We start from the raw sequence: 227,253 nt of genomic DNA, 5'->3' as shown, positions 1-227,253 counted from the left end.
CAGGGTCTCCATGAAGCGCACCGCATCGCCGATCGAGGACACCATCTTCTGGTAGTCGGCCGCCAGCGGCGAATAGCCCACCCAGTCCAGATTCCAGTATTCAGGGTGATGCAGGTCGGCGAAGCCGCCATCGATCAGCGCACGCACGAAGTTCATCGTCATCGCCGACCGCGAGTGCGCGGTGATCATGCGACGCGGATCGGGCACGCGCGCGGCTTCGGTGAAAGCCGGCGCATTGATCACATCGCCGCGATAGCTGGGCAAGGTCACCCCGTCGCGCGTTTCGGTATCGGCCGAGCGCGGCTTGGCGTACTGCCCGGCAAAGCGCCCTACCCGCACCACCGGCAGCCGCAGGCCGTGCACCAGCACCAGGCTCATCTGCAGCAGCACTTTCAGCCGATTGGAAATGGTGCCCGATTCGCAATCGCTGAAATTCTCTGCGCAATCGCCCCCCTGCAGCAGGAAGCGTTTGCCCTCCTGCGCTTCGGCCAACTGGCGCTTGAGTGCAAAGATTTCCCACGAGGTCACCAGCGGCGGCAACTGACCCAACTCGTCCATGGCCGCCTGCAACGCAGACTGATCCGGGTACACCGGCAGCTGCAGCGCGGGTTTGTCACGCCAGCTGCCGGGCGCCCACGACGAGGCAGCGTGATCGGAAGCGGGGGTTGCGGCGGAAAGATTCATGACGAGGGCTCCTGGCAGCCTGCGATGGTGGCAGAGCCGGCGCGCAACGCAAAGCGTTCAGCGCTGTTTGCAAGGCACGCAATGGCCGGCGGCCCCCGCGTCCGCTAGCGAACGCGACTGAACGGCGAACAACGCCCGGGAACATCCATGACTTCCGGCCTAGGCCAGCGCCCACTGGCAGGCGGAGTGTTATGCAATAACACCCTTCCCCGCACGTTATGCGACTGCCATGACCCCTCGCCTCCTCTCTGCCACGATCGTTTCCATCCTGCTGTCCTCTTCCGCCGGCGCGGCACTGGCCGCCGATGACGCACCTCAACGAACCACCGATCTGGACACCGTCACCGTCACCGCCAAGCTCGAAGCCGCGCGCAACGCCCTGTCACCGGATATCGGCAGCAGCCAGTTCGTCATCACCGCCGACGACATCGACCGCCTGCCGCTCGGCGCGTCCACCCCACTCAACCAGGTGCTGCTGCAAGCGCCGGGCGTGGTGCAGGATTCGTATGGCGGCATCCATGTGCGCGGCGACCATGCCAACCTGCAGTACCGCATCAACGGCGTGATGCTGCCCGAGTCCATCTCCGGCTTTGGCCAGAGCCTGGAACCACGCATCATCAAGAACCTCAAACTGCTCGATGGCGCCTTGCCCGCGCAGTTCGGCGACCGCACCGCCGCGGTTGTGGACATCACCACCAAGAATGGCGCCGAGCTGGGCAATGGAGGCAGCGTCGGGATCACCGGCGGTTCCTACGACACGGTCAATCCGAATGCGTCGCTGTGGGGCAGCAGTGGGCGCTGGAGCTGGTTTGTCACCGGCGATTACGAACAGAACACGCACGGGCTGGAGAACCCGGTCGACAGCCGGTCGCCGGAGCACGACAAGACCCATCAAGGAAAGGGATTTGCCGATCTGAGCTACCTGATCGACGAGAACACCCGTCTCAGCCTGCTGGTTGGCTATGCCAACAACCGCTTCCAGATTCCCAATAATCCTGGCCAGACACCGGCCTTCGATTACCTGGGTACCACCGACTTCGACTCCTCCCGCCTGGACGAAAACCAGCGCGAAACCACACGTTTCGGCACGCTGGCACTGCAAGGCACCCTAGGCGACACCAGCTACCAGCTATCGGCCGGCCAGCGCTACAGCAGCGTGGCGTTCTCGCCGGATGTCGCCGGCGATCTGATCTTCAACGGCATTGCCTCACAGGTGAACCGCAGCAACCGCGCCAACACCGTGCAGGCTGATTTCTCCACGCCCTGGGGCGGCTCGCACACCTTGCGTTATGGCCTGTACGGCAATTTCGAACACGCCATCGCCAGCAACAATTCCTTCGTATTTCCCGCCGATGCGGACGGGACGCAGAGCAGCAACGTGCCGCTGTTCATTCCGGACGGCAGCCGTTTCCATGCCAGCACCTATGCGCTGTATCTGCAGGACGAGTGGAAGATTGGCGACGACTGGACGGTCAACTACGGCGTACGTGGCGACCGTTACAAGGCCTTCGGGGCAAGCGACGGTCAGCTCAGCCCGCGTCTGGGCGTGGTCTGGCGTGCCAGCGACAGCACTACAGTGCATGCCGGCTATGCGCGTTACTTCACCCCGCCGGCCAGCGAACTGATTTCCACCAGCGACATCGCCTTGTACGACGGCACCACCAATCAGCAGTCCACCGGCGGCGGCCCCACCACGCCACTGAGCGAACGCAGCGACTATTACGACCTGGGAATCTCGCAAGCGGTGGGCGATCACCTGACGCTGGGCCTGGACACCTACTACCGCCACGTGGATCGCCTGCAGGACGAGGGCCAGTTCGGCGCGGCCTATGTCTATTCCACCTTCAACTATCGCCAAGGCCGCATCCGCGGCGCCGAATTCAGCGCCGACTACACCAACGGTCCAGTCACTGCCTACTTCAACCTCGCCTACAGCAAGGCCATGGGCAAGCAGGTCATGACCAGCCTGTACAACTTCGACCCGGATGCCCTGGCGTACGCACAGAACAACTGGATCCATCTGGACCACGACCAGAAGCTGACGTCCTCTGGCGGCATCAACTACGCCATCAGCGACAACAGCCGGATCGGGGCGAACTACCTCTACGGCAGCGGGTTGCGCACCGATACAGACACCGTGCCCAATGGCGGCGAGCTGCCCTCGTACTTCCAGCTCAACCTTAGCGCCGGGCACGACTTCGCACTCAGCTCCCACCCGCTGCACACCCAACTGGCTGTCCTCAACGTGCTGGATCGCAGCTACCAGCTACGCGATGGCGGCGGCATCGGCGTCTTCGCGCCGCAATGGGCGCCGCGCCGTGGGGTCTACCTGAGCCTGCAGCAGGACTTCTGATCGCCCCGGCAGGCGCGGATGGATCGGGTTGCACTGATCCATCCGCCTTCCGAATCCGCTGCACAGCGTCGAGCACTCCAGCCAAGCTTGTAGCCATTAGTTCGAGAGCGACCGGCAGCGCGTAGCGAGCACTCGTCGAATGGGGATGGGCAGCATGCCGGACCTAGAGCGTTACGAATGTCCATGCAGGTTCCGGGCACCGGGGTGCGGCCGTCTGCCGGCTGTGCAGTGGTTTTGTCAGCTGCGCCTGGCCTGCAGAACTGTTGACCACAAGCCTGGCAAGCGGCGGATGGATCACGCTGCACTGGACCCACCTGCCCAACGCATCCATTGCGTAGCGTTGAGCAATCGCGCCGGATACAACGCGTCATCCTGCCAGGCTTCGCGTAGCAAACGGGCAACTCGGCTGTCCTCAACGCCTCAGCGGAGCGAGGCTATGGAGCCTGCTTGCCGGCAATGCGAGCAGCGCGGGCGAACCGCATCTCGGCACGATGTACCACCATGCGCACACCCGGAGCGCTTCCAATCCGCTCACGCCTCGCAGGCGATACGTGATGGGCCGGGGCGAGTCGCAGGGCCACAGCCGTATCAATCGTCCCTCTCAAACGGAACGCACCCCAACCGGCGCCGCCGGCATCCCTCAGTGATGTACCGAGCTGCGCCTCGCCTTGAAGCCGGCGTACAGCGCCCACAACGCAAGCGCCACGAACCACACCATGCTCCACATCGGCATGCTCAGCCCCAGGAAGCGCCAGTCGATGTTGCCGCAGTCACCGGTGCCGGTCAGCACGGTGCGGAACACCTCGAACGGCCCCATCGTCTCGCTCAGAAAACTCAGCGGCGGGCCACACGACGACATCATGTCCTTGGGCCGGATCTGCACCCAGACATGCCGTGCGGCGATGCCCATGCCCACGCCGGCGGCGATGAAACTCAATACGCCATAGACCTTGCGCCCGCCTGCGCCACGCGGCCCGTGCAGGGCACCCAGCAGGAACAACACGGCCAGCGCCGCAAACGCGATCCGCTGGAAAATGCACAACGGGCAAGGCTCCAGCCCCAGGTGCAGCTGTACGTAGATCGCATAGGCCAACAGTCCCGCACAGGCCAGAAAGCCCAGTAGAAACTGCGCCCGAAACCCCCAACGCATTGGATTCATCGTTACTGCTTGCCTAGGATCGAAGCCCGATTATCAATCATCGCCGCGGCCCTGACCACGCATGCCCCGCCCTGCTCCGTCGCACACCGCGAAGCGCCTTGCATCTCCGCGGTAGCGCATCGCCAGGCGATGGACTCCACGGCCATCGAGCAGACATCATCGCGACCACGCCGGCAAGGAACCCTGATCATCCAGCATCACGGCAACGCCGCCGCCCTGGAGTCGGCAGGTACCCGAGCAGGCATTGCCCAGGACACTCCCACTACCCCGAACCGCCGGCCCGAATCGATACCGCGCATAACAAAAAACCCGGCAATGCCGGGCTTTTCGAGAATCTTGATGAAGCGGTCCGATTACTCGGCCACTTCCTCCGCCACGACCGGGCGATCGACCAGCTCCACATACGCCATCGGCGCATTGTCGCCAGCACGGAAACCGGCCTTCAGGATGCGCAGGTAGCCGCCGGGACGGGTCGCGTAACGCGGGCCCAGTTCGACGAACAGCTTGCCCACCGCTTCCTTGTCGCGCAGGCGAGCGAACGCCAGACGACGATTGGCAACGCCATCGACCTTGCCGATGGTGATCAGCGGCTCGGCGACGCGACGCAATTCCTTGGCCTTCGGCAAGGTGGTCTTGATCAGCTCGTGCTTGAACAGCGAAGCGGCCATATTGCGGAACATGGCTTCGCGGTGCGCGCTGGTGCGGTTGAACTTACGACCGGATTTCTGATGACGCATGAGTGTGATTTCCTAAGGAATGTTGAGACTACTGGGAGACGTTGTCGCCATCCTGGCGCTGTTGAATGGACTGCGGTTGGTCCGAACCGGCCGTCCTTCGACCGGGTGTCACCGCGGGCTTTGGCCCGTCGATGAGGAAAACGGCATGGGCGCCCGAAGACGCCCATGCGGTGAAGCATTAACCAAGCATGCCGTGCTGGGCGACACCGGCCGGCGGCCAGTTCTCCAGTTTCATGCCCAGTGCAAGGCCGCGCTGTGCCAGCACTTCCTTGATTTCGGTCAGCGACTTCTTGCCCAGGTTCGGGGTCTTGAGCAGCTCCACTTCGGTCTTCTGGATCAGATCGCCGATGTAGTAGATGCTCTCCGCCTTCAGGCAGTTGGCCGAACGCACGGTCAGCTCGAGGTCGTCGATCGGGCGCAGCAGCACCGGATCCACGCCGCTGGCAGCCGGCTTGGCCGCACCGCGATCGCGGTGAGTGAAGTCACCGAACACCGACAGCTGATCGCTGAGGATGTCGGCGGCGGTGCGCACGGCTTCCTCGGCATCGATCGTGCCGTTGGTTTCGATATCGATGACCAGCTTGTCGAGGTCGGTACGCTGTTCGACGCGCGCAGCTTCCACGGCGTAGGCAACGCGACGCACCGGCGAGAACGACGCATCCAGCATCAGACGACCGATGGTACGGGTCTCTTCGTCCGGACGACGACGCGCAGCAGCCGGCTGGTAGCCGAACCCACGCTCGATCTTCAGGCGCATGTTCAGCGCGGTGTCCTTGGTCAGGTGGCAGATCACGTGGTCGCCGTTGATGATCTCAACGTTGTGATCGGTCCTGATGTCGGCCGCAGTGACCGTGCCCGGACCCTGCTTGGACAACGACAGCGTCGCGCTGTCGCCACTGTGCATGCGAATGGCCACGTCTTTCAGGTTGAGCAGGACGTCCAGCACGTCTTCCTGCAAACCCTCGACCGTGGTGTACTCGTGCAGCACGCCGTCGATTTCGACCTCGGTGATCGCAAAACCGGGGATCGACGACAACAGCACACGACGCAGGGCATTGCCCAGCGTGTGCCCGTAACCGCGCTCCAAGGGCTCGATCACGACCTTGGCACGGTTGTCGGTAAGACGTTCGATCTGCGGACCACGAGGGCGCAGAACCTGGTTGGCGGTAACCGTCATGTTGCGGGGTCTCCTGCGAACCTCCGGCAGTGCCGGAGGCTCTCCAATGTGAATTACTTCGAATACAACTCGACGATCAGCGCTTCGTTGATATCCGAAGGCAGGTCAGCGCGATCCGGCACGGCCTTGAACACGCCGCTGAACTTCTTCGAATCGACTTCAACCCACGACGGCGTCATGTCGTGCTGCTCAGCCACGGTCAGGGCTTCCTGCACGCGGAGTTGCTTCTGTGCCTTTTCCGACAGCGTGATCGCATCGCCAGCCTTGATCTGGTACGAGGCCAGATTCACCGACTTGCCATTGACCAGCACGCCACGGTGCGACACCAGCTGGCGCGCGGCCGGACGGGTGACGGCAAAGCCCATGCGGTAGCAGACGTTGTCCAGACGGGTTTCCAGCAACTGCAGCAGGTTCTCGCCGGTGTTGCCCTTCTTGGTCGAGGCCTTCTTGTAGTAGTTGCGGAACTGGCGTTCCAGCAGACCGTAGATACGCTTGACCTTCTGCTTTTCGCGCAGCTGGGTGGCGTAGTCGGAGAGCTTGCCCTTGCGAGCCGCGCCGTGCTGGCCGGGCTTCTGCTCAAGCTTGCACTTGGAGTCCAGCGCACGCGCCGGGCTCTTGAGGGAAAGGTCGGCGCCTTCGCGGCGGGCGAGCTTACAGGTAGGACCGATATAACGAGCCATTTCTTATCGCTCCCTTTAGACGCGACGCTTCTTCGGCGGACGGCACCCGTTGTGCGGGATTGGCGTCACGTCGATGATGTTGGTGATCTTGTAGCCCACGTTGTTCAACGAACGCACGGCCGACTCACGGCCCGGACCCGGACCCTTGATACGTACTTCCAGCGACTTCACGCCGTAGTCGAGCGCAGCGCGGCCAGCCTTTTCGGCGGCAACCTGAGCAGCGAACGGGGTGGACTTGCGCGAGCCACGGAAACCGGCGCCGCCGGACGTAGCCCACGACAGCGCATTGCCCTGGCGATCGGTGATGGTGACGATGGTGTTGTTGAACGAAGCGTGGACGTGAGCGACGCCGTCAGTGATGACGCGCTTGATCTTCTTCTTCGTTTTCTTTTCTGCTGGCTTGGCCATGATCTATCCCTTACTTCCTGATCGCCTTGCGCGGACCCTTGCGGGTGCGGGCGTTGGTACGGGTGCGCTGACCACGCAGCGGGAGACCACGGCGATGACGCAGACCGCGATAGCAGCCCAGGTCCATCAGTCGCTTGATCGCGATACCGATTTCGCGGCGCAGGTCGCCTTCGACGACATACTTGCCGACTTCGGCGCGCAGGCGCTCGATTTCGGGTTCGGACAGATCACGAATCTTCGTGGTCGAGGTAACGCCTGCGGATTCGCAGAGCTTCTTCGAACGGGTACGGCCGATGCCGTAGATGCTTTGCAACCCGACCCAGACGTGCTTCTGGGCTGGCAGGTTGACGCCTGCAATACGCGCCATGACGCGATTCTCCAACTGAGTGATGGCCCGACAGCGCCCAGGCGCCATCCGGCAGGATGGATCAAAAGTGAACTCGGAATTATAGCAAGGCCTCGGATTGCTTTGAAGCCCGTGGGACCAAAGGTTCCATGGACCCGGCGTGGGGAGTGTGCCCTCGCTCCGGCGCCGGACGGTGTTGATCCAGAAAACTTCTCCGAATCGCCTGTGCTACTCCCGCACAGGACCACCCCGTCACACCCGCGCGCGAGACGTCGCGCGAGCCGCCCTTCTGATCGGAAGATCGTGGCCCGGGAACCAGGCCGTCTTCACGTAATGAAGATCTAGTGTACCACTTAACCGCGCGCAAGACCGCCGCGTGACCCACCCTTCAGGTTGGCCTTCTTCAGCAAGCTCTCATACTGGTGCGACATCAGATGCGCCTGGATCTGCGCAATGAAGTCCATCACCACCACCACCGCGATCAACAGCGAGGTGCCACCGAAATGGAACGAGGTACCGAGCTGCGTGCGCATGATTTCCGGCAGCAAGCAGACGATGACCAGGTACAACGAACCGGCCGCGGTCAGGCGAGTCAGCACACCGTCCACGTAGTCGGCGGTCGCCTTTCCCGGACGGATACCCGGAATCAGCGCGCCCGACTTCTTGAGGTTGTCGGCGGTTTCCTGCGAGTTGAACACCAGCGCGGTGTAGAAGAACGCAAAGCCAATAATCAGTGCAGCGAAAACCAGCATGTGCACCGGCTCACCGGGCCCAAGCGCGTTGGCGATCTTCTGCAGCCACGACCCCACTCCACCCGATGCCGCCTGACCCGACCACATCGACAGCGTCGCCGGGAAGGCCAGGATGCTGGACGCAAAGATCGGCGGAATCACGCCAGCCATGTTGAGCTTGAGCGGCAGGAACGAGGTCTGGTTCATGTACGCATTGCGACCGCCCTGACGGCGCGCGTAATTGACCGTGATGCGTCGCTGCCCACGCTCGACGAACACCACGAACAGCGTAAATGCCAGAATCGTGATGACGATCAGCAACAGCGAAATGAAGCTGAGGTTGCCTTCGCGGAACGCTTCAACGGTTTGGATCGCTGCCGACGGAAGGCCTGCGACGATGCCGGCGAAGATGATCAACGACACACCGTTGCCGATGCCACGCTCGGTGACCTGCTCGCCCACCCACATCAGGAAGATGGTGCCAGCCGTCAGGGCGATCACTGCGGTAAGCACGAAGCCCATGCCCGGTGCATACACCACCGGAGCGCCGCCCGGGGCGGTCTGGTTCTGCAGTGCAAGCGCGATACTGCCGCCCTGCACCACCGCCAGCAACACCGCACCGATGCGCGAATATTGGGTGATCTTGCGTCGGCCCGACTCGCCTTCCTTCTGCATCGCCTTGAGGGCGGGAAAGATGTGCGTGGCCAACTGGATCACGATCGATGCCGAGATATACGGCATCACGTTCAACGCAAAAATACTGAAACGGTGCAGGGCGCCGCCCGAGAACATGTTGAACATGTCCACGATGCCGCCACCCTGCGCCTGCATCAACGAAAGCATGGCATCGGGATTGACGCCCGGCACCGGCACATAGCAGCCGATGCGATAGACGATCAATGCCCCGAGGACGAACAGTAGCCGCTGGCGAAGTTCCGTGAACTTGCCGAGCCCGCCACCGAGGTTACCAATGCCAGCCTGCGCCATCTGCCGATTACTCCTCTACGCTGCCGCCGGCAGCTTCGATTGCTGCCTTGGCGCCTGCGGTCGCCGCAACGCCCTTCAGCACAAACTTCTTGCTCAGCTCGCCCTTCAGCACGATCTTCGCCTTCTTGGCGCGGCTCGGGACCAGGTTGGCCGCACGCAGCGCTGCAAAGTCGACATCACCGGCTTCCAGCTTGTCCAGCTGGTAGGACAACACTTCAGCGGTATCGCGCGCCATCTTGGAGCGGAAACCGATCTTCGGCAGACGGCGCTGCATCGGGGTCTGGCCGCCTTCGAAGCCGGCCTTGATCTTGCCGCCACCCTTACGGGCAAACGAACCCTTGTGACCGCGACCAGCGGTCTTGCCGAGGCCCGAACCGATACCACGACCGACGCGGGTGCGCTCGGTACGGGCGCCGTCGGCCGGCTTGAGGTCATTAAGACGCAGAGTCATTGGATTACTCCTCAACCTTGACGAGGTAGTGAACCGTATTGATCAGGCCACGCACCTGCGGGCTGTCCTTCAGTTCACGCACATCGTTGAGCTTATTCAGGCCCAACGCACGCACCGACAGGCGGTGACGCGACTGGGTTCCACGCAGGCCACGCACCAGGCGCACCTTCACGGTCTTGTTGGTGTCCTTAGCCATGGTTGAGCTCCTCCACCTTCTTGCCGCGCTTGGCCGCAACACGCGCCGGCGACTGCACTTCAGACAGACCCTTCAGGGTGGCACGGACCAGGTTGATCGGATTACGCGAACCAACAGCCTTGGCGAGCACGTTCTTCACGCCAACCGCTTCGAGCACGGCGCGCATCGCACCGCCGGCAATGACGCCGGTACCTTCGGAAGCCGGCTGCATGTACACGCGTGCGGCGCCGTGGCCGGACTTGACCGCATGCCACAGGGTGCCGTTGTTCAGATCCACAGTGGCCAGGTTCTTGCGCGCCTGCTCCATCGACTTCTGGATGGCGACCGGCACTTCGCGCGCCTTGCCATAACCGAAACCGACCTTGCCCAGACCATCGCCGACCACGGTCAGCGCGGTGAAGGTGAACTGGCGACCGCCCTTGACCGTCTTGCTGACGCGGTTGACCGCGACCAGCTTCTCGATCATGCCATCGTCGACTTTCTCTTCGCGGTTACGGTCGCGATCACGACCCCGCGGTGCACGTTCTTCTGCCATCTTGATTCCTTGATTGATTGAGTATGTACGGCTCGGAGCCGCTTATGGTTGTGGAGTGACGCGGTGTTCCCGATGCCGCTGCAAAAGAACGGGTCGGTCCGGCTTCTACCCTGCCGGCGGAACGCAAGGGCGGCATGACGCCACCCTTGCAGCAGTACTTAGAACTGCAGGCCGCCTTCGCGCGCTGCATCGGCCAGCGCCTTGATGCGGCCGTGGTAACGGTAGCCCGAGCGGTCGAATGCAACCTTCTCGATGCCCGCAGCCTTGGCGCGCTCGGCGATCAGCTTGCCGACCTTGACGGCCGCATCGCTGTTCTTGCCGTTCTTCAGGCCATCCTTGACGTCGGCCTGCAGGGTGTTCGCCGCAGCGATCACCTTGGAACCATCGGCAGTGAACACCTGGGCATACAGGTGCTGACCGGTGCGCAGCACCGACAGACGCGCGACGCCCAGCTCGCGGATGTGTGCACGGGTCGACTTGGCGCGACGCAGGCGGGCGATGTTCTTGTTGATGCTCATGATATTTATCCTACGAAAGCTGAAGGGAAAGCGCGCTCCTGTCAAAAGTCCGCACATGGATGGGCGGGCTCTTGCGAGGGACTCGCCATTAGGCCTTCTTGGCTTCCTTGCGAATGATGACTTCACCGGCGTACTTCACACCCTTGCCCTTGTAGGGCTCCGGCGGACGGAAACCGCGGATCTTGGCGGCGACTTCGCCGACGCGCTGCTTGTCGGCGCCCTGGACCACGATTTCGGTCTGGCTCGGGGTCGACAGCGTGATGCCTTCCGGCGCCACGAACACCAGCGGGTGCGAGAAACCGAGCGCCAGGCTCAGGTCCTTGCCCTGCATGGCAGCACGGTAACCGACGCCGACCAGCTCGAGCTTGCGCTCGAAGCCTTCGGACACGCCCTTGACCATATTGGCCAGGATGGCGCGCACGGTGCCGGTGATGGCGATCTGCGAAGGATCATTGGCCGACAGGGTGGCAACGTCGCCATCGACGGCGATTTCCACACCGTTCGGCTTGGGCAGGGTCAACGTGCCCTTCGGGCCCTTGACGCTGACCAGCTCAGGCTGGACGTTGAGTTCAACACCCTTCGGAAGGGACACAGGCTTCTTGGCTACACGGGACATGTTCGATTCCTTCCCTTAGGCCACGAAGCACAGAACTTCACCACCAACGCCGGCTTCGCGAGCCTGCGCATCGGTCATGATGCCCTTCGACGTGGAGATGATGGCGATACCCAGGCCACCCAGGACCTTGGGCAGCTCGGTCTTACCGCGGTACTGACGCAGACCCGAGCGCGAAAAACGCTTCAGGGTCTCGATGACCGGACGGCCTTCGAAATACTTCAGCACGATTTCCAGCTCCGATTTGTTGTTTTCGGTGGCCGTAACGCGCAGGTCGGTGATGTAACCCTCGTCCTTCAGGACTTGGGCGATCGCAACCTTGATCTTGGACGACGGCAATTTCACCGTCTGCTTACCAACCGCTGCCGCATTCTTGATGCGAACCAGCAGGTCGGCGATGGGATCAGTCATGCTCATATGAGTACCTTTGAGTGCACCGATATCCGCTTTCGCGAAAATCTTGTGTTTTCCTGGGGACGGGCCAGGACCCTTGACACCTTGCCAGGCCCATACGGGCAAGACAGAAGCGGAAGTATACGACAAAAGAGCCCGACTTGCGTCGGACTCCCTTGTTGAACAGAACAAACCTGTCCAGACCGGCCGCGAGCGGCCGGAATGCTGTTACCAGCTTGCCTTGCGCAGGCCCGGAACGTCGCCGTTCATCGTGGCTTTGCGCAGCATGTTGCGACCCAGACCGAACTTGCGGTAGACACCGCGCGGACGACCGGACAGTTCGCAACGGTTGCGGTGGCGGCTCGGCGACGAATCGCGCGGCAGCTTCTGCAACTTGGTCGACGCATCGATCTTCTCTTCGTAGGACGCATCCTGGCTGGAGAGGATCTTCTTCAGCGCATCACGCTTGCCGGCAAATTTCTTCGCCAGCTTTGCACGCTTGATGTCGCGGTGGATCATGGAGGTCTTTGCCATTTCGGGTGTCCTCTATGGTCAGTTACGGAACGGGAACTTGAACGCTGCCAGCAGCGCCTTCGCTTCCGCATCCGTCTTGGCGGTGGTGGTGATGGCGATATCCATACCGCGGATCGCGTCGACGGCGTCGAAGTCGATTTCCGGGAAGATGATCTGTTCCTTCACACCCATGTTGAAGTTGCCACGACCGTCGAAGGAGCGACCGGACACACCACGGAAGTCGCGCACGCGCGGCAACGAGATGTTGATCAGGCGATCCAGGAACTCGTACATCTTGGCGCGACGCAAGGTGGTCTTGCAGCCGATCGGCCAACCGTCACGAATCTTGAACGATGCGACCGAAACGCGCGACTTGGTGACCACCGGCTTCTGGCCGGAGATCTTGGACATGTCGGCGACCGCATTTTCCAGAATCTTCTTGTTGGTAGCCGCTTCGCCCACGCCCATGTTGAGCGTGACCTTGACCAGCCTCGGCACTTCCATCGGATTGGTGTAGCCGAATTCCTTCATCAGGGCCGGCACCACGTTTTCCTTGTAAAACTTTTCGAGACGCGTATTCATGATCTCATTCCTCAGGCGTCGAGCGCCTCACCGCTGGAGCGGAACACACGCAATTTGCGTCCATCCTCCAGCACCTTGAAGCCAACGCGCTCGCCCTTGCCCGTTGCCGGGTTGACGATATTGACGTTGGAGATATGGATCGACGCTTCACGCTCGACCACGCCGCCGGCGACACCCGCCTGCGGGTTCGGCTTGGTGTGGCGCTTGATGACGTTGGCGTTGGAGACGATCACGCGATCGCCGTCCACACGCACCACTTCACCCTGCTTACCCTTGTCCTTGCCGGTGTTGATGACGACCTGGTCGCCCTTCTTGATACGGTTAGCCATGTGTATGTCCTCCGCTCACAGCACTTCGGGAGCGAGCGAGACGATCTTCATGAACTTCTCGGAACGCAGCTCGCGCGTCACAGGCCCGAAGATGCGGGTACCGATCGGCTCCTGCTTGTTGTTCAACAGCACAGCGGCATTGCCGTCGAAGCGGATCAGCGAACCGTCGGGACGGCGCACACCCTTGCGGGTACGCACCACGACGGCGTCGTAGACTTCGCCCTTCTTGACCTTGCCACGCGGAATGGCGTCCTTGACGGTCACCTTGATGATGTCGCCAATGTGTGCGTAGCGGCGCTTTGAGCCGCCCAGCACCTTGATGCACATCACTTCCTTGGCACCCGAATTGTCGGCGACATCGAGGTAGCTCTGCATCTGGATCATGATTCAGATCTCCCTTATTCGGCCGAACGGGTGACGATTTCGACCACCCGCCAGTTCTTGGTCTTGGATATCGGAGCAATCTCGGTCACGCGCACGACATCGCCTTCGTTGCAGGCGTTGTCGGCATCGTGTGCGTGCAGCTTGGTCGAACGCTTGATGTACTTGCCGTACAGAGCATGCTTGACCTGGCGCTCCACCAACACGGTGACCGTCTTGTCCATCTTGTTGCTGACGACACGGCCTTCGACCGTGCGCAGCGTTTGCTTTTCGTTGTTGTCGCTCATCGCGGCCGTCCTTACTTGGTGCTGCCGAGCAGGTGCTTGACGCGAGCAATCTCGCGGCGCACCCGGCGGGTTTCGTGGGTCTTCGGCAGCTGGCCGGTGACCTGCTGCATGCGGAGCGAGAACTGCTCCTTACGCAGATCGGTCAGGTGGGCCTTCAGTTCGTCAGCCGACTTTTCGCGGAGTTGTTTGATATCCATCAGCGCACCGTCCGGGTCACGAAAGTGGTGGTCACCGAGAGCTTGGCGGCGGCAAGGCGGAACGCCTCACGTGCAGTCTCTTCGGGGATCCCCTCGATTTCATAGATCATGCGGCCCGGCTGAATCTGCGCGACCCAGTACTCCACGTTGCCCTTACCGGAGCCCATGCGGACTTCGATCGGCTTCTTGGTGATCGGCTTGTCGGGGAACACACGGATCCACATCTTGCCGCCCTTCTTGACGTGGCGGCTGATCGTGCGGCGTGCTGCTTCAATCTGACGCGCGGTCAGCTGACCGTGCGCGGTGGCCTTGAGGCCGTATTCGCCGAAGCTGACGGCGTTTCCGCTCCATGCCAGGCCGTCGTTACGGCCCTTGTGCATCTTGCGATATTTGGTTCGCTTGGGTTGCAACATTGCCGTTACCTCGCTTCACGAGCCGGGCGCGACGGGCGGTCACCACGGTCGCCGCGATCGTTACGATCGTTGCGCGGGCTGTCGTCCTGCTTTTCCTGGCCAACCTGAGAGAAGTCGAAGACTTCGCCCTTATAGATCCAGACCTTGATACCGATGATGCCGTACGTCGTGGACGCCTCGGCAAAACCGTAATCAATGTCGGCACGTAGCGTGTGCAGCGGCACGCGGCCTTCGCGGTACCACTCCGAACGGGCGATTTCTGCACCGTTGAGGCGGCCAGCGACGTTGACCTTGATGCCCAGGGCACCCAGGCGCATCGCGTTACCGACCGAGCGCTTCATTGCGCGGCGGAACATGATGCGACGCTCCAGCTGCTGCGCGATCGACTCGGCGACCAGCTGCGCGTCCAGCTCCGGCTTGCGCACTTCGGTGACGTTGATGTGCGCCGGAACGCCCATCAGCTCGCTCACTTCCTTACGCAGCTTTTCGATGTCCTCGCCACGCTTGCCGATCACCACGCCCGGACGGGCGGTGTGAATGGTCACGCGGGCGGTTTTGGCAGGGCGCTCGATCAAGATCTTGCTGATACCTGCCTGCGCGAGCTTCTTGCGCAGCATTTCACGCACTTTCAGGTCGGCAGCCAGATAACCGGCGAACTCGGCCTTGTTTGCGTACCACTTGGAATTCCAGTCCTTGGCGATGCCGAGGCGGATTCCAGTCGGATGAACTTTATGACCCATGGTCTTTTCCTTTCCGCTTACTTGGCGGCGCCCACAACCACAGTGATGTGGCTGGTGCGCTTGAGGATGCGGGTACCGCGGCCTTTCGCCCGCGCCATGAAACGCTTCAGGGAGGGACCTTCATCAACCATGATGGTCTTGACCTTCAGCTCGTCGACATCCGCGCCCTGATTGTTCTCGGCATTGGCGATCGCCGACTCCACCACCTTTTTGATCAGGTGTGCAGCCTTCTTGTCCGAGAACTTCAGCAGATTGACCGCACGCTCGGCGGACAAACCACGCACCTGGTCAGCGACCAGGCGGGCCTTCTGCGGGGAGATGCGCGCGGTGCGCAGGATTGCTTTCGCTTCCATCGTCATCTCTCCTTACCTGCTCGACTTCTTGTCGCCACCGTGACCCTTGAAGGTCCGGGTGACGGCAAATTCGCCGAGCTTGTGGCCGACCATATTCTCGTTGACGAGCACCGGAATGTGGTTCTTGCCGTTATGCACGGCGATGGTGATGCCTACCATTTCGGGCAGGATCATCGAACGGCGCGACCAGGTCTTGATCGGCTTCTTGCTACCCGCAGCGGACTCCACCTTCTTTGCAAGGTGGTGATCGACGAACGGGCCCTTCTTAAGTGAACGTGCCATGGTCGATTAGCCCCTACGATCGCGGACGATGAACTGCTGGGTGCGCTTGTTCTTGCGCGTCTTGTAACCCTTGGTCGGAACACCCCACGGGGTGACCGGATGCGGATTACCCTGGCCAGCCTTCGCTTCACCACCACCGTGCGGGTGATCGACCGGGTTCATGGCCGCACCGCGAACGGTCGGGCGAACACCGCGCCAACGCTTGGCGCCGGCCTTGCCCAACTTCTCGAGGTTGTGCTCGTCGTTGCCGACTTCGCCGATAGTGGCGCGGCACTCGACCGGCACCTTGCGCATTTCGCCCGAGCGCAGGCGCAGCGTGGCATAGATGCCTTCGCGAGCGACCAACTGGACGGCTGCACCGGCAGCACGTGCGATCTGAGCGCCCTTACCCGGCTTCAGCTCGATACCGTGAACCGTCGTACCGACCGGGATGTTGCGCAGCGGCAGCGTGTTGCCGGTCTTGATCGGTGCATTGGCACCGGCAATGACCTGGTCGCCAGCCTTCAGGCCCTTCGGGGCGATGATGTAGCGGCGCTCACCGTCGACATAGCACAGCAGGGCGATATGGGCGGTACGGTTCGGATCGTATTCGATCCGCTCCACACGCGCTGGAATGCCTTCCTTGTTGCGCTTGAAGTCGATGATGCGGTAGTGCTGCTTGTGGCCACCACCGACGTGACGCACGGTGATGCGGCCATGGTGGTTACGACCACCGGACTTGCTCTGCGAGTCGAGCAGCGCCGCGTGCGGTGCGCCCTTGTGCAGATCGGGAGTAACCACGCGCACGGCGGAACGACGGCCGGGAGAGGTGGGTTTGAACTTCATCAATGGCATGGGATGGACCTCAGGCCTTGGCCGTTACGTCGATGGACTGACCATCGACCAGGCGGACGTACGCCTTGCGCCAATTGCCACGGCTGCCAGCACGGTTACGGAAGGACTTGCTCTTGCCCTTGACGTTGACCACGTTGACTGCCTTGACCTTGACGTCGAACAGCTGCTCAACCGCGGCCTTTACATCGGCCTTGGTGGCTTCGTTCGAAACTTCGAAGACATACTGGTTGGAGATTTCCTGCAGGCGCGCGGTCTTTTCGGAGACTCGCGGAGCACGCAGCACGCTGAAGATTTTTTCGTTGCTGCTCATGCCAGCCACTCCTCGACCTTCTTGACCGCATCGGCGGTGATCACGACCGTATCGGCCCCGACCAGAGCGACCGGATCCAGACCCTGCACATCACGCACCTGCACATACGGCAGATTGCGGGCGGACAGATACAGGTGCTCGGAGGCTTCTTCGGTGACGATCAGCGGGCGCTTGCCCACATCCAGCCCCTTCAGCTTCTCGATCAAACCCTTGGTCTTGGTCGCTTCGAGGTCGAACGCGTCGACGATCATCAGACGACCCTGACGGTTCAACTCGGAGAAGATCGCGCAGATGGCCGCGCGGTACATCTTGCGGTTGACCTTCTGCTCGAAGCTGCGCGGCTTGGCCGCGAAGGTCACGCCGCCGCCGACGAAGATCGGAGCCGTCAGCGCGCCATGACGCGCACCGCCGCCCTTTTGCTTCTTCGACTTCTTGGTCGTGCCCGCAACTTCCGAACGCGTCTTCTGTGCCTTGGTACCGGCGCGACCGGCGTTGCGATAAGCGACGACGACCTGGTGAACCAGATCTTCGCTGAATTCGCGACCGAACACGGCATCGGAGACCGAGACCTTGTTGTTGCTACCCGTGATAACGAGTTCCATCGTCATCTCTCCTTATGCCTTGCTCGCCGGACGGACGATCACGTCGCCACCAGCTGCGCCAGGCACGGCGCCGCGGATAGCAATCAGACCACGCTCGACGTCGACCTTGACCACTTCCAGGTTCTGCGTGCTTTGCTGCACGGCGCCCATGTGGCCCGACATCTTCTTACCCGGGAAAACGCGACCCGGCGTCTGGCGCTGACCCAGCGAACCCGGCGCGCGATGCGACAGCGAGTTACCGTGGGTTGCGTCGCCCATACGGAAGTTGTAGCGCTTGATGGTGCCCTGGAAACCCTTACCCTTGGTGACGCCCTGGACGTCGACCTTCTGGCCGACCTCGAAGATGTCCGCCTTGATTTCGCCACCGACGGCGAAATCGCCGAGCTGTGCGTCTTCAACGCGGAATTCCCACAGGCCGCGACCCGCTTCCACCTTCGCCTTGGCGAAGTGGCCTGCAGCCGGCTTGTTGACCAGCGCGGCACGACGGGCGCCAACGGTAATCTGCACAGCGCTGTAGCCGTCGGTTTCGACGGTCTTGATCTGCGCGATGCGGTTCGGAGTTGCTTCGATCAGCGTAACCGGCACCGAGCGGCCGTCTTCAGTGAAGACGCGGCTCATGCCAGCCTTGCGGCCCACGAAGCCCAACGAATATTTCTTCGTCATGGTCGTAGTCCTCAGGTCAACTTGATCTGTACGTCGACGCCAGCCGCGAGTTCGAGCTTCATCAGCGCGTCCACGGTCTTGTCGTTCGGGTCGACGATGTCAAGCACGCGCTTGTGCGTGCGGGTTTCGTACTGGTCACGCGCATCCTTGTCGGCATGCGGGGATACGAGGATGGTGTAACGTTCGATCTTGGTCGGCAACGGGATCGGGCCACGCACTTGCGCGCCGGTCCGCTTAGCCGTTTCGACGATCTCGCTGGCCGAACGGTCGATCAAACGATGATCGAACGCCTTCAACCGAATCCGGATCTTTTGTTCCGACATGACGGAAGCTTCCTTCGTTAAAAGAGCGACGGGCAAGGCCTCTGGGATACCTGCCCCGATATTCCTGCGTAGATGAAATCGCCGCGCATCCTGCTGACGAGGGCATTCCTCCGCCCAAAAACTGAGGCAGCCCGGTAAACCGGCCTACCCAGACGGAAAAGTATAATGCGCAACAAGAGCACGGTCAACAACGTGTGAGTTGTTGAGTGCTCCATGCAACGCGACCTTCCCGGTCTGGCGAACACGAGCGGCATCCTGCCGTTCTTTTCGCTGTAACTCAGCGCCCTACCCAGGGACACCGAGCCGCGCATTATAACGGGCGTGATTTCGGCGTGCAAGCATCCACTTCCAGAAACTTGCGGCCGCCCAGCTCGCCAAATTTCCGCGCAACAAAAAAGGCCGGCTTGCGCCGGCCCTTTTCGCTACGCCGGCTGCCAAGGCAGCCGAACCGCAGGTGTCTTACTTGACGATCTTGGCAACCACGCCGGCGCCGACGGTACGGCCACCTTCGCGGATGGCGAAACGCAGGCCTTCGTCCATCGCGACCGGGTTGATCAGGGTCACGACCATCTTCACGTTGTCGCCCGGCATCACCATTTCCACGCCTTCCGGCAGCTGGCAGGCGCCAGTGATGTCGGTGGTACGGAAGTAGAACTGCGGACGGTAACCCTTGAAGAACGGGGTATGACGACCACCCTCATCCTTGGACAGCACGTAGACTTCGGCTTCGAACTCGGTGTGCGGCTTGATCGAACCCGGCTTGCACAGCACCTGGCCACGCTCGACGTCGTCACGCTTGGTGCCGCGCAGCAGCAGACCGGCGTTATCGCCCGCCTGACCCTGGTCCAGCAGCTTGCGGAACATTTCCACGCCGGTGACGGTGGTCTTCTGCGTGTCGCGGATGCCGACGATTTCGATTTCGTCACCCACCTTGATGATGCCGCGCTCGATACGACCAGTCACCACGGTGCCGCGGCCGGAGATCGAGAACACGTCTTCGACCGGCATCAGGAACGGACGGTCCACGTCGCGGGTCGGCTCCGGAATGAAGCTATCCAGGGCATCGACCAGCTTCAGGATCGCCGGCACGCCGATCTCGCTCTGATCACCGTCCAGCGCCAGACGGGCCGAACCGTGGATGATCGGCGTGTCGTCGCCCGGGAAGTCGTACTTGCTCAGCAGCTCGCGCACTTCCATTTCGACCAGCTCGAGCAGCTCGGCGTCGTCGACCATGTCGGCCTTGTTCAGGAACACGACGATGTGCGGCACACCGACCTGACGCGAGAGCAGGATGTGCTCGCGGGTCTGCGGCATCGGGCCGTCAGCAGCCGAACACACCAGGATCGCGCCGTCCATCTGCGCTGCACCAGTGATCATGTTCTTGACGTAGTCGGCGTGGCCGGGGCAGTCGACGTGCGCGTAGTGGCGGGTCGGGGATTCGTATTCGACGTGCGCGGTCGAAATCGTGATGCCGCGCGCCTTCTCTTCCGGCGCTGCATCGATCGCGTCGTACGCCTTGAACTCGCCACCGAAACGCTCTGCACCGATCTTGGTCAGCGCGGCGGTCAACGTGGTCTTGCCATGGTCAACGTGACCGATGGTGCCGACGTTCACGTGCGGCTTGGTGCGCTCGAATTTAGCTTTTGCCATGACTTGCTACCTCTAATTGGAAAATTTTTGAAGCGGCTGAGCGAACTCAGCCCTTCTTGGTGACGGCGTCGGCGATGTTGGCCGGTGCCTCTTCGTAATGGTCGAATTCCATCGAGAACGTGGCGCGACCCTGGCTCATCGAGCGCAGCGAGGTCGCATAGCCGAACATTTCACCCAGCGGGATCATCGCATTGATGATCTTGCCCGACGGGCTGTCGTCCTGACCCTGCAACACGCCGCGACGGCGGCTCACGTCGCCCATCACGTCACCCAGGTAATCCTCCGGGCTGACGATTTCGACCTTCATGATCGGCTCCAGCAACACCGGGCTGGCTTTCGCAAAGCCCTGCTTGAACGCCATCGACGCGGCCAGCTTGAACGCCATTTCCGAGGAGTCGACGTCGTGGTACGAGCCGAACACCAGCTTGACCTTCACGCCCACCACCGGGAAACCGGCGATCGGACCACTGGTGATCGTTTCGCGCAGGCCCTTTTCAACCGACGGGATGAATTCCTTCGGAATGATGCCGCCGGTGATGTCATTGACGAACAGGAAGTCGTCCTTGACGTTGTCGCTCTTGCGCTCTTCCTCGGTCATCGGCGACAGCTCGATCACGACGTGGCCGTACTGACCCTTACCACCGGACTGCTTGGCGTGTTTGTAGTCGGACTTGACGTCGGACTTGCGGATCGTTTCGCGGTAGGCCACCTGCGGCTTGCCGACGTTGGCCTCGACATTGAACTCGCGACGCATGCGGTCGACGATGATGTCCAGGTGCAACTCGCCCATGCCGGAGATGATGGTCTGGCCGGATTCTTCGTCGGTCTTGACGCGGAACGAGGGATCTTCCTGCGCCAGACGGCCCAGGGCCATACCCATCTTTTCCTGGTCCGACTTGGTCTTGGGTTCCACCGCCATCGAGATCACCGGCTCCGGGAACACCATGCGCTCCAGGGTGATGATCTTGTCCTGCGCACACAGGGTGTCACCGGTGGTGACATCCTTCAGACCCACGGCAGCGGCGATGTCGCCAGCGCGCACTTCCTTGATCTCTTCGCGATTGTTGGAGTGCATCTGCAGGATGCGGCCCACGCGCTCTTTCTTCGACTTGACGGGGTTGTAGACCTGGTCGCCGGAGTTCAACGTGCCCGAATAGACACGGAAGAACGTCAGCGAGCCCACGAACGGGTCGGTCATGATCTTGAACGCCAGCGCCGAGAACGGCGCGGTGTCGGTGGCAGCACGCGTGTCTTCCTTCTCGTCCTCATCGATACCCTGGACCGGCGGACGGTCGGCCGGCGACGGCAACAGGTGCACGACACCGTCGAGCATGGCCTGCACGCCCTTGTTCTTGAACGCCGAACCGCAGAACACCGGAACGATCTCGACCTTCAGGGTGCGCTCGCGCAGACCCACCAGGATCTCTTCTTCGGTCAGGTCGCCTTCGTTGAGGTACTTGTCCATCAGGTCTTCGCTGGCTTCTGCAGCCGCTTCCACCATGAACGAGCGCGCCTCGGTCGCAACGTCGACCAGATCGGCCGGAATGTCGCGATACTCGAAAGTGGTGCCCTGCGAGGCGGTATCCCAATGGATCGCCTTCATCTTCAGCAGGTCGACCACGCCCTCGAAACCGTCTTCGGCACCGATCGGCACCTGCATCGGCACGGCATAGGCACCCAGACGGGCCTTCAGCTGCTCAACGACCTTGTCGAAGTTGGCACCGGTACGGTCCATCTTGTTGACGAAGGCCATGCGCGGCACGGAGTACTTGTTGGCCTGGCGCCACACGGTCTCGGACTGCGGCTGCACGCCACCGACGGCGCACAGCACGAACACCGCACCGTCGAGCACGCGCAAGGAGCGCTCCACTTCGATGGTGAAGTCGACGTGCCCGGGGGTGTCGATGATGTTGAAGCGGTGCTGCGGCATGGACTTGTCCATACCCGACCAGAACGCAGTGGTCGCAGCGGAGGTGATGGTGATACCACGCTCCTGCTCCTGCTCCATCCAGTCCATCACTGCAGCGCCGTCATGGACTTCGCCGATCTTGTGACTCACACCGGTGTAGAACAGGATGCGCTCGGAAGTGGTGGTCTTGCCGGCATCGATGTGAGCCATGATGCCGAAGTTGCGGTAACGCTCGATAGGGGTGGTGCGGGCCACGGGGAGCCTCTCAATTTCTTGGATTTCGGATGGCCGAACGCCGCCTTTCGGCGGCCTTCGGATTGGATGCGACGCCAAAGGCGTCGCAAACAGCACTCATATGGTGCTGAAGGGCCCCGTTACCAAGGCCCCCGAGGTCACCAGCGGTAGTGTGCGAACGCCTTGTTCGCTTCCGCCATACGGTGAGTCTCTTCGCGCTTCTTGATCGCGCCGCCACGGCTTTCCGAGGCGTCCAGCAGTTCTGCAGCCAGCTTGCGCGGCATGGTGTTCTCGCCACGCTTGCGCGCGGAATCGATCAACCAGCGCATTGCCAGCGCCATGCGACGGGAGGAGCGCACTTCGACGGGCACCTGATAGGTAGCACCACCGACGCGACGCGATTTAACTTCGACAGCCGGGGCCACGTTGTCCAGTGCTTTCTGCACCAGCTCGACGGCATTCGGATTCTTTTCGCCAATGACGTCCATCGCGCCATAGACAATTTTCTCAGCAACCGACTTCTTGCCACTTTGCATCACCATATTGATGAAGCGGGCAATGGTTTCGCTGCCATGCTTGGGATCAGGCAGGACGGTGCGCTGCGGAGTAGAACCTTTACGGGACATTGGAGTATTTCCTTAGCTCTTCGGGCGCTTGGCGCCGTACTTGGAACGACCTTGACGGCGCTTTGCGACGCCGGCGGCGTCCAGCGAACCACGGACGGTGTGATAACGCACACCGGGAAGATCCTTGACGCGACCACCACGAATCAGGACCACGGAGTGCTCCTGCAGGTTGTGGCCTTCACCACCGATGTAGCTGATGACCTCTTCCTGGTTCGTCAGGCGCACTTTGGCAACCTTACGCAGGGCCGAGTTCGGCTTCTTCGGGGTAGTGGTATAGACGCGTGTGCAGACGCCACGGCGCTGCGGACACTTGTCCAGTGCCGGAGAGGCACTCTTGTAGGTGGTCGCTTGCCGGGGCTTGCGGACCAGCTGATTGATCGTTGCCATCAGTCGATTCTTCTGATTGGAGGCCGAAACGGCCTTGCATGAAAACGAAGGCAGGCCGCGAAACGGCCCACCGAGACAGAGAAGTATAGCTGGCAGGGCGAAACTCCGTCAACTTCACGGAAACCTAACCCTGCTGGCCCATCCAAAGGCCGGAAAACGGAGGGCCTCCTGCCCTCCTTTTCGCCTGGCTTACGGCAGCCTTGCGACTGCCGTCGGAGCGCTTACTCCTCGTCCGCGCCAGCGTCGGCCACGGTAGCGACCGGTTCGGCCACTGCGGGCTTGCCCGACAGCGTTTCCATTTCCGAGTCGGTCAGACCCGCGGACTTGCGACGGCCGGCGTGATACGCCAGGCCGGTACCGGCCGGGATCAGACGGCCCACGATCACGTTTTCCTTCAGACCGCGCAGGTTGTCGCGGGTGCCGCGCACGGCAGCCTCGGTCAACACGCGGGTGGTCTCCTGGAACGACGCCGCCGAGATGAACGACTCGGTGGCCAGCGAGGCCTTGGTGATGCCCAGCAACACCGGGTCGTACTTGGCCGGCAGTTCGTTGCGGGTGGTCAGACGTGCATTTTCCTCGATGACGCGCTGGCGCTCGACCTGCTCGCCGTTGAGGAACTTGCTGTTGCCCTGGTCGACGATCTCGACCTTGCGCAACATCTGACGCGTGATCACTTCGATGTGCTTGTCGTTGATCTTCACGCCCTGCAGGCGATACACGTCCTGGATTTCCTTGACCAGATACGCAGCCAGCGGCTCGACACCCAGCAGACGCAGGATGTCCTGCGGGCTCGGCTCGCCGTCCACCACGGTCTCGCCCTTGGTCACGTGCTCGCCTTCGAACACGATGATCTGGCGGTACTTCGGGATCAGCTCTTCGTGTTCCGAACCGTCGGTGTCCTTGATGATCAGGCGCTGCTTGCCCTTGGTGTCCTTACCGAAGCTGATGATGCCCGAACGCTCGGCCAGGATCGCCGGATCCTTCGGCTTGCGCGCTTCGAACAGGTCGGCAACGCGCGGCAGACCACCGGTGATGTCGCGGGTCTTGGACGCTTCCTGCGGAATCTTCGCCACCACGTCGCCCACGCCGACGGCTGCACCGTCCTGCAGGTTGACGATGGAGCGCGGCGGCAGCAGGTACTGCGCCGGCAGATCGGTGTTCGGAATGGTCAGGTCGTTGCCCTTGCCATCGACGATGCGCACGATCGGCCGCAGTTCCTTGGCCTGTGCACCGCGACGCTTCGGGTCGGTGATTTCACGCGAGGCCAGACCGGTCAGTTCGTCGGTCTTCTCGATGACGGTGACGCCGTCGACGAAGTCGATGAAGCGGATGAAACCGGCCACTTCCGACACGATCGGGTGGTTATGCGGATCCCAGTTGGCAACGCCCTGCCCGGCCTTGACCGCATCACCGTCCTTGGCGGTGATGGTGGCGCCGTACGGCAGCTTGTAACGCTCGCGCTCGCGACCATGGCCGTCGAGCACCGACAACTCGCCCGAACGCGACACCGCGACCAGCGAACCGTTGGCATGCTCGACCGACTTCAGGTTGTTGAACTTGATCGAACCGGTGGTCTTGACCGTGATGTTGTCCACTGCCGCCGCACGCGATGCCGCACCACCGATGTGGAACGTACGCATGGTCAGCTGGGTACCCGGCTCACCGATGGACTGGGCAGCGATAACGCCGACCGCCTCACCGATGTTGACCTGGTGACCGCGTGCAAGATCGCGACCGTAGCAACGTGCGCACACGCCGAACGAGGATTCGCAGCTGATGGTCGAACGCACCTTCACCGACTGCACGCTGGCGTCTTCGAGCTTGGCAACCCAGGCTTCGTCGAGCAGCGTATTGCGGGTGACGATCGGCTCTTCGTCGTTGCCCGGCAGGTAGACGTCCTCGGCCACGACACGGCCCAGCACGCGCTCCTTCAACGGCTCCACCACGTCGCCGCCTTCCACGATCGGGGTCATGATCAACCCTTCGGTGGTGCCGCAATCGACTTCGGTGATCACCACGTCCTGTGCCACGTCGACCAGACGACGGGTCAGGTAACCCGAGTTCGCGGTCTTCAACGCGGTATCGGCAAGACCCTTACGCGCGCCGTGGGTGGAGTTGAAGTACTCCTGCACGTTCAGGCCTTCGCGGAAGTTCGCCTTGATGGGCGTCTCGATGATCGAGCCGTCCGGACGCGCCATCAGGCCACGCATACCGGCCAGCTGACGGATCTGCGCCTGGCTACCACGGGCACCGGAGTCGGCCATGATGTACAGCGAGTTCATCGACTTCTGGTCGATGGTTTCGCCCTTGGCGTTCTCGACCTTCTCGGTACCGATGGTGTCCATCATCGCCTTGGCGATGCGCTCATTGGTGCGCGACCAGATATCCACGACCTTGTTGTAGCGCTCGCCGGCGGTGACCAGGCCGGACTGGTACTGCTCCTGGATTTCCAGCACTTCGGCTTCGGCCTCGGTGAGGATGCCCTTCTTCTCGTCCGGGATCAGCATGTCGTCGATGCCGATCGACACGCCGGCGCGGGTAGCGTAGGCATAGCCGGTGTACATCAGTTTGTCGGCGAACACGACCGTGTCCTTCAAGCCCAGCAGACGGTAGCTGGAGTTGATCAGACGCGAGATGTTCTTCTTGGTCATCTCGGTGTTGGCCAGCTGGAACGGCAGGCCTTCGGGCAGGATTTCGCTCAGCAGCGCACGACCGACCGTGGTCTCCACGATCGAGGTGCCGCTGGTGCGCTTGCCGTCGGCAGCGTCGATGTCCACCTGGGTGATGCGGACCTTGACCTTGGCGTGCAGTTCCACCACGCGGTTGTCGTAGGCGCGCTTCACTTCGCTGGTGTTGGCAAACACCATGCCCTCGCCCTTCTTGTTCTCCAGGGCGCGGCTCATGTAGTACAGGCCCAACACCACGTCCTGCGACGGCACGATGATCGGCTCGCCGTTGGCCGGCGACAGGATGTTGTTGGTGGACATCATCAGCGCACGCGCTTCCAGCTGGGCTTCCAGTGAGAGCGGCACGTGGACGGCCATCTGGTCACCGTCGAAGTCGGCGTTGAAGGCAGTACACACCAGCGGATGCAGCTGGATGGCCTTGCCTTCGATCAACACCGGCTCGAACGCCTGGATGCCCAGACGGTGCAGGGTCGGCGCACGGTTCAGCAGCACCGGATGCTCGCGAATGACTTCTTCGAGGATGTCCCACACCTCGGCCTCTTCGCGCTCGACGAGCTTCTTGGCGGCCTTGATGGTGGTGGCCAGGCCACGACGCTGCAGCTTGGCGAACACGAACGGCTTGAACAGCTCCAGCGCCATCTTCTTCGGCAGGCCGCACTGGTGCAGCTTGAGGTACGGACCGACGGTGATGACCGAACGGCCGGAGTAGTCCACGCGCTTGCCGAGCAGGTTCTGACGGAACCGGCCCTGCTTGCCCTTGATCATGTCGGCCAGCGACTTCAGCGGACGCTTGTTGGTGCCAGTGATGGCACGGCCGCGACGGCCGTTGTCCAGCAGCGCATCGACCGATTCCTGCAGCATGCGCTTTTCGTTGCGCACGATGATGTCCGGCGCATTGAGCTCGAGCAGACGACGCAGGCGGTTGTTGCGGTTGATCACGCGGCGGTACAGGTCGTTCAGATCCGAGGTCGCGAAGCGGCCGCCATCCAGCGGCACCAGCGGACGCAGGTCCGGCGGCAGCACCGGCAGCACGGTCATGACCATCCACTCCGGACGGTTGCCCGATTCCAGGAAGGCTTCGATCAGCTTGATGCGCTTGGTGAGGCGCTTGAGCTTGGTTTCCGAACCGGTGCTGGCGATTTCCTCGCGCAGGCGGGTCATTTCCGACTGCAGGTCGATCGTGCGCAGCAGCTCGTAGACGGCCTCGGCGCCCATGGCGGCGTCGAAGTCGTCGTTGTACTCCTGGCGTGCGGTCAGGTACTGCTCTTCGGTCAGCAGCTGGCGGCGCTCAAGCGGGGTCAGGCCCGGCTCGGTAACCACGTAGGCTTCGAAGTACAGCACGCGCTCGATGTCACGCAGGGTCATGTCCAGCATCAGGCCGATGCGCGACGGCAGCGACTTGAGGAACCAGATGTGCGCGACCGGCGAGGCCAGGTCGATGTGACCCATGCGCTCGCGGCGCACCTTGGCGAGGGTGACTTCGGTGCCGCACTTTTCGCAGACCACGCCACGGTGCTTCATGCGCTTGTACTTGCCGCACAGGCACTCGTAATCCTTGATCGGTCCGAAGATGGCGGCGCAGAACAGGCCGTCACGCTCGGGCTTGAAGGTCCGGTAGTTGATGGTTTCGGGCTTCTTCACTTCGCCGTAGGACCACGAACGGATCAGGTCCGGCGACGCCAGCGCGATCTTGATCGCGTCGAAATCCAGCGTCTGGCGCTGCTGATTGAAGAGGTTGAGCAGGTCTTTCATTTGATATCTCCGGGTCGGAGGAATTTCGTATCTGAGATGAAACCGAGGGCGTTACGTTCCGGATCCCGGCAGCGCATTGCGGCGCCGGGATCCGTCTCGATCACTCTTCCAGTTCCATGTTGATCGCCAGCGAGCGGATTTCCTTCACCAACACGTTGAAGGATTCCGGCATGCCCGCGACCATCTCGTGCTCACCATCGACGATGTTCTTGTACATCTGGTTGCGGCCCTGCACGTCGTCGGACTTCACCGTCAGCATTTCCTGCAGGGTGTAGGCCGCGCCGTAGGCTTCCAGCGCCCAGACTTCCATCTCACCGAAGCGCTGACCACCGAACTGCGCCTTGCCGCCCAGCGGCTGCTGGGTGACGAGCGAGTACGGGCCAGTCGAGCGCGCATGCATCTTGTCGTCGACCAAGTGGTTCAACTTCAGGTAATGCATGTAGCCGACCGTGGTCTTGCGATCGAACGCTTCGCCGGTGCGACCGTCGTACAGCTGGGTCTGGCCGCTCTGCGGCAGTTCGGCCAGTTCCAGCATGCGCTTGATTTCCGCCTCGCTGGCGCCGTCGAACACCGGGGTGGCCATCGGCACGCCATCGATCAGGTTCTTGCCCAGGTTGAGCAATTCCTCATCGCTGAACTGCGACAGATCCACGCGCTGTGCGTTGATCGCGTTGTCGTGGTTGTAGATGTCGTCCAGGAACTTGCGCAGTTCGCTGACCGCCGCCTGGGCTTCCAGCATGCGCTGGATCTTGCGACCCAGGCCCTTGGCGGCCCAGCCCAGATGCACTTCCAGAATCTGGCCGATGTTCATACGCGACGGCACGCCGAGCGGGTTCAGCACGATGTCCACCGGCTCGCCGGTGGCCATGTACGGCATGTCCTCGACCGGCACGACGTTGGAGACCACACCCTTGTTGCCGTGGCGGCCTGCCATCTTGTCGCCCGGCTGGATGCGGCGCTTCACTGCCAGGAACACCTTGACCATCTTCAGCACGCCCGGTGCGAGGTCGTCGCCCTGGGTGATCTTGCCGCGCTTGTCGGCAAAGCGTGCCTCGAATTCCTTCTCGTGCGCCTGGATCTGCTTCTGTGCGCGCTCGATCGCGTCCGCGGCGTCTTCGTCCTTCATGCGCAGCTGGAACCAGTCGGACTTCTTCAGCCCGTCCAGGTATGCGTCGGTGACGTTGTCGCCCTTCTTCAGGTTCGGACCGCCGTTGGCGACCTTGCCCACGATCTGCGAACGCAGACGTGCGTAGATGGCCGCTTCCAGGATGCGGAACTGGTCGTCGAAGTCCTTCTTGACGCGCTTGATCTCGGATTCTTCGATCTGGCGCGCACGCTTGTCCTTCTCGATGCCGTCGCGGGTAAAGACCTGCACGTCGATGACGGTGCCGTCCATGCCCGGGGGCACGCGCAGCGAGCTGTCCTTCACGTCCGAGGCCTTCTCACCGAAGATCGCACGCAGCAGTTTTTCTTCCGGGGTCAGCTGGCTCTCGCCCTTCGGGGTGACCTTGCCGACCATGATGTCGCCGGCGCGCACTTCCGCACCGATATACACCACGCCGCTTTCGTCCAGACGGTTCAAGGCCTGCTCGGACACGTTCGGGATGTCGGCAGAGATTTCCTCCGGCCCCAGTTTGGTATCGCGCGCAACGCAGGTCAGTTCTTCGATGTGGATCGTGGTGTAACGATCCTCTTCCACCACGCGCTCGGAGAGCAGGATGGAGTCTTCGAAGTTGTAGCCGTTCCACGGCATGAAGGCGATCAGCATGTTCTGACCCAGCGCCAGCTCACCGATGTCGGTGGACGGGCCGTCGGCCAGCACGTCGCCGCGCGCGATCACGTCGCCCACATTCACCAGCGGACGCTGGTTGATGCAGGTGTTCTGGTTGGAGCGGGTGTACTTGATCAGGTTGTAGATATCCACGCCGGCATCGGTGCCGCCGCCAATTTCTGCTTCGTTGACCTTGACCACGATGCGGGCCGCGTCGATCTGCTCGATCACGCCACCACGCAGTGCGTTGACGGTCACGCCGGAGTCGCGTGCCACTGCACGTTCGATACCGGTACCCACCAACGGCTTCTGCGAACGCAGCGTCGGCACGGCCTGGCGCTGCATGTTGGCACCCATCAGTGCGCGGTTGGCGTCATCGTGTTCCAGGAACGGCACCAGCGCCGCGGCGACCGACACGGTCTGCATCGGCGAGACGTCCATGAAGTGCACTTCGGCCGGCGGCTTCAGCAGCGACTCACCCTGGAACCGGCACGGCACGAACTGCTCGGTGAGCATGTTCTTGGCGTCGGTCAGCGCGTTCGCCTGGGCAATCACGTACTCGTTTTCTTCGATCGCCGACAGGTACTCGACGTCGTCAGAGACCTTGCCGTCCAGCACCTTGCGGTACGGCGTCTCGAGGAAGCCGTACTGGTTGGTGCGGGCGAACACGGCCAGCGAGTTGATCAGGCCGATGTTCGGACCTTCCGGCGTTTCGATGGTGCAGACGCGGCCGTAATGGGTCGGATGCACGTCGCGCACTTCGAAGCCGGCGCGCTCGCGGGTCAGACCGCCCGGGCCCAGTGCGGAGACGCGACGCTTGTGCGTCACTTCCGACAGCGGGTTGTTCTGGTCCATGAACTGCGACAGCTGCGAGGAGCCGAAGAATTCCTTGATCGCCGCAGCCACCGGCTTGGCGTTGATCAATTCCTGCGGGGTCAGGCCTTCGGACTCGGCCATCGACAGACGCTCCTTGACCGCACGCTCGACGCGGACCAGGCCCACGCGGAACACGTTCTCGGCCATTTCGCCGACCGAACGCACGCGACGGTTGCCCAGGTGATCGATGTCATCGACCACGCCGCGACCATTGCGGATCTCGGTCAGCACCTTGATCACTTCCAGGATGTCGGAGGTGTCGGCGTGCTCGGCAACCAGGCGCTTGGATTCTTCGTCGTTACGCTCGGCGAAGTACTTCTTGTCATACAGCACCGACTCGCCCAGCACGTCCTTGCGGCCGACGCGACGGTTGAACTTCATGCGACCGACCGTGGACAGGTCGTAGCGCTCGAAGGTGAAGAACAGGTTGTGGAACAGGTTCTGCGCGGCTTCCTTGGTCGGCGGCTCGCCCGGACGCATCATGCGGTAGATTTCGACCAGCGCTTCCAGCTGCGTCTTGGTCGGGTCGATGCGCAAGGTGTTGGAAAGATACGGGCCACGATCCAGGTCGTTCACCCACAGGGTGCCGACCGCGTCGACGCCGGCCTTGCGGAATGCAGACAGCTGGTCTTCGCTGATCTCGTCGTTGGCATTGGCCAGCAGTTCGCCGGTCGAACCATCGACCACGTCGTGCGACAGGATGCGGCCGACCAGGTAGTCGTCCGGCACAGCCAGCGCGGCAACGCCGGCGGCTTCCAGCTGCTTGACGTGACGGGCGGTGATGCGCTTGCCCGCTTCAACGATGACCTTGTCGCCATCGGCCAGGTCGAAGTTCAGCGTTTCACCACGCAGACGCTCCGGCACCAGCTCCAGCTGCACGCCTTCGTCGGGGTTGATGTGGAACGTGTTGATCTCGAAGAACTCGGCCAGCATCTCTTCGTTGCTGTAGCCAAGCGCACGCAGCAGGATCGACACCGGCAATTTGCGGCGACGGTCGATACGGGTGAACAGCGCGTCCTTCGGGTCGAACTCGAAGTCCAGCCAGGAACCGCGGTACGGAATGATACGAGCGCTGTACAGCAGCTTGCCCGAGCTGTGGGTCTTGCCACGGTCGTGGTCGAAGAACACGCCCGGCGAGCGGTGCAGCTGCGACACGATCACGCGCTCGGTGCCGTTGACGATGAAGGTGCCGTTGCCGGTCATCAGCGGAATCTCGCCGAGGTAGACCTCCTGCTCCTTCACGTACTTGATGGCCTTGGTCGACGACTCGCGGTCGTAGATCACCAGGCGCACGGTCACGCGCAGCGGCGCGCCATAGCTCATGCCACGCTGACGGCATTCACGCTCGTCAAACACCGGCTGACCCAACTTGTAGCCCACGTACTCAAGCGCAGCGTTGCCGCTGTAGCTGGAGATCGGGAACACCGACTTCAGAGCGGCATGCAGACCGAGGTCCTTGCGCTTGGTCGGCTCCACGTCTTCCTGCAGGAATTCGCGATAGGAATCCACCTGGATGGCAAGCAGGAACGGCACTTCGAGAATCGAGCGCTGCTTACCGAAGTCCTTGCGGATACGCTTTTTTTCGGTGAACGAATAAGACGTCATGAGGTCTTCACCCTAGGCTGCGGGGGCCGCGTCGCGGCGGCCCTGAAATAACAAAACTGAACCCGCGCACATGGATGTGCGCTGCTCTTGTGAGGGACTCACATTCAAGTTGTCAGTTGGAAGTCGCTGGTATTGCCGGCACCAGCACGCCTTCTCCCGCTACTTCCAACTACCAACTACCAACTCGGTGAGGCCGAGAATCGGGAGTGGGGATTCGGGAATCGGAAGCGCGCGCACCTTGCAGTCGCGACTTCCCGACCCTCATTCCGACTCACGTCCGAAACGGCCAAAGGCCGGGGGCTTTACGCCCCCAGCCTTCAGTGCATCACCATGAAACGCTGGCGATGCAAGGTGTTGCTTACTTGATTTCGACAGTCGCGCCAGCTTCGGTCAGTTCCTTCTTGATCTTCTCGGCTTCGTCCTTGGTGGCGCCTTCCTTCAGCATGCCACCGGCTTCGGTCAGATCCTTGGCTTCCTTCAGACCCAGGCCGGTCACGGCGCGCACGGCCTTGATGACGCCGACCTTGTTGGCGCCGCAGTTGGTCAGCACCACGTTGAACTCGGTCTGCTCTTCGACCACGGCGGCCGGGCCAGCTGCAGCAGCAGCGACCGGGGCAGCGGCAGAGACGCCGAACTTCTCTTCGATGGCCTTGACCAGCTCCATCACTTCCATCAGGGACTTCTCGGCGATGGCGTCGACGATCTGTTCGTTGGTAAGGGACATTGTGATTACCTTTAAATGATTTTCTGGATTGGGGTTCTAGCGAACGCTAGGACATCAAGCTTCGGCAGTCTCGGCAGCCGGCGCGGCGGCTTCGTCGCCACCGCCCTGCTTGTCGCCAACGGCCTTGACGGCACGGGCGAACATGGCAGCCGGTTCGGACAGCACGCGAGCCAACATGGCCAGGGCCTGGTCACGGGTCGGCAGCGAGGCCAACACGTCGACGTGGCTGGCCGGGAACAGTTCCCCACCAATTGCCACGACCTTGGCCTGCAGCTTCTCGTTGCTCTTGGCGAATTCCTTGATCAGGCGACCGGCAGCGCCGGGTTCCTCCATCGAAAACGCATACACCAAAGGACCAACCAGCTTGTCGGACGCGACAGCAAATTCGGTACCTTCGACGGCACGCACAGCCAGGGTGTTCTTGACAACTTTCAAGAACACACCGGTTTCGCGGGCCTGCTTGCGCATCGCGGTCATCTGGGAGACCGTGGTGCCAGCGTATTCGGCGGCGATCAGGGAGTGGGCCTTGGCGGCGATGTCTGCCAGCTCGGCGACTACGTCTTGCTTCTGGGACAGATTGAGAGCCATTGCACTCCTCCGTTAAAGCCGGGATTCGGGATTGGTGATCCGGGATTCGCCAGATGCTGTGAAGCAGCCTGCAAATCCCAATGCCGAATCTCTAATCCCCGCTTCAAACTACTCCGCTCGCGGCTCCTGCCGGTTGCGGTCCAGGGCGGCCTCCTTCCTGGAAGCCGGGAACATCGACCGATGTTCCGTTGGTGGCCGTTCTAGACCTGGAGTGGACTCGATCCGGGATGTCCCAGACGCGCGTAAACCAGAAAGCTCCAGAAGGGCGACACCATCTACGCCGGCCAGTTCGAAAACGAACCGATTAAGCGATCCCGCTGCGTCGACGGCGACTCCTTGCCAGTGCGAGCATCCCTGCCCGTCGTCGACCTGCGCTGACCGCGCCTGCGGTCTTTGACGGCTACCGCCGGACATGCCGACGATCGCCTTCAAAATGTCCGTTACCCCAAAGGAGGGAACGGACTCCCAGCACACGGTTGCCCGGGCCAGAAAAACAATGCAGTGCTACAAGAACACGTCAGGCGCATGACGCCCGACGTATTCGATTACTTCAGCGACAGGCTCGACTGGTCGACCGTCACGCCCGGACCCATGGTCGAGCTGACCGACACCTTCTGCAGGTAGGTACCCTTGGAGGTGGCCGGCTTGGCCTTGACCAGATCCAGCAACAGCGCCTGCAGGTTCGACTTCAGCGCTTCGTCATCGAAGCTGGCCTTGCCGATGGTGCAGTGGATGATGCCGGCCTTGTCGGTGCGGTAGCGCACCTGGCCCGACTTGGCGTTCTTGACCGCTTCGCCCGGATTGGCCGACACGGTGCCGACCTTCGGGTTCGGCATCAGGCCGCGCGGACCCAGCAGGGTGCCGAGCTTACCGACGACGCGCATCGCATCCGGCGTGGCAATGACCACGTCGTAGTTCAGGTCGCCGGCCTGCATCTTCTCGGCCAGGTCGTCCATGCCCACGGCTTCGGCGCCGGCGGCCAGGGCTTCGTCAGCCTTGGCGCCTGCCGGTGCGAACACTGCAACGCGCACGCTCTTGCCGGTACCGGCCGGCAGCACGGTCGAACCGCGCACCTGCTGATCGGACTTCTTGGCGTCCACGCCCAGGCGCACAGCCACGTCGATGGACTCGACGAACTTGGCCTTGGTGGCGGTCTTCAGGATCTTGATTGCGTCTTCGAAGGCATAGGTCTTGCCCGGAACGACAGCGGCCGTGATGGCCTTAACGCGCTTGCTCTGTGCCATGTCTTAGCCCTCCACCGTCAAACCCATGCTGCGGGCAGAACCCGCAATCGTGCGAACCGCCGCTTCCAGCTCGGCTGCCGTCAGATCGGCTTCCTTCGCCTTGGCGATCTCTTCCAGCTGCTTGCGCGTCACCTTGCCCACCTTGTCGGTGTTGGGGCGCTTGGAGCCGGAGGTCACACCCGCTGCCTTCTTGAGCAGCACGCTGGCCGGGGTGCTCTTGGTGATGAAGGTGAAAGTACGGTCGGAATACGCAGTGATGATCACCGGCGTCGGCAGGCCCGGCTCCAGCTTGGAGGTCGCCGCATTGAATGCCTTGCAGAATTCCATGATGTTCAGACCGCGCTGACCCAGCGCAGGGCCGACCGGCGGCGCAGGATTGGCCTGACCAGCCTTTACCTGCAACTTGATGTACGCAATTATCTTCTTAGCCATTTCGATACTCTCCGGGTGCTAGCGCCTGAACTGCAGGCTCCCCATCGGACCGGGAAATCACGTGTCCCGGCTTCACGTTTTGACCACACGCAGATGGCCGCCATGCGGCAGCCATTGTCTCCCGGCGGTCGCCAGGCCAGCGAGCCGCGCACTATAGCAGGATTTACTACCGGCGCCTAGCAGGCGCCAGCCACGGTCAGCCCTTCTCGACCTGACCGAACTCGAGCTCGACCGGCGTGGAGCGACCGAAGATGAGCACGGCCACACGCAGCCGGCTCTTCTCGTAATTGACCTCTTCGACCACACCGTTGAAGTCGTTGAACGGGCCATCGGTGACACGCACCATCTGGCCCGGCTCGAACAGCACCTTCGGACGCGGCTTCTCAACCCCGTCCTGCACGCGCTGCAGGATGGCATCAGCTTCCTCGTCGCGAATCGGCAGCGGACGATCGGCAGTACCGCCGATGAAGCCCATGACCTTGGAAGTTTCCTTCACCAGGTGCCAGCTTTCGTTGTCAATCCGCGGAATACCGGCTTCTTCGTGGGTCTCGATCTGCACCAGCACATAGCCCGGGAAGAACTTGCGCTCGGACCGGCGCTTCTGGCCGGCACGCATTTCGATGACCTCTTCGGTCGGCACCAGCACTTCGCCGAAACGATCTTCCATCTCGGTGCGCACGATACGGTCGCGCAATGCCTGCGCAACGGATTTTTCGAAGCCTGAATAGGCGTGAACGACATACCAACGCTTCACTGCTTGATTCTCCTCAACGAGCCAGGAACCACTGCGTGAGCTTCTGGATGACGAAGTCGAAGCCGCCCAACAGCAAACTCAGAATGATCACAACAACAATGACAACCCAGGTGGTGCGGATAGCTTCCTGACGCGTCGGCCAGACCACCTTGCGCAGCTCGAACCTGGATTCGGACAGAAATTCACGGGTTTCGCGGCCCTTGCCGGTACCCAGAAACACGAATGCGCCCGCCACCAATCCCACAATGACCGCCAGCGCACGCAATTGCGGCGTCCAGGCACCCAGCTGGGTGGCGCGCTCGGGCGCAGAAAACCAGAACCACACAAACAGCCCTGCAATCACCAGGATCGCAGAGATCACGTATTTCACGATATCAGCGCTGGCAGCAGACGCGCTTTTGGAAGGCTCGATTTTGCTATTCATCCGGCTCTAGTTACCGATCTGACCCGAATCGCTGGGCCGGAAAGAGGAGTGGCACGCCAGGAGGGACTCGAACCCCCAACCTGCGGTTTTGGAGACCGCTGCTCTGCCAATTGAGCTACTGGCGTATGTACTCGTTTACCGCACACCCTAAGACAACGAAGGCGGACCACGGTTCAGCCGGCCCGCCTTTGCGCGAATCCGGCGGCCGAGGCCACCGGATCACAGGTTCTTACTTGACGATCTTGGCAACCACGCCGGCGCCGACGGTACGGCCACCTTCGCGGATGGCGAAACGCAGACCTTCGTCCATCGCGACCGGGTTGATCAGGGTCACGACCATCTTCACGTTGTCGCCCGGCATCACCATTTCCACGCCTTCCGGCAGCTGGCAGGCGCCAGTGATGTCGGTGGTACGGAAGTAGAACTGCGGACGGTAGCCCTTGAAGAACGGGGTATGACGACCACCCTCATCCTTGGACAGCACGTAGACTTCGGCTTCGAACTCGGTGTGCGGCTTGATCGAACCCGGCTTGCACAGCACCTGGCCACGCTCGACGTCGTCACGCTTGGTGCCGCGCAGCAGCAGACCGGCGTTGTCGCCTGCCTGACCCTGGTCCAGCAGCTTGCGGAACATTTCCACGCCGGTGACAGTGGTCTTCTGCGTGTCGCGGATGCCGACGATTTCGATTTCGTCACCCACCTTGATGATGCCGCGCTCGATACGACCGGTCACCACGGTGCCGCGACCGGAGATCGAGAACACGTCTTCGACCGGCATCAGGAACGGGCGGTCAACGTCGCGGGTCGGCTCCGGAATGAAGCTATCCAGGGCATCCACCAGCTTCAGGATCGCCGGCACGCCGATCTCGCTCTGATCACCGTCCAGCGCCAGACGGGCCGAACCGTGGATGATCGGCGTGTCGTCGCCCGGGAAGTCGTACTTGCTCAGCAGCTCGCGCACTTCCATTTCGACCAGCTCGAGCAGCTCGGCGTCGTCGACCATGTCGGCCTTGTTCAGGAACACGACGATGTGCGGCACACCGACCTGACGCGAGAGCAGGATGTGCTCGCGGGTCTGCGGCATCGGGCCGTCAGCAGCCGAACACACCAGGATCGCGCCGTCCATCTGCGCTGCACCAGTGATCATGTTCTTGACGTAGTCGGCGTGGCCGGGGCAGTCGACGTGCGCGTAGTGGCGGGTCGGGGATTCGTATTCGACGTGTGCGGTCGAAATCGTGATGCCGCGCGCCTTCTCTTCCGGCGCTGCGTCGATCGCGTCGTACGCCTTGAACTCGCCACCGAAACGCTCTGCACCGATCTTGGTCAGCGCGGCGGTCAACGTGGTCTTGCCATGGTCAACGTGACCGATGGTGCCGACGTTCACGTGCGGCTTGGTGCGCTCGAATTTAGCTTTTGCCATGGGTGCAAGTTCTCGGTAATCGTTTGGAGTTAAGACGATTGAGTAATGGTGCTCACGAAAGGAATCGAACCTTCGACCTCCTCCTTACCAAGGAGGTGCTCTACCGACTGAGCTACGTGAGCGAGTTTTGCATTATGCCATGCATTTGCGTTCAATGGAGCGGGAGACGGGAATCGAACCCGCACCATCAGCTTGGAAGGCTGAGGTTCTACCGTTGAACTACTCCCGCGCCGGGAACTGCATGCCACAACGTGAAACTGGTGGAGGGAGGTGGATTCGAACCACCGAAGGCGTAAGCCAGCAGATTTACAGTCTGCCCCCGTTGGCCGCTTGGGTATCCCTCCAGCTTTTACTACCGGACCGCTGCGCCAGGAGGCGAATTGGTTCGGGGTGAAGCAGCCCGTTATTTTGTTGTGGACGACGCCCGGTGTCAACAAAAATTTCGAGAAAATCGTCACGGCCGAATGTGCACGCCGCGCGAGGCGGCGCGCAGCCGATCAGACGTTGAAACGGAAGTGCAGCACATCGCCTTCCTGGACGCGGTATTCCTTGCCTTCCAGACGTAGACGCCCGGCATCGCGCGCGCCGGCTTCGCCGCGGTACTTGATGAAGTCGTCAAAGCCGATCGTCTCGGCGCGGATGAAGCCCTTCTCGAAATCGGTATGGATCACCGCCGCGGCCTGCGGCGCCGTGGAGCAGGCCCTGACCGTCCAGGCACGCACTTCCTTGACGCCTGCCGTGAAGTAGGTCTGCAGGCCCAACAGCGTGTAGGCCGCACGAATGACGCGATTCAGGCCGGGCTCGGCCAGGCCAAGGTCGGCCAGGAAGGTGTCACGGTCTTCGTCGTCGAGCTGGGACAGCTCTTCTTCGATCGCAGCCGACACCGGCACCACTTCGGCGCCTTCGGCAGCGGCGTGCGCACGCACCGCATCCAGGTGCGGATTGTTCTCGAAGCCGTCCTCCAGCACGTTGGCGATGTACATCACCGGCTTGAGCGTCAACAGGAACAGATCGCGTATCAGCGCCTTTTCTTCTTCATCCAGCCCAGCCGCACGGCCGGCCTTGCCGTCAGCCAGCGCAGCCTGCAACTTGGCCAGCACCGGCTTGCGTGCCGCCGCATCCTTGTCGCCACCCTTGGCGCTGCGCTCGGCGCGATTCAGGGCCTTTTCCACGCTGTCCAGGTCGGCCAGCGCCAGCTCGGTATCGATGGTCTCGATATCGGCGATCGGGTCGACCTTGTTGTTGACGTGGATGACGTCATCGTTCTCGAAGCAGCGCACCACATGGGTGATCGCATCGACTTCGCGGATGTGAGCGAGGAACTTGTTGCCCAGGCCCTCGCCACTGGCCGCACCGGCCACCAGGCCGGCGATATCGACGAACTCGACCGCGGTGGGGATCAGCTTCTGCGGCTTGACGATCTCGGCAAGCTGGTTGAGACGCGGATCCGGCACCGGCACGATGCCGACGTTCGGCTCGATGGTGCAGAACGGAAAATTGGCCGCAGCGATGCCCGCCTTGGTCAGCGCGTTGAACAGGGTCGACTTGCCGACATTGGGCAGGCCGACGATGCCGCATTTGATACCCATGGGTTTTCCAGTGAATGGAGAATCGGGAATGGAGAATGGCAAGAGCAGTGCCCTGTCCATTCCCTATTCCCCATTCTCTATTTTTTTTCGGTATGCAGGCGTTTCATCGCCTCGCTGAAATTGCCTGCCATTGCCAGCGGCAGCACGTCGATGGCTGCGTCCACTGCCGCGCCGATCGCTGCATCGTCCTCGCGCCCTGCCCGCCCCAGCACCCATGGCACCACGCGATCCTTGTGACCAGGATGGCCGATGCCGACGCGCAACCGATGGAACTTGCCGTGTCCGAGCAGGCGGATGGTGTCGCGCAGGCCGTTCTGGCCGCCGTGGCCGCCGTCGAACTTGAGCCGCGCCGTGCCTGGCGCCAGATCCAGTTCGTCGTGTGCAACGAGCAATTGCTCCGGCTCGATCTTCCAGAACCGCAACGCGGCGGTGATCGACTTGCCGCTGAGATTCATGAAGGTGGCCGGCTTGAGCAGCCAGACCGGCTGCCCCGCAAGATCGACCTTGGCCGTCTCGCCGAACAGCTTGCTGTCCAGGCTCCAGCGGGCGCTACTGCGCTCGATGAGGGCATCGACGAAACGAAACCCGGCGTTATGCCGGGTTTGCGCGTGTTCGGGACCGGGATTGCCCAGCCCCACGATCAGACGAAGTGCAGACATGCCAGTGACCGCAGCCGATTCCCCGCATGCTGCAAGGAATCGGCCAGCGGATTACTTGGTCTCTGCGCCTTCGCTGCCTTCTTCACCGGCAGCGTCTTCTTCTTCGACGCGCACGTGCTTGGCAGCAACCACGGCAACGTCGTGTTCCTTGCCCAGCTTCAGCTCCGGGATCTCGACACCGGCCGGCAGCTTGATCTCGGACAGGTGGATCACGTTGCCCACTTCCAGGGCACCGAGGTCGATCTCGATGAACTCCGGCAGGTCCTTCGGCAGGCAGACCACCTGGACTTCGTTGAGTTCGTGGGTGACGACCACTTCGCTCGACTTGCCGGCCGGCGAGTTGGCTTCGTTGATGAAGTGCAGCGGCACGGCGGCGCTGAGCTTCTCGTTGGCACTGACGCGCTGGAAGTCGATGTGCATGATCAGCTGCTTGAACGGATGGCGCTGCATGTCACGCAGCAGCACCTGCTGCACGTCGCCATTGAGGTTCAGGTCCAGGATCGACGAGTAGAACCACTCGTTCTGCTGGGCGAGCCAGATCTGCTCATGGTTGAGCTGGATGCTGACCGGCTCCAGATCGCCACCGTAGACGATGGCCGGAATGACGCCAGCGTGACGCAGGCGGCGGCTCGCACCCTTCCCCTCGTCTGCGCGGCGCTCGACCTTGATTTCGTGAGTCTTTGCCATGTTGTTTCACTACCTAGATTGGAATACCGCCTCGCGGCGATGAAGCGTCTCACCCGCGACCAGGAGAGACGTGGTACCGGCACCCGCCGAAGCGGGCACCGAATGCGGGATCAGTCGACGTAGAGCGAGCTGACCGATTCGCCGAAGGCGATGCGGCGGATGGTCTCGGCCAGTAGTTCGGCCACGCTCAGCTGGCGGATCTTCGCGCACGTGCGAGCGGCAGCGCTCAGCGGGATCGTGTCGGTGACCACCAGCTCGTCGAGCTGTGAATTATTGATGTTGTCCACCGCCGGACCGGACAGCACCGGGTGGGTGATGTAGGCCACCACCTTGAGCGCGCCGCGCTGCTTGAGCGCGGCGGCGGCGGCGCACAAGGTGCCGGCAGTATCGACCAGGTCGTCCACCAGCACGCAGGTCTTGCCCTGCACGTCGCCGATGATGTTCATCACGGTGGCGACGTTGGCGCGCGGGCGGCGCTTGTCGATGATGGCCAGATCGGCATCGTCCAGGCGCTTGGCAACGGCGCGTGCGCGCACCACACCACCCACGTCCGGCGAGACCACGATCAGGTTGTCGGTGCCGTAGGCGCGCCAGATGTCGGCCAGCAGCAGCGGCGAGGCGTAGACATTGTCGACCGGCACATCGAAGAAGCCCTGGATCTGGTCGGCATGCAGGTCGACCGTCAGCACGCGGTCGGCTTCCATCGCGCAGATCATCTTGGCGGCGACCTTGGCGGTGATCGGCACGCGCGAGGAGCGCATGCGGCGGTCCTGACGCGAATAACCGAAATACGGGATCACCGCGGTAACGGACTGCGCGCTGGCACGCTTGAGCGCGTCGATCAGCACCAGCAGTTCCATCAGGTTTTCAGCGCTCGGTGCGCAGGTCGGCTGGATGACGAACACTTCCTGCCGGCGCACGCTTTCTTCGATCTCCACCTGCACTTCGCCGTCGGAAAAGCGCGTGACCAGCGCCTTGCCCATGCGCACACCGAGCTCCTTGCAGATGCTCTGGGCAAGCGGCTTGTTGGCATTGCCGGAGAACACCAGCAGGTTACGTTGATCTTGCATGGGATCTCTCGGGCGGCGGCGAAGAGCGTGCGGGCGATGATGGAGCTGGGTAAAGCCGACCAAATGCCGGGCTTTTCGTTGAATCCCCGCACATGAATGTGCGGGCTGTTGCAGGGGGGCCTGCATATACGACTGTTGCAGAAGGATCTGCATCTACGGTTTTTGCAGGGGGACCTGCATCACTGCATCAATAACTGGCAGGGGCGGTAGGATTCGAACCTACGAATGCCAGGATCAAAACCTGGTGCCTTGGGCCTCTTGGCGACGCCCCTGCATCAAACCTGTAACGCGTCCAGTGCGTCGAGCAATGGCGAGTGCGCTGCACCCTCCACCACCCACGCCCGCAAGCTGCCCGGCAACTGCACCAGCGCCTGCTCTGCAGCAGTGCGCGTGGCGAATTCGACGAAGCAGCCGCTTCCCGACCCGGTCAAACGCGGCGTTCCGATCCTGGACAGTGCCTGGAACGCGGCCTCAACGGCGGGTTCCCGGCGCCGCAGGACCGGCTCGAACGCATTGTCGAGCAGAGAACCGGAAGCGAAGTCCGCTATTTTCGCGGGCGCAGCATCCCGCGTCAATTCCTGTGATTGAAATAAGGCGGGCGTGGGCACGTGAACGCCCGGATCCACCAGCACATAGGCCGCCTCCGCCAGCGTCATCGGGGTCAGTTGCTCGCCCACTCCCTCCGCCCAGGCGTTGCGCCCGCGCACGAACACCGGCACGTCCGCACCCAGCTGCAAGCCCAGCACAGCCAGTGCATCGACCGGCAAACCCAGGCTCCACAAGGCATCGAGCGCGACCAACACGGTGGCCGCGTCCGATGAGCCGCCGCCGAACCCGCCGCCGGCGGGGATGCGCTTGTCGACGCGGATCTCGGCGCCGGCCTGGGTGCCGGCGACCGACTGCAGCAGGCGCGCTGCCCGGACCACCAAATCGTCGTCCTCGGCGACGCCGGGCAAACTGTCGCCGATACGCCGGATCCGGCCGTCATTGCGCAAACGAAGATGAATGGTGTCCCCCCAGGCCAGCAGCCGGAACACCGTCTGCAGCAGGTGGTAGCCATCGGCGCGGCGCCCGGTGATCTGCAGAAACAGATTCAGCTTGGCCGGCGCGGGCCACGCCGACCACCCTTCCTGCGCAACCATCAGGGCGAGACCATCCATTGATCCACCAGCAGGCGGACCTTGGCGCTACCGTTCTGGGCTTCGATGCGCTGCGGCAGCTCCGGCTGGCCATCGCCGGCCGGCGCCCAGGCCAGGAAGTCGATGGTCCAGCCATCCTGCTGTACGGTGCGCGGGCGCCCGGCGGCGTCCAGGTCGACCCGCTGCGCGCCGGCCCCGGCGATCCGCAGCGCGCGCACCCAGTCCGGCATCTGGTTGACCGGAATGGTCCAGCCGGTGGCCTCGCGGAGCACCTGCTCGGCATCCGGACCGCTGCGCGGACCGCCGTCCAGCCCTTCCAGGCGTCCGGCGCCGCTGGCGGTATCGCCGGTGAGCACCCAGCTCTGACGGGTCACCGGCGCACTGAGCTGCACGCGGTATTTCGCACCGTCCTGCTGCCAGTCGATGCGGCCGCTACCGCCATTGCTGCCCTTGCTGATCGCCACCCGGCCCTGGAACGACCAGGCCGGATTCGCCTGCAGCCAGGCCTGGCGTGCGGCTTCGGCCTGACGCGCACTCTCGGAAACCTGTTCGACCACTGCGGCACCACTGCCCTGCCCGCGCGGCACGCTGACGCAGGCCGACAGCCCGACCAGCACCAGCCCGCTCAGGGCCAGTGTTCGGATCGTCCCGCTCATAGCCCGAATTTTTCCACGGCGCGTTGCAGCGCGCGGTTGTCCGGATCCAGACGCCGCGCCTCATCGAAGTAGCGCCGCGCCTCATCCTGCTTGCCGCTGACCCACAGCACCTCGCCCACGTGCGCGGCGATTTCCGGGTCCTTGACCAGCGCCCAGGCGCGGCGCAGCTGCACCAGCGCTTCCTTGGTACGGCCCATGCGATACAGCACCCAACCGTAGCTGTCGACGATGGCCGGGTTGTCCGGATCGGCGGTCCGGGCGCGGTCGATCAGCGCCAGCGCCTCCTTGTAGCGGGTGGTGCGGTCGGCCAGGGTATAGCCCAGCGCGTTCAGCGCTGCGACGTTTTCGGGTTCGGCCACCAGGATCTTGCGAAGGTCGGCCTCGGCACGCGGCACGTCGTCGCGCCGCTCCCAGGCCAGCCCACGGGCGTACAGCAGCGCGCCGTCGTCCGGGTACGCGGCCAGGCCACGCTCGAAGGCATCCAATTCGCCGGCGGCATCGTCGGCACGCTGATGCAACTCGGCTTCCAGCACATAGGCATCGCGGCGGGCGTCGTCGTCGGCGCTGGCATCGCCCTGCAGCGCGCGCACCTCGGCCAGCGCCTCGGGTTTGCGGCCGAGTTCGTACAGCGCGCTGGCGGCGCGCAGGCGCGCCTCGCTCAGCTGCGGGCCGCCGGGCACGCCGCGATACCACTCCACCGCCTCGTCGTAGCGCTTGAGGAATTCGGCGATCTTGCCCAGCAGCAGGCGGCGGTCCGGGTCGGGCTTGGTGGCATTGCTCTTGAGCTCGCCATAGAGCGCCTCCAGCGCGGTGCGGTCCTTCTCCTTGGCCAGCATGGACGCACGCAAGCCGTAGGTCTGGGTGTCCTGCGGCCCGGTGGACAGCACGCGCGCGGCCGCTTCGGTCTGGCCCATGGCGTCATAGGCGAAGGCCAGCGCGCCGCGCAGTTCGGAGTCCTTGACGGCCTGCGGCTCGACATTCTTCAGCAGCGCCAGGGCCTCGTCGTTTTTGCCCTCCTGCTGCAGCTGAGTGGCATGCAGCAAGGCCACGCGCGGCTCTTCGGGGAAACGGCGCACCACCTCGTCGACGATGCGCTTGGCCAGCGCCGGGCGCTCCATGCGCAGCGCCAGCCGGCCGAATTCCTGCCAGGCCTCGATCTGGTTGGGGATGGCGCCGGCCTTGACCAGGTCTTCGAGCACGTCGGCCGAGGCTTCCGGCTCGCGGCCACCATTGGCCAGTGCGATCAGCGCAAAGCGCCAGCCGCGCGGGTCGGGCTCCTTGAGCAGGCCGAGCAAGTCGCGGCGTGCGGTGCGCAGGTCGTTACGGCGCAGGGCCAGCGAGGCTTCGGTGCTGCGCATCGACATCGACGACGGCGCGCGGGCGCGCCACAGCGCCAGGGCTTCGATGGCGCGCGGGTCGTCATTGGCCAGCATGGCGATACGGGCGGCGCGCTCGGCCAGGCCGGCGTCGCCGGCTTCAGCCTTGGCGGCGTCCAGATAGGCGCGGGCGGCCTCGTCCAGCTGGCCGGCCTGCAAGGCGAATTCGCCTGCCAGCACGGGCTCCAGCGAGGAGGTACCGGCACTGCCGGCGGCGGCGGTGGGCGCTGCTTTCTTCGGTGCTGCAATGGCACTGGTGGAGACTGCGACCAGCAAAAGAACACACAGGATGCGAATCGGTACAGGCATCGGGGGCAACCGGGCCGTAAAATGGGGCCCTGAATGGCCGCCAGCTTATCGCAAGCAACTGAACAATGACGTTGTGGGTGCTCGGACTGAATCACCAGACCGCACCTGTGGACCTGCGCGAACGCGCGGCGTTCGCAGGTGATGCGCTGCCGCGCGCGCTCGAATCGCTGCGTGGGTTGCCGCAGGTGCGCGAGGCCGCGTTGCTGTCCACCTGCAATCGCACCGAGCTGTACGCGATGGCCGACGATGCCCAGACACTGGCCGGCTGGCTGGATGCGCAGGCGCCGGGCTTGGGGGGCCATCTGTACCAGCACCAGGACGCTGCTGCGGTACGCCATCTGTTCCGGGTGGCGACCGGGCTGGACTCGATGGTGCTGGGCGAGCCGCAGATCCTGGGCCAGGTGAAAGACGCCTGGGCCGTGGCGCGCGCACACGGTGCGCTGGGTAGCGGGCTGGATCGCCTGTTCCAGCAGACGTTCTCGGTCGCCAAGCGCGCACGCACCGATACCCGCGTTGGCGCCAATCCGGTCTCGGTGGCGTCCACCGCGGTGCGCCTGGCACAGGAATCCTTCGCCCGGCTCAACGAATCGACGGTGCTGCTGGTCGGCGCTGGCGAGACCATCGAGCTGGCCGCCAAGCATCTGAGCGAAGGCCGGGTGCGCCGGCTGCTGATCGCCAACCGCACCCTCGCCCATGCGCAGACCCTGGCCAGCCAGCATGGTGGCTACGCGCTACCGCTGACCGACCTGGAACGCCACCTGGCCGAGGCCGACGTGGTGTTTTCGGCCACCGCCGCCCGCGAGCCGGTGGTGACGCGGGCGCAGGTGGAACAGGCGCTGCGCGCGCGCAAACGCAAGCCGATGCTGCTGTTCGACCTGGCAGTACCGCGCGATATCGACGCGTCGGTGGCCGAGCTCGGCGACGCCTACCTGTACACGGTGGACGACCTGGAGCGCGCGGTCGAAGACAACCGCCGCAGCCGCCGCGAGGCGGCCGACCAGGCCGAGGCCATCATCGACCTGCAGGTGGCGCGCTACGTCGAGACCGTGCAGGCCAATGCGCGCCAGGCCCCGCTGAAGCGCTTGCGCGCCTTCGGCGACAGCACCCGCGACGAACTGCTGGCCAAGGCGCGCCAGCAATTGCACAACGGCAAACCGGCCGACGAAGTGTTGGAACAGTTGGCGCATGCGTTGACCAACCGCCTGCTGCACCCACCCACCGCCGCGTTGCGCGATGCCGCGCTCAACAACGACCTGGAACTGACCAGCGCAGCCGACCGGCTGTTTCCGGAAAAGCCCGGTTACCAACATTCCCCTGTAGCTACCCCGATCGTGAGGACTGATGACGCCGACCCTGCGCCGTAAGCTCGAAGCGCTGGCCGAGCGCCGCGAAGAACTGCAGCACCTGTTGTCCGATCCGGACGTGGTGGGCAACAACGACAAATTCCGCAGCCTGTCGCGCGAACTGTCGCAGCTGGAGCCGGTGGCCGTGGCGCTGGAAGACGAGGCGCGCGCCAAGGCCGACCTGGGCGCGGCCGAAGCCATGCGCAACGACCCGGAAATGCGCGAGTTGGCCGAAGAGGAAATCGCCGCCGCACAGGCGCGCCTGGACGAACTGGACGCGCAGCTGGCATTGCTGCTGGTCCCGCGCGATCCGCGCGACGACGGCAACCTGTTTCTGGAAGTGCGCGCTGGCACCGGCGGGGACGAGGCAGCGATCTTCGCTGGCGACCTGTTTCGCATGTACGCCCGCTATGCCGAGCGCCAGGGCTGGAAGGTGGAGATCGAGTCGGACAGCCCCGGCGAACACGGCGGCTACAAGGAAGTGGTGGCGCGCGTGGTCGGGCGCGGCGCGTATTCGCGGCTGAAGTTCGAGTCCGGCACCCATCGCGTGCAACGCGTGCCCGCGACCGAGTCGCAGGGCCGTATCCATACCTCGGCGGCGACGGTGGCGATCATCCCCGAAGCCGACGACGTGGAAGAGATCGTGATCAACCCGGCCGATCTTAAAGTGGACACCTTTCGCTCCTCCGGCGCCGGCGGCCAGCACGTCAACAAGACCGAATCGGCGATCCGCATCACCCACGTGCCCAGTGGCGTGGTGGTGGAATGCCAGACCGAACGCAGCCAGCACGCCAACCGCGACAAGGCAATGAAGCGCCTGAAGGCGCAACTGGTGGAAGCCGAACGCAGCAAGGCCGCCGCGGCCGAAGCGCAGACACGCAAATTGCAGGTAGGTAGCGGCGACCGCAGCCAGCGCATCCGTACCTACAGCTTCCCGCAGGGCCGCATCACCGACCACCGGGTGGAAGGGCTGACCCTGTACGACCTGCCCAACATCATCGAAGGCGATCTGGATGCCTTGATCGCACGCTTGCTGCACGAGCATCAGGCCGATGAACTGGCGCGGTTGAGCGACAGCCCGTGAGTGCGCAGGTCCCGCGCGAGCTGCTGCAGCTGCGCGAGGCGGCACGGCACCGGCCCGGCGATTTCGTGGCGTGGTTGATGCTGGCCGACGCCGAACTCGGCATGGGCGCCACCGCAGCCGGCGAGCAGGCGGTGCAACGCGCACTGGTGCTGCAGCCGGGCCACCCGGAGGCGATTGCGCGGCTGGGGCGGGTGCGCTGGGCACAAGCGCGGCATGCCGAGGCGGCCAACCTGCTCCAGCAGGCATCCGACCTGGTTCCGCAGCATCCAGGGATTGCGCTGTGGCTGGGCCATGCGCTGGAAGACGCCGGCCAGCCGGAACAGGCCGCCGCGGCCTATGCGCGCGCCTACCAGCTGCTTCCTGACGAGCCATACATCGCCGCGCAACTGCTCAACTGGCGGCGTCGCCTGTGCGATTGGCGCGATGTGGAGGCATTGTCCACGCAGGTGCGTGCGGCAGTGGCGCAAGGCGCTGCGGCGGTGGAGCCGTTCGCGTTCCTCAGCGAAGACGCCAGCGCGGCCGAACAGCTGGCCTGCGCACGGACCCGCGCGCAGGCCATCGCGACGATGTTGCAGCCCCTGCCGCCGGTGGCGCTGCGCCGGCAGGGCGCATTGCGGATCGGTTTCGTCTCCAACGGCTTCGGTGCGCATCCCACCGGGTTGCTGACGGTGGCGCTGTTCGAAGCCTTGCAGCAGCGTCAGCCGGGGTTGCAGGTACATCTGTTCGCCACCAGCCACGATGACGGGAGCGAGATCCGTGCGCGTCTTGCGCGTGCCACCACGCTACACGACGTGACCACGCTGGGACATGTGGAAGCGGCCCGGCACATCCGCGCGCACGGCATCGACGTGGCGTTCGACCTGCGCGGCTGGGGCGGTGGCGGACGGCCGGAAGTGTTCGCCTTGCGCCCGGCACCGGTGCAGATCAACTGGCTGGCCTACCCGGGCACTTCCGGTGCGCCCTGGATGGATTACGTGTTGGGCGATGCCTTCGCGCTACCGCCGTCATTGGCGCCGTGCTACAGCGAGCAGGTACTGCGTTTGCCTCGCGTGTTTCAACCGTCGGACACCTCGCGCACGGTTGCCGCGCCGCCCTCGCGTGCAGACTGCGGCCTGCCCGAGCATGGCGTGGTGCTGTGTTGCTTCAACAACAGCTACAAGCTCAATGCGCGCAGCATGGACCGCATGCTGGCGGTGCTGCGCGCGGTACCGGGCAGCGTGCTGTGGCTGCTTTCCGGGCCAGGCCAGGCCGATGCGCGGTTGCGTGCGGTGGCACAGGCACAGGGTGTGGACCCGCAGCGCCTGGTATTCATGCCGAAACTGCCGCACCCGCACTATCTGGCACGCTACCGCCACGCGGATCTGTTCCTTGACACGCATCCGTACAACGCCCACACCACCGCCTCCGATGCGCTATGGGCAGGCTGCCCGGTGCTGACCACTCCGGGCGAGACCTTTGCCGCGCGCGTGGCCGGCAGCCTCAATCATCACCTGGGGCTGGAGCAGATGAACGTGGCCGATGACGCGACGTTCGTGGCCAACGCCATCGAGCTCGCAAACCATCCGGACCTGCTGGCTGATGTGCGCGCGCATCTTGCCGAGCAACGACAGCGCAGCGGCGTTTTCGATATGGATGGATTTGCGGACGATCTCGCGGCCCTGCTGCAGGTGATGGCAAGGGAGCGTGGTTGGTTGGGGGTTTAGAGCAGCCAACAGCAATCCCTGTGCAGCTGCTAAGCAGTTGCCAGGCGCGCGGCGAACGATCGGAATTCTCATGTACCACTCGCACTCGGAGTCTGAAAGCGCTAACCGCGCTGCTGAAGACTGCTCGCTACGGTGTGTCAGCTGCGCCTGATTGGTGGTTGGTAGCTGGCGAGAAACTGCGCTGAAGCGGTGTTGTGGGTCGTCATGACCCAAGGTCCGGCATGTGACTGGACGCAGCGTCTGCGACGGTGCGCGAACAGTTCGTCCAGGAAAATTCTCCATGCGGCTTCGCCCGTACCCTCACCCCAATCCATCTCCCGCAGGAGAGGGGCTTTGGTCAGCGTGCTGCTGCCTGGCCAGGCGGGGAGCGTTGGTCGCTGCACTGCTGCCTGGCAGGAGGGGGCGTTGGTCGCTGTGCTGCGGCTTGGCAGGTGAGGTGCTTTGGTCGCTGCGCTACTGCCTGGCGGGAGGGAGGCTTCGGTTACTGTGCTGGTGCCTGAGGAGACGGGCTTTTGTCATTGGGACGCGCTGCCGACTGAAAAAGGATTGCTGGCTGCGCGCTGAGACTTTCAACGCATGCGATCGTGGATCGCTCGATCATTCCAGCACTGATCGATGTCCGACATTGATCCAGTTCCAGCGCTGTTGCACATCCACCGCTCGGCGCCCACCCCGCGACTTCACACCGCGGCGCTGTACCCGGCCCGCCAGGCTCGCTAGGCTTGGCGCATGCCATCGACTCCCGACTTCATCCCCCTGCGCCTGTGCGTGCTGACCGTGTCCGACAGCCGCAGCCTGGCCGACGATCGCTCCGGCGACTACCTGGCCGATGCCCTCACCCAGGAAGGCCATGTGCTGCACGAGCGTGCGCTGTGTCCGGACGACCGTTACCGCATGCGTGCGATCGTGTCGGGGTGGATCGCCGATACGCAGATCGACGGCATCCTGGTCACCGGCGGCACCGGGTTCACCGGCCGTGACAGTACGCCGGAGGCGATCACTCCGCTGCTGGACAAGCTGATGCCCGGCTTTGGCGAAATGTTCCGTGCGGTCAGCGTGGACGAAATCGGTACGTCCTCGCTGCAATCGCGCGCGTTTGCGGGGCTGGCCAACCACAGCTTCGTGTTCTGCCTGCCCGGTTCCACCTCGGCCTGCCGCACGGCATGGGAAAAGATCGTGCGCGCGCAGCTGGATGCACGCACCAAACCCTGCAATCTGGCGACACTGCGTCCACGTCTGGGGCAATAGCCTGCGCGTTCTGCACTTTTGCCGGAACGCGCATGTCCCACCTCAAACGCAAGGCCTACAAGAAACTACTGGCGCCGCTGCAACTGGAACTGGTCGGCATGGCGCGCTGGCTACGCCATACCAATCAACGCGCCCTGGTGCTGGTGGAAGGCCGCGATACCGCCGGCAAGGGCGGCGTGATCCAGACCATCGCCAGCCACCTCAATCCGCGGCAATGCCGGGTAGTGGCGCTGCCCAAGCCCAACGATCGCGAAAGCACGCAGTGGTACTTCCAGCGTTATGTGACGCATCTGCCGGCCGGCGGCGAGCTGGTGTTGATGGATCGCAGCTGGTACAACCGCGCCGGCGTGGAACGGGTGATGGGCTATTGCACCGATGCGCAGTACGAAACGTTCCTGCAGCAGGCACCGCGCTTCGAGCAGATGCTGGTCGATGACGGCATCCTGTTGTTCAAGTACTGGCTGTGCGTGGATCAGGCCGAGCAGGAAGAACGTTTTGCCGAGCGGCACGATGACCCGCTCAAGGGCTGGAAACTGTCGCCGGTAGACCTGCAGTCGCGCGACAAATACGACGCCTACACCGAGGCGCGCGAGCGCATGCTCGAAGCGACCCACATCCCGGCGGCGCCGTGGACGCTGGTGGACTTCAACGACCAGAAGCGGGGCCGGCTGAGCCTGATCCGCAACCTGCTGGATCGGCTCCCGGACACCTCGGTGCCCGAGGAACCGCTAGCGCTGCCGCCCTTGCACGGCAAGCCGCACAAGGAACGCTACGGCATGCTGGAACCGATCGACGATTACGCCGGCCAGTCCTGAGAGACTTCGTCACTGGCCGCGGTGGCGCGCGGCAGCGGATGCAGGCCGGCCTGACGTTCGGCCTGCTCGGCCTGCAGCACCAGCTGGCTCAGGCGCTGGTTGAACAACTGCATGAAGCCGCGGTGCAGCGGGCGCATCGCTTCCATGTAGTCGACATCGTCGGCCTGCGGGCCAAGCGGGCTGCACGAAGACAGCAATACTTCGTCCAGGCGCAGGGCGCTATCGGGCAGCCGCACCAGCGCGGCGCGGCGCAACCAGTCGCGCATGCCTTCGCGGTATTCGGCGGCCAGGATGTAGGCCACTTCGACCTGGTCCAGGTCCACGTCCGGGTTCCAGGCCAGCACCTGGATCACCTGCGAGCGCTCATCCAGCATGCGGCTTTCGGCGACCAGGGCATGCAGCTGCTGCAACAGACGCCACTGGGTGCCGGCTGCATCGCGCTGCGCGGCAGGCATCGCCTCGATGGCCAGGGCCAGACGGCGCGCGAACAATGCCGGCACGTCGGCCAGCACCGTCGGGCCGGCGTCGGCGCCGAGCAGGAAACGTTCGGTACGCAGCGCAGCCGTGTCGGGCAGATAGCCGTCCTGTAGCGGACGCATCACGCCGTGATCGAGCAGCGACAGCACCACGTCCAGCCAGTAGCGGCGCTCCTGTTGCAGCGCGCGATTGGCCGAGGCGTTCTGCCAGGCACCACGCAGCTCATCCAGCCGGGCGATGCAGGCCTGGGCATCCATGCCATCCCAGGGCGTGCGGGTGGCGTCGTTGGGGTCGAAACTCTCCGCACTGAGCATGCCGGCGCCGAAGCGGTGCCAGGCCGCGCCGCGCTGGGTGCTGGTCGGATCGAGCCTGGCCGTGCTCACCGGGGCCGCAGCCGCCGGGCGCAGCAATGCCGCATAGGCATCGGCCCAGGACTCGGGCAGGCGCGCCGACAGCGCATAGCTGGCGCTGGGCGCACCCAGGCCACGCCGCGCCAGCCGCAGGCTCCACACCACCGCACCGATCACGATGCCACCGAAGGTCCAGGCCAGCAGCCAGCCGGCGGCCGCCTGCCCGGGGCGCAGCACGCGCGTTTGCGGCTGCTGGAACAGCAACCAACCAATCCCCAGCAACGCGGCGAGATAGAGCCACGGCCCCCACTGCGCCAGGACACGCGTGATGCCGTGGGCAGGCAGGTCGTGCCCGTGAGTGTGATCTTGAGATGGAGCAGCCATTGCATTCCCCTGAACGCCTGATCGCGTTGACAGGGTTATCGGCGAGGCGACCCAACTCTGTTGCCCCGCTGAGCTGGCGTGTGCTCAGCCAGTTACAAAGTCTTCAGACGGAGACAGCGCACATGGCGTGCGCACCACCGTGGCAACGCTGGCCGCCGGTGGGCCCTGCCACAGCCAGCGTTCCAGCGCGTCCAGCGCCGCCTCGTTGCCGGCCGCGACGACCTCCACGCTACCATCGGCCTGGTTGCGCGCATGCCCGCGCAGACCCAGCGCCAGCGCCTGCTCGCGGGTGGAGGCGCGATACCACACGCCCTGCACCACGCCGCTGACCACGAACCGCGCGGCCTGCATCAGCCGGCCTTGCCGGTGATGCCCAGCGCCGTCTCGATGTCGCGCGCCGTGACCGGGCCCAGGAACTGCTTGGCCACCTTGCCGTCCGGGCCGATCAGGTAGGTCATCGGCAGGCCACGCGGCGTGGCGAAATCCTGCGGCGGCTGGTAGGGGTCGAGGATGGCCACCGGGTAGGACACCGGGTGGTCCTTCAGGAACGCCTGCATGTCGGCGGCGGTGATGTCTTCGTAGGCCAGGCCCACCACTTCGACGGTGTCGCGCATGGTGTGCAGGGCCGACAGCTCCGGCATCTCCTTCAGGCAAGGCGCGCACCAGGTGGCCCAGAAGTTGACCACCACCCACTTGCCGCGATGCGCGGCCAGGTCGTAGGTCTCGCCCGAGACGGTGGGCAGCGACAGCTTGGGCATCTCGGCGGTCTGCTGCACGACCGAGGTGCCGGTGGCGCCGGCAGGCTCCGTGGCGGCCGGTGTCCCGGCTGGCTGGGCAGGCGCTGCTGGCGCAGTGGTCGCAGGGTTGGCAGCGGGCGCGCCCTCGCCGGTGGGCTTGCAGGCGGTCAGCAACAACAGCGGCAACAGCAGCGCACAGGCGCCGCGCACTAGGCGCACGGTCATGGAGGATCTCCGGGGAGGTGGGTGTAAAGGTCGCCGACCGGTTGCGCCAGCACGCCGCGCAATGGTTGGCGCAATTGGTCCAGCGCGGCGGCGGCGGCCTGGCCGTAGGCGTCGTCGCGGCACGGCAGCGGGCGGTCTTCGATCGGCACGCGCAACTGGCAGTTTTCGTAGAGCTCGGCCAGCGGCACCACGTCCAGATCGCGTGCCAGCAGCCACTGGCCGCGCTCGTCACGCCGCAACAGGCGGATGCGCTTGAGCTCGCACAGCAGCTCCTGCATCAAGGTGTCGGTGAGCATCGGTTCCAGTGCCAGGATGCGGTCTTCGTCCAGGCCATTGCCGTGGATGCGCGCCTGGCGAAACCGGCCCAGCAGGCGCAGCAGGCCATAGATCTCGAAGCCCGGCGGCAGGCGCATGGCCTCGGGCTGGTAACGGAAGGCGGACATCGACGAGGCCAGGGATGCGCCCAGCAGCACCGACACCCAGCTCAGGTAGATCCACAACAACAGGATCGGCAACGCCGACAGCGCGCCGTAGATGCGCTGATAGGTCTGGAAATTGCCCAGGTAGAAGCCAAAGCCCCACTTCACGATCTCCATCAGGATCACCGCCAGCAAGGCGCCCGGCAGCGCATGCCGCAGGCGCACCGCATGCTGCGGCACCACCCGGTAGATCAACACGATGCAGACGAACTCCACCGCCATCGGCGCCAGCCGCCAGGCAAATTCGGCCAGCCATTGGCCTTCGGTGGTGCGGAACAACGGCAGCGCGAACACGTAGGCGGCCATTGCCATCGAGGCAGCGGCCAGCATCGTGCCCAGCGTCAGCACCGTCCAATAGATCAAAAATCGCGTCACCTTGGGGCGTGCAGCGGCCACCCGCCAGATGCTGTTGAAGGTCTGCTCGATGCTGTGCAGGGTAATCAGCAACGAGGCCACCAGCGCGACCATACCGGCCACGGTGAACTTGCCCAGGTCTTCCAGCGAGCGGTTGAGATAGTTCTGCACCGAACGCGCCGCGCCGGGCACGAAGTTGTTGAAGATGAAGTCGGTCAGTGCATCCTTCCACTCGTTGAACGCGGGGAAGGCGGACAGCACGCCAAACACCACGATCGCCAGCGGCACCAACGCAAACACCGTGGTGTAGGCCAGCGACGCAGCGGCCTGGAACAGGCGATCGTCCAGGAAGCGGCGCCACAAAAAGCGCCCGAAGCTCACCGTCCGCGCGCGATCGTGCAGACGTTCTTTCCATTGGTGGAGTTTGTTCACACGCGCCATCGCGCAAGGGTACCCGATGCGCAGTCATCGCGGCCTTGCCGGAGCCGCGGCGTGCAGTGGGGCAGCGGCTTGGCCGATACTGCGGCAACTCACACAGGCGGTAGAGACACGATGGCGGAGATTCTGGTGCTGTATTACAGCCGTGGCGGTTCGGTGGCGCGGCTGGCGCGGCAGATCGCGCGCGGCATCGGCGAAGTGCCCGGCATGAGCGCACGCTTGCGCACGGTGCCGCCGGTGGCCGCAGTGACCCAGACCAGCGCCCCGCCGGTGCCGGACGACGGCGCGCCCTACGTGGACCGCGCCGACTTGGCCGAATGCAGCGGCCTGTTGCTGGGCAGCCCGACCCGCTTCGGCAACATGGCTGCGCCGATGAAGCACTTCCTCGACAGCCTGGGCGCCGAATGGGCCAGCGGCACGTTGGCGGGCAAGCCGGCAGCGGTGTTCACCTCTACCGCCTCGATGCACGGCGGGCAGGAATCCACCCTGCTGTCGATGCACCTGCCGCTGTTGCACCACGGCTGCGTGATCGTGGGCATCCCGTTTACCGAAGCCGCGCTCAGCCATACCACCAGCGGCGGCACGCCGTACGGTGCCAGCCATGTGTCCGGCGCCGGCGGCGACCCGCAACCCAGCGAGGACGAAGCTGTACTGGCGCGCGCGTTGGGCCGCCGGCTGGCCGATGTCGCACGGCGGCTGGCAACTCCGTGAGCGTGCGCGCCATGCATTGGCTGCTGAGCGCTGCGTTGCTGGCACTGGCGGCGTTATTCGCGGCCTGGTTTCACGACGACCCGCGTCCGCTCGCCGCGTTCCTCGTGTTCGTGCTGCCAGCCGCGCTGACCGGTGTGCTGGCGGTACGCAGCGCGCGTGCGCGTTTCTGGGCGGGCGTGTTCGCGCTGGGCTGGTTCAGCCACGGCGTGATGGCTGCATGGAGCCAGCCGCAGGCACGCGCAATGGCATGGCTGGAACTGGTGCTTGCGCTGGCGGTCGTGGGCCTGGTGGGTGGACCCGGCATGGCCGCGCGCTTCGGCGGCAAGCGCAAGGCGCGCTGACCGGCCACCGTCCAGCCGCAGGCCCTCTGCGCCGCGGCACGCTCCGCCGATAGCCACGCGTGAGCGCGCATTTTCGACATCCCTGCTGTTTGCCGCAGGGTCTGCGCTGCCAGCATCCTGGGTGGGCGGTATCATGGCGGCCCCGCGCGCGGCCTGCACCGCGTTGGCCCTACAGGATTGGCAGCAATGGAAGACCTTCTGATCGTCACCACCGGTGGCACGATCGACAAGATCTACTTCGACGACAAATCCGACTACCAGATCGGCGACCCGCAGATCGGCCAGATCCTCAAGGAACTGGGCGTGACCTTCCGCTTCTCGGTGATTCCGATCATCCGCAAGGATTCGCTGCACATCACCGAGGCCGATCGCGAACTGATCCGCGCCACCATCGCCGCCCAGCCGACCCGCCACGTGCTCATTACCCACGGCACCGACTCGATGGTGGAAACCGGCAAGGTGCTGCAGTCCATTCCCGACAAGACCATCGTGATGACCGGCGCGCTCAACCCGGCGCGCTTTCGCGGCTCGGATGCGGAGTTCAATATCGGCTGCGCGGTGGGTGCGGTGCAATCCTTGCCGGCCGGCGTCTATATCGCCATGAACGGGCGCGTCTGGAATCCGCAGAAGGTACGCAAGAACGTCGCGGCCAACCGCTTCGAGTCGATCTGACGGTATGAGCAAGGCGACCCGCGCCACCCGTGCCCTGGACGCGGCGGGCGTGGCGTACCTGCTGCATCCATACCACTATCACGCCGATGCAGACGCCAAAGGCCTGCAGGCGGCAACCGCGCTTGGCCTGGCACCGCAGACGGTGCTGAAAACCCTGATGACCTGGGTGGACGACCAGGCGATGTGCGTGGTGATTCCCTGCGACCGGCGCCTGTCGCTGAAGAAACTCGCCAGCGCACAGGGCGGCAAGTCCGCCCGCATGATGGACGTGGCCGACGCCGAGCGCCGCACCGGCTACAAGGTGGGCGGGATCAGCCCGCTCGGCCAGCAACGTCAGGCGCCGGTGCTGGTGGAAGCCACCGCGCTGGACGCGCCGGCGTTATGGATCAACGCCGGTCAGCGCGGCTTGCTGCTGGAATTGCCCGGCGAACAGCTGTTGCAGGCCCTCAGTGCACGCGCCTGCACATTGTGCGAATAAAAGTGGCTTGCAAGACGATTGCGCCGCCGCCACGCGGGTGCGGCGTCGGCGCGGTGCGGCATGTAGCACGCGTCCACTCCGATACCGAGTGCGCCGTCCACACCACCTGACGACTGCTCGCTACGGCTTGTGCCGCGATAAGCCGCGGCGATCGCACGACTGACGCAAGACTCAGTACGCCGCCGTGACACTGACTCCGGAAAACGCCAATGTCGCCTTCAACCGCACGTAGTACGTACCGGCCGCCGGTGCGTTCACCGTGCAGCTGTCGGCATTGCCGGGCAGCATGCTGCGACAGCTGTACGCGCTATCGCTGGGTAACGCGCCGGCGCGCAGCGACAGATCGGCATTGCCACTGCCACCGGTGAGCGTCACTTTCAACGCGCGTGTGCCGGCCGGGACGTTGACCTGGTAATACACCACATCCGACTGCGCCGCGCTCACTCCCGTGCGCGCCACATTGCGGGCAAGCGTGGTCGATTCGATCACCGCTGCCAGCGCCCCGTCGGCGTTCACCAACCCTGCGCCGCAGCCCTGAGTGCAGGCAACCGGCAGTGGCCGTGCGCTGCTCTTGAGCAAGGCCTTGACCGTTGCCGGCGTGAGCGGGTTCAAGGCTACCGACTGCATCAACGCCACCACACCGGCGACATGTGGCGCGGCCATCGAGGTGCCGCTGTACGACGCATACGCCGCATTGCCCGGTACCGTGGTGCCGCTGTTGAGCGTGGAGACGATGGCCTGCCCTGGCGCCGCGATATCCACGCCCTTGCCGAAGTTGGAGAAACTGGCCTTCGCACCGGCCGAGGTGGTGGCCGCCACCGCGATCACGTTCGGGCAGTTGGCCGGCACGCTGGTGGAGACATCCATATTGCTGTTGCCCGCGGCCACCACCACCGAACTGCCACGCGTCACCGCGGCGGCAATGGCGTTACTCATCGTCGCCGAGCAACTGCCATAGCCACCCAGCGACAGGTTGATCACCGTGGCAGGATTCGGATTGGCAGGCAGCCCGGTCACCTTGCCGCCCGCTGCCCAGACGATGGCGTCGGCGATATCGGACATGTAGCCACCACACCTGCCCAGCACCCGCAGCGGCAGCAGCTTGGCATTGAACGCGGTGCCCACCACACCGCTGCTGTTATTGCCGACGGCGGCAACGATGCCGGCCACATGGGTGCCATGCCAGCTGGAGCTGGACGCGGACGCACCGGAGCCGCATTCGTTCGCGGCTGACCAGTCGCCCTGGTCGGCTGCGTTCGGGTCGCGCGCGTTGCCGTCGCGGGCGGTTGCCGGATCGGTGATGAAGTCGTAGCCGGGCAAGACATTCGCGGCCAGGTCCGGATGCGCGGTGATGCCGGTATCGATCACCGCCACCACGATGCCCTTGCCGGTGGAACGGTCCCAGGCCGGGCGGATGTTGAGGCCGGCGTTACTGGTGCCCATCGCCCATTGCTGCGGAACCCCAGGGTCGTTAGGCACCAGCAAGGGACGCATCAGCACATCCACTTCCACCCGCTTGACCGCCGGGTCGGCGGCGAGCCGACGCATCAGGCTTTCCGCATCTACCCGATCGAGCTTGCGGTCGGCCACCAACAGCATCGGGCCGGTGCTGAGCCGGCGCGTGGTCGACAGACCCAACGCCCGCCCCTGTTGTGCAGGCACGGCACTGGCAATCTCGCGCCACGGCTCCGATAGCCCGGTGGCACGGCTGCTGCCGACGCGGTCCTTGTAGCTGACGATGAAACGCTGATGGGTGGAACTGGACGCCAGCCCTTGCAGGCTGACCTCGCCGGCAGTGGCATAAGACGTGCAGGACAACGCACAGACAAATGCAGCGTGGCGCAGCACACCAACCGAGACATGCGACATGGATCACCCCTCCCCAGGGAGCTGAACATTCGGAGGACAACGCGCTGACGCCCTCTGCGACGCGCACTGCCCGATCGTGGGGCGGTTGCACACAGCCATGCCTCACGTGGGCTGGCTATCGGCGTGCCATCTGCGGGTCTGAAGCGGCCAAAAGGCGGCGCCATGCGCTTGGTTCAGCCATTGTCGCAGCCGGTCGGCCAACGCCCAGGCGTGGCCAGGCCCCAAACGCACACTGCCCCGTCGAAGCGGGGCAGTGTGGAATTCAAAACACCGACAGGTCGGTGGGGACCGGCCCGACGGCACTGCCGGCGGTCATGCCGGCAGCGCGCGGCCAGCCTGGTGTCACGGGGTCTGGCTGACCGCACCCGCCGCGTTGACGATGCCGGCACCGCAGCCGCCCGAGCAGGCGCCCGGCAACGGACGCGCGGTGTTCTTCAACAGGGTTTCCACCGCCGCCGGGGTCAGCGGACGGCTGGCTGCCGACTGCACCAGCGCCACCACGCCGGCCACGTGCGGCGCCGCCATCGAAGTGCCGTTGTAGCTGGCGTAGCTGGCCGAGCCCGGGGTGGTGGTGCCGCTGTTCAAGGTCGACAGGATCGCCGAGCCTGGGCCGGAGATGTCGATGGTGCTGCCGAAGTTGGAGAAGCTCGACCGCGCACCGGCCGAGGTGATCGATGCCACCGAGATCACGTTGGCGCAGCTGGCCGGGGTGAAGTTGGCCACGTTGGCATTGCTGTTGCCGGCCGCCACCACCACGGTGGTCCCGCGCGACACCGCGCCGTTGATGGCGTTTTGATAGGTGCTCGAACAGGTGCCGTTGCCGCCCAGCGACATGTTGATCACTTCGGCCGGGTTGGCATTGGCCGGCACGCCGGACACGCTGCCGCCGGAGGCCCAGACGATCGCATCGGCAATATCCGAGGTGGCACCACCGCACAGACCCAGCGCACGGATCGGCACGATGCGCGCATTGAATGCGGTCCCGGCCACACCGGTGCTGTTGTTGGTGACCGCAGCAATGGTGCCGGCCACATGGGTGCCGTGCCAGCTGGAATTGGCGGCCGGCACGCCGGATCCGCACTGATTGGCGGCACGCCAGTCGCCCTGGTCGGCCGGATTGTTGTCGCGGCCGTTGTTGTCGCGCGCACGCGCCGCGTCGCTGATGAAGTCGTAGCCCGGCAGCACGTTGGCATTGAGATCCGGATGGCTGGTGATGCCGGTGTCGATCACTGCCACCACTACGCCGGTGCCGGTGGCGGTATCCCAGGCCGGGCGCACATTGATGCTGGAAGCGGTGGTGCCAAAGCCCCACTGCTCGGACAGGCGAGTGTCGTTCGGGGTCAGCGTGGGATACATGATCTGGTCGACTTCCACGTAGTCCACGCTCGGGTCGGCGGCGATGCGGCGCATCAGCGTCTCGGCCTCGGCGCGGTCCAGGCCACGGGTGGCCTTGAGCACTTCCGACCCCAGCGCGGTGCGGCGCACGTGGTTCAGGCCCAGCGCGCGACCGGCGCGGGCCGGCACTGCGGTGGCGACGGAATTGAGCGAGGCGCGCATCGAGGTCGGACTCACCGCCGGGCTGCTGCCGTCCTTGTACTTGACGATGAAGCGATCCAGCGTCGGCTGCGAATCCAGGCCGGACAGGTTGACCTGACCGGCGAACGCCGGCACGGCCAGCAGGGAGGTCAGCGCGGAAACACCCAGCACCACCAGTGCGCGTGCAGGTGCACGACGTTGCGACACATTGGACATCGATCGTTCCTCAGATTTTTTAAGAAGTGCCGCGGTTGCGGCGCGATGGCCGGCCGTCGCCGCAGACTGCGGGTCGGGCCGGAATGGACGGGCGCTGGCGCCCGTCGAAACGACTGACCGGTGTCCATCCCGGCCGAGCGGCAATGCGCCGCCTGCGCCTGCCGCAAGGGCAGACGTGGGCGAGACATCGCAGATGGGGTGGCGCGGTGTCTGCGCTGCCTGGCGCATGCCCAGACAGCACAGACCGCGTCGAGCGGCAGGCCTTAGTAGCTGGCCCGCAGGGTCACGCCGGAGAACGTGCTGAATGCCTTGACCCGCACGTAATACGTGCCCGAGGGCGCGGTGATGCTGCAGGTTTCGGCGTTGCCGCTGCGGTAAGGACGGCAGGTGTAGGTAGCGTCGGTCGGTGCACTGCCGGCACGCACGTACAGGTCCGCATCGCCGGTGCCGCCGCTGATCGCCACCGTCAGCGTGCCGCTGCCCGCCGGTACCGCGATGGTGTAGTTGAGCTCCGCACCCGTGGCTGCGCCCAGGCCGCTGACCGGCGTGCCGTTGGTCAGGGTGTTGCCGCTGCCGCCACCGCCGCCGCCATTGCTGCCGTTGATTGCGGCAGTGACTGCAGCATCGGCATTGACGATGCCGGCGCCGCAGCCACCAGAGCAGGCGCCCGGTAGCGCACGGGCGGTGTTCTTCAGCAGGGTTTCCACTGCCGCCGGGGTCAACGGCGTGGGCGCCACCGACTGCACCAGCGCCACCACACCGGCCACATGTGGCGATGCCATCGAGGTGCCGTTATAGGACGCGTAGCTGGCGCTGCCCGGCGTGGTGGTGCCGCTGTTGAGCGTGGACAGGATGGCCGAACCCGGCGCGGACACATCGATGCCGGCTCCGAAGTTGGAGTAGCTGGCCTTGGCGCCGGACGAGGTGGTGGCCGCAACCGCAATCACGTTGTTGCAGTTGGCCGGCAGCGAACCGGACACGTTGGCCGAGCTGTTGCCAGCCGCCACCACCACCGTGGTGCCGCGCGAGACCGCGCCGTTGATGGCGTTCTGCATGGTGGCCGAACAGGCGCCACCGCCGCCGAGCGACATGTTGATGACCTCGGCCGCATTCGCCGACGACAGCGTCGGCACTCCTGAAACGGTGCCGCCCGACGCCCAGATGATGGCATCGGAGATGTCCGACAGCGAACCGCCGCACTTGCCAAGCACGCGCACCGGGATCACCTGGGCGCCATAGGCAGTACCGGCCACGCCGCTGGAATTGTTGGTCACCGCGGCAACCGTACCGGCGACGTGGGTCCCGTGCCAGCTGGAGGTTGCTGCCGGAATGCCCGTGCCGCACTCGTTGGCGGCATACCAATCGCCCTCGTCGGCGGGATTGCTGTCGCGCCCGTTTCCGTCGCGCGCAGTTGCCGCATCGCTGATGAAGTCGTAGCCCGACAGGATGTTGGCGTTGAGGTCGGGATGGCTGGTGATGCCGGTGTCGATGACCGCCACGCGCACGCCGGCCCCGGTGGATTTATCCCATGCCGAGCGGATGTTGAGGCCGGCATTGGTGGTGCCGAATGCCCACTGTTCGGACAGGCGGGTGTCGTTGGGGGTCAGCGTGGCGTGCAGGATCTGGTCGACTTCCACGCTTTGCACGTTGGGGTCGGCGGCCAGCTGGCGCATCAGGGTTTCGGCCTCGGCGCGGTCCAGCGCGCGATCGGCCTTGACCAGTTCCGGCCCCAGCGCCAGACGACGGACCGGACTCAGGCCCAGCGCCTTGCCGGCCCTGGCCGGTACCGCACGGGCGGCGGCGCGCAGCGAGGTGGTCAGCGCACTCGGGCTGGCCAGCGCGGTGCTGCCATCCTTGTAGGTGACGATGAATTTCTGGTGGGTCTGGGCGGTGGCAAGGCCGTCCAGATAGACCTCACCGGCAAACGCAGGCGTGGCCAGCAGCAGGGAGGTCAGCGCGGTGGCGCTGAGGACGGTGAGCGTGCGAGGACGCTTGCGAGACGACGGGTTCGACATCGAATTCCCTTCCAAATCAAAGAGAACCGCCTAGGCGGTGTATTCCGGCGCCGCCTTCCGTAGGTCAGCGCCGGATCCTCGAATCGAGCCCCTGTTATCGATCCGTTCAGCGAAGCTATCTCACCAAAACCGAACTGGACAATACGAAATCGACACTTTCAAAACTTAAATATCAGTTTTGTGACACAGATCAGGTCTGTTCAGCCCGCTTGCGGCTGGTTTTGACCTGTTGGAGACGTTTTTTGCTGCAGAGCAAGCCAAAAAAAACCCCCGTGTTGCACACGGGGGCCATTTTTTGACGCTGTATGTCGGCTTACGACAAACGCACCAGCCAACCGTGACGGTCCGGCACACGCCCGTACTGGATATCGGTGAGCTCCTGGCGTAGCGACATGGTCACCTCGCCGGCCGGCGCTGCCGGGTCGCCCACCGCAAATCCGTCGCCCTTGAGCTCGCCGATCGGCGTGACCACGGCGGCGGTGCCACAGGCGAAGACCTCGGCGATCTCGCCGGAGGCCACGCCCTGCTTCCACTCGTCGATGGCGACCTTGCGCTCGACCACGCGCATGCCACGGTCGCGGGCCAGCTGCAGGATGCTGTCGCGGGTGATGCCTTCCAGGATGCTGCCGGACAATTCCGGCGTCACCAGTGTGCCGTCCTTGTAGACCAGAAACACGTTCATGCCGCCCAGCTCTTCGATGTACTTGCCTTCCACCGGGTCCAGGAACAGCACCTGCGAGCAGCCCTGGGCCTGGGCCTTTTGCTGCGGCAGCAGGGAAGCGGCGTAGTTGCCACCACACTTGGCCGCGCCGGTGCCGCCCTTGGCCGCACGCGCGTACTCGGTGGACAACCAGATCGACACCGGCGCCACGCCCTTGGCGAAATACGGGCCGGCCGGGCTGGCGATCACGTAGTACGACGCCTTGTGCGCCGCACGCACGCCCAGGAACGCCTCATCGGCAATCATAAAGGGGCGGAAATACAAGCTGGTTTCCGGTGCCGACGGCACCCAGCCGCCATCCACCGCCACCAGCTGGCGCAGCGATTCGACAAACAGGTCCACCGGCAGTTCCGGCAGCGCCAGACGGCGCGCAGAACGTTGCAGGCGCTCGCCATTGGCCTGCGGGCGGAAGGTCCAGATCGAGCCGTCGGCATGCCGGTAGGCCTTGATACCTTCGAAGATTTCCTGGCCGTAATGCAACACCGACGCAGCCGGATCCAGCTGCAGCGGGCCATAGGCGCGCACCTGCGCGTCATGCCAGCCCTGCTCGTTGCTCCAGGAGATGGCGACCATGTGGTCGGTGAAATGCAGCCCGAAGCCGGGCGCGGCCAGGATCACGGACAGTTCGTCGGCACTGCGCGGCGACGGAGAACGGGTGGAAGCGAAGGACACGGACACCGGGAGATTCCTGTATGGCGGGCGGTAAGGACGCGGCGCCAGCCCGTGGACATGGCGCCTGACGATCAGAGCATGCCGGTCTCGAGACGGGCCGCTTCGGACATCATATGCCGGCCCCACGGCGGGTCGAACACCAGCTCGACATCGGCCTCGGCAATGGTCGGGATCATTTCCACCTTGCTGCGCACGTCGTCGACGAGGATTTCGCCCATGCCGCAACCGGGCGCGGTCAGCGTCATCTTGACGTCCACCCGGCGCTGATTGTCTTCCTCGCGATGGCTGACCACCGCCTCGTAGACCAGGCCCAGGTCGACGATATTGAACGGGATTTCCGGGTCAAAGCAGGTGCGCAGCTGCTGCCACACCAGGGCCTCGACCTCCTCGTCGCTGGCGTTGTCGGGCAGTTCCAGCCCCGGCGGGGCCTCCTTGCCGATCGCATCGCCGTCCTTGCCGGCAATGCGGAACAGATTGCCTTCGACAAACACGGTGTAGCTGCCACCCAATGCCTGGGTGATATAGCCGTAACTGCCTGCGGGCAGGGTCACCGAATCGCCCTGCGGCACCATGACGGCATCGCAATCGCGTTCGAACTGGACGGGTTCGCTGCTACGGGAATACATGGGCTGGATATGGGGCCGCGCCGGACGCGCGCAAGTCGGCCATTCTAGCCGACCGCAACCTCGCCGCCGCCGCAGGCAACGCACCTGGTTGGCGACGCTGCATTCCATCCAGGCATCCCGGGCCTCGCAAAGCGTGGCATGCGCTCTATCATGTGCGTACTGTCAGGAGTTCCAATGCCGCCCACCTCCGCGTCCGCCAGAAGCGCCCACTGGCTCTGGCCCCCGCTCCTGTTGCTGGGAAGCGTCACCGCCCTCATCGCCTGGCTGCTGATCGCCCTGGCCCTTGGCAACCAGGCTGGCTGGATGGCGGTGCTGGTCGCCCTGGAAGTGGTCTGGATGCTGCGCCTGGGCACCTTGCGCGCCGGTCCCTTGCGCATCGGCGTGGCGGTGGTGGCCACCGCAGCCATCATCATTGCCACCAACTGGGGCATTGCGTCGGCGCAGGTCGGCGGATCGCTGGGCCTGGACCCATGGACGTCCGCACAGAAAATGGGCCCCGGGCTGGCCTGGACCCTGCTGGAACTGGCCAACAACGGTTTCGACCTGCTGTGCTACGCCACCGCGCTGGTGCTGGCGTGGTGGGCTGCGCGCTGACTGTTTTGCATTGGAAAGTCGGAGTGGTCCGCGATGTGGACTGACTGCGCGTGGATGCAGCAGCGCCCACGCTTCATTACATTGCCGCCAAGCCCATTGCTGCAAGGCCCGATCTTTTAACGGTAGTTAGCCCCAGGGCCCCAGTAGTCCTCAAGGGCGTCCTGCGCTTCCTGCTGCCACACCGAGTCCTGCGCAAAGGCGAGCTGATCCAGAACGGCGACCACCGCCTCGTACTCCTCGGTGCGCATGTACGCACTTGGCGGTGCCCGACGAGGCGAACGCAACGCATGTAGCAGCGCACTGGTCGCCACCGAAGCCGGGTCGCCCTGGCTGTCCTTGGCGTGCCGCAGCAGGTACGGCAGATAGAACTGCCAGGAACGATCGTCCAGGTGGTGGAGACCCCAGGCGTACTGCTCCAGATACGGTGCAGTGACCGTATCGATCGCAGGGTCGAACGGGGGCGGCGGATCGCCATCGTCCACGGCGTTGCCACCTCGAAGCGACATCGGCGGGTTGGCCTGTACCGCAAGCACGGCCAGCCGCTCTAAGTGCGCGTCCGCGCCGTGCTCAATGCCCGCCGCCATCCAGGGCCTTCAATTCGCTGACCAGGGCACCGGCCGCCTCGGCCCCGTCGCCATAGAGCATGCGGGTGTTGTCGGCGTAGAACAGCGCATTTTCGATCCCGGCAAACCCGGTGCCCTTGCCGCGCTTGATCACCACGGTGTTGCGCGAATTGACCACGTCCAGGATCGGCATGCCGTAGATCGGGCTGGCCGGATCGGTCCTGGCCACCGGGTTGACCACGTCGTTGGCGCCGATGACCAGCGAGACATCGGTGCTGGCGAACTCGGGATTGATGTCGTCCATGTCGGCGATCAGGTCGTAGGGCACGCCGGCTTCGGCCAGCAGCACGTTCATGTGCCCGGGCATGCGTCCGGCCACCGGGTGGATCGCGAACTTCACCTTGACCCCGCGCGCGATCAGCCGCTGCGCCAGTTCCCAGATCTTGTGCTGCGCCTGCGCCACCGCCATGCCGTAGCCGGGCACGATCACTACCCGCTCGGCGAAGGCCATCATCGCGGCCACGTCGCCTGCCTCGATGGGCTTCTGCGCGCCACTGATCTCCTGCGCCTGCCCGCCACCGCCGAAGTTGGAAAACAGCACGCCGCCGATCGGCCGGTTCATTGCCTTGGCCATCAACCGGGTCAGCAGGATGCCGGCCGCGCCCACCATCATGCCGGCGATGATCAGCGCCTCGTTGCCCAGCACGTAGCCCTCGAACGCCACTGCCAGACCGGTGAAGGCGTTGTAGAGCGAAATCACCACCGGCATATCGGCGCCGCCGATCGGCAGCGTCATCAGCACGCCCAGCACCAGCGCCACCACGAAAAAGGCGATGATCGCCGTCGGCTGCAGGCTGCTCGCCGCCCACGCACCGAGCGCCACCACCGCCAGCGCCACCACCAGATTGACTGCCTGCTGGCCGGGGAAGGTCACCCGCCGGTCGAGCCGGCCGTCGAGCTTGGCCCAGGCGATGATCGAGCCGGACAACGACACCGCACCGATTGCCGAGCCGATGACCGCCAGCGCCACGGTGGTGGTGTCCGGCCGCCGCGCCGCCAGTTCGGCGATCGCCTGCGCGCTCCAGTGCGCGGTGTCGCGGTTGGCGAAGAACGAAAACCGCAGCAGTTCCACCGCCCCGATCGCCGCCGCCGAGCCGCCGCCCATGCCGTTGTACAAGGCCACCATCTGCGGCATGTCGGTGATGGCCACCTTCTTGGCCGACCACCACGCCACCCCGGTGCCGATCGCCAGCGCCGCCAGGATCAGCGGCACGTTGTGCAATTCGGGCAGGAAGAACGTGGCCACCGTGGCGATCAGCATGCCGAGCCCGGCCCAGCGGATGCCGCTGCGCGCGGTCAGTGGCGAAGCCATCCGCTGCAGACCCAGCAGAAACAAGGTGGCGGCCACCAGGTAGCTGGATTTCACCAGCCACGACAACAGCTCGGGCGTGGAGATGTTCACGGCGCTTCTCCGCCGGGCGGCTTGCGGCTGGACTTGAACATGTCCAGCATGCGCTCGGTCACCACGTAGCCGCCTGCGGCATTGCCTGCGCCCAGTGCCACCGCCACGAAGCCCAAGGCCTTCTCCAGCGTGGTGTCGGCATGCCCGAGCACCACCATCGCCCCGATCAGCACGATGCCGTGGATGAAATTGGACCCGGACATCAGCGGCGTATGCAGGATCACCGGCACCCGCGAGATGATCACGTGGCCGGCGATAGCCGCCAGCAGGAAGATGTACAGCGCTACGAAACCGTCGCTCATCGTCGATCGCTCCACTGGCCGGTGCGGCCCGCCGATCATACCCATCCGGCGGGCGTGTCAACCGAACCGGCACTCACACGTTGACGTCGTATCGTCCTCGCGGAAGCTACGCTGTGCTGGTGGGAACCCCTTTCGATCCGCAGCCCGCTGCCCCGGCCGCCGCCCCCGTGTCGCTGGATGCCTTCCTGGCCGGCATCGGGCCGCGTGCGTTCCGCTTTGCCGAGGCCGGTCTGCGGCACCGCGAAGACGCACTGGATGCCGTGCAGGACGCCATGGTGAAGCTGCTCGGCTACCGCGAGCGCCCCGCCGAGGAGTGGACGCCGCTGTTCTGGAGCATCCTGCGCAGCCGCATCATCGACCTGCAGCGCCGCCGGAGCTTCCGCCTGAAATTCTGGGCACCGGCCGAGCGCAACGATGACGAAGGCCCGATCGACTGGGCCGACCCCGGCGTTGGCCCGGTCGGCGAACAGCAACATCAGCAGGCTTACCAGCGGCTGGTCCACGCGCTGCGCGGCCTGCCGGCACGCCAGCGCGAAGCCTTCACCCTGCGCGTGCTGGAAGATCTGGACGTAGCCACCACCGCCAAGGCGATGGGCTGCTCCGAAGGCTCGGTCAAGACGCACCTGTCGCGCGCACGCGACGCGTTGCAAAAACAGTTTGAGGATTTCCTGTGAACCGCTCCCACGATCCGGCCCAGTTCGATGCGCAGCTCCGGCAGCTGCACGCCACCGCCCTCGACAACCTGCCGCCGCAGACGCTGGCGCGCCTGCGTCAGGCCCGCCAGGCGCCGGCGACACGCCTGCGCCACGGTCACTGGCTGCTGGCCACCGCCTGCTCGGCACTGCTGGCAGTCGGGATCGGCCTGCAACTGCGCCCCGGCGACACCTCCGCACCGCAACCGGTGACTCCCCAGGCGATCGCCGGCAACACGGCAAGCACCGAGACTGACGACCTCCTCACGCAGAACCCGGACCTGTACGTCTGGCTCGGGTCCGACACCGCCCTGGCCATGGAATGAGCACGATGACCCGCACCACCCGCCTGCTGTTGACCCTGTTGCTCTGCGCCGGGCCATGCGCCCCGTTGCTGGCGCAGGACCACCCACCGGGTCCGCCGCCACCGATGGATGGCCCCGGCCCGCACGGCCCGGGACTGCGTAACGAAACGCCGATGCCCGACTGGGACCGGCTCACTCCGCAACAGCGTCAGGTCATGATCGATGCCTTGCGCGAGCGCTGGAACGATGTGCCCGAAGAGCGCCCGCGGATGTACCGCCATGCCCGCCGCTGGCTGGACATGACGCCGGAGCAGCGCAAGCAGGCCAAGGCCGGCATGGACCGCTTCCGCAACATGAGCCCGGAGCAACGCCGCGAAGCCAAGGCCTTGTTCGACCGCATGCGCACGCTCAACCCGCAGCAGCGCAACGAACTGCAGCAACGCTGGCAAAAAATGACCCCGGCCGAGCGCAGCGCCTGGTTGCGCGAGCATCCGCCGACGGACGATTGAACCTGCAGCCGCGGCGTGTGCCTGGCTGAGGCGGCTTTCTTCCGCAGATTGGACCGCTGCGTTCGCAGTGGCCTAGGCCGGTGGGCACGACTGCGCTCGCGTCAAGTGCGCTCGCGCCATCTGGAGCACACGCTAGCGCGCTTGATACCTCGTGCGTGCCTGGGCATCACTCGGCACGCGATGCCGACCAACGCGTCTTGGCCAGCAGTTCATCGTCCCAGTCGAACGACAGGGCGCCGTCCTTGATCAACAATGCCGCGAACGCATACACGTTGCGCGCGAACATCTCGCTGGCGTGCACGGCCCCCTGGCTGGCCAGATTGAGCGGGCCGGCGATCGCGATGCCGTCCAGGTCGTAGGTCTCGCCCGGGCGTGTAGCCGCGCAGTTGCCGCCGGTTTCCGCAGCCAGATCCACGATCACGCTGCCAGGGCGCATGCCACGCACCATCTCGGTGGTCACGATCTTCGGCGCGGGCCGCCCGGGCACCGCTGCCGTGCACACCACCACGTCCACGCCCTTGAGGTGCTCGGCCAGACGGCGCTGCTGTTCGGCGCGTTCGTCATCGGTGAGCTGGCGCGCATAGCCGCCCTCGCCGGCGGCGCTGATGCCCAGGTCCAGAAAGCGTGCGCCCAATGAAGCGATCTGTTCGCGCGTTTCCGGCCGCACATCGAAGCCTTCCACCTGCGCGCCCAGTCGCTTGGCGGTGGCGATTGCCTGCAGGCCCGCCACGCCGGCACCGATCACCAGCACCTTGCACGGGCGCATGGTGCCTGCTGCGGTGGTCAGCATCGGAAAGAAGCGCGGCGCCAGTTGTGCGGCGATCAGCACCGCCTTGTAGCCGGCCATGCCCGCCTGCGAACTCAGCACGTCCATCGATTGCGCGCGGGTGGTGCGCGGCAACCGCTCCAACGGAAACGCCACCAGCGCGCGCGCGGAAAACGCCTGCGCGCGCGCCGGGTCGGCATCGGGCGCCAGCATGCCGATCACCACCGCCTGCGATTTGCATTGCAGCAGCAACTCGGTGGGCGGTGCCTGCACGCAGAGCACCACGTCGGTCTGAGCCAGCGTCTGCGCGTCGGCAGGCTGCGCACCGGCGGCCACATACGCCGCATCGTCCATGCTGCTGGCGCGGCCGGCGTCCGGCTCGATCCACACGCGGGCACCAAGCGCGACCAGCTTCTTGACCGTTTCCGGCGTCGCCGCCACCCGGCGTTCGCCCGCCGCCCGTTCTTTCAGCACCAGCACCTGCACAGCCATGCGTTGCTCCGGTCTCGCGCTCCAGTGGCCGCGATGCTAGCAGAGCGCACCGCCTGCGCTGGCGATGCAGGAGGCGGGCAGCAACCCGCCGGCCTGAGGCATAGGCGCCTCGCGGCCTGAGGCATAGGCGCCTCGCCGACCTGAGGCATAGCCGCCTGCATTTGCCGGCATCGGCAGCCGCGACGCCGATCGCTGCGCTAGGGCTCCAGCAAGCCCTTCAACAAGGGAGCCATCACGATCTCCGGCGCAAAGGCACGCAAGCGTTCGTGCCGGCCGTCGATCACCAGCGAGGCGTAGCCGTGCACCGCGCTCCAGCTCAGCAGGGTGCGTTGCTCCAGTAGCGCGGCATCCGGTTCGCTGCCATGCCGGGCGATCCACTGGGCGCGCACCGTATCGCGCAGATACGCCATCGCCGCCTCGCTGACCTGCACCAGCCGTGGCAGGCCGCTGGCACGCACGTCCAGCCCCAGCATCAAGCGGAACTGCTGCGGAAACTCCACGGCAAAACGGATATAGCCCAGCCCGCAACCCAGCAGCGGATCGTCCAGTTCCTGCTGGGTGGCGCGGATGCGCTCGAGCATGCGCTCGTAGCCGTCGGCGGCCAGCTCCGCCAGCAACCCATCCAGCGAGCCGAAGTGGTGCGCCGGCGCGGCATGCGACACGCCGGCTCGCCGCGCGCATTCGCGCAAGGTGAGTCCCCGCAGCCCGGATTCGCCCAGCAAGGCCCAGCCGGCACGTCGCAGCGCGGCCGGCAGGTCGCCGTGGTGATAGGCAGCAGGGGTCGCTGATCGCGGCATGGCGGTTCGCTTATCGGGACCGCAGTGCAGCAGATAATCTTGACGATGACAAGATTCAGACGCCAAACTGAACGCACATCTTGTCATCGACAAGATCGCGATCGCCTCCACAAGGAATGCCCATGAGCTCGTCCATCGCCAGGCTGCGCGCGCGCTTGCTGCGCGGCCTGTTGGCCAGCGCCAGCCGGGTGGCGCCCGGCCCGACCGGCCGCTATCTGGCGCGCCGCTTCGTCACTCCGGCGCCTTCCGGCCGTCGCCAGGCCGCCGACATCGCCGCTACCCTGGACGATGTTCAGCACCAGACCCTGCACATCGACGGTTTCGATATCGCCGTCTACCAATGGGGCGATCCCACCCGGCAGCCGTACGTCCTGCTGTCGCATGGCTGGGCCAGCTATGGGCTGCGCTTTGCGGCCTGGGTACCGCAGCTGCGCGCGCTCGGCTATGCGGTGCTGGCCTTCGATCAGGCCGCGCACGGCCTGAGCAGCGGCAAGATCAGCAATCTGCCGCACTTCGTGAAAATTCTTGCCCAGGTCGGCAGCCGCTTCGGGCGTCCCGCGGTCCTGATCGGCCACTCTTTGGGCACCGCGGCGGCGGTGTTTGCCGATGCTCCGGCATGGCGGCCGCAGCGCTATGTGCTGATCGCCCCGCTGGTGGAGCCGGCCGGTAGCGCGAGGCGCCAGTTCCAGGCCGCCGGCATTGCGCCAGCGACGTTCGTGCCGTTCGAAAACTGGTTGATCCAGCTGACCGGCACCTGCTTTGCCGACTTCGATGCCAGCCCACATCTGCCGCGGTTCGATCGCCCGGCGCTGGTCATCCACGATCGCCGCGATCGCGAAACGCCGTGGGAAGAAGGCGCCCGCTTCGCCGCGCTGTGGCCCGGCGCGCAGCTGTTCACCACCGAGGGGCTGGGGCATAACCGCATGCTCGATCATGCGTCGGTGATCGCGCGCGCCCTGGAATTCATCGGACCGGCCGCGGCGTAAGCGCCTGAACTCGTGGCAGTGCCGGCGGGTAACGCGGCGATGCGATTGCCGCAGGCGGGAGTGCGCGCGCCGATGCGACGCGCCCTGCGCAGCCGTGGAAACCGTTGAAAACGAGGCAGGCAGTGCACGTTCGCGATCAAGCATGGCGCCAGCCCGGGCGCGCGACGACTGCAGTGCTCAGTGCACCGTGCTGTTGTTGTGCAGCGGGTCCAACCGGTCGATCACGCCCTGCATCGCGCTGTCGAAGGCGCCATCGTTGATGTGCTCGCGCAAGCGGCCCAACCGCACCATCACCGCCAGTTCTTCCGGCGAGGCGACGCAGAAACGCACACCGCGCCGGTTGACGAACAACAACCGCTGCGAGATCGGGCTCACCCATGACAACTTGCCCGCCTGCACCTTGCCGTCCTTGTCGACAAAATCCAGCCAGGTGCCGATGTCCATGGCGCGGAAACGCTCGGCATCGGCACTGTCGATACTCTGCGCCACCGCTTCGGCACCCAGCACCACGCTGACGCTCTCGGCAGCCGGTGGCGGCAGGTTGACCTGCGGCAGTTCCGGCAACGCCTTCTCCAGTTCCGGACGCGCCTCGGCAATGGCCTGCAGCGTGTCGTGCAGCGCGGTGATCGCCACCACCACCGCATCGCCATGCAGCCCTACGCTGGCGAAGACGCGGTGCAATGCCGGCTGCCAGACCTGCAGCCAGGGCTTGCCGATGATGTGGCGGCGCGCCTCGGCCAGTTCTTCCAGAACGCCGTCGGCCAGCGCCAGCGCTTCCACCATGCCGGGGCCTTCATCGCCATCGCGCAGGATCGCCATGGTCAGATGATGCAGCCACGGCTGGCGCAGGAAATCTTCCACTGCCTTGGGCAGGGCCGCGCCTTCGGGCACGCGCTGCTCCAGTTCCGACAGCGCGCGGCTGCGCGCCAGTTCGAGTTTTTCCTGGCCGCGCTGGGTTTCGGTGGCGCGGCGCTCGGCAATTTCCACCCGGCGACGGTGCTGCGACAGGAAGTCGCGGAATTCTTCTTCCAGGGTCAGGAAGATCGCCAGGTTTTCGTTGAATTCGGCCACCAGGCGGTCGACGATTTCCTCGACCTTGCCCATCAGCACGCGCTCGGCGGCGCTGTCGCCGTTATTGCCTTCGCAGGCCTCGGCCAGCGAATTGAGCAGGCGTCGCGCCGGATGCGTCTTCTGCACGAACATCTTGCGGTCCAGCAGCGCCACCTTGACGAACGGCACCACCAGCCGGCCGATCATCTCGCGCGAGCGGCTTTCCAGATCGCGTTCGTCCAGCATCACGTCGAACAGCATGCCGACCAGGTCGATGGCGTCTTCGTCCATCGGATCGAGCTTGGCGGTGGCCGGGTCCACGCCCAGCCGCGTGGCGCTGTTGAGCACCTCGTTCTTCAGGCGCTGCGCGAGCGATTCGTTGTCGTCGCCGATGGCCGCCTGCAACGTTGCGCTGGGCGTGGCCTGCAGCAGCGACAGCACCGACATCATTTCGCGCTGGCTCAGCGGGCGCTGCTGACCCACCGCCACCGACGCGGCCGATGCGGCGCTGTCGCGCACGCTGCGGGTCTGCTGCAGCAATTCGTGCAAGGCATCCAGCAGCATGCCCTGGCTGCCGCCGGGATGATCGGCGTCGCCGTCCATGCCACCACCGCCGGCACCCTCGGCGTGGCCGCGCTGTGCGGCCGCCTGCATGCGGCCACGGCTATGCGCCCAGCGATCCAGGAAGCGGTTGGCCCAGGCCGGCGCGTACTGGTCGCCCTGCTCGTCGCCGCCCATCTCGGTGCCGCCCTGCGCCTCGGCCTGCGCGCGTTCTTCGGGCGTCTCGCCCCGCGGCTGCATGCGCGGCGGCGGGCGCTTGGGTTGGGAGATTTCCGGCATCACCCCGGCCTTGGCCAGCGTTTCGTCCAGGCGCGCGTACAGCTTGCCGATCGGCTCGGCCAGATCGCGCTCGCATAACTTGATCAGCACCAGACGCACTTCCGGCGCCAGGTCGCAGGTGGCGAAGGCTTCGTGGATCGCCACGCCCAGATGTTCCGGTCCGAACGGGTTGGTGTCGGCCACCAGCTCCAGGCCGCCCGCAATCCAGCCCAGGCGGCGATCGACACGCGCCAGCACCTGCTTGAAATCGCGCAGCAGCACGGTAGCCAGGTTGCGCACCGCCAGCCGCGACTCGAGCACGTGTTCGGGCACCAGGCTCAGCGGGCCGGTGCCCATGTCGCCGGCCAGCACCACTTCGGCCGACAACGGGGTACCGAGCAGCAGCGCCTGCCAGCCGTCTTCCAACTGCTGGCGGAACTGCGTGGCCACGTCCTCGCGCTTGCGGCGCAACTCGCGCATGCCATCGAGAAACAGCAACTGTGACGCGCCCGCGGATTCGGCGCGATCGAACAGGACATCATCGAAATGTGCGACTGCAGCTGCAAACACCTGTACGAGCGGCGGCACGAATGCGTCGTGCGCCTGTTCGAGCAAGCGTTGGTCACGGCCCGGGTGTCCCGACGGACTGGGCTGAAAAGTCATGCGCAAAGGCTCCCCGCCTCTGCAGGCGTGAAAATATTCAAACGAGGAATAACAGACGCGGCCCCAAATTCCGCCCCCGCATGGTAGGCGTTTCGCTCGTTTGTTAAATGTGACGCAGTTCTCACTTTACTCGTGACTGCCCAGGGTTTGCGTGTCGAAGCTCCATCCTAGCTTGCAACGGCACGGTGGAGCCTGCCGCTGATCGTTATCTGCCTGCGAGGGTTAAGCCTTCAGCGTGGCAGGCGCGTCCAGCGCGTCGACCACATCCTGCATCGCGCTGTAGAAGGCGTCTTCTTCGCGGTGCAGGCGCAGCCGGTCCAGCCAGACCATCATCGCCAGCTCTTCCGGCGAGGACACGCACAACCGCCCGCCGCGCCGGTTGACGAACATCAGCCGGCCCGAAATCGGGCTGATCCATGACAGCTTGCCCGGCTGCACCCGGCCCTCGCGGTCGACGAAATCCAGGCTGGTGCCGATGACCATGGTGCGGAAAAAGTCCGCGGTGATGCGGTCAAATTCCACCTGCGCGCCGGCGTCGAGCATCGGCGTCAGCGGCTCGGCGACCGGATCGGCCGGGCTCGGCGCCAGGCTCAGCGCTGTCAGGGTGGGCGCATGCCGGTCCGTGGCGTCGGCAGCCGGCGTTGGCGTCAGCGCACGCCGCAGCTCCTGCAACGCCTGCTCGGCCTCCCGCGGCCCCAAGCCGGCCAGCGCGAAAGCCTGCAGCAAGGGCGCTTGCTGCGCTTCGAATGTGGCCGCGTCGCGCGCAGGCGTCAGCTGGGCCAGCACGGTATCGCCGAGCGCGATGGCAGCCTCCACTGCCGGGCCGGCACCATCGGCGCGCAAGGCGGCCTGCTGCACGCCGGGGTGCCAGACGCGGCTGAGGAACTGCTCCACCACCGGCGGCAGCGGCCCGCGCGCCAGGCGCTCGTCCAGCGCCAGGGCCGCACAGCGGCGGGCGCGTTCGCGGCGTTCCTCGGCGCGCTGCAATTCGTTGGCGCGGCGCTCGGCGATCTCCACACGGCGCCGATACTGCTCGTAGCTGGCGCCGAATTCGGCCTCCAGCGCCAGGAACAGCGCCGGATGCTCGTCGAACTCGCGCACGATGCTGGCCACTGCCGCATCCACCTGCGCCAGCAAGGCCTGTTCGGCCGGGGTCTCGCCGCCGTTGCCATCGCAGGCGTCGACCAGCAGGTTGAGCAGACGCCGCGCCGGATGGCCATCGCGTACGAACAGGTGGCCATCGAGCATCGCCAGTTTGGCCATCGGCACCAGCAACTGGCCGAGCAGGCCGCGCTGCGCATCGGACAACTGGCTCTGCACCAGGATCGCCTCGAACAACAGCGCGATCAGATCCAGCGCATCGGCATCGCTGGGGTCAAGGCCAGTGCTGGCCAGGTCGACTCCAAGCGAGGCCGCTGCGCGCATGAGGTGCTCGCGCAGCGCATGCGGCAGGCCTTGTCGCGCCTCGTCGATGCTGTCGAATCCAGCCCGGGGCATGGTCTGCAGCAACGACAGCGCCGACACCACCTCGCGCGGCGACAACCGCCGCTGCGCGGCCGACGCCGCAACGCCACTCTCCGGCTCGCGCTGGCGGCGCGCCCGCAACCGCTGGTGCAGCCCGGCCGGCAATACTTCGCGACCGCTGCGCAGATGCACATCGATGACCTCGGCCCCGACCAGCGCGCCCTGCCCGCCCGGCCAATCCGCAAAGAAGCGTGCGATCCAGTCCGGCGTGTCGGCCGCATCCTCGCCGCCGGCCTGGCCCTGCCGCGGAATACCGCTGCGGCGCTGCCGCGCCTGCGGCAATTCGCGCAGGCGAGCGACCTGCGCCAGTGCCTGCTCAAGCTCGGCATAGCGCTGACCCACGCGCGGCATCAGCTGCTGCTCGCATACCTTGAGCACCGCCAGGTGCACCTTGGCCGTCAGCGTCACGCCCTGGAACGCCTCGTAGAGCGCAACGCCCAGATGCTCCGGGCCGAACGGATTGCTGTCGCCATCGATGCGCAACCCGCCGGCGATGAAGCCCAGATAGCGGTTGAGCCGCATCAGCTCCGGTCGCCACTGATGCTGCAGTGCCCCGGCCAGGTTGCGCACCGCCAGCCGCACCTCCAGATCGTGTTCGGGCAACAGGGTCAGCCCGGCGGCGCCGCGTGCCAGGGTGCGCTCGGCCGACAGCGGGCGCCCGGATTCCAGCCCCTGCCAGGCCTTGGCCAGATGCCCACGGAACCGTGCGGTGATCGGCTCGCGCTGCTGCCGCAAGGCCTGGATCGCCTCCATGAAATCGTTCTGGCCCGCGCCGGCGTTGGCGGCCAGTGCGAACAAGGCCTGCGCCAGCGCGTCCTGGACGTCGATGAACGCGTCGGCCAGCGGCACCAGCACGATATCGCGCACCTGATCGAGCAGTTGCGGGTTGCGGCTGGGCAGCGGGTCGGTGGAAACGAACTGGGTCATCGGACGACGCACGCAACGAGCACGAGGAAAGGCGAACACCCTGCATCACGCGGGGTCAGGCGGATGCGAACGCGCGCACGGGTCGCAGTGTACGTGGGCCGCTACCGGTTGCGCGCAGCCTTTTCAATGCGGCAGCGGCACGGCCGCTACGCCAGCCATTGCCGCTCACGCCCGCCGATCACGCCCGCCCGGCCGTCCCGCGCCTCGCCGCAGTGGGGCGGGCGTTGGGGAGCGCCCGTCTATAATCGCTGCACTCCCCCAGAACCCTTACCTATGCACGCACCGTATTCGCTTCAGGCGCTGGATGCGCGTCGCTCGGTTCCCTCCAAGCAGTTGGGCGAACCCGGCCCGGATGAAGACACCCTGCTGCGCATGCTGACCTCGGCCGTGCGCGTGCCCGACCACGGCAAGCTGGTGCCGTTCCGGTTCCTGCGTATCCAGGGCGATGCACGCCACGCGCTGGGCGATTTCCTTGCCGAGCGCACCCAGGCCGCCGATCCGTTGGCAGCGCCGGCGGCGGTGGAGAAAGACCGCAACCGCTTCAACGACGCGCCGCTGGTGATCGTGGTGATCGCCACGCTGCAGCCGGACCACAAGGTGCCCGAGCAGGAGCAACTGCTCACTGCCGGCTGCGTGTGTTTTGCACTGCTGCAGGCCGCACAGGCGCATGGTTTCGGCGCGCAATGGCTGACCGCGTGGATGGCCTACGACCCCGCGGTGGGCGGCTACCTGGGCCTGCAGGAACACGAACGCATCGCCGGCTTCATCCATATCGGTACGCCGCGCCTGCAGGTGCCCGAACGCGAGCGCCCGGACCCGCGCACCCTGCTGCGCGACTGGACTCCATGAGTACGCTGCCCGGCGCCATAGCAGCGGCGCTGCCGGGCGGCCCGCGACCGGAGCCGCTGTATCTGGTGGATGCCAGCCTGTACGTGTTTCGCGCCTGGCATTCGATTCCGGATGAATTCCAGGACGCGCAGGGCTGGCCGACCAACGCCGTGCACGGGTTTGCGCGCTTCCTGCTGGATCTGCTCGAACGCGAGCATCCGCAGTACATCACCATCGCCTTCGACGAGGCGCTGGACAGTTGCTTCCGGCATGCGATCTACCCCGCCTACAAGGGCAATCGCGAACCGGCGCCGGACGCGTTGCGGCGCCAGTTCGCCCATTGCAAGGCGCTGTGCGCGGCGCTGGGGCTGAGTGTGCTGGCCCACCGCGAATACGAGGCCGACGATCTGATCGGCAGCGCCCTGCACAGCGCGCGCGGGCACGGCCTGCGCGGCATCATCGTCTCGGCCGACAAGGACCTGTCGCAGCTGTTGTTCGAACACGACGAGCAATGGGACTACGCGCGCAATCTGCGCTGGGGCATGGATGGAGTGAAGGCACGCCATGGCGTGCATGCGCACCAGATCGCCGACTACCTGGCGCTGTGTGGCGATGCGATCGACAACATTCCCGGCATCACCGGTATCGGCGCCAAATCAGCAGCGGTGCTGCTGGCGCATTTCGGCAGCCTGGATGCGCTATTGGAGCGCATCGACGAGATCCCGTTCCTGCGCCTGCGCGGCGCCGCGCAGATGGCGGCGCGGCTGCGCGAACAACGCGAACATGCGCTGCTGTGGCGCCAGCTCACCACCATCGCGCTGGACGCGCCGCTGGACCTCACCGCCACCGGTTTCACGCGTGCACCGGCCGATACCGACATGCTGACCGGGCTGTGCGACAGCCTGCGCTTCGGCCCGCTCACGCGCCGGCGGCTACTGGCCGCCTGCACGGCCGCCACGCCGCCCCTTCCTCCCGCTTCCCTGTCCCAAGGCCCGACGCCATGAACCGACACGACACTCCGCCCACCGTGGTCTACGAAGGCAAGTACCAGCGCATGGTCGTGCGCGGTACCTGGGAATACTCCGAACGCGTGCATGCCGGCGGCCTGGCCGCGATCATCGTGGCGGTGACCCCGGACGATGCGATGTTGTTCGTCGAACAGTTCCGCGTACCGCTGCAGGCGCGCACCATCGAAATGCCGGCCGGTCTGGTCGGCGATGTGCATGCCGACGAATCGATCGAACTGTCGGCCATTCGCGAACTGGAAGAAGAAACTGGCTGGACCGCCGAGCACGCCGAAGTGCTGATGATCGGCCCCACCTCGGCCGGTGCCAGCAGCGAGAAGATCGCCTTCGTGCGCGCCACCGGGCTGCGCAAAGTCGGCGCTGGCGGTGGCGATGCCAGCGAGGACATCACCGTGCACGAAATCCCGCGCGCGCAGGTCGGCGCCTGGCTGGTGCAGAAGATGGCCGAGGGCTACCAGATGGACCCCAAGCTATGGGCCGGCCTGTACCTGGCCGACCACGCGCTGGACGGTACTCCGCGTGGCTGATGCCGTGGCCGAGCCCTTGCTGGGCGCCGGGGATCCGGCGCCGTTCACCGTCTACAACGCGCAGGCCGCATCGCCCTGGCTGTTGATCGCCGACCATGCCGGCCAGCGCGTGCCGGCACGGCTGGCCAACCTGGGCCTGCCGCAGTTTGAGCTGGACCGCCATATCGGCTGGGATATCGGCATTGCGCAGGTCACCCGCCTGCTGGCCGAGGCGCTGGATGCGATTGCCATCACCCAGACCTATTCGCGGCTGGTGATCGACTGCAACCGGCCCGATGGCGCTGCCAGCCGGATGCCGGAGATCAGCGACGGCACCACGGTGCCCGGCAATCTGCAGCTGACCCCGGCTGAGCGCCAGCAGCGCATCGATGCCATCTTCGCGCCGTATCACGGCCGCATCGCCGCCGAGCTGGACGCGCGTACAGCACGCCGGCAACCGACGCTACTGGTGTCCATGCACAGCTTCACCCCGGTGATGGCTGGCAACGCGCGCCCCTGGCATGCCGGCGTGTTGTACCACCGCGACACCCGGCTGGCGCATCGCCTGCTGGACGCCTTGCGCGCAGAACCGGACTTGGTGGTTGGCGACAACCAGCCGTATGCGGTCATCGATGCCACCGACTACGCCATTCCGGTCTACGGCGAAGGCCGCGGCCTGCCACATGTGGAACTGGAGATCCGCCAGGACCTGATCGCCGATACCGCCGGGCAAACGGCGTGGGCGCAGCGATTGGCGCGCGTTCTTCCAGCGTTGGCCGATGGGTTGCTGCAGCGCTGATCGGGAGCGAACCAAAAACCTGGAGGCAGGGCGCGTTCGACGAAAGGAGGAAGCACGATGACGGAAACTCTATTCGAAGCCGATGAGCGCACGATGGAGAACCTGATGGAGGGCCCATGGGCCAGCATCGAGGGAAAAACCCATGGGCTGTCGCGCCGGACTGCATTGTTCAACAAGAGCGGCTTCGAAAAATACAGCCACCTTATCGATGCATATGGGTGTGACGGCTTCGCGATCGCGCCTGAGGATGTCGTGCAGGGCGAGTTGAAGGCGCATTTTTCGCCAGACTTCAGCAAGATAAAAAAGCGCGATGCGATTGTGGAGATCGGCATCCTGGGCAATAGCGTCTTCGCAGAAGACTTCGACTATGACGTGTTCAAAGGCTTCAGCAACGTCAAAGGACTCACGACACAGAACGTGTCTTTCGGCCCCCTCCTTCCAACCCTCTTCCCCAAGCTTGAAACGTGGCAGAGCCTTGACTGGAACAGCAACAAGCTCCACTCCCTCAACGGTGGCTGGACCAAGCTTGTGCGTCTTTCCGTCCAAGGATTCAGCGGGTCGCTGGACGTCTTCGACGGCCGCCCCATCCGCAAGCTTTTCCTGATCTCGTCAACGATAAAGAAGATCGACGAGATTGCACGCTGCACCTCACTTGAAGTCTTGCAGTTTGTCGCCTGCCGCCTTGCCGGCGACGTCTCATCACTGTCGCGCCTTGCACAGCTGCGCGCGCTGCGCTTTGAAGGCAAAAATAAACTGCAAGGCTGGGAGTCCCTGCACAGCGAAACCTTACGGAATTTCTGGGCAACGGATCTGCCGTGCCGCTTCCGTCCAGAACAATTTCCACACGTCGAACACTATGTCATCAACACCTACCGGAACAAGGACCCGTTCCGAATGGTTGTTGGTGATCCAGACGAGATCGAAGAAGCATTCGCCAGCATCTTCACCGAATAACCCTTCGCATCGACGCCAGGCTGGTAATGGGCGTAGTTGAATCGCATGAGCGACGCGCTTTCGCGTAGACACGAAAGCGCAGAAAGATCGACGCTACGCTCGGTGCGCGCCATGGCGTCATGGCGTGGTGGCTGCCTGCAACGGGTGCGGCAGGTCATGATGGCAGCCGCACCCGTTGCGATCGCTCAGGCGAACCGGTCTGTGGCACGCACCAATGCATCGACATTTTCCGGCTCGAACGCCGAGTGCCCCGAGGCCGGGCTGATCTGCAGCTGCGCCTTCGGCCAGACCTTGTGCAGATCCCAGGCGCTTTGCAGCGGGCAGACCACATCGTAGCGTCCGTGCACGATCACGCCGGGGATATCGGCGATACGGTGCGCGTCGCGCAGCAACTGGCCTTCCACCTCGAAGAAGCCCTGGTTGACGAAGTAGTGGTTCTCGATGCGGGCGAAGGCCAACGCAAAGTGCGCGTCCTCATGCCCGGTGACGAAGTCCTCGTCCACATGCAGGAAGCTGGTGGCGCCCTCCCACACGCTCCAGGCCTTGGCAGCGGCCAGCCGCGTGGCCTCGTCGTCGCTGGTCAGGCGGCGATGGAAGGCAGCGATCAGGTCGCCGCGCTCGTCCTGCGCAATCGCATTGATGTAGTGCTCCCAGGCATCCGGGAACAGCCGGCTGGCGCCTTCCTGATAGAACCATTCCAGCTCGAAGCGGCGCAGCAGGAAGATGCCGCGCAGCACCAGCTCGGTGACCTGCTGCGGGTGGGTCTGCGCGTAGGCCAGTGCCAACGTGGAACCCCAGCTGCCGCCGAACACCTGCCAGCGCTCGATACCCAGATGCGTGCGCAAGCGCTCGATGTCGGCGACCAGATCCCAGGTGGTGTTGTCGGTGAGATCGGCATGCGGGGTGGACCGGCCCGAACCGCGCTGGTCGAACAGCACGATGCGGTACTTGGCCGGGTCGTGGAAGCGCCGCATCTTGGCGTTGCAACCGCCGCCCGGGCCGCCGTGCAGCATCACCACCGGCTTGCCTTGCGGGTTGCCGCACTGTTCGAAGTACAGCGTGTGGCGGTCGTCGACCTTCAGGCTGCCCTGCTCGTAGGGGGCGATCTCGGGATAGAGCGTGCGCATGCGTCGGTCCTGGGCGAAAACCCGCATTGTATCGGCCGGCGGCGGAAGGCACTGCCTGCGGCAAACCGCGCAGGGCGACGGCAGAGGCAGTCCTCCATCACCGGGCGTTGCGCTCGAGATGACTGGCAGCACGATTCGTCGCGCAGCATGGGATCGGTACCGCCAACCATCGTCGTGGCCAGACAGGGACCATCGCGCCACGCCCGCGTGCGCGCTCAAACGGTCAGCGTGGTGGAGCCGCCAATCTGCAGTCCGGCCGCATCCAGCCGCTTCGCGCCCCCATGGCTGCGGACAGGCCTCCGCGCTCGGCGTTGAGGCACTCACACCAGGGGACCTGGCACTGCAAGCTGGCCGGCGCTACCGTCAGGCCTCGGCAGCGGCTTCCCAGCAGCCCAGGCTCACCCGGTCGCGATGCTCAAGGTCCTGCTGCGTGGCGACCTGCGCAAACCCACGCGCGCGCAGTAGCTCGGCTACCGCCTCGCCCTGATCCCAGCCATGTTCGAGCAACAGCCAGCCGCCGCTGCGCAGATGCGCCGGTGCATCGGCCACGATCTGGCGGATGTCGGCCAGCCCGTCGCTACCGGAAGCCAGTGCGCTGGCCGGCTCGTGGCGCAGATCGCCCTGCGCCAGGTGCGGGTCGCCGGCAGCGATATACGGCGGGTTGCTGGCGATCAGGTCGAAGCGCTCGCCTGCCAGTGGAACGAACCAGCTGCCGTGGCGGAACTGCACGTTCGATAGGCGATGACGATCGGCGTTGCGCCGTGCGATGGCGAGCGCGGCCGCACTGGCATCGGTGGCGATCAGCTGCGCCTGCGGGCGTTCGCTGGCGATGGCCAGGGCGATTGCGCCACTGCCGGTCCCCAGATCGGCCACTCGGCGGCCGGCGGCATGGTCCAGCCGCTCCAGCGCCAGTTCGACCAAGGCTTCAGTGTCGGCGCGCGGGATCAGTGTCGCTGTCGAGACGTCCAGATCCAGCGTCCAGAAGCCACGCGAACCGGTCAGGTAGGCCACCGGCTCGCCGTCCACCCGCCGCTGCACCAGGGCCTGGAATGCCGCGGCCACCGTCGTGGTCACCGGATCGCGGCCATGCGCGAACAACCAGGCGCGATCGCGGCCCAGCGCATGCAGTAGCAGCGGCTCGGCATCGCGACGATCGATCCGATGGCATGCCTGCCGCAACAGGTGCTCGGCGGAGGCGGCGGGATCATCGCTCATACGGATCATTCACTTGTGCGCAACATCGGCCGACCATTATCGCGGCTGGAACCGCTTGCCGCATTGGCAGATACCGTCTGCGGAATCGATAGCCTAAGGCTATCTATGCAATTCCATCAATCGATTTGAGGAATCTATCGATTCTGCCTACCATGGCGCCTGTTCCATCCCCCGCCCCCCTTTCATCGCACGAGGAAACTCAATGTCTCTCATCAACACCCAGGTCCAGCCGTTCAAGGCGAATGCGTTTCACAATGGCAACTTCATCGAAGTCACCGAGGCCAGCCTGAAGGGCAAGTGGTCGGTGCTGATCTTCATGCCGGCCGCATTCACCTTCAACTGCCCGACCGAAGTGGAAGACGCCGCCGACAACTATGCCGCGTTCCAGAAGGCAGGCGCCGAGGTCTACATCGTCACCACCGACACGCATTTCTCGCACAAGGTGTGGCACGAAACCTCGCCGGCCGTGGGCAAGGCGCAGTTCCCGCTGATCGGCGACCCGACCCACAAGCTGACCCGCGCGTTCGGCGTGCATATTGAAGAAGAAGGCCTGGCCCTGCGCGGCACCTTCATCATCAATCCGGAAGGCGTGATCAAGACCCTGGAAATCCACGACAACTCCATCGCCCGCGACGTCACCGAGACGCTGCGCAAGCTGACTGCAGCGCAGTTCGTGGCCAACAATCCTGGCCAGGTCTGCCCGGCCAAGTGGAAGGAAGGCGCCAAGACCCTGGCTCCGTCGCTGGACCTGGTCGGCAAGATCTAAGTCGCCGCGCATCCCTGGCCCGGCATTCCGGGCCGGGGGTGAACCGGAGCCGGTGCCGGGCTGCCCGCCCGCCATCGCCAGCACGCATGCCGACCCCGCGCCGGCTGCGGTTCATCCCTTCCTCCCCAGGCGACCTGCGCATGCGCAGCGGCGTCACGCCCTCCCCTTGCCCATTCCCAGGAGTTTTCCATGTTGGATGCCAATCTCAAGACCCAGCTGACCGCCTACCTGGAACGGGTGACGCGCCCGATTCAGATCCACGCCTCGATCGACGACAGCCCCGGCTCGCGCGAAATGCTCGACCTGCTCGAGGACCTGGTGGTGCTCTCGGACAAGATCAGCCTGGATGCGCATCGCGACGATAACCAGCGCAAGCCGTCGTTCGCGCTGACCACCCCGGGCCAGGACATTTCGCTGCGCTTTGCCGGCTTGCCGATGGGCCACGAGTTCACCTCGCTGGTGCTGGCGCTGCTGCAGGTGGGCGGCCACCCGTCCAAGGCCACCGCCGAGTTGATCGAGCAGGTGCAGCACCTGGATGGCGACTACCAGTTCGAAACCTATTTCTCGCTGTCTTGCCAGAACTGCCCGGACGTGGTGCAGGCGCTGAATCTTGCCGCCGTGCTCAACCCGCGCATCAAGCATGTCGCCATCGACGGCGCCTGGTTCCAGGACGAGGTCGAAACCCGCCAGATCATGTCGGTGCCCACCGTGTACTTGAACGGTGAGCTGTTCGACCAGGGCCGCATGACGCTGGAGCAGATCGTCGCCAAGCTGGACACCAATGCCGCCAAGCGCGACGCCGCCAGGATCGCCGCCAAGGACGCCTTCGACGTGCTGGTGGTCGGCGGTGGCCCGGCCGGTTCGGCAGCAGCGGTGTATGCCGCGCGCAAGGGCATCCGCACCGGCGTGGCTGCCGAGCGTTTCGGTGGCCAGGTGCTGGACACCATGTCGATCGAAAACTTCATCTCGGTGCCGGAAACCGAAGGCCCGAAGATGGCCGCTGCGCTCGAACAGCACGTGCGTCAGTACGAGGTGGACATCATGAACCTGCAGCGCGCCGAACAGCTGATCCCGGCCGGTGCCGATGGCCTGATCGAGATCAAGCTCGCCAATGGTGCCTCGCTCAAGAGCAAGACCGTGATCCTGTCCACCGGCGCGCGCTGGAGGCAGATGAACGTGCCCGGCGAAGACCAGTACAAGAACAAGGGCGTGGCTTATTGCCCGCACTGTGATGGCCCGCTGTTCAAGGGCAAGCGCGTGGCGGTGATCGGCGGCGGCAATTCGGGCGTGGAAGCGGCGATCGACCTGGCCGGCATCGTGGCGCATGTGACGCTGGTGGAATTCGACGACAAGCTGCGCGCCGATGAAGTGCTGCAACGCAAGCTGCGCAGCCTGCACAACGTGCGCATCATCACCAGCGCGCAGACCACCGAAGTGCTCGGCGACGGGCAAAAAGTCACCGGTCTGGTCTACAAGGACCGTACCGGCGGCGATATTCAGCACATCGATCTGGAAGGCGTGTTCGTGCAGATCGGCCTGTTGCCCAACACCGAGTTCCTGCGCGGGACGGTGGAGTTGTCGCCGCGTGGCGAGATCATCGTCGACGACCGTGGCCAGACCAATGTGCCGGGCGTGTTCGCCGCCGGCGATGCCACCACGGTGCCGTACAAGCAGATCGTGATCGCGATGGGCGAAGGCTCCAAGGCCGCCCTGAGCGCCTTCGATCACCTGATCCGCTCCAGTGCACCGGTCAGCACCGAAAACGTTGCGCAAGCCGCATAAGCGCAACGACAGCCATCGCCCGGCCATGCCGGGCGCTAAGCTGCATCACGCGTCAGTCGTTACCCGTCACCGCCTCGAGGGCTGCTGCACATGAATCTGCGTGACCTGAAGTATCTGGTAGCCCTGGCTGACCACAAGCATTTCGGCCGCGCCGCGACGGCGTGTTTTGTCAGCCAGCCCACGCTGTCCACCCAGATCAAGAAGCTCGAAGACGAACTGGGTGTGCCGCTGGTGGAGCGCGCACCGCGCAAGGTGATGCTGACCCCGGCCGGCCGCGAGGCGGCAATGCGCGCGCGCGGCATCGTGGCCGAGGTGGAACAGATGAAGGAAGCGGCACGCCGCAGCCAGGACCCGGAAGCGGGTACCGTGCGGCTGGGCATTTTCCCCACCCTGGCACCGTACCTGTTGCCGCATGTGGTGCCGCGCATCCGCGAGCGGTTTCCGCGCCTGGAGCTGTTGCTGATCGAAGAAAAGAGCGACCAGCTGATGCACCAGTTGCGCGAAGGCCGTCTGGATGCGGCACTGCTGGCGCTGCCGCTGCAGGACGATCAGCTGCATGCCGAGTTCCTGTTCGAAGAACCCTTCGTATTGGCGGTCCCGGAAGGCCATCCGCTGGCGCGCCACGACAGCATGACGCTGGACGATCTGTCCGAACAGCGGCTGTTGTTGCTGGAAGACGGCCACTGCCTGCGCGAACAGGCGCTGGATGTCTGCCATCTGGCTGGCGCATTGGAGAAATCCGAATTTCAGGCCACCAGCCTGGAAACCCTGCGCCAGATGGTGGCTGCCAATGTCGGCGTGACCCTGCTGCCGCTACTGGCAGTCAAGCCGCCGGTGGCCCGCTCGGAAAACATCCGCCTGATCCGCTTCCGCGAAGACAAGCAACCCAGCCGCCGCATTGCCATGGCCTGGCGTCGCAGCTCGGCCATGACCGCGTTCCTGGAGCAGCTCTCGCAGTTGTTCAAGGAATTGCCGGCGGACCTATTTGCGTTGGAACAGCCCGCGACCGGACCGAAGGCGGTGGCAGCTTAGGGAATCGGGAATCGGGAATCGGGAATCGGGAATCGCAAAAGCGTTTCATGGCTGTGGTCGCTTTTGGCGACATTTGTAGGCGACAAACAACGGCGGCGCGGAGGCGGCGCCTTTTGTTTTTCTTCCGCTGCTGTTTTTCCACCGCTGCAGATTCATCCGTGCAGCCGCTTCCATAGGGTGGCTTGCATGCGCAGGCGTTTGATCCTGCCATCTGCGCCCTCAGCCTCTGTCGCAGCGCTCGCTTGATCGACGCGCCAATCCCGGGGCTCTGACAAGTCGCAGCGACCTTCGCAAATCAGTCGCACCGCAGAGCCGGGCGGCATGTATTGGGATCGGCCGACGGCGCCCTCATCTTGTCGATGCCGCTTGCCGTGTTGGCGAGCCGTCTTCGTCAGGAGAGTGCCATGACTTCGCAACATCACAGCGGCTTGCCGCCATCCATCCTCGTCTCCAGCCACGACCTCGCCCGGCTTGAGGCATTGCTCGATTCCCCCGCGTTCAACAAGCATCCCGCCGCCACTGCGCTGAGCGACGAACTGGGCCGCGCACGCGTGCTGCCGCCCGACCAGATTCCCGGCGATGTCGTCACCATGCACTCGCGCATCGATTGCGAAGACGAGCTGCACGGCGAACGGCATACGCTCACCCTTGTGTACCCGCAGGAGGCTGATGTCCAGCAGGGCCGCATCTCGGTGCTGGCGCCGGTCGGCAGCGCGCTGCTTGGCCTGTCGGTCGGCCAGAGCATCGACTGGCGCACGCCGGACGGGCGCAACCTGCGCCTGCGCGTGCAGGCCGTGCACGATCAACCCGCTGCCGCGGGCGACTTCCAGCGCGCGGCGCGCTAACGTAGCGCGCTGCGCCATCCCCGACCCGTTCCACGATTCGAGAGAACCCGCATGACTGCATCCCCCTCCAAGCTTGCCCAACTGCGCGACCTGTCCGTGGTCGTCGCCGATACCGGCGATTACGACGCCATCAAGCGCCTGAAGCCGGTCGACTGCACCACCAATCCCACCCTGGTCAAAAAGGCGCTGGACCTGCCGGTCTATGCCGACCTGATCGAGCGCGAGCTGGCCTGGGGCCGCGAGCATGGCGGCGACGATCGCACCGCCACCATCCACGAGGTTGCCGACCGCCTGACCATCGGCGTAGGCGTCAAGCTGGCTGAACTGGTGCCGGGGCGCGTGTCCACCGAGGTCGACGCCGACCTGGCGCACGACACCCAGGCCACCATCGCCAAGGCGCGCAAGTTCATCGCGATGTACGCCGAGCGGGGCGTGCCCAAGGACAAGATCCTGATCAAGATCGCCGCCACCTGGGAAGGCATTGAAGCCGCGCGCCAGCTGCAGCGTGAGGGCATCGATTGCAACCTGACGCTGATCTTCAATCACTCGCAGGCGCTGGCCTGTGCCGAGGCGGGCGTGTTCCTGATCTCCCCGTTCGTGGGCCGCATCCTAGATTACTACGTCTCTCAGGGTCAGACCCCGGCCAGCATCGACGAAGACCCGGGCGTGGTGTTCGTGCGCACCGTGTACGACGCATTCAAACGCCGCGGGTCGTCCACCGTGGTGATGGGGGCCTCGTTCCGCTCCACCGCGCAGATCGAAGCGTTGGCCGGCTGCGACCGCCTGACCATCTCGCCGGACCTGCTGGAAAAGCTCGACGCCGAACACGGCGAGTTGCCGCGCAAGCTCTCGCCGGCCAAGGCCGACAACGCGCAGATCACCCCGATCAACGCCGACAGCTTCGCCACCGACCTGGCCGCCGACCCGATGGCCACCGAAAAGCTGGCCGGCGGCATCGAGACCTTCGCCAAGGACCTGCAGGCCCTGCGCAAGACCATCGCCGACAAGCTCGCCGGCTAATCGCCTCAGCGAACAGGTGCAACCATCAACGCCCGCAGCCGATACTGCGGGCGTTGTCGTTTTCGGAGATGCCGCGGAGATCGCACTGCGGTGTTCGAGCTGGCCGGACACGGCGGCCTGCGCATCCAGTGCAACGCCCCACGTCGCTGCCGCTGCGTCACGCCCGTGTCCAGCGCTCCCCTTTGCCGTCGCTTGAGGGAAAGCAGCTAATGCGACCGGGCTGATCGATACTGTGCCTCGCACCTCGCTGCCATCCGCTACTCCCAGCGTCTCTCGGCTGCTCTCCTGCGTTCGAGCAGCCGAGGACCAGGCCGCAATGACCGCGGCTCCACCCGCCAGTCTCCACACCTTGCTTACAATCGCCACGCGCGCAGTGCCTAGAATCCGGATACCTCAACTGGCGTAGCGGACAATGGCAAACATTGCAGTGGTGATGGTCGATGGCGTGGCCGACTGGGAAATCGGCGTGGTGTTGCCGGCAGCGCGCGAGTGGTTCGGCGACCAGGTGGCCATTGCCAGCATCGACGGGCAGCCGGTGCAGTCCATCGGCGGCCTGCGTATCACGCCGGAATTCGCACTCTCGGATCTTGCGCCGCTGGAAGCGGACCTGTGGATCCTGCCCGGCAGCGAGCGTTGGCAGGCCGGCGAAATCCCGGGCCTGAGCGGATTGCTGGTTGAACGCATACAGCAGCAGCGCCCGGTCGCGGCGATCTGCGGCGCCACCATCGCACTGGCCTACGCCGGGCTGCTCGACGAACGCGCCCACACCAGCAACTCGCTGGCTTTTCTGCAGGAAAACGTGGTGCCCTACGCAGGCGCCCACCAGTTCCGGCACGAAAAGGTCGTGACCGCCGACAGCGTGATCACCGCACCCGGCACCAGCCCGGTGGGGTTTGCCCTTGCCTGCATGCGTCTGCTGCACCCCGAACGCACCGATACGCTTGCACAGTTGCGTGGCATGTTTGCGGGCGAATTCGTCTGATGCAGCCGATGTAATCGGCCGCGCTCGGCGCAGCGGAGCAGCCAGGCCAAGCCAGCTTGTCCCGGCCACGCCACATGACATTCATGCAAAAAAGATGGCCACGTCGTCTCCGACGTAGCCATTCAAGTTGCCTGGCATGCACTCCCATGCGCTGCCTGATCGTGATAACGCTGCCGGTCACTATTGGCCATCGGCGCGCTGCCACGATCACGTGGTTGGCAGCGTTTCAATCCGGCCCGCCTTTCCGTCAGGCATCCAGCCCGATCGGGCAGCTCACTCCCGTTCCGCCAAGCCCGCAATAACCATTGGGATGCTTGGCGAGGTATTGCTGGTGATCGTCTTCGGCGTAATAGAACGTAGGTGCCGGGAAACGAATCTCCGTGGTGATGGCGCCATATCCCGCCGCAGTCAGCTGCTGCTGGTAGGCATCGCGGCTGGCAAGTGCCGCGTCGTATTGCTCCTGCGTGGTGCAGTAGATGGCCGAGCGGTATTGCGTGCCGACGTCGTTACCCTGCTGCATGCCCTGGGTGGGGTCGTGGCTTTCCCAGAACGTGCGCAGCAACTGCGCAAACGGCACCGACGCTTCGTCGTACACCACCAGCACCGCTTCGGTATGCCCGGTCTGCCCGGAACACACTTCGCCATAGGTGGCATTGGGCGTCTCGCCCCCGGCATAACCCACTGCCGTGGTGTACACCCCGGGCACGCTCCAGAACTTGCGTTCTGCGCCCCAGAAGCAACCCAGCCCGAACTGCACCTGGGCCAGGCCAGTGAAGTCACCGCGCAACGGACGCCCATGGATCAGGTGCGTGTTGTGCAGCGGTAGCGCTTGCTCGCGTCCAGGCAGTGCTTCACCCGGACGTGGCATGCGTTGTTTGAAGGCGCCGATTCCCAGCATGGTGCAACTCCGCAATCGTGAGGATTGCCTGCTGGATGGCGCCGGCCGGAGCGGCTTTCAAGCCTGTCCGGCCGGCGCTTGGCACCGGCACGGTACTTACTTGGTCTTGGCGACCGCCGCGCGCGTATCCACTTCCGGCATCGCCGAGCTGTGGTGATTGATGATCAGCCACTTGCCGTCGCGCTTTTCGTACACGAAGGTGTAGCGCGCCTGCACATTGCTCTTCTTGCCGTCCTTGTCGGTCAGGGTGAAGGTGTAAACGCCCGCATCCACCGCGCTGTCGTCATCGAGCACGCGCACGGTGCGGTAATTGACCACGCCCTGTGGCTTCTTGCTCAAAAACATCTCGAAATACTTTTCGATCTGCTCGCGCGAGGCGCGCACCTCGTTGGAGACCGTCGGCAGCAGCACGCCATCGGGCGCGTACAGGTCGGCCACCTTGTGCGGATTGCCTGACGCCAGTGCCGCATTCCAGGTATCGAACAGCGCAGCGACCTCGCGCTCTTCGCCGCCAGCCGGCAACTTGGCCTTGTCGGTGTAGTGCATCACGCCGCCCGCCAGGGCCGGGGTGGCAGCCAGAGCCAGAACCAGGGAAGACAGTGTGCGACGCATGTGGAATCTCCGTATGGGTTGTTGGGGTGCCTCAGAGGGCGAGCCCAGTATCGAAACCAAGCGACCCCAACAATTCTGCCGTCTGGCATATACTCAAATATGCTGATCGGCCTAGAGCGACCCTATGGAAAGCCCCATCAATGCTGGCGATTGGCGCCAGGCGCTTCGACGCGATGCCTCTGATAGCGCCCGCTGGCAGGCGCTCTGGGAGGCCACAGTGGCGCTGCGCCAGGCGCACACACCCGAACAGGCCTGCGATGCGGTGCTCGGTCGCGTGCTGCTGTTGCTGGGCCTGGAGCATGGCGCGGTGCTGGCGCAGCGCGGGCCGCGCACGCAGGTGATCGCCAGCCGCGGGCTTGCCCTGCCACCCGGCGCCAGCGCCGCCGGCGACAGTCACGAAGCCAGCTGGCTGATGCCGCCGCGCCCGGCCGACATCCGCGAAGCCAAGGTGCCGATCCACGCGCTCGGCAGCACCCTGGGCATGGTCTGCGTGGCCTGGAACGATGGCCGCCCCGCCCCTGGCAATGATGATGTGCAGGCACTGCAGGCCTTCGCGTTGCTGCTGCCGGTGATGGTGGCCGAGCCGGCCAGACCGGTCGCCACGCGCCGACGCAAAGTGCTGCAGGACGACCGCCTCAACGCGCTGAGCAAGCGCGAAAAACAGGTGCTGTCACTGCTTCCGCGCGGGCTCACCAATGCCGGCCTCGCAGCTGAACTGGGGATTTCTCCCGGCACGGTGAAAGTGCATGTGGAGCGCATCCTGCAGAAACTTGAGGTAAAAGATCGCACCCAGGCCGCGGTGTACGCGGTGCAAGCCGGACTCGCGCTATGACTGCAATGGCGGTGCGTTGGAACGATTGGCCGATCACCCGCAAGAGCCTGGCGGTGGTCACCCTGCCGCTGCTGTTGCTGGCCGTCGCGCTGATGGCGATCTACAGCGTGGAGCGGCAGAACATCGCTGCCGAAAACGATGTGCGCCAGACCCTGGAAGTGCTGAGCGACCTGTATGAAGCGCACGCGCTGCTGGCGGAAACCGCGGCCGGCGTGCGTGGGTATCGGCTGGTGCGCCGCGATGAATTCCTGACCCCGTATCGCTATGCCGAACCACGCCTGCAGCCGGTGGCCGATCGGCTTTCGCAACGTATTACCGACCCGGTGCAGGCGCGGCGCTTTGCGCGTATCAAACCATTGTTCGCCGAAAAAATGCAGGGCTGGCGTCGTCTGCTGGCGCCGGACCTCAGCCGCGAGGAAGAGATCCGCCAGCTGTGGGACGGCAAATACAAGCTCGACATCCTGCGCGCGGAACTGCGCGAACTACGCGATTACGAAACGGCACAGTTGCAGGTACGCACTGCCAAGGCGCAAGGCTTGCGGCAGCGCAATCTGATCATCACCCTGAGCGCGGCCATGCTCGGCGGCCTGGGCGCGGTCTTTGCGGTGGCCTGGTTCGCTTCGGCGCTGTCCGGGCGCCTGCGCACGCTGGCTGCCAATGCCGACCGGCTGGGAGAAGGCCTGCCACTGGCCGCGCAGCCTCGCGCCGGCGATGAACTGGGCCAGGTCGGGCAGCGCCTGGCGCAGGCTAGCGAACTGCTGGCCGCACGCGCGGCCGAAGCCCAGCTCGCGCGGAGCGAGGCGGAAACCGCCAATCGCGCCAAGACCGAATTCCTCTCACGCAGCAGCCACGAACTACGCACCCCGCTCAATGCGATCCTGGGCTATGCGCAGGTGCTGGACATGGACCTGCCCGAGCCCGGGCCCAGGCGGCATCTGCAGCACATCCTGGGCGCCGGCCGGCATCTGCTGGGACTGATCACCGAGCTGCTGGACATCGCGCGCATCGAGGCCGATCAGCTGGATCTGAGCCCGGAGCCGGTTCCGGTGGATGCGGCGGTGCACGAAGCGCTGGCCCTGATCGCACCGGATGCCGAAAAGCATGGCATCCGCCTGCAGCCGCCAGCCGTCGAAGGCGCGTGGACAGTCCGCGCCGACGCCCAGCGGCTGCGTCAGGTGCTGCTGAACCTGCTGTCCAATGCCGTCAAGTTCAATCGCCCCGGCGGCCATGTGCAGGTGAGCGCGCAGGCGGACGGCGAGCAGGTGCGCATCACCGTGGCCGATCAGGGCCAGGGGCTGACGCCGCCGCAGATCGAGCGCCTGTTCACGCCGTTCGAGCGGCTGGGCGCCGAACGCTCGGCGGTGGAAGGCACCGGCCTGGGGCTGGCGCTGAGCAAGAAGCTGATCGAGGCGATGGGCGGGCAGATCGGCGTGGACAGCAGCCGCGATGGTGCGCGCTTCTGGATCTCGCTGCCGCAGGGCGAACCGCAGCGCAGCGCGCCTGCACCTAGCCTGCTGGCGCCCGGTACCAGCGGCAGCGGTGTCTGTCGCCTGCTGAGCATCGAAGACAACCCGTCCAACCAGGCCCTGATCCGCACGCTCACCGAGCGCCGCCCACAATGGCAACTGCTGGAGGCGGCCAGCCTGGCGCAGGCGCGCGAGCTGCTGCAGCACGGCCTGCCGGACCTGATCCTGCTGGACCTGCACCTGAGCGACGGCAACGGCGAGGAGCTGTTGCGCGAATTGCAGGCGCTACCGGCTACGGCGCAGCTACCGGTGGTGGTGATCAGCGCCGATGCCACCAGCGCTACGCTGGCGCGCGTGGGCGGCCAGGGTGTGCGCGCCTACCTGACCAAACCGCTCGACGTAGCGGAATTCTTCACCGTCCTCGACAGGTTGCTGGCATGACACGCGACGATATCCTCGGCTCCCGCATCCTCATCGTCGATGACGAACCGACCAATGTGCGACTGCTGGAGGACCTGCTGCAGCGCGAAGGCTTCCAGCAGGTCATCGCCACCACCGACCCGCAGCGGGTGATGGGGCTGGTGTCGGCCTTTGCGCCGGATCTGATCCTGCTGGACCTGAAGATGCCGGAGCTGGACGGCTATGCGCTGCTGGAACAACTGGCGCGGCTGTCCGATCCGGGGCATTTTTTGCCCGTGATCGTGCTCACCGCCGACCCCAGCCGCAGCGCACGTCATCGCGCCCTGGGCCTGGGCGCCAAGGACTTTTTGACCAAGCCGCTGGATACCTTCGAGGTGGCGCTGCGGGTGTGGAACGTGGCCGAAACCACGGTGCTGTTCAAACGCCTGCGCGCACTGGCCGCGCCGGAGGCAGCGCTGCCTGGATGGCGTCAGCCGGAATGATGCCTGGGCATCGCAGAAGTGCACCTGGGCGCGACGCGGCGTTGATCGGCAAGGCTTCATCGCGCCCGGGTACGCTCCTGCGACTGGCGCTGGGCTGCTTCGACCCTACAGCGCGCGGGTGACCTGCCCGCACAGGCCGATCTGGGCCAGCACCGCTTGCGCCTGACTCAGATGGATGTCGGCCACGCACACCTGCAGCACGCCGAAGGCAGGCAATTCGCCGGCACCGCCCAAGAGCGATTCGCCGAACACGAAGGCGGTGATGCCTGCATCCTCGAGTGCGTGCTTGGCCAGATGCGCATCGATGATGTGGCTGGCGCGATAGGCGATCTGCATCTCAGCCGCGCCCCGCGCGTTCGCGCTCTGCCCCGAGGCGCCACTCGCGCAGCGCCGGCAACGCATCCAGCGCGGCCAGATAGTCGCCGGCCGCTTCGAACAGCGGCACGCCATAGCTGGCAAAACGCAGCGCCACCGGCGCGTACATCGCATCGACGATGCCGAATTCCCCGCACAGGAAACTTCCCGCATGACCATGCTCGGCGCGCAGGCTGGCCCACAGCGTCTGGATGCGGGTGATGTCGCGCTCGGCCGCGGCATCCCATTGCGCCGGGCCTGGCGGGCGGGCGAGATTCATCGGCAACTGGCTGCGCAAGGCGGTAAAGCCGGCATGCATTTCGGCTGCGGCCGCACGCGCTTGTGCGCGTACCGCAAGATCGGCTGGCCAGCCGCGCCCGTCGAGCCAACGCTCGTTGGCGTATTCGCAGATCGCCAGCGAGTCCCACACGTGCAGGGCGTCGTCCCACAATACCGGCACCTTGCCGGTGGGCGAGTAACCGACGATACGCGCCTGGAAGTCGGGCGTATCAAGCGGCAGGCAGACTTCCTCGAATGGAATCCTGAAATGCCGCAACAGCAACCACGGCCGTAACGACCAGGAAGACAGGGTCTTGTCGCCGATCACCAGGCGGGGCAATGGCATGCGGGGCGTGCTCCTGACGGGGTCGGCGCAGCGTACGCGGGGCGGCCGGTTGCCGCCAGCGCTGCCAGACGGGCCACCCCCGCATAGCGCCCTCGTGTGACGAGGTCGGCGGCGCGCAAGCGCGCGCGAATCCCTGCAGCGGCAGGGCCTCCGGCCGCGCCGGAGATCCCTGAGGCTCGCCAGATCACGCTTCCGCTGCCCCCACCCGGGCCAGCCGCCTACCCCTAACCGATGCCACCGCCTAAACTTGCGGTTTACTTATTGCCGATGCCCCGCATGTCCGAGATTCCAGCCACCGACGCCACCGCCCCGGCGGAGAAGAAAGACTTCATCCGCCAGATCGTTCGCGAGGACCTGGCCAGCGGCAAGCACGCGGTCATCCGCACCCGCTTCCCGCCCGAGCCCAACGGCTACCTGCACATCGGCCATGCCAAGGCGATCTGCCTGGACTTCGGCCTGGCGGCCGAATTCGGCGGGCTGTGCAACCTGCGCCTGGACGACACCAACCCGGCCAAGGAAGACCCCGAGTTCGTGGTCGCCATCCAGGACGACGTGCGCTGGCTGGGCTACGACTGGGCACAGCTGCGCCATGCCTCGGATTACTTCGAGGTCTACTACCTGGCCGCAGAAAAACTGATCCGCGACGGCCATGCCTTTGTCTGCGACCTCTCTGCCGAACAGGTGCGCGAGTACCGTGGCACGCTCACCGAGCCGGGCCGCAACTCGCCATACCGCGAGCGCAGCGTGGACGAAAACCTGGACCTGTTCCGGCGCATGCGCGCGGGCGAATTCCCCGATGGCGCACGCACGCTGCGTGCCAAGATCGACATGGCCAGCGGCAACATCAACCTGCGCGACCCGGCGCTGTACCGCATCAAGCATGTCGAGCATCAGAACACCGGCAACGCCTGGCCGATCTATCCAATGTACGACTTCGCGCATTCGCTGGGCGATGCGGTGGAAGGCATCACCCACTCGTTGTGCACACTGGAATTCGAAGACCATCGCCCGTTGTACGACTGGTGCGTGGACAAGGTGGACCTGGCCGGGCATCCGGAGTTGCTGCAGCCGCTGCTGGACAAGGGCCTGCCGCGCGAGGCGGCCAAGCCGCGCCAGATCGAGTTTTCGCGCCTCAACATCAATTACACGGTGATGAGCAAGCGCAAGCTCACCGCACTGGTGGAAGAGCAGCTGGTGGACGGCTGGGACGACCCGCGCATGTACACGCTGCAGGGCCTGCGCCGCCGCGGCTACACACCGGCGGCGATGCGGTTGTTCGTGGACCGCGTGGGCATCAGCAAGCAGAACTCGCTGATCGATTTCTCGGTACTGGAAGGCTGCCTGCGCGAGGACCTGGATGCCGCCGCAGCACGCCGCATGGCGGTGATCGAGCCGCTCAAGCTGGTGCTGACCAACCTGCCGGACGGCCACACCGAGACGCTGCAGTTTTCCAATCATCCCAAGGACGAGAGCTTTGGCACGCGCGAGGTGCCGTTTGCACGCGAGCTGTGGATCGAGCGCGAAGATTTCGCCGAGGTTCCGCCCAAGGGCTGGAAGCGTCTGGTGCCGGGCGGCGAAATCCGTCTGCGTGGCGCAGGCATCGCGCGCGTGGATGAGGTGATCAAGGACGCCGCCGGGCAGATCGTCGAGCTGCGCGGCTGGCTGGATCCGGAATCGCGTCCGGGCATGGAGGGCGCCAACCGCAAGGTCAAGGGCACCATCCATTGGGTCAGCGCCGCGCATGCGGTGGAAGCGGAAATCCGCCTCTACGACCGCCTGTTTTCGGTGGAAAAGCCCGACGACGAATCCAAAGGCAAGACCTACCGCGATTATCTCAACCCCGAGTCCAAGCGCAGCGTGCGCGGCTTTGTGGAGCCGTCTGCCGCGCAGGCTGCGCCGGAGCAGGCGTTCCAGTTCGAGCGCACCGGGTATTTTGTCGCCGACCGCCGCGACCATAGCCCGGCCACACCCGTGTTCAACCGCAGCGTGACCTTGCGCGACACCTGGGCCAAGTAACGCCTACGGATGCACAGGCCGCGTCCACCTTACGGTGTGGCGTGGTCGATGCGTGCAATGTGTCGATTGCGCAGGATGGCTTGCTACCCGCGTGCGAAGACACCCGCCATCGATCCGATGGCTGATGGCTGCTTGTCAGCGGATGGTGGTTTGCTGCGCGGCCGGTATGTTGTCTTCCGCCGCCTCATTGCACGCTTCCAACGATCGATGGCCATGCATCGCTGGCAAGACGCAGCCGGCAGTCTCAGGGCATGGGTGGACGAGGCAGAGCCGCCATGGTCTTCGCGCGCTACCTGTCACTTCCGAGCAGCTCACGCTGCGTCGATCCGGCAGGTGCGCAGGCGTGTCGATGCCGGCGTCACATGCCAGCCCAGCTACGCCGCGTTGAGCGCCTTAACTTGCTGGTTTTTGCAGCCTTGGCACTGCATGTCCACACACCAGGCCTTGCTCATCCCGCTACCGCGCTGCACGCTGCCCGGCATGACAGGCAAGGAAACGCCCGATGCGTGAACGTTTGACGATGGGCGTCGCCTGCGGCATTGGCGCGGGCGCGCTGTGGGGGCTGGTGTTTCTGGCACCGCAACTCTTGTCTGCATTCACGCCGATGCAGCTGGCGGTGGCGCGCTACCTGTCCTATGGCGTGGTGGCCGCAGTGGTCCTGGCACCACGTGCACGCCTCACCGCCGCCCGCCTGGGCCGCGCGGAGTGGTGGGCGCTGGTGCGCCTGAGCCTGATGGGCAATCTGATCTATTACGTGCTGCTGGGCAGCGCCGTGCAGTGGGCTGGCAGCGCCGCCACTGCGCTGATCATCGGCCTGTTGCCGGTGGTGGTGACCGTGATCGGCACGCGTGCAGCGGGCGCGGTGCAACTGCGGCGGCTCGCCGCACCATGCGTGCTCTGCGTCATCGGCGTGGCGTTGGTCGCGCTCGACACCGTGCACGACGATTCCGGACAGCAGGCTGGCGATCGTCTCACCCGCATTGCGGGGCTGCTATGCGCCGTGGGTGCCCTGGTCTCGTGGTCGGCATACTCGATCGCCAATGCGCGCTGGTTGCGGCGCCGCCCCGATCTCTCCGGTGGCGACTGGTCGCTGCTGACCGGCGTGGTGACCGGTGCGCTGGCAGCATTGCTGGCGCCTGCGGCACTGATCGGCAGCGCCCCCCATGCGCCGATCGACTGGGCAGGCTTTTGGGGTATTTCGCTGTTGCTGGGCATCCTCGCCTCGGTCATCGGCAATGCGCTTTGGAACCGCGCGAGCCGCGTGCTGCCACTGACCTTGGTGGGGCAGATGATCGTATTCGAGACGGTGTTCGCGCTGATCTATGGATTTGCCTGGGAAATGCGACTCCCCACGCCACTGGAACTTGCGGCGATCGCCTGTCTGCTGATCGGCGTGCTGTGGTGCGCAGCACTGCATGCGGAAGCGAACTGACGCCGACCATTGGCGTGTTATCGCCCCTAGATTGCAGTCTGCGTCCGATGGAATGCCGTCATGTGCCTCCCACCACCGGGTTCGCGCACCCTGTACGCCGCAGTCGTTTCGCTTTCGATCGGTCTGTCGGCCTGCTCGCCGCCACCCCAAGGCGCGCAGGCAGTCACCCCGGCCGAGGCGTTGTGCCTGTTCACTGCCCACACGCCCGACGATGCGCTGCCCACCGAGCAGCGCGACGAGAGCATGCAGCAGCTGACGCTCGCCAGCCACTGTGGTGCCGTGCTGTCCGGACACCGTTGAGTGGACGATCGAACAAGCCGCAGGCACCCATCACCGCGGCGTCGGTCCGGCATCCGTATGCGATGGCAACCTGCGATGCGCATCTCTTGCAGCACCCCATTCGTCCCGGCGTCGACGGGCACAACGCGCTCAAGCGCCAGGCTGCACCCTGGCGCTGCGCGGCGGTCCTGGCCTGACCGCATCGGGTGGGGCGACACACCTGCACGCCGCGCTACCACATGCACCGCATGCTGGGCTTACCATGCACCTCATCTGTCGTGATCGGAGCAACCGCATGTCCCGTGCCTTGTCCTGGTATCTGAGCAGTTTGTTGATGATGGCGTCCGTTTTTCTGATCGGCTGCGTAGCCGCACCGCCAACCGACGCGGCCACACCGCCGCCGGCAAGCGCCAAGCCCATCACCGTCGTCACTACCTGCAAGGTCGACGCCGATTGCGCGGTGAAGAACGTCGGCAACTGTTGCGGGGCCTATCCAGCCTGCGTCAACGTCAGCAGCCCAACCGATCCGAAAGGCGTGATGGCGCAGTGCCAGTCCAGCGGCATGATGAGCGTCTGCGGTTTCCGCGAGATCAGTGCCTGCCAGTGCGTGTCCGGCCAATGCACTGCAAAGTAGATCCTTCGTCATAAGACGACCACGCGCGCCGGGCTGCGCGCCTGCGCGCGATGCGCCGCCACGACGCTGACTGAGCACGCCGGACGACCGCCGGCGCCAGCCGTATTCAGATCCGTCCGCAGCGGCGTTTTGCGCGCCGCGTCCGGGCCGATACACTGCGCCGCTTGGCTTCTTCTCCGCTACCGGTCGTCCAGTGATGCTCTACGCGCAAGTCCACCTCACCCTGCCCGCCTGGATCCATGACTTCGTGGATGCCAGCCGCGCCTATCCCGGCGACGACGACAAGGTGGCGCTGGCCATCGCGCTGTCGCGGATGAATGTGGAAGCCCGCAGTGGCGGCCCGTTCGGTGCGGTGGTGTTCGGGCCGGATGATCACATCATCGCCGCGGCGGTGAACCGGGTGGTGCCGCAGACCACTTCGCTGGCGCATGCCGAGAACATGGCCTACATGCTGGCGCAGCAGCGCTTGCAGACGCCGCGCCTGAACGACGTGCTGTCGCCGATCACGCTGGCTACCTCGGCGCAGCCGTGCTGCCAGTGCTATGGCGCCACGGTGTGGGCCGGCATCGACCGTCTGCTGATCGGCGCCCGCGCCGAAGACGTGATGGCGCTGACCGAATTCGACGAAGGCCCGCTGCCCACCGACTGGGTGGGCGAACTGACCCGCCGTGGTATCGAGGTGGTGCGCGATGTGCAGCGCGAACAGGCCTGTGCGGTGCTGCGCAGCTACGGCGAGGGCGGCGGTGATCGTTATTGACCGCTTATTGCGAGCGCCGCGATGAGCGAGCTGCTCTGCTATTGCCGCCAGGGATTCGAGCCTGAGCTGGCGGCCGAACTGAGCGCACGCGCGGCATTTGTCGGCGTCGCCGGCTATGCGCGCACCCAACGCAACGACGGCTATGTGCTGTTCGTCTGCGACGACGCCGCGCATCTGGCCGCCAGGCTGCAGTGGCGCGAACTGATCTTTGCCCGCCAGAAACTGGTCGTACTCGCCGAACTCAAGGGCATCGATCCCAAGGACCGCATCACACCGATCCTGGCCGCGCTGGACGGGCAGCCACGCTTTGGCGACCTGTGGGTGGAACATCCGGATTCGGATGCCGGCAAACCGCTGGCGGGGCTGGCGCGCAGCTTCGGCAACGCGCTGCGTCCGGCACTGCGCAAGGCCGGCCTGTTGACCGACAAGCCGCAGGCGCGCCTGCCGCGCCTGCATGTGTGCTTTCTCGATGGCGACCACGCGCTGCTGGCAGTGGCCGATGCCGACGACAGCGCCCCGTGGCCACTGGGGATTCCTCGCCTGAAATTGCTGCCCGAAGCGCCGTCGCGCTCGGCGCTCAAGCTCGACGAAGCACTGCTGACCCTGCTCACGCCCGAAGAACGCGAGCGCCTGGTCAAACCCGGCATGCGTGCCGCCGATCTGGGCGCCGCCCCCGGCGGCTGGACCTGGGTGCTGACGCGCCAGCATGTGCACGTCACCAGCGTGGACAACGGCCCGTTGCGCGAGCATGTGCTGGCCACCGGCCTGGTCGAGCACCTGCGTGCGGACGGCTTTCATTGGAAGCCGGCGCAACCGCTGGACTGGATGGTCTGCGACATGGTGGAGCAACCGCGCCGCGTTGCCGAGCGCATGGCCACCTGGGTGCGCGAAGGCTGGTGCCGCCACACCATCTTCAACCTCAAGCTGCCGATGAAAAAACGCTGGGACGAAACGCGTCTGTGCCTGGACCTGTTCGAGCAGCAGGCGGAGAAATCGCTGACCGTGCGTGCCAAGCAGCTGTACCACGATCGGGAAGAGATCACGGTGCTGGCGATGCGGGAGTGAGGCCGGGAATCGGGAATCGTAAATGCGGTTGGTCGGTTCGTCTGTATATGCTGCCGTCGATTCCTTCAACCACCGCGCGAAGCTCACAGCGCGTTTGAATCATTCCTGCACAGCGATGCTCTGGGCGTTTGAAGCGCGCCTGGGGCGTGCAGCGGGAATCCTGGTGATGGTTGGTCCCGTGCCTTGTGGTAGGAACTCCCTCCCGGCTGGCACGGCTCGCTTTCGCGCAATTGACGCTTGTCCTTCACTCATTGCATCGCCATACCTGTGTCCGCTGGTTGCCGCTGGCCTGCTGCTTGCCGCTGTTGGCCGTTGATTGCAGGCGTGACGCACCGCGACCGGTTGGCCGCTTGCTCGCTCCACCGTCCGGCTGTCTGTTGCCGCTGTGTGCTGCCATGCCCGGCGGCCCTGGGCCGCTGCCTGCGATGACGGTGGCCCCGGCGGTACTCGGCCGCCGGAGCCGGCTCGCTTACAGCACGATCCGTTTGCTGCCTTCCCGCGCCGAGCGGTAGATCGCATCGACAATGCGGATGTCGCGCAGGCCTTCCTCGCCCGGCGCGCGCAGCGGTGTGCCATTCATGATCGCCAGCGCGTCTTCGTCCATCTGCAGCGCCTGCTGGTGCGGTACCTTGGCGTCGAATACGCGGCCATCGCTGGCCTTGCCGGTCACGCCCTGGTAACTCTGGAACGGCGACAGCTCGTACCAGCCGCGCTCGCACTCGGCGCGCAGCACATTCATGTTGGCACCGAAGCTGGTCTTGCACTGCGCACGCACCGCATTGGGGAATTCCAGCGTGAAATCCATATGCTCGTCCACTTCATCGAACAGCTCGGGACGGTCGGTCCAGCGCTTGGCGGTCACCGCCAGCGGCTCGGCGCCCACGGTGTAACGCGCGGCATTGAGCGGATAGACGCCCATGTCGTACATCGCGCCACCACCGAACTGTGAGCGCAGCCGCCATGGGCGGTCGGCCTTGGCAGTGCCTTGATAGCCGTTGTACCCCGCCTCGGCGCGCACGCGCTGCATCGCGCCGAACGGCTTTTCGCTGGCCATCGCGATCAAGCGGCGGGTATTGGGCTCGTGCTGCATGCGATAGCCGATCGTCAACGCCACCTTGTTGCGCTTGCAGGCCGCAATCATCGCCTCGCATTCGCCCGCATGCATGGCCATCGGCTTCTCGCACCACACGTGCTTGCCGGCCGCTGCCGCACGCAATGCCAGCGGCGCATGCAGATGGGTCGGGGTAACGATGTACACCACATCGATGTCGTCATTGTCGGCAATGCGATCGAAGTTGTCGTAGTTGTAGACGTTGCGATCGGCAATGCCGTACTTGGACTGCCATTGCGGAATCTTGGACGGCGTGCCGGTCACGATGCCCGCCAGCTTGCAATGCTTGGTCAGGGCCAGGCCCGGTGCAAGTTGTTCGCTTGCATAACTGCCCAGGCCTGCCAACGCGACGTTGAGCGGCTTTCCAGGCTTTTTCTTCGGCAGCGCCCATGCGGGTGCACCGAGCAGGATGCCTGCACCACCGAAGGCGGCAAGCAGGCGGCGACGCGTCAAGGATTCCACGGACATGCAAACCTCCTTCAAGTAAGAGTGGCGACCAGCGCGCGCAGGCAGCATCAGACCGGCGTAACGCGTGTCGCGAGGTGCGCGTGACAGGGACACCTATCGGAAGCGCCACGCCGACCAACGCTGCCGATCGCCAATTGCTCCAGTCCATTTCTGCCGCGCTGCTGCAACACTGCCCGCGCACCTTACTTGATCGCGCGTGATCACCGCCATGGCCGCTGCGCACGTTCTGGCACACTGCTGGCGATCCCATCCGGAGCATGCCGCATGACCGCCGTCACCCGCCTGCGTCTCTTGCCGCTGGCCTTGCTGTTGTCCAGTTCGCTCGCCATCGCTGCCGACATGTCATTCGTCGCGCGCGACCTGATCGGCGATGGCGCCTTCACCCACAACGCCGAAGGTCCCGCCTTCGGTCCGGATGGCGCGCTCTATGCCGTCAACCTGGGCAAGGACGGCACCATCGCGCGCATCACCCTGCACGCCGATGGCAGCGCAAAGGCCGACGTCTTCGTGACCCTGCCGGCGGGCAGCACCGGCAATGGCATCCGCTTCCGCGACGGGATGATGTACGTGGCCGACTACACCGGTCACGCACTATTGCGGGTGGATCCGAAGACGCGCGCGGTCAGCACCTTCGCTTCGCTACCCGAGGCCGATGGCCCCAACGATCTGGCGCTTGCGCCCGATGGCAGTTTCTACGCCAGCGATCCGAACTGGAAGGACAACAGCGGGCGCCTGTGGCACATCAGCCGCACTGGCGCGGTGCGTTTGCTGGAAGCCGGCATGACCACACCCAACGGGCTGGACGTCAGCCCCGACGGCAAGCATCTGTACGTCAATGAAAGCATGTCGCGCAAGGTGTGGGTCTACGACCGGCAGGACGACGGCAGCCTGCGCAACAAGCGCCTGCTGATTACCTTCCCCGATTTCGGCATGGACGGCATGCGCTGCGATGCCGACGGCAATCTCTACATCGCCCGTTACGACGCCGGGCAGATCGCCGTGGTGTCGCCGGCCGGCAAGTTACTGCGCACCATCGCGCTGAAAGGCCGCAAGGCCAGCAACGTCGCCTTCGGCGGCACCGATGGCAAGCAGGTGGTGGTGACGTTGCAGGACCGTGGCGCAGTTGAAACGTTCAGATCCGATCGCCCGGGGCGCGAAACCGGACGCTGAAACTGCTGTGCGCGTCGCATCGGTTCTCAGGCCGCGCAACAGCGTCCTGGCATCCTGCAGGTCACCAGTGGAGGACTCCCCATGCAACCGATCGAACTCAAGGACGCGGCCGCCTTCGGCAGCGAATTCCTGCGACTGACCCTGTTGCAGGGATTCCAGTCATTGACCAAGCGTGACCTGGAATTGCTGATCTTCGTGCTGCTGGAACGCGATGGCGCCATTTCGCGCAACAGCTCCAACGCCGCGGTCGCGCTGCAGCTGCGTGTGACCTCGGCCAAGGTCAAGGCACTGCGTCGCGACGGCTACGCACGTTGGCGCGCACTGGTGCCCGAAGAAGGCGATGCGGCCATGCAGCGCATCGTGGCCAACGTGCTCACCGAAGACAATCTGCGCTCCGGCGCCAAGCACGTCAGCGAGCGCAGCCGCAAGGAGGGGTTTCTGGCCGTGCGTATCGAACACCCTGACGACGCGCAGCAGTTCGAGCAGGCCATTCTCGATGTCGGCGCGCTGCCGGTCTACGAGCGCAATCGCGAAGTGGTCGCGGTGCGTTTCGACACGCTGCTGAAGATCGCCGAACGCTGGGGATACCTGCAGCCGGATCCCCAGGCCACCGTGCGCGAACTGCAAAAACTCACCCCCACCGCAGAAGAAGTCTCCGACTTGCTGAAAAAGGACATCGCGCAACTGCGCTGGGAGGATGTGCGCCGCGCGCTCAACAGCCTGGGTGCCAAGGCGGTCGCCAGCACGGCCGAGGGCGGCCTGAAGGGATTGCTCAAGATCGTGTTTCCGTTCATCCCCGGCTGAGCGGCGCGCAGGGCGGCGGCAGAGTGCCGTCGCCCTGGCGGGGCGGACAACGCCGCCACTGCAGCGCCGCATCCACGCCATAACCGGCACTGCCCGGGCCGCCCGTCGTCCGCAACGCCTGCGTCGGGCATCCCTCAATCCATCCCGCACGCTCTATCCTTACGGGCTGTTCCACATCAGGGGGATCTGATGACCACCAGCCGTATCGCCACACTCTCTGCCCTATTGCTCATCTGCGGCGTTGCCACCGCACAGCAGGCACCTACACCGGCCAGCAGCATGCCGCTGATCGAGGTGCCCAGTGCCATCCGCACCCAGCCGCTGGCGGCAGGCGAGGTCACCCATCAAACCCAGCTCGACCGCCCGCACGGCGAATCCAGCGTGATCGTGCGTTCGATCCAGCCCAGCAACGTGGTCGGCAGCTACCGCATCGATTTCCAGGCCATGGATACCGACGGGGATGGCCGCATCAGCCGTGCCGAAGCCCAGGCCAACCCGGCACTGGCCGATGAATTCGATGCGCTCGATACCCGCCACAGCGGCTATCTCAGCCGCGAGCAGCTGGCCGGCTGGCTGATCCAGTGACCACGCCGTAAACCGTAGGCGGCACGCGCCCGCCACACGCCACGCGGGCGCGCACCAGGCTTGCACTTTGACGACGGCACCTCTTGCAGCGCCCGCTTCGGTCGGCTAGATTGTATTTAACGGATACAATCTGGATGGATCGATGACCGCTCGCCTGGCACTTGCCGCAGACCTTGGCTACCAATTGCAACTGGCCGCCCTGGCGTCCAGTCACGCCGCGCGCCAGGAACTGGCCGAACTCCACCTCACACCCGCCCGCGTCACCGCGTTGATCCACATCCGCGACCAGCCCGGCTGCGACCAGACCGAGCTCGGCAACCGGCTGCTGGTCAACCGTGCCGCCGGCATGAAGATCGCCAATGCCCTGGCAGACCAGGGCCTGATCGAACGCCTGGCCGGCCGCGACCGACGCAGCAAGGGCCTGTATCTGACCGAGCATGGCCAACGCACGCTGGACGTGGCGCAGGGCTGCCTTGCGCGTGCGGTCGAGCGTACTTGCACCGGCCTGCAGCCCGGCGAACAGCAGACCCTGCTACGCCTGCTGTGCAAATTGAACGACAGCGCCACCCTGGAGCGGTCGACCGTTCCGGACACTGCGCTGGCCGAAGAGTTCTGATTCCCGCAACCCCGACTTGAAGGAGACGCCGCTTGAACGAGCATGACGTGGTATCGGTTCGCATCGAAAACCGCATCGCCTGGGTGAAGTTCGCACGCCCCGACAAGCGCAATGCAATGAGCCCGGCGCTCAACCGCCGCATGATGGACGTGCTGGACGAGCTGGAATTCGACGACAACGTGGGCGTGCTGGTGCTGGGTGGCGAAGGCACGGCGTGGTCGGCCGGCATGGACCTGAAGGAATACTTCCGCGAGACTGAGGCGCAAGGCCTGCGTGGCGTGCGCCGCTCGCAACGCGAATCCTATGGCTGGTTCCGTCGCCTGCGCTGGTACCAGAAGCCGACCATCGCGATGGTCAACGGCTGGTGCTTCGGTGGCGGTTTCGGCCCGCTGTTTGCCTGCGATCTGGCCATTGCTGCCGATGAGGCGCAGTTTGGCCTGTCGGAGATCAACTGGGGCATCCTGCCTGGCGGTGGCGTGACCAAGGTTGCGGTGGAATTGCTGTCCATGCGCGATGCGATGTGGATGACGCTGACCGGCGAAATGATCGACGGCAAGAAGGCCGCGCAATGGCGCCTGGTCAACGAGAGCGTGCCGCTGGAGCGCCTGGAAGCACGCACCCGCGAAGTGGCCGAGCTGCTCCTGCGCAAGAATCCGGTGGCGCTGAAGTACGCCAAGGATGCCGTCCGCCGCGTGGGCACCATGACCTACGACGAAGCCGAGGATTACCTGGTGCGCATGCAGGAAGCGGCCAACTCCTTCGACAACAACGCGCGCAAGGAAGGCATCCGTCAGTTCATCGACGAGAAAAGCTACAAGCCCGGCCTGGGCGAATACGACCTGACCAAACACAGCGCCTGAGTCTTTTCCCCGCGCCCGGCGCGATGCGTGCGCCCCACGCATCGCTGGCGCTGCCAGTGGTTTTCTGCATTGAGGAGGGAGTATGGAAGCCTTATCCGCTACGCTGCGCGGGATCGCCGCACGTGGACCCAATGGCCTGTTCATCGATGGCCAGTGGCGCGCCAGCAACGGTGATCGCGTTGTCGATGTGATCGCCCCACATACAGAAGAGCGTCTGCTGCGCTACACCGAGCCGTCCCCCGCAGATGTCGAGGCTGCCGTGGCTGCCGCGCATCGTGCCTTCGATAGCGGCCCCTGGCCGCAGCTGTCGCCTGCCGAGCGCGGAACCGTGCTCAAACGCGTCGCCGAGCAGCTGCACGCACGCTTGCCGGAGCTGGCCGAGGCCTGGACCGGCCAGGTCGGCGCCACCATCGGCTTCAGTCGTCGCGCCTCGCAGCAGGCCCCGGGCCTGTTCGACTACTACGGTGATCTGATCGCCACCCACCCATTTGTCGAATCGCGAGCACGCGCCAACGGCGGTTTGGTGCACGTGGTGCAGGAGCCGGTGGGCGTGGTTGCGGCAATCACGCCGTGGAATGCACCCCTGGTCCTGCTTTGCTACAAGGTTGCCGCAGCGCTGGCGGCCGGCTGCACGGTGGTGGCCAAGCCGTCGCCGGAAACGCCGATCGATGCCTATATCCTGGCCGAGTGCATCAGTGCCGCAGGCGTACCCGATGGCGTGTTCAACCTGGTGCCGGGCGGTCGCGAGGTCGGCGAACAGCTGATCGGCCACCCGCTGGTGAACAAGGTCAGTTTTACCGGTTCCACCCAGGCAGGACGGCTGATCGGCGTTGCCTGCGCGCAGCGCCTGGCGCGATGTGGCCTGGAACTGGGTGGCAAGTCGGCCGCCATCGTGCTTGAGGACGCCGATCTGGCCAAGGTGTTGCCCAGCCTGGTGCCCTACTCGATACCGATTACCGGCCAGGTGTGTTTTGCGCTGACCCGTGTGCTGGTGCCGGTGCAGCGACGCGAAGAGATCCTGCAGGCGTATTGCGCGGCCCTGGGAGCAATCACGCTGGGTGACCCGTTCGCTGCCGACACCGGCATGGGCCCGCTGGCACTGGGCAGGCAGCTGGAGCGCGTACAGTCCTATATCGCCAAGGGCAGCGCCGAAGGCGCGCGCCTGGTCATGGGCGGTGGTCGCCCGGCGCACCTGCCACGCGGGTTCTTCATCGAACCGACGGTATTTGCCGACGTCACACCGGACATGACCATCGCACGCGAAGAGATCTTCGGCCCGGTGGTGAGCTTCATCGACTATCACGATGAGGCAGATCTGATCGCCAAGGCCAATGCCAGCGACTACGGCCTGCACGGCACCGTCTATGGCGAAGATAGTGATCGCGCGTATCGCATCGCGCGTCGCGTGCGCAGCGGCAGCCATTCGATCAATGGCATGTGGGTGGATATCGACATGCCGTTCGGCGGCTTCAAACACTCGGGAATCGGCCGCGAAGGCGGCGTCGAGGGGCTGCATGCGTTTCTTGAAACCAAGACCGTCTATCTCAGCTAGCACGCTGCGGACCGGCGGTGTGCCAGCGCGCGCGCAAGCGCGATGCGCTGCATTGTGAAGCGCATCGGTAGCTGCCTGCTGCCGATCGACCGCAACGCGTCACATGAACCATCGCCGCCGATTCCGGCGTGCGAGCAAACCTTCTGCCGTCACCGTCGCACTCACCACCGTCACTCCCCACTCCGCTTTCGGAAGACAGTGCCATGACCATGCCGACCGATTCGATCTCGTTCCATGCACGGCTTACGCCACGACGGCTTGCCGCCCGCGACCTGCTGCTGGAGCAGCAATGGACGTACGCCGAACTGGACGACCTGATTGGCCGCCTGGCCGCCCTGCTGCAGACACGCGGCTGTGTCGACGGCGAACGGCTCGCGGTCATTGCGCGCAACTCGGTCTGGCAGGTCGCACTCCACTTCGCCTGTGCACGGGTAGGCGCGATCTATGTTCCGCTCAACTGGCGGCTGAGCGCCAACGAGCTGGACGCCCTGCTGCAACGTGCAGAACCACGCCTGCTGCTGGGCGACGACGTCGCCGCCGGACGCGCACCGGTAGAGACAGTGTCCGCCTTCATCGACAGCGCCCGCACGCTCACGCCTGCCGAAACACCGTATATCCCGCCCGAACGCGTCAGCCTGATCCTGTTTACCTCGGGCACCTCCGGCCAGCCGAAGGGCGTGATGCTGAGCGAACAGAACCTGCAGCAGGTAGCGCACAATTTCGGCGTCACCACGCGCGTGGATGCGGGAAGTAGTTTTCTGTGTGAAGCGCCGATGTTCCACATCATCGGCCTAGCCACCAATGTGCGCCCGGCGCTCGCGCTAGGCGGTTCGATCCAGGTTTCCAGCGGCTTCGAGCCCAGACGCACCCTGGACTGGCTCGGCAATCCCTCACTGGGGATCACCCACTACGTTGGCGTGCCGCAGATGATGCAGGCGTTCCGTAACCAGCCTGGCTTCGATCCTGCCTCGTTGCGTCACCTCACCGCGCTGGTCAGCGGTGGCGCGCCGCATGCCAGCGACGATCTGCTGGGCTGGCTGGAAGACGGCATCCCGATGGTATGCGGCTTCGGCATGAGTGAAGCCGGCACGGTGTTCGGTATGTCGGTGGACTGCGAGGTGATCCGCAGCAAACTCGGGGCGGCAGGTATTTCATCGCCGACGGTACAGACGCGGATTGTGGATGGCGACGGAAACGAGTGTCCGCCGGGCACGCCTGGCGAGCTGTTGCTGCGTGGCCCCAATCTCACCCCGGGGTATTGGGGTGACCCGCAGGCAACCGCCGAGATGCGCGATGCGCAGGGCTGGTTCCGCACCGGCGATATCGTCAAGCGCGATGCCGATGGCTTCTTCTGGGTCGTCGATCGCAAGAAGGACATGTTCATTTCCGGCGGTGAAAACGTCTATCCCGCCGAGATCGAAGCCGTCCTGGTCGATCACCCGCAGATCCGCGAATGCGCCGTGGTCGGCATGGCCGATCCGCAGTGGGGAGAGGTGGGCTACCTGGCGATCGTGCCGGCCGACGAGGCGCCGGATCTCGAGCAGATTCGCAGCTATCTGATCGAGCGCCTGGCCAAGTACAAGGTGCCCAAGCACCTGCGGGTGGTCGAGGCATTGCCACGCACGGCCACCGGCAAACTGCAGAAAGCGCGCCTGAAGGATGCGCTGGCGAGCGAATCCTGATCCCATCACTGGGCCTGCGAGCGTGTGCAGACCCACTGCTGCACACGCTCGTCTGGATCTATCACGGTGGCTCAGATCATCACGCCACCAACGACGGCGGCCATTTGTCACGCCAGCCGATGCCCGACGATTCACACCACGCAGGAGCATGGCTTGATGCGCATTGGCAGTACGCAGGTTTGGTTGATGTCAACGATGTGGCTGGCCTCTGCCCAGGATGCAGGATGCAGACCGATTACCTGCCGCCAGATGATGGACGCCAAGCAATGCATATTCTGGCGGACACCTACTTTGCGACACACATCCGAACGGTGGCTCAAGGCGGCGCCAGTCACGCGCATTCGGCACGCTTGGTGCCAGTCAAGCGGAGCAGCAACCAACCATGCGTTGCATGCTGTCTGCCACCGCATGCGTCCTGTCAAGGCGGTGGAATGACCTCCCACCGCTGCGGGACGCTTCCCTTGCAGGAGCATCACGCTGGCGTACACCGTGGCGGACTGATCGAGGAGACCACGCACAGCGCCGTACCGAGGTTCCACTCCCCGCCATCCTGGCCAGGGAAGCAGCGCCCCACTGGCAAAGAGCGAGCTGCCGCTACTTACGCGGACGCATCCAGCAGGATGTCGTCTTCGCCAACCTGGTTGTCCACCCACACCGCGCCTTGCTCGGCCATCAGCGCGAGTTGATGTTCCAGCTCGCGCAGCAGCAGGCGCACACCCGGCTTGTGGATGGCGCTGCTGTCGCGATAGATCACCCCACCGGCACGCGCCTGCGAGGGTTGCTGCAGTTGGAACGCACGCAACTCGCCACGTGCGATATCGCCGGCCACCATCATGCTCGGCATCACTGCGATGCTATCGGTGCCGAGCAGGATCTCGCGGGTAAAACTGGCCGAGCTGGAACGCAGCTGGTCGCGTGTGGCCAGCCCGTGTTCGCGCATGACCTGCGCCACGTCACGCTCCACGTGCTGGCTCAGCGTCGGCAGCACCTGCCGGTAGGCTGCCGCCTCGGCAATCCGCACCGGACCATTGGCAAACAGCGGGTGATCGCTACGCGCCACCAGCGCAATCGGGTCCTGGTACAACACCTTGCGGATCAAGGCATCGTAGCGGGCCAGCGGATAGAGCCGCCCCACCACCAGGTCGACTTCATTGCCCGCCAGCTTGGGCAGCAGCTCATCGGTGCGTCCATGCAGCAGGCGCACGCGCAGCGTGGGTTCGGCGCGGTAGAGCGCGGCCAGCACTGCAGGCAGCAAGCCGCTTGCTGCCACCGGCAGCGCGCCCACGGTGATCGTGAGCGCATCGTCCTGCAGCAGGCCTTCGAAGGTGTCCTGCGCACGGCGCAGTTGGCCCAGCACCACATGCGCGGTCTGCACCAGCACTTCGCCCATTGCATTGGGCCGCACGCCACGCGAATGGCGTTCGAACAGGGGCGCGCCGACGATCTCCTCGATCTCCTGCAGGGCGCGCGTGAGCGCGGGCTGGGTGACATTCAAGACGCGCGAGGCGCGGAGCAGGCTTTTTTGCCGGTCCAGCGCCTCGATGACACGTAGATGCCGGACCTTGATGCGGTGTTCGAAGAACACGGAGGACATGGTCATGGGGTGGGCCTTACGTTGGGAAGTCGGAATACGGCGCCCGGACCGACACAGCCAGGGCGCGCAGCTCAGCGCGCCTCGGGAACCCGCCGCGTCTGCATGAATGCTTCGAAGGATTCGCCGCGCATGATGGCGTAGACCTGGAGATTGGTCATACGCACCACGCGGGCGAACTTTTCGATCACAAAGAAATTGGCGCCATACTGAACCAGGCCGAGCCAGTCGCGCGCCCGGATCAATTCCTTTTCGTGCTCGGTGAGTTCGGCTTCCTGCATCAAGGTTTCCGCATCCTGCAGAAAGCGGTCGCGCCATGGGGCCCGGATCATGTGCCAGAAAAAGCGATTGAGGCGCAGCGCGCGGTTGCTGGTGCGCAGATCGAACACGTAGGTGCCGTCGATCTTCTCCATCCCGTGTACTTGCGGATTCATCTGTCTCTCCTCATGCCGCGTTGGCGGTGCGTGCCAACAGCTCGGCCGAACGCGGCGCATCGGCGGACTCGATGCCAGGCTCGTACAGCACCACGGTCATCGCGGTGGTCGTCATCAGGTAGTAGTTCTGGTGCAGCTTGCGGATCGGCCCATCCAGCGCGCCGCGCATGGCCAGCCACATGATCTGCTCGACGCTTTCGGCTCCACCCAGGCGCACATAGTCGGTGTGGGTAAGATCGGTCAGTGATTCGGGGGCATGCTGGAAGCGATCCAGGAATTCCATGTCCCACTCGGTGTTGTTGAAACCGGTGCGCTCGCCGTGGATCTGATGCGACAGGCCACCGGTACCGACCACCACCACCCTGAGATCCTGCGGATACGATTCGATCGCCCGGCGCACGGCCTGGCCCAGCCGGTAGCAGCGGCGCGCGGTCGGCAGCGGATATTGCAGGACATTGATGGCGATCGGGACCACCGTGCCCGGCCAGTCCGGTACATGTGGCCACAGCAGCGGCAGCGGCGCGGCGCAGCCATGGTCGATCGGTTTGTCCTGGAACACGGTCAGGTCGAATTCGTCGTTGACCAGGCATTCGGCGATATGCGCCTGCAGCTGGACATCGCCACGGATCGGCGGCAGGTTGCGCAACCCCGCACCCTCGTCGGCCACCGGGAAGCGCTCCCCCACGCCAAGGGCGAAGGTGGGATACAGATCGAAGAAGAACGTGGTGCAGTGGTCGTTGTAAAAGAAGACCAGCACGTCGGCCCGCTGTTCCGCGAGCCAGGCAGCGACCGGCGTGTAGCCGTCGAACAGCGGCTTCCATATCGGATCCTGCTGCTTGCCCTTGTCATAGGCCACCCCGATGGTGGGAACGTGCGATGTCCCGATGCCGCCGATGATGCTTGCCATGCTGCGCTCCTGCGACGTACCTCGGCCAACCGGCTGAGTGCACGTCCTTAGATTGGGCCGGAATCCACTGCAATGGATCCCAACGAGGACGACCAACGACTCCGGACCGCCAAAACGGTATCCTTGGGATCCAAATTGCCACCAAGCGCTCTCATCCGCAAGGTTTTTATACAAGTAATTGCGAGTTTCCCCTTCGAAGGAACGTGCGCTGCGGTGCGGCGCGAGAGAATGGAGCCAATGGCGAACAACCACCGACTGCAAGCGGTCCAGCAGCTACGCGAATTGATCCTGTGCGGCACCTTTGCCCCGGGCGAGCGCATCACCGAGGCGGCCCTGGCCGAGCGCCTGGCCATTTCGCGCACGCCTATCCGCCAGGCGTTACCGGCGCTGTGCCAGGAGGGCCTGCTGGTGCAGATCGGCAACCGTGGCTACGCGGTACGGCGTTTCAGCCAGCAGGAAAGCCTGGATGCACTGGCAGTGCGCGCGCTGATGGAAGGCATGGCCGCGCGCACCGTGGCCGAACAAGGCGCATCCGCCGCACTGCTCTCCACCCTGCACGATTGTCTGTACGAAGGCGACCGGCTGTTTGCCAAGCGCAGCCTCAGTGCTGGCGACGAGCAGACCTATGGCGCGATCAATGCGCGCTTTCATCGGGCCATCGTGGTGGCGGCCAACAAACCGATCCTCACCGAAACGGTGGACCGCTGCACGCTGGTGCCGTTCGTCAGTCCGGTCAATGTGGTGTTTGGTCAGCGCTCGGCCACGCTTACCTACGACGATCTCTATTACGGTCACCGCCAGCATGGCGCGATTGTTGCGGCCATCGAACAACGCGATGGCGCGCGTGCGGAGTTGCTATTCCGCGAACATGCAAATACGCAGCGGCACAGCATGGGGCTGTGACTCGCCGCCGGCTCTCGCAGCACTGCCACCTCTCTTGTGGCGGGCACTCCATCGCGTGCCGCACTGCGCCTGCCGCCCGTTGCGGAGCAGCAGACATGGTCCATACGCGCCATGCCGTGGCGCGCGGGCCAGCTCGCGCGCTACAGCGAATGCACGAACATCAGGTTGAAGGTGTTTCCGGCCACCGAGTTCTTGACTTCGACCGGCAGGTAGACATTGAAATTGAGGACGTTCTTCGCGTCCAACCGCCACGAAAGCCCTGGCCCCATGTAGAACTGGGTGCGCTTGCTGTCGGGCACGCGCTGGCCGTTGGTCCGGTTGTCTTGTAGCTGCTGCAGATAGAAGCCGTTGACACCGACCCGCAGCTGCTCGGTCACCTTGACCGAGCTGGCAAAATTCAGCCATGCCAGATCGCCTGCCTGGCCGTTGCGGAACTGGAAGCCGGGGATTGGCGGCACCCCACCGGCACGGTCGGTGCGGAAGTTGTACATGTAGTGCAGCCGCATGCTGACCTCCCAGTTATCGGTGGGCTGTACCGTGAATGCCCAATGCGGCGAGAACGACCAGTAACCGGTGCTCTGGTTGATCGCGATGTCGCGATCGAACTTGCCCACCGGTGCAAAGGCCACCAGGGCGAAGCGCTGAAACAGCAGGATCCGGCCATTGCGCATCACCGGCGGCATCTGCAATGCCGCCCCGACCGCAATATCGCCAATGCCGAATCCGTTGTCGCTCAACCGCACCGGACTGTCGGCGGCAAACGAAGCATTCTGGTTGACCAACGGCACGATGGCATCGATGGCAATCGTGCCGCCCAACCATTGATAGGGCGTGACATAGATGAGCTGGGTCAGCGCTGCCGAGCTGCTGATCTTCGGATCACGAAACGCCGGCGAATCGTTGCCTTGCGCATCCAGGACGGCATTCAAGTGCGCATGGCGCAGATATTCGATCACCGTCCAGCCGGGTTGGGTGGAGCCAAAACCGTCGAAAAAGCTGGTGCCCCCCAGGTTGATGCCCTGCGGCACCGGAACCGTGTCGGGCACGGCTTGTGCAAAGGCTGCCGCCGGCGCGAGTGCACCCAGCAGCAGAGTCAAGCTGCCGGCGCGCAGGCGATGCGAGCAGGGCGATGAGCGACGACGACCAACAGACGAGCATGCGCGTTCCACTAGGCGATTCTCCAACGAGGATGGGCGATTGAGGCAACGCGACTGGGGGGAGAGCAGTGTCGAGATGTCGCTTGCAATGGCCGGCGGCATCGTTGAACAGGCAAACAGCGGTCAATCTCGGTCAGTGCGCTTCGACGTGCAGCAGCAATGCACCGACGCGTTGCTTGAACAGCCATTGGTTGTCCTGGTGCACCAGCACATCGTCGAAGGTGCCGATCAATGCGGGTGCCTGTGCCGTCCAGGGAACAGCTGCATTGGTCTGCGGCGCGCTGTATAGCAACACATGGCTATGCGCGTGGGCTAGCGTGCTTGATTGAACGCTGACCAGGGTATTGAGCATCAAATGACAGGTATTGCGTGGCGCGCGAGCACGGAAGGATTCAAGGATCGCGTCGCGTCCATGCACGGGCACGTCCGGCGCGCTCGGTCGTACAAATACGCCGTCGGCGGTGAACAGCGCAACCAGCGCCTGGTGCTCATGGCGGTCGTTGTGCAAAGCGAACTGGCGAATCAGCTGTTCGCAGGCAACGATGATCGAAATGTCTGCAGACACGCAGCAGCCTCCCTTGGCAGTGGAATGACACGAATAAAGCGCTGGCGATACTTCAGCGCAGGGCAATTGCCGAGACGACCGAGCTGCCGCCTACGGCACGGGCGATCACGTGCTCAGCCACTCGCGTAGCGCGGTGCTGACGGCAGCGGGCGCTTCCACCGGCGCCATATGCCCGCAGTCTTCGAACACCACCAGCTGCGCGTGCGGAATGCGCCGTGCCATGTCCTGATGCCGTGCCAGCGGGCTCCAGGCGTCCTGGCGCCCGACACCCAGCAAGGTGGGGCAGCGGATCTGCGCAAGCACTGGCGCGGCATCCGGGCGCTCCAGCAAGGCGTGGACCTGGCCAGCAAAGCTGTGTGCGGTTTGGCGCTGCACCATCGCGCTGAGGTCTTGCATCAAACCGGTATCGGCGCTGCGTGCGGGGTGCAGCATCGGTGGCAACCAGGCCAGCGCCAGCGCCTGCATGCCTTGCGTTTGTGCCAGATCCACCAGCACCTGGCGTTCCTCGCGTTCGCCATCGCGACGCGGCGCGATGCCGGTATCGAGCAGTGCCAGCTGTGTTACCCGCTCGGGCGCCTGACGCATGATGTCCAGCGCAACCCGCCCCCCCATCGAATGTCCGGCCAAGGCAAACAGCGGCGGTGCGACAGCCAGCACGTGGGCAGCCATCTGCACGATGCTGTCGAACCCGGGGAAATCCAGCACCTGCACATCGGCCAGATCTGACAGTGCGTCGCGCTGCGGCTGCCAGATGGCAGCGTCGCACAGCAGGCCGCAGAGCAGCAGCAAGGTGGGTCTGGACGCGTGCGTAACGGAAGTCATGGCGCGACTGTAGCCACACCGGCTGCGTGCGTCGTATGGAAGATGCGGCCTACGCTATAAGCGTGGAGACATAAATATCGACGCTGCCGGCTATCCTGAGGGCAGGCCGACAGACGCCATGTGACTTACGCGCCGCCGCCGGAGGCGCGCTGCCACAACACATCGACCAGCGGCGGCAACCTGCCGGCCAGGCCGAGCACCGACCCGCGTAGCAGGGTCAGGTGCATCTCGTCGTTGGAAAACACGTTGTTGATCGCATCGAAGCCGTAGGCGGCCACGGTATTTTCGCTGCGGCGGGTGCGCGCCCAACGCTGCAGGCGATGCGGCGCGGCCCAGTCCGCACGTTTGGCGAGCGCACCGCGCACTTCCGCGCGCAACGCAGCGACATCGCGCAGGCCCAGGTTGACACCCTGCCCCGCCAACGGATGTACCACATGCGCCGCGTCGCCCAGGGTCAGCACGCGGCCACTGACGTACTGCTCCACCAATTGCCGTTGCAACGGGAACGCAGTGCGTGCGGAGGTCACCCGCACCTGACCCAGGCGCGCAGCAAAGGCCTGGGTCAGCTCGCGCGAAAACGCCGCATCGTCCAGCTGCAGTACGCGCTCGGCATCACTGTCGGGCAACGTCCAGACAATCGAACTGCGTCCATCGGCAAACGGCAGGAACGCCAGCGGCCCGGTGGTCAAAAAGCGCTGCCAGGCCGTGGCCTGGTGCGACTGTTCGGTCTCCACGAACGCGACCACGCCGCGCTGTGCGTAGGCGTGCCGCGACACCGGCAAGCCGGCCAAGTCACGCAAGGTGGACGCCGCGCCATCGGCGGCGATGGCGATGGCCGCCTCCAGCCGGCTGCCATCGTCCAGGCGCAGGCGCACGCTATGGGCGTCCTGCTCCAGTTCGGCCACGCGCGCTGGGCAATGCACTTCGATCCCCGCGCTGTGCACGGCCGCCCACAGGCGATCGACCAGCAGCGCATGTTCGACGATCCAACCGAGTTGTTCGCGGCCCAAGGTGTCGGCGTCGAAACGCAACTCGCCGCCACCGCCGGCATCCCAGACTCGCATGCGCCGATACGGCTCCACGCGCCCGGCGCGGACGCCGGCCCACACGCCGAGACTGTCGAGCAGCGCGGCATTGTCGGCGGCGAATGCATACACACGCAGATCGGGCTGCTCGGCCTGCCAGCGTGCGGGCTCGCGGCCTTCTACCAGCGCCACGTGCAAGCCGGCATCGGCCAGTGCCAACGCGCAGGCCGCACCGACCACGCCGCCGCCGACGATCACCGCATCGCGTGCAGGGCGACGGCTCATGCGCCCCCCCGGCACAGTTGCGGCACTTCGCCGCGGAAGCCCATCGCCCCGCCGACCAGCATCGACTGCAGCGGCGCGGCCTGCGAGGTCGCCAGCAACCCCAGGCTGCGCAACGGCCGCAGCAACGGCGCCGGGTTGCCGGTCAGGCGTGCCAGGCCACTGGAGAACGCGATGGTCTGTTCGCGATCCACGCGACGGCGCGCCAGATACGCGATCAACAAGGCACTGCCGCCGGCATCGCTGCGATCGTGCTCGATCAGTTCGGCCAGCGTCAGCGCGTCGCGCAGGCCCAGGTTGAACCCTTGCGCGCCGATCGGGTGCAGCGTCTGCGCCGCATTGCCCAGCAGTACCACGCGTTCGGCGACCAGGTCGTTCGCCAGCACCTGCACCAATGGATACGCGCTGCGTTCGCCACTGGCGACAAACCGCCCGGCGCGCCAGCCGGCGGCGCGCTGCAACCGTGCCAGCCAGCCGGCGTCGTCGAGGGCGGCCACCGCCTCGGCCTCGGCACGCGCCACGCAGTGGATGGCGCCGTAGTGGCGGTCGCCCCGCGGCAACAAGGCGGTGGGCCCATGTTCGCCAAAGCGCTCCCAGGCGGTGCCGTCCGGCGGCCGGGAGGCACGCACGCGCGCCACGAACAGGGTCTGCAGGAAATCCTGCTCGTCGCTACCGATGTGCAGCAGCTCGCGCACCGCGCTGTGGCTGCCGTCGGCGCCGACCACCAGCCTGGCCAGGACGCGCTGTTCGCCATCGGTGGTTGCCAGGCGCACCGCGCGCATGCCGCCCTGTACCGGCTCCACACCGATGCAGCGCGCCGGGCGGTAGCGGCGCACGCCGGTCGTTTCGTCCAGACGTGCCTGCAAGGCATCGCCGAAGTCGCGCGCCACCACCACCTGGCCGAAGCTGTCGCGGCCATAGTCGGCGGCGTCCAGCTGCACGCGACCAAAATCGCCGGCGCGGCTGACATGGATGTGTCGGATCGGGCCGGGCGGGCTACGCAGCTTGGCCATCACCCCCAGCACGCCGAGCGCGTTGACGGTGGCCGCGGCAAAACTCAGGTTGCGTTGGTCGAACACCGCCGGCGGCGTGCCAGCCGGGGTGGCTTCGACCAGCCCGACATCCAGGCCAAGGCGGTCCAGTGCGATCGCCAGGCTGGAGCCGACCAGGCCGCCGCCAACGATCAGAACGTCATGTGGGTGTGTCATCCGGCCATGATAAGCCCTCGCCCCTGGCCCGGTGGCGCCGCTGAGTGGGACATCTTGCCGCGTGCGACGGTGCGCGCGTCGCCGCAGTCGGCGCTGGTCTTCCGTCCGCCCGGCCCTCTGCCCAGCCTGGCGCCGGCCAGACCGCGGCGCGGGCACGCCGGCTTCCACGCTACACTCCCCCGCCTGCAACCCGGTCTTTCTCGCACATGATGCCTCGCTCGCACGACACCTGGATCCTGAGCCTGCTGGCCGTGCTGATGGCGGCCACGCGGATCAATCACTTCGCCCCGGTGCCGGATGCGTCGTGGGCGGTGTTCTTCATCGGCGGATTCCATCTGGCGGCGCGTACCCGGCTGGCATTCCCGCTATTGATGGGGCTGGCGGTCGCGGTGGACTGGCTGGTGATCACCGGCCAGGGCATGAGCTTCTGGCAGCACTACTGCGTGTCGCTGGCGTACTGGTGCCTGATCCCTGCCTATTTCGCGCTGTGGGCTGGCGGCGTCTGGCTACGTCGGCATTACCACGGTGCGCGGTGGAGCGCGTTGGCCTGGCTGGTTGCCACCCTGCTGGTCGCCGTGGCGCTGTGCCAGCTGATCGCCCAGGGCAGTTTCTACTGGATCAGCGCCAGCGTGAGCGAGCCCACTCTGGCCGGCTGGTTCAAGAACTACACCGACTGGTTGGGACCGTACCTGCGCAGCGCTGCGCTGTACGTGGCTGCGGCGGCGCTGGTCCAGGTCGTGGCCGAGCGCGCGATTGCTCCACCGCGCCAGACCCACGCCGGCTGACCTCATGGGCAACCGTCTTTCTCGTATCTATACGCGCACCGGCGACGATGGCAGCACCGGGCTGGGCGATGGCAGCCGTACCGGCAAGGATGCCTTGCGCGTCAACGCCTACGGCACCGTGGACGAAGCCAATTCGGCCATTGGGGTGCTGCTGGCGGCCCCCGGTGTGCCGACCCCGATCGCCGAACTGCTGACTACCGTGCAGCACCAGTTGTTCGATCTGGGCGGCGAACTCTGCATCCCCGGCCATGCGGCCATGACGGCATCGGACATCCAGGCCCTGGAGCAGCAGCTGGATCATTTCAACGACAGCTTGCCGCCGCTGCAGGAATTCATCCTGCCGGCCGGTGGCGAGGCGGCCGCGCGCTGCCATCTGGCCCGCACCATCGTGCGCCGGGCCGAGCGCGAAACCGTCGCCCTGTCGCGCCAGGAAACCGTGCGAAGCGAGGCGATCGGTTACCTCAATCGCCTGTCCGACCTGCTGTTCGTGCTGGCGCGGGTACTGGCCCGTGTCGATGGCCAGCAGGAAGTGCTGTGGCGGCACGACCGCCGTCGCGCTTGAGCATGTGCCCGGCGCTGCAGAGAGGCTAGAGTTGCCCCATGCTGGTCTTTACCCACCCCGCCTGCCTCGGCCACGACGCCGGCCCTGAGCACCCCGAGAGTCCTGCCCGCCTGGAAGCGGTGGTCGATGCGTTGCGCGCCGCCTTCCCCGACCTGGACTGGCGCGAGGCGCCGCTGGCCAAGCTGGGCGACCTGTGCCGCGTGCACGAGCGCGAACAGGTCGACGCCGTGCTGGAAACCCCTTTCACCGGCTACCGCCAGCTGGACGTGGACACCCGCATGGTGCCGGCCTCGCGCGCAGCCGCCCTGCGCGCGGCCGGTGCCGGCATTGCGGCAGTGGATGCGGTGATGCAGGACCTGACCCGCACCGCCTTTTGCGCGGTTCGCCCACCCGGCCACCACGCCACCGCACAGGTGTCGATGGGCTTCTGCCTGTTCAACAACGTCGCCGTGGCCGCCGCCCACGCCCGCGACCGGCATGGCCTGGAACGCATCACCATCGTCGATTTCGACGTGCACCACGGCAACGGCACCCAGGCGATCTTCGAACGCGATCCGGCTGTGCAATACCTCAGCACCCACCAGTCCGGGCTGTACCCGCATTCGGGCAGCGTCCACGAGCGCGGCGTCGGCAATGTCCACAATCTGTTGTTGCCGCCCGGCAGCGATGGCTTGCGCTTCCGCAATGTCTGGGAAGACGACATGCTGCCGCTGATCGATGCGTTTCGTCCGCAACTGATCCTGATCTCGGCCGGCTTCGACGCCCATCTGCGCGACCCGCTGGCCGACCTGATGCTGGACGACGACGATTTCGGCTGGCTGACCGCCGCCCTGCGCACCCTGGCCGACCGCCATGCACGCGGCCGCGTGGTCTCTCTGCTGGAAGGCGGCTACGACCTGCAGGCACTGCGCGAAAGCAGCGTGGCCCACGTCGCTGCGCTGCGCTGACCGGCAGTTGGCCCCGGTCGCTCGGTGCTGGCGATGAACCTCGCCCTTTCCGCGCCGACGCTCTTCATTGCCCCTATGCGGGGTATACGGCAAGCTAGTCGCCATTTTATTGGTTGAACCACGCGTGCGCCGAGCTCTCCGCCTGCTGCCCCTGCCCTTGAGCATCGCCATCTGCCTCCCGGCCATGGCTGCCGACAAGCCGTTGAACTGGGGTTTGTGCCCGGCCGTAGACCCGCTACCAGGCTTCGACGGCGCCCCCGCCGCGGACCCCAAGGCGGCCGAGATGCGCCAGCAGCTGCCAACCGACATCGAAGGCGACCAGCTGTCCGGCACCAGCACGACGCCGCAGTACCAGGGCAACGTGGCGCTCAAGCGCGGCGATCAGTTCCTGGGCGCAGACAACCTGCGCATGGACACCGAGACCGGCAACTACATCGCCGAAGGCAATGTGCGCTACCAGGACACCTCTTTCCGCATGGTCGCCGACCGTGCCGAGGGCAACCAGGACACCGACGCCCACAAGGTCACCAACATCCAGTACCAGCTGGTGGACCGCCGCGGCAACGGCGGTGCGGAGTCGGTGGACCTGCAGGGCCAGGTCGGCCAGATGCACCGCTCGACCTATACCACCTGCGATCCCTCGCAGCCGATCTGGCGCGTGCGCGCGCCGGAGATCGACGTGGACAACGAGGAAGGCTTCGGTACCGCCCGCAACGCCGTGTTGCAGATCGGCAAGGTGCCGGTGCTGTACTTCCCGTGGTTCAAGTTCCCGATCGACGACCGTCGCCAGACCGGTCTGCTGTTTCCGCAGTTCGGCCTGTCAGGCCGTAACGGCTTCGATTACCTGCAGCCGATCTACCTGAATCTGGCGCCGAACTACGATGCCACCTTGCTGCCGCGCTACATGAGCAAGCGCGGTTTCATGTTCGGCACCGAGTTCCGCTATCTGTACGACGGCGGTCGCGGCGAAATCACCGGCAACTACCTGCCCAACGATAAATTGCGCGACAAGGATCGTGGCAGCGTTTTCTATAGCGGCTACCACAACGTCAACAGCCATTGGCAGGCGCGCAGCAGCATTTCCTGGGTCAGCGACACCCGCTATGTGGAAGACTTCACCAGCCGCTTGAACGGCATGGGCTCGGCGTCAAGCCTGCAGAGCACCATCGGTATCTACGGCACCGGCGAGACCTGGACTGCCGGCCTGATGGCCGACCGCTGGCAGCTGACCGACTACACCCTGGACGAGCGAGCCCTGCCTTACAACCGGCAGCCGCGTGCGTACTTCACCTGGGAAAAGCCGTTCGGCATTTTCGAAGCCGGTGTCTATGCCGAGGCGGTGCGATTTACGCATGACGATTCGTATCAGGTGGATTTCATCCCGAATACCAACGGCAATAACACCAACAATGGCGACGAATACGTCCGCACCAATGTCCGTAACTATGACTATGGCAGCGGCTCGCGCCTGGACGTCAAACCCTACATCTCGATGCCATTGTCAGGCGCGGCTTGGTTCATGACCCCGACGGTTGCATGGCGTTACACCGCCTATCAACTGGACTCGACTCTGGCCAACACGGCGCCACTCACTGGTGATCGGTCGCCCACGCGCAGCCTGCCGATCGCCTCGCTGGATGCCGGCCTGTATTTCGATCGCGAAACCTCGGTGTTTGGGACCAACTATCTCAATACGCTGGAGCCGCGCATGTACTACCTGTACGTGCCGTATCGGGACCAGGATGACCTGCCGGTGTTCGACACCCGTCCGTTCACCTTCAGCTACGGACAATTGTTCCGGGACAGCCGTTACACCGGTGCCGACCGTCAGAATGACGCCAACCAGCTGACCCTGGCCGTGACTTCGCGCTGGCTTCGCCAAGAGGATGGTCGCGAAAAGTTGTCGCTGAGCGCAGGCCAGATCCTGTACTTCAACGATTCGCTGGTCACGATCAACAGCTCTACCGCCAACAGCGAGCAGCCCATCGAACAGGGCAAGTCAGCCTGGGTGGCCGACGCGAACTACATGATCAACGACCGTTGGTCGATGGGCGCCACCTATCAGTGGAACCCGAACTCGCGCAAGGAAGATCTGGCCAGCCTGCGCACGCGTTACCTGCTGGGCAACGACGGCATCATCAATCTGGCCTATCGCTATCGCCGCAACCTGATTGACGATAGCGACCAGCTCAAGCAGGCCGACTTCTCCTTCCTGTATCCGATCAACCCCACCTGGAGTGCGGTCGGGCGTTACTACTATTCGCTACTGGATCGCAAGCCGCTGGAAATCATCGGCGGCGTGCAGTGGGACAGCTGCTGCCTGGCAGTGCGCGCGCTGGTGCGCCGGTTCGTGCGCAACCGCGATGGCGAGATGGACAACTCGATCCAGTTCGAGTTCGTGCTCAAGGGCTTGAGCTCGTTTGGCCAGAACACGGACCGCACTTTGCGCCGTGCTATTCTCGGCTATTACCGCGACGACCTGTACCTGGTCCCGCCCAGCAACACCACGACCAATCCGGACGATTACGATCCGAACCTGATTCCATGACCAAGCCTTTCTCTGTTCTTCTTGCCTCGTTGCTGGTGATCACCAGCACGGTCTCGCCGCTGGCATCGGCGCAGCAATCCCAGCCGCTGGATCGTATCGCCGCTATCGTGGACGAAGACGTGGTGCTGCAGAGCGAGCTCGATCGCGCTGTGCGCAACGTCAAGTCGCAGTATGCCGGTCGCGAAAACCAGCTGCCGCCGGACGATGTCCTGCAGCGGCAGGTGCTCGAACGCCTGGTGCTGGTCAAATTGCAGGTCGGCCGCGCCGACGGCAGCGGCATCCGCGTCAGCGACGAAGAACTCAACCGCGCCATCGCCAGCATTGCCCAGCAGAACGGCACCACCGTCGATGGCCTGCGCCAGAAACTGGCGGCCGACGGCATGGGCTATGGCGATTTCCGCGCTTCTGTGCGCGATGAAATCATCGTACAGCGCCTGCGCCAGAGCTTTGCGCAGAGCCGCATCAGCGTGAGCGAAGGCGAAGTGGATACCGCGCTGGCCCAGCAGGCCACCACCGGTAGCCAGTACCACCTGGCGCACATCCTGGTGGGCCTGCCGGAAGGCGCGACGGCCGACCAGATCGCCACCGGCCAGAAAAAGGTCGATGGCGTGAAGGCCTTGATCGACAAGGGCGAGCTGGACTTCTCTGCTGCAGCGGTGCGTTATTCGGACAGCCCCAATGCACTGGAAGGCGGCGACCTGGGTTGGCGTAGCCTGGACGAAATTCCCAATGCCTTCGCCCAGCTGATCCGCGACATGCAGCCCGGCCAGGTTGCCGGCCCGCTGCGTGGCCCCAGCGGTTTCCAGTTGCTCAAGCTGGTGGAAATGCGCGACGCCAATGCCGGCGGCGAAAAGAAGATGGTCACCGAGTACAACGCCAGGCACATCCTGATCCGCATTGGCGACAACCAGACCGAAGCCCAGGCCAAGGCCAAGATCGATACGCTGCGCGCGCGCATCGTCGGCGGCGCCGACTTCCAGGCGACGGCCAAGGAGTCCTCCGAGGACACCAATAGCCGTGGGCAGGGTGGCGATCTGGGCTGGTTCCCGGCCGATGCGTTCGGCCCGGACTTCGGCAAGCAGGTCGAGAGCCTGGCCGACGGCGGGGTGTCCGAGCCGTTCCGCACCCAGGCCGGCTGGCACATCGTGCAGCGCGTCGGCAGCCGCCAGACCGACGTCAGTGCCGAGAACCAGCGCGCCCAGATCCGTGAAACGATCGGCCGCCGCAAGCTGGAAGAGGAATACAACCGCTACCTGCAGGAACTGCGCGGCGAGGCGTATGTGAGCTATCGCACCGGCGATCGCGCCGACGGCAATGCCACCGCCGAACCGACCAAGTCTGCAGAACCGGCTGCACCGACCCCGCCGCCGGCACAGCCGGCGCGCTAAGGTCATGCAGGTCCCGTCGCTCGCGCTGGTGCCAGGCGAGCCGGCCGGGATCGGGCCGGAGTTGTGCGTCCGGCTCGCCCAACGGCCGCGCTCGGACGCACACCTGATCGCCTATGCCGATCCGGATACCTTGCACAGCGCCGCACAGGCGCTGTCTTTGTCTGTGCGGCTGCTCGATCCCGACCAGCCCGCACGGGCACCCGGCGACCTGCCGCTGTTCCCGATTCGCCAGGCCACCCCGACCCGCTTTGGCACCCCTGACCCGGCCAATGCCGCGGCGGTGATCGCCGGCCTGCGCACCGCTGCCGGCGACTGCCTGGCCGGCCGTCTTCAGGGCATCGTGACCGGACCGGTGCACAAGGCGGTCATCAATGCAGGCGGCATCGCCTACACCGGCACCACCGAGTTGCTGGCCGAGCAGGCGGGCTGCCCGGTGGTGATGATGCTGGCCAACCCCATCGTGCGCGTCGCCCTGGTCACCACCCACCTGCCGTTGCGCGCGGTGGCGGACGCGATTACCGCCCAGGCGCTGGGGCAATGCCTGCGCATCACCCACGCTGCGCTCCAGCGCGACTTCGGCCTGCCTGCGCCACGCATCGCCGTGCTCGGGCTCAACCCGCATGCGGGCGAGGACGGCCACCTTGGGCGCGAGGAACTGGACGTCATCATTCCGCTGCTGGAGCAGCTACGCGGCGAAGGCCTGCACCTGATTGGTCCGTTGCCGGCAGATACCGCCTTCCTGCCGCAGAAACTGAGCGGCTTCGATGCGGTGGTGGCGATGTACCACGATCAGGGCCTGCCGGTGCTCAAGTACAGCGGCTTCGAACAGGCGGTCAACATCACGCTGGGCCTGCCCTACCCCCGCGTGGCAGTGGACCATGGCACCGCGCTGGAACTGGCCGGGCGCGGTATTGCCGACCCGTCCAGCCTGATGGCGGCAACCGCGCTGTGCGCACGGCTGGCGGCGCGCCGCTGAGCGAGCAGCGCGGCAGCACGCCACAGCGGTGACGCACGGCCTGACTAGCCCTTTGCCGCACGCCGCACAGCTGGCACCGACACCGCGTGCAGCCGCCGGCTCCGTTAAACTGCGCGCATGAATTCTTCCTTCAGCGCACCGGCCAAGAAGTCGCTCGGCCAGCACTTTCTTGCCGACCGGTATTACATCGACCGGATCGTCCAGGCAGTGGACCCGCGCGCCGGCCAGCACCTGGTCGAAATCGGCCCCGGCCAGGGCGCCATCACCTTCCCGCTGCTGCGCAAGCATGGTGCGTTGACCGTGATCGAGTTCGATCGCGATCTGATCGCCCCGCTGACCGAAGCCGCCGCACCGATCGGCGCGCTGAGCATCATCCACCGCGACGTGCTCAGCGTGGACTTCACCGCGCTGGCCAATGGCAGCCCGATCCGCCTGGTCGGCAACCTGCCCTACAACATTTCCTCGCCGATCCTGTTCCACGCGCTGGACCACGCCGCTGCGGTGGCCGACATGCACTTCATGCTGCAAAAGGAAGTGGTCGACCGCATGGCCGCTGGCCCGGGCAGCAAGGTGTATGGCCGGCTCAGCGTGATGCTGCAGGCGTATTGCGAGGTCACCGCGCTGTTCGTCGTGCCGCCAGGCGCGTTCCGGCCGCCGCCCAAGGTGGACTCGGCCGTGGTGCGGCTGGTGCCGCGCGACCCGGCCACGGTGATGATCAACGACCGCCGCCGCTTTGCCGACGTGGTGCGCGCCGGTTTCGGCCAGCGTCGCAAGACCTTGCGCAATGCCTTGTCCACCGTCTGCGAACCCGCGCATTTTGAGGCCGCAGGCGTGCGTGCGGACGCCCGCGCCGAACAACTCGAGGTGGCCGATTTCATCCGGCTGGCCAATGTCCAGCTGGCTTGAGCGCCGCTCCCACACCGGTTTATCTAGAATTTCGCATGCACGATGATCCACGCTATCGGGTCGAGGTCGAGGTGTCGCCACGCTTCCTTGCCCAGCAATCGACGCCGGAAGAAGGCCGCTATGCCTTCGCCTACAGCATCCGCATCCACAACACCGGTGCCGTGCCTGCGCGCCTGATCGCCCGCCACTGGAAGATCACCGATGCCAACGGCCGCACCGAGCAGGTCGATGGCGAAGGCGTGGTTGGCGAGCAGCCCTGGCTCCGCCCCGGCGAAGCGTTTCATTACACCTCCGGTGTACTGCTGGAAACCGAGCAGGGCCAGATGCACGGCCACTACGACATGGTGGCCGACGATGGCACCGAATTCACCGCCCCGATCGCCGCCTTCGTGCTGAGCGTACCCAGGACGCTGCACTGATGACTGCTGGACTGATGGAGCGCACGCGATGAGCGTCTGGGCAATTGGCGACCTGCAAGGGTGCTACGACATTACCCAGCGATTGCTGGAGAAGATCAATTTCGACCCGGCACAGGACACGCTGTGGTTCTGCGGCGACCTGGTCAACCGCGGCGGGCAATCGCTGGAAACGCTGCGGCTGGTGCATTCGCTGCGCGCGCACAGCGTGGTGGTGCTGGGCAATCACGACCTGTCGCTGCTGGCGATCGGCGCGCGCTCGGAAGAGGAGCAGCGCAAGGTCAATCCGGACCTGCAGCGCATCGTGCTGGCCGAGGACCGCGACGTGCTGCTGGACTGGCTGCGCATGCAGAAACTGGCACACGTGGACCGCACGCTGGGCTGGATGATGATCCATGCCGGGCTGGCACCGAAGTGGACCACGCAGATGGCCGAGAAGCACGCGCGCGAGGTCGAGCAGCAATTGCAGGGCGGCGGCTACCGCAAGCTGCTGCGCAACATGTACGGCGACCAGCCTGGCTGGTCGCCAGGCCTGAGCGGCTACGAACGCAGCCGCGCCATCATCAACCTGTTCACGCGCATGCGCTATTGCACCCCGCGCGGGCGGATCGCCACCGACGACAAGGGCACGCCGGGCACGCAGGCACAGGGGCTGTACCCGTGGTTCGAAGTTCCGGGCCGGGTCGAGCGCGATCTGAAGATCGTCTGCGGACACTGGTCGGCACTGGGGCTGACGATTACCCAGGGTGTGCACGCCATCGACACCGGCGCGGTCTGGGGCGGCAAACTCACCGCGCTGCAGCTGGATACCGACGAACTGCGCGTGGTGCAGGTCCCGGGACGTGAAGTCACTGCCCCGGCGACACCGGCCGCGCACGCGCCGCGGCGTCCACGCGAAGGCCAGGGCCGCCCGCGCGGGCGTGGCCGGGGACGTGGTAATGGCGGAAACACTGCGGGAAATGCTGGCAACGGCAACGCTGTGCCAGCCAAGCCGCAAGGTGGTGGCGCTCCGGAGTAGGGCGCCTCGCATCTGGCGCACCGGTCGCACGCGGCGCCCTTGCCGGCTCAGCGCCGCAGGTAATCCACGAAAGAAAAGGCGAACGCATGGCGGTCATCGGCCGCATGCCCTTCGCGCTGTACCGGCACCCACACAGCCGGGTCGATCGGCGGGAAATGCGTATCGGCACAGTCGACCACGGTGTCCACCTCGGTGACGGCCAACAGGTCGGCGCGCTCCATCGTCAGGCGATACACCTCGCCGCCTCCGATCACGCACAACTCCTGCGCGCCCTCCTGCCCGGCACGCTGGATCGCCTGATCGACCGATGCCACCGCCTGCATGCCCGCGAACGGCACCTGCCCCGAGCGCGTCAGCACCAGATTCAGACGCCCTGGCAAGGCGCGCCCCAACGATTGCGCGGTCTTACGCCCCATCAGGATCGGCTTGCCCAGCGTCAGCGCCTTGAAACGTTTGAGATCGTCCGGCAACTTCCACGGCAGATCGTTATCGCGACCGATGGCGTTGTTGCGGTCGAAGGCGACGATCAGAATCAGCTTCATGCGTCCGGATATAGCTCGTTATAGATCTTCATTGCAGCATGCCGACCAAGCATCCCAAAGAACAACGTCGTAACGTAGAGCAAGACGATGACACCCAATGCTGTGTGCGATTGCTCGCCGAGCATTCTCATAAACGCCAATCGCTCACCTTTGTACAAGGCAATCGCAAAGAAGCCGATCGGCGCGATGAGAACAATGCTTGTCAAATTAACGAACAGACTCGCTTGCATCGCCATCAGCGAGTCGGCAAGTTTCTCTCGTGCTTTGTTCGAATTTTTTGCCATGCCACGCCTCCTTCTCCGGTGAAGATCAGTCTGCGCAGCCTGCGTCTCGTCCATTGAGATCAGGCTTACACCGCCACCGGCGCCTTGATCGCCGGATGCGGGTCGTAGCCGTCGATGGCGATGTCTTCGAAACGGAACGCGAACAGATCGGTGACTTCGGGATTCAGACGCAAGGTCGGCAATGCGCGTGGGGTACGCGTCAGCTGCTCGCGGGCCTGCTCGAAGTGGTTCGAGTACAGATGCGCATCGCCCAGTGTGTGCACGAAATCGCCCACGCCCAGCCCGGTGGCCTGCGCCACCATGTGCGTGAGCAGCGCATAGCTGGCGATGTTGAACGGCACACCCAGAAAGATGTCGCCGCTGCGCTGGTAGAGCTGGCAACTGAGCTTGCCGTCGACCACATAGAACTGGAACAGGCTATGGCACGGCATCAGCGCCATTTGCGGCAATTCACCCACGTTCCAGGCACTGATCACCAGCCGCCGCGAATCCGGATTGCGCTTGATTTCGTCCACCAGCCACTGCATCTGGTCGATCTCGCCGCCGTCCGGGCCGGTCCAGCGGCGCCACTGCTTGCCGTACACCGGGCCGAGGTCGCCGTTGTCGTCGGCCCATTCGTCCCAGATGCGGACCTGGTTGTTGGTGAGATAGCCGATATTGGTGTCGCCCTGCAGGAACCACAGCAGCTCGTGAATGATCGAGCGCAGGTGCAGTTTCTTGGTGGTGACCAGCGGAAACCCGGCCGTAAGGTCGAAGCGCATTTGCCAGCCAAACACGCTGCGCGTGCCGGTGCCGGTGCGGTCGGACTTCTCGGCGCCGTGCTCCAGCACATGCTGCAGCAGGTCCAGATACGGCTTCACTTGGCCGCCTCCACGGTGACGGCAGCCGGCAGCACCGGCTGCAACACCGGGGCGCGGCGCGACATCGCCAGCAGCACCAGCCCCACTGCGATCAGCGGCAGGCTCAGAATCTGACCCATGGTCAGCCAGTTGAAGGCCAGGTAGCCGATCGGCGCATCCGGCACCCGCACGAATTCCACGATGAAGCGGAACACGCCGTACAGCAACGCAAACACGCCTGACACCGCGTAGCGGGCGCGCGGCTTCATCGAAAATACCCACAACACCACAAACATCACCACGCCTTCCAACGCTGCTTCATACAGCTGCGATGGATGACGCGCGAACCGATCCAGCGCCCCGGCGGCGTATTGCGCCTGGATCTGTGCCGGCGCGATATCGGCCAACTCCGGTGCATGCGGAAAGATCACACCCCAACCGGCCTGGGTGAACTTGCCCCACAGCTCGCCGCCGACAAAATTGCCCAGCCTCCCGAATCCAAGGCCCAGCGGAACCAGCGGCGCGACAAAATCCATCACGTCGAAGAAGTGCAGGCGATGGCGGCGTGCCCACAGCCAGCAGGCGAACAGCACGCCGAGCAGGCCGCCGTGGAAGCTCATGCCGCCCTCCCACACCTTGAACAGGATCAGCGGGTTGGCCAGGAAGGTGTCGAACGCATAAAACAACATGTAGCCGATACGCCCGCCCAGCACCACACCGAGCATGCCGTAGAACAGCAGGTCGGAGAAACCGTCCATGTCCACGCCAGGCAAGCGGCCGCGCAGGATGCGCGAGCGTCCCAGCGCCCAGGCCGAGAAGAAGGCCGCCAGGTACATCAAGCCATACCAGTGCACCTGCACCGGGCCAAGCGAGAAGGCGATGGGGTCGATGGCGTGCAGATAGATCATGCGGACCGCGGATCACGTAGAGCGAGACCGCTATTCTGACACCTCAGGCGCCCTCAGCCTAAAAGCTGTGGCCGGTTGGGCAGCTCGTCTTCATGCGGGGCGTCCGCGCCGCGCGGGAAGTGGGCGACCAGCAGCTCGGTCACCGCCTCGATACCCGCCAGCACCGCCACCTCGTACTGCCCTTCACGCAGGAACTGCTGCATGCGCCGGCACACCTCGGCCCATTGGGCATCCGGCACCCGGCGACGCAGGCCGCGGTCGGCCACCACTTCAATGGCGTGGTCGGCCAGCAGCAGATAGATCAGCACTCCGTTGTTGGCCTCCGTGTCCCAGGTGCGCAGGTGCGCAAACGCCTGTTCGGCGCTGTGCCGTGCGGTGTGCCGGCGCCACAGCGCGGCAAGCGACAGGTCCGCCTCGACCGCCACCATGATCTGCCCGGTGTGGCTGCGCTCGCTGTCGGCCACGGCCGCAGCGATCGTCTCCATGCAGGACGCTGGAAATCTGCGTTGCGCCGAGGGCGCGAAGACATGCCTGAGCCACCGCATTACCAGCTCCCCGAGGCGCCACCGCCTCCCGAAGATCCACCGCCGCCACCCCAGCCGCCGCCGCCAAAACCACCACGGCCGCCGCCCCCGAATCCTCCAAAGCCACCGCCGCCCCAGCCACCGCCGCCGACAAAGCGCCCCGGCGACCCCGAGGCCAGCCCGGCCAGCAACCCGATGACTGCAGCGCCGGCACTGGCCAGCAGCAGGGACGTGAACAGCAACGCCGCGCCACCGGCCGCAATGGCGGTCAATACCGCGCGCACGGGGCGTGGCAAGGCGCCCAGGATGCCCCGCGCCACCATAGCGACCACGAAACCGACAAACAGCGCCATGATCCAGCCACCGCCACCGGCGCCCTGACCGGCTCCGCCTTCATGGCCGCTGACCGGTGGTGGCAGCGCCTCGCCCTCGATCACGCCGGCCAGCGTTGCAGTGGCGTCGCGGATGCCGCCGCCGTAGTCGCCCTCGCGGAAGCGCGGCGCCAGGTATTCCTGGATCACGCGATTGGCCACGATGTCGGGGATGGCACCTTCCAGGCCGTAACCGGGCTGGATGCGCACGCGGCGGTCGTCCTTGGCCACCACCAGCAACACGCCATCGTCGATGCCCTTGCGCCCGATCTTCCATGTGTCGAAGACGCGCTGGGTGTATTGCTCGATCGTCTCCGGTTGCGTGCTTGGTACGATCAGGATCTGCAACTGCGCACCCTTGCGCTGCTGCAACGCCAGCGCCTGTTGCTGCAGCTGCTGGATCTGTGCGGCATCCAGGGTGCCGGTGACATCGACCACCGGCGAACGCAGCGGCGGAATGGCCGCCAGCTGCTGCGCCAGCAGCGACACCGGCAGCAGCAGCAACACCATCATCCACACCACATTCAAAGACGTTTGCCGCATTGCCAACTCCTACCTGATGCGTACTGATACTCAGTCGTTCCCTGCTTCCACCGGGGGATGGGGGCGGATGAGGGTATGAACGAAGCCTGGTGCAGTTGGACGAAACAGATGCGTCGCTCGTACCTCATCGCCAGCTCCCCTCCCGACGGAAGAGGGGCTCATATCTGCTCAGACACATTGCGCCGATTCGTTCCGCAGACTCTTGTCGATTTGACGCCGTAAAACAGCTCGGTCGTTCCCTTCTCGAAGATGCGCCGAAGGGGCGAATGAGGGTGTGAGTAACGCCACGGCAGTGGGAAAACACAGAAGCTTCGCGCCGTACCCTCTCCCGAGGAGAGAAGGGCTTCTGATTACTGCGCAGGCTGCGGTGCAGGCTGTTGCTGCGGCGCCTGCTGATTACCGAAGTCCACCTGCGGCGCGCGCGAGATCTGCGCTTCGTTTTCCACGCTGAAATTCGGCTTGGGCTGATATCCGAAGATCTTGGCGGTCATCACCTGCGGAAACGAGCGGATATAGGTGTTGTAGTCCTGCACGGTCTGGATGTAACGACCGCGCGCCACGGTAATGCGGTTCTCGGTACCTTCCAGCTGTACCTGCAGATCGCGGAAGGATTGGTCGGACTTCAGCTGCGGATAGTTCTCGCTGACCACCAGCAGGCGCGACAACGCACTGCCCAGCTCACCCTGCGCCTGCTGGAACTGCTTGAGCGATGCTTCGTCGTCGGCATTGACCTGGATCTGCCCCACGCGTGCACGCGCGTTGGTCACCTCGGTCAGTACCTGACGTTCCTGTTGCGCATATCCCTGCACGGTGCGCACCAGGTTGGGAATCAGATCGGCGCGGCGCTGATACTGGTTGAGCACTTCCGACCAACCCGCCTTCACTCCCTCCTCTTTCTGCTGGATCGTGTTGTAGCCGCAGCCGGACAGGCCGACGGTCAGGATCAGCAGCACCAGGGCGCGCATCAGGACAGACATGCAGGCGATTCCGTTGAAAGAGAGCCGCAGCATGCCACGCGCCAGGTCAAGCCCGCATGCACGCGCCGACGCGTCATGGCGGCGGGATGTGGCTGCAGCAGAGCACGCCGCCTGGATCGCCGCGGTGGCCGGGCACTAGGCGCTCATCCGTCCTCGGCGCTCTCTTCACTCAACGCTTGTCATCCGCAGCGAGCAACCTCCATGTGCGCTCGCACGTGCCAAGGCAACGGCGCGGCGGCGAGTTGCCGACGCCAGGCTAAAAACCCGACAGGCAGCATGTCGCACAGCAGGATCTGCGTGCAGTGCCTGACCTGCCAAGTGACTGCCGTCAGGGCAATACGCGCTCGATCTCAGTGTTTTACAGCACCAGACCGCTGGCCCGCAGCGACATCAGGCCATGGCGCGCGCTCACCAGCGCACCGCTGCAGCTCCCCTCAGAGCACCCGCGGCAGCAGGATCAGCCCCCAGCACAGCAGCACGTTGAGCAACAGCAGGAACACCGCCGCAGAGCCCATGTCCTTGGCGCGGCCGGCCAGCACGTGATGCTCGGGGCCATAGCGTTCGATCACCGCTTCGATGGCGGAATTGAGCAATTCGGCCGCCAGCACGATCAACAACGGGGCGATCAACGCGATGCGCTCCAGTGGCGTCTGCCCCAGCCACACGCCCAGTGGCGCCATCACCACCGCCAGGCAGACTTCGAGCCGGAACGACGATTCGTGCAGCCACGCCGCGCGCAGGCCTTGCCACGACCAGATCGCCGCCTTGAGCATGCGGCGCGGGCCGCGCGGCACGTGTCCCAGTTGATCGGCCATGCGTCAGGACGTCCGGCCGCAAGGGCGGATCTGGAGACAGGAAGAACGCATGGCGTGGTCGCTGCTGGGGAAAGTGCGAATCTTGCACCGTGACGCGGCGCATCGCCAGCCACCGCCCGGTTTGCCCTCAGCTTGCAGACTGCTGCACCATGCCAGGCCCGTTCCATCGTTGCAGGATTCTGATGCTCCCATATCGCTTACGCGCACTGCTGTGCGCGCTTGTACTGGTCTCCAGCCAGGCCATCGCCCAGGCTCCGCACGCCGCGCCCGTGATTCCTGCGCAGGTTTCCAACGCGGCCTGGGAGCAGGACATGCAGCGCTTCGCCGCCAGCGATGCGCGCCAGCCGCCACCCAAACACGGCATCGTGTTCGTCGGCAGTTCTTCGATCCGCTTCTGGGACACGCTGGCCAAGGACTTTCCCGGCAAGCCGGTGGTCAACCGTGGCTTTGGCGGTTCGGAGGTGCGCGACAGCACCTGGTACGCCGACCGCATCGTGATCCCCTACGCGCCGCGCCAGGTGGTGCTGTATGCCGGCGACAACGATCTCAATAGCGGGCGCACGCCCGAGCAGGTGCGCGACGACGTGGTGGCCTTCGTCACGCGCATCCGCCGCGACTTGCCGGACACACGCATCAGCTATCTGTCGATCAAACCCAGCCCCTCGCGTGCGCAACTGCTGCCATCGGTCATTGCCGCCAATCGCCTGATCAAGGATGCCTTGGCGGCGGTTCCGCGAACGGATTACGTGGATGTCTACACGCCGATGCTCGATGCCAGCGGCAAGCCGCGTCCGCAGCTATTCCGCGAGGACATGCTGCACATGACTGCCGACGGTTATGCGCTGTGGCGCAAGGCAGTGGCACCGGTACTGGAGTAATTGCTTAAGAGCAGCGAACAAACCTACTGCGCTCACCGCCAGGCGGGCGCGGCCGGTGCTCGGAAATCCTCATGTAGCAGTTGTACATTCTGTTCCTCGGCGCCGTCCGCACCCACCTGACGACCGTTAGCCACGTTTTGCTAGCCGCTCTCAGGCGCCAGATGGATCGATCCGGCGCAGCATTGCGGATCGCCCACACTGCGCGGGGTGCGGCGACATGCTTCGGTGGCCGTCTGCAGCCTTGCGAATGCAGCGGCCGCTGCGGAAATCGCACGGGACGCGTCGCTGCGCAACGAGCATCGTCGAGCCGTTCAATCTCATTGACGCAATAGGTGCCGTCGCACGCGCACGGCAGATGGGCATCCACCGTGTGACCGGTACACACGCACTCGCTAACACGCATCACCCGACTTCAAGCAGGCACCGGCCTGATGCGTCATCCATGCGTGCGACTCCGAAGCGACCCACCGATATTCGCAGCAACCACAGCAGCCAGCCTCAGGCCACTACCACCGCCACCGACGTGCCCACACCCGCCTCGCTCTCCAACTCGATGCGCCAGCCGAAGCGGTCGCACAGCCGGCGTACGATCGACAGCCCAAGCCCGGTGCCTTGCGGGCGCGTGGGGTCGGCGCGGAAGAATGGCTCGAACGCACGCGCACGGGCTTCGTCACTCATGCCGATGCCGGTATCGCGCACCACGATCCGGTCCTGGGTAACCTCCACCTCGATGCTGCCGGTGTCGGTGTAGGCGCAGGCGTTGCGCAGCAGGTTGCTCAGCACCACCCGCATCACCCGCGGTGGCGCGAACATCTGCAGGCGGCGGTCGCCGACCATGAGCAGCGACACCGGCTTGTCGCCCAGCAGTTCGCGCGCACTTTCGACCTCCTCGCTGGCCAGTTCGGCCACATCGAAGGTTTCGCTCTGCGGGTCGATCTCCGCTTCGCGGGCCAGAATCAGGAACGCATCGATCACCGCTTCCATGTCGCGACCGGCGCGCTGGATCCGGCGCAGGCTGCGCTGGGTACGTTGCGACAGATCGTCATCGGCCAGGGCCATGTCGCTGGCCACCCGGATCACCGTCAGCGGCGTGCGCAGCTCATGGCTGGCATCGCGGGTGAAGTTGCGTTCGCGTGCCACATGCTCGCTGACCCGTTGCCCCAGCGCGTGCAGCGCAAGCGCCAACTGCCGCGTTTCGCCCTGCAACTCCGCCGGCAGCCGCTCCGGCGCCAGTTCGTCGACATCCGGATTGCGCGGATCCCACTGCGACACGCGCCGCGCCAGCCAGCTGATCGGCGACACCAGACGCTTGGACACCCGGTAGGTGAACCACGACACGCCGTAGATTCCCAGCAACACGATGATGGCCGGCACCACGCCAAACCAGAGCGTGAGGTGCGCGGCGCGCGAGCGCGGGAACACCAGATACAGGCGGCCTTCCGGGCGTTGGTCCACATAGACCAACGCATCGGCGGCAGCAACTTCACTGAAGCCCGGCGACAGGCGCCGCAGTGCGGCAGGCGCCGTATCGGCCGCGGTTCCGGCCGGCGAGAAATAGCCCTGAATATTGCGCGTGTTGGGCGGCCGGTTGTCTGGCGCGCTCTTGTGCATCTGCCAGAAGTGCACGGCCTCGTCGGCGAGCACGGTGCGCACCAGGCTGTACTTGATGACAAAAGAGATCAGGTACCCGCCCAGCACGATCGCCAGGCTCGCCAGCGCGACCTGCAACAGGAAGGCAAGACGTATTTTTCTCGGGAGCCCGTGTGGCATTGCTGCATCCAGGGGAGAGCGCCGGATTATAGGCAACGCTTCCGTGATTCCTTCGTGCAACCAGTCAGCGGCACGGGAGAGCGGGCGGCGCGGGGGCGCCTGCAGGAGCAGCCGGCCACCTGACGGTGGTCGGCCGGAACATCAGGTCATCGGTTGATCAGGTCATCGGCTGGGCGATGTCGGCAATCCGGTAGCCGGCACTCTGCACGGTGTGCAGCAGCGGACGGTCGAACGGCTTGTCGATGATCTTGCGCAGGTTGTACAGATGGCTGCGCAGGGTGTCCGAATCCGGCAGGCCATTGCCCCAGATCTCGCGCTCGATTTCCTGGCGTGTCACCACGCGTGGCGATTCGCGCATCAGGATGGTCAGCAGGCGCAGGCCGATCGGCGAGAGCTGCAGCTCGGTGCCAGCACGGGTGGCGCGCATGCTCACCGGGTCCAGCACCAGGTCGGCGACCTTGAGCACTTCCGAGCCCACCTGGCGACGCTCGCGGCGGATCAGGGCACGCAGACGCGCTTCCAGCTCCTGGATCGCGAACGGCTTGGTCAGGTAATCGTCGGCGCCGAAGCCCAGGCCGGTGAGCTTGTCGTCCAGCGTGTCGCGGGCGGTCAACATCAGCACCGGCGTGGACTTGCGTGCGTCGTTACGCAGGCGGCGACACACTTCGATGCCGTCCAGACGTGGCAGCATGAGGTCCAGCACGACCACGTCGTAACTGTTCTCGGCGGCCAGACGGTAGCCGTCCAGTCCGTCCTGCGCGTAGTCGACCTCGAAGCCACGGCCTTCCAGGTACTCGCCGATCATTTCGGAGATATTGCGGTTGTCTTCGACGACCAGCACGAGGCCGGACGTTTCCTTGGTCTGACGCATGGACTTTCCTCGGTCTTCAGCTTTGTGAAACATGCCGGATTGCGGGTGCAAGCGACGTGAAGGCCGAATAACGTTTCATCTCATTCGATCAACGCCCCAGCAATGGGCGCAGTGCCGGCCACACCGTCTCCAGCACCTTGGGCTGGGCGGCCGCGGTCGGATGCAGGCCATCGGCCTGCATCAGGCCCGGCTGCAAGGCCACTTTTTCCAGGAAGAATGGCACCAGGGCCGTGTTGTACTGCTTGGCCAGGTCCGCATAGGTCGCCTTCAGACGCTCGCGGTAGGCCGGGCCGTAATTGGGTGGCACATCGATGCCGAGCAGCAGCACCTTGGCACCAGACGCCTGGCTGAGCTTGATCATCTTCTCCAGATTGCCCTTCAGCTGGGCCGGAGTCAGCCCGCGCAGCGCATCGTTGCCGCCCAGCTCGATCACCACCACGCCTGGTGCATGCTTCTGCAGCAGGCCGGGCAGCCGGGTCAGCGCGCCGGATGTGGTCTCGCCGCTGATGCTGGCATTGACGACCGCCGGTGGCGTCGCCATGTCACGCTTCAGGCGCTGGTCCAGCAGGGTGACCCAACCGGACTGCACCGGAATGTTGTGCGCAGCGCTCAGGCTGTCGCCCACCACCAGGATCGGTGCAGCAGTCGCCGGACTTTTGGCAGAGGCAATCCCCGGCGCAAGCAGGGAGAGTGTCAGCAGCCACAGGACCAGCGCGCCATATCGCAGTGTTCTTTCACGCATTCGGAGATTCCTCATCGACAGTCTGGCCCCCCGCTCCAGCACCCGCACCGCCATCGACGTCCGCGAGGTCGGCAAATCCGTCAGTGGCCCGGAGGGAACGCTCCACATCCTCGACAACATCAGCTTGACGGTCAGTGAAGGCGACAGTATCGCCATCGTCGGCGCCTCCGGTTCGGGCAAGACCACCCTGCTCGGCCTGCTGGCCGGGCTGGACCTGCCCAGCCGCGGCAGCATCGCACTGGCCGGCCAGGACCTGGGCCAGCTCGACGAAGAAGCGCGCGCTGCGCTGCGCGCGCGCGAAGTGGGCTTCGTGTTCCAGAGCTTCCACCTGCTGCCGGCGCTGACCGCAGAAGAAAACATTGCGCTGCCGCTGGAACTGGCCGGGCGCGAAGACCCGGCACGGGTGCGCGAGGTGCTGGAGGCAGTGGGCCTGAGCGCGCGTGCGCGGCACTACCCGCGCCAGTTGTCCGGCGGCGAGCAGCAGCGCGTGGCGCTGGCGCGTGCTTTTGTGGCGCGCCCGCGCATCCTGTTTGCCGACGAACCCACCGGCAGCCTGGACCAGGCCACCGGCGCGCAGATCAGCGACCTGCTGTTCGCGCTCAATGCCACCAGCGACACCACCCTGGTGCTGGTCACCCACGACATGACGCTGGCGCAGCGCTGCCGGCACATCTACCGCATCGACGGCGGCCGCCTGCACGCGCAAGCGTCCGGCGCGGCGGCATGAACGTCGTCAAGCAGGCGGCGCGCGCGGTGCGCCGCGAATTCCTGGCCGGCGACCTGCTGACCGTGTTCGCCGCGCTGGTGCTGGGCGTTGCGGTGATGACAGCGGTAGGCACCCTGGTGGACCGGGTGACGCTGGCATTGACCTCCAGCGCGGCAGAAGTGCTCGGTGGCGATCTGGGCGTGACCGGACGCCAGGAGATTCCGGCCGACTTCGCCGCCGAAGCGCAGCGCCGCGGGCTGCAGAGCACGCGCATGGTCAGCTTCCCGAGCGTGCTGTTCCATCACGACGCCAGCCAGATGGCCAATATCCGCGGCGTGGGCGCCGGCTATCCGCTGCGTGGGCAGTTGCTGGTGTCCAGGGACGGCAGCGGCGGCGAAGGCAGCCCTGCCACCGCACCGCCGCCGGGCCAGGCCTACGCCGACCCGCGGCTGCTGGAAGCGCTGGGCCTGCGCGTGGGCGAACAGCTGGAATTCGGCGCCGGCCATCTGACCATTACCGGCGTGCTGCGCGCCGAACCGGATGCGTCCGGCGAGCTGATGCAGTTGTCGCCGCCGCTGCTGGTCAATCGCGCCGATATCGAAGGTGCCGGTCTGCTCGGGCCCGGCAGCCGCGCCTCCTACCGGTTGATGTTCGCCGGTGCGCCGGATGCCATCGCCGACCTGCGCGCCTGGCTCAAGCCGCGCGCCAGCGAGTACCGCCTGGTCGGCATCGAAGACACCCAGCGCGGCATGCGCGCAGCGTTCGACCGCGCCGGTCGCTTCCTGGCCCTGTCGGCCTTGCTCGCCGTGTTGTTGTCGGGTGTGGCGACCGCGCTGGCGGCCAACCGCTTTGCGATGCGGCGCATCGACACCGTGGCGGTGCTGCGCTGCCTGGGCGCGAAGCAGCGCGATATTTTGGCGATGCTGTCGCTGCAATTGCTGTTGACCGCGATTCCGGCCTGCCTGGTCGGCATCGGCCTGGGCATGCTGGCACAGGAGGGCCTGGTCCAGGCGCTGGGCAGCTTGATTCCGAACCGGCTGCCGTTGCCGCAGGCCACCCCGGCCCTGGCAGGCGCAGGGATCGGCCTGGTGCTGTTGCTGGGCTTCGGCCTGCCACCGCTGCTGCGGCTGCGCAACGTGCCGCCGATGCGGGTACTCAACCGCAGCTTTGCCGCGGTGCCGCCGAGCTCGTTGCTGGTCTACGGCGCTGCGCTGGCCGCAACGCTGGCGCTCACCGTCTACGCCACCGGCAACCTGGTGTTGGCGGGCTGGGTGCTGGGTGGCCTGGCCGCGCTGGCGCTGGTGGCGATGCTGCTCGGGCTGGGCTTGCTGGCCCTGCTGCGGCCGATCCAGCACCGCCTGCGCGGCGCCTGGAAACTGGGCCTGGCCTCGCTCACCCGCCGGCGCGGCCTGAGCGTGGTGCAGCTGGTCGGCCTGTCGCTGTCGTTGTGCGCGCTATTGCTGCTGTCGGTGGTTGGCCCCGGCCTGCTCGGCCAATGGCGCGACCGCCTGCCGGCAGATACCCCGAACTATTTCCTGATGAATATCCAGCCCGAGCAGACCGAGCCGGTGCTGCAGACGCTGCGCGGATTGGGCGCCGACGGCGCTGCGGTGGAGCCGTTCTCCACCGGCCGTCTGGTCGCCATCAACGACAAACCGCCGGTGCGCGGCGACCGCGATCCAGCCGACGATGGCGATGGCGACAACCGCCCGGTCAATTTCTCCTGGCGGCATGCGTTTCCGCCAGCCAATACGCTGCTGCAGGGCAAGTTCTGGAGCGCCGACAGCACCGCTGCCGAAGCCTCGGTGGAAGAAGGCTGGGCGCAGCGCTATCAGCTCAAACTCGGCGACCGCATCACCCTGCTGCTGGGCGAGCAACAACGCAGCTTCACCGTCACCAGCATCCGCAAGGCCGATTGGGATTCGTTCCGGGTCAATTTCTTCCTGCTGCTCAATGAAGGCGCGGTGGGCGATGCGCCGTACAACCTGATTTCCGCCTTCCACCTGCCGCCCGGCAGTGCGCCCAGGCTGGCATCGCTCAGTCGCGACTACCCCAATATTTCGGTGTTGGACATCGACGCGATTCTCGGCCGCGTGCGCGAGGTGATCGACCAGGTGGCGCAGGCCGTGCAGCTGGTGATGGGCTTCAGCCTGCTGGCCGGGGTGCTGGTGCTGCTGGCCGCCTTGCAGGCCACTGCAGGCGAGCGCCGTTACGACAGCGCCGTGCTGCGCACGCTGGGCGCGCGGCGCGGGCAATTGCGTGGCGCGGTGCTGGTGGAGTTCGGCGCATTGGGGCTGCTGGCTGCGGGCCTGGCGGTCACGGCGGCGGCCGTCATCGGCGCAGTGGTCGGGCAGCAGGCGTTCGAGATCGCACTTGCACCGGACTGGCCGCGCCTGCTGCTGGGCGGCGCCTTCGGACTGGCGCTGAGCCTGCTTGCCGGCTGGTCCGGCACCCGGCGCATTTTGTCCACGCCGCCTGCATTGGCGCTGCGTACCGAGTGAGCACGCGGCGCTGGAGTTGGCGTTCACGTGTTTGCCGTCGCCCCGGAGTGCCGCGCGGCATGCCGGGCGGTCGATACGCCATGACACGCGTGACCGCCCGAACGAAGACATCTCCGGTTCTGCTGGCGCCTTGCGTATCAGCCCCCTGAAACAGGCGTCTGCCGTAGGCAAGCCGCAGCCCGCGATGCGGACGCAGCATCGATGTGCGGCGTCAGTGCGAATGACAAACACGGTGTGACCGTCAGGCACGTGCGCGGTGTTCCGGGTTCGCCTTGCACCGCACAGACGCCGTGCTTTCTTCGCGCAATTCGTGTTCATTGCTGGCGCTTGCAGCATCTTTCCGGCTGTTGCGGACCAGTCAGCGGTGCGCTGGCACCCCGCTGACTGCTCGTTGCGGTCGATGAGGCGCTGCATATATCCGCAGCGCATAAGCACCTTGCCAATCGTACGTTCGCAGCAGGAACACGACTGCCTACAGTGACCAGTCCGGTCGCCGTGTCAGGCGGCCTTTGCTGTTGTCGAGGTGCAAGCTCGTGGCCAATGTTCGTTCTGCAGCGCGCGTGCAGTCCTCGCGCGCCGATGCCAACACGGGACACACCGCCGGCGTGCGGATCGTGCCCTTCGATGCGCCGCTGGGCGCGGAAGTCATCGGTCTGGATCTGTCGCAGCCGCTGGATGCGGACACCTTCGCGCGCATCCACCGCGCGCACCTGGATCACCATGTGCTGGTGTTTCGCGATCAGCGCATCACCCCGGCGCAGCAGGTCGAATTCAGCCGCCGCTTCGGCCCGCTGCAGATCCACGTGCTGCGTAATTTCCAGCTGCGTGGGCATCCGGAAGTGCTGGTGGTTTCCAACATCAAGGAAAACGGCCAGCCGATCGGCCTGGGCGATGCCGGGCATTACTGGCACTCGGACCTGTCCTACAAAGAGACCCCCAGCCTGGGCTCGCTGCTGCATGCACAGGAGCTGCCTGCCGAGGGCGGCGATACCTTGTTCGCCAACCAGCACCTGGCCTGGCAGACCCTGCCTGATGCACTCAAGCGCACCGCGCAGGACCTGCGCGCCGAGCACAGCTATCTGGCCAAATACGAGGCGTTGCGCGCGCGCAATCCGTGGCGCCCGGCGTTGACGCCGGAGCAGATTGCCGAGGTCACGCCGGTGCAGCATCCGGTGGTGCGCACACACCCGGAAACCGGGCAGAAGGCCTTGTTCGTCAGCGAACATTTCACTACCCGCATCGTCGGGCTGCCCGAGGACGAAAGCCACGCGCTGCTGCAGACCTTGTTCGCGCACAGCACGCGCGCGGCGCTGGTGTACCGGCACCGCTGGCAGCCGCACGACATGGTGTTCTGGGACAACCGCTCGGTGATGCACCTGGCCGCCGGGACGCCCGACCATCTGCGGCGCCGGCTCAACCGCACCACCATCGAAGGCGATGCGCCGTTCTGACCGCACCGCTGTTCCCTCCCCCTCGCTACCGGAGCGCTGCATGCGTCTGACCGTCATTTCCCACGCACCGTTGCTGCGCCGCCGTCTTTCGCGGCGCGTGGCGGTCCTGCTGCTGGCGGCACTGCCGCTATTGAGCAGCGCGGCGCAGGCCGAGGGCACGCTGCGCATCGCCAAGCAGTTCGGCATCGTCTACCTGTTGCTGGACGTGGCGCAGGATCAGAAGCTGATCGAGCAGCAAGGCAAGAAAGCCGGCGTGGATATCGACGTGCAGTTTCTGCAGCTGTCCGGCGGCGCGGCGGTCAACGATGCCTTGCTCACCGGTTCGATCGATATCGCGGGGGCCGGTGTCGGGCCGTTGTTCACCATCTGGGACCGCACCCGTGGCCGGCAGAACGTGCGCGGGGTGGCGTCGCTGGGCAACTTTCCGTACTACCTGATCAGCAACAACCCGCGCATCAAGAGCATCGGCGACTTCACCCCGAAGGACCGCATCGCGGTGCCGGCCACCGGCGTTTCAGTGCAATCGCGGTTTCTGCAGCATGCCTCGCAACAGCGCTGGGGCGACAAGGGCACCCATCAGCTGGACCCGCTGCAGGTGGCCCTGCCGCACCCGGATGCGGCGGCGGCGATCATCCGTGGCCGCACCGAGATCACGGCACATTTCGCCAGCCCGCCATTCCAGGAGCAGGAGCTGGCGCGCAACCCGGCCGCGCATATCGTCACCAGCTCGTATGACATCGAGGGTGGGCCGTCGTCGGCCACGGTGCTGTACGCGACCGAAACATTCCGCCGCGACAACCCCAAGACCTATCGCGCGTTCGTGGCTGCGCTGGATCAGGCAGCGACGTTCGTCACCGCGCACCCGGAGCAGGCGGCGGATATCTTCCTGCGCCGGAACGGATCGAGCATCGACCGTGCGCTGGTCCTGCAGATCCTCAAGGACCCCAAGGTGCAATTCACCGTGGCGCCGCAGAACACATTGAAGCTTGGCCAGTTCATGCAGCGCAGCGGCGCAATCAAGCAGGCGCCGGCCAAGGTGGGCGATTACTTCTTCGACGACCCGCTGATTGCGGGCGGGAGCTGAGCATGGCGACACCCTTGCTGCAGGTCGATCACGTCAGCCTGGAATACGTCAACGCACAGCGTGTGGTGCGGGCCACCCATCGGGTGCGCTTCGATGTGCATGCAGCCGACCGCTTCGTGCTGCTGGGCCCGTCCGGCTGCGGCAAGTCCACCCTGCTCAAGGCGGTGGCCGGCTTCGTGCCGCCGCGCGAGGGGCAGATCCGCCTGGATGGGCAGGTGGTGACCGGCCCGGGGCCGGACCGGGTGGTGGTGTTCCAGGAATTCGATCAACTCGCGCCCTGGAAGACCGTGCGCGAGAACGTGGTGTTCGGGCTGCGCGCAGCGCGCAAGCTCGGCCGCGCCGAAGCCCGCGAGCGGGCAGACGAGAGCCTGGCCCAGGTCGGACTGAGCGGGTTCGCCGATGCTTACCCGCACACCTTGTCCGGCGGCATGAAACAGCGCGTGGCAATCGCGCGTGCGCTGGCAATGCGTCCACGCGTGTTGCTGATGGACGAGCCATTCGCCGCCCTGGATGCGTTGACCCGCTCGCGCATGCAGGAGCAGGTGCTGGAACTGTGGGAGCAGGCGCGCTTCACCCTGTTGTTCGTCACCCATTCCATCGAGGAAGCATTGGTGGTCGGCAACCGCGTGCTGCTGCTGTCGCCGCATCCGGGCCAGGTGCGTGCCGAACTCAATGCGCATGCCTTCGGCCCGCACAGCGCCGGCAGCGTGGCTTTCCAGCAGACTGCGCAGCGCATCCATCGCCTGTTGTTCGACCTGCCTGACGATACGCTGGCCGACGACAAGGTGGCGCCGCTGCGACGTCCTGCCCAGCTGCAACGCGAGGCGCTGCCATGAGCGGCTCGCCCGCCGCCGCGCGGCCGCCGGTTCCACCGGTGCGCCCGGAATACGAACTGGCGCTGCAGCCCCTGGATCCGGCCCTGCTGACCGCCGCCGCGCCAATCCGCTGGCAGGCGCCGGCATGGCTGCGCAAGGCCGTGGTGCTGGTGGTGCTGGCGGCGGTGTGGGAGATCGCTGCGCGCGTGGTTGGCGACGACCTGATGTTGCCCAGCGCAGCGCAGACCGCACGCGCGTTTTACGACGGACTGATGTCTGGCCAATTGCTGCGTCGGGTGGGTGCCTCGCTGCGGGTACTGGCGCAGGGCTATCTGCTGGGCGTGGTGTCGGCGTTCGGGCTGACCGCCGTGGCCGCGTCCACCCGCTGGGGCCGCGATGTGCTCGGCACGCTGACCGCCATGTTCAATCCGTTGCCAGCCATCGCACTGCTGCCACTGGCCTTGCTGTGGTTCGGCCTGGGCACCGGTAGCCTGGTGTTCGTGCTGGTGCACTCGGTGCTGTGGCCACTGGCGCTGACCACCTATGCCGGCTTCCAGGCGGTGCCGGAGACCTTGCGCATGGCCGGGCGCAATTACGGATTGCGTGGGCCGCGCTATGTGGCGCAGCTGCTGATCCCGGCCGCGCTGCCGGCGATCCTGTCCGGCCTGAAGATCGGCTGGGCATTCGCCTGGCGCACCCTGATCGCCGCCGAGCTGGTGTTCGGCGCCACCTCCGGCCAGGGCGGTCTGGGCTGGTACATCTTCCAGAACCGCAACGAGCTGTACACCGACCGCGTGTTCGCCGGCCTGGCCATGGTGGTCGTGCTGGGCCTGCTGGTGGAAGCTGTGGTGTTCCAGGCCATCGAGCGACTGACCGTGCGCCGCTGGGGCATGCAGCGCTAGCAGGGTGGGCGTGGCGCGGCCATGCGTGACCAAGCAATTGCATGGATCGTGCTGCGGACAACCATCTGCCTCGAGCACCCTCTGACGCCGCACGCCGGGCTCATCGGCACGGTCGCGTGCGCTTAACGGGGCTGGCTTATGCTTCCGGCCCCTTTCCCGCCGCCGCCGTCATGCCCACCGCCCCCTTCACCGCCTACCTCTACCCGGTCCTGCTGCTGATCGCCAGCAATGTGTTCATGACCTTCGCCTGGTACGGGCACCTGAAGTACAAGAGCACGCCACTGATGATCGCCATCCTGGTCAGCTGGGGGATCGCCTTCTTCGAATACTGCCTGCAGGTGCCGGGCAACCGCCTGGGCAGCGCGGTGTATTCCGCGCCGCAGCTCAAGGGCATGCAGGAAGTGATCACGCTGCTGGTATTCGCGGGCTTCTCGACCTTCTACCTGGGCCAGTCGCTGAAGTGGAATCACTGGGCCGCGTTCGGGCTGATCCTGGTGGCGGCGTTTTTGATGTTCAAGGAATAACGACCGCCTGGTGCGCAGGAGCGCACCCGGGCTCGATCGGGCGTTGCCGATAAGTCCCTTCGCGCCCGGGTGTGCTCCTGCGGCAGGTGGCTAGTTCGCCGCTTCCACCCACTGCGCAAACACCGCATCGATCTGCGCGTCCTTGACCCGCTTGCCCTGCTGTACGCGTTCGGCCTGTTCGAACATCGGCATGATCATCGCCATGCCGTCGGGTTTTGTCTTCAGATGCAGGCCAGGCGGGGTGTCCAGGAACCTGGCCCAGCGTGCGCGTACCTTGGCCCAATAGCCCTGCGTGCCCTTCCAGTACGCATAGGCCGGAGCGAAGTCCACCTCGGTGGTCTTGCGGTACTCGTTGAAACCGAATTCGCGCGCGACGGGCTCCTGGCTGCCGCCGGGCTTGCGCAGCACCTTGGTATTGAACTGCTCGTGCGTCCAGCCGTTGGGCGTGAGCGTGTGCCGGTTGATCACCGACAGCGCGTTGTAGTCGCTGCGCTTGGTGTACTCACGGCGCGGCAGGGGGCGCCAGCTCAGATCGCTGGTCCAGGTGGGATGGCCATCGGCGTAGTCCCAGCGGCCGGTGCCGCAATAGCGCGGCGCATCGCTGACCTCGAAGACGCACTGCGTCCATGCGCCCTGCGTGGCCGATGCCGGCAGCGCACGCACCTGCCAGGTCTGGTCGGCTGTGAATTCGAAACGCTGCGGCGCTTCGTACACCCAATCCTGCCGCCAGTGCTTGGTCACATGCCTGGTCTTTTCGTCGACCAGCAGATGCTGCAACACCAGCTTGCGTGGCGAATCCTCCACCACGATGACCACCTCGTTGGCGCCGCTGCGCATCGCCGAGGCGCGCTCGTAACCGGGCTTGAGCAGCACGGTTTCGTCGAAGGCGAAGTCCACCGCGTATTCGCCCTGCATCGCCAGGATGCTCTGCCGATCCCTTTCGGCAGCGGCGTCGGCGGCAATCGCCGACAGCGGCAGCAGGCTCAGCGCGGCGACAAGGCAGCAGGGCAGTATTCGGTTCATCTGGATTCTCGGTGGTGGTATCAGAAACATCAGCGGCGCAGCCGCAGCACGGCAGCGTGCATGGTCGCCGGGTCGCTACCGGCAGTGGCAGGTGGGGCCGCCCGTAGTGCGGCGGCGCGCGCGCAACAGCAATCATCCACCGCCACCCGTCCGTCAATGCCCTCATCGTGCGCCAATCGCGCAGCGACTTCGGCACCCAACGCCGACACGGTGGCCAGGCTGGCCGCCAGCGACGGCGCGTAGTTGCCGCCGGCCTGCAGGCGCAGCGCGCTCAGCCGCCAGTGCTCGCCGCGCATGCGCCCGGCCAGCCGACGCCACAGGCGCTCGCCCACGCCCAGCGCCTGGTTCTCCATCGCCAATGGCGGTAGCTGGCAGATCAGTCGGTCCCAGCTGAGAAAATCGCTGTCCGGCAGCAGGTAGAGCCGCCAGCAGCACTGTCCGTCGGCATCGAAGAAGCAAACGCCTTCGCGCACGCCGTCGCTGTCCAGCTGCCGGCAGGCCGCCGCGTCGACCGCGTGCTGCCAGCCCTCCAGTTCATTCCCCAGGGCCGGGCGATACAGGCACAGCACCGTGCCCAGGGCCGCCAGCTGCGCGGGACGCGGCAGCGTGCGGCGGGTGGCACGCGGGTTCGACGACAACGGCAGCGGACGGACGATGGGCATGGCCGCTACCAGCTCACGGCCAGGCTGACCGAGGCGGTGCGCCCGGCTGCGGTGAAGCGATCGACTACGGTGCTGCTGGCGAGCGTGCCGTTGGGCAACGCATTCCAGTCCACATAACGACGGTCGGCCAGGTTGAAGATGCCGGCGGTGAGCTTGGCGCCGGGCGCGAACTCCCAATGCCCCATCAGGTCCAGCGTGGCGTAGCCGGCCGGCGTGTAATAACTGTCCAGCTGCGGGCGGCGCTTGCGCGCAACCAAGGTGCCGATCAGTTCGGCGCCCCACTGCGTGCCGTCGAAGGCCACACCCAGCGTGCCGCGCAGCGGATCCACCGAATTGAGCGGTGTGGTGTCGGTGAGGTTGTCGCCTTCCGAATACGCCACCGCGCTATTCAACGACCACCCCTGCCAGCCGGCCAGCACGCCCAGATCGAGCCCGCCGCGCGCTTCGGCACCCTTGATCACCACATCGTCGACATTGCGCGACTGAAACACCAGGAAGCCGTCTGCGTTGGTACCAGCCGGCGCGTTCGACTCGATGAAGTTGCGGTAATCGGTGTAGTACACGGCCAGGCCGAGATACCCCACCGCATCGTTGAAGCGCAGCCCCAATTCGCCACCGCGGCTGGTTTCGGCTTTCAGATCGGGGTTGGCAATGGCGGTGTAGCGCGACTGCAGGTTGGTGAAGCCGATATTGACGTCGTTGTAAGGCGGGGCGCGGAAGCCATGCGCGTAAGTGGCGTAGGCTGACCAGGTCTCGGAAAAGCGCCACACCGCACCGAACTTGGGCGAGACCTGGGTCTGGTCGATGGTCGCCACCGCCACGCCCGGGTTGTCTTCGCGGAAGATGCCATCTGGCTGCGGCGACAGGCGGAAATAGTCCACGCGCACGCCCGGCGTCAGCGACAGCCGCCCGTCCAGCAGGCCGATCTCGTCCTGCGCGTACAGGCCCAGCTTCGTGGTCTGGCTTTTCGGAAAATCACGCACGGGAAATACATCCTGGCCGACCCGGTTGCTGATCGCGCCGTTGGCAAGATTCAGCGAATAGCCATCGCGCTTGGCGCGGGTGTCGGTCCAGGTAGCGTCCAGCCCATAGGTGATGTCGTGCTGCAGCGCATCGGTGGCGATGACCTTGTGTGCATTGACCAGCAGCCCGTACACACGCTGGTCGAAGCTGTGTTCGTTGTGGCGGCGGGTCGCATTGCCGCGCAGCTCGTTGGTGCGCTGCAGGCTTTCGCTGTCCTGGCGATACAGCAGCCATTGCAGGTCGTCGGCAAGCGCGGCGTCCAGCGCATCCAGCTCGTGCCGCAACGAGACCCGCGCCCGGGTCTGATGATCGCGCCCCTGCTGCGACAACACCCGCAGCGACGGTGTCGGCGAGCGCGTATCGATACTGCTCAAGGCCTCGATGCTGCCGTAGTCCTCGTTGCCTTCCACGGTGAGCTTGAAGCGCTGCTGCGCGCTCGGCGCATAGACCAGTTTGGTCAGCACGCTGCGGCCGTCCACGGTTTGCGGGTTGGCGGCGGTCCGGGTGACATCGCGGCTGCGGTTGTCGCCCTGGTTCTGCGTTTCCTGGCCCTGGCGATGCGCCACCGCCACCATGCCACTCCAGCGCTCGCCGCCAAACGCGCCGGTGGCGCCGGCGAACAGGCCATTCCAGTCGCCTTCGTAGCCGAACTTCAGGCCGACGTAGCTGTTCTTGTCGTCGCGCAGATAATCGGCCGGATCCTTGGTGACGAAGGCCACCACACCGCCCAGGGCATCGGAGCCATACAAGGAACTGGCCGGCCCGCGCACCACTTCCACGCGCTTGAGCGTTTCCAGGTCGACGAAGTTGCGATTGGCATTGAGGTAGCTGCCGAACGCGAAGGTGTCCGACACCGGCACGTTGTCCACCAGGATCGCCACGCGATTGCCATCCAGGCCGCGGATGCGGATGCCGTTGGCGCCGGTAAAGCGTCCGCTGGTGCTGGTCACCGACACCCCCGGCGTATAGCGGAACAGGTCCTTGAGCTCGCGCACCAGCTGGTTGTCCAGTTGTTCGCGGTCGATCACATCCACCGTGGCCGGCACATCCACCAGCGCGCGCTGGGTCCGCGTGGCGGTGACTTGCAGACGATCGAAGTCGTGCACCTCCCGCGCAGCGTCGCCACCGGCATCGGATTCTGCGGCATGGGCACACAACGGGGCGGCAGACAGCGCGAGCGACAGCGCGACCACCAGCGGATGCAGGCGAATCATCAAGCAACCTTTGTGGAAGACCCCCCGGCAGCGCGCACAGCGAACCGGCTGCGCACGGCAACCGAGGGTGGAGAGGTGGGTGGCGGACGGCGGCGGCAACGCCCGCAGCGAACAGCCGGCGCCTCTGCAGAGCGGCGCCGATGGAGCGAGTGCAATGGCTGCGGAACCCTGCCGGCAGCGGGCATCGCACGCCAACATCGCAGAAGGCGATGCCGGCGGCTTGCCGTGGCGGCCGATGGCAGCCGTGGCGGCGGTCTGCGCCCGATTTAGCGGGGCGCAGCGGTTCCCTTCGCTGGGACGACGTGGGAGACGCGAATTACTTGGTCAGGATGAGCTTGTCGTTGCTGGTATGGCGCAGGCGATAGACGCGATCGCCATGCTGGATCAACACTTCGCGACGCCCCTTGAGCAAGGCCTCGCTGCTGATGAGGTCTTCGGCGGGCACTACGCGGGGCACGGCACGGTCGCGCAGATTGACCGGTTCGGAGCGAAGCAGCACGGGATGAGCGGTCATGATCTGGATCTCCAGTCGGTTGGCCAGACAAATAATAACCATTCTCATTTAATGATCAAGAGCCATTCTCATCTGAATGGCGGAATCTTTGCATGACCTCGCACTTTTTGATCGATACACCCTATCGACACGCCGGATTTTTCGGAAGCTGCTTGCGGGCGGCCGGCTCGCTCCAGCTGGTCCAGGCAATTGGGTAGCTATCGCGTTGCCCTCTGCCGCGCTCCGATTCGGCAGCTGCGCTTTGCTGCGTTTCGATCCTGGGTAACTGGGCCATCGAATCGAGGGGGCGATGCCAATGCTCCTTGCAAGCGATGCGGGGCATCCATGCCTGAGAAGCGAGCGGCAGCAACTGATGATTTTTAGAGGCACGTCCCCTGCCCCGCTCAACAGCAGTTGGTCGAGCGCGCACTGCACTCACGTATTGCAGGAGGTGCGGTGCCTTCGTCGCTGAAGGTTCCGTGGCGGTATCCATGCCGCCACAGGCTTTCGCAACGCGGTGAGGACACCGTGCCCGGTCGCCGTTCGTCGGCCTGCGAAGCACGGCCTGGCCGCTGATCGCAGGTGGCGTGTATCGCTTGGGTCCAACAGCTGGACATGACTCGACACCAAGGGAACGCCGCCAGTGCACTGCTTACACCCATTCCCAGCGGCCATCTCAGTTGGCCCTGCCCGCCCACCGTCGCGCGACCTGATGCGGCATGGATGGAGCCCTGCATGGACGTAGTTGCGGCGCGGCGCGCGATGGTGGGGGGCCACGCGCCTGCAGCCAGGCCGCAGCTCACTCTTGCAAGAAGCGAACGGTGGCAGGGCCACGCTCTTGGTGCCACTCCTGTAGAGCTGGTCGAGCCGTTTAATCCAATCACCGCACACGGTGCCCCACTTTGCACCGTGCACGCAGCGAGTAACCAACGGTCCTCGACCGCTTAGCGTGTGGCCGCTTCCACCTGCGCCCAGCCGGCTGCATCCACCTGGTCCAGCACCGCTAGCGCGGTCAGGTTTTGTTCCAGCTGCGCCACCCGGCTGGCGCCCAGGATCACCGAGGACACGTGCGGATTGCGCAGGCACCAGGCGATCGCCAGCGGCGCCGGCGCATGGCCCAGCTCGGCGGCCACCGCACAGAACGCGCGGGCGCGTTCCAGGCGGCGGGATTCCGGCGTGCCCAGCACGTCGTCCTGCAGCCAGGCGTTGTCGGGCTGGCCCAGTCGGCTGTCGGCGTCCACCCCCGCGTTGTACTTGCCGGTCAACAGGCCAGAGGCCAGCGGCGACCAGATGGTGGTGCCCAGCCCGGCCTCGCACAGCGGCGCATACTCGTGTTCCAGCCGCTGGCGGTGCAGCAGGTTGTATTGCGGCTGCTCCATCGACGGCGCATGCAGATGCTCCTGTTCGGCGATGGCGATCGCCGCGCGCAATTGCTCTGCGCTCCATTCCGACGTGCCCCAGTACATCACCTTTCCCTGGCGGATCAGCGCGTCCATCGCCCGCACGGTTTCCTGGATCGGCGTGGCAGGGTCGGGCCTGTGGCAAAAATACAGATCCAGATACTCCACACGCAGGCGCCTGAGCGCGGCGTGGCAGGCGTCGGTGACATGCTTGCGCGAGAGCCCGCGCTGGGTCGGGCGCGGGCTGTCCACCGCACCGAAGAACACCTTGCTGGACACGCAGTAGCCATCGCGCGGCAGGCGCAGGTCGGCGATCACATCGCCCATGACCTCCTCGGCACGGCCGCGGGCATAGACCTCGGCGTTGTCGAAAAAGTTGATGCCGTTGTCCCAGGCCGCGGCGATCAGGTTGCGCGCCTCGCTGCGCCCGATCTGCTTGCCAAAGGTGACCCAGGCCCCGAACGACACGGCTGACAGCTGCAGTCCGGTGGAACCCAGACGACGGTAACGCATGGCGAACTCCTGCACCCTCCGGGGCACCTGCCCCGGACCGGATTGCGCAGTTTAGCGGCCGGGACGCTGGCGCGAGCCAGTGGCGGCCGTCTGAATGCCGCTCGCCTTGCCCGCTGAGACCCCCTGCTCTAGGCTTCTCGTTTTGCCGTCAGCAGCCCCGGGGATTGGAATGGTCGAAGGTTTGGGAAGGATCGGTTTCGGCCTGTTCGGTCTGGCAGTGCTCATCGGCATCACCTGGCTGTTTTCGACCAACCGCCGCGCAGTTGACTGGAAGCTGGTCGGCACCGGCCTGTTGCTGCAGATCTCGTTCGCCTCGCTGGTGCTGCTGGTGCCGGGCGGGCGCGACGTGTTCGACTCGCTGGGCAAGGGCTTTGTGAAGGTGCTGAGCTTCGTCAATGAAGGCTCCACCTTCATTTTCGGCAGCCTGATGAACATCGAAAGCTACGGCTTCATCTTCGCGTTCCAGGTGCTGCCCACCATCATCTTCTTCTCGGCGCTGATGGGCGTGCTGTACCACCTGGGGGTGATGCAGCTGGTGGTGCGTGCGATGGCCTGGGCGATCACCAAGGTGATGCGGGTGTCCGGTGCGGAAACCACCAGCGTCTGCGCCAGCGTGTTCATCGGCCAGACCGAGGCGCCGCTGACCGTGCGCCCGTACATCCCCAAGATGACCCAGTCCGAGCTGCTGACGATGATGATCGGCGGCATGGCGCATATCGCCGGCGGCGTGCTGGCCGCGTATGTGGGCATGCTCGGCGGCAGCGATCCGGCGCAGCAGGCCTTCTACGCCAAGCATCTGCTCGCCGCCAGCATCATGGCGGCGCCGGCCACCCTGGTGGTGGCCAAGCTGCTGGTACCGGAAACCGGCACGCCGCTGACCCGCGGCACGGTCAAGATGGAAGTGGAAAAGACCACCAGCAACATCATCGATGCAGCCGCGGCCGGTGCGGGCGATGGCCTGCGCCTGGCGCTGAACATCGGCGCGATGCTGCTGGCCTTCATCGCGCTGATCGCGCTGATCAACGCCCCGCTGACATGGCTGGGCGAAGTGACCGGTGCGGCAGCGGCGCTGGGCCGGCCGACCAACCTGTCCACAATCTTCGGCTACGTGCTGGCCCCGGTGGCCTGGGTGATCGGCACGCCGTGGGCGGACGCGACCACGGTCGGCTCGCTGATCGGCCAGAAGGTGGTGATCAACGAATTCGTCGCCTATACCGAGTTGTCGCAGATCGTGAAGGGCCAGGTTGCCGGCGTGAGCCTGAGCGAAGAAGGCCGCCTGATTGCCACGTATGCCCTGTGCGGCTTTGCCAACTTTAGCTCGATTGCGATCCAGATCGGCGGCATTGGCGGGCTGGCACCGGAACGTCGTCACGATCTGGCCAAGTTCGGCCTGCGGGCGGTGCTCGGCGGTTCGATCGCCACCTTCATGACCGCTACCATTGCCGGCGTGCTGTCGCACTTCGGGTGAGGCGGGGCTGGTTCATCGGCGTGCCGTTCTAATGACTGCATGCCACGTGTCATCTTCGTCATTCAAGCAAGCAGGTATTTATGAGTTCGGTCGTCGTTGTCGGGTCTTTCAATGTCGATCACGTGTGGCGGTGCGACGTGCTACCGGTGCCGGGCGCCACCATCGCCGGCCGCTACAGCACCGGCCCGGGTGGCAAGGGCTTCAATCAGGCGGTGGCGGCGGCGCGTGCCGGTGCCAGGACGCATTTCCTGTGCGCGCTGGGCGACGATGCCGGCGGCGCGCTGGCGCGTTCGCTGGCCGCCCATGACGGCTTTGCGCTGATCGCCGAGCCGAGCAACGAGCCCACCGGGACCGGCGGCATCTACGTCGACGGCCACGGCCGCAACACCATCGTGATCGGTGCCGGCGCCAACTCGGTGCTGAGCGCAGGTTTCGTTGAAAACCAGCGCCCGCTGGTGGCATCGGCACAGGTGCTGCTGGCACAGCTGGAATCGCCGGCAGAGACCGTCGAAGCAGCGCTCGCGCTGGCCCACGAATGCGGCGTGCTGACCGTGCTCAACGCTGCGCCCGCCAATGCGCCGACCTCCATCGGCCTGCTCAAGCTGTCGGACGTGCTGACCCCGAACGAGACCGAGTTCGCCGCACTGCTCGGCCGCCATGTCGGCGAGCGCATCAATGCCGACGATGTGGCCGCGCTGGACGGCAACACGTTGCACTCGCTGTGCCGCAAATTGCTGCCAGGCGGCACCGTGGTGGTGACGCTGGGCGCGGTGGGCGCCTTCATCTCGCATGCCGACGAGCAACTGCGCGGCGACACCGCGGCGCATTACCGGGTGGGCGCCGAAAGCGCGCAGACGGTGGACACCACCGGCGCCGGCGATGCCTTCAACGGCGCACTGGTGGCCTCGCTGGCGCAGTCGCCCGGCGCAAGCTTCATCACCCACGTGCGCTTTGCCACCCGCTACGCGGCACGCTCCACCGAAGTGGAAGGCGCTGCCAACTCCATGCCGCGGCTGCTGCCAGACGTGGCTGTGTAAGTCACACGCGTCGAGTGACCAACCAAGGCGACCGCACCAATGCGGTCGCCTTCTGCATTTAGGGCCTCGGCCTGCGCGTTAGAGACTGTTTGCACGGCGGACGGCATCATGGACCGTGCCTGCTGGAGGACGCTGCGAGCTCTGCTGCTGCCGGAGCTTCGGTCGTCTTACTCGGAAAGCTCTGGGATACAGAGGAGGCGTGATACAGCGCCGGGCGCCCGCCCCCTCATCCGGCGCTAACGCGCCACCTCCCCCCCCATCCAGGAGGACAATGTCCCAACGGGAGAAGAAATAGACGCCGCTCTCCCAGCCAGAGGCGAAGAAGGAATAGACGCTGTTCTCCCCTCCCCAGCGGAGAAGGAATAGCAGCCTCTCCCCACGGAACAGGGGTTGGGGCAAGGGTACGGTCAGCCCACATATTCGCCGCCGCCCTCGCCCTATCCAGTCGCGCGCCCCGCACAGCCATCGCGCAGCACCGAAGGCCGGACACACTCTTCCGATTCCCGATTCCCGATTCCCGATTCCCGATTCCCGATTCCCGATTCCCGATTCCCCACCCCAGCTACAATGCCCGCATGCAGATCGGCCCCTACACCATCGCCCCCAAGGTGATCCTCGCCCCGATGGCGGGCGTCACCGACAAGCCGTTCCGGCTACTGTGCAAGCGGCTGGGCGCCGGGCTGGCAGTCTCGGAGATGACCATCTCCGATCCGCGCTTCTGGGGCACGCGCAAGTCGCTGCACCGCATGGACCATGCCGGCGAGCCGGACCCGATCAGCGTGCAGATCGCCGGCACCGAGCCGCAGCAACTGGCCGAGGCGGCGCGTTACAACGTCGACCATGGCGCGCAACTGATCGACATCAACATGGGCTGCCCGGCCAAGAAGGTGTGCAATGCCTGGGCCGGCTCGGCGCTGATGCGTGATGAAGACCTGGTGGCACGCATCCTCACCGCAGTGGTGCAGGCGGTGAACGTACCTGTGACCTTGAAGATCCGCACCGGCTGGGATTGCGACCACCGCAACGGCCCGGTAATTGCGCGCATTGCGCAGGACTGCGGCATCGCCGCGCTGGCGGTGCACGGGCGCACCCGCGATCAGCACTACACCGGCACTGCCGAGTACGCCACCATCGCGCACATCAAGGCCGCGCTGCAGATTCCCGTGATCGCCAACGGCGATATCGATTCGCCGCACAAGGCCGCGCAGGTGCTGCGCGAGACCGGCGTGGATGCGGTGATGATCGGCCGTGCCGCGCAGGGGCGGCCATGGATCTTCGGCGAGGTGGCGCATTACCTGGCCACCGGCGAGGCGTTGCCGCCACCGTCGCTGGCGGTCGTGCGCGACACCTTGCTGGACCATCTGCAAGCGCTGCATGCGTTCTACGGACAGCCGCAGGGCGTGCGCATCGCACGCAAGCACCTGGGCTGGTACGCAAAGGATCATCCGCAAAGCGCGGACTTCCGCGCAGTGGTCAACCGCGCCGACACGCCAGAGGCGCAGCTGGCGCTGACCCGCGACTATTTCGATGCGCTGATCGCCGGCGTGGCGCCGTCGCTGCCGAACGCCGCCTGAGTTTTTTCTGCCTGCTGGAGCCGCACGCATGAGCGCACCGAGCGACACTCCGACCTATCTGCACGGCTTCTCGGCCACCGAGCAGGCACGCCTGCTCAAGCAGGCGCGATTACTGGAAGCCACGCTCTTCAACGAGGTCGACTACAGCGGTGCGCGGCGCCTGCTGGAAGTGGGCAGCGGCGTGGGTGCGCAGACCGAGGTGCTGCTGCGGCGGTTTCCCGAACTGCATGTCACCGGCGTGGACCTGAGCCAGGCGCAGCTGGGGGCAGCGCGCGCCAACCTGGAGCGGCTGGCCTGGTGCCGCGAGCGGTACAGCCTGCAGCAGGCCGATGCGGGCGACCTGCCCTTCGAGGCGCGCCAGTTCGATGCGGCGTTCCTGTGCTGGGTGCTGGAGCACGTGCCCTCGCCGGCGCGCGTGCTCAACGAGGTGCGGCGCGTCCTGCTGCCCGGCTCGCCGGTGTATGTGACCGAGGTGATGAACGCCTCGTTCCTGCTGCACCCGTATTCGCCCAACCTGTGGCGCTACTGGATGGCGTTCAACGATTTCCAGCACGACCAGGGCGGCGATCCGTTCGTGGGCGCCAAGCTCGGCAATCTGCTGCTGGCCGGCGGCTTTCGCGATGTGCAGACGCAGATCAAGACGCTGCACCTGGACAACCGCGAGCCGGGCCGGCGCAAGACCATGATCGGGTTCTGGGAAGAAGTGCTGCTGTCGGCGGCCGAGCAACTGCTGCATGCCGGCGCGGTGGACGCCGATACGGTGGACGGCATGCGCCGCGAACTGGCGCAGGTGCAAAGCGACCCGGATGCGGTGTTCTTCTATTCCTTCGTGCAGGCGCGCGCCACGGTCTACTGAGGCGCCGAGGCCGACGCCGGTGCGCTTGCCGGCGTGCTGTCATGTTCCAGATCGCCGGTCAGCGCCTTGCCGCTGGGCGCGTTCCAGATGCGGTGCCACATCTGCGCCAGCACTGCCCAGATCTGGTCGCGGGCCACTGGGGCGCGGTAGGCCGCCTGGACCTGCCGCGGCACGATCGGCTGCCAGCCACCGTCGTCGCGATGGGCAACCACGAAGTTGAAGTTGTAGTCCGGTTCCAGGCCCATCCGCAGGTCGCTGAGCATCAGGTCGTCGTCCACCAGCCGCGCGCGCATGAAGCCGCGGTTGAACCAGGTCAGCCGGCGCACCGAGTTGAACGCGGCCACCTCGCCCAGCGCCTGGGTATTGCTGGAAAACCCGCGGAACTGCATCGGGCCGCTATCGGCCACCAGCGAGCGTTCGCCGATGACATAGCCGCTGGGCGTCATCGCCACCACGCGCCAGAGCAGCGTATTGAAGGGCATCGGCACCGAGAAACGCGGCGCGTCGGCCAGCCCCATGGCGGCCAGGGCGCGATCGGCCTGCTGATCGACCAGATGCTTGGCGATCAGCGACCAGCCCAGATACGCAGAACTGGCCACCAGGCCGATCACCAGCACGCGCTGCGCCAGCGGGCGCGCACGTGCGAACCAGGCGATGGCGCAGGCCAGCAGCAGCCACAGCGTATAGGCCGGGTCGATGATGAAGACGCTGGACCACATGGTCGGATGCGGTTGCAGCGGCCACCACAGCTGGGTGCCGTAGACGGTGAAGGCGTCCAGCAGCGGGTGGGTGATCAGGGCCAGCTGGATCGCCCAGAACCAGCGCGTGGGCGCACCAGCCACGCGTCCATTGCCGTAGCGGCGGAACAGCCACCAGATCAGCCACCCCAGCAGTGGCAGCACGAACAGCGAATGGCTGACGCTGCGGTGCACCGTCATCAGGGTGACCGGGTCGTCGGTCAATGGCAGCAAGGCCAATGCGTCAAGATCGGGCAAGGTGCCCAGTGCCGCGCCGGCGAGCAAGGCGGCACGCCGCTGTCCGGGCGGCGCGATGGCGGCAGCGATGGCACCGCCAAGAACGATCTGGGTCAGGGAATCCATCGCCCGATGCTAGCAGGCCCGACATGCACGGATGGGCATCGCGCTACGTGCTTTCAGTCGGCACACAGCTGCGCCGGCGCGGCGCTGCATCGACGGTGCACGCCGGGGCGACCAGCGGCGCATCGCAGCTGTCGGCACGCTGCGCGGGAGCAGCGGATAGAAAGGCGCCAGCGCAGCCTTGACGTGCGGTCGCCGTACGTGCGGAACGCGACGCCGCTGCCGCGGTTCAGACGCAAGAATCTTTGCGACCGGCTGCATGGCGACGCTGCGCAAGTGACCGCCTGTTGTTTGAAGCAAACCGAGAAAGCGTTGCCTCCTGCGTCATGGCCGGCGCGGCAGCAATCGAGGCAACAAGGACCTGGTGCGGATGTCCCACCGCTGGGAAGCGCCTACTCCGATGAAGGCCCAGGCAACGGCATCCCTTGTCAGCCAGGGCTGAAGGACGCATGGTGTGCGCTCAGGCAAGGAGTGCGCGAATGCCAGACCAACAGCACCAGTACAGCGTCAAGGTCACCTGGACCGGCAACCAGGGCAGCGGCACCTCGGGATATCGCGCCTACAGCCGCGACCACCGCATCGAGGCAGCGGGCAAGGCCAGCGTGATCGACGGCTCGTCAGATCCAGGCTTTCGCGGTGACCCGGCACGCTGGAACCCCGAAGACCTGCTGGTCGCCTCACTGTCGGCCTGCCACAAGCTCTGGTACCTGGGGTTGTGCGCCACTGCCGGCATCATCGTGCAGGCCTACGAGGACAACGCCGAAGGCGCCATGCTGGAACAGGCCGATGGCGCCGGGCAGTTCACCTCGGTGGTGCTGCGCCCGCTGGTGACCCTGGCACCGGGCAGCGACCTCGAGCAAGCCAGAGCGCTGCACCACACCGCGCATGAAAAGTGCTTCATCGCCCGCTCGATGAATTTCCCGGTCAGCCACGAGCCCCGGCTGCAACTGGCCGACTCGACCTGAGCGGCGGGTTGCGCGAGGGTGTGGCGGGCCCCCTCACGGGGAGATGCCCAACGCCGACCGCAGCGCTTGCAGCTCGACCGCAGTGTCGGCCAGGTGCTCGAGCAATGCATGCAGCGGCAGACGGCCCCATCGCACGCCGTGCCCTGGCAGGTACGGCGCTCGGACGTGGAAGTCTGCCTGCCTCGCTCGCGCATGGCCGCCCCTGCAGTGTTGCAGACACCTCACTGCCGGCTGCCGGAGCGTCCTGTCGGCCGCGCTTACCTCCACGGCATCGCGTTCAGGCGCACAATGCAACGGTCACCGTGGGCGTGTATCATCCGCACCCATCTTTTCATCCGAATTAAGGGATATAAGCCTGATGTCCAGCTACCTGTTCACCTCCGAATCGGTCTCCGAAGGCCATCCGGACAAGATTGCCGACCAGATTTCCGACGCCGTGCTGGATGCCATCCTGGCCCAGGACAAGCGCGCCCGCGTGGCGTGCGAGACGATGGTCAAGACCGGCGTGGCGATCGTGGCCGGCGAAGTGACCACCAGCGCCTGGATCGACCTGGAAGCGCTGACCCGCAAGGTGATCCTGGACATCGGCTACAACAGCTCCGACGTCGGCTTCGACGGCGAGACCTGTGGCGTGCTCAACCTGATCGGCAAGCAGTCGCCGGACATCAACCAGGGCGTGGACCGCAAGAAGCCCGAAGAACAGGGCGCCGGCGACCAGGGCCTGATGTTCGGCTATGCCACCAACGAGACCGACAGCTTCATGCCGGCGGCGATCCACCTGTCGCATCGCCTGGTCGAGCAGCAGGCCAAGATCCGCAAGAAGAAGAACTCGGCACTGTCCTGGCTGCGTCCGGATGCCAAGTCGCAGGTCACCCTGCGCTATGAAGACGGCGTGGCGACTGCGATCGACGCAGTGGTGCTGTCGACCCAGCACGATCCGGGCATCAAGCAGAAGGACCTGATCGAAGCGGTGCGCGAGGAAATCCTCAAGCCGGTGCTGCCAGCCAAGTGGCTGCACAAGGGCACCAAGTTCCACATCAACCCGACCGGCAAGTTCGTGATCGGCGGCCCGGTGGGCGATTGCGGCCTGACCGGTCGCAAGATCATCGTCGACACCTACGGCGGCTGGGCCCGTCACGGTGGCGGCGCGTTCTCGGGCAAGGATCCGTCCAAGGTCGACCGTTCGGCAGCCTATGCCGCGCGCTATGTGGCCAAGAACGTGGTGGCTGCGGGTCTGGCCGACCGTTGCGAAGTACAGGTCTCCTACGCCATCGGCGTGGCCGAGCCGACTTCGATTTCGGTCACCACCTTCGGCACCGGCAAGATCGCCGACGAGCAGATCGAGAAGCTGATCCGCAAGCACTTCGACCTGCGTCCGTTCGGCATCATCCAGATGCTCGACCTGATCCACCCGATGTACCAGCAGACCGCCTCCTACGGTCACTTCGGCCGCAAGCCGAAGGACTTCACCTACACCGACGGTGCCGGCGCGCAGCATTCCGCCACCTCGTTCTCGTGGGAAAAGACCGACCGCGCCGACGCCCTGCGCGCCGATGCGAAGCTGAAGTAAGCACGCCGCTCCTGCAGGAGCGCGCGCGATGCACAACGACCGGGCCGCTGATGCGGCCCGGTTTCGTTTCGGGGTCTGTCGGTGGGTTGCCCAACTCCAGGAAGTGGCAGGTTGCAAAGGCTCCGGCTGACGGCGTACCCGCACGCGGACGGGCGTGACGAAACAGAGCCCCTCCCCGCGGGAGATGGGTTGGGGTGAGGGTACGGGCGCAGCCACTCCCCTTCCGAATAGCACCTGGCTGCGCACGTCCCCCTCATCCGCCCCTGCGGGGCACCTTCTCCCGCAAGGCGGGAGAAGGGACAACGATGCCAACCGCTGCTCAGGGCCCTCTCCTGCGGGTTAGGGCCTGCGGTGAGGTAAGGGCGCAGCCATTCACTGCCGAATAGCACCTGGCTGCGCACGTCCCCCTCATCCGCCCCTGCGGGGCACCTTCTCCCGCAAGGCGGGAGAAGGGACAACGAGGCCAACCGCTGCTCAGGGCCCTCTCCTGCGGGTTAGGGCATGGGGTGAGGTACGGGCGCAGCATTCACCTGCCGAATAGCACTGGCTGCGCACGTCCCCCTCATCCGCCCCTGCGGGGCACCTTCTCCCGCAAGGCGGGAGAAGGGACAACGAGGCCAACCGCTGCTCAGGGCCCTCTCCCGCGGTCGCTCAGACCCATAGGTCATCGGTCGACCCCGCCGGCTCTCGACACCTAATTCGGCAGATCGCCAAGAACCAAGGGGGATTGGGGCGAGGGTACGGGGCACAGCCACATGCCATGCAGACCACCGCAGGACAGCTGTCGTGATCGCGATGCTACCGATCGAGCTGCAACTGCTGTTCGAGCGCCATCGCAAAATCCGCCAATGGGCAGGCCATGCGTTGCTCCGGAACGCACAAGCCCAGTGAGAGCTCCTGCTGCAGCGGCGGATGGGCCAGATCCAGCGGTGCCAGCGTGCGCAGTTGATCCAGCGATTGCGCCAGGTAGCGGGCACGCACGACCTGGCGGCCGTCGCTCTCCCGCCACAGGCCGAGCACCAATGCACCACCCGGTGGCGGATCATCGGCACCGTAGCCGGGCAGGTGGAAATGCACGTCCAGCAACCCGCTCAATGCAGCGATATGCGTATCGCTGCCCACAAACAACGAGACCTTCGGCGCCTGCGCATCGCCGAAGCGCTGCATGACCTGGCGTGCCAACGGTGCGCCCGAGCGCTGCGCCATGTAGTGCGGCCGTGCGTAGATATCGAACAGCAGCGCGTGCAGGCGCGAGACCTGCGCCAGGCGCTCCGGTGTGGCGCGGCCCCAGCCGACCTGCGACAGCGGCAAGCCATCGGCGTACTGCAGCAACAGCACTTCGCCGGTACCGGAGGTCAGATCGATCGGCCCGCTCAAGGCCAGGCCACGCCCGTTGGCCGACGGCGCCAGCGTGGACGTCATTCGCGCAAACTCGCACGGCATCTCGGTGCAGCCCAGGATCTGCCGCATGGCCTGCAGTTCGGCGGCATGGCCTTGCAATAGCGCGTCAGGGCCACCGGTTTGCTGCCTGATGGCGGCCACCGCTGCCGCGGCATCGAATGGCACGGCGCCGGCTTCGATCGGCCGGAACAGCGGATCATTGCTGCCTGGCTCACGGTGTCCGGCAACGATGCCGCAGCCTGGTGCCAGCGCATCGGCCAACAGTGCGCCGCTGTCGATGGTGCGTTGGTCGGTATTGGCCCAGACCGCCACTGCACCCTGCGCCGGGCATCCCGCCGCCGGCAATACGCCCTGCTGCGCCAGCCACTGACGCAGGTAGTCGCCACTCAATCGCACCGCCTTGCGACCGCGCGGGGTAAGCAGGCTGGCTGGCGTGGACCACTGCGGCCAGGCTTGATCGGCATAGCGCGCGGCGGCGGCTTCTCCCTGCAGCGGCGCACGCACCCCGTGTCGGAAGATCACCACCACCCGCTCCAGCTGCGCTGACCGTGCAGCGGGCAACGGTGCGGCACCAGCGCCGGCATGCGTGTGCGCCTCCAACGGCGGGCGCGATGCAGTCCGCGCCGAGGATGCGCAACCACCCAACAGCGAGACCGCCAACATCAGCATGCACACCGCGCTGGTGGCGAACGACGCGGGCGCGCGGAAATGCGGCGCGCACAGGCCGGGCGCTGCCCTGTTCGCTGGCTGCGCGTTGCGATCCCTGCGGGACAGCGGGCGCAACGCGATCCCCATCGCATCGCGCCCGCTGCGTCGAGCAGTCGCGGACCGCGGCGATTCCCCTTCGCCAGCGAACGCCGCCTGTCGCCATGCAGCCCGCCCCACGTCACTGCGCTTGCGCCCCCCTGCGCTGCCCAGGCGATACACACGCAAGGCGGCATCACAGCCCGCTTGCAGGTGCCCAGAAAAGCTCTGGAAGCGATGCAGCAGCCAACAAGGATCGGTCATGCGTCATCCAAAGTGCCGCGCGCCGTCCACGGAGGCTGGGACAGCACCACTACGAGCAACGAGAAAGCGATGCAGCGACACCGCATCACACCTGCAAGCAGGCGTCGCGCATAGTGGTGAGCGGTTGTTGCAATTCGGTGACGCCACGGCAATCCCCGAGATCTGCATGCGCAGGACGCATAAGTCGGCACAGTCGCCGAAGCATGGAAACCGGAATCACGACCTGGCTGCGCAGGCGACCCACGTTGGCCCGTGGTGCACACCTGCATGCACACCGTTGTTCGAACGCGCCTCTCTACGCAGAGCGTCACTGCAGTCTTGCTGCCCATCCTGCGGCGCAGTGCGCGCTGCAACTGTCGCGAGCAACTGCCAGCCAGATCCCTGGCAGCGTTGCTTTATCTTTCTTTCCACGCGGGGAGAGGCGACTCGCGATGAGGATGTGGCGCAAAGCACGCCAATCGCCCATCGCACACGGGCGACCGGAGACGATGAGCGAGACACGTTGCACCCTGCTGGGCACGGCACGACATGACGCGTCGCTGGTCCCATCGCTACGAAAGCGCGGCAAGTCCACGTGCCTCCATACCCGATCCCAGGCAACGTTGTTTTATCTTTGTTTCCACGCGGGGAGAGGCGACTCGCGATGAGGATGTGGCGCAAAGCACGCCAGTCGCCCATTGCATACCGGCGGCCGGAGATGACGAGCGAGACACGCTGCGTCCTGCTGGGCACGGCACGACATGACGCGTCGCTGGTCCCATCGCTACGAAAGCGCGGCGAGTCCACGTGCCTCCATACCCGATCCCAGGCAACGTTGTTTTATCTTTGTTTCCACGCGGAGAGAGGCGACTCGCGATGAGGATGTGGCGCAAAGCACGCCAATCGCCCATCGCACGCGGGCAGCCGGAGACGATGAGCGAGACACGCTGCACCCTGTCGGGCACGGCACGACATGACGCGTCGCTGCCCCCACCGCTACGAAAGCGCGGCACGCGTCCACGTGCATCCACACCCATCAGGCTTTCCTGATCTTTGCGACATGCACACCCATCAACGCGACGCTGCCCAGCCACCGGTCAGCGACTACGCAGCGCAGACAACCAGCGCGGGATGACGTCCGAAGAAAAATTCGGAGTCGATGATCCGTACAACCTCCCCCTTCAGGGCACGCCACGGCGATGCGCTGTGGCGTCCACTGCTACGAAAACGCGGTGCGAGTCCACGCGCCTCCGCGCCCGGCAGGCTCTCGTGATCTTTGCGGCATGCACACCCGTCAATGCGCCGCTGCCCCGCCGCCGGTCAGGGCTACGCAATGCCGATACCAGCGCGTGCTCAGGTCCGAAGAAAGATCTCGACCCGTCGATTGAGTTGTCGCCCGCCCGGGTTGTCCTGCCCGTTGACGGTGTTGGGGGCAACCGGCTGCGTTTCTCCGTAGCCCTTGGCGCCAGCAGCCTGCGCGGCGCCGCGTGCGCGCAGCGCTGCCAGCACCGCAGTGGCGCGGCGTTCGGACAGCGCCTGGTTGTAGGCATCCTCTCCCTTGGCATCGGTGTGCCCACGCACTTCCATTTCCTTAGGGGTCACGGTGCCAAGCGCCGCGGCCAACGTGTCGAGCACGCGTGCGGCATCGGGGCGGATATCGGACTTGTCGAAGTCGAACAGGATGCGGTCATTCAAGGTGATCAGATAGCCGCAGGGCGCACCGGGAGGGGCGAATTTCTGCAGTGGCGGGAAGCGGCCGGCCGGCGGCACCTTGGGCAGCGGCGGCATGCGCACCTCGCGTGGCGGGGTGCCCACCGTGCCGGTCCCGTCGCCACGGTTCTGCACCAGGCCATCGGGGCTGTTCCAGGTGCCCGACCCGTCGGCATTGATGGTGACCAGGCCGCGCGGTCCATTCCAGGTGCCGCTGCCATCGCCGCGATTGTCGATCAGCCCGCTCTTGTCGCTGTTCCAGGTGCCGGCGCCCTTGCCATCCAGGCTGATCAGCCCGGCCGGGCCATTGTAGGTACCGCCGCCGTTGGACTGCACATCGATCAGCGCATCGTCGCCATCCTGGCCACTGGCATTAATGGTGCCGCTGCCATCGGCGTTGACGCTGATCAGGCCACCGTCGAAGTTGGCGGTGCCGCTGCCGTCGGCCTTGAGATTGAACAAACCTCCCTCGCCATTGCGCAGCAGGTTGCCGTTGGCATCGACGCTGGTGATGCCGGCATCATTGACCAGCGTGCCACCGGTGCCGCAGCGGGCCGGCGCCACGCTGATGCCCTCGACCGGGTCAAGCACCTCCTGCAGCGAGGCTTCCAGCGCGCGTTGCGCCGGGGTCACCCCAACGATGTCGGGCACCACGATGGTGGGAATGGCCGGGAATTCCGGCACGGCGTCAGCCGCCGCTGCAGGCGCCTCGGGCGTGCGCACCGCAGCCTGCGATGCGGAAGCTGCGGTGCCGGCAGCGCCTGCATCCTCTGGCGCTTCGCCACCACCGCAACCGACCAACAACACCGGAACCCACAGCACTGCCGACAGCTTGCGCATCGCGTCTTCCTTGTTCGAGCCTGTTCGAGAGATGGCCTGATACCACGAGCGAAGTAAACACGGCGCTAACAGGGCCGGACATTTACCCGCCCTGGCCGCAAGGTGAACTCACAAGCTCGCGGGCACAGAGGCCGGCGCAGGCTCCGGCGATTGCATCGGTGCAGGCACCTCGCCAGCTTTGACCTGCAACTGCGCATGCAGGATGCGGCGGATCTCCAGGATGGCCTGCGGCGTTTCCTGCACGCTGTGCCAGGAGGTGACCACCAGTTCGGACGCGGCGCCGTCCAGATGTGCGCTGCGGTACGGCACCAGGCCATCGTCGGAGTCGGCCAACGGTACCTGCGGTTTTTCGCGGCCGACGATGGTGTGGTAGCGCACCTGCGGCGAGATCGGCAGATCCATCGTGGCGCGCACGAACGGGTCGGTATCGCGCAGGTTGTCGATGCTGGTCGGTGGCAACAGGCGGCCCTTGCGACGCGGCGGCCCTCCCTGCCGTTGGCGTTCGCTATTGGCGAGGTCCTGCAGCACATCGCTGAACCGGTCCAGCAAGGCGATCGGCAGGCGCACCATGCGGCCGACGAAGCGCCCCAACCCGCCCTCGGCCAGCGGTGTGCCGCGATGCGGCGCAGCGATGAAGATGGCGCGGTCGATCTGCGGCATCGGCGAGAAATGCAGCAAGGGCGCCAGTTTGGCGCGCACGCGCGCACCGCGTTCGCCTTCCAGCCGATAGTCCTGCAGCAGCGCATTCCAGAGGTGCTCTCCGGACGAAGACACCAGCAGGCGTCCGATCACCCCGCCCATGCTGTGGCCGATCAACACCATGCCGTGCGAGGCGGGGGCGGTGCCGGCGGGGTCGAAGTGCTGCAGGCTGCGCTCCACCAGCGCCTGGATCTGCGCACGATTGACCGCAATCGGCGCGTTGGTCGGGTAATACACCTGCCAGATTTGATAATGCTGGCGCAGGGTTTCATCGCCCATCACCTCGTTGGCCACATTGACCCAGGCCTCCGGGCTGCTGGCCAGCCCGTGCAGCATCAGCAGCACGCGCCGGTTGGGGTCGTAGGGCTGCATCAGGTACAGATGCGGGCGATCGATGCCATGTGCGCTGCCCAGCATGGACCGCAACGACTGCGCGGCAAAGCCCGACCTGGCCAGCCATAGCCCGTAGGCCGCAGTGAAGTTGGCCGCGAGCGGCACGCGCTGGCCGTGCAGCACCACTTCGTTCTGGCGGTACGGGTCGTACGGCACCACCGTCACCAGATCGGTGCGCAGTACCGCATCCAGGCTGTAGCCCTCGAAGCGCAACAGCAGCGTTGCCGGTGCATACGGCATTTCGCTGAAGGTCGGCAGCGGGCGCCCGGGCGCGGTGCTGGCGGCCGCAGCCTGCTGCACGGCCAGGCCGGCCGGGTCGCCGACCAGCTGCGGGTCCACTGCGGCCACCAGTTCGGCGCCGAAGCCGTCGCGTCGATACGTGCTGCGTAATCCGTCAAAGCGCAATGCCGAAGCCGCAAAGATCGCGCGCGGTGTGTTGCCGCCGCCCGGCAGCCGATACGCAGAGGTGTCGATGGCGACCTGCCAACCGCCGACGGCGGTCGGTGTCGGGGTGATCTGGCCGGCTTGTTGCGCGCGCGCGAACAGGCGTTCGACCACCTGTTGCACGGCGTAGTTGTAATAGTCGCGCACCTGGGTCTGGCGGTTTTCGAAGGCGCGCGCTCCGGGCGCACGCGCAGTGAAAAACAGGTAGGCATAGGCATGCCGCGCGGCTTCCAGCCAGGCTTGCGCCGCCGTGTCGCTCATCTGTGCCGGGTTGCGGCCGCCCAGCTCGATCGCATGCGCTGTCCACAGCTCGGCTTGCGTGGCCAGGCGGCGCTCGTCGCCAATGCCCGCCACCGTGGCCAATTGCTGCACGCAGGGCAGCGGCTGCTTGCGGCAGGCCTTGGGTTGCAGGCCGGCCACCTGCAGGGTCTCGCTGCCGGATTGACTGAGTGCGCCGGTGCTGAGCACATCGCCGCGCGTCTGCGCGATGTAGTCGCCGCTGGTGCGCGATTGCACCGTGACCATGGCACAGCCGCTCAGCCACGCTCCCAGCAGCGCAGCCGCCAGCAGCGCAGCACTGCCGCGCCGGCGTGCGTACGCACTCACTGCGCCGCGCTCGCCGAGGCGCCTGGTGCGGGTGCCTGCGGCATGCCGGCACGGATGCGCTCGGAGAAATCCGCAGCGTCATCTGCGGCGATCGCACGCGCAGTGAAATGGCCGCGCTGCTTCAGCGTGGCGAAATCGTAGCCGGGCATCAGGCCCTGGTGATCGTAGGCGTATTCGTCGGCATAGCCGGACAGCAGCAGGCGGTGATCCAGCGGCAGGGTGGGCCGCAGCTGGCGTACCAGGGCGAACACGATCGTGGTGCAGTTGCTGGTCAGCGTGTTGTAGAACGCCGGCTTGCGATTCAGATCGTTGGCCAGGCCGACATAGCCCATGAACATCCGGCGCAGCCCGGCCTTGGGAATCGCCAGGCGATACAGGTACATGTCCTCGCCGCGCACGTTGGTGCGCACGCGCAGGATGTCGCGCTCGTCGGCGGCCACCAGGGTTTCTTCGAAACTGCGGAAGAAGCCGCCCACGGCCGAGAACGACTCGCCGCGCTCCTTGCGGATTTCCAGCGAGAACACCACGTGCGAACCGTCGTCGAAACCGAACGACACCAGCGTGTGCGCGATCGCCGGGCCCATCCAGTACGACAAGGCCAGGTCGGCGCTGACCAGCCGATCCAGATCGTACTGGCGGGTTTCCCAGCGCGGAACGTACTTGGTTTCGCTATGCCAGTCGAAGTTGCGCACGTTGTGCAGGGTCACGCTGTTGCCGTGCACCTCCGGGCGCAGACGCTGGGCGACATCGTCGGCCCAGTCGCGGTCCTGGCTGGGCTGCATGAGCCCCCACGACACCGCCAATGCCACGAATGCCGCACCGAAGATGCCCACCAGGGCCCAGTTTTCGCGGCCACGGCGCAGGCCCCACACGGCGGCCAGCGCCATCGCACACCACGATGCCACCCAGCCGATGCGCACCAGCGCATTGCCGGTGAGCGCGAAATAGATCGCCAATGCGCCCCAGGTCGCGGCCAGCACCAGCGCCACGCGCAATGCCCAGCGGCCGATGACCGCACGGGTGGCCGGTGTCATCGCGTGCCGCCTTCAGGCACCTGCATGCCCAGCGCATGCATCAGCAGATCGGCCGAGCGATGGGCAAGACGCTTGCGTTCGGACTCATCGCTGCCGCGCAGGCAACTGCCCAGCATGTCGATCACCAGCAGCAGTTGTTCGTCGTCGACGTCGGCCCGGCACAGGCCGGCATCGCGGGCGCGGTGCACGAACGGCAGGAAGATCGCCACCACGCGCCGGTCGGCGGCTTCCACCGCCGGGTGCGCGCGTTCGATCGAGCGCCAGAAGTCCACCAGCGGCGCCGACTGGGCGATGTGCTCGGCCACGTCGTGCAGCAGCACGGCCAGCCCGTCCGGGCGGTCGGCCAGGTCGGCCGCCAGCCGCTCCAGGCCGTCCAGGCCGCGCGCCATCAGCGCGGTCATCAGCGCCACCCGGTCCGGGAAGTTCCGGTACAAGGTGGCGCGGCCCAGGCCGGCACGCTCCACCACCAGTTCCAACGGGGCATTGACGCCGTGTTCGCTGAACACTTCGTCGGCAGCATCGAGAATCTGCCGGCGGCGCAGCGCGGCATCAGGGCGGGAGGTCATCATGCCGGCATTATCGGACAGATTTGTCCGCCCATGCCAGAGCCCGCTTACCGATTCTGCGTCCGCGCCGACCAACGGTCGGATCAGCCGGTGTTCTGCACCCCTTGCGAGACGCCGTTGACGCAGGCGACCAGCGCGCGCAGCAGTTCCTCGTCTTCGCCATCGGTGGCCCGCCAGCGTTGCAGCAGGTCCACCTGCAGCACGCTGATCGGGTCGATGTACGGGTTGCGCAGACGGATCGACAAGGCCAGCCGTGGGTCGTGCTGCAGCAACGACTGTTGCTGCAGCAGCGCCTTGACCCAGCCCTTGGTCAGCGCCAGTTCGTCGCGGATCTGTGGGAAAAACCGTGCATGCAGGTCGCCCGACAGCCGCGAGAACAGCTCGGCAATGGTGAGGTCGCCCTTGGACAGCACCATGGCGATGTCGTCCAGGAAGGTGCGGAAGAACGGCCAGTCCTGGGCCATCTCGCGCAAGGTGTCTTCGTGCCCGGCATCCACCGCGGCCTGCAGCCCGCTGCCCACGCCATACCAGCCCGGAATCACCGCACGCGCCTGGCTCCACGCAAACACCCACGGAATCGCGCGCAGGTTCGACAGCGCGGCATCCTGACCCAGCCGGCGCGAGGGGCGCGAGCCCAGCGTCATGCGTTCGATCACATCGATCGGCGTGGCCAGGCGGAAGTACTGCATGAAGTCCGGCGCACCGACAAAGGCGCGGTAGGCCACCGTGCTGCGCTCGGCGACCAGATCCATCACCGGCCGCCAGCGGTCCTCGCGCGGTTCCGGCGCACGCGGGCGCAGGCTGGACAACAGCACCGCACCGGTCATCTGTTCCAGCGAGCGCAGTGCCAATGCACGGATGCCGTACTTGCGATGGATCACCTCGCCCTGCTCGGTGACGCGCAGGCGGCCATCCACGCTGCCGCGCGGGGCGGCATCCAGCGCGCGGCTGGTCTTGCCGCCGCCGCGGGCGATCGAGCCGCCGCGGCCGTGGAAAAACGTCAGCCGCACACCCAACTCGGCGGCGGCTTCCAGCAACTCGACCTGCGCACGTTGCAGGCCCCAGCGCGAGGCGGCAATGCCGCCGTCCTTGCCGCTGTCCGAGTAGCCCAGCATCACCATCTGGGTATCGCCGCGCGCGGCCAGGTGCTGGCGATAGACCGGGTCGGCCAGCAGGTCCTGCACGGTGCCGGTACCGCCACGCAGATCGTCCACGGTTTCGAACAGCGGCACGATGTCCAGCGGCACCGTACCGGCGTCGTCGACCAGGCCACCGCGCCGCGCCAGGGCGAGCACGGTGAGCACGTCGGCGCGGTTGTGCGCCATCGAGATGATGTAGCTGCCCAGTGCATCGGCGCCGTGGCGTGTGCGGGCATCGGCGAGCGCGGCGAACACCGCGTCCAGCCGCGCATTGCCGTCGTCGTCCACGCGCGGCAGCGCCTGTTCGCCGGCGGCATACGGGCCGAGCACGGCGGCACGCTGTGTCGCATCCTGCCCTTCCCAGTCGCCCTGGCCCAGCGCATCGGCGACCGCGCGGGCATGCACGCTCGATTCCTGGCGCACATCCAGCCGCGCCAGATGAAACCCAAAGCTGCGCACGCGCCACAACAGCCGACGCACCGCAAACCAACCGGCGTGCAGGCCCTTGTTGGACTGCAGGCTGTCCAGGATCAGTTGCAGATCGTGTTCGAGTTCGGACGGTGCGGCGTATGCGCCGTCGGCATCGTCCAGCGTGGCCTGCAGGCGTGCGCGCATCAGGTCGTTGAGCAGGCGGTACGGCATGTCGCCGTGGCGCGGTCGCGAACGGGCGGCGGCCTCCGGCAGCAGCGCACGGTAGCGTTCCAGCTGCGCAGTCAGCTCGGGGCTGACCTGCACCAGCGTGGTCGACTGGCTGAGCAGGCTGGCCAATTGCCAGAGTTCCTTCTGGTAACGGTCCAGCACCGCGCGGCGCTGCGCATCCAGGGTGCCGGCGATGGTGGCGGCATCCACGTTGGGATTGCCGTCCATGTCCCCGCCCACCCAGGTGCCGAAGCGCAGCAGGCGCGGCAGCGGCGGCACGCTGCCGTAGGTTTCTTCGATGGCGTGTTCGAGGGTTTCGTACATCACCGGGATGACGCGATAGAGCACCTGGGTGAGATAGAACCCCACGTGCTCGCGTTCGTCGTCCACGGTGGGACGCACCGGCGAGGAATCGGCGGTCTGCCAGGAGGCGGTCAGGGCCATGCGGAAGCGCGCCGCATCGCTGGCGCGCTCGTTGGGGGTGCGCATGCCGTCGAGGTTGTCGACCAGGCTGGCGACCATCAGCTGTTCTTTTTCCAGCAGCGCGCGGCGCACCGCTTCGGTGGGATGGGCGGTGAACACCGGCTCCACGTCGATGCGCGGCAACCACTGGCTGAGTTCGTCCAGGGTCACGCCCTGCGCCTTGAGCCGGCGCAATGCATCGTGCAGGCCATCGGGCTGCGGCGTATCGGTGCCGCTGCGCTGGTACTCGCGGCGGCGGCGGATGCGATGCACGCGCTCGGCGATGTTGACCACCTGGAAATAGGTGCTGAAGGCGCGCACCAGCGCCTCGGCATCGCGCGGTGCGCGCCCGGTGAGTTGTTCGCTCAGCGTGGAAGGCGGCGCATCGCTCTCGCGACGCGAAATGGCGGTGGTACGGACGCGTTCGATTTCGTCGAGAAATTCCGCAGACACCTGCTCGGCGAGCAGATCGCCGACCAGCGCGCCAAGCCGGCGGACATCGTCGCGCAAAGGCAGATCGGGAGTAGCGAACACAAGACTGCTGCGGTACTCGTTCATCGGAAACGCACACCCTCATCAAGCGCAAAGTCGTCGAAGACTAACCCAAAAGGATTAGATGATCGCGACCATCACGACGGTTTCAACACCAACCATCGTGTGCCGGTGCTCTGTCCGATGACTCTCGTAGGAGCGCGCTGGCGCGCGATGGGGCTTTCCCGGTGATGCCCTCATCGCGGGCCAGCCCGCTCCTACGCGATGCGGCTTCCCTGGTAAGGCCCTCGCGGGCAAGCCCGCTCCTACGGGTGATCGCGCAATCGTCTGCGCGGCTCGGCAGACGTTGTCGGCATCGCATCAGCCACATCCGCAGTAGGAGTGCACCCGGGCGCGACGAAGCGTCACCGGTAACGCCGCATCGCGCGCAAGCGCGCTCCTACCGGTGCCAGCGCAGCATCGATCAATGCTTGCGTGTAGCGGCGCCATCCTTGTTCGGCGCTGGCTCTCCGAGATTGCTCTTCAACCACTGCTCGCTCTCGGCCAGCATCTGCAGGATCGATTGCCGCGCGCGATACGCATGCGATTCGTTGGGCAGCATCACCAGCTTCGCGGTGCCGCCCAAGCCCTTGATCGCGGCGAACATGCGTTCGCTCTGGATCGGGAAGGTGCCGGTGTTGTTGTCGTCCTGGCCATGGATCAGCAGCAACGGGTCCTTGATCTTGTCGGCGTAATTGAATGGCGACATCGCCTGGTAGACCGACTGCGCCTGCCAGTAGTTGCGTTCTTCGGCCTGGAAACCGAACGGCGTCAGCGTGCGGTTGTAGGCGCCGCTGCGCGCAATGCCGGCCTTGAACAGGCGCGTATGCGCGAGCAGATTCGCCGTCATGAAGGCGCCATAGGAATGCCCACCGATGGCGATGTGCTCACGATCGGTAACCCCGCGCCGCACCACCTCGTCCACCGCCGCCTGCGCATCGGCGATCAGCTGCGGCACGTAGGTGTCATTGGGCTCGGCATCGCCTTCGCCGACGATCGGCATGGTCGGGTTGTTGAGCACCACGTAGCCGATCGCCAGGAACGCCTGCGGCCCCCAGTAGCTGATGGCATTGAAGCGATACGGCGAGTCGGTGACCTGGCTGGCGGTGTCGGCGCTTTTGAATTCGCCAGGATAGGCCCACATCAGCAGCGGCCGCGGGCCGTCGCGTTTGGGGTCGTAACCGGGCGGCAGCAGCAGCGTGGCGGTGAGGTCCACGCCGTCGGCACGCTTGTAGCGGATCTGTTCCTTCTGCACGCCGCGCAACTGCGGCAATGGATGCGCGAAGTGTGTCAACGCACGCGGTGCAGGAGCCGCATCGCCCAGCGACTGCACGAAATAGTTGGCCGGTTCTTCAGGCGATTCGCGGCTGAGCAGCAACTGCGTGCCGTGTGCATCCAGCAGCGCCAGGGGCGCGGAATAGGTGGGTGCCTGCGAATGGAACAACCGAGTGGCGTGCTTGCTCTGCAGATCGAAGCGATCCACAAACGGCCGGTCGCCTTCCGGCGAGGCGCCCTTGCCGAGCAGGAACAGGCTGTTGCCATCGCTGCTGGTCTGCAACAGCGGGCGCCCCTTGCCATCGGCAACGGTTGCCGGCGTGCCCGGGTCGTTGTAGCGGTCTTGCGAGGAACGGTCCCACAGCAGCTCTGGCGCACGCTTGGGCTGATCGGGGGCGATGCGCCATTGTTTGATGCGGCGCGTCTTCCACCAGCTCTCGCTGAGGATGGCCAGATCGCCGCGGCCCCACAGGATCCCGTCGAAGCGACTGCCCAACTGCGCCAGCGTGACCGGTGCGCGCGCAAACGGCGCGGCCTGCATCCGCACCGCATCGCGGATCTTGCTCTCACGCGCCGGGTCGCCACCATCCTGCGCCTCAACCCAGACCAGCGTGGCCGGCGCATCGTGCCGCCAGGTGATGTCGCGCACACCGGTCGGCACCGCATCGTTGCCGGTGGGCAGGCCTTCCACCAGCGGCAGCTGCGCGATCTGGCGCACCAGCTTGCCTTGCATGTCCAGCACCTCGATGCGGCGCGGGAAGTTGTCCACCGGTACCAGATACGAGAACGGCCGCTCGCTGCGTTCGCTCAGGAGGTAACGACCATCCGGCGACACCGACAGCTTGAGATAGATGCCGGGCGTGGCGATCGGGCGCACCTGCCCGTTCACGCCCACGATGACCGGCTGGCCGGTGGCGTAGTACTCGAACACGCGTGCATCGGCCTCGTTGCGCAGCAGGTCCTGATAGGTCGGCAGCGAGCGCACGCCCGCCGCCGCAGTGGTTTGCTGGACCGCGGGGCCCTGCGGAGTGGCATCGCGCGGCAGTGGCGTCCCCTGCCCTGGCACCTGCTGCTGCACCAGCAGGCCGCTGCTGTCGGGCAACCAGCGCAGCTCGTCGTTGACGGTGCTGTTCAAACCGGCCACCAGCCGCCGGGCCTGTGCGGTGGCCACGTCCACCAGCCACAGCTCATTGGCGCCGCTGGCGGCATCTTCGCGACGGAAGGCCAGGTAGCGTTGGTCCGGCGACCAGTTCAGCGTGGCCAGCGACAACGGCGTGGGCAGCCCGGCGATCTGCCGCTCGCTACCGTCGCTGATCGATTGCAACCACAGCTTGCCGGCGAAGGAAAACCGGCTGCTGGCGAAGGTCTGGGGATGGATGCGCACGCCGGCCAGCTTGAGCTCGGGCTGGGCCACCTCGGCAATGTCCGGCAGCGCCGGCAGTTGCAGCACTGCGGCAAGGTTGCGTTGCGGAGACAGCTGCAGCAGCGGGGCGCGCGGCGCATCCACCACCGCCTGCAGGGGCTGGGACGGCACCTGGTAGCCACTGCCTGCGGCAGCCGCCTGCATCGCCGGCACACCGGCCGCGCAGGCCAGCAATGGCAGGCCCAGCACGGCCAGTAGCAATGCACGCGCCAATGGGCGGGTGCCGGCTGCACTGCAACCAGCCTGCACGCTGCCCGGCGTGGTCGGCAGCGCGGCGATCGCCCCAACACCACCCGTCGACCCAGTTCCGTGCTGCCCTCTGTGATGCGCCTTGCGTTTGGCCTGCATTGCCGCTTCCCCGTTCTGGATCGAGCCCGGACCATAGCAGCCGCCCGCCGCCCGCCCCCCTGCCGTTGGTTGGGGGTCATGCCAATCAGGCAGGCCAATTCATGCCGGAGGGGGGTGCTGTCGATATAATCGGCGCTCTTGTCGAGGGGCGCTGCGACCGGTAGGGCGGACTGATCCGCCATCTGCACCACAGGTGCGGGGCATACGGCCAGGCTCGACCAGCATTCACCGTTCAACGGCGCCCGGAACTGCAGACAACGCCTGCTACCGGAGCTATCGCATGAACGCTGTGACCAAGATCGACCCGCATACCGATTACAAGATCGCCGACATCTCCCTGGCCGATTGGGGCCGCAAGGAGCTGGACATCGCCGAGCACGAGATGCCGGGCCTGATGTCGATCCGCCGCAAGCATGCGCAAACCAAGCCGCTGAAGGACGTACGCGTCACCGGCTCGCTGCACATGACCATCCAGACCGCGGTGCTGATTGAAACGCTCAAGGACATCGGTGCCAATGTGCGCTGGGCCTCGTGCAACATCTTCTCCACCCAGGACCACGCTGCCGCGGCGATCGCCGCCACCGGCACCCCCGTGTTCGCCTGGAAGGGCGAGACGCTGGAAGAGTACTGGGACTGCACCCTGGACGCGCTGACCTTCACCCTGCCCGACGGCACCCTGACCGGCCCGGAGCTGGTGGTGGACGACGGCGGTGACGTCACCCTGCTGATCCACAAGGGCTATGAGCTCGAAAACGGCAGCACCTGGGTCGACGAGCCGGCCTCCTCGCACGAAGAAGGCGTGATCAAGGCGCTGCTCAAGCGCGTGGCGGTTGAACGCCCGGGTTACTGGGCGCGTGTGGTCAAGGACTGGAAGGGCGTCTCCGAAGAAACCACCACCGGCGTGCACCGCCTGTACCAGATTGCCGAAGCCGGCAAGCTGCTGATCCCGGCCATCAACGTCAACGACTCGGTCACCAAGAGCAAGTTCGACAACCTCTACGGCTGCCGCGAATCGCTGGCCGATGGCCTCAAGCGCGCGATGGACGTGATGCTGGCCGGCAAGGTCGCGGTGGTCTGCGGCTACGGCGACGTGGGCAAGGGCAGCGCCGCCTCGCTGCGCAACTATGGCGCCCGCGTCATCGTGACCGAGATCGACCCGATCTGCGCGCTGCAGGCCGCGATGGAAGGCTACGAGGTCAACACCATCGAATCCACGCTGGGCCGTGGCGACATCTATGTCACCACCACCGGCAACAAGGACATCATCACCGCCGAGCACCTGCAGGCGATGAAGGATCAGGCCATCGTGTGCAACATCGGCCACTTCGACAACGAGATCCAGGTCGATGCGCTGAATGCCCTCAAGGGCGTGGAGAAGATCAACATCAAGCCGCAGGTGGACAAGTACGTGTTCCCGAACGGCAACGCGATCTTCCTGCTGGCCGACGGCCGCCTGGTGAACCTGGGCTGCGCCACCGGCCACCCGAGCTTCGTGATGTCCAACTCGTTCGCCAACCAGACCCTGGCCCAGATCGACCTGTGGGAAAAGCGCGACAGCTACGAGAAGAAGGTCTACATCCTGCCCAAGCACCTGGACGAGGAAGTGGCCCGCCTGCACCTGGAAAAGATCGGCGTCAAGCTGACCACCCTGACCAAGGACCAGGCCGATTATCTCGGCGTGCCGGTGGAAGGCCCGTTCAAGCCGGATCATTACCGCTATTGATCGGTCGATCGGGTTGACCGGCATGGTGTAATACGAAAGCGCGGCCAATCGGTCGCGCTTTTTTTCCATGGAGGAAAGATACGTTTTGGACGCTTATCACGACGCAGTCAGCCGATACCACGACTCCGCTCCGAACACTGTCACGAGCCATGCCCTGCACCTGCTGGACTTCGCCAGCGGCTGGCAACTCCTCGAAGGCCCGCAACACGTTGCCTGCAGCGCCTGGCGCCCGCCCGCGGCCTTCGTGGTGATCGATGGCGACCTGCATGTAGACGGCAATCTCATCGTGGCAACTGGCCGGCACGATCAAGGCGCGCTGATCGTTCTGGGCAATGTCCAGTGCAGGAACGTGGTCACCGGCCACGACCACCACCTTGCGATTAGCGGCGATCTGGTAGCCACCGAAGCCGTCGTTGCCTGCCTGGGCGACAGCACCACCCAGGTCGGCGGTAACGTCCACGCCGATACGGTGATTTCGGGCGCAGGAGCATGGCTCACGCTCGCATCCGCCGATGCGTTCCAGGCCTCGCGCTGCGACGACTACGTCATGATTGGCCAGACGCCATCCAGGCCGGTTACACCCACGCCGCTCACCGACCTGGTGGTGGACGCAGTGCTTGATCGTGGTGAATGGGACGCGATGGACGCTGACGATCGCGATGGTGAAGACATCGGCGACTACGTGGTGCTGGATGAATCAGCAGCGCTGGCAGTCCTTGCCAAAGGCCAGGGGATCCTGCGCACCTGAGGTCCGCACGCCTGCAGCACGCTATGGACGGGCGCGCAAGCACCCTTCCATGCGTGGAGGTCACATCGAAGACGAGGGAACCACGCCTCACCTTGGCAGGGTTCCGCACCGTGCGGCCCGCTCCCACAGGATGTCGCCGTCGCGCGTGGCGAAGCGGTAGCTGCCGCCCCCTCCTCCACAGGCCAGAGGCAGCAGTACGCCGCCGCGGCTTGCATCATGCTGGAGGCACCACACGGACGCGCAGCTCGACACACCGCAACGGCATGGCATGGCGCTCGACGCTCTACAAGGAAGAAGACATGAAGCAGCTGTTCTCTCTGCGTGGCCGGGCCACGCGTTTGCAGTGGTGGACGATCTGGCTGGTGATCGTGCTGCTCGGCCCACTGGTCGACATGATCGTCGCCAAGGACGATGTCCCGGCCTGGATTGCCGTATGGGGCGTCGCCTGCGTGGCAGTCATGCTGTGGATCGGCCTTGCCGCCAACGTGCGCCGCTGGCACGACATCAACCGCTCAGGCTGGATGAGCCTGGTGTTCCTTGTGCCGCTGCTTGGCCCGCTGATCGTGCTCCTCTACAACGGCTGTATCCCGGGCGACGCGTCCGACAACCGTTATGGCGCGCCAGCGCTCTAGAGCGCCTCATATGGCCTGAGCTGACCATCTCCCGCCTCAAGCGGGGCGTGTGCATTTCCCAGGCCAGCTGCTTGGATCACCCGCGCAGCGCAAGATCGGCGCGTCACAGCCCATTACGAGACATCGGTCAGCGGCGCGCAGACATCACGGCCGCCAGTTCGCATTGGCCTCCCAGAACGCCACGCTGCGCCGGTAGGCCTCGCGGTCCAGTGGCACGCCGGAGCCGCCCTCTTCCACGCCCAGCGCATTGCGCAACAGCGTGATCGGCGCCATCGGGATGTCGTCGGGCTCGGCGGTGTACAGGCAACCCACCACGCCCCAGTCCGCATCGATCGGCGCGCCTTCCTTGGCCAACTGATCGCGGCTGTACAGGATCGGCACCATGTATTGCGCAACCGGCGATTGGACGCCTTCAAACCAGCGCACCAGCACGGGAAGCTCCTGCGTCGTGCGCGCCTCATAGCCCGAGCGCAGCAGATGCCGGTTGTCGGCAGTGATCGGCACCGTCAGGCAGCGCGTGCTGGTCCAGTTGCGGTGTACGTGCAGCTGGCAGAACGGCGCGTAGCCTTCGATCACGCGCAACGGTGGGGTGTCATTGAGATGCCGGATGAACTGCTCGGGCGTGCAGTCCTGGATGGCATTGCGCCGGCCATCGCGCGGAAAAAGACGGGGGCGGGCAAACGCAGTCAGAACGATGGACATGGCAGTGCGGGCAGCGGCTGGGCCGTCAAGGGTAACCCCTGCGTGCGGCTCTGACCCGCAGGCCTGTGCTGGCGAACAAGCGGCGATGCACGGCGCGCACCGCTGCTGTTGATGCACCGCTGCAGGCATCAAGCGATAGGCTACGCTAGCGCCACCACGGCCTCACCAGATCAGATCGTCCGGCACCTTGAACTGGCTGTAATAGTCGTCGTCGCCATCGCTGGCGGCCGGCGCCGTGCCGCGGCCGTGATCGAGCACCACGGCTGCCGCGTCGCGGCTGTAGACCTTCTCGGCCGCAGCGCGTGGAATGAGCTCGAAACCTTCGCCATGCCGCACGATCACCAGAGCTCCACTGGCCAGCTGGCTGCGCAAGGTGGGATTGACCAGTACGCTGCGAATGACGCTGCCATCGTTGAAACGGTAGTCGATCTCGCCTTCGCGCTTGATCTTGCTGGTCTCCACAATCTGCCGCACCTGGGCCAGCACTTCCTGCTTGCGCAACTGCGCATTGCGCTCTTCGGCCAGCGCCCGATCACGCTCGGCGCGCTCGGCCTGCAAACGCGCCGCATCCACCTTGTCGGTGTCCGCCGGCACAGCCGCCCCGCCCTTGGCATGGCGCTGCTTGACCTGCTCACGCGCCACCTTGTCCACCTGGGCCTTCTTGACCAGCCCAGCCTTGAGCAGTTGTTCTTGCAATGGATTACGCATGGAAAGGATCGGCAATGAACTGGCCGCTAGTTTAGCGCGCCGGGCCGGCACCGCCGGGCAACCAGCCGCAAGCGCACGCCGTTCGTCGTCAAGCCGGCCAGGATCCTGCCCAAATGCCTGAACACCCACTATCATGCGGCGCTCACAACCACTCAAGGACGAAGGATGATCATCTGGGGATCAGGCGGCGACGCGATCGCGCTCGGCGCAGCAGACAGCGCACATTGCAACCAATGCGCGCAGCAGCGCAGCTTCCGGCATGTGCTGCAGTACCGCTATGCGCACCTGTGGTACGTCTTCAGCTGGGTAACCAAGAAGCAGTACCTGCGCGTCTGCGACGGCTGCAACCAGGCCGCTCCGCTGGATACCAAGACGTTCGAACAATCGCGCGGCAAGCCTCCCATCCCGGCGTATCGCCGTTTTGGTGGACTGGTGCTGCTGGGCCTGATCGCGGCCGTGGTTGCGTTTGGTGTCTATAGCGACTCGCAGACATCCAAGCGCGACGACGCCTTGCTGGCCCAGCCGGCACAGGGCGACCGATACACCGTCGATCTGCAGACAGTGGCACCCGGCGCGTATGAAGGACATGCGTACGGCGTGGTGCGGGTCGATAGCGTCAACGGGCAGACCATTACCCTGGCGCTGCCGAGCAAGGGCTACGACAAGTGGAAAGGTGCCGAGCGCGATGCGGGCGGCAGTAGTGCCAGGCAGCCGGCGTATTACACCGACGATCACGTCGAGGTACCGCTGTCCAAACTGCAGTCCCTGCACGCAAGCAATGAGCTCCGCCACGTCTATCGCTGAGCACTCGGCCATTGCCGGTGCAGCCAAGGCTGCGCCGGCGACCTGTGCGGCGGCGCATGCCACGGGCAATACCCCGCACGTCGGTTTCACCGCGTAAGCCTTCGGCCACGCGCCGGTTGTTATCGGCCGGATGTGAGCCTGGCATCGTGTGGATCACGCCTGCTTTCGCAGGGGCCTGCGCTGCCACACGATGCTACCGGCGCATGCCAGCTGCATCGGCGATCTCCACGCGCCATCTGTTCGCACGCGGCCACCGCTGAAAGACCGGCCAACGCAGCCACCGACGCCCGCACTGCCCATCGCAGTGTGCGAGCGGCCGCGCTATTGCCGCCGAGCCGCGCGCATTTCAGCAGCGCGTCGCATTGAATACGTATGCACAACACCGATGCTGCGCCGCGATGGGCGCTTAGCATCACCGCGCGCTGCACGCCGTGCGCGCGCTTTCCGGAACAGGGGCCGGAGGCCTTGCTGCGGGCAGCGTGATGCACACGCCAGCCTGCGCCTACCACTGGAGAACCACCCGATGCGCACCACACTTGCACACGCTCCCCCCTCAGTCCTGCAGCGCGGCGCCCGCGCATTGCTCACGGCGCTGGCATTGCTGCTGGTGACAGCCAACGTACAGGCAGATGTCATCCTGCACGCGTTCAACTGGCCGTATGCCACCGTGGAAGCACGCGCCAAGCAGATCGCCGATGCCGGGTATCGCAAGGTGCTGGTTGCGCCGGCGTACCGCTCCGAAGGCAGCGCCTGGTGGGCGCGCTACCAGCCGCAGGACATCCGACTGATCGACAATCCACTCGGCGACACCATCGCGTTCAGGCGCATGGTGCAGGCGCTGGCCAACAACGGTGTGGAGACCTACGCCGACATCGTGTTCAACCACATGGCCAACGAAGCGGCCACGCGCTCGGACCTCAACTATCCCGGCAGCGCCGTGCTGGCACAATACGCCGCCAACCCGGGCAGGTACGATTCGCTGCGTCTGTTCGGCACCTTGCAGTCGAACTTCCTCAGTGCCAGCGATTTCGGCCCGGGCCAGTGCATCACCAACTACAACGACGCCTTCCAGGTCCGCAATTACCGCATCTGCGGCGGTGGCAGCGACCCGGGCCTGCCCGATCTGGTCGGCAATGATTGGGTGGTGCAACAACAGCGCGCGTACCTGCAGGCGCTCAAGGGCATGGGCGTGACCGGCTTCCGCGTGGACGCGGCCAAGCACATGACCTTCGACCACCTCAACCGCGTGTTCGATGCAGGCATCCGCTCCGGCGTATACGTGTTCGGCGAAGTCATCACCGGCGGCGGTACCGGCAATGGCGATTACGACCAATTCCTGGCGCCATACCTGCAGTCCACCCCGCATGCGGCCTACGACTTCCCGCTGTTCAACGCGGTGCGCAATGCGTTCGCCATCGGTGCCAGCCTGCAGCAGCTGGTGGACCCGGCCGCGTCCGGACAGGCACTGCCGGGCAATCGCGCGGTGACCTTCGCCGTCACCCACGACATCCCCAACAATGCCGGCTTCCGCTACGCCATTCTCGACCCGGTCGATGAAACCCTGGCGTATGCGTATTTGATCGGACGCAATGGCGGCATGCCGATGATCTACACCGACAACAACGAAAGTGGCGACAACCGCTGGGTCAATGCTTACCAACGCGACGATCTGCGTCGCATGATCGGCTTCCACAACGGCGTGCAGGGCACCGACATGCAGGTGCTGTCGTCCAGTTCCTGCCATATCCTGTTCCGCCGCGGCAGCCTGGGCATCGTCGGCATCAACAAATGCGGCAATCCGGTCACCAGCACGGTGGGCATGAACAACAGCGTGCTGTACTGGAATGCAGACTACGTGGACGCGCTGGGCTCGGGCAACGTGGTGCGCATCGCCAGCAGCTCCTACACCTTCACCCTGCCGGCACGTGGCACGCGGATGTGGCGACGCTGATCCGGAGCGCAGCCATGTACACATCGGCGCTGCCTGCATGATCAGGTAATGTAAATCGCACCTTTACACCAGGCAGTGCCCGGATCTCGCATGCGCGCCGCCAACACGCCGATGGCGTGATCGCCACGCTTGTTGACCGCATCAGTCAACGCCTGCGCCGCATATCGCGTGCGCAGGCGTTGTGCGTGTGCGGGCGGCGCGATCGCTGTACCTGACGCAACGACGCTGTGCGCATGCGATCACGCGGACATGATGCAGCCGGGTGCGATCGACACATTCTTGGCCAGCGGATGAATCGATCGATAGAAACAGCGCGCGCGTCGCAACGAAATGCCCGGTTCGCCGGACCTACTGGCAACCGGATGCATGCTGATCCATCTGCCTGGCGTGCAGCCGGTTGACCGCGAGCCGATGGCATCGCCGCATGAGCAATGACCGACCCAACGTCGCGCGCAACCGTCCAGCGGGATGATGCGGCGAGGCACCGACGGAGACGCGGCCCATCCCGCATCCATCAGCGCTCGCCTGACAGCTGCGCAGGCGCCATGTCGGCAGCTCGTGTTGCAACGCGATCGGTCTCACCGACCAGTGGTGCATTACCGGAGCCCAGCCGATGCCTTTGTACTTCGTCCGTCATGGCGAGTCGCTCGCAAACGAACAGAACTATTTTGCAGGCGCGCAGAATTCGCCACTCACTCCGCTGGGCCGGCGCCAGGCGCGTCAGGCAGCCGACTACGTCCGCCAACGCGGGCTGCACTTCGATCAGGTCCACGTTTCCACACTCGAACGCGCGCAGGCAACCGCAAGCATCATCCTGGAAGGCGTCACCGCACCACCGCAGGTGATCTCCAGCGCTGCATTGGTGGAACGCGATTTCGGCATCTTCGCCGGCAAGAACAAGACCTTGATCAAGAAGTCGATCGGCCACCGTCTCTACGACGCCTGCTTCCACGATGCCGACGGCGCACCACCCGATGGCGAACACTGGATGGACATGTACGCCCGCTGCAAGCATTACTACGACACCGTGCTCGCGCCGTTGGACCGGCAAGGCAAGCAGGTACTGGTGGTGGCGCACAAATACATCGTCGAGGTATTTGCGCTGATCGCCTCCGGCCTGCCACCTGCCGACTACATCGACTTTCGGCTACCCAATTCCCGGCCGCTGTCGTGGGACGAGCTCAGGCAGATGACTGCGCGCAGTTCCTCGCGCATGAACTATCTGGGCGAGCAGACCGAAATCCATCTCCTGCAATGGATGTTGATCGCCGCGGTAGGCGGCTTCGCGCTGTCGTGCGCGGGCGTGCGTGCGCCGCATATTGCCAGCACAACGGCCATCGTCGTATTGCTGGCAGTCAATGCGTTCTTCCTGTCGGTACGCATCGAGGCCGGTGCCTTGCGCCTGACCCAGGGGCCGGAAAACATTGCGCTGTGCGTGATCAGCGTGGCACGTGCGTTCTGCGCCATGCTGCTGCTCACACAGTTCCACAACGAATGGATCCACGTGATCGGCCTGTTACTGATCGTGCCGCCGGCATTGTCGGTGCCGACCTTCTCGCTGGCGCGCGGCGGCGATTATTTCTTCGCAGCGCGCTACACGCTCGTCTTGTCGGTGCTATTGCCGCTGCTCCTGCTGGCGTTGTTTGTGGATCACCGCGCGCTGCTGGGCAATGCGCATGCGCTGGAGCGGTTCTTCGTGGTGCTGCTGCTCGCCCTGGCGCTGTCCTCGCTGGCCGCACAGGGATGGCGCCGGGCGCGCCCGATCGCAGCCGGCAAGCTCGCCACCAACTGGGGCTGGGTGGGCGCATTGACGATGGTGCCGATGGCCTTGCTGGTCGGGCTACGCACCGAAGGAAGCGCGCTCGTCCACGCGTTGACGCAGGGCGGTTGGCAGGCCTGGGGAGCGCTGCTGCTGCCGTTTACGCTTCTGCTGGCTTGCCGCGTGGGCAGTGCCGTGTACTTACGCGCACACCAGAGCGTGACCGGCAAGCGTATCGATGCCGGCATTGCGGCGGACATCCACCTGCTGCAGACCTCGCCCAACATCTTCCTGTGGCTCAGTCTGTTGTTGCCGGGCACGTTTACGCATGCGCCCACACTGGTCGCCGGCACCTTGCTGGGCTTCTTTGCGTTTGCCCTGCTCGATGAGACGTGGGTGGTCAGGCGTTTCCGCGCGCAGATCACCCCCGCGTTGCGCAGGCCGGCGAGCTCCCCGATCCCGGGGGCGGATGTGCGCAATGCCGAAAACATCGAGCGCGACGACGTGGCAATGGAAAGCCGTTGATCGGCACCGGCGGCAGCGAGGCTGCCGACAGACGTGTGACGCCATGGTGCCGCGGCAACCGTGCAGACATGCGATTGCGGCAAGACCACACCGACCGATGGCCGGTGTTGTTCGTCATCACCACTGCCGGGACGGCGCCGTCGATTACCAGGCAAACGGTGCGGTGACCGTGCGTGCCCCGAGCAGAAACGCATCGGCCACATGCACGAACGGAGCGACATCCACCTCCGATTCGCCGGCACGCACCAGCTGTACAAACCGCCGGTACAGGCCATCGTATTCGCTGGATGCGGGCACGGCCTGCGCCTGCCCGTCGATATGCAGCTTGGCTCCGCCTTCGCTGAGCGTGAGCACGCCCTGGGTGGTTTCCACTTCGATATCCCAGCGCTGATGGCCGGTCTGCAGGAAGTCGAATTCGGCCGTCACCGGCACGCCGGCGGTATCGACAAACGCAAGCCTGGCGTACAGCGGTGCCTGGCGGTTTTGCGGTGTGTGCAGCTCGGCCTGGTGCAGTGCGAAGCTGCGCGGCAGCAGATGGGTGGCGATGGACAATGCATTGATGCCGGGATCGAATACGCCCATGCCGCCGGGTTCGAGAATCCAGTCCTGCCCCGGATGCCAGTGGCGGATGTCTTCCTTCCAGGTGATATGCGCACGCACGACCTGCTTGTCGGCCAACCATGCGCGCGCGGGTTCCACGCCGGCCGCGCAACGCGAATGCCAACTGGTGAACAGGCTGCGCTGCGCGTGCTGCGCCACCTTGCGCAGGTCGTCGATCTCGGCAAGCGTGGCGGCCGGCGGCTTTTCCAGAAAGACATGCCGACCAGCGTTCAACGCCGCCTGCGCCAATGCATGCCGCCCCACCGGTGGCGTGCACAGCGACACGGCTTCAAGCTCCGGATGCGCCGCGAACGCTTCGTCCAGGGTGTGATACGCCGGGACGCCGTCGACCGTGCCATGCCGGCTCACCGTGGCCACCAACTGCACGTCGGCACGCGCGGCGATGGTCGGCACGTGCTGGTCGCGGGCGATCTTGCCGATACCGACAAGGGCAATACGCAATGCGTCTGGATGCTTCATCGAAACCTTCGTGCTGGTGAGGAGGGGCGTGCCCGCCGCGTTGCGCTGCCTGCGGCGAAGGCGTCGTGCCGACGCAACGTGTAGCCAGACCTGCGACCACACACCTGCGACGGCGCAGTGTACGGTCAGGCCATGGCCCGCTGCGAGACATCGCTCCTGCTTGTTTTGCTATACCTGCACGGGCGCCATGCAGCGGTTCCGTCAGCGCTGCGCAGCTGCAATGCCTGCCGGCAGCTGCGACACGGGCCGCCGTGCCGATTGCGAGACGCGTCTTGATGGGCCGCGGCCACGGCAACGATTGACGCACGGTCTGCGCACGGCCCAGGATCGTCGGCCGGCACGCGGGTGCCCCTCGTCGCAGGACTGCATCGATGCTGCATCACATCTCCATTGGCGTTGGCAACATCGCGGCCTCGGCCGCGTTTTACGACGCCGTGCTTGGCGCACTCGGCTATGTGCGGGTGTGGTCGGACCTGGACCCGGGCACGCTCGATCAGGCCGTCGGCTACGGCCACCCCGGTGGCGAAGACTGCCTGGCGCTGAAACAACAACAGGCGACGCAGTGCGCACCGGGCCGCGGATTCCATCTCGCATTCGCAGCCAGCACTGCTGCAGCAGTGGACGCCTTCCATCTGGCCGCACTGCGGCACGGCGGTCGCAGCAACGGCGCGCCCGGTTTGCGACCCGACTATGGCGATGCGTATTACGCCGCATTCGTCATCGACCCCGACGGCCACCACATCGAAGCGGTGGTCGACACGACGATGTGATCGCCGGCAGTCGCCTGTGCGGCACCGATCATGCCGGCGCCGCACGCCATGGCGATGCCCAGGATCAGGGTGAGGCGTGGGCCAGGAAGCGGTCGAAATCGGCAATATCCACGCTGCCCCAACCCGATGCGAAATCCCAGCCGCTAGCGGCCACATAGCCATCGCCGTACAGGCCATTGGTCCCTGCCAGCACATCATGCTTGCGCTGCGCAGTGCCGCGCTGGCTTGCATAGCGATAGAGCTGCGGACCGATGAAACCCAGGTTCGGGTGCGACTGCAGTAACCGCGCGACATAGCCTGCGAAGGTCGGCGTGGCGGCGCTGGTGCCCCAGACGTACCCACGGAATTGGCGGCCTTGCGCATCGGTCAACAGGACCTCTGCGCTGCTGGAAAAAGCACCGTTGAAACTGACATCCGGCACGGCGCGGCGTCCGGAACTTACCTGTGCGGGGATCGCGGCCTTCTGCCACTGCGGCGCGTCGGCACCCCGGCTCAGGCCGCCCTGGCTGATCTGGCGGCCCACGCCGGTATTCCAGACGCGCTCGGCCGCATAGGTGCCGGCACTTCCGGTCCTGGTCTGCAGCTCAGTCGCACCGACCGCGATTGCATACGGGTCCGACGCGGGAAACGCGACCTGGCGTTGGTCCTGATGACCCAGCAGGCTGTCGTAATACGGCGCAGTCGCACGCGCGCTCAAGGGTTGATAGATCCCGTCGTCGCCGCTGCAGATCAGGATGTTCTGCCCCTGCCTGACCGCCTTGGAAACGCTGGCATCGATGGCCTGGAAGATCGTGTCGTTCACTTCGGCTTCCGGTGCGTAGATCGACATGCTGACCACACGCGCAAGGTTGTCGTCGGCCGCACGCGCCAGGCCATCGGTCATGCTCTTCCAGGAAAAGTCCGGGATGTTGTAGATGATCAACTGCCGCAGTCCGCCGGCACTGCCGACCAGCAGTTGCGTGTCCATGTCCCACTCGGTTTCGTTGTTCTTGCTATCTGCCGTGGAGCGGAAACCCGGCGCTGCCGGGTCGCCCACCGTCACCACCGTGACCGGCGTATGCAGGCCGTGCAGCGTCTGGAAATGCTGCAGACGCGACAGCGTCTGTTCCAGATTGCCAGCGGCGATAATGGCACCCACAACGCCGCTGGCAGGTGCCAGCGCGTTCGCGTCATAGACGCTGCCCAGCTCTTCCACGCTATGCCGCACCACTTCCGAGGCGCCGCTACTGCGCGCAAGGGCGGCACTTGTACTCAGTCCCCGATCGACAGCGACTCGCGCATCGGCGGGGACGGTCGAGCGGTGGGTCAATCGGGCAGTGCTGCGGTTATCCAGCCCCACCACGCCTTGCACGAGTGGGCGCAAGGCGTCAGGAAGAACGATCGCATCCTGATTGAAGTACACCGCACGCCCGTCGATAGTGCCCGTGCGCAGCGTCACCGCGAACGCCGACTGCAGCGCGGCCGCCGTTGCAGTGGCCTGCAACACGCGACCATCGGATACGACCTGCACATCGCTGATGCCGTGCTTGCGCAGGTAGTCCTTGATCTGTGCAATGTCGCTGGCAGCAGCCGCAGCGGTGTGGTCCAGCGCGCCACGCAGCAGCGGGTCGGCCGCATCGCGCATCAACCAGCGCTCGATCGCTGCGTGCTGCGCGGCTGCGTCCATCCGCGGCCTGAGCACGAGACTGATCTGCAGGACGCGCTCCGGCGCCATCGGCGCGCTGGCGCTGGCGCTGACCGCCGGCCACTGGCCGGAGGCCGGCAGATCCGACGTCGCCGCGTACGCGGTGCCCACGCCGCACACGGTCATGGTGGATGCCAGCAATGCCATACCCAGGGACTTCCGCATCGTTCGATTCCTTCGCTGTCGAGAATGAATACATCGGCTGCGGATTGTTACGAGCAGGTATGACCATTCACTCCGCGCCATGCGAAGTTGTTCGGCGTTGAGCGAGGACGCCTGGTGGAGCTCTCGAACGACGTCTGTGCACACCTTGAACGCGGGCAGTCGCGATGGCGGGCGGGCAAGCGAGCGCCAACGCCACCAGGCCGGCCATGCGGGCGCCACAAGCACAACACCGACGGCTGTTCGGCAGGCGGCAATGACGCAGCGCTATCGTTCCCCCGGCCCGCAGCGTCGCCGGCTACCCGCCCTGCACTCGAACGACGGGTAGCGGGACCGGAGGCTCACATCTCCAGCACCACCTTGCCCAGATGGCTGCCCTGCTCCAGATAGCGATGCGCCGCAGCCGCCTCACCCAGCGGAAAGCGCTTGTCGATCAGCACGCGAATCCTGCCTTGTTCGATCCAGGGCCACACCACGCGCTCGACTTCCGCAGCGAGGCGGGCCTTCTCGTCGGCAGTACGCGGACGCAGCGTCGATCCGGTCAGGATGGCCTGCTTGCGCATCAGCTGCGGGATCGGCACCTCGATGGTCGAACCGGCCTGCGAAGCGATATAGACGATGCGCCCGCGCGGGTTGAGCGCTTCCAGCGTATCGGCAAAGACCGCCGCACCCACCATGTCGAGCGCCACGTCCACGCCGCCATGCGCCTTGGCCACGTCCACGAACGACTCGCTGGTGGAATCGATCGCCACATCGGCGCCCAGCTCGCGCGCCTGCGCCGCCTTGCCGGCCGAGCGCGCAGTGGCCAATACATGCGCACCGGCCGCCTTGGCCATCTGGATCGCGGTGACTCCGATCCCGGACGTTGCCCCATGCAGCAGCAGCCACTCACCGGCCGCCAAGCGGCCATGCTCGAACAGATTGGTATAGGCAGTGAAGAGGGTTTCCGGCAATGCGGCCGCATGCACCAGATCCATGCCGGCGGGAATCGGCAGCACATGCCGCGCATCGACCGCGGCATAGTGCGCGTAGCCGCCACCGCCAAGTAATGCGCAGACCCGGTCGCCCACCTTCCAGCGACCGGCCGGCTCCACGATCTCGCCGGCCACTTCCAGACCCAGCGTTTCCGGCGCACCCGGCGGCGGCGGATAATGCCCGGCGCGCTGCAGCAGATCCGGGCGATTGATGCCCGCCGCATGCACGCGAATCAGCACCTGCCCGGGCGCCGGCCGCGGGCGCGGTTGCTCGGTGACATACAGCGCGTCGGCATCGCCCTTGCCATCGCGGATGGCGATGGCGGTCATCGTGGTATCGGACATCAGGGCGCTCCATCAAAGGGGCGCCCAGTGTAGGCAGGCAGATGTCAATGCCCGGCGTAGGGCGCGCGACGCCACTGCCGCTGCACAGCCTGTCTCGACGCGCCACAGGACGCTTCGCACTCACCTCAAGGTACACAACACGCTCTAGGCCAAGGCGAGCGCCAGGTCGCCGACACCATGCGCCAACGCAAGCCGGATGCGGCCCAACGATTCGGAGAAGACCTCCATTTGCTGCTCTTGCATGTCGCGCTCCGATCACGTGGCGCGGGGTGCCGAGCTTGACGCGCACGCCGCCGCGCGGCCGGCGTATACAAGCAGCCCCGGCCATGCGGTCGTCACTGCGCGCTGGCATCGCCCGCAATCGATCGGGACACTCGCAACCAAATATGCATTCATCGCGATGGAGCGATATTATGCCGACACGCTCTGCCGGACCCGCCGCGATGACGCATCTCAGTTTCGAGTTCTACCCCCCGAAGACAGACGACCAGCGCGCGCAGCTGGACCGCACTGCAGCCAAGTTGAAGGGCTATGCGCCGGAATACGTGTCGTGCACCTTCGGCGCCGGCGGCTCCACGCTCAGCTACACCTCCGAAACCGTGCGCCATCTCAAGCAGAAGCATGGCTTCGAAGCGGCGCCGCATCTGTCCTGTGTCGGCGGCAGCCGCGAGGAGATCCGCGAGTTGCTCAAGCTGTATCGCGCCATCGGCTGCACCCGCATCGTGGCGCTGCGCGGCGACCTGCCCTCGGGCATGGGCCACCCCGGCGACCTGCGTTATGCCTCTGATCTGATCGCCTTCATCCGCGCCGAACACGGCGACGCCTTCCGCATCGAAGTCGGCGCCTATCCGGAGACCCACCCACAGGCGACGGATGCACTCAGCGACCTGCGCTATTTCAAGGCCAAGGTCGATGCCGGCGCGGATGCGGCGATCACCCAGTATTTCTACAACGCCGACGCCTACTTCCATTTTCGCGATGCCGTGGAGCGCCTGGGCGTGGAGGTGCCGATCGTTCCCGGCATCATGCCGATCTCCAATTTCTCGCAGCTACGGCGTTTTTCCGAGCAATGCGGCGCAGAAATCCCGCGCTGGATCGGCAGGAAGATGCAGGCCTACGGCGACGATGCCGATGCGGTGCGGGCCTTCGGTGCGGAAGTGGTGGCCAGCCTGTGCGAGCGCCTGATCGCCGGCGGCGCACCGGCACTGCACTTCTACACCCTCAATCTGGCCAAGCCGACCACGCAGGTGCTGCAGCTGCTCGGACGTTGAACGCGGCCGGCAACACCCGCCCCTGCCCAACCATCGGGGGCGCGAATGCCAGAACCGCGCGCACAGCCCGCATCTTCCTCGCCAGCTCACGCGTGCCCGGCTACGCTGCGCCGATGCCTCGCCTCCTCTTGCCCGTGCTCGCCTTGCTGCTGTGCCTATGCCCCACCCTGCGCGTGCAGGCGCAGGAGATCCGCCGCTGCGTGACGCCGGATGGGCAGACCATGTTCACCGACCGCCGCTGCGAAGACGTAGGCGCCGCCACCCGCGCGCCACCGGTGGTGCGCAGCCAGGGCAATACCGGTCTGTATCGTTATGGCTGCCCCCGTCGGCTGAGCGAACTGGTGTCGCTGCTGCAACTGGCGGTGGACAGCCGCGACGTCAATCGCCTGTCCAGCCTTTACCTGTGGAGCGGCCAATCCGATGCCGCTGCGAATCAGGTGCTGAGCCGGCTGGAAGCCATCGTGCAACGCCCGCTGCTCGACATCGTGCCGATGTACCCGCAGACCGACACGCCCACCTGGGACGGCGGCGAAGCAGCAACGCCCTCGCTGGATGGCAGCCCGATCGACGCACCGCTACCGGCTCCCACGCGCCCACGCCCCTGGGGCCTGCGCCTGGAACAGAATCTGGCTAGCGGCACACCCGCGCGCAGCGTGTTGCGGCTGCGCCGGCAGTACAACTGTTTCTGGGTGACGTTCTAGCTGCATCGGGCGATACGCGACGTGCCTGCCGACCAGGTTGTGCCGGCGCTCTCCTCATTGCGTCAACAGCAGCAGATCGCACCGGCAACGCTGAGCGAGCGCAAAGCGTCTTTCCGACGCATCGCCGACCGCCGAGCCCCAGCACGATCCGCAAATCCGGCTGTCGGTCGCATCGCCGGAGGCAACACCGCAGCTTCAAGCGTCGCCGTCAGGCCGGCCACAGGCCACGAATCGCCGCGATGCCCTGCGCCCCGTGCGAACGCGCCTTGCGGAGATCGTCGACACCCATGCCGCCAAGCGCGTAGATCGGCAGCGATACCTGCTCGCGCAGGCGCTCGAAGCCGTCCCACCCCAGCGGCGTGGCGCCCGGATGCGACGCGGTGGCCTGCACCGGCCCCAGCACGGCGAAATCGCAGCCGATCCGCTGGGCATGGCGCAGGTCTTCCACCCCGTGACAGGACGCGGCCACCAGGTGCTCGGCCGGCAGCGGGCGCTCCTGCAGGCCGGCCAGTTGCTCGGCGCCCAGGTGCACGCCGATGCCCAGCTCGGTGGCCAGGGCGATATCACAATTGAGCAGCAACTGCGCGCGTTGGCGGCCACGCAGGTGCATCACCTTCTGCAGCAGGGCCTGCCAACGGGCCGGCTCGCACTGCCGTGCACGCAACTGCAGGCGCGTCACGCCCGCCTGCAACGCACGCTCCAGGCTGTCCAGCCAGTGCGCCTCGTCGTCGGGCTCGGGCGTGATCAGGTAGCGGTCGGGCTGGCGCAGCACGCCCACCACCGGCACATCCGCCGGCGGCATCGAATAGCGCGCCAGCTTGTCGGCCGCCACCCAGGTCATCGCCTGGCCTTCGCGCCCACGCGGGCTGCCTTTCCAGCTCGTGATGTGCCGCACTTCCAGCCGCAGGCGTTTGTCCGGATACAGCTGCGGCACATCCATGACCCACTCGCCGACCTGGGCCTCGATGCCGAGTTCTTCATTGAGCTCGCGCACCAGCGCCTGTTCGGAGGTTTCGCCAGGCTCGCGCTTGCCACCAGGGAACTCCCAAAGGCCGGGCATGTCGCGGGTTTCGGTACGGCGGGTCAGCAGGATGCGGCCGCGGGGGTCGGTGATCACGCCGGCAACGACGTGAATGGATCTGAGGGAGTCGGGCATGCAATAAGAGTGCCGCGAGTCAGCGGTCCAGCGCAATCGCTTGAGGGCGGGGAATGGAGAATCGGGAATCGGTTGAAGCACGCACCATGCCCGCCTTTGCAATTCCCCATTCCCGATTCCCGATTCATGCCTACAACGGATGCCCGATGCGCCAAAGCACCCCGCTGGGATCGTGCAAGGTGAAATCGCGTGCGCCCCAGGGCCGGTCTTCCGGCGCGCTGAAATTCACGCCGAATTGTTCGTCCAGTCCCATGTCATGCATGTGTTGCCACCAGGCGTCGGCATCGTCCACCCACAGATGCAGCATCAGGTTTTCGGCCAGCTCGCGCACATAGAAATCCTGCAGCAGGAACGCACAGTGCGCACCGTGCCGAAAGCAGGTCACATTACCGACCTCGTCTTCCTGCACGAATCCCAGCGCACGGTAGAACTGCTGCGACAGCGCATAGTCGCGCGCAGGCACGAACACCTTCAGTTGCTGGCTCGACAGCTGCGACATGACGCACTCCACGCGGGACGTGGATCGAGCATACGCCCCGCAGTGGCGCAGGCGGGGAAGCCCGGGTGCGCGGGCACAGTCGGCGCCCACGCGCGACAGGCAAGCGTGTGGTGCAGGGTGCGGGGCCCAGTCTTACCGAGACAGGGCCCGTCGAGCTGGTCGAGCGCTGCTAGCGCCAATGCGGTGGTTTGCAGACACTGCCTGACAACGATACAGGCCACGCGGTTGCCGGGAGGCCGGCAAAAAGTACGCGAGCTCGACTGGAGTCATTGCACCCAGCGGCCGCTATTCCACGTCCGAGCAGCTGCTCCGAAGAGACCCTCCCAATGCAAAGCCCCCCTTGGCGAGGGGGGCGCGCCGAAGGCGCGGGGGATCGGAAGCAAGGACCCGTGCACCCAGCGTCCGCTGCGCGGACGCTGGGTGGGCCGCCCGCGTTGCGGGCAGCCCCACGGTCAGCTCAGCATCAGCTGAGCTGACCGTGGCAGTGCTTGTACTTCTTGCCGCTGCCGCACGGGCACGGATCGTTACGACCGACCTTGGGTTCGTCGCGGGTAACCTGCGACACCGGCACCGGTGCGTTGCCGCCCTGCATCTGTTCCACTTCCTCGTCGGCGCCGTAACCGCCTGCATCCTGGTGCTGGAATTGCGAGGCCATCAGGCGGGCTTCGGCCTGGCGGCGTTCCTGCTCTTCCAGTTCGGCCACTTCTTCCTCGCTGCGGATGCGCACGCGCGCCAGCAGGTTGATCACCTCGCGCTTGACGTTCTCCAGCATCTCGGAGAACAGCTCGAAGGCTTCCTTCTTGTATTCCTGCTTGGGCTGCTTCTGCGCGTAACCGCGCAGGTAGATGCCCTGACGCAGGTAATCCATCTTGGCCAGGTGCTCCTTCCAGCCCTGGTCCAGTACGGTCAGCATCACGTGCTTTTCCAGCGCACGCATGGTGTCGTTGCCCACCGCCGCTTCCTTCTCGGCAAAGTGCGCATCCACCGCGGCCTGCACCTTGGCGGCAATCTGCTCGGCGTCCAGCTCCTCCTGCGTGCGCGCCATCTCGCGCAGCGCCAGCGGCATGCCAAGCTCCGATTCCAGCGTGGCTTCCAGGCCCTGCAGGTCCCACTGCTCATCCACCGAATTGGGCGGCACGAAGCGCGCGACCAGGTCGTAGATCACATCGCCGCGGATACCGTCGACGTTGTCCTTGACCGATTCGGCATCCAGCAACTCGTCGCGCTGGGCATAGATCACCTTGCGCTGGTCGTTGTTGACGTCGTCGAAGTCCAGCAGGTTCTTGCGGATGTCGAAGTTGTGCGCTTCCACCTTGCGCTGCGCCTTCTCGATCTGCCGGCTGACCAGGCGATCTTCGATGACGTCGTCTTCCTTCATGCCCATCATGCGCATCGCCTTCTGGACCCAGTCCGAGGCGAAGATGCGCATCAGGTTGTCTTCCAGCGACAGATAGAAGCGCGAGGAACCCGGGTCACCCTGACGACCGGCGCGGCCGCGCAACTGGTTGTCGATACGCCGCGATTCGTGGCGCTCGGTACCGATGATGTGCAGGCCGCCGGCCGCCTTGACCGCGTCATGGCGACGCTGCCACTCGGTCTTGATCTTGAAGCGCGCATCCTCGGTCGCATCCTCGCCCAGCGCGTGGTACTCCGATTCGAGCGAACCGCCCAGCACGATGTCGGTACCGCGACCGGCCATATTGGTGGCGATGGTCACCGCACCCGGCTGGCCGGCATTGGCCACGATGGTAGCTTCGCGCTCGTGCTGCTTGGCATTGAGCACTTCGTGCTTCACCCCGGCCTTGCGCAGATGCTCGGACAGCATTTCCGAGGTTTCGATCGAGGTGGTACCCACCAGCACCGGCTGGCCACGCTTGGCGCAGTCTTCGATGTCGGCCAGCACCGCATTGAACTTGCCCTTGCGGTTGAGGAACACCTGGTCCGGATGGTCCTTGCGCACAGTCGGGCGGTTGGTCGGGATCACTACCACTTCCAGGCCGTAGATGCTCTGGAACTCGTAGGCTTCGGTGTCGGCCGTACCGGTCATGCCGGACAGCTTCTTGTACATGCGGAACAGGTTCTGGAAGGTGATGCTGGCCAGGGTCTGGTTCTCGCGCTGGACCGGCACGCCTTCCTTCGCTTCGACCGCCTGGTGCAGGCCGTCGGACCAGCGGCGCCCGGTCAGGGTGCGGCCGGTGAATTCGTCCACGATCACCACTTCGCCATCGCGCACGATGTAGTCCACGTCGCGCTGGTAGATCGCATGCGCACGCAGCGCGGCATTGAGGTGATGCACCACGCTCAGGTTCTGCGCGGCGTACAGGCCGTCTTCGGCGTTTTCCAGGATGCCGGCCTGCATCAGCAGTTCTTCGGCGTGGCCCATGCCCGCCTCCGACAGATGCACCTGCTTGCCTTTCTCGTCGACCCAGAAGTCGCCATCGCCCTCTTCGCTTTCCTGCTTGGTCAGCTGCGGCACGATGCGGTTGACGCGGATGTACAGCTCCGGCGATTCGTCGGCCGGGCCGGAGATGATCAGCGGGGTGCGCGCTTCGTCGATCAGGATCGAGTCCACTTCGTCGACGATGGCGTAATGCAGATTGCGCTGGTAACGGTCGGCCCGCGACAGCGCCATGTTGTCGCGCAGGTAGTCGAAGCCAAACTCGTTATTGGTGCCGTAGGTGATATCGGCCGCGTAGGCAGCATGCTTGTCGCTGTGCGGCATGCCCGGATACACAACGCCCACGCTCAGGCCCAGCCAGTTGTACAACTTGCCCATCTGCGCCGAGTCGCGGCGCGCCAGGTAGTCGTTCACGGTGACCACGTGCACGCCTTCGCCCTGCAATGCGTTGAGGTACACCGGCAGCGTGGCCACCAGGGTCTTGCCTTCGCCGGTACGCATTTCGGCGATCTTGCCCAGGTGCAGCACCATGCCGCCGATCAACTGCACGTCGTAATGCCGCATGCCCAGCACGCGGCGGCTGGCCTCGCGGCACACGGCAAAGGCTTCAGGCAGGATCTTGTCCAGGGACTCGCCGGCGGCAAGCCGCTGCTTGAACTCCGGGGTCTTGGCTTGCAGCTCGGCGTCGGAGAGCTTCTCGATCGTCGGCTCCAGCGCATTGATCTGGGTGACGAGGCGGGTGAGCTGGCGCAGCTGGCGTTCGTTACGACTGCCAAAGACACGGGTAAGCAGACTGTTGATCATTGAAGAAACCGGTTGAAAAGGAACGGTTTGACCGACGCCGGTCCCCACAGACCCGACCGCCGTAAACGAAACAGGGCGCACTGCGCCCTGTCGATGGCAACACCCTATTGTAGCTTGGGGCGAGCCCTCACGAATCAAGCACCGCCATTGCGGTGCCTCATCCGCTCCATTGCCGCATCAGCCGCGCCCGCGCCGGCCCACCGGGGTATTGGTGTCGCCCAGGAACTTGCGTGGATTGACCACGTGCCCGTCCGCCCACACCTCGAAGTGCACGTGCGCACCGGTGGAGCGGCCACTGGAGCCGGCCCTGGCCACCTGCTGCCCGGCACGTACCAGATCGCCCACCTTCACCACCAGCCGCGAGTTGTGCGCGTAGCGGGTGACATAACCGTTGCCGTGGTCCACTTCGACCACGTTGCCGTAGCCACCACGCACACCGGCGTAGCTGACCACGCCATCGGCCACCGACAGCACCGGGTCGCCCACGTTGGCATGGAAGTCCACGCCCTTGTGGAAGGCCGAGCCACCATCGAACGGGTCGGCACGACCACCGAAGCCGGAGGTGATGTAGGTATTGCGGATCGGCATCCGCGACGGCACCGAATTCTGCTCGAGCTGGTGATCGAACATCAGCGAGGCCAGCACATTCAGCTGCTGCCCGGAGGCGGAAAACTGCTGCTCCACCTGCCCAAGGCTCTGCTTGAGCGATTCGACCGGCATGTCACTGACCGGCTCATCGCCGCCACCGACGCCAACCGGCGCGTCGAAGTCGAACTCACCGTCCTTCAACTTGCCCATTTCGGTCAGGCGCTCGCCCAAGGCATTAAGGCGGGTAGCCTGTGCCTGCAGCTCACCCAGCCGGGCAGCCAGGGCATTGACCTGCGCCTGCGACGCACGCTGCGCCTGCGCAAGCTCGGTCTGCTGCTGCGCGACCTTGGCCTGCAGCGCGGAATTGGTCACCATGCCGGTGGCGGTGCTTGCACCGACGCCGATCAGCATGCCCAGGCCAAGCACGGCCCCAAGCACCACCATCGGCCGATCTGCTGCAAAGCCCTGGAACTGCTGGGCCACACGCTGGGCCCGGGTCTGCCGAGATTTGATTACAACTTTTTTCAACGCCATATGAGTGTCATGTCCAAGCCCAAGTCCAACGCACGCAACCCTTCCGCCCCACAGCCGGCCATCGAGGCCGCGCTGGGTGAAAAGGCTGGCGACCCCTTGCGTCGAGCCTTGTGGCTCGATGCGCTGGACCGGCAGTTGCGCCCCCTGTTACCGCCCCATCTGGCGACCCGTTGCCGGTTGGCCAATGTCCGAGGCGAACAGCTCGTTTTTCTGGTTGATTCACCGATCTGGCATGCCAAGGTGCGGCTTGCCGAGACCCACATCCTCGATGCCGCCCGGTCCATCGGGCTGAAGGCCACCGCAGTGGCCGTCAAGACTGCAAGCGTTTCGCCGCATTCCCCAACGCAGCAAAACCGCGACCGTCCACGGCCGGTCTCCGAGGCCACGCACAAGGGCCTGCGCGATGCGCTTGCCTCCCTGCAGGACGTCCCACCGACCAAACGGTAGGGCGCTTGCTGTGTTACGTGACGGCGGTCACCGCGTGAAAAGAGCGCGAAGACCGCTCTCGACCCGAGGCATCCTAGCGGGCATGCGCCATGCAGGAGTTAGAGAAGTCTTAAATAAAAGTTAAGAACCGACCCGGAACCTGATGAAGTTCACACTTCTGCCGCCGATTGCGGCATTCCCTGACACAGGGCGGTCGCATGCTGCGACGAAGGATCCGGTAGCGGGCGGCGGGATAACGCCGATCAATCGGTTGAAGCCGCCCTGGCAGATCGGCGGGAAATGACAGATCAGCAGGACCCACCAGCGCGGCGGGCCGCCGGCCCGTCGACGGCTCAGGCGTAGACAGGGCTGGCGTAGGTGACCGGCGGCGGCTCGGCGCCCTCGGCGAAGCTGACCCATTCCCAGGCGCTCTGGTCCGCCAGCAACGCACGCACCAGCTTGTTGTTGAGCGCATGCCCGGATTTGAAGCCTTCGTAGGCGCCCAGGATGGCGCCGCCAGCCAGGTAGAGGTCGCCGATGGCGTCCAGAATCTTGTGGCGGACGAATTCGTTGGTATAGCGCAGGCCGTCCTCGTTGAGCACGCGGAACTCGTCCAGCACGATGGCATTGTCCATCGAGCCGCCCAGGCCCAGGTTGCGCTCGCGCATGTACTCCAGATCGCGCATGAAACCGAAGGTACGCGCGCGGGAGATTTCCTTGACGTATGCCGAGGTGGAGAACTCGATTTCCTGGCGCGACTGCTTGGCCGGGATCATCGGGTGATTGAATTCGATGGTGAAACCGAGCTTGTAGCCCTCGTACGGCTCGAAGCGCGCGATCTTGTCGCCCTCGCGCACTTCCACCGGCCGCTTAATGCGGATGAAGCGCTTGGCCTTGTTCTGTTCGACGATCCCTGCCGACTGCAGCAGGAACACGAATGGGCCGGACGAGCCGTCCATGATCGGCAACTCGGCCGAGGACAGTTCGACGATGACGTTGTCCACACCCAATCCGGCCAGGGCCGACATCAGGTGCTCGACAGTCTGGATCTTGGCGCCGTTACAGGTCAGGCCGGTGCACAGCGTGGTCTCGGTGACCAGCTCGGCATCGGCGGGCACTTCGACCACTGGCTCCAGGTCCACGCGCCGGAACACCACACCGTGATCGACCGGGGCCGGTCGCAGCGTCATGTACACCTTGTCGCCACTGTGCAGGCCGACGCCGGTGGCGCGAATGGTGTTCTTGAGAGTGCGTTGCTGGGTCATAGGACGAAGTCTGGGGGAACAATGCAGACAGACGCTGAACAGGCTGTCTAATTCGGTGAGGTTAGCCGAATTTTAACAAGTTACGCGTGACGAGAGGTGTAACTCAGCGGTCACGCCACTGCAAAAGCTGCCGGATCGTGACCGATCCGGCAGAAAGGACATGGCATAGCGGACCCGACGCGATCGCCGGGCTGGACGGGCTGCGCCACCGTGGCAACGCAGCCGGCGCCCGTCAGTCGGCCTGGCGGCGCAGGAACGCCGGGATATCCAGGTAGTCGTTGGGCAGATCGGCTGCCGGCGCCGAAGAACCGCCGCTGGTGTGGTTGCCAGCGCTGCTGCCGACCGAGTCGCTGCTCGGACGACGCAGGCCCAGGCCCATGCTGCCGCCGACGGCCTTGGACACCGCGTCGCCGCTGCTGGTGTCGAAGTCGCCGAATTCCGGCTGGCCGGTGGTGGCGTTGCGCACCAGCTTGATCGGCGCGCGCTGGTCCGGACGCTGGGTCTGGCGGGCAACCGCACGGTTCAGGCCGGTGGCCACCACGGTCACGCGCACTTCGTCCTGCATGTCCGGGTCGAGCACGGTGCCGACGACCACGGTGGCGTCTTCCGAGGCGAACGCTTCGATGGTGCGGCCGATCTCGTCGAACTCGGACATGGTGAAGTCCGGGCCGGCGGTGATGTTGACCAGGATGCCGTTGGCACCGGCCAGGTTGACGTCGTCCAGCAACGGGTTCTGGATGGCGGCTTCGGCAGCGGCCTGCGCGCGATCGTCGCCGCGTGCCGAACCGGTGCCCATCATGGCCAGGCCCATTTCCGACATCACGGTACGTACGTCGGCGAAGTCGACGTTGATCAGGCCCGGACGCACGATCAGGTCGGCGATGCCCTGCACCGCGCCCTGCAGCACGTCGTTGGCAGCGCGGAACGCCTGGATCATGGTGGCGTTGCGGCCCAGCACGGTGATCAGCTTTTCATTGGGGATGGTGATCAGCGAGTCGCAATGCTGGCTCAGTTCCTCGATGCCCTTCAGCGCGACCTGCATGCGGCGACGGCCTTCGAACGGAAACGGCTTGGTGACCACGGCCACGGTCAGGATGCCCATTTCCTTGGCCAGCTGCGCAACCACGGGGGCTGCGCCGGTGCCGGTGCCGCCGCCCATGCCGGCGGTGATGAACACCATGTCCGCACCTTGCAGCGCGTCCATGATGCGCTCGCGGTCTTCCAGTGCGGCCTGACGGCCGACTTCCGGGTTGGCGCCTGCGCCCAGGCCCTTGGTGACGTTGGTGCCCAGCTGCAGCTGCAGCTTGGCGCCGCAGTTCTTGATCGCCTGCGAGTCGGTGTTGGCGGTGATGAATTCCACGCCATCGACGTTGGTGTTGACCATGTGTGCAACCGCGTTACCGCCGCCGCCGCCCACGCCCACGACCTTGATGACCGCGTTGGGAGCCATCTTTTCGATCAGTTCAAAATGTGCCATGTCAGTGTCCTCTTTAGATGCCGTGAATGGGGAATCGGGAATGGGGAATCGGATTGCTCCGTTCGCCAGCCCAACACCCGCATGTCGGCGAATGTTGTTGTTTGAATGCCGGGAATGGGAAGTTGGGAATGGAGAATCGCAACAGCGAAACACCTTCGCTCCAACCACTATTTCCTCAGCGGAACCACAAAAAAACTACGCCCTGCCCGCTCTCACCGCTCTCCACTCAATCCTGCTGCAACCGCTTTGCCTTTGCTTCAACCGATTCCCGATTCCCGATTCCCGATTCAAAATTCGCCGCGATACCAATTCTTCAATTTCTTGAACAAGCTGCCCGCACGGCCGGTCGGGATCGACGGGCGGCGTGGGTGTTCGATCTGGCTGCCCATCAGCAACAGGCCCACGCCGGAGGCGTGCACCGGGTTGCCGACGACCTCACCCAGGCCGGTGACGTGCTGCGGGATGCCCACGCGCACCGGCATCTGCAGCATTTCTTCGGCCAGTTCCACCACGCCTTCCATCTTCGAGGCGCCGCCGGTGAGCACCATGCCGGCGCGCACCATTTCTTCAAAGCCCGAACGGCGCAGTTCGGCCTGCACCATTTCAAAAATTTCTTCGTAACGGCCCTGAACCGCCTGCGCGAGCGCGTGGCGCGGCATGCGGCGCGGCGGGCGGTCACCCACCGACGGCACCTGGATGCTTTCTTCGGCGGTGGCCAGCTGCGCCAGTGCGCAGGCGTAACGCACCTTGATCTGCTCGGCTTCCGGCGTGGGCGTGCGCAGCATGTGCGCGATGTCGTTGGTGACGTGGTCGCCGGCGATCGGCAGCGAGGCGGTGTGGCAGATCGCGCCCTGCACGTACACCGCCAGATCGGTGGTGCCGGCGCCGATATCCACCAGCACCACGCCCAGCTCGCGTTCGTCGGCGGTCAGGACCGCCACGCTGGAGGCCAGCGACGACAGCACCAGATCGTCCACCTGCAGGCCGCACTTCTGCACGCACTTGGTGATATTGGCGGCGGCCGACTGCGCGCACACCACCAGGTGCGCATGCACCTCCAGGCGCACGCCGGTCATGCCGACCGGGTTGCGGATGCCTTCCTGCGAATCGTCCAGCACGTACTCGCGCGGGATCGCATGCAGGATGCGTTGGTCGGCCGGAATGGCCACGGCCTTGGCCGCGTCGAGCACGCGCTCCAGATCGCTCCAGGTCACTTCGCCGTCGCGGATCGGCACGATGCCGGGCGAGTTCTTGCACTGCACGTGGTTGCCGGAGATCGAGGCATACACCGAGCGGATTTCGCAGCCGGCCATCAGCTCGGCCTCTTCCACCGCACGCTGGATCGACTGCACGGTGGACTCGATGTCCACCACCACGCCGCGCTTGAGACCGCGCGACTCATGCGAACCGATACCGATCACTTCGATCGGATTGCCGGGCGAGTATTCGCCGACCAGCGCAACGACCTTGGAGGTGCCGATGTCCAGTCCAACGATGAGGGATTTGTCGCCTTTGCGATTCATGTCTTAAAGCCGGGAATAGCGAATGGGGAATGGGGAATGGTCAACAGCGGTGCACGAATGCGGGGAGAATTGAGAACAAGAGCGTGAGGCGCAGCGGGCGATGCCTGCTTGGGCTTCTTCTCCATTCCCGATTCCCCATTCTCCATTCGCCTTTCAACGGTAAAGCCGTTGGTGTAGCGCAGGTCGGCGCGGGCGATCGGGCGTTGCGGGTCGGCCAGTTGCGGTAGCACGCGGGCGAAGCGCTGCAGGCGCGCGCGCGCATCGTCGCGGCCGATCACGATCTGCACGCCGTTGCTCAGGCCCAGCGACCAGCTGCCGCGCGCGTCCATTTCCAGGCGCTCCACATCCAGCCCGGTCGGCGCGAACAGCGCACGCGATTCGTTGTACAGCGCCACCACGTCCTGGGTCTTGGCGTCCGGGCCACCGAGCTGGGGCAACTTGAAATCCTTGAGCAACGGTGGGGTGCGGAACAAGCGGCCCTGTTCGGACAGCATGCGATCGGTGCCCCAGCGCGCGAACGGCTTGTGCTCGGTCACGTGCACTTCCAGCACATCCGGCCAGCGCTTGCGCACCTGCGCGCTCTCCACCCACGGCAGGCGCGCGATGGCGTCCTGCGCCTGCTGCAGCTTCACCGCAAAAAATCCTGCGCGCGCATATGGCAACACCACCGCGCGCAACTCTTCGGCCGGCACCCGCTTGAAATCGCCGGACACCCGCAACTTCGCCAACGGCCAGCGCTCGGCACCGACCCAGCCATTGAGCACGGCCACCACCGGCAGCGCGACCAATGCCAGCGCCAGCAACCAGGCGAGGATGCGCAAGGTGGCGTTCATTGGCACGTTCCGCATGCGGGAATGGGGAATCGGGAATAAGGAATCGTCAACAGCGGCGCACTGCCGGCTGTCGCTTTTGCGATTCCCGATTCCCCGTTCCCCAATCCCGGCTTCACAGCGTCTGCTCCAGCACGCGCCAGACCAGTTCTTCGAACTCGATACCGCGCTGGCGGGCGGCCTTGGGCACCAGCGAGTGGCTGGTCATGCCGGGAGCGGTGTTCACTTCCAAAAGGTAGAGCTGACCACTGGTGCGATCGCGCATGACGTCCACGCGGCCCCAGCCGCGGCAGCCGGCAGCACGGAAGGCGTCGAGGGCGAGCTGGCGGATCTGCGCTTCGGCCTCGCCTTCCAGGCCGGGGCACAGGTACTGCGTGTCCTCGGCGATGTATTTGGCGTTGTAGTCGTACCACTGCCCCTTGGGCACGATGCGGATCGACGGCAATGCGGTATCGCCGAGCACGGCCACGGTGAGTTCATCGCCTTCGATCAGCTGCTCCATCAGCAACGCGCCGTCGTAGCGCGCAGCCAGCACCACTGCCTCTTCAAGCTGGGCCTGGTCGAACACGCGGCTGACGCCGACACTGGAACCTTCGTTGGCCGGCTTGACGATCACCGGCAAGCCGATCTTCCGGGCGGCAGCGTGAATTTCATTGGCGCTGGCACCAGCAGCCAGCCGCGCATAGCGCGGCGTGCTCAGGCCCAGCGACAGCCACACCTGCTTGGTGCGGATCTTGTCCATGCTCAAGGCCGAACCCAACACGTCCGAGCCGGTGTACGGGATGCCGAAGGCTTCCATCAAGCCCTGCACAATGCCGTCTTCGCCGCCGCCGTTATGGCCATGCAGCACGTTGAACACGCGGTCGAAGCGGCCGGCGACCAGCGCCTGCGCCAGTGCAGGAATGCCGTCCACCGGCTGCGCATCGACACCGCGCGCGCGCAAGGCCTCCAGCACGTTGTTGCCGGAATTCAACGACACCTCGCGCTCGGACGAGGTTCCACCAAGCAGCACGGCGACGCGGCCGAACGCGGCCGGATCGTTGCTGCGCGCGGCGGCGATCGGCGCACTCATGCCTGCTCTCCGACAAAGCCGTGATTGATGATGTGCTGGGCGACGTAACCGATATCGCCAGCGCCCATCATCAACAGCAGGTCGCCGTCCTGCAGCACGTCCGGCAGCACTTCGGCCAGACCGGCAATCTGCCCGACCACCACCGGCTCGCTGCGGCCGCGCGCACGGATGGCACGCGCCAATGCGCGCGAGTCGGCGCCGGGAATCGGCGCTTCGCCGGCCGGGTAGACCTCGCTCAACACCAGTGCATCGACGGTGCTCAGCACGGCGGCGAAGGCATCGAACTGATCGCGGGTGCGGCTGTAACGGTGCGGCTGGAACGCCACCACCAGGCGTTTGTCCGGCCAGCCGCCGCGGGCGGCGGCAAACACCGCTTCCAGCTCGCGCGGGTGATGGCCGTAATCGTCGACCACGCGCACGCGTGCGCCGTTGCTGGTGGTGACTTCGCCCAGATCGTTGAAACGGCGGCCGATACCGGCGAAATTTTCCAGCGCGCGCGCAATGGTCTGCGGCTCCACGCCGAGCTGCCAGCCGATCGCGGCAGCGGCCAATGCATTGAGCACGTTGTGGCGGCCCGGCAATGCCAGCGTCACCGGCGTGGTGGTGCCTTCGGGCAGACGCAGGGTGAAGCGCATCCGCGGGCCATCCTGCACCACGTCTTCGGCACGCACGTCGGCGTTCTCGCTCATGCCGTAGCTCATTACGTGACGCGGCGTCTTGCCGGCCAGCGCGGCCACTTCCGGGTCGTCGATGCACAGCAGGGCCAGGCCGTAGAACGGCAGGCGCTGCAGGAATTCGGCAAACGCGGCCTGCACCCGGGCAAAGTCGTTGCCGTAGTTTTCCAGGTGATCCGAGTCGATATTGGTGATCACCGCCATCAGCGGATTCAGCCGCAGGAAGCTGCCATCGCTTTCGTCGGCTTCGGCCACCAGCCACTGGCCGCCACCCAACTTGGCGTTGGCACCGGCGGCCAGCAGCTGGCCACCGATGACGAAGGTCGGATCCAGGCCGCCTTCGCTCAGGACTGCCGCAGCCAGACTGGTGGTGGTGGTCTTGCCGTGCGTACCGGCAACCGCGATGCCGCGACGGAAGCGCATCAGCTCGGCCAGCATCGCCGCACGCGGCATGATCGGGATGCGCTGGCTACGCGCTTCCATCAGCTCGGGGTTATCTTCGCGAATCGCGCTGGAGACCACCACGCAATCGGTGCCGAGCACGTTGGCGGCCGAGTGGCCGCGCATCACGCGCGCACCGAGCTTGGCCAGCCGTCGCGTTGCCGCGTTATCGGCGTTGTCCGAGCCGGACACTTCGTAGCCCAGCGTCAGCATGACCTCGGCAATGCCGCTCATGCCGGTGCCGCCGATACCCACGAAATGCACGCGCGGAAACGCGCGCACCAGATCGCCACTGTCCTGTAGACGGCGGATCACGCGGCACCTCCGGTGGAGGGGCGAATCGGGAATTGGGAATCGGGAATCGTGTAAAGCGAGGCAACGGCGGCGTTGAGCGCCTGACCGGTGCGCTTGTTTTCTTGCATCACTGTCTGTTCCTGCAATTGTTCTGAGCTCTGCCGATTCCCCATTCCCGATTCACCACTCCCGGCTTCCTGCAGAATGATGTCGGCAATGCGTTCGGCGGCGTCCGGCTTGGCCAGGGTGCGGGCGGCTTGCGCCATCGACAGGCGGCGTGCCGGGTCGGTGAGCAAGGTCTGCAAGACCTGCTGCAGGCGCACGGCCAACGTATCGTCCTGCTTGAGCAGTACGGCGGCGTCCGCGCCGACCAGGTATTCGGCATTGCGGGTCTGGTGATCGTCCACGGCGGCGGCAAAGGGCACCAGCACGCTGCCGACACCGGCAGCGCACAGTTCGGCCAGCGTGGAGGCGCCTGCACGGCACACCACCAGGTCGGCCCAGGCATAGGCGTCGGCCATGTCGGCAATGAAGGGTTCGACGCTGGCATCGACGCCAGCCTGCGTGTACGCCGCATCGGCTTCGCCCCGCAGCTTTTCACCGCACTGGTGGCGGACCTGCACGTCCGGGTGACCGAGCGCGGCCAACGCCGACGGCACGGCTTGATTGAGCACGCGTGCGCCCTGACTGCCGCCCAGTACCAGCACCCGCACCGGGCCACCGCGGCCAACCAGACGCACCGCAGGATCCGGCAGCGCGGCAATTTCCGCGCGCACCGGGTTACCCACTGCTTCTTCGCCAGCGAAGCTGCCCGGAAAACCGGTCAGCACGCGGCGCGCGAAGCGCGACAGCACCTTGTTGGTCATGCCGGGCGCGCGATTCTGTTCGTGCACCAGCAAGGGCACGCCGAGCAGGCGCGCGGCCAGACCGCCCGGGCCAGCCGCAAAGCCTCCAAAACTGATCACCGCACGCGGCTGGCGCTTGCGCAGCACGAAACCGGCGGCGCGCACGGCGCGCATCACCCGCACCGGTGCGCCAAGCAACTTGATCACGCCCTTGCCGCGCAGGCCACTGATGGCCAGCGTGTCGATCTGGATCGCGTGCTGCGGTACCAGCCGCGTTTCCATCGCCCCGTCGGCACCCAGCCAGGTCACCGGCACGCCGCGCGCGCGCAGTACCTTGGCCACGGCCAGGCCCGGGAAAATATGTCCACCGGTACCGCCGGCCAGAATCATCACTGGTTGAATCTCCACACGTGAACGTGCGGGCTCTTGCGCGGGATTCGCATAGACGCTCATGCAATCCTCCCGAAGGTCGGTTCCACACGCGGCTGCATCCGGCTGGTGCCACGCAAGATTGCCGATGCCGGCGCCACTGAAGGTGCTGCAGGAGACGGCGCTGCCACTGGTGCCGGCGCTGCCGCCGTCTCACGCTGCGGCTTGCGTCCCGCGGTATACGCCGGCGGAACCGGGTCGACCGCCGGCTCAGCCGGCTCGGAGGATGCAGTGCCCGCGCCCTGCGGCGACAGCTTGCTGCGCAGCCGCTCGGCGCGGTCCATTTCATAGGACACGCGCAGCAGCAGGCCCATCGCCACGCAGGTCATCAGTACCGACGAACCGCCGGAGGAAATCAGCGGCAGGGTCAGGCCCTTGGTTGGCAGAATTCCCAAGTTCACGCCGATCGACACGAAGCTTTGCATCGCCACCCACAGGCCGATACCGAAGGCGACGTAGCCGGAGAAATGGCGCTTCATTTCCACGCAGCGCATGCCCAGCCAGAACGCCCGGCCGACCAGCAGAGCGTACAGGGCCACCACGCCGCAGACGCCGATGAATCCCAGTTCTTCGGCGATCACCGAAAAGATGAAGTCGGTATGCGATTCGGGCAGGTAGTTGAGCTTCTGCACCGACGCCCCCAGGCCCACGCCCATCCACTCGCCACGGCCGATGGCCATGAGTGCGTTGGACAGCTGGTAGCCCGAGCCGAGCTGATCGACCCACGGGTCCATGAAGGACGTGACGCGCCGCATGCGGTACGGCTCGAAGATCACCAGCGCCACCAGCGCCGGCAGCAGTAGCAGAATCGGCAGGATGATGCGCCCGATCGGCGCGCCGCCCAGCACCAGCATGCAGGCAGTGACGCTCAACAGCAGCATCGACGAACCGAAGTCCGGCTGCAGCAACAGCAGGGCCACCAGGAAACCGACCACGAACACCGGCTTGAGCATGGCCTGCCAGGTCGCGTTGACCTCGTCGCGAAAACGCACCAGGTAACTGGCCAACCAGATGATGTAGAGCACCTTGACCGACTCGACCACCTGGAATCTGGACACGCCCAGATTGATCCAGCGCTTGGCGCCGTTGACGGTGCTGCCCAGCCCAGGCACGAACACCATGATGAGCATGACAAAGCAGCCCAGCAGCAGCATCTGGTTGTGCTGCTCGATGGTCTTGAGCTCGGTACGCATGGCCCAGAAGGCCAGCCCGATGCCGACGCCCAGGAACAGCAGGTGGCGGGTCAGGTAATAGAACGGGCTTGCTTCCAGCTCGATCGAGCTGGACGCCACCATCACCACGCCCAGCGAGGCGAGCGTGACCGCCGCGCCGAGCAGCCACGGATCGTAGCGGCCGCCGATGGCGTCCAGTCGCGTGGCCTGGCGGGACATGTCGTTCATCAGCGCACCTTCAACGTGGCAAGGCCGATCAGCACCAGCACCACCGAAATGATCCAGAAGCGCACGATCACGCGCGGCTCCGGCCAACCCTTGAGTTCGAAGTGGTGATGGATCGGCGCCATGCGGAACACGCGCTTGCCGGTCAGCTTGAAGCTGGCGACCTGGATCATCACCGACAGCGTTTCAATCACGAACACGCCGCCCATGATCACCAGCACCATTTCCTGGCGCACGATCACCGCGATGGTACCCAGCACCGCGCCCAACGACAGCGCGCCGATGTCGCCCATGAACACCATCGCCGGGTAGGTGTTGAACCACAAAAAGCCCAGCCCTGCCCCGGCGATCGCCGAGCAGATGATGATCAGCTCGCCAGCGCCCGGAATCAGCGGGATTTTCAGGTATTCGGCAAACACCACGTTGCCCGAGGCATACGCGAACACACCCAGTGCGCACGCCACCAGCACGGTGGGCATGATCGCCAGGCCATCCAGGCCATCGGTGAGGTTCACCGCGTTGGAGAAGCCGACGATCCAGAAATAGGCAATCACCACGAAGCTCACGCCCGCCAGCGGCAGCGCGATCGACTTGAACATCGGAATGTAGAACGTGATCGCCGCCGGCACGTCGGCGGTGTAGTACAGGAACAAGCCAGCGGCCAGACCGAAGATCGACTGCAGCAGGTACTTCCAGCGCGACTTCAGGCCGTTGGGATCGCGCCGCACGATCTTGATCCAGTCGTCGTACCAGCCGATCGCGCCAAAGCAGATCATCACCGCCAGCACCAGCCACACATAACGGTTGCGCAGGTCGCCCCACAGCAGCACCGACAGGGTGACAGTCAGCAGGATCAGCGAGCCGCCCATGGTCGGCGTGCCGGCCTTGGAGAAATGCGTCTGCGGGCCGTCCTGCCGGATTGGCTGGCCACCCTTGAACTGGGCCAGCTTGCGGATCACCGCAGGGCCCATCCACAACGACAGGAACAGCGCGGTCAGCGCAGCCAGGATGCCGCGGAAGGTCAGATAGTTGAACAGCCCGAACAGGCTCTCCAGTTGCTGCAGCCAGCGCGCCAACTCAAGCAGCATGGGAGGCATCCTCCGCAGGTGCGAGCAACGCGGTGACGATGCGGTCCATGGCGCTGCCGCGCGACCCCTTCACCAGGATCGTGATGAACCCGGGACCCGGGAGGGCATCCGTAGACTGCGCTTGCTGATCGTGACTCAAAACAGTTCCCTGCGTATTTTCTGGTGCTTGCTGTTGCTTTTCCCCGGCCCCCGGCCCCCGGCCGGTGGTCCCGCCGGCTTCGGCAAGATCCGCCTGCAACGCCTCGATCAACTCCGCGTGGGTGGCGAACACCTGCCCACCGGCGCCGAACGCCTGCGCAGCCGCGGCACTGAGGTCGCCCAGCGCGTACAGGCGCTGCAGCCTGGCCGCGCGGGCGCGCCGGCCGGCAGCGGCATGCAATGCGGCGCCTTCCGGACCGAGTTCGCGCATGTCACCCAGGACCAGCCACCCCTCGCCCGGCGCGGCGGCCAGCGCGTCGATGGCGGCATCCAGCGAACCGGGGTTGGCGTTGTAGCTGTCGTCGATCAGGACCGCCCCGCCTGGCAGACGGTGGGCGATCTGCCGGCCAGCCACCGGGCGCGCCTGCGCCAGGCCGGCGGCAATCACCGGCAATGCGATGCCCGCACCCAGCGCCAGGCCGGTGGCAGCCAGTGCATTGAGCACGTTGTGGCGACCCGGCAGCGGCAGCGCAATCTGCGCCTCGCCCTGCGGCGTCACCAGCGTGAACTGTGCGCCCTCGGGATGCAGTCGCAGCCCACGCGCGGTGATCTCGGCGCTGGCCTGCAGGCCGTACCGAAGCACGCGACGGCCCTGTACCGGCTGCGCCAGCACGTGCTGCTCGAACCAGGCACCGAAGGCGTCGTCGGCATTGATCACCGCCACGCCATCGGCCGGCAGCGCGGTGTAGATGGCGCCCTTGGTCCGTGCAACGCCGAGCAGGCTGCCCAGGCGCTCCAGATGGGCCGGTGCGATGTTATTGACCAGGGCCACGTGCGGCCGCGCGATCTCGGTGAGATAGGCAATATCGCCGGGCTTGCCGGCCCCCATTTCGTAGACCGCGATATCCGCATCGTCCGGCGCGGCAATCACCGCCAGCGGCAGGCCGATCTCGTTGTTGCGATTGCCCGGCGTGGCATAGACGGTGGTGCCGTCGACACGCCCGGCTTCGGTCAGGATGGTCAGCAGCAGCGCCTTGACGCTGGTCTTGCCGTTGGAGCCGGTCAGTGCGATCACGCGGGTGGCACGGTCGCGCTGCAGGCCGGCAGCGATGCGCGCCAGGGCCAGTTCGGTGTTGGCCACCAGGACCTGCGGCACGCCCAGCGTCGGCAGCAGGCGCTCGACCAGCACACCGCTGGCACCACGCGCTACCGCGTCGGCCGCAAAGTCGTGCCCGTCGAAACGCTCGCCACGCAGCGCCACGTACAGGCTGCCGCTGCCGAGCGTGCGGGTATCGTTGCCGACCGCATCGATCATGGCGTCGTCGCCATGCAGTTCGCCGCCGGCGAAATGCGCGATCAGCGACAGCGGAGTGAGCTTCATGCGCGCACTCCCAGCACGGTGCGCGGCAGCAAGGCCTGCGCCGCCACTGCCGCGTCGTCGAAGGCATGCCGCACGCCTGCCACTTCCTGGTAGGGCTCGTGGCCCTTGCCGGCAATCAGCACGATGTCCGAAGCACCCGCCATGCCGATGGCCTGGAGGATCGCCGCGGCGCGGTCGCGCTGCACGATGGCCGCATCCGGGCGCGCAAAGCCGCGCAGGATGTCGGCAACGATCGCATCGCCGTCTTCGCCGCGCGGGTTGTCGTCGGTGACGATCGCCACGTCGGCATTGAGTTCGGCAATGGCCGCCATCTGCGGGCGCTTGCCGGTATCGCGCTCGCCGCCGCAGCCGAACACGCAGATCAGGCGATCCTGCGCATGCGAGCGCAGGCTGGTCAGCGCCTGTTCCAGCGCATCGGGCGTATGCGCATAGTCGACCACCACCAGCGGTGCGCCGTGCGCGCCGCCGAGGCGATTCATGCGGCCGTGGATCGGCTGCAGCTGGCCCAGCACCTGCGCGATCTGCGCCGGGGCGTAATCCAGCGCATGCAGCGTGCCGGCTACCGCCAGCAGATTGTCCACATTGAAGCGGCCCAACAGCGGCGAGTGCACCGGGTGCACTGCGCCAGCGAGATGCAGCGCGAAACCAATGCCGTTGTGGTCCAGCTGCAGGGCCTGCGCGCGTACGCCTGCCTGGGTCTGCCCACGCGAACTTACGCCGACCGCGCGCAGTGCCGGATCGAGCGAGGCGAACAGGCTGCGGCCGAACGCATCGTCCAGATTCACCACGGCCGCCTTCAACCCGGCGCGTGAGAACAGCTTGGCCTTGGCCGCGCCGTACTGCTCCATGTCGCCGTGGTAATCGAGATGGTCGCGGGTGAGGTTGGTGAACACCGCCACGTCGAAATGCACTGCATCCACGCGGCCCTGATCGAGTGCGTGCGAGCTGACTTCCATCGCCACCGCCTGCGCGCCTTCCTCGCGCAGCTGTGCCAGCAACGCGTGCATGGGCAGCACCAGCGGTGTGGTGAACCCGGTCGGCACAGCGGCGCCGTACAGGCCCACGCCCAGCGTGCCCAGCGTACCGGTCGGTGTGCCGAGCAGGGTCAGCGCCTGCGCCAGCAGTTGCACGGTGGAGGTCTTGCCGTTGGTCCCGGTGACGCCAACCATGCGCAGTGCGCGCGACGGGTGGCCATGGAACTGATCGGCCATGGCACCCAGCCGTGCACGCAGGCCGGGCACCGCGACCGCGTCGGCAGGTGCCGGCAGGTCGGCCGGTGCCGGTGGTTCGAACAACACCGCCACCGCACCCTTGGCGCGCGCCTGCTCGACAAAGCCAAGCCCATGCGCGCCGAACCCGGCGATTGCCACGAAGGCATCGCCCGGGCGCACCGCACGGCTGTCCATCACCAGGCCGGAGACCTGCACATCGCGCGCAAGCGTCAGGTCCGGCAATAGCTGCGACAGCGGCATGCTGCGGCTCACTGGCGGGTCTCCTGCAACGGTGCCGGCTGCGCGGGCGCAGGCGGCGGTGCGATGGCGGTCGGAATGCCGGCCGACACTTCATCCACCGGGTCCGGCACCAAGGCCGGATCCAGATCGGCCGGCTGCGGCTTGACCACCGGCTGACCGGTCTTGCCGGCCGCCTGGGCAGCCAGCCACGACTGGATGTCGTCCGGCGGCACGTCCATCAGGCGCAGCGCGCCTTCCATCACCTTGTGGAAGACCGGCGCCGATACCAGGCCGCCGTAATACACCTTGCCCTGCGGATCGTTGATGACGATGACGGTGGCAAAGCGCGGCCGCGTCGCCGGCACCAGGCCGGCGAACAGCGCGTTGTAATGCCCGCGCTCGTAGCCGTTGGCGCCGTTCTTGCGGGCGGTGCCGGTCTTGCCGGCCACGTGATAGCCCAGGATCGCCGCGCCCTTGGCACCGCCCTGGGTGACCACGGTTTCCATCATGTCGATGACTTCGCGCGCCACTTCCGGCGTGACCACCTGGCGCGACTCGTTATGTTGGCCACGCACGAAGGTCGGCGGTGTCAGCTTGCCGCCATTGCCCAACGTGGCATAGGCCTGCGCAATCTGCAGCGGCGTCACCGACAGGCCGTAGCCGTAGGACATGGTGGTCTTGGACGGGCCGCTCCACCGCTGCGGCTGCAGTACCACGCCGGAGGATTCGCCCGGAAATCCGCTGTGCGGCGCACTGCCGTAACCGAAGTTGCGGATCGACTGATAGAAGGTCTGGTCCGGCACCTTGGCGGCGATCTTGGCCGCTCCGATGTTGGAGCTGCGGGTGATCACCCCGGTGACGTTGAGCACGCCGTTGTTGCGCGGCACATCGCGAATGGTGAAGCGCCCCACCGACATGTAGCCGGGGTTGGTGTCGATGACGGTGTCCTTGGTCACTACGCCGGCGGTCAACGCGGTGGCCACGGTCAGCGGCTTCATCGTCGACCCCGGCTCGACCAAATCGGTGACCGCGCGGTTGCGGCGCGCCGACGGGTTGATGCCGGTGACCGAATTGGGGTTGTAAGTCGGCAGGTTGACCATCGCCAGCACTTCGCCGGTAGCCACGTCCATCACCACCATCGAGCCGCCGGCAGCGTTGTTCTCGACCAGCGCGTTGCGCAGTTCCTTGTAGGCCAGGAACTGGATGCGGCGGTCGATGCTCAGCGTCAGGTCCTTGCCCGGCTGCGCCGGACGCACCAGGTCCACGCTCTCCACGATGGCGCCGCGCGCATCGCGCACCACCTTCTTGGAGCCCGGCTTGCCGCGCAGCCATTCGTCGAACGCCAGCTCCAGGCCTTCCTGGCCGCGGTCGTCGATATTGGTGAAGCCCAGCACGTGGGCCATCGCTTCGCCCTGCGGATAGAAGCGGCGGAACTCGCGCTGCGAGAACACGCCGGGAATCTTCAGGTCCACGATCGCATGCGCCTTGTCCGGATTGATCCGGCGCTGCAGGTACATGAATTCCTTGCTGGCCTTCTGCGCCAGCTTGGCATTCAACTCGTCCAGCGGCTGGCCGAGCGCGGTGGCGAGCTCGGGGATGCGGTCGGGGTTGCGCAGCAGTTCCTGCGGATTGACCCAAATCGATTCCACCGGCGTGGACACCGCCAGCGGCTCGCCGTTACGGTCGGTGATCATGCCGCGCGAGGTGGCGATGGGCAGCTCACGCAGGTAACGCGCTTCGCCCTGACGCTGGTAAAAGTCACGATTGATCAACTGCACGTACGCCGCGCGGCCGATCAGGGTGACCGAGCACAGGCCCAGCGCCACGCCGACCAGGGTCAGGCGGCCGCGCAGGTTGAAGTTGCTGCGGGGACGGTTGCGGCCGGCCTTCATGGCGCACCTCCCTGTGCGTCACTGCGCCATGCAACACGGCTGTCGTGCAGGTGTGTCATGGGCGCACGACCACGATGTCGTTGGTCTCCGGGAATTTCATCCCGATGCGCGCGCGCGCGACCTGATCGACCCGGTTGCTTTCCGCCCAGGTGGCCTGTTCCAGCTGCAGCCGGCCGAATTCGATATTCAATTCATCGCGCGTGTGCTCGAGCTTGGACAATTGCACGAACAACTTGCGATGCATGTGGCGCATGTACACCACACCAATCGCCGAGGCGATGCTGCAGGCCAGCAGCACGATGAGCAGCAGACGGCTCATGCAGCGTCTCCGTTCGGAGACGCCGGGAATGGGGAATCGGGATTTGGGAATCGGGGAGCAGCAGCGCTGTGGCTGTTACCCATTCCCGATTCCCGATTCCCCATTCCCAGCTTCTCGGCCACCCGCAACACCGCGCTGCGGGCGCGGGGGTTGACGTTCAACTCGGCGTCGTCGGCCTTGATCGCGCCGCTGATCAGCTGCAACGTGGGGACGAACGGCTGCGCTTCGGGCAGGCGGCGGTTGCTCGGCGGGGCCTTGGCGTAGCGGGCCATGAATTGCTTGACGATGCGGTCTTCCAGCGAGTGGAAGCTGATCACCGCCAGGCGGCCGCCCGGCTTGAGCGCGTCCAGCGCGGCGTCCAGCCCGGCTTCCAGATCGGCCAGCTCGCGGTTGATGTGGATGCGGATGGCCTGGAAGCTGCGCGTGGCCGGATGCGTCTTGCTGTCGCCACGCGGCATCACCGAGGCGATCAGCTCGGCCAGTTGGGCGGTGCGCAGCAGCGGCTGTTCGGCGCGACGCGCCACGATGGCCCGCGCGATGCGCCGGCTCTGGCGTTCTTCGCCATAGGTCCACAGCACATCGGCGATCTCGCGATCGGTCGCCTGCGCCAGCCACTGTGCTGCGCTCTGGCCGCTGTCCGGGTCCATGCGCATGTCCAGCGGGCCGTCCTTGCCGAAACTGAAACCGCGCCCGGCCACATCCAGCTGCGGCGAAGACACGCCCAGGTCCAGCAGGATGCCGTCCACCGTTGCGGCCGCGACCACCTGGCCAAGGCCGGCGAAACTGCCGCGATGGATGGACACGCGCGCATCGCCACCGAAGCTCTGTTCGGCCACCGCGATCGCTTCGGGGTCCTTGTCCATCACCAGCAGTCGACCTCCCGGCCCAAGGTGTTCCAGCACGCCACGTGCGTGTCCGCCACGCCCGAACGTGCCATCGAGATACGTTCCGTTGTCGGTCACCTGCAGGCCGTCCAACACCTGCGTGTACAGCACCGGCACATGTGCCGCCGGCGGCTGCGACACCGGGTGACCGGGCTGCGCTTCACCGCGCATCCGGGCACCCCGGCTCACAACCTGAGATCGAGCAATTCATCGCCCAGATCCCCGTCAGACAATGTCTGCTGGATCAGTGCGCGATGTGCCTGCTCGCTCCAGAGTTCGAACTTGTCGCCCATGCCCAGCAGCACGGCCTTTTTTTCGATGCCGACCGCATTGCGGTGGCTGGCCGGAATGCTCAGACGGCCATTGGCGTCCAGCTCCAGCACGGCGGATGAACCCACCAGCTTCTGTTGCAGCGTGCGGACCACGCGCTGGGTGTTGGGCTTGGACATCACATCGTCGCGCACCCGTTCCCACTCCTTTTCCGCATACAGCCACAAACAGCCGGCTTCGAACGGGTTGTAGGTGAGCACAAGACGGTTACCGCTCACGCGCGCAACAAGGTCGCGGTATGCGGTAGGTACCGCCATGCGCCCTTTGTCGTCCACCGTGATGGCAGTCTCGCCCTGAAACACCGAATGCAACCTCGAATACCCGCTGGGGGATCATTGAACCACGAAAAACCACAAAACACCTGGTTTTCCCTCCGATGCCCACCTTAGCAGCGCGTCAAAGGTTGTCAACAGTTTTCAAGGCGGCAAATCGCTAGTCACATCAATGAGTTGCAGCACTCTTTAGAGACTTGTTCAAAGCTTATCCACAAGTTGCTGTTTCGTCTCAGATTTTGAGATTGAACGAAAATTCAGGGCTGTGAAGGCCATGTAAACCCGACCCCGGTCTCACTTCACGCTGCGCCAGCTGCACGCGGCAACTGCGCAAACCGGCGACAATTGCTGGCATGTGCCTGGTCGCTCTTGCCTGGAAAACCCACCCGCGCTGGCGCCTGCTGCTGGCCGGCAACCGCGACGAATTCCATGAGCGGCCCACCGCCCCGTTGGCGCGATGGGCGGCGCCTGCCGACAGCGTGCTGGCCGGGCGCGACCTGCGCTCGGGCGGGAGCTGGGTTGGGTTGGGCAGCGACGGCCGCGTTGCCGTGGTGACCAACGTGCGCGACCCGCTGGCAACCGCCTCGGGCCGCTCGCGCGGACATCTGATTGCGGACTACCTGTCCGGCAGCCTGGACGCCGCCGGCTATGCCCACGATCTGGCAGGCGCCGGGCACGCGTTCCCGCCGTTCAATCTGCTGCTGTGCGACGCAGACCGCTGCGAGCACCTGAGCAACCACCCGCCGCTGGCGCGCCAGCTGGAGCCAGGCATCCACGGCATGTCCAACGGCCCGTTGGACATGCCGTGGCCAAAGACGCGCGCATTGACTGGCGCCCTGCATGACTGGTGCGCTCACGACAGCGACGACCTGCAACCGCTGTGGGACGCGCTGGGCAACCCCGCCACCGCGCCCGACCACACCCTCCCGAATACCGGCGTGGACCTGTCCACCGAACGCCTGCTCTCGGCCGCCTTCATTGCCGGCCCCAGCTACGGCACCCGCGCCAGCACCATCGTAGCGGTGGACCATCACGGCGGGGGCTTCATCCACGAGCGCCGCTTCGGCCCAAACGGCATCTTCCAGGGCGAAACACGGCTGGACATCCCCGAACACGTTGACAATCCACAATCATGCGCATAGCGTGCGCATGATCTAGGAGGCAACGCATGAACCGCTATTACGATGCTTCTGCACCGAAGAAGCCGCTGAACCTGACCATCAACGCTGACCTGGCCTCCCAGGCCCGCGCGATGGCCGGCAACCTGTCGGCCAAGGTGGAGGAACTGCTGGCCGAGTACGTGACCAGGGAGCGCGACACCCACAGCGCCAGGGCGATGGAGTTGCAGCGCGCTGCAAGTGAATGGAAGACCTTCACCGACGCGCACGGCTCCTTTGCGGACGAGTTCTCCACGCTATGACCGACCAGTTCGATGTCTATGCAAACGTCGGACAGAACAAGAACATTCCCTACGTGGTCGTGGTCCAGTCGAAGATCTTCGACGCTGCTCCCCGCCGTGTCGTCGTGCCTTTGGTCATCAAGTCCAAGCACTCGCCAACCCCGTCCCGCTTCACCCCGGAATTCACCGTCGCCGGCCAACGCGTCATCCTGCAACCCCTGGAAATGACCTCGGTGCCGCTGTCAGTGCTCAGCAAGCCTGCCGGCACGTTGAAAGACCAAGGCCAGGCCATCATCGACGCACTGGACGAGCTGTTCACCCGCTCCTTCGGCTAACCATTCCGCAATTGGGGTAAGCGAGCGCATCGCACAAGCGCCGCGACCAACCACCTAACTGCAAGCCCCCTTGAGTCAAGGGGGCGCGGCGACAGCCGCGGGGATCTGGCATGCCCGGAGCGGGGCCCGCGTTTTGTACCGCCGCAGGCGGTACGAAGCGTGGGTGCCTTCTTGGGCGAACGCCCTAGAAGGCAGCGATACAGCAGTAGGGATCTGGGCATGCCCATCAAAGCCCTGGACACGCCATTCAACCACTTATTCGGCTAACCATTCCGCAATTGGGGTGAGCGAGCGCATCGCACAAGCGCCGCGACCAACCACCTAACTGCAAGCCCCCTTGAGTCAAGGGGGCGCGGCGACAGCCGTGGGGATTTGGCATGCCCGGAGCCGGGGCCCGCGGTTTGTACCGCCGCAGGCGGTACGAAGCGTGGGTGCCTTCTTGGGCGAACGCCCTATAAGGCAGCGAAACAGCCGCGGGGATCTGGCATGCCCGGAGCGGGGCCCGCGTTTTGTACCGCCGAAGGCGGTACGAAGCGTGGGTGCCTTTCTTGGGCCTACGCCCAAGAAAGGCGGCGGAGCCGGCCGATAAGCCGGGTTCTGTCGTGGACAGTCATTCGTCTAGGCGCTACGTCACCGCAGCGCTCAAGCAACCTACCCGGATCCAGCGCGGGCCACGCCAATGGATCCCTATTTGGTCTTGCTCCAGGTGGGGTTTGCCGTGCCGGTCCGTTACCGGACTCGCGGTGCGCTCTTACCGCACCATTTCACCCTTACCGGCTCCCCGAAGGGAACGTAGGCGGTATCTTTCTGTTGCACTGTCCGTCGGCTTGCGCCGCCCAGGCGTTACCTGGCACCTTGCCCTATGGAGCCCGGACTTTCCTCGGCACTCTTGCGAGTGACGCGACTGTCTGGCCGACTCCGCCGGGGCGAACTATACGCGCTATCGCCAGATCATGCCCTGCCTGCCGTTTTCTTCGGCATAAAGAACGACGCGTTCAAAATCGTGCACGAACGACCCTCCGATCGCTTCCGCCGGTATCGCGTGCTGCGCAAGCGAAGGCGCCATCGGGCAGTAGATCAAGAGTGCGACGGCGTCAGCGTGCGCGCGGTATCCACTGATGTTTCGGTGCTTGCGACCGATGCACTGTGCTACCTGATCCCTGACCAAGGCAGTCACCTTGAAGTCGCCGCCTGATAGAACCCCTTGCTGATCGGACGGCCACAGCTGCACGTGGCTGATGAACGCAGGAAGCCCGCTTCTGATGACAATGTGCGGCTCCTTCATGCTTGCGTGCGGGCGAAGCAGGTATTCGATCTGCTCAACGGCCTCCGCAAGTCCGGGAAGGGCACCGTCGGCAAAACTCAGGCTTACTCGCACCTTCGGCAACAGCCGCGCAAGCCTAGGTCTCAGCGCGACAAGCAACTTTTCTCGCGCACGCAGCCGCTCCTTACCTTCGGAGCGCAGCAGCTGTGTGATCTCGACAGCGTAGCTGGAGCCATCGGCGAGACGAAAGCGAATATCGGCGGCTGGTTCTTTGGGCTGCTCCAACGCACTCGCAGGAGCTGGAAATGCCTCTGGCCACACATCCAGGACGCACTGGAACTGATTCAGCTCCAGTGCCTTCTTTTTGCTCTCCGCAGCCTGCGGGTCAGCCATTGCCGCCATACAACGCCTTGCGCGGCGCACCGGTCAGCTCGGCGGCCAGCTTGGCAGCGGTGGATGGCGGCAAGTGTTCGGCGAGTTTGGCGTAGACGCGGCGACCTTCGGCCAACTGGCCGTCGGCGGCGTCGGCGGCGCCCTGCACCATCACCACGAACTCGCCCTTGCGCTGGTTGTCGTCGGCTTCGACCTTGGCCTGCAGCTCGGCCAGGCTGCCGTCGAGCACGGTTTCGAACAGCTTGGTGAGTTCGCGGGCGATCACCGCCGGGCGGTCGTCGCCGAAGGCCAGGCGCAGGTCGGCCAGCGACTCGACGATGCGATGGGAGGACTCGTAGAACACCAGGGTGCGGGTCTCGCCGGCCAGGTGCGCCAGCCGCTCGCGGCGGGCGGCACTCTTGGCCGGCAGGAAGCCCTCGAAGCCGAAGCGGTCGCTGGGCAGGCCGGCGACGCTGAGCGCGGCAATCGCCGCACAGGCGCCGGGCACGGGGCTGACCTTGATACCGGCCGCGCGGGCGGCGCGCACCAGCTTGAAGCCGGGGTCGCTGACCAGCGGGGTGCCGGCGTCGCTGACGATGGCCAGCGACTCGCCCTCGCGCAGGCGCGCCACGATGCGCTCGGACATGGCCTCTTCGTTATGGTCGTGCAGGGCCAGCAGCGGGCGGTCGATGCCGAAATGGCTGAGCAATTGGCGGGTGTGGCGGGTGTCTTCGGCGCAGATCGCGGCCACGCCACGCAACACCTCCTGCGCGCGCGGCGACAGGTCGGCCAGGTTGCCGATCGGCGTGGCGACCACGTGCAGGGTTCCAGGGGACATCATCAGCGGTCTTCCGGGGGCAAAGGGTAGAATCGTAGCGGTTTTCAACGGACCGCCCTGGCGGCCCCTGTCCAATGGATCTGAAATGAACAAGCGTGTTGCAAGGATCTCCGCCCTGTCGTTGCTGGTCATGCTGGCGGCCGGTTGCGCCACCAGCAGCGTCACCCAGACCGCCTCGCCGACGCAGAGCGCGGCGCTGGCGCTGCTGGACCAGGGCAAGCCGCGCGAGGCGGCGCAGCAGCTCGAAGCCGAGGCCGCCAGCGCCAGCGGTGCGCAGCGCAGCCGCCTGCTGGCCGCCGCCGCATTCGGCTGGCACGACGCCGGCGACGATGCGCGTGCGCGCACGCTGCTGGCGCAGGTCAATGCACGCCATCTGAGCGGGGAAGACCGTGCCCGCTTCGGGCTGCTGACCGGCGAACTGGCGGTGATCGACAAGCAGGGCGCGCAGGCGCTGCAGGCGCTGGGCGACAGCCCGCAGGGGCTGACGCAGCCGCTGCAGACGCGCTGGCTGCTGGCACGCGCCGCTGCGCTGGAAGCCACCGGCGACCTGTTCGCCGCCGCCGCCGACCGTGCACGCGCCGATGCCAGCCTGACCGGCACGCCCCGTAGCGACAACCAGCGCGCCATCGTGCGTCTGCTGGCAGCGCTGGACGATGCAACGCTCAAAGGCCGTACGGCCGCACTGCCGGCCGGCGACCCGCTGTACAACTTCGCCGGTCGCGCGCTGATCAGCCGGGGCCTGGCATTGCCGCGCGCGTTCGAGCGCGATGCGCAGTGGGGCTTCGACACCAGCAAGCGCCCGCCGGCCGAGCGCGATGGATATCGCCCGCCGGTCAAGCTGGCCGTGCTGCTGCCGCTCACCGGCAATCTGGCCACCGCCGCGGCGCCGGTGCGCGACGGACTGCTGGCCGGCTACTACGCCGAAACCCGCCGCCGCCCGGAGGTGCAGTTCTTCGACACCGCCGGCACTGCCGCCGGTGCCAATGCCGCCTACGACAAGGCCGTGGGTGCCGGCGTGGATTACGTGGTCGGCCCGCTGGGGCGCGACGAAGTGAGCGCGTTGTTCGCGCGCGGCCAGCTTGCGGTGCCGGTGCTGGCGCTCAACCGCCCCACCGACAACAAGGCGCCGCCGACCGGCAGCGCAGGCTTTTCGCTGGCACCGGAAGACGACGGCATCATGGCCGCCGAGTACCTGCTCTCGCGCGAGCGCCGCAATGTGCTGATCGTCGGCACCGGCGACGACAACGGCAAGCGCACCATCAAGGCCTTCCGCGATCGCTTCACCGAGCGCGGCGGCACGGTGGCCGGCAGCATCAGCGTGGCCGATGCGCCGGGCGACATCGGTGCGCAGCTGCGCAACTACGGCACCGCCGATGCGGTGTTCCTGGCGGTACGCGGCAACACCGCGCGCGCGCTGGCGCCGCAGCTGGCGTTGAGCGGGTTTGCCGGCAAGTCGCGTGTGGGCACCTCGCAGTTGGTCGCCGGCACCGGCAAGGTCGAGGACGACCTGGCGCTGGACGGCATCGTCTACCCCAGCGAAACCTGGACCGCGCTCGGCGTCTCCGGCCTGCCGGCGGCCAGCCAGGTGGCCAGCACCCTGCCCAGCGCACGCGGCCCGGCCGCACGCCTGTTCGCGTTCGGCTATGACGCCTGGAAGATCAGTGCGTACCTGGAAAAGCTCGCCACCGGCACCGACGGCGGCCTGCGCGGCGCCACCGGCACCTTGCATCTGGACGGCTTCGGCAATGTGTTGCGCACGCCGGCCTGGTCCACCTTCAACGGTGGCCGCCCGGTGCCGATCGCCGACGGCCGCTGAGCCATGCCGGCAGCGCGCCAGCAACGCGGTGCGGCAGTGGAAGCGGCCGCACGCGCAATGCTGGAGCAAGCCGGTTTGCGCCTGGTGGTGGGCAATGCCAGCTACCGCGGCGGCGAACTGGATCTGGTGATGCGCGACAGCCAGATGCTGGTGTTCGTGGAAGTGCGCTACCGCCGCGATGCCCGATTCGGCGGCGGCGCGGCGTCGGTGGATGGGCGCAAGCGCCGCAAGCTGGTATTGGCCGCGCAGTTGTTCCTTGCCCATCACCCGGCACTGGCGACCTTGCCGTGCCGCTTCGATGTGGTGGAAGCCAGCGGCGAGCCGCCGGTGCTGAACTGGATCCGCGACGCCTTCCGCGCCGACGATTGCTGACGAACGACTCACGCGCGATGCCCACCATCATCACCCATGCCGCGGTGCCGCTTGCGCTCTGGTGCGCCAGTGAACGCGGCCGCCTGTCGCCGCGCCTGCTCGGTGCCGGCATCGTCGCGGCGATGTTGCCCGATGCCGATGTGCTGGCGTTCGCGTTGCATGTTCCGTATGCAGATGCGTTCGGCCATCGCGGTGCCAGCCACTCGTTGCTGTTTGCCGGGCTGATCGCGCTGCTGGGTGGTGTTGCGCATCGCCTGTTGCGTGCGGACGCGCTGCAGGCAGCAGCGTTCTTGTTCGTCTGCGCCGCATCGCATCCATTGCTGGATGCGATGACCTCCGGTGGCCTAGGCGTTGCACTGACCTGGCCCTGGAGCGAGGCGCGCTGGTTCGCGCCATGGCGGCCGATTCGCGTGTCGCCCTTCGCCAACGGTTTCTTCAATGCGCGCGGCCTTGCCACGCTGCTCTCCGAGCTGCGCTGGGTCTGGCTGCCGCTCACCGTCGCGGTGCTGGGATGGAAATGCATCCAGCGCGCGGCACCACAGGATCACACTTCATGACCGATGTGCTTCCCACTGCCCTGGCCGCGTTGCTGGCCGCGCGGCTTGGCCCCGATGGCTGGTTGACCGGTGACGACGCGCGGCGCCGCTATGGCGAAGACGATTCGCGTCGCTGGGCATTGCCCGCCGCCGTGGCGCTGCCGCGCGATACCGACGAGGTGGTGGCGATCGTGCAGGCCTGCCGCGCGCATGGCGTGCCCATCGTGGCGCGCGGCGCCGGCACCGGCACCACCGGCGCGGCGGTGCCGTTTTCCGGCGGCGTGGTGGTATCGATGGCGCGCATGAATCGCATCGTGGCAGTGCGCCCGGAGGACCGCTGCGCCGTGGTGCAGCCTGGCGTACTCAATGGCGACCTGCAGCAGGCCTTGCAGCCGCATGGTTTGTTCTGGCCGCCGGACCCGTCCAGTGCGGAAATCTGCAGTGTTGGCGGAAATTTGTCCACCAACGCCGGCGGCCCGCGCGCGGTGAAGTACGGCGCCACCCGCGACAACGTGCTCGGCCTGGTCGCAGTGACCGGCACCGGCGACGTCATCCGCTGCGGCGGCGCGTATACCAAGAATTCCACCGGCTACGACCTCACCCATTTACTGGTTGGCAGCGAAGGCACGCTGGCGATCATCGTCGAAGCGACCTTGAAGCTGACCCCGCGTGCAGTTGCGCAAGCCGGGCTGCGCGCGTTGTACCGCGATGCCGCCAGCGCTGCGGCTGCGGTGTCGCGGGTGATGGCACAACCGACCATGCCGACGATGCTGGAATTCATGGATGCCAGTGCGATTGCGCTGCTGCGTCGCAATGGCAGCGACGTGCCCGCGGCCGGCGCAATGTTGTTGATCGAAGCCGATGGCGATCACGACACGTTGCCTTACGCATTGCAAGCCCTGCACGATGCCGCCGATGGCGAGGGCGTCATCAGCCTGGACATCGCCGCCGATGGCAGCGCGCGCGACAAACTGTGGGCCGCGCGCCGAGCGTTGTCGCCCGCATTGCGCACCATCAAGCCAGGCAAGATCAACGAAGACGTGGTGGTACCGGTGTCGCGCATCCCGGACCTGGTTGCAGGCGTGGAAGCGCTGGCGGCGGAGTTCGCCCTGCCGATCGTCGCCTTCGGCCATGCCGGCAATGGCAACCTGCACGTCAACATCATGTACGACCCGGACGATGCCGATGAACACGCACGCGCGCATGCGGCATTGCCGCGCGTGTTCGCGTTGGTGCTGGCACTGGAGGGCACCTTGTCGGGCGAACACGGCATCGGCGTGGCCAAGCGCGACTTCATGACCCAGGCCTTCAACCCGGCCACGCTGGCCGCGATGCGTGCGATCAAGGCGGCGCTGGATCCTGATGGGATCTTGAATCCGGGCAAGGTGTTGCCGCTGACACCATTATAGAGTTGCAATTAACTTCAATTGTATCCCCGACATCCCCATGCCAACCTGGCGCGAAGAGAGCTTGCCTTGGCCTGATTTCTCTGGCCAGCTTGATTATCTAATCCGGTAATTGGAGCGCATATCGAATGGTAAGAAAAGAGCATAAATCAGATGAATTTTCTGCGCAGCGTAGACATAGCGCCGCAACGTGGATGGCAACATCATTACTCATGGCATTGACCGGCTGTTCGTCGCCAGATGTCGGCGCCACCACGCAAAGCAAGTCAAGGACATCAAAGACCAGTACGGATTGTTCACGAGCTGGTACAAACACTGACAGAGAGGCTTGTCTGTTGGCATTGTCAAAAAATGACTGCCAAGCATCAGGGCCTGCGTGTGTAGCACTGCAGCAAAGTCATGCTATCGATGAAAGAATGACTGCAACTGAGAAACAGATCATCAGCAAGGCACGCACACGTTACTCCAGCTATACAAGCGATGACCCTGCGTATCTTGATGATCTTGAAAAAAATTTTGTGGCATCTGCCAATGCTTGGCGAAGTTATCGCGACAGCTATTGCCAAGCCGAGCCCATGGTACAGGGGATGTCTCGCAGCGAGCTGGAAGATCTATCAGCAGCATGTAAAGCAAGCATCACACGTTCACGCGTCCAACAACTTGAGCAACTTGCCAAATCCATCCCGTAGGATCTGAGTATGGCGCAAAACTACGTATACAACGCACTAACCCGGCAGAGCTTTGAAGTTCTTGCTTACAATGCTGTAGGACGCTCAAGCGAAGTCAATCTTGGCGCTGCGTACGCCTTGCAACACAGCACGGGAAACTCAGGCTGGTCGGTAGGCATCATGCAGTGGGATTTCGGTCAGCCGGGGCGTGGCGAAGCCGCTGCCGACATGCTTCTTCGGTATGCCGAATGGGCACCAGCCGACGAACGCTTCAATCAAGCAGAGCAGGCAGACCTACTAAGGATGGTCTGATCAACGCCATCGGAGGATGAGGTAAGCCGCATCGGTCGCGCCAATGACGCTCAGGCCTGCGGTTTTTGGCCGTTTCCGGCGCATGTGCGCGGTGTTGCCCCTGCTACAGGCACACCTTCCCCACGGCAGGCAGTAACTGCTTTCGCTTCAGCCACAGATTCGACAGCGCGAACAGCGTCAGCACCTGCGCGGTATTCTTCGCCAAGCCGCGATAGCGCA

General features: G+C 65.6%; 214 protein-coding genes, 5 tRNA genes, 3 other RNA genes, 2 pseudogenes and 1 riboswitch (1 of these 225 only partly in view). Of the genes and pseudogenes, 87 read left to right on the top strand and 137 right to left on the bottom strand.

Going from position 1 to position 227,253, the window contains the following annotated elements:
• Positions 1-684 carry the 5' portion of a class II 3-deoxy-7-phosphoheptulonate synthase gene (locus A7D17_RS08370; RefSeq protein WP_064508657.1) on the bottom strand. The gene continues 714 nt to the left of window position 1, outside the view, so 684 of the gene's 1,398 nt are visible here — the first part of the coding sequence; the start codon lies at positions 682-684; the stop codon falls past the left edge of the window.
• A gap of 229 nt (positions 685-913) precedes the next feature.
• On the opposite strand from A7D17_RS08370, the gene A7D17_RS08365 reads away from it, so the two are divergent.
• Positions 914-3,037 (top strand): TonB-dependent receptor, encoded by a 2,124-nt coding sequence (locus tag A7D17_RS08365; RefSeq protein ID WP_064508656.1) that lies wholly within the window; start codon positions 914-916, stop codon positions 3,035-3,037.
• A 640-nt stretch (positions 3,038-3,677) separates the two neighbouring features.
• On the opposite strand, the gene A7D17_RS08360 is transcribed toward A7D17_RS08365, so the two are convergent.
• The 53 genes from A7D17_RS08360 to A7D17_RS08100 all read right to left on the bottom strand — a co-directional run bounded on the left by A7D17_RS08360 (position 3,678) and on the right by A7D17_RS08100 (position 45,345).
• Entirely contained in the window at positions 3,678-4,196 is a 519-nt protein-coding gene (locus tag A7D17_RS08360) for a disulfide bond formation protein B (RefSeq protein ID WP_064508655.1), read from the bottom strand.
• 353 nt (positions 4,197-4,549) lie between these two features.
• Positions 4,550-4,933, bottom strand: coding sequence for a 50S ribosomal protein L17 (gene rplQ / locus A7D17_RS08355; RefSeq protein WP_003486665.1), 384 nt, complete (start codon positions 4,931-4,933; stop codon positions 4,550-4,552).
• A 178-nt stretch (positions 4,934-5,111) separates the two neighbouring features.
• Positions 5,112-6,110: a DNA-directed RNA polymerase subunit alpha gene (locus tag A7D17_RS08350; RefSeq protein WP_002811635.1), complete on the bottom strand. Its 999-nt coding sequence runs from the start codon at positions 6,108-6,110 to the stop codon at positions 5,112-5,114.
• 53 nt (positions 6,111-6,163) lie between these two features.
• Positions 6,164-6,790: a 30S ribosomal protein S4 gene (rpsD, locus tag A7D17_RS08345; protein ID WP_002811641.1), complete on the bottom strand. Its 627-nt coding sequence runs from the start codon at positions 6,788-6,790 to the stop codon at positions 6,164-6,166.
• Between the two features lie 15 nt (positions 6,791-6,805).
• Positions 6,806-7,198 (bottom strand): 30S ribosomal protein S11, encoded by a 393-nt coding sequence (gene rpsK, locus A7D17_RS08340; protein WP_003486671.1) that lies wholly within the window; start codon positions 7,196-7,198, stop codon positions 6,806-6,808.
• A gap of 10 nt (positions 7,199-7,208) precedes the next feature.
• Positions 7,209-7,565: a 30S ribosomal protein S13 gene (gene rpsM, locus A7D17_RS08335; RefSeq protein WP_003486672.1), complete on the bottom strand. Its 357-nt coding sequence runs from the start codon at positions 7,563-7,565 to the stop codon at positions 7,209-7,211.
• 332 nt (positions 7,566-7,897) lie between these two features.
• Positions 7,898-9,262 (bottom strand): preprotein translocase subunit SecY, encoded by a 1,365-nt coding sequence (secY, locus tag A7D17_RS08330; protein ID WP_008571664.1) that lies wholly within the window; start codon positions 9,260-9,262, stop codon positions 7,898-7,900.
• Positions 9,263-9,269: 7 nt separating this feature from the next.
• Positions 9,270-9,713 (bottom strand): 50S ribosomal protein L15, encoded by a 444-nt coding sequence (rplO, locus tag A7D17_RS08325; RefSeq protein ID WP_039412803.1) that lies wholly within the window; start codon positions 9,711-9,713, stop codon positions 9,270-9,272.
• A 4-nt stretch (positions 9,714-9,717) separates the two neighbouring features.
• Positions 9,718-9,909 carry a 50S ribosomal protein L30 gene (gene rpmD / locus A7D17_RS08320; RefSeq protein ID WP_003486678.1) on the bottom strand — a complete coding sequence of 64 codons (192 nt, stop codon included), beginning with the start codon at positions 9,907-9,909 and terminating at the stop codon, positions 9,718-9,720.
• Positions 9,902-10,444 (bottom strand): 30S ribosomal protein S5, encoded by a 543-nt coding sequence (rpsE, locus tag A7D17_RS08315; protein WP_003486682.1) that lies wholly within the window; start codon positions 10,442-10,444, stop codon positions 9,902-9,904. Before rpsE ends, rpmD begins: the two co-directional genes overlap by 8 nt.
• 158 nt (positions 10,445-10,602) lie before the next feature.
• Positions 10,603-10,962 (bottom strand): 50S ribosomal protein L18, encoded by a 360-nt coding sequence (gene rplR / locus A7D17_RS08310; RefSeq protein ID WP_005993383.1) that lies wholly within the window; start codon positions 10,960-10,962, stop codon positions 10,603-10,605.
• Between the two features lie 88 nt (positions 10,963-11,050).
• Positions 11,051-11,578: a 50S ribosomal protein L6 gene (gene rplF, locus A7D17_RS08305; RefSeq protein WP_064508654.1), complete on the bottom strand. Its 528-nt coding sequence runs from the start codon at positions 11,576-11,578 to the stop codon at positions 11,051-11,053.
• A 15-nt stretch (positions 11,579-11,593) separates the two neighbouring features.
• Complete coding sequence (gene rpsH / locus A7D17_RS08300; protein ID WP_010371096.1) at positions 11,594-11,992, bottom strand: 30S ribosomal protein S8; 399 nt, start codon at positions 11,990-11,992, stop codon at positions 11,594-11,596.
• 204 nt (positions 11,993-12,196) lie between these two features.
• Positions 12,197-12,502, bottom strand: coding sequence for a 30S ribosomal protein S14 (rpsN, locus tag A7D17_RS08295; RefSeq protein ID WP_005917137.1), 306 nt, complete (start codon positions 12,500-12,502; stop codon positions 12,197-12,199).
• 18 nt (positions 12,503-12,520) lie between these two features.
• Positions 12,521-13,063, bottom strand: coding sequence for a 50S ribosomal protein L5 (gene rplE / locus A7D17_RS08290; RefSeq protein ID WP_064508653.1), 543 nt, complete (start codon positions 13,061-13,063; stop codon positions 12,521-12,523).
• Positions 13,064-13,074: 11 nt separating this feature from the next.
• A complete protein-coding gene (gene rplX / locus A7D17_RS08285; RefSeq protein WP_003486696.1) occupies positions 13,075-13,392 on the bottom strand; it encodes a 50S ribosomal protein L24 in 318 nt (105 codons plus the stop codon).
• Between the two features lie 15 nt (positions 13,393-13,407).
• The gene (gene rplN, locus A7D17_RS08280) at positions 13,408-13,776 is read right to left on the bottom strand and encodes a 50S ribosomal protein L14 (protein WP_003486699.1); all 369 of its coding nucleotides are present in this window, start codon (positions 13,774-13,776) and stop codon (positions 13,408-13,410) included.
• A 14-nt stretch (positions 13,777-13,790) separates the two neighbouring features.
• Positions 13,791-14,060: a 30S ribosomal protein S17 gene (gene rpsQ / locus A7D17_RS08275; protein WP_064508652.1), complete on the bottom strand. Its 270-nt coding sequence runs from the start codon at positions 14,058-14,060 to the stop codon at positions 13,791-13,793.
• An 11-nt stretch (positions 14,061-14,071) separates the two neighbouring features.
• The gene (rpmC, locus tag A7D17_RS08270) at positions 14,072-14,257 is read right to left on the bottom strand and encodes a 50S ribosomal protein L29 (protein ID WP_003486703.1); all 186 of its coding nucleotides are present in this window, start codon (positions 14,255-14,257) and stop codon (positions 14,072-14,074) included.
• Entirely contained in the window at positions 14,257-14,670 is a 414-nt protein-coding gene (gene rplP / locus A7D17_RS08265) for a 50S ribosomal protein L16 (protein WP_003486706.1), read from the bottom strand. The genes rpmC and rplP overlap by 1 nt, the downstream gene beginning before the upstream one ends.
• A gap of 5 nt (positions 14,671-14,675) precedes the next feature.
• Positions 14,676-15,410 (bottom strand): 30S ribosomal protein S3, encoded by a 735-nt coding sequence (gene rpsC / locus A7D17_RS08260; RefSeq protein WP_033898118.1) that lies wholly within the window; start codon positions 15,408-15,410, stop codon positions 14,676-14,678.
• 17 nt (positions 15,411-15,427) lie between these two features.
• Positions 15,428-15,763 carry a 50S ribosomal protein L22 gene (gene rplV, locus A7D17_RS08255; protein WP_003486710.1) on the bottom strand — a complete coding sequence of 112 codons (336 nt, stop codon included), beginning with the start codon at positions 15,761-15,763 and terminating at the stop codon, positions 15,428-15,430.
• Between the two features lie 12 nt (positions 15,764-15,775).
• A complete protein-coding gene (rpsS, locus tag A7D17_RS08250; protein WP_005993369.1) occupies positions 15,776-16,045 on the bottom strand; it encodes a 30S ribosomal protein S19 in 270 nt (89 codons plus the stop codon).
• Positions 16,046-16,051: 6 nt separating this feature from the next.
• Positions 16,052-16,879 (bottom strand): 50S ribosomal protein L2, encoded by an 828-nt coding sequence (rplB, locus tag A7D17_RS08245; protein WP_003486715.1) that lies wholly within the window; start codon positions 16,877-16,879, stop codon positions 16,052-16,054.
• A gap of 10 nt (positions 16,880-16,889) precedes the next feature.
• Positions 16,890-17,189 (bottom strand): 50S ribosomal protein L23, encoded by a 300-nt coding sequence (gene rplW / locus A7D17_RS08240; RefSeq protein WP_002811694.1) that lies wholly within the window; start codon positions 17,187-17,189, stop codon positions 16,890-16,892.
• Entirely contained in the window at positions 17,186-17,791 is a 606-nt protein-coding gene (gene rplD, locus A7D17_RS08235) for a 50S ribosomal protein L4 (protein WP_010371054.1), read from the bottom strand. Before rplD ends, rplW begins: the two co-directional genes overlap by 4 nt.
• 12 nt (positions 17,792-17,803) lie before the next feature.
• Complete coding sequence (gene rplC, locus A7D17_RS08230) at positions 17,804-18,454, bottom strand: 50S ribosomal protein L3 (RefSeq protein ID WP_005993363.1); 651 nt, start codon at positions 18,452-18,454, stop codon at positions 17,804-17,806.
• A gap of 11 nt (positions 18,455-18,465) precedes the next feature.
• Positions 18,466-18,777, bottom strand: coding sequence for a 30S ribosomal protein S10 (rpsJ, locus tag A7D17_RS08225; protein ID WP_003486723.1), 312 nt, complete (start codon positions 18,775-18,777; stop codon positions 18,466-18,468).
• A gap of 459 nt (positions 18,778-19,236) precedes the next feature.
• Positions 19,237-20,427, bottom strand: a complete 1,191-nt coding sequence (tuf, locus tag A7D17_RS08220) for an elongation factor Tu (RefSeq protein WP_064508646.1) — start codon at positions 20,425-20,427, stop codon at positions 19,237-19,239.
• 46 nt (positions 20,428-20,473) lie between these two features.
• Complete coding sequence (fusA, locus tag A7D17_RS08215; protein WP_064508651.1) at positions 20,474-22,591, bottom strand: elongation factor G; 2,118 nt, start codon at positions 22,589-22,591, stop codon at positions 20,474-20,476.
• Between the two features lie 137 nt (positions 22,592-22,728).
• Positions 22,729-23,196 carry a 30S ribosomal protein S7 gene (gene rpsG, locus A7D17_RS08210; RefSeq protein ID WP_005993356.1) on the bottom strand — a complete coding sequence of 156 codons (468 nt, stop codon included), beginning with the start codon at positions 23,194-23,196 and terminating at the stop codon, positions 22,729-22,731.
• A gap of 12 nt (positions 23,197-23,208) precedes the next feature.
• Complete coding sequence (gene rpsL / locus A7D17_RS08205; RefSeq protein ID WP_003469157.1) at positions 23,209-23,583, bottom strand: 30S ribosomal protein S12; 375 nt, start codon at positions 23,581-23,583, stop codon at positions 23,209-23,211.
• Positions 23,584-23,804: 221 nt separating this feature from the next.
• Positions 23,805-28,022 (bottom strand): DNA-directed RNA polymerase subunit beta', encoded by a 4,218-nt coding sequence (rpoC, locus tag A7D17_RS08200; protein WP_064508650.1) that lies wholly within the window; start codon positions 28,020-28,022, stop codon positions 23,805-23,807.
• 100 nt (positions 28,023-28,122) lie between these two features.
• Positions 28,123-32,274, bottom strand: a complete 4,152-nt coding sequence (rpoB, locus tag A7D17_RS08195; protein WP_064508649.1) for a DNA-directed RNA polymerase subunit beta — start codon at positions 32,272-32,274, stop codon at positions 28,123-28,125.
• Positions 32,275-32,632: 358 nt separating this feature from the next.
• Complete coding sequence (rplL, locus tag A7D17_RS08190) at positions 32,633-32,998, bottom strand: 50S ribosomal protein L7/L12 (RefSeq protein ID WP_029219218.1); 366 nt, start codon at positions 32,996-32,998, stop codon at positions 32,633-32,635.
• A 54-nt stretch (positions 32,999-33,052) separates the two neighbouring features.
• Positions 33,053-33,586 (bottom strand): 50S ribosomal protein L10, encoded by a 534-nt coding sequence (rplJ, locus tag A7D17_RS08185; RefSeq protein WP_029219217.1) that lies wholly within the window; start codon positions 33,584-33,586, stop codon positions 33,053-33,055.
• 545 nt (positions 33,587-34,131) lie between these two features.
• Positions 34,132-34,830, bottom strand: a complete 699-nt coding sequence (gene rplA / locus A7D17_RS08180) for a 50S ribosomal protein L1 (RefSeq protein WP_003486747.1) — start codon at positions 34,828-34,830, stop codon at positions 34,132-34,134.
• A gap of 3 nt (positions 34,831-34,833) precedes the next feature.
• Complete coding sequence (rplK, locus tag A7D17_RS08175; RefSeq protein ID WP_064508648.1) at positions 34,834-35,262, bottom strand: 50S ribosomal protein L11; 429 nt, start codon at positions 35,260-35,262, stop codon at positions 34,834-34,836.
• Positions 35,263-35,458: 196 nt separating this feature from the next.
• Positions 35,459-36,016, bottom strand: a complete 558-nt coding sequence (nusG, locus tag A7D17_RS08170; protein ID WP_029219215.1) for a transcription termination/antitermination protein NusG — start codon at positions 36,014-36,016, stop codon at positions 35,459-35,461.
• Positions 36,017-36,029: 13 nt separating this feature from the next.
• Entirely contained in the window at positions 36,030-36,440 is a 411-nt protein-coding gene (secE, locus tag A7D17_RS08165) for a preprotein translocase subunit SecE (RefSeq protein ID WP_064508647.1), read from the bottom strand.
• Between the two features lie 49 nt (positions 36,441-36,489).
• A tRNA-Trp gene (locus A7D17_RS08160) sits at positions 36,490-36,565 on the bottom strand.
• Positions 36,566-36,669: 104 nt separating this feature from the next.
• Complete coding sequence (gene tuf, locus A7D17_RS08155) at positions 36,670-37,860, bottom strand: elongation factor Tu (protein WP_064508646.1); 1,191 nt, start codon at positions 37,858-37,860, stop codon at positions 36,670-36,672.
• A gap of 46 nt (positions 37,861-37,906) precedes the next feature.
• Positions 37,907-37,982, bottom strand: a tRNA-Thr gene (locus A7D17_RS08150).
• 33 nt (positions 37,983-38,015) lie between these two features.
• Positions 38,016-38,089 (bottom strand) — tRNA-Gly (locus tag A7D17_RS08145).
• Positions 38,090-38,118: 29 nt separating this feature from the next.
• Positions 38,119-38,204: transfer RNA gene (locus A7D17_RS08140), tRNA-Tyr, on the bottom strand.
• A gap of 153 nt (positions 38,205-38,357) precedes the next feature.
• Positions 38,358-39,449, bottom strand: coding sequence for a redox-regulated ATPase YchF (ychF, locus tag A7D17_RS08135; protein ID WP_064508645.1), 1,092 nt, complete (start codon positions 39,447-39,449; stop codon positions 38,358-38,360).
• 77 nt (positions 39,450-39,526) lie between these two features.
• Complete coding sequence (pth, locus tag A7D17_RS08130) at positions 39,527-40,108, bottom strand: aminoacyl-tRNA hydrolase (protein WP_064508644.1); 582 nt, start codon at positions 40,106-40,108, stop codon at positions 39,527-39,529.
• A gap of 51 nt (positions 40,109-40,159) precedes the next feature.
• Entirely contained in the window at positions 40,160-40,795 is a 636-nt protein-coding gene (locus tag A7D17_RS08125) for a 50S ribosomal protein L25/general stress protein Ctc (protein WP_064508643.1), read from the bottom strand.
• A 110-nt stretch (positions 40,796-40,905) separates the two neighbouring features.
• Positions 40,906-41,865, bottom strand: a complete 960-nt coding sequence (locus tag A7D17_RS08120; RefSeq protein ID WP_064508642.1) for a ribose-phosphate diphosphokinase — start codon at positions 41,863-41,865, stop codon at positions 40,906-40,908.
• A 195-nt stretch (positions 41,866-42,060) separates the two neighbouring features.
• A tRNA-Gln gene (locus A7D17_RS08115) sits at positions 42,061-42,137 on the bottom strand.
• Positions 42,138-42,140: 3 nt separating this feature from the next.
• Positions 42,141-43,025, bottom strand: coding sequence for a 4-(cytidine 5'-diphospho)-2-C-methyl-D-erythritol kinase (ispE, locus tag A7D17_RS08110; RefSeq protein WP_064508641.1), 885 nt, complete (start codon positions 43,023-43,025; stop codon positions 42,141-42,143).
• Positions 43,007-43,660: a lipoprotein insertase outer membrane protein LolB gene (lolB, locus tag A7D17_RS08105; RefSeq protein ID WP_064508640.1), complete on the bottom strand. Its 654-nt coding sequence runs from the start codon at positions 43,658-43,660 to the stop codon at positions 43,007-43,009. Before lolB ends, ispE begins: the two co-directional genes overlap by 19 nt.
• On the bottom strand, positions 43,657-45,345 hold the full coding sequence (locus A7D17_RS08100; RefSeq protein ID WP_064508639.1) for a tetratricopeptide repeat protein: 1,689 nt from the start codon (positions 45,343-45,345) through the stop codon (positions 43,657-43,659). Before A7D17_RS08100 ends, lolB begins: the two co-directional genes overlap by 4 nt.
• A gap of 65 nt (positions 45,346-45,410) precedes the next feature.
• On the opposite strand from A7D17_RS08100, the gene hemA reads away from it, so the two are divergent.
• From hemA to ppk2, 5 genes are all read left to right on the top strand, one after another.
• Positions 45,411-46,709, top strand: coding sequence for a glutamyl-tRNA reductase (gene hemA / locus A7D17_RS08095; protein ID WP_064508638.1), 1,299 nt, complete (start codon positions 45,411-45,413; stop codon positions 46,707-46,709).
• On the top strand, positions 46,687-47,772 hold the full coding sequence (prfA, locus tag A7D17_RS08090) for a peptide chain release factor 1 (protein ID WP_064508637.1): 1,086 nt from the start codon (positions 46,687-46,689) through the stop codon (positions 47,770-47,772). Before hemA ends, prfA begins: the two co-directional genes overlap by 23 nt.
• The gene (locus A7D17_RS08085; RefSeq protein ID WP_064508636.1) at positions 47,769-49,475 is read left to right on the top strand and encodes an O-linked N-acetylglucosamine transferase, SPINDLY family protein; all 1,707 of its coding nucleotides are present in this window, start codon (positions 47,769-47,771) and stop codon (positions 49,473-49,475) included. Before prfA ends, A7D17_RS08085 begins: the two co-directional genes overlap by 4 nt.
• A gap of 729 nt (positions 49,476-50,204) precedes the next feature.
• Positions 50,205-50,723, top strand: a complete 519-nt coding sequence (gene moaB / locus A7D17_RS08080; RefSeq protein WP_064508635.1) for a molybdenum cofactor biosynthesis protein B — start codon at positions 50,205-50,207, stop codon at positions 50,721-50,723.
• A gap of 32 nt (positions 50,724-50,755) precedes the next feature.
• Positions 50,756-51,538, top strand: coding sequence for a polyphosphate kinase 2 (gene ppk2, locus A7D17_RS08075; RefSeq protein WP_064508634.1), 783 nt, complete (start codon positions 50,756-50,758; stop codon positions 51,536-51,538).
• Here the strand turns inward: ppk2 and A7D17_RS08070 are convergent.
• The 4 genes from A7D17_RS08070 to A7D17_RS08055 all read right to left on the bottom strand — a co-directional run bounded on the left by A7D17_RS08070 (position 51,520) and on the right by A7D17_RS08055 (position 54,985).
• Positions 51,520-52,749: a hypothetical protein gene (locus tag A7D17_RS08070; protein WP_064508633.1), complete on the bottom strand. Its 1,230-nt coding sequence runs from the start codon at positions 52,747-52,749 to the stop codon at positions 51,520-51,522. The two genes, ppk2 and A7D17_RS08070, sit on opposite strands and share 19 nt — an antisense overlap.
• 84 nt (positions 52,750-52,833) lie before the next feature.
• Positions 52,834-53,100 (bottom strand): acylphosphatase, encoded by a 267-nt coding sequence (locus tag A7D17_RS08065; protein ID WP_064508632.1) that lies wholly within the window; start codon positions 53,098-53,100, stop codon positions 52,834-52,836.
• Positions 53,100-53,711: a TlpA family protein disulfide reductase gene (locus A7D17_RS08060; protein ID WP_064508631.1), complete on the bottom strand. Its 612-nt coding sequence runs from the start codon at positions 53,709-53,711 to the stop codon at positions 53,100-53,102. Before A7D17_RS08060 ends, A7D17_RS08065 begins: the two co-directional genes overlap by 1 nt.
• A complete protein-coding gene (locus A7D17_RS08055; RefSeq protein WP_064508630.1) occupies positions 53,708-54,985 on the bottom strand; it encodes a YihY family inner membrane protein in 1,278 nt (425 codons plus the stop codon). Before A7D17_RS08055 ends, A7D17_RS08060 begins: the two co-directional genes overlap by 4 nt.
• 111 nt (positions 54,986-55,096) lie before the next feature.
• Between A7D17_RS08055 and wrbA the strand changes: the two genes are divergently transcribed.
• The 5 genes from wrbA (at position 55,097) to A7D17_RS08030 (ending at position 57,318) form a co-directional block, all read left to right on the top strand.
• The gene (gene wrbA, locus A7D17_RS08050) at positions 55,097-55,693 is read left to right on the top strand and encodes an NAD(P)H:quinone oxidoreductase (protein WP_064508629.1); all 597 of its coding nucleotides are present in this window, start codon (positions 55,097-55,099) and stop codon (positions 55,691-55,693) included.
• Positions 55,690-56,034 (top strand): DUF2069 domain-containing protein, encoded by a 345-nt coding sequence (locus tag A7D17_RS08045; protein ID WP_064508628.1) that lies wholly within the window; start codon positions 55,690-55,692, stop codon positions 56,032-56,034. Before wrbA ends, A7D17_RS08045 begins: the two co-directional genes overlap by 4 nt.
• 186 nt (positions 56,035-56,220) lie before the next feature.
• Entirely contained in the window at positions 56,221-56,706 is a 486-nt protein-coding gene (locus tag A7D17_RS08040; RefSeq protein ID WP_029219195.1) for an asparaginase domain-containing protein, read from the top strand.
• A gap of 4 nt (positions 56,707-56,710) precedes the next feature.
• Complete coding sequence (gene ybaK / locus A7D17_RS08035) at positions 56,711-57,184, top strand: Cys-tRNA(Pro) deacylase (protein WP_064508627.1); 474 nt, start codon at positions 56,711-56,713, stop codon at positions 57,182-57,184.
• Positions 57,185-57,244: 60 nt separating this feature from the next.
• Positions 57,245-57,318, top strand: a non-coding RNA gene (locus A7D17_RS08030) — sX9 sRNA.
• Positions 57,319-57,355: 37 nt separating this feature from the next.
• On the opposite strand, the gene A7D17_RS08025 is transcribed toward A7D17_RS08030, so the two are convergent.
• From A7D17_RS08025 to sufT, 5 genes are all read right to left on the bottom strand, one after another.
• A complete protein-coding gene (locus A7D17_RS08025) occupies positions 57,356-59,053 on the bottom strand; it encodes a S8 family peptidase (RefSeq protein WP_064508626.1) in 1,698 nt (565 codons plus the stop codon).
• Between the two features lie 342 nt (positions 59,054-59,395).
• Positions 59,396-60,805, bottom strand: coding sequence for a S8 family peptidase (locus A7D17_RS08020; RefSeq protein WP_064508625.1), 1,410 nt, complete (start codon positions 60,803-60,805; stop codon positions 59,396-59,398).
• A gap of 263 nt (positions 60,806-61,068) precedes the next feature.
• Positions 61,069-62,820, bottom strand: coding sequence for a S8 family peptidase (locus tag A7D17_RS08015; RefSeq protein WP_064508624.1), 1,752 nt, complete (start codon positions 62,818-62,820; stop codon positions 61,069-61,071).
• Between the two features lie 313 nt (positions 62,821-63,133).
• Positions 63,134-64,219, bottom strand: coding sequence for a branched-chain amino acid aminotransferase (locus A7D17_RS08010; protein WP_064508623.1), 1,086 nt, complete (start codon positions 64,217-64,219; stop codon positions 63,134-63,136).
• A 65-nt stretch (positions 64,220-64,284) separates the two neighbouring features.
• The gene (gene sufT, locus A7D17_RS08005; protein ID WP_064508622.1) at positions 64,285-64,839 is read right to left on the bottom strand and encodes a putative Fe-S cluster assembly protein SufT; all 555 of its coding nucleotides are present in this window, start codon (positions 64,837-64,839) and stop codon (positions 64,285-64,287) included.
• Between the two features lie 174 nt (positions 64,840-65,013).
• Between sufT and A7D17_RS08000 the strand changes: the two genes are divergently transcribed.
• Positions 65,014-65,433, top strand: coding sequence for a hypothetical protein (locus tag A7D17_RS08000; RefSeq protein WP_064508621.1), 420 nt, complete (start codon positions 65,014-65,016; stop codon positions 65,431-65,433).
• Between the two features lie 116 nt (positions 65,434-65,549).
• On the opposite strand, the gene A7D17_RS07995 is transcribed toward A7D17_RS08000, so the two are convergent.
• The 3 genes from A7D17_RS07995 to A7D17_RS07985 are packed head-to-tail and all read right to left on the bottom strand — an operon-like array spanning position 65,550 to position 67,760.
• The gene (locus A7D17_RS07995; RefSeq protein ID WP_064508620.1) at positions 65,550-66,017 is read right to left on the bottom strand and encodes a DUF6714 family protein; all 468 of its coding nucleotides are present in this window, start codon (positions 66,015-66,017) and stop codon (positions 65,550-65,552) included.
• The gene (locus tag A7D17_RS07990) at positions 66,001-67,458 is read right to left on the bottom strand and encodes an NAD(P)(+) transhydrogenase (Re/Si-specific) subunit beta (RefSeq protein WP_064508619.1); all 1,458 of its coding nucleotides are present in this window, start codon (positions 67,456-67,458) and stop codon (positions 66,001-66,003) included. The genes A7D17_RS07995 and A7D17_RS07990 overlap by 17 nt, the downstream gene beginning before the upstream one ends.
• Positions 67,455-67,760, bottom strand: a complete 306-nt coding sequence (locus tag A7D17_RS07985) for an NAD(P) transhydrogenase subunit alpha part 2 (RefSeq protein WP_064508725.1) — start codon at positions 67,758-67,760, stop codon at positions 67,455-67,457. The genes A7D17_RS07990 and A7D17_RS07985 overlap by 4 nt, the downstream gene beginning before the upstream one ends.
• Before the next feature lie 113 nt (positions 67,761-67,873).
• On the opposite strand from A7D17_RS07985, the gene A7D17_RS07980 reads away from it, so the two are divergent.
• From A7D17_RS07980 to A7D17_RS07970, 3 genes are read left to right on the top strand one after another with little or no spacing between them, the layout of a single operon-like run.
• Positions 67,874-68,434 carry an RNA polymerase sigma factor gene (locus A7D17_RS07980; RefSeq protein ID WP_064508618.1) on the top strand — a complete coding sequence of 187 codons (561 nt, stop codon included), beginning with the start codon at positions 67,874-67,876 and terminating at the stop codon, positions 68,432-68,434.
• Positions 68,431-68,778 (top strand): hypothetical protein, encoded by a 348-nt coding sequence (locus A7D17_RS07975; RefSeq protein WP_064508617.1) that lies wholly within the window; start codon positions 68,431-68,433, stop codon positions 68,776-68,778. Before A7D17_RS07980 ends, A7D17_RS07975 begins: the two co-directional genes overlap by 4 nt.
• 5 nt (positions 68,779-68,783) lie before the next feature.
• Complete coding sequence (locus A7D17_RS07970) at positions 68,784-69,266, top strand: DUF3106 domain-containing protein (RefSeq protein ID WP_064508723.1); 483 nt, start codon at positions 68,784-68,786, stop codon at positions 69,264-69,266.
• A 166-nt stretch (positions 69,267-69,432) separates the two neighbouring features.
• Here the strand turns inward: A7D17_RS07970 and A7D17_RS07965 are convergent, their stop codons facing one another.
• On the bottom strand, positions 69,433-70,524 hold the full coding sequence (locus A7D17_RS07965) for an NAD(P) transhydrogenase subunit alpha (protein WP_064508616.1): 1,092 nt from the start codon (positions 70,522-70,524) through the stop codon (positions 69,433-69,435).
• Between the two features lie 197 nt (positions 70,525-70,721).
• Positions 70,722-71,321: a TetR/AcrR family transcriptional regulator gene (locus A7D17_RS07960; protein WP_064508615.1), complete on the bottom strand. Its 600-nt coding sequence runs from the start codon at positions 71,319-71,321 to the stop codon at positions 70,722-70,724.
• A gap of 122 nt (positions 71,322-71,443) precedes the next feature.
• On the opposite strand from A7D17_RS07960, the gene A7D17_RS07955 reads away from it, so the two are divergent.
• Positions 71,444-72,307, top strand: a complete 864-nt coding sequence (locus A7D17_RS07955) for an alpha/beta fold hydrolase (protein ID WP_064508614.1) — start codon at positions 71,444-71,446, stop codon at positions 72,305-72,307.
• Positions 72,308-72,484: 177 nt separating this feature from the next.
• Here the strand turns inward: A7D17_RS07955 and A7D17_RS07950 are convergent, their stop codons facing one another.
• Both A7D17_RS07950 and A7D17_RS07945 read right to left on the bottom strand, forming a co-directional pair.
• The gene (locus A7D17_RS07950; protein ID WP_064508613.1) at positions 72,485-74,839 is read right to left on the bottom strand and encodes a DUF1631 domain-containing protein; all 2,355 of its coding nucleotides are present in this window, start codon (positions 74,837-74,839) and stop codon (positions 72,485-72,487) included.
• Between the two features lie 222 nt (positions 74,840-75,061).
• Positions 75,062-77,290, bottom strand: a complete 2,229-nt coding sequence (locus A7D17_RS07945; protein ID WP_064508612.1) for a DUF1631 family protein — start codon at positions 77,288-77,290, stop codon at positions 75,062-75,064.
• Positions 77,291-77,563: 273 nt separating this feature from the next.
• Here A7D17_RS07945 and A7D17_RS07940 point away from each other — a divergent pair, with 273 nt between their 5' ends.
• From A7D17_RS07940 to A7D17_RS07920, 5 genes are read left to right on the top strand one after another with little or no spacing between them, the layout of a single operon-like run.
• Complete coding sequence (locus A7D17_RS07940; protein WP_064508611.1) at positions 77,564-78,139, top strand: nitroreductase family protein; 576 nt, start codon at positions 77,564-77,566, stop codon at positions 78,137-78,139.
• Complete coding sequence (locus A7D17_RS07935) at positions 78,136-79,122, top strand: 5'-3' exonuclease (protein WP_064508610.1); 987 nt, start codon at positions 78,136-78,138, stop codon at positions 79,120-79,122. The genes A7D17_RS07940 and A7D17_RS07935 overlap by 4 nt, the downstream gene beginning before the upstream one ends.
• Positions 79,119-79,670, top strand: coding sequence for an NUDIX hydrolase (locus A7D17_RS23615; RefSeq protein WP_064508609.1), 552 nt, complete (start codon positions 79,119-79,121; stop codon positions 79,668-79,670). The genes A7D17_RS07935 and A7D17_RS23615 overlap by 4 nt, the downstream gene beginning before the upstream one ends.
• Positions 79,663-80,448, top strand: a complete 786-nt coding sequence (locus tag A7D17_RS07925) for an N-formylglutamate amidohydrolase (protein ID WP_064508608.1) — start codon at positions 79,663-79,665, stop codon at positions 80,446-80,448. The genes A7D17_RS23615 and A7D17_RS07925 overlap by 8 nt, the downstream gene beginning before the upstream one ends.
• A 57-nt stretch (positions 80,449-80,505) precedes the next feature.
• A complete protein-coding gene (locus A7D17_RS07920) occupies positions 80,506-81,402 on the top strand; it encodes a leucine-rich repeat domain-containing protein (protein WP_064508607.1) in 897 nt (298 codons plus the stop codon).
• Positions 81,403-81,587: 185 nt separating this feature from the next.
• On the opposite strand, the gene pip is transcribed toward A7D17_RS07920, so the two are convergent.
• Both pip and prmC read right to left on the bottom strand, forming a co-directional pair.
• A complete protein-coding gene (gene pip / locus A7D17_RS07915; RefSeq protein ID WP_064508606.1) occupies positions 81,588-82,529 on the bottom strand; it encodes a prolyl aminopeptidase in 942 nt (313 codons plus the stop codon).
• A 363-nt stretch (positions 82,530-82,892) separates the two neighbouring features.
• Positions 82,893-83,744 carry a peptide chain release factor N(5)-glutamine methyltransferase gene (prmC, locus tag A7D17_RS07910; RefSeq protein ID WP_064508605.1) on the bottom strand — a complete coding sequence of 284 codons (852 nt, stop codon included), beginning with the start codon at positions 83,742-83,744 and terminating at the stop codon, positions 82,893-82,895.
• A 202-nt stretch (positions 83,745-83,946) separates the two neighbouring features.
• Here prmC and ahpC point away from each other — a divergent pair, with 202 nt between their 5' ends.
• From ahpC to A7D17_RS07880, 6 genes are all read left to right on the top strand, one after another.
• A complete protein-coding gene (ahpC, locus tag A7D17_RS07905) occupies positions 83,947-84,510 on the top strand; it encodes an alkyl hydroperoxide reductase subunit C (protein WP_064508604.1) in 564 nt (187 codons plus the stop codon).
• A 189-nt stretch (positions 84,511-84,699) separates the two neighbouring features.
• On the top strand, positions 84,700-86,292 hold the full coding sequence (gene ahpF / locus A7D17_RS07900; RefSeq protein WP_064508603.1) for an alkyl hydroperoxide reductase subunit F: 1,593 nt from the start codon (positions 84,700-84,702) through the stop codon (positions 86,290-86,292).
• Positions 86,293-86,382: 90 nt separating this feature from the next.
• Complete coding sequence (locus A7D17_RS07895; RefSeq protein WP_064508602.1) at positions 86,383-87,324, top strand: LysR substrate-binding domain-containing protein; 942 nt, start codon at positions 86,383-86,385, stop codon at positions 87,322-87,324.
• Between the two features lie 404 nt (positions 87,325-87,728).
• On the top strand, positions 87,729-88,169 hold the full coding sequence (rnk, locus tag A7D17_RS07890; protein ID WP_064508601.1) for a nucleoside diphosphate kinase regulator: 441 nt from the start codon (positions 87,729-87,731) through the stop codon (positions 88,167-88,169).
• A 51-nt stretch (positions 88,170-88,220) separates the two neighbouring features.
• Complete coding sequence (gene tal / locus A7D17_RS07885) at positions 88,221-89,189, top strand: transaldolase (RefSeq protein ID WP_064508600.1); 969 nt, start codon at positions 88,221-88,223, stop codon at positions 89,187-89,189.
• A 412-nt stretch (positions 89,190-89,601) separates the two neighbouring features.
• On the top strand, positions 89,602-90,171 hold the full coding sequence (locus A7D17_RS07880; protein WP_064508599.1) for a type 1 glutamine amidotransferase family protein: 570 nt from the start codon (positions 89,602-89,604) through the stop codon (positions 90,169-90,171).
• A 247-nt stretch (positions 90,172-90,418) separates the two neighbouring features.
• On the opposite strand, the gene msrA is transcribed toward A7D17_RS07880, so the two are convergent.
• Entirely contained in the window at positions 90,419-91,069 is a 651-nt protein-coding gene (gene msrA, locus A7D17_RS07875) for a peptide-methionine (S)-S-oxide reductase MsrA (RefSeq protein WP_064508598.1), read from the bottom strand.
• A gap of 96 nt (positions 91,070-91,165) precedes the next feature.
• Positions 91,166-91,681: an SgcJ/EcaC family oxidoreductase gene (locus A7D17_RS07870; protein ID WP_064508597.1), complete on the bottom strand. Its 516-nt coding sequence runs from the start codon at positions 91,679-91,681 to the stop codon at positions 91,166-91,168.
• 124 nt (positions 91,682-91,805) lie between these two features.
• On the opposite strand from A7D17_RS07870, the gene A7D17_RS07865 reads away from it, so the two are divergent.
• The 3 genes from A7D17_RS07865 to A7D17_RS07855 are packed head-to-tail and all read left to right on the top strand — an operon-like array spanning position 91,806 to position 94,881.
• Positions 91,806-92,513: a helix-turn-helix transcriptional regulator gene (locus tag A7D17_RS07865; RefSeq protein ID WP_064508596.1), complete on the top strand. Its 708-nt coding sequence runs from the start codon at positions 91,806-91,808 to the stop codon at positions 92,511-92,513.
• Entirely contained in the window at positions 92,510-94,420 is a 1,911-nt protein-coding gene (locus A7D17_RS07860; RefSeq protein ID WP_064508595.1) for a hybrid sensor histidine kinase/response regulator, read from the top strand. The genes A7D17_RS07865 and A7D17_RS07860 overlap by 4 nt, the downstream gene beginning before the upstream one ends.
• The gene (locus A7D17_RS07855) at positions 94,417-94,881 is read left to right on the top strand and encodes a response regulator (protein ID WP_064508594.1); all 465 of its coding nucleotides are present in this window, start codon (positions 94,417-94,419) and stop codon (positions 94,879-94,881) included. The genes A7D17_RS07860 and A7D17_RS07855 overlap by 4 nt, the downstream gene beginning before the upstream one ends.
• A gap of 105 nt (positions 94,882-94,986) precedes the next feature.
• Here the strand turns inward: A7D17_RS07855 and A7D17_RS07850 are convergent, their stop codons facing one another.
• Together A7D17_RS07850 and A7D17_RS07845 are read right to left on the bottom strand one after the other, a co-directional pair.
• Positions 94,987-95,217 carry a putative signal transducing protein gene (locus tag A7D17_RS07850; RefSeq protein ID WP_064508593.1) on the bottom strand — a complete coding sequence of 77 codons (231 nt, stop codon included), beginning with the start codon at positions 95,215-95,217 and terminating at the stop codon, positions 94,987-94,989.
• Between the two features lies 1 nt (position 95,218).
• Complete coding sequence (locus A7D17_RS07845; RefSeq protein WP_064508592.1) at positions 95,219-95,860, bottom strand: glutathione S-transferase family protein; 642 nt, start codon at positions 95,858-95,860, stop codon at positions 95,219-95,221.
• A gap of 276 nt (positions 95,861-96,136) precedes the next feature.
• Between A7D17_RS07845 and A7D17_RS07840 the strand changes: the two genes are divergently transcribed.
• The 6 genes from A7D17_RS07840 to rlmM all read left to right on the top strand — a co-directional run bounded on the left by A7D17_RS07840 (position 96,137) and on the right by rlmM (position 102,043).
• Positions 96,137-97,876: a glutamine--tRNA ligase/YqeY domain fusion protein gene (locus tag A7D17_RS07840; RefSeq protein WP_064508591.1), complete on the top strand. Its 1,740-nt coding sequence runs from the start codon at positions 96,137-96,139 to the stop codon at positions 97,874-97,876.
• Between the two features lie 502 nt (positions 97,877-98,378).
• Positions 98,379-99,308: a DMT family transporter gene (locus A7D17_RS07835; protein ID WP_064508590.1), complete on the top strand. Its 930-nt coding sequence runs from the start codon at positions 98,379-98,381 to the stop codon at positions 99,306-99,308.
• A gap of 60 nt (positions 99,309-99,368) precedes the next feature.
• Positions 99,369-99,608: a hypothetical protein gene (locus tag A7D17_RS07830; protein WP_064508589.1), complete on the top strand. Its 240-nt coding sequence runs from the start codon at positions 99,369-99,371 to the stop codon at positions 99,606-99,608.
• A 274-nt stretch (positions 99,609-99,882) separates the two neighbouring features.
• Positions 99,883-100,221, top strand: coding sequence for a hypothetical protein (locus tag A7D17_RS07820; protein WP_064508587.1), 339 nt, complete (start codon positions 99,883-99,885; stop codon positions 100,219-100,221).
• A 196-nt stretch (positions 100,222-100,417) separates the two neighbouring features.
• The gene (locus A7D17_RS07815) at positions 100,418-100,978 is read left to right on the top strand and encodes a nucleoside deaminase (protein ID WP_064508586.1); all 561 of its coding nucleotides are present in this window, start codon (positions 100,418-100,420) and stop codon (positions 100,976-100,978) included.
• 21 nt (positions 100,979-100,999) lie between these two features.
• Positions 101,000-102,043, top strand: coding sequence for a 23S rRNA (cytidine(2498)-2'-O)-methyltransferase RlmM (gene rlmM / locus A7D17_RS07810; RefSeq protein WP_064508585.1), 1,044 nt, complete (start codon positions 101,000-101,002; stop codon positions 102,041-102,043).
• Positions 102,044-102,512: 469 nt separating this feature from the next.
• Here rlmM and A7D17_RS07805 read toward each other — a convergent pair whose 3' ends face one another.
• Positions 102,513-103,622 (bottom strand): Gfo/Idh/MocA family protein, encoded by a 1,110-nt coding sequence (locus tag A7D17_RS07805; protein WP_064508584.1) that lies wholly within the window; start codon positions 103,620-103,622, stop codon positions 102,513-102,515.
• Between the two features lie 264 nt (positions 103,623-103,886).
• Here A7D17_RS07805 and A7D17_RS07800 point away from each other — a divergent pair, with 264 nt between their 5' ends.
• From A7D17_RS07800 to A7D17_RS07770, 7 genes are all read left to right on the top strand, one after another.
• The gene (locus A7D17_RS07800; protein WP_064508583.1) at positions 103,887-104,792 is read left to right on the top strand and encodes an SMP-30/gluconolactonase/LRE family protein; all 906 of its coding nucleotides are present in this window, start codon (positions 103,887-103,889) and stop codon (positions 104,790-104,792) included.
• A gap of 81 nt (positions 104,793-104,873) precedes the next feature.
• Entirely contained in the window at positions 104,874-105,596 is a 723-nt protein-coding gene (locus tag A7D17_RS07795) for a hypothetical protein (RefSeq protein ID WP_064508582.1), read from the top strand.
• A 189-nt stretch (positions 105,597-105,785) separates the two neighbouring features.
• Positions 105,786-106,181: an EF-hand domain-containing protein gene (locus A7D17_RS07790; RefSeq protein WP_064508581.1), complete on the top strand. Its 396-nt coding sequence runs from the start codon at positions 105,786-105,788 to the stop codon at positions 106,179-106,181.
• Positions 106,182-106,323: 142 nt separating this feature from the next.
• Positions 106,324-106,797, top strand: a complete 474-nt coding sequence (locus tag A7D17_RS07785) for a MarR family winged helix-turn-helix transcriptional regulator (RefSeq protein ID WP_064508580.1) — start codon at positions 106,324-106,326, stop codon at positions 106,795-106,797.
• 32 nt (positions 106,798-106,829) lie between these two features.
• Positions 106,830-107,657 (top strand): p-hydroxycinnamoyl CoA hydratase/lyase, encoded by an 828-nt coding sequence (locus A7D17_RS07780; protein WP_064508579.1) that lies wholly within the window; start codon positions 106,830-106,832, stop codon positions 107,655-107,657.
• An 82-nt stretch (positions 107,658-107,739) separates the two neighbouring features.
• Entirely contained in the window at positions 107,740-109,209 is a 1,470-nt protein-coding gene (locus A7D17_RS07775) for an aldehyde dehydrogenase (RefSeq protein WP_064508578.1), read from the top strand.
• Between the two features lie 203 nt (positions 109,210-109,412).
• Positions 109,413-110,891 (top strand): AMP-binding protein, encoded by a 1,479-nt coding sequence (locus A7D17_RS07770; protein ID WP_064508577.1) that lies wholly within the window; start codon positions 109,413-109,415, stop codon positions 110,889-110,891.
• 598 nt (positions 110,892-111,489) lie between these two features.
• Here A7D17_RS07770 and A7D17_RS07765 read toward each other — a convergent pair.
• From A7D17_RS07765 to A7D17_RS07755, 3 genes are all read right to left on the bottom strand, one after another.
• Complete coding sequence (locus A7D17_RS07765) at positions 111,490-112,491, bottom strand: LysR substrate-binding domain-containing protein (protein WP_064508576.1); 1,002 nt, start codon at positions 112,489-112,491, stop codon at positions 111,490-111,492.
• 65 nt (positions 112,492-112,556) lie between these two features.
• Complete coding sequence (locus A7D17_RS07760; RefSeq protein WP_064508575.1) at positions 112,557-112,916, bottom strand: protocatechuate 3,4-dioxygenase; 360 nt, start codon at positions 112,914-112,916, stop codon at positions 112,557-112,559.
• Between the two features lie 10 nt (positions 112,917-112,926).
• Complete coding sequence (locus A7D17_RS07755; protein ID WP_064508574.1) at positions 112,927-113,823, bottom strand: gallate dioxygenase; 897 nt, start codon at positions 113,821-113,823, stop codon at positions 112,927-112,929.
• Positions 113,824-114,051: 228 nt separating this feature from the next.
• Here A7D17_RS07755 and A7D17_RS07750 point away from each other — a divergent pair, with 228 nt between their 5' ends.
• Entirely contained in the window at positions 114,052-114,726 is a 675-nt protein-coding gene (locus A7D17_RS07750) for a GntR family transcriptional regulator (protein WP_064508573.1), read from the top strand.
• A 140-nt stretch (positions 114,727-114,866) separates the two neighbouring features.
• Here the strand turns inward: A7D17_RS07750 and A7D17_RS07745 are convergent, their stop codons facing one another.
• From A7D17_RS07745 to ubiH, 5 genes are all read right to left on the bottom strand, one after another.
• Entirely contained in the window at positions 114,867-115,814 is a 948-nt protein-coding gene (locus tag A7D17_RS07745) for a SphA family protein (protein ID WP_064508722.1), read from the bottom strand.
• 202 nt (positions 115,815-116,016) lie between these two features.
• Positions 116,017-116,448 (bottom strand): nuclear transport factor 2 family protein, encoded by a 432-nt coding sequence (locus A7D17_RS07740; protein WP_064508572.1) that lies wholly within the window; start codon positions 116,446-116,448, stop codon positions 116,017-116,019.
• 105 nt (positions 116,449-116,553) lie between these two features.
• Positions 116,554-117,270 (bottom strand): alpha/beta fold hydrolase, encoded by a 717-nt coding sequence (locus tag A7D17_RS07735; protein WP_064508571.1) that lies wholly within the window; start codon positions 117,268-117,270, stop codon positions 116,554-116,556.
• 125 nt (positions 117,271-117,395) lie between these two features.
• The gene (locus A7D17_RS07730; RefSeq protein WP_064508570.1) at positions 117,396-118,580 is read right to left on the bottom strand and encodes a UbiH/UbiF family hydroxylase; all 1,185 of its coding nucleotides are present in this window, start codon (positions 118,578-118,580) and stop codon (positions 117,396-117,398) included.
• Positions 118,577-119,785: a 2-octaprenyl-6-methoxyphenyl hydroxylase gene (gene ubiH / locus A7D17_RS07725; protein WP_064508569.1), complete on the bottom strand. Its 1,209-nt coding sequence runs from the start codon at positions 119,783-119,785 to the stop codon at positions 118,577-118,579. The genes A7D17_RS07730 and ubiH overlap by 4 nt, the downstream gene beginning before the upstream one ends.
• Before the next feature lie 206 nt (positions 119,786-119,991).
• Between ubiH and A7D17_RS07720 the strand changes: the two genes are divergently transcribed.
• The 9 genes from A7D17_RS07720 to A7D17_RS07680 all read left to right on the top strand — a co-directional run bounded on the left by A7D17_RS07720 (position 119,992) and on the right by A7D17_RS07680 (position 129,331).
• Positions 119,992-120,570: a hypothetical protein gene (locus tag A7D17_RS07720; protein ID WP_064508568.1), complete on the top strand. Its 579-nt coding sequence runs from the start codon at positions 119,992-119,994 to the stop codon at positions 120,568-120,570.
• Between the two features lie 4 nt (positions 120,571-120,574).
• Positions 120,575-121,132, top strand: a complete 558-nt coding sequence (locus tag A7D17_RS07715) for a cob(I)yrinic acid a,c-diamide adenosyltransferase (protein WP_064508567.1) — start codon at positions 120,575-120,577, stop codon at positions 121,130-121,132.
• Positions 121,133-121,170: 38 nt separating this feature from the next.
• Positions 121,171-122,079, top strand: a complete 909-nt coding sequence (locus A7D17_RS07710) for an arginase family protein (protein WP_064508566.1) — start codon at positions 121,171-121,173, stop codon at positions 122,077-122,079.
• Between the two features lie 124 nt (positions 122,080-122,203).
• On the top strand, positions 122,204-124,627 hold the full coding sequence (gene lptD, locus A7D17_RS07705; RefSeq protein WP_082861823.1) for an LPS-assembly protein LptD: 2,424 nt from the start codon (positions 122,204-122,206) through the stop codon (positions 124,625-124,627).
• Positions 124,624-126,015, top strand: coding sequence for a peptidylprolyl isomerase (locus A7D17_RS07700; RefSeq protein WP_064508564.1), 1,392 nt, complete (start codon positions 124,624-124,626; stop codon positions 126,013-126,015). Before lptD ends, A7D17_RS07700 begins: the two co-directional genes overlap by 4 nt.
• Before the next feature lie 4 nt (positions 126,016-126,019).
• A complete protein-coding gene (gene pdxA, locus A7D17_RS07695) occupies positions 126,020-126,991 on the top strand; it encodes a 4-hydroxythreonine-4-phosphate dehydrogenase PdxA (RefSeq protein WP_064508563.1) in 972 nt (323 codons plus the stop codon).
• A gap of 117 nt (positions 126,992-127,108) precedes the next feature.
• Positions 127,109-127,897, top strand: coding sequence for a 16S rRNA (adenine(1518)-N(6)/adenine(1519)-N(6))-dimethyltransferase RsmA (gene rsmA / locus A7D17_RS07690; protein ID WP_064508562.1), 789 nt, complete (start codon positions 127,109-127,111; stop codon positions 127,895-127,897).
• 35 nt (positions 127,898-127,932) lie between these two features.
• Positions 127,933-128,316, top strand: coding sequence for a Co2+/Mg2+ efflux protein ApaG (gene apaG / locus A7D17_RS07685; RefSeq protein ID WP_064508561.1), 384 nt, complete (start codon positions 127,933-127,935; stop codon positions 128,314-128,316).
• 28 nt (positions 128,317-128,344) lie between these two features.
• Positions 128,345-129,331, top strand: coding sequence for a symmetrical bis(5'-nucleosyl)-tetraphosphatase (locus tag A7D17_RS07680; RefSeq protein ID WP_064508560.1), 987 nt, complete (start codon positions 128,345-128,347; stop codon positions 129,329-129,331).
• 47 nt (positions 129,332-129,378) lie between these two features.
• Here A7D17_RS07680 and A7D17_RS07675 read toward each other — a convergent pair whose 3' ends face one another.
• The 8 genes from A7D17_RS07675 to A7D17_RS07640 all read right to left on the bottom strand — a co-directional run bounded on the left by A7D17_RS07675 (position 129,379) and on the right by A7D17_RS07640 (position 135,134).
• Entirely contained in the window at positions 129,379-129,873 is a 495-nt protein-coding gene (locus A7D17_RS07675) for a dihydrofolate reductase (protein WP_064508559.1), read from the bottom strand.
• The gene (locus tag A7D17_RS07670; protein WP_064508558.1) at positions 129,870-130,157 is read right to left on the bottom strand and encodes a hypothetical protein; all 288 of its coding nucleotides are present in this window, start codon (positions 130,155-130,157) and stop codon (positions 129,870-129,872) included. Before A7D17_RS07670 ends, A7D17_RS07675 begins: the two co-directional genes overlap by 4 nt.
• Positions 130,158-130,222: 65 nt before the next feature.
• Complete coding sequence (locus A7D17_RS07665) at positions 130,223-131,017, bottom strand: thymidylate synthase (RefSeq protein WP_064508557.1); 795 nt, start codon at positions 131,015-131,017, stop codon at positions 130,223-130,225.
• The gene (lgt, locus tag A7D17_RS07660; protein WP_064508556.1) at positions 131,014-131,904 is read right to left on the bottom strand and encodes a prolipoprotein diacylglyceryl transferase; all 891 of its coding nucleotides are present in this window, start codon (positions 131,902-131,904) and stop codon (positions 131,014-131,016) included. Before lgt ends, A7D17_RS07665 begins: the two co-directional genes overlap by 4 nt.
• 53 nt (positions 131,905-131,957) lie before the next feature.
• Positions 131,958-132,449 carry a TPM domain-containing protein gene (locus A7D17_RS07655; protein ID WP_064508555.1) on the bottom strand — a complete coding sequence of 164 codons (492 nt, stop codon included), beginning with the start codon at positions 132,447-132,449 and terminating at the stop codon, positions 131,958-131,960.
• The gene (locus A7D17_RS07650) at positions 132,449-133,342 is read right to left on the bottom strand and encodes a TPM domain-containing protein (protein ID WP_064508554.1); all 894 of its coding nucleotides are present in this window, start codon (positions 133,340-133,342) and stop codon (positions 132,449-132,451) included. Before A7D17_RS07650 ends, A7D17_RS07655 begins: the two co-directional genes overlap by 1 nt.
• Positions 133,343-133,692: 350 nt before the next feature.
• Entirely contained in the window at positions 133,693-134,319 is a 627-nt protein-coding gene (locus A7D17_RS07645; RefSeq protein WP_064508721.1) for a LemA family protein, read from the bottom strand.
• Positions 134,320-134,753: 434 nt separating this feature from the next.
• Positions 134,754-135,134, bottom strand: a complete 381-nt coding sequence (locus A7D17_RS07640; RefSeq protein ID WP_064508553.1) for a diacylglycerol kinase — start codon at positions 135,132-135,134, stop codon at positions 134,754-134,756.
• 182 nt (positions 135,135-135,316) lie between these two features.
• Between A7D17_RS07640 and A7D17_RS07635 the strand changes: the two genes are divergently transcribed.
• Together A7D17_RS07635 and A7D17_RS07630 are read left to right on the top strand one after the other, a co-directional pair.
• Positions 135,317-136,012, top strand: a complete 696-nt coding sequence (locus A7D17_RS07635; protein ID WP_064508552.1) for an SGNH/GDSL hydrolase family protein — start codon at positions 135,317-135,319, stop codon at positions 136,010-136,012.
• Positions 136,013-136,083: 71 nt separating this feature from the next.
• A non-coding RNA gene (locus tag A7D17_RS07630) (sX9 sRNA) lies at positions 136,084-136,158 on the top strand.
• Between the two features lie 352 nt (positions 136,159-136,510).
• Here A7D17_RS07630 and A7D17_RS07625 read toward each other — a convergent pair.
• The 3 genes from A7D17_RS07625 to A7D17_RS07615 form a co-directional block, all read right to left on the bottom strand.
• Positions 136,511-137,782, bottom strand: coding sequence for a sensor histidine kinase (locus A7D17_RS07625; RefSeq protein ID WP_064508551.1), 1,272 nt, complete (start codon positions 137,780-137,782; stop codon positions 136,511-136,513).
• Between the two features lie 157 nt (positions 137,783-137,939).
• Complete coding sequence (locus A7D17_RS07620; RefSeq protein WP_005408123.1) at positions 137,940-138,653, bottom strand: response regulator transcription factor; 714 nt, start codon at positions 138,651-138,653, stop codon at positions 137,940-137,942.
• Between the two features lie 88 nt (positions 138,654-138,741).
• A complete protein-coding gene (locus tag A7D17_RS07615; protein WP_193395326.1) occupies positions 138,742-139,410 on the bottom strand; it encodes a GDSL-type esterase/lipase family protein in 669 nt (222 codons plus the stop codon).
• A gap of 103 nt (positions 139,411-139,513) precedes the next feature.
• On the opposite strand from A7D17_RS07615, the gene A7D17_RS07610 reads away from it, so the two are divergent.
• The 7 genes from A7D17_RS07610 to A7D17_RS07580 all read left to right on the top strand — a co-directional run bounded on the left by A7D17_RS07610 (position 139,514) and on the right by A7D17_RS07580 (position 147,378).
• Complete coding sequence (locus A7D17_RS07610; protein ID WP_275655078.1) at positions 139,514-140,122, top strand: ABC transporter ATP-binding protein; 609 nt, start codon at positions 139,514-139,516, stop codon at positions 140,120-140,122.
• Entirely contained in the window at positions 140,119-142,602 is a 2,484-nt protein-coding gene (locus A7D17_RS07605) for an ABC transporter permease (protein ID WP_064508548.1), read from the top strand. The genes A7D17_RS07610 and A7D17_RS07605 overlap by 4 nt, the downstream gene beginning before the upstream one ends.
• Positions 142,603-143,135: 533 nt before the next feature.
• Positions 143,136-144,053 (top strand): TauD/TfdA dioxygenase family protein, encoded by a 918-nt coding sequence (locus A7D17_RS07600; protein ID WP_064508547.1) that lies wholly within the window; start codon positions 143,136-143,138, stop codon positions 144,051-144,053.
• A 40-nt stretch (positions 144,054-144,093) separates the two neighbouring features.
• Positions 144,094-145,137, top strand: a complete 1,044-nt coding sequence (locus tag A7D17_RS07595; protein ID WP_064508546.1) for an ABC transporter substrate-binding protein — start codon at positions 144,094-144,096, stop codon at positions 145,135-145,137.
• Positions 145,138-145,139: 2 nt separating this feature from the next.
• Positions 145,140-145,973: an ABC transporter ATP-binding protein gene (locus A7D17_RS07590; protein WP_064508545.1), complete on the top strand. Its 834-nt coding sequence runs from the start codon at positions 145,140-145,142 to the stop codon at positions 145,971-145,973.
• Positions 145,970-146,854, top strand: a complete 885-nt coding sequence (locus A7D17_RS07585) for an ABC transporter permease (RefSeq protein ID WP_064508544.1) — start codon at positions 145,970-145,972, stop codon at positions 146,852-146,854. Before A7D17_RS07590 ends, A7D17_RS07585 begins: the two co-directional genes overlap by 4 nt.
• Before the next feature lie 170 nt (positions 146,855-147,024).
• Positions 147,025-147,378, top strand: a complete 354-nt coding sequence (locus A7D17_RS07580) for a DMT family protein (protein WP_024938302.1) — start codon at positions 147,025-147,027, stop codon at positions 147,376-147,378.
• Between the two features lie 90 nt (positions 147,379-147,468).
• Here the strand turns inward: A7D17_RS07580 and A7D17_RS07575 are convergent, their stop codons facing one another.
• From A7D17_RS07575 to A7D17_RS07555, 5 genes are all read right to left on the bottom strand, one after another.
• Positions 147,469-148,401, bottom strand: a complete 933-nt coding sequence (locus A7D17_RS07575) for a DUF6607 family protein (protein ID WP_064508543.1) — start codon at positions 148,399-148,401, stop codon at positions 147,469-147,471.
• A gap of 29 nt (positions 148,402-148,430) precedes the next feature.
• Positions 148,431-149,063, bottom strand: a complete 633-nt coding sequence (locus A7D17_RS07570; protein WP_064508542.1) for a hypothetical protein — start codon at positions 149,061-149,063, stop codon at positions 148,431-148,433.
• Between the two features lie 5 nt (positions 149,064-149,068).
• Positions 149,069-151,300, bottom strand: a complete 2,232-nt coding sequence (locus A7D17_RS07565) for a TonB-dependent hemoglobin/transferrin/lactoferrin family receptor (RefSeq protein ID WP_064508541.1) — start codon at positions 151,298-151,300, stop codon at positions 149,069-149,071.
• A 316-nt stretch (positions 151,301-151,616) separates the two neighbouring features.
• On the bottom strand, positions 151,617-151,856 hold the full coding sequence (gene hemP, locus A7D17_RS07560; protein ID WP_029219101.1) for a hemin uptake protein HemP: 240 nt from the start codon (positions 151,854-151,856) through the stop codon (positions 151,617-151,619).
• 881 nt (positions 151,857-152,737) lie between these two features.
• A complete protein-coding gene (locus A7D17_RS07555) occupies positions 152,738-153,721 on the bottom strand; it encodes an aldo/keto reductase (RefSeq protein ID WP_193395325.1) in 984 nt (327 codons plus the stop codon).
• Between the two features lie 154 nt (positions 153,722-153,875).
• On the opposite strand from A7D17_RS07555, the gene A7D17_RS07550 reads away from it, so the two are divergent.
• The 4 genes from A7D17_RS07550 to A7D17_RS07535 all read left to right on the top strand — a co-directional run bounded on the left by A7D17_RS07550 (position 153,876) and on the right by A7D17_RS07535 (position 158,641).
• Complete coding sequence (locus A7D17_RS07550) at positions 153,876-155,174, top strand: NupC/NupG family nucleoside CNT transporter (protein WP_064508540.1); 1,299 nt, start codon at positions 153,876-153,878, stop codon at positions 155,172-155,174.
• Positions 155,175-155,254: 80 nt separating this feature from the next.
• A complete protein-coding gene (locus A7D17_RS07545; RefSeq protein WP_064508539.1) occupies positions 155,255-156,211 on the top strand; it encodes a ribokinase in 957 nt (318 codons plus the stop codon).
• Between the two features lie 575 nt (positions 156,212-156,786).
• Positions 156,787-157,785, top strand: coding sequence for a tRNA dihydrouridine synthase DusB (dusB, locus tag A7D17_RS07540; protein ID WP_064508538.1), 999 nt, complete (start codon positions 156,787-156,789; stop codon positions 157,783-157,785).
• Positions 157,786-157,813: 28 nt separating this feature from the next.
• Entirely contained in the window at positions 157,814-158,641 is an 828-nt protein-coding gene (locus A7D17_RS07535; RefSeq protein WP_064508537.1) for a methyltransferase domain-containing protein, read from the top strand.
• Here the strand turns inward: A7D17_RS07535 and A7D17_RS07530 are convergent.
• On the bottom strand, positions 158,635-159,741 hold the full coding sequence (locus A7D17_RS07530) for a metal-dependent hydrolase (protein ID WP_064508536.1): 1,107 nt from the start codon (positions 159,739-159,741) through the stop codon (positions 158,635-158,637). The genes A7D17_RS07535 and A7D17_RS07530 overlap by 7 nt on opposite strands.
• A 476-nt stretch (positions 159,742-160,217) precedes the next feature.
• On the opposite strand from A7D17_RS07530, the gene A7D17_RS07525 reads away from it, so the two are divergent.
• Both A7D17_RS07525 and metK read left to right on the top strand, forming a co-directional pair.
• Positions 160,218-160,703, top strand: a complete 486-nt coding sequence (locus A7D17_RS07525; RefSeq protein WP_064508535.1) for an OsmC family protein — start codon at positions 160,218-160,220, stop codon at positions 160,701-160,703.
• A 358-nt stretch (positions 160,704-161,061) separates the two neighbouring features.
• A complete protein-coding gene (gene metK, locus A7D17_RS07520) occupies positions 161,062-162,273 on the top strand; it encodes a methionine adenosyltransferase (RefSeq protein ID WP_064508534.1) in 1,212 nt (403 codons plus the stop codon).
• A 798-nt stretch (positions 162,274-163,071) separates the two neighbouring features.
• Here metK and A7D17_RS07515 read toward each other — a convergent pair.
• The 7 genes and pseudogenes from A7D17_RS07515 to A7D17_RS07485 form a co-directional block, all read right to left on the bottom strand.
• Positions 163,072-164,469 (bottom strand): annotated as a pseudogene (locus tag A7D17_RS07515) (histidine-type phosphatase).
• Between the two features lie 1,545 nt (positions 164,470-166,014).
• Positions 166,015-167,211 (bottom strand): OmpA family protein, encoded by a 1,197-nt coding sequence (locus tag A7D17_RS07510; RefSeq protein WP_064508533.1) that lies wholly within the window; start codon positions 167,209-167,211, stop codon positions 166,015-166,017.
• Between the two features lie 108 nt (positions 167,212-167,319).
• Positions 167,320-169,272: a lipase family protein gene (locus A7D17_RS07505; RefSeq protein WP_095522581.1), complete on the bottom strand. Its 1,953-nt coding sequence runs from the start codon at positions 169,270-169,272 to the stop codon at positions 167,320-167,322.
• 77 nt (positions 169,273-169,349) lie between these two features.
• A complete protein-coding gene (locus tag A7D17_RS07500; protein ID WP_064508531.1) occupies positions 169,350-170,387 on the bottom strand; it encodes an Lnb N-terminal periplasmic domain-containing protein in 1,038 nt (345 codons plus the stop codon).
• Entirely contained in the window at positions 170,384-170,956 is a 573-nt protein-coding gene (locus A7D17_RS07495; RefSeq protein ID WP_064508530.1) for a TetR/AcrR family transcriptional regulator, read from the bottom strand. The genes A7D17_RS07500 and A7D17_RS07495 overlap by 4 nt, the downstream gene beginning before the upstream one ends.
• Before the next feature lie 80 nt (positions 170,957-171,036).
• Entirely contained in the window at positions 171,037-173,751 is a 2,715-nt protein-coding gene (ppc, locus tag A7D17_RS07490; RefSeq protein WP_064508529.1) for a phosphoenolpyruvate carboxylase, read from the bottom strand.
• 397 nt (positions 173,752-174,148) lie between these two features.
• Positions 174,149-176,566: a S9 family peptidase gene (locus A7D17_RS07485; protein WP_425479581.1), complete on the bottom strand. Its 2,418-nt coding sequence runs from the start codon at positions 176,564-176,566 to the stop codon at positions 174,149-174,151.
• Between the two features lie 341 nt (positions 176,567-176,907).
• A riboswitch (S-adenosyl-L-homocysteine riboswitch) is annotated at positions 176,908-177,021 on the top strand.
• 29 nt (positions 177,022-177,050) lie between these two features.
• On the opposite strand from A7D17_RS07485, the gene ahcY reads away from it, so the two are divergent.
• The 3 genes from ahcY (at position 177,051) to A7D17_RS24435 (ending at position 179,873) form a co-directional block, all read left to right on the top strand.
• Positions 177,051-178,493 (top strand): adenosylhomocysteinase, encoded by a 1,443-nt coding sequence (gene ahcY, locus A7D17_RS07480; RefSeq protein ID WP_064508527.1) that lies wholly within the window; start codon positions 177,051-177,053, stop codon positions 178,491-178,493.
• A gap of 85 nt (positions 178,494-178,578) precedes the next feature.
• On the top strand, positions 178,579-179,241 hold the full coding sequence (locus A7D17_RS07475) for a polymer-forming cytoskeletal protein (protein WP_064508526.1): 663 nt from the start codon (positions 178,579-178,581) through the stop codon (positions 179,239-179,241).
• Positions 179,242-179,540: 299 nt separating this feature from the next.
• A complete protein-coding gene (locus A7D17_RS24435) occupies positions 179,541-179,873 on the top strand; it encodes a DUF805 domain-containing protein (RefSeq protein ID WP_161946532.1) in 333 nt (110 codons plus the stop codon).
• Between the two features lie 144 nt (positions 179,874-180,017).
• On the opposite strand, the gene A7D17_RS07465 is transcribed toward A7D17_RS24435, so the two are convergent.
• Positions 180,018-180,575, bottom strand: coding sequence for a DUF3228 family protein (locus A7D17_RS07465; protein WP_064508524.1), 558 nt, complete (start codon positions 180,573-180,575; stop codon positions 180,018-180,020).
• A 162-nt stretch (positions 180,576-180,737) separates the two neighbouring features.
• A complete protein-coding gene (locus tag A7D17_RS07460) occupies positions 180,738-181,283 on the bottom strand; it encodes a DUF2058 domain-containing protein (protein ID WP_064508523.1) in 546 nt (181 codons plus the stop codon).
• Between the two features lie 165 nt (positions 181,284-181,448).
• Here A7D17_RS07460 and A7D17_RS07455 point away from each other — a divergent pair, with 165 nt between their 5' ends.
• From A7D17_RS07455 to A7D17_RS24835, 3 genes are all read left to right on the top strand, one after another.
• Entirely contained in the window at positions 181,449-182,087 is a 639-nt protein-coding gene (locus A7D17_RS07455) for a hypothetical protein (RefSeq protein ID WP_064508522.1), read from the top strand.
• A gap of 580 nt (positions 182,088-182,667) precedes the next feature.
• Complete coding sequence (locus A7D17_RS07450; RefSeq protein WP_193395328.1) at positions 182,668-184,038, top strand: alpha-amylase family glycosyl hydrolase; 1,371 nt, start codon at positions 182,668-182,670, stop codon at positions 184,036-184,038.
• A gap of 613 nt (positions 184,039-184,651) precedes the next feature.
• The gene (locus A7D17_RS24835) at positions 184,652-186,322 is read left to right on the top strand and encodes a histidine phosphatase family protein (RefSeq protein WP_239692153.1); all 1,671 of its coding nucleotides are present in this window, start codon (positions 184,652-184,654) and stop codon (positions 186,320-186,322) included.
• A gap of 144 nt (positions 186,323-186,466) precedes the next feature.
• Here A7D17_RS24835 and A7D17_RS07435 read toward each other — a convergent pair whose 3' ends face one another.
• On the bottom strand, positions 186,467-187,402 hold the full coding sequence (locus A7D17_RS07435) for a Gfo/Idh/MocA family protein (protein WP_064508520.1): 936 nt from the start codon (positions 187,400-187,402) through the stop codon (positions 186,467-186,469).
• Between the two features lie 371 nt (positions 187,403-187,773).
• Between A7D17_RS07435 and A7D17_RS07430 the strand changes: the two genes are divergently transcribed.
• Positions 187,774-188,172, top strand: coding sequence for a VOC family protein (locus A7D17_RS07430; protein WP_064508519.1), 399 nt, complete (start codon positions 187,774-187,776; stop codon positions 188,170-188,172).
• A 64-nt stretch (positions 188,173-188,236) separates the two neighbouring features.
• Here A7D17_RS07430 and A7D17_RS07425 read toward each other — a convergent pair whose 3' ends face one another.
• Positions 188,237-190,021 (bottom strand): S53 family peptidase, encoded by a 1,785-nt coding sequence (locus A7D17_RS07425; protein WP_064508518.1) that lies wholly within the window; start codon positions 190,019-190,021, stop codon positions 188,237-188,239.
• Between the two features lie 338 nt (positions 190,022-190,359).
• The gene (locus A7D17_RS07420) at positions 190,360-191,337 is read right to left on the bottom strand and encodes an NAD(P)H-quinone oxidoreductase (RefSeq protein ID WP_064508517.1); all 978 of its coding nucleotides are present in this window, start codon (positions 191,335-191,337) and stop codon (positions 190,360-190,362) included.
• Positions 191,338-191,780: 443 nt separating this feature from the next.
• On the opposite strand from A7D17_RS07420, the gene metF reads away from it, so the two are divergent.
• Both metF and A7D17_RS07410 read left to right on the top strand, forming a co-directional pair.
• Entirely contained in the window at positions 191,781-192,608 is an 828-nt protein-coding gene (metF, locus tag A7D17_RS07415; protein WP_064508516.1) for a methylenetetrahydrofolate reductase [NAD(P)H], read from the top strand.
• Positions 192,609-192,679: 71 nt separating this feature from the next.
• Positions 192,680-193,309, top strand: coding sequence for a hypothetical protein (locus A7D17_RS07410; RefSeq protein WP_064508718.1), 630 nt, complete (start codon positions 192,680-192,682; stop codon positions 193,307-193,309).
• A 208-nt stretch (positions 193,310-193,517) separates the two neighbouring features.
• Here A7D17_RS07410 and A7D17_RS07405 read toward each other — a convergent pair whose 3' ends face one another.
• The 4 genes from A7D17_RS07405 to A7D17_RS07390 form a co-directional block, all read right to left on the bottom strand.
• Positions 193,518-194,465 carry a Nudix family hydrolase gene (locus A7D17_RS07405; protein ID WP_064508515.1) on the bottom strand — a complete coding sequence of 316 codons (948 nt, stop codon included), beginning with the start codon at positions 194,463-194,465 and terminating at the stop codon, positions 193,518-193,520.
• Between the two features lie 130 nt (positions 194,466-194,595).
• Positions 194,596-194,964 (bottom strand): VOC family protein, encoded by a 369-nt coding sequence (locus tag A7D17_RS07400; protein WP_064508514.1) that lies wholly within the window; start codon positions 194,962-194,964, stop codon positions 194,596-194,598.
• 463 nt (positions 194,965-195,427) lie between these two features.
• Positions 195,428-198,166, bottom strand: coding sequence for a preprotein translocase subunit SecA (secA, locus tag A7D17_RS07395; protein ID WP_064508513.1), 2,739 nt, complete (start codon positions 198,164-198,166; stop codon positions 195,428-195,430).
• A gap of 177 nt (positions 198,167-198,343) precedes the next feature.
• Positions 198,344-199,288 carry a M23 family metallopeptidase gene (locus tag A7D17_RS07390; protein WP_064508512.1) on the bottom strand — a complete coding sequence of 315 codons (945 nt, stop codon included), beginning with the start codon at positions 199,286-199,288 and terminating at the stop codon, positions 198,344-198,346.
• Between A7D17_RS07390 and A7D17_RS07385 the strand changes: the two genes are divergently transcribed.
• The gene (locus A7D17_RS07385) at positions 199,289-199,735 is read left to right on the top strand and encodes a DciA family protein (protein ID WP_082861805.1); all 447 of its coding nucleotides are present in this window, start codon (positions 199,289-199,291) and stop codon (positions 199,733-199,735) included. It abuts the gene before it with no gap.
• 332 nt (positions 199,736-200,067) lie between these two features.
• Here A7D17_RS07385 and lpxC read toward each other — a convergent pair whose 3' ends face one another.
• From lpxC to mraZ, 15 genes are all read right to left on the bottom strand, one after another.
• The gene (gene lpxC, locus A7D17_RS07380) at positions 200,068-200,979 is read right to left on the bottom strand and encodes a UDP-3-O-acyl-N-acetylglucosamine deacetylase (protein ID WP_064508511.1); all 912 of its coding nucleotides are present in this window, start codon (positions 200,977-200,979) and stop codon (positions 200,068-200,070) included.
• A gap of 232 nt (positions 200,980-201,211) precedes the next feature.
• Complete coding sequence (gene ftsZ / locus A7D17_RS07375; protein WP_064508510.1) at positions 201,212-202,456, bottom strand: cell division protein FtsZ; 1,245 nt, start codon at positions 202,454-202,456, stop codon at positions 201,212-201,214.
• Positions 202,457-202,743: 287 nt separating this feature from the next.
• Entirely contained in the window at positions 202,744-203,979 is a 1,236-nt protein-coding gene (gene ftsA, locus A7D17_RS07370) for a cell division protein FtsA (RefSeq protein WP_003485272.1), read from the bottom strand.
• Positions 203,976-204,812 (bottom strand): cell division protein FtsQ/DivIB, encoded by an 837-nt coding sequence (locus tag A7D17_RS07365; protein ID WP_064508509.1) that lies wholly within the window; start codon positions 204,810-204,812, stop codon positions 203,976-203,978. Before A7D17_RS07365 ends, ftsA begins: the two co-directional genes overlap by 4 nt.
• A 112-nt stretch (positions 204,813-204,924) precedes the next feature.
• The gene (locus A7D17_RS07360) at positions 204,925-205,881 is read right to left on the bottom strand and encodes a D-alanine--D-alanine ligase (protein ID WP_064508508.1); all 957 of its coding nucleotides are present in this window, start codon (positions 205,879-205,881) and stop codon (positions 204,925-204,927) included.
• Positions 205,878-207,311, bottom strand: coding sequence for a UDP-N-acetylmuramate--L-alanine ligase (gene murC, locus A7D17_RS07355; RefSeq protein WP_046962612.1), 1,434 nt, complete (start codon positions 207,309-207,311; stop codon positions 205,878-205,880). Before murC ends, A7D17_RS07360 begins: the two co-directional genes overlap by 4 nt.
• On the bottom strand, positions 207,308-208,588 hold the full coding sequence (gene murG / locus A7D17_RS07350; protein ID WP_064508507.1) for an undecaprenyldiphospho-muramoylpentapeptide beta-N-acetylglucosaminyltransferase: 1,281 nt from the start codon (positions 208,586-208,588) through the stop codon (positions 207,308-207,310). Before murG ends, murC begins: the two co-directional genes overlap by 4 nt.
• Positions 208,585-209,964, bottom strand: coding sequence for a putative lipid II flippase FtsW (gene ftsW / locus A7D17_RS07345; RefSeq protein ID WP_064508506.1), 1,380 nt, complete (start codon positions 209,962-209,964; stop codon positions 208,585-208,587). Before ftsW ends, murG begins: the two co-directional genes overlap by 4 nt.
• Positions 209,964-211,049, bottom strand: a complete 1,086-nt coding sequence (gene mraY, locus A7D17_RS07340; protein WP_010367638.1) for a phospho-N-acetylmuramoyl-pentapeptide-transferase — start codon at positions 211,047-211,049, stop codon at positions 209,964-209,966. Before mraY ends, ftsW begins: the two co-directional genes overlap by 1 nt.
• The gene (locus A7D17_RS07335; protein WP_064508505.1) at positions 211,039-212,568 is read right to left on the bottom strand and encodes a UDP-N-acetylmuramoyl-tripeptide--D-alanyl-D-alanine ligase; all 1,530 of its coding nucleotides are present in this window, start codon (positions 212,566-212,568) and stop codon (positions 211,039-211,041) included. The genes mraY and A7D17_RS07335 overlap by 11 nt, the downstream gene beginning before the upstream one ends.
• A complete protein-coding gene (locus A7D17_RS07330) occupies positions 212,565-214,040 on the bottom strand; it encodes a UDP-N-acetylmuramoyl-L-alanyl-D-glutamate--2,6-diaminopimelate ligase (protein ID WP_161946533.1) in 1,476 nt (491 codons plus the stop codon). The genes A7D17_RS07335 and A7D17_RS07330 overlap by 4 nt, the downstream gene beginning before the upstream one ends.
• 8 nt (positions 214,041-214,048) lie before the next feature.
• Positions 214,049-215,911 carry a peptidoglycan D,D-transpeptidase FtsI family protein gene (locus A7D17_RS07325; RefSeq protein ID WP_064508503.1) on the bottom strand — a complete coding sequence of 621 codons (1,863 nt, stop codon included), beginning with the start codon at positions 215,909-215,911 and terminating at the stop codon, positions 214,049-214,051.
• Between the two features lie 55 nt (positions 215,912-215,966).
• A complete protein-coding gene (gene ftsL / locus A7D17_RS07320) occupies positions 215,967-216,230 on the bottom strand; it encodes a cell division protein FtsL (RefSeq protein ID WP_005991913.1) in 264 nt (87 codons plus the stop codon).
• Positions 216,227-217,285: a 16S rRNA (cytosine(1402)-N(4))-methyltransferase RsmH gene (rsmH, locus tag A7D17_RS07315; RefSeq protein WP_064508502.1), complete on the bottom strand. Its 1,059-nt coding sequence runs from the start codon at positions 217,283-217,285 to the stop codon at positions 216,227-216,229. Before rsmH ends, ftsL begins: the two co-directional genes overlap by 4 nt.
• 14 nt (positions 217,286-217,299) lie before the next feature.
• A complete protein-coding gene (mraZ, locus tag A7D17_RS07310) occupies positions 217,300-217,755 on the bottom strand; it encodes a division/cell wall cluster transcriptional repressor MraZ (protein ID WP_005910933.1) in 456 nt (151 codons plus the stop codon).
• 314 nt (positions 217,756-218,069) lie between these two features.
• Here mraZ and A7D17_RS07305 point away from each other — a divergent pair, with 314 nt between their 5' ends.
• The 3 genes from A7D17_RS07305 to A7D17_RS07295 are packed head-to-tail and all read left to right on the top strand — an operon-like array spanning position 218,070 to position 219,450.
• Complete coding sequence (locus A7D17_RS07305) at positions 218,070-218,858, top strand: NRDE family protein (protein ID WP_064508501.1); 789 nt, start codon at positions 218,070-218,072, stop codon at positions 218,856-218,858.
• Positions 218,859-218,884: 26 nt separating this feature from the next.
• The gene (locus tag A7D17_RS07300; RefSeq protein ID WP_064508500.1) at positions 218,885-219,136 is read left to right on the top strand and encodes a type II toxin-antitoxin system CcdA family antitoxin; all 252 of its coding nucleotides are present in this window, start codon (positions 218,885-218,887) and stop codon (positions 219,134-219,136) included.
• The gene (locus A7D17_RS07295; protein WP_064508499.1) at positions 219,133-219,450 is read left to right on the top strand and encodes a CcdB family protein; all 318 of its coding nucleotides are present in this window, start codon (positions 219,133-219,135) and stop codon (positions 219,448-219,450) included. Before A7D17_RS07300 ends, A7D17_RS07295 begins: the two co-directional genes overlap by 4 nt.
• A 570-nt stretch (positions 219,451-220,020) precedes the next feature.
• Here the strand turns inward: A7D17_RS07295 and rnpB are convergent.
• The 3 genes from rnpB to rsmI all read right to left on the bottom strand — a co-directional run bounded on the left by rnpB (position 220,021) and on the right by rsmI (position 221,927).
• An RNA gene (gene rnpB / locus A7D17_RS07290) (RNase P RNA component class A) lies at positions 220,021-220,370 on the bottom strand.
• 20 nt (positions 220,371-220,390) lie between these two features.
• The gene (locus A7D17_RS25090; protein WP_193395327.1) at positions 220,391-220,618 is read right to left on the bottom strand and encodes a hypothetical protein; all 228 of its coding nucleotides are present in this window, start codon (positions 220,616-220,618) and stop codon (positions 220,391-220,393) included.
• A gap of 481 nt (positions 220,619-221,099) precedes the next feature.
• Complete coding sequence (gene rsmI / locus A7D17_RS07280; RefSeq protein WP_064508497.1) at positions 221,100-221,927, bottom strand: 16S rRNA (cytidine(1402)-2'-O)-methyltransferase; 828 nt, start codon at positions 221,925-221,927, stop codon at positions 221,100-221,102.
• An 82-nt stretch (positions 221,928-222,009) separates the two neighbouring features.
• On the opposite strand from rsmI, the gene A7D17_RS07275 reads away from it, so the two are divergent.
• The 6 genes from A7D17_RS07275 (at position 222,010) to A7D17_RS23995 (ending at position 227,034) form a co-directional block, all read left to right on the top strand.
• Complete coding sequence (locus A7D17_RS07275; RefSeq protein WP_064508496.1) at positions 222,010-223,740, top strand: penicillin-binding protein activator; 1,731 nt, start codon at positions 222,010-222,012, stop codon at positions 223,738-223,740.
• A 3-nt stretch (positions 223,741-223,743) separates the two neighbouring features.
• Positions 223,744-224,112 carry a YraN family protein gene (locus tag A7D17_RS07270; RefSeq protein ID WP_064508495.1) on the top strand — a complete coding sequence of 123 codons (369 nt, stop codon included), beginning with the start codon at positions 223,744-223,746 and terminating at the stop codon, positions 224,110-224,112.
• A 17-nt stretch (positions 224,113-224,129) separates the two neighbouring features.
• Positions 224,130-224,669, top strand: coding sequence for a metal-dependent hydrolase (locus A7D17_RS07265; protein WP_024939435.1), 540 nt, complete (start codon positions 224,130-224,132; stop codon positions 224,667-224,669).
• Positions 224,666-226,057: an FAD-binding oxidoreductase gene (locus A7D17_RS07260; RefSeq protein ID WP_064508494.1), complete on the top strand. Its 1,392-nt coding sequence runs from the start codon at positions 224,666-224,668 to the stop codon at positions 226,055-226,057. Before A7D17_RS07265 ends, A7D17_RS07260 begins: the two co-directional genes overlap by 4 nt.
• Before the next feature lie 125 nt (positions 226,058-226,182).
• Positions 226,183-226,743 carry a lysozyme inhibitor LprI family protein gene (locus tag A7D17_RS22685; protein ID WP_082861804.1) on the top strand — a complete coding sequence of 187 codons (561 nt, stop codon included), beginning with the start codon at positions 226,183-226,185 and terminating at the stop codon, positions 226,741-226,743.
• A 9-nt stretch (positions 226,744-226,752) separates the two neighbouring features.
• Positions 226,753-227,034 carry a hypothetical protein gene (locus tag A7D17_RS23995; protein ID WP_153041915.1) on the top strand — a complete coding sequence of 94 codons (282 nt, stop codon included), beginning with the start codon at positions 226,753-226,755 and terminating at the stop codon, positions 227,032-227,034.
• 103 nt (positions 227,035-227,137) lie between these two features.
• Here the strand turns inward: A7D17_RS23995 and A7D17_RS23610 are convergent.
• Positions 227,138-227,253: pseudogene (locus tag A7D17_RS23610) on the bottom strand (IS5/IS1182 family transposase); the annotation flags it as partial.

Source organism: Xanthomonas floridensis (assembly GCF_001642575.1).
Lineage (GTDB): Bacteria > Pseudomonadota > Gammaproteobacteria > Xanthomonadales > Xanthomonadaceae > Xanthomonas > Xanthomonas floridensis.
This window is presented reverse-complemented; position numbering and strand designations above follow the sequence as displayed.

Bases quoted from the DNA above. Each gene is read 5' to 3' on its own strand.
- A7D17_RS08365 (WP_064508656.1), top strand. From the start codon at position 914: ATGACCCCTCGCCTCCTCTCTGCCACGATCGTTTCCATCCTGCTGTCC.
- A7D17_RS08360 (WP_064508655.1), bottom strand. From the start codon at position 4,196: ATGAATCCAATGCGTTGGGGGTTTCGGGCGCAGTTTCTACTGGGCTTT.
- rplQ (WP_003486665.1), bottom strand. From the start codon at position 4,933: ATGCGTCATCAGAAATCCGGTCGTAAGTTCAACCGCACCAGCGCGCAC.
- A7D17_RS08350 (WP_002811635.1), bottom strand. From the start codon at position 6,110: ATGACGGTTACCGCCAACCAGGTTCTGCGCCCTCGTGGTCCGCAGATC.
- rpsD (WP_002811641.1), bottom strand. From the start codon at position 6,790: ATGGCTCGTTATATCGGTCCTACCTGTAAGCTCGCCCGCCGCGAAGGC.
- rpsK (WP_003486671.1), bottom strand. From the start codon at position 7,198: ATGGCCAAGCCAGCAGAAAAGAAAACGAAGAAGAAGATCAAGCGCGTC.
- rpsM (WP_003486672.1), bottom strand. From the start codon at position 7,565: ATGGCGCGTATTGCAGGCGTCAACCTGCCAGCCCAGAAGCACGTCTGG.
- secY (WP_008571664.1), bottom strand. From the start codon at position 9,262: ATGGCGCAGGCTGGCATTGGTAACCTCGGTGGCGGGCTCGGCAAGTTC.
- rplO (WP_039412803.1), bottom strand. From the start codon at position 9,713: ATGACTCTGCGTCTTAATGACCTCAAGCCGGCCGACGGCGCCCGTACC.
- rpmD (WP_003486678.1), bottom strand. From the start codon at position 9,909: ATGGCTAAGGACACCAACAAGACCGTGAAGGTGCGCCTGGTGCGTGGC.
- rpsE (WP_003486682.1), bottom strand. From the start codon at position 10,444: ATGGCAGAAGAACGTGCACCGCGGGGTCGTGATCGCGACCGTAACCGC.
- rplR (WP_005993383.1), bottom strand. From the start codon at position 10,962: ATGAGCATCAACAAGAACATCGCCCGCCTGCGTCGCGCCAAGTCGACC.
- rplF (WP_064508654.1), bottom strand. From the start codon at position 11,578: ATGTCCCGTGTAGCCAAGAAGCCTGTGTCCCTTCCGAAGGGTGTTGAA.
- rpsH (WP_010371096.1), bottom strand. From the start codon at position 11,992: ATGAGCATGACTGATCCCATCGCCGACCTGCTGGTTCGCATCAAGAAT.
- rpsN (WP_005917137.1), bottom strand. From the start codon at position 12,502: ATGGCAAAGACCTCCATGATCCACCGCGACATCAAGCGTGCAAAGCTG.
- rplE (WP_064508653.1), bottom strand. From the start codon at position 13,063: ATGAATACGCGTCTCGAAAAGTTTTACAAGGAAAACGTGGTGCCGGCC.
- rplX (WP_003486696.1), bottom strand. From the start codon at position 13,392: ATGGCTAACCGTATCAAGAAGGGCGACCAGGTCGTCATCAACACCGGC.
- rplN (WP_003486699.1), bottom strand. From the start codon at position 13,776: ATGATCCAGATGCAGAGCTACCTCGATGTCGCCGACAATTCGGGTGCC.
- rpsQ (WP_064508652.1), bottom strand. From the start codon at position 14,060: ATGAGCGACAACAACGAAAAGCAAACGCTGCGCACGGTCGAAGGCCGT.
- rpmC (WP_003486703.1), bottom strand. From the start codon at position 14,257: ATGGATATCAAACAACTCCGCGAAAAGTCGGCTGACGAACTGAAGGCC.
- rplP (WP_003486706.1), bottom strand. From the start codon at position 14,670: ATGTTGCAACCCAAGCGAACCAAATATCGCAAGATGCACAAGGGCCGT.
- rpsC (WP_033898118.1), bottom strand. From the start codon at position 15,410: ATGGGTCATAAAGTTCATCCGACTGGAATCCGCCTCGGCATCGCCAAG.
- rplV (WP_003486710.1), bottom strand. From the start codon at position 15,763: ATGGAAGCGAAAGCAATCCTGCGCACCGCGCGCATCTCCCCGCAGAAG.
- rpsS (WP_005993369.1), bottom strand. From the start codon at position 16,045: ATGGCACGTTCACTTAAGAAGGGCCCGTTCGTCGATCACCACCTTGCA.
- rplB (WP_003486715.1), bottom strand. From the start codon at position 16,879: ATGCCATTGATGAAGTTCAAACCCACCTCTCCCGGCCGTCGTTCCGCC.
- rplW (WP_002811694.1), bottom strand. From the start codon at position 17,189: ATGAGCAGCAACGAAAAAATCTTCAGCGTGCTGCGTGCTCCGCGAGTC.
- rplD (WP_010371054.1), bottom strand. From the start codon at position 17,791: ATGGAACTCGTTATCACGGGTAGCAACAACAAGGTCTCGGTCTCCGAT.
- rplC (WP_005993363.1), bottom strand. From the start codon at position 18,454: ATGACGAAGAAATATTCGTTGGGCTTCGTGGGCCGCAAGGCTGGCATG.
- rpsJ (WP_003486723.1), bottom strand. From the start codon at position 18,777: ATGTCGGAACAAAAGATCCGGATTCGGTTGAAGGCGTTCGATCATCGT.
- tuf (WP_064508646.1), bottom strand. From the start codon at position 20,427: ATGGCAAAAGCTAAATTCGAGCGCACCAAGCCGCACGTGAACGTCGGC.
- rpsG (WP_005993356.1), bottom strand. From the start codon at position 23,196: ATGTCCCGTAAAGGTTCTACTCCGCAGCGCACCGTCCTGCCTGATCCC.
- rpsL (WP_003469157.1), bottom strand. From the start codon at position 23,583: ATGGCAACGATCAATCAGCTGGTCCGCAAGCCCCGGCAAGCGACCACC.
- rpoC (WP_064508650.1), bottom strand. From the start codon at position 28,022: ATGAAAGACCTGCTCAACCTCTTCAATCAGCAGCGCCAGACGCTGGAT.
- rpoB (WP_064508649.1), bottom strand. From the start codon at position 32,274: ATGACGTCTTATTCGTTCACCGAAAAAAAGCGTATCCGCAAGGACTTC.
- rplL (WP_029219218.1), bottom strand. From the start codon at position 32,998: ATGTCCCTTACCAACGAACAGATCGTCGACGCCATCGCCGAGAAGTCC.
- rplJ (WP_029219217.1), bottom strand. From the start codon at position 33,586: ATGGCTCTCAATCTGTCCCAGAAGCAAGACGTAGTCGCCGAGCTGGCA.
- rplA (WP_003486747.1), bottom strand. From the start codon at position 34,830: ATGGCACAGAGCAAGCGCGTTAAGGCCATCACGGCCGCTGTCGTTCCG.
- rplK (WP_064508648.1), bottom strand. From the start codon at position 35,262: ATGGCTAAGAAGATAATTGCGTACATCAAGTTGCAGGTAAAGGCTGGT.
- secE (WP_064508647.1), bottom strand. From the start codon at position 36,440: ATGAATAGCAAAATCGAGCCTTCCAAAAGCGCGTCTGCTGCCAGCGCT.
- tuf (WP_064508646.1), bottom strand. From the start codon at position 37,860: ATGGCAAAAGCTAAATTCGAGCGCACCAAGCCGCACGTGAACGTCGGC.
- ychF (WP_064508645.1), bottom strand. From the start codon at position 39,449: ATGGGTATCAAATGCGGCATCGTCGGCCTGCCCAATGTCGGCAAGTCG.
- pth (WP_064508644.1), bottom strand. From the start codon at position 40,108: ATGTCTGCACTTCGTCTGATCGTGGGGCTGGGCAATCCCGGTCCCGAA.
- A7D17_RS08125 (WP_064508643.1), bottom strand. From the start codon at position 40,795: ATGGCAAAGACTCACGAAATCAAGGTCGAGCGCCGCGCAGACGAGGGG.
- A7D17_RS08120 (WP_064508642.1), bottom strand. From the start codon at position 41,865: ATGCAAGATCAACGTAACCTGCTGGTGTTCTCCGGCAATGCCAACAAG.
- ispE (WP_064508641.1), bottom strand. From the start codon at position 43,025: ATGGATGGTCTCGCCCTGATGGTTGCGCAGGAAGGGTGGTCGGCGTGG.
- lolB (WP_064508640.1), bottom strand. From the start codon at position 43,660: ATGAGCGGGACGATCCGAACACTGGCCCTGAGCGGGCTGGTGCTGGTC.
- A7D17_RS08100 (WP_064508639.1), bottom strand. From the start codon at position 45,345: ATGCCTGTACCGATTCGCATCCTGTGTGTTCTTTTGCTGGTCGCAGTC.
- hemA (WP_064508638.1), top strand. From the start codon at position 45,411: ATGACGTTGTGGGTGCTCGGACTGAATCACCAGACCGCACCTGTGGAC.
- prfA (WP_064508637.1), top strand. From the start codon at position 46,687: ATGACGCCGACCCTGCGCCGTAAGCTCGAAGCGCTGGCCGAGCGCCGC.
- moaB (WP_064508635.1), top strand. From the start codon at position 50,205: ATGCCATCGACTCCCGACTTCATCCCCCTGCGCCTGTGCGTGCTGACC.
- ppk2 (WP_064508634.1), top strand. From the start codon at position 50,756: ATGTCCCACCTCAAACGCAAGGCCTACAAGAAACTACTGGCGCCGCTG.
- A7D17_RS08070 (WP_064508633.1), bottom strand. From the start codon at position 52,749: ATGGCTGCTCCATCTCAAGATCACACTCACGGGCACGACCTGCCTGCC.
- A7D17_RS08065 (WP_064508632.1), bottom strand. From the start codon at position 53,100: ATGCAGGCCGCGCGGTTCGTGGTCAGCGGCGTGGTGCAGGGCGTGTGG.
- A7D17_RS08060 (WP_064508631.1), bottom strand. From the start codon at position 53,711: ATGACCGTGCGCCTAGTGCGCGGCGCCTGTGCGCTGCTGTTGCCGCTG.
- A7D17_RS08055 (WP_064508630.1), bottom strand. From the start codon at position 54,985: ATGGCGCGTGTGAACAAACTCCACCAATGGAAAGAACGTCTGCACGAT.
- wrbA (WP_064508629.1), top strand. From the start codon at position 55,097: ATGGCGGAGATTCTGGTGCTGTATTACAGCCGTGGCGGTTCGGTGGCG.
- A7D17_RS08040 (WP_029219195.1), top strand. From the start codon at position 56,221: ATGGAAGACCTTCTGATCGTCACCACCGGTGGCACGATCGACAAGATC.
- ybaK (WP_064508627.1), top strand. From the start codon at position 56,711: ATGAGCAAGGCGACCCGCGCCACCCGTGCCCTGGACGCGGCGGGCGTG.
- A7D17_RS08025 (WP_064508626.1), bottom strand. From the start codon at position 59,053: ATGTCGCATGTCTCGGTTGGTGTGCTGCGCCACGCTGCATTTGTCTGT.
- A7D17_RS08020 (WP_064508625.1), bottom strand. From the start codon at position 60,805: ATGTCCAATGTGTCGCAACGTCGTGCACCTGCACGCGCACTGGTGGTG.
- A7D17_RS08015 (WP_064508624.1), bottom strand. From the start codon at position 62,820: ATGTCGAACCCGTCGTCTCGCAAGCGTCCTCGCACGCTCACCGTCCTC.
- sufT (WP_064508622.1), bottom strand. From the start codon at position 64,839: ATGTATTCCCGTAGCAGCGAACCCGTCCAGTTCGAACGCGATTGCGAT.
- A7D17_RS08000 (WP_064508621.1), top strand. From the start codon at position 65,014: ATGCCGCCCACCTCCGCGTCCGCCAGAAGCGCCCACTGGCTCTGGCCC.
- A7D17_RS07995 (WP_064508620.1), bottom strand. From the start codon at position 66,017: ATGGCGGCGGGCATTGAGCACGGCGCGGACGCGCACTTAGAGCGGCTG.
- A7D17_RS07985 (WP_064508725.1), bottom strand. From the start codon at position 67,760: ATGAGCGACGGTTTCGTAGCGCTGTACATCTTCCTGCTGGCGGCTATC.
- A7D17_RS07970 (WP_064508723.1), top strand. From the start codon at position 68,784: ATGACCCGCACCACCCGCCTGCTGTTGACCCTGTTGCTCTGCGCCGGG.
- A7D17_RS07965 (WP_064508616.1), bottom strand. From the start codon at position 70,524: ATGGCTGTGCAGGTGCTGGTGCTGAAAGAACGGGCGGCGGGCGAACGC.
- A7D17_RS07960 (WP_064508615.1), bottom strand. From the start codon at position 71,321: ATGCCGCGATCAGCGACCCCTGCTGCCTATCACCACGGCGACCTGCCG.
- A7D17_RS07955 (WP_064508614.1), top strand. From the start codon at position 71,444: ATGAGCTCGTCCATCGCCAGGCTGCGCGCGCGCTTGCTGCGCGGCCTG.
- A7D17_RS07950 (WP_064508613.1), bottom strand. From the start codon at position 74,839: ATGACTTTTCAGCCCAGTCCGTCGGGACACCCGGGCCGTGACCAACGC.
- A7D17_RS07945 (WP_064508612.1), bottom strand. From the start codon at position 77,290: ATGACCCAGTTCGTTTCCACCGACCCGCTGCCCAGCCGCAACCCGCAA.
- A7D17_RS07940 (WP_064508611.1), top strand. From the start codon at position 77,564: ATGCACGCACCGTATTCGCTTCAGGCGCTGGATGCGCGTCGCTCGGTT.
- A7D17_RS07935 (WP_064508610.1), top strand. From the start codon at position 78,136: ATGAGTACGCTGCCCGGCGCCATAGCAGCGGCGCTGCCGGGCGGCCCG.
- A7D17_RS23615 (WP_064508609.1), top strand. From the start codon at position 79,119: ATGAACCGACACGACACTCCGCCCACCGTGGTCTACGAAGGCAAGTAC.
- A7D17_RS07920 (WP_064508607.1), top strand. From the start codon at position 80,506: ATGACGGAAACTCTATTCGAAGCCGATGAGCGCACGATGGAGAACCTG.
- pip (WP_064508606.1), bottom strand. From the start codon at position 82,529: ATGCGCACGCTCTATCCCGAGATCGCCCCCTACGAGCAGGGCAGCCTG.
- prmC (WP_064508605.1), bottom strand. From the start codon at position 83,744: ATGAGCGATGATCCCGCCGCCTCCGCCGAGCACCTGTTGCGGCAGGCA.
- ahpC (WP_064508604.1), top strand. From the start codon at position 83,947: ATGTCTCTCATCAACACCCAGGTCCAGCCGTTCAAGGCGAATGCGTTT.
- ahpF (WP_064508603.1), top strand. From the start codon at position 84,700: ATGTTGGATGCCAATCTCAAGACCCAGCTGACCGCCTACCTGGAACGG.
- A7D17_RS07895 (WP_064508602.1), top strand. From the start codon at position 86,383: ATGAATCTGCGTGACCTGAAGTATCTGGTAGCCCTGGCTGACCACAAG.
- rnk (WP_064508601.1), top strand. From the start codon at position 87,729: ATGACTTCGCAACATCACAGCGGCTTGCCGCCATCCATCCTCGTCTCC.
- tal (WP_064508600.1), top strand. From the start codon at position 88,221: ATGACTGCATCCCCCTCCAAGCTTGCCCAACTGCGCGACCTGTCCGTG.
- A7D17_RS07880 (WP_064508599.1), top strand. From the start codon at position 89,602: ATGGCAAACATTGCAGTGGTGATGGTCGATGGCGTGGCCGACTGGGAA.
- msrA (WP_064508598.1), bottom strand. From the start codon at position 91,069: ATGCTGGGAATCGGCGCCTTCAAACAACGCATGCCACGTCCGGGTGAA.
- A7D17_RS07870 (WP_064508597.1), bottom strand. From the start codon at position 91,681: ATGCGTCGCACACTGTCTTCCCTGGTTCTGGCTCTGGCTGCCACCCCG.
- A7D17_RS07865 (WP_064508596.1), top strand. From the start codon at position 91,806: ATGGAAAGCCCCATCAATGCTGGCGATTGGCGCCAGGCGCTTCGACGC.
- A7D17_RS07860 (WP_064508595.1), top strand. From the start codon at position 92,510: ATGACTGCAATGGCGGTGCGTTGGAACGATTGGCCGATCACCCGCAAG.
- A7D17_RS07855 (WP_064508594.1), top strand. From the start codon at position 94,417: ATGACACGCGACGATATCCTCGGCTCCCGCATCCTCATCGTCGATGAC.
- A7D17_RS07850 (WP_064508593.1), bottom strand. From the start codon at position 95,217: ATGCAGATCGCCTATCGCGCCAGCCACATCATCGATGCGCATCTGGCC.
- A7D17_RS07845 (WP_064508592.1), bottom strand. From the start codon at position 95,860: ATGCCATTGCCCCGCCTGGTGATCGGCGACAAGACCCTGTCTTCCTGG.
- A7D17_RS07840 (WP_064508591.1), top strand. From the start codon at position 96,137: ATGTCCGAGATTCCAGCCACCGACGCCACCGCCCCGGCGGAGAAGAAA.
- A7D17_RS07835 (WP_064508590.1), top strand. From the start codon at position 98,379: ATGCGTGAACGTTTGACGATGGGCGTCGCCTGCGGCATTGGCGCGGGC.
- A7D17_RS07830 (WP_064508589.1), top strand. From the start codon at position 99,369: ATGTGCCTCCCACCACCGGGTTCGCGCACCCTGTACGCCGCAGTCGTT.
- A7D17_RS07820 (WP_064508587.1), top strand. From the start codon at position 99,883: ATGTCCCGTGCCTTGTCCTGGTATCTGAGCAGTTTGTTGATGATGGCG.
- A7D17_RS07815 (WP_064508586.1), top strand. From the start codon at position 100,418: ATGCTCTACGCGCAAGTCCACCTCACCCTGCCCGCCTGGATCCATGAC.
- rlmM (WP_064508585.1), top strand. From the start codon at position 101,000: ATGAGCGAGCTGCTCTGCTATTGCCGCCAGGGATTCGAGCCTGAGCTG.
- A7D17_RS07805 (WP_064508584.1), bottom strand. From the start codon at position 103,622: ATGTCCGTGGAATCCTTGACGCGTCGCCGCCTGCTTGCCGCCTTCGGT.
- A7D17_RS07800 (WP_064508583.1), top strand. From the start codon at position 103,887: ATGACCGCCGTCACCCGCCTGCGTCTCTTGCCGCTGGCCTTGCTGTTG.
- A7D17_RS07795 (WP_064508582.1), top strand. From the start codon at position 104,874: ATGCAACCGATCGAACTCAAGGACGCGGCCGCCTTCGGCAGCGAATTC.
- A7D17_RS07790 (WP_064508581.1), top strand. From the start codon at position 105,786: ATGACCACCAGCCGTATCGCCACACTCTCTGCCCTATTGCTCATCTGC.
- A7D17_RS07785 (WP_064508580.1), top strand. From the start codon at position 106,324: ATGACCGCTCGCCTGGCACTTGCCGCAGACCTTGGCTACCAATTGCAA.
- A7D17_RS07775 (WP_064508578.1), top strand. From the start codon at position 107,740: ATGGAAGCCTTATCCGCTACGCTGCGCGGGATCGCCGCACGTGGACCC.
- A7D17_RS07770 (WP_064508577.1), top strand. From the start codon at position 109,413: ATGACCATGCCGACCGATTCGATCTCGTTCCATGCACGGCTTACGCCA.
- A7D17_RS07765 (WP_064508576.1), bottom strand. From the start codon at position 112,491: ATGACCATGTCCTCCGTGTTCTTCGAACACCGCATCAAGGTCCGGCAT.
- A7D17_RS07760 (WP_064508575.1), bottom strand. From the start codon at position 112,916: ATGAATCCGCAAGTACACGGGATGGAGAAGATCGACGGCACCTACGTG.
- A7D17_RS07755 (WP_064508574.1), bottom strand. From the start codon at position 113,823: ATGGCAAGCATCATCGGCGGCATCGGGACATCGCACGTTCCCACCATC.
- A7D17_RS07750 (WP_064508573.1), top strand. From the start codon at position 114,052: ATGGAGCCAATGGCGAACAACCACCGACTGCAAGCGGTCCAGCAGCTA.
- A7D17_RS07735 (WP_064508571.1), bottom strand. From the start codon at position 117,270: ATGACTTCCGTTACGCACGCGTCCAGACCCACCTTGCTGCTGCTCTGC.
- A7D17_RS07730 (WP_064508570.1), bottom strand. From the start codon at position 118,580: ATGAGCCGTCGCCCTGCACGCGATGCGGTGATCGTCGGCGGCGGCGTG.
- ubiH (WP_064508569.1), bottom strand. From the start codon at position 119,785: ATGACACACCCACATGACGTTCTGATCGTTGGCGGCGGCCTGGTCGGC.
- A7D17_RS07720 (WP_064508568.1), top strand. From the start codon at position 119,992: ATGATGCCTCGCTCGCACGACACCTGGATCCTGAGCCTGCTGGCCGTG.
- A7D17_RS07715 (WP_064508567.1), top strand. From the start codon at position 120,575: ATGGGCAACCGTCTTTCTCGTATCTATACGCGCACCGGCGACGATGGC.
- A7D17_RS07710 (WP_064508566.1), top strand. From the start codon at position 121,171: ATGCTGGTCTTTACCCACCCCGCCTGCCTCGGCCACGACGCCGGCCCT.
- A7D17_RS07700 (WP_064508564.1), top strand. From the start codon at position 124,624: ATGACCAAGCCTTTCTCTGTTCTTCTTGCCTCGTTGCTGGTGATCACC.
- pdxA (WP_064508563.1), top strand. From the start codon at position 126,020: ATGCAGGTCCCGTCGCTCGCGCTGGTGCCAGGCGAGCCGGCCGGGATC.
- rsmA (WP_064508562.1), top strand. From the start codon at position 127,109: ATGAATTCTTCCTTCAGCGCACCGGCCAAGAAGTCGCTCGGCCAGCAC.
- apaG (WP_064508561.1), top strand. From the start codon at position 127,933: ATGCACGATGATCCACGCTATCGGGTCGAGGTCGAGGTGTCGCCACGC.
- A7D17_RS07680 (WP_064508560.1), top strand. From the start codon at position 128,345: ATGAGCGTCTGGGCAATTGGCGACCTGCAAGGGTGCTACGACATTACC.
- A7D17_RS07675 (WP_064508559.1), bottom strand. From the start codon at position 129,873: ATGAAGCTGATTCTGATCGTCGCCTTCGACCGCAACAACGCCATCGGT.
- A7D17_RS07670 (WP_064508558.1), bottom strand. From the start codon at position 130,157: ATGGCAAAAAATTCGAACAAAGCACGAGAGAAACTTGCCGACTCGCTG.
- lgt (WP_064508556.1), bottom strand. From the start codon at position 131,904: ATGATCTATCTGCACGCCATCGACCCCATCGCCTTCTCGCTTGGCCCG.
- A7D17_RS07655 (WP_064508555.1), bottom strand. From the start codon at position 132,449: ATGCGGTGGCTCAGGCATGTCTTCGCGCCCTCGGCGCAACGCAGATTT.
- A7D17_RS07650 (WP_064508554.1), bottom strand. From the start codon at position 133,342: ATGCGGCAAACGTCTTTGAATGTGGTGTGGATGATGGTGTTGCTGCTG.
- A7D17_RS07645 (WP_064508721.1), bottom strand. From the start codon at position 134,319: ATGTCTGTCCTGATGCGCGCCCTGGTGCTGCTGATCCTGACCGTCGGC.
- A7D17_RS07640 (WP_064508553.1), bottom strand. From the start codon at position 135,134: ATGGCCGATCAACTGGGACACGTGCCGCGCGGCCCGCGCCGCATGCTC.
- A7D17_RS07635 (WP_064508552.1), top strand. From the start codon at position 135,317: ATGCTCCCATATCGCTTACGCGCACTGCTGTGCGCGCTTGTACTGGTC.
- A7D17_RS07625 (WP_064508551.1), bottom strand. From the start codon at position 137,782: ATGCCACACGGGCTCCCGAGAAAAATACGTCTTGCCTTCCTGTTGCAG.
- A7D17_RS07620 (WP_005408123.1), bottom strand. From the start codon at position 138,653: ATGCGTCAGACCAAGGAAACGTCCGGCCTCGTGCTGGTCGTCGAAGAC.
- A7D17_RS07615 (WP_193395326.1), bottom strand. From the start codon at position 139,410: ATGAGGAATCTCCGAATGCGTGAAAGAACACTGCGATATGGCGCGCTG.
- A7D17_RS07605 (WP_064508548.1), top strand. From the start codon at position 140,119: ATGAACGTCGTCAAGCAGGCGGCGCGCGCGGTGCGCCGCGAATTCCTG.
- A7D17_RS07595 (WP_064508546.1), top strand. From the start codon at position 144,094: ATGCGTCTGACCGTCATTTCCCACGCACCGTTGCTGCGCCGCCGTCTT.
- A7D17_RS07590 (WP_064508545.1), top strand. From the start codon at position 145,140: ATGGCGACACCCTTGCTGCAGGTCGATCACGTCAGCCTGGAATACGTC.
- A7D17_RS07585 (WP_064508544.1), top strand. From the start codon at position 145,970: ATGAGCGGCTCGCCCGCCGCCGCGCGGCCGCCGGTTCCACCGGTGCGC.
- A7D17_RS07580 (WP_024938302.1), top strand. From the start codon at position 147,025: ATGCCCACCGCCCCCTTCACCGCCTACCTCTACCCGGTCCTGCTGCTG.
- A7D17_RS07575 (WP_064508543.1), bottom strand. From the start codon at position 148,401: ATGAACCGAATACTGCCCTGCTGCCTTGTCGCCGCGCTGAGCCTGCTG.
- A7D17_RS07570 (WP_064508542.1), bottom strand. From the start codon at position 149,063: ATGCCCATCGTCCGTCCGCTGCCGTTGTCGTCGAACCCGCGTGCCACC.
- A7D17_RS07565 (WP_064508541.1), bottom strand. From the start codon at position 151,300: ATGATTCGCCTGCATCCGCTGGTGGTCGCGCTGTCGCTCGCGCTGTCT.
- hemP (WP_029219101.1), bottom strand. From the start codon at position 151,856: ATGGTTATTATTTGTCTGGCCAACCGACTGGAGATCCAGATCATGACC.
- A7D17_RS07550 (WP_064508540.1), top strand. From the start codon at position 153,876: ATGGTCGAAGGTTTGGGAAGGATCGGTTTCGGCCTGTTCGGTCTGGCA.
- A7D17_RS07545 (WP_064508539.1), top strand. From the start codon at position 155,255: ATGAGTTCGGTCGTCGTTGTCGGGTCTTTCAATGTCGATCACGTGTGG.
- dusB (WP_064508538.1), top strand. From the start codon at position 156,787: ATGCAGATCGGCCCCTACACCATCGCCCCCAAGGTGATCCTCGCCCCG.
- A7D17_RS07535 (WP_064508537.1), top strand. From the start codon at position 157,814: ATGAGCGCACCGAGCGACACTCCGACCTATCTGCACGGCTTCTCGGCC.
- A7D17_RS07530 (WP_064508536.1), bottom strand. From the start codon at position 159,741: ATGGATTCCCTGACCCAGATCGTTCTTGGCGGTGCCATCGCTGCCGCC.
- A7D17_RS07525 (WP_064508535.1), top strand. From the start codon at position 160,218: ATGCCAGACCAACAGCACCAGTACAGCGTCAAGGTCACCTGGACCGGC.
- metK (WP_064508534.1), top strand. From the start codon at position 161,062: ATGTCCAGCTACCTGTTCACCTCCGAATCGGTCTCCGAAGGCCATCCG.
- A7D17_RS07510 (WP_064508533.1), bottom strand. From the start codon at position 167,211: ATGCGCAAGCTGTCGGCAGTGCTGTGGGTTCCGGTGTTGTTGGTCGGT.
- A7D17_RS07505 (WP_095522581.1), bottom strand. From the start codon at position 169,272: ATGGTCACGGTGCAATCGCGCACCAGCGGCGACTACATCGCGCAGACG.
- A7D17_RS07500 (WP_064508531.1), bottom strand. From the start codon at position 170,387: ATGACACCGGCCACCCGTGCGGTCATCGGCCGCTGGGCATTGCGCGTG.
- A7D17_RS07495 (WP_064508530.1), bottom strand. From the start codon at position 170,956: ATGATGACCTCCCGCCCTGATGCCGCGCTGCGCCGCCGGCAGATTCTC.
- ppc (WP_064508529.1), bottom strand. From the start codon at position 173,751: ATGAACGAGTACCGCAGCAGTCTTGTGTTCGCTACTCCCGATCTGCCT.
- A7D17_RS07485 (WP_425479581.1), bottom strand. From the start codon at position 176,566: ATGCAGGCGGCTGCCGCAGGCAGTGGCTACCAGGTGCCGTCCCAGCCC.
- ahcY (WP_064508527.1), top strand. From the start codon at position 177,051: ATGAACGCTGTGACCAAGATCGACCCGCATACCGATTACAAGATCGCC.
- A7D17_RS24435 (WP_161946532.1), top strand. From the start codon at position 179,541: ATGAAGCAGCTGTTCTCTCTGCGTGGCCGGGCCACGCGTTTGCAGTGG.
- A7D17_RS07465 (WP_064508524.1), bottom strand. From the start codon at position 180,575: ATGTCCATCGTTCTGACTGCGTTTGCCCGCCCCCGTCTTTTTCCGCGC.
- A7D17_RS07460 (WP_064508523.1), bottom strand. From the start codon at position 181,283: ATGCGTAATCCATTGCAAGAACAACTGCTCAAGGCTGGGCTGGTCAAG.
- A7D17_RS07455 (WP_064508522.1), top strand. From the start codon at position 181,449: ATGATCATCTGGGGATCAGGCGGCGACGCGATCGCGCTCGGCGCAGCA.
- A7D17_RS24835 (WP_239692153.1), top strand. From the start codon at position 184,652: ATGCCTTTGTACTTCGTCCGTCATGGCGAGTCGCTCGCAAACGAACAG.
- A7D17_RS07435 (WP_064508520.1), bottom strand. From the start codon at position 187,402: ATGAAGCATCCAGACGCATTGCGTATTGCCCTTGTCGGTATCGGCAAG.
- A7D17_RS07430 (WP_064508519.1), top strand. From the start codon at position 187,774: ATGCTGCATCACATCTCCATTGGCGTTGGCAACATCGCGGCCTCGGCC.
- A7D17_RS07425 (WP_064508518.1), bottom strand. From the start codon at position 190,021: ATGCGGAAGTCCCTGGGTATGGCATTGCTGGCATCCACCATGACCGTG.
- A7D17_RS07420 (WP_064508517.1), bottom strand. From the start codon at position 191,337: ATGTCCGATACCACGATGACCGCCATCGCCATCCGCGATGGCAAGGGC.
- metF (WP_064508516.1), top strand. From the start codon at position 191,781: ATGACGCATCTCAGTTTCGAGTTCTACCCCCCGAAGACAGACGACCAG.
- A7D17_RS07405 (WP_064508515.1), bottom strand. From the start codon at position 194,465: ATGCCCGACTCCCTCAGATCCATTCACGTCGTTGCCGGCGTGATCACC.
- A7D17_RS07400 (WP_064508514.1), bottom strand. From the start codon at position 194,964: ATGTCGCAGCTGTCGAGCCAGCAACTGAAGGTGTTCGTGCCTGCGCGC.
- secA (WP_064508513.1), bottom strand. From the start codon at position 198,166: ATGATCAACAGTCTGCTTACCCGTGTCTTTGGCAGTCGTAACGAACGC.
- A7D17_RS07390 (WP_064508512.1), bottom strand. From the start codon at position 199,288: ATGGCGTTGAAAAAAGTTGTAATCAAATCTCGGCAGACCCGGGCCCAG.
- A7D17_RS07385 (WP_082861805.1), top strand. From the start codon at position 199,289: ATGAGTGTCATGTCCAAGCCCAAGTCCAACGCACGCAACCCTTCCGCC.
- lpxC (WP_064508511.1), bottom strand. From the start codon at position 200,979: ATGACCCAGCAACGCACTCTCAAGAACACCATTCGCGCCACCGGCGTC.
- ftsZ (WP_064508510.1), bottom strand. From the start codon at position 202,456: ATGGCACATTTTGAACTGATCGAAAAGATGGCTCCCAACGCGGTCATC.
- ftsA (WP_003485272.1), bottom strand. From the start codon at position 203,979: ATGAATCGCAAAGGCGACAAATCCCTCATCGTTGGACTGGACATCGGC.
- A7D17_RS07365 (WP_064508509.1), bottom strand. From the start codon at position 204,812: ATGAACGCCACCTTGCGCATCCTCGCCTGGTTGCTGGCGCTGGCATTG.
- A7D17_RS07360 (WP_064508508.1), bottom strand. From the start codon at position 205,881: ATGAGTGCGCCGATCGCCGCCGCGCGCAGCAACGATCCGGCCGCGTTC.
- murG (WP_064508507.1), bottom strand. From the start codon at position 208,588: ATGAGCGTCTATGCGAATCCCGCGCAAGAGCCCGCACGTTCACGTGTG.
- ftsW (WP_064508506.1), bottom strand. From the start codon at position 209,964: ATGAACGACATGTCCCGCCAGGCCACGCGACTGGACGCCATCGGCGGC.
- mraY (WP_010367638.1), bottom strand. From the start codon at position 211,049: ATGCTGCTTGAGTTGGCGCGCTGGCTGCAGCAACTGGAGAGCCTGTTC.
- A7D17_RS07335 (WP_064508505.1), bottom strand. From the start codon at position 212,568: ATGAAGCTCACTCCGCTGTCGCTGATCGCGCATTTCGCCGGCGGCGAA.
- A7D17_RS07330 (WP_161946533.1), bottom strand. From the start codon at position 214,040: ATGCCGCTGTCGCAGCTATTGCCGGACCTGACGCTTGCGCGCGATGTG.
- A7D17_RS07325 (WP_064508503.1), bottom strand. From the start codon at position 215,911: ATGAAGGCCGGCCGCAACCGTCCCCGCAGCAACTTCAACCTGCGCGGC.
- ftsL (WP_005991913.1), bottom strand. From the start codon at position 216,230: ATGAGCCGTCTGCTGCTCATCGTGCTGCTGGCCTGCAGCATCGCCTCG.
- rsmH (WP_064508502.1), bottom strand. From the start codon at position 217,285: ATGCGCGGTGAAGCGCAGCCCGGTCACCCGGTGTCGCAGCCGCCGGCG.
- A7D17_RS07305 (WP_064508501.1), top strand. From the start codon at position 218,070: ATGTGCCTGGTCGCTCTTGCCTGGAAAACCCACCCGCGCTGGCGCCTG.
- A7D17_RS07300 (WP_064508500.1), top strand. From the start codon at position 218,885: ATGAACCGCTATTACGATGCTTCTGCACCGAAGAAGCCGCTGAACCTG.
- A7D17_RS07295 (WP_064508499.1), top strand. From the start codon at position 219,133: ATGACCGACCAGTTCGATGTCTATGCAAACGTCGGACAGAACAAGAAC.
- rsmI (WP_064508497.1), bottom strand. From the start codon at position 221,927: ATGATGTCCCCTGGAACCCTGCACGTGGTCGCCACGCCGATCGGCAAC.
- A7D17_RS07275 (WP_064508496.1), top strand. From the start codon at position 222,010: ATGAACAAGCGTGTTGCAAGGATCTCCGCCCTGTCGTTGCTGGTCATG.
- A7D17_RS07270 (WP_064508495.1), top strand. From the start codon at position 223,744: ATGCCGGCAGCGCGCCAGCAACGCGGTGCGGCAGTGGAAGCGGCCGCA.
- A7D17_RS07265 (WP_024939435.1), top strand. From the start codon at position 224,130: ATGCCCACCATCATCACCCATGCCGCGGTGCCGCTTGCGCTCTGGTGC.
- A7D17_RS07260 (WP_064508494.1), top strand. From the start codon at position 224,666: ATGACCGATGTGCTTCCCACTGCCCTGGCCGCGTTGCTGGCCGCGCGG.
- A7D17_RS22685 (WP_082861804.1), top strand. From the start codon at position 226,183: ATGGTAAGAAAAGAGCATAAATCAGATGAATTTTCTGCGCAGCGTAGA.
- A7D17_RS23995 (WP_153041915.1), top strand. From the start codon at position 226,753: ATGGCGCAAAACTACGTATACAACGCACTAACCCGGCAGAGCTTTGAA.